Genomic DNA, 183,531 nt, shown 5'->3' with positions numbered 1-183,531 from the left:
CATATATGCATCAATATCAGCCTCTTTGGAAGAAAGCTCAGTTATGTTGCTGCATTTAGATTTTTTTCCATTGATTGTTGTAGATGTAGGAACCCCAATGGATTCTTTATAAGCTCTGATGCTTGTATCCAGAAAAGTTCCTTTACAACCATATTTTTCCATTGCCTCCGCTCTGGTTAATTCATGGTTATAAATCTGGCGTCCTATGTCTAATTTTTGTTCTTTAGAGTATCGCATATAGCACCTCGCTGTCTTTGATTATGTAAACAAGAATACTTTTATAAATAGATGTTACCTTTATAAAATACAGATGTCTACATAATGCGTGTAGTGTCTACTTTTACGTTACCACTTCATTTCTTTGTTTTGGCGTGTCGTTTCTCCTTCTATCAGACACGCGGATTCTCATTTTTTCTATTTCCGCGTGTTTTTCTCTCTTCTTTTAGACACGCGTTTTCATCATTTTCACTTTTCCGCGTGCTTTTCACCCTTCTAGAAGACACGCAGATTTTCACTTTTCCTACTTTCGCGTGTCGTTGGTCCCTTGCTCCGACACGAAGATTCCTCTATATTCCATTTCTTCGTGTCGAAAATCTCTACCTTCGACACGTAAATAACTTAAATACTCTTTTTTTCGTGTCTATCTGTTCTCTCATCGACACGAAAATCTCAGGATTATTCGTTTCTTCGTGTCTTTCCATCCTTTTGCAGACACGAAAATTCTCCCAACTGTCTTTTTTTCGTGTCTACATACTCTTTTTTTGACACGAAAATCCCGTACTTTTTCAATTCTACGTGTCTTTCCGCTCTTTTTCAGACACGTAAATCTCTGGATTTCTCAATTCTTCGTGTCATTCCGCTTTTTTGTAGACACGAAGATTTAGCCTTTTCTATATTCTTCGTGTCCAAGACCCTTCCCCGAAACTGTTGGCTTTGCCACAGTCCCAGTTTCAAACCTGCTTGACTACCCTGCCAAAGCCTTTACAATGTGCTATACTAGAAATCCTAAAGGGAGGAGGCATCATGAGCAAAATACTTAGACCGCACCACGGTATGTGCTTTCAATTCTATGAGGGAAAGGGATATAGCGAGGATTTCACTGATCATATGGGGCGCATCATTTATGAGATGGAGGAAGATCCAGCTCAGCTGATAACACTGAAGGTTGAAACTGATATCGTCTGCAAGAACTGTCCTAATAATGAATCTGGCATATGCACTTCGCAGGAAAAAGTTCGTAAATACGATAATGAAGTTTTAAAGGCATGCGGAATTTCCAATGGCACCGAGATAAAATACAAGGACTTCATTTCAACTGTAAAAACAAAGATAATTGATACTGGTCTTAGAGCTGAGATTTGTGGCGACTGCGGATGGAATTACATCTGCGAGAAATCCAATAAAGCATAATAAAAAGCAGGTTTACTCTAAAGTGAGAAAACCTGCTTTTTTAATGCAAATAGGAATTATTTTACATTGAATGCCTTGATTCCTGGGTAAACTGCTGCGCCACCGAGCTGCTCTTCGATTCTGAGAAGCTGGTTGTATTTAGCAACACGTTCTGTTCTAGAAGGAGCACCTGTCTTAATCTGGCATGTGTTCAAAGCTACGGCTAAGTCAGCAATTGTTGTATCTTCTGTCTCACCTGAACGGTGTGAAGAAATTGCTGTGTAGCCAGCCTTGTGAGCCATCTTGATAGCCTCAAGTGTCTCTGAAACTGAACCAATCTGGTTGAGCTTAATAAGGATTGAGTTACCGCATCCGTTCTCGATACCCTTTGAAAGACGCTCTGTGTTTGTTACGAAAAGATCATCACCAACAAGCTGAACCTTATCGCCAATCTTAGCTGTCATCTTCTTCCAGCCTTCCCAATCCTCCTCATCAAGACCATCTTCGATAGAGATAATTGGGTACTTGTCTACAAGTGCTGCCCAGTGATCGATAAGCTCGTCTGTTGTAAAGTCCTTGCCTGACTTTGGCTGATGATAGAAGCCCTTGCCTTTTTCTGACTTCCACTCGCTAGATGCAGCATCCATAGCAATCATGAAGTCCTTGCCTGGCTCAAAGCCTGCAGCCTTGATAGCCTTCAAGATAACTTCGATAGCTTCATCATCATTCTTAAGTGAATTTGGAGCGAAACCACCCTCATCACCTACAGCTGTAACATCTCCCATCTCCTTAAGGATTGCCTTAAGTGCGTGGAATACCTCAGCACACCAGCGTAAGCACTCGCTGAATGAAGGAGCGCCAACAGGCATAATCATGAACTCCTGTGTATCAACAGCGCTATCAGCATGAGCACCACCATTCAAAATGTTCATCATTGGAACTGGAAGCTTAGTGCCCTGAATACCACCAAGGAATCTATAAAGAGGAATATCAAGTGATGTAGCTGCTGCTCTACAACAAGCAATTGATGTTGCAAGGATCGCGTTTGCACCAAGGTTTGACTTATCCTTTGTGCCATCTGCCTTAATCATAGCTGCGTCGATTGCATAGATATCAGAGGCATCCATACCGCAAATTGCATCTGCGATAGGTCCGTTGATATTTGCAACTGCCTTTGTAACACCTTTTCCTAAGTATCTGCCTTTATCGCCGTCACGAAGCTCAAGTGCCTCGAACTCTCCTGTAGATGCACCAGAAGGAGCCATTCCGCGTCCAACTGTTCCATCAACAAGTGTGACCTCGCATTCAACAGTAGGATTTCCTCTTGAGTCGAGGATTTCTCTACCAATAACCTTTTCAATTTCTAAGTAATCCATAACTATCCATCCTTTCACATGAATTTGTTTTTTAGAACTCCATATTGTTAAGGCAGGTAGCAGCTGCACTTAACAATACAAAAAGGAGTTCCGCAATGATTTACACATAGTTAGCCCTTACTAACTACAAGTAGATTAACAGAACTCCTTATCATATTCAAGGATATTTAGCTCACATTATTGAGCATTTTTCTCAATAAAAACAACTTCTCCAACATACATGTCGTGCTGGGCCTCATTCTCATAGAACTGCTTTGCAATTTCAGGAATCATGTTTTCTGGCTCAAGTCTCTGGCAAATAAGCTTTCTGCAAACAAGAGTTACTTCAGCTTCCTCAAATGTGATTCCATTTTCTACTTCCTTAGAAGTAAGGCCAGATTCATGAACCTTGTCCATATCACGGCCGGATTTTGAGCCAAGGACGCCCAAAGTCTTTTTGTATTCTTCTGGATAAAAGCTAACAGTGAAATAATCGTTGTCTTTCATAAACTCATTAGTGTAGCGTGATGTTCTAACATAAACTGTAGCAACTGGCTTATTCCAAAGAGTTCCCAGTCCACCCCAGCTAATTGTCATTGTATTAAACTTGTCCTTATCCCCTGCAGTAAGCAACGCCCACTTCTTGTCGTACTGCTCAAAAATGTTTGTATTAAACTCCATAGATAATTATCCTTCCTTTTGTCCAACAAATCCATGAATTTCAAGCACAAAAAAATTATTTGCAAAGCTCAGCAACAATCATATTGATGGCTTTTCCGTCTGCCTTGCCCTTAAGTGCTGGCATGACTTCCTTCATGATTGCGCCCTTGTTCTTAGAAGCAAGCACCTCTGCAAAATTCTCCTGAAGGAATGCGCGAATCTCATCCTCGCTCATCATTGCAGGAGCGTACTCTTTGATTACATCATATCTAAACTGGTACTCTTCCTTTAAATCTGTTCTCTCAGCTGGGCATGTGTCGAGCTGCTCCTTTGCTGTCTTTAATGACTTGAGAATAACCTGATCTACCAAATCATCTGCAATGTTATCTCTAGTGCCAGCGTCGATAGCGGCCTTCTTTACATCAGAAACCAATGAAGAAATGGCATCTTTTCTTGCCTTATCTCTTGCCTTCATTGCTGCAACCATGTCTTTTTGTAATGTTTCAAACTGCATTTTCATTATCCTCCTCTAATCTATTACCTAGATTATAGTCCTTATCAATGCGTAAATCCATGGCGCAATTACAGAAATCTGAAGAAACCACCTTGCCATCTTCTATTCGGATGATGTGATTACAGCAAAGCTCGATTAGCTCTGGATCGTGGGTGGATACTAACACAGTACTTCCGCTGGCTGCCAGCTCCTTCAAAAGCTCAGCCACTTTCACCATATGAGAATAGTCCAAGCCTGATGTAGGCTCATCAAATAAAAGAAGCTTTGCCCCTGCGGCTATGGCAGATGCAATGGCGACACGCTGCTTTTGACCTCCGGATAAAGCCATGGGATGTTTGTCTTTGAATTCAAGCAAGCCCAATCTCTCAAGGATTTCGTTGCATTTTTCGATATCCTTTTCCTTCATAGAAAGCATCACTTCAGCTTCTACACTATCTGTAAAAAGCTGATGATTCACATCCTGCATAACAAGATAGCTGATGTTTATCAAATCCTTGCCACGATACCTTTTATTTCTATAAATGATTTCACCTGTGCAGTCCTTTTCAAGGCCGCATAGACACCGAAGAAATGTGGATTTGCCTGTGCCGTTTCTGCCAATTACACCTATCACGTTTCCCTTAGGCAGAGTTAGCTCCGGTAGATTTAGATTAAGAATATCCCCATCCTCAGCCGATAGCTTTTTCTTTCGGAAAATATATGGCCTTCTTTTATAAGTAAAATAAAAGTTTTTCAGCTTAATAGAATCTCCATAATCGCTAAAATTTCTCAGTGCGCCCAGACCTGAAGATATGTCAGTAAACTTCTCTATATATTTCTCTTCAATTTTCACCGGCCTAAGCTTTAAGCTTCTAATTTTTGAATCCGTAAATGCGAAGAACTCATCTCCATTGTATTCGCCGGCAATCTCCCCATTGTCCATGTAGATAACTCGGTCAAGCAAATCCTTCAAGTACCATAATCTGTGCTCCGAAATTACGATAGTCTTGCCTTCACTCTTCCATTTGAATATTTCATTTTTCAAGTCCTTGATAGCGTCCCAATCCAGATTAGAAGAAGGCTCATCCAGAAGAATAACATTAGGCAAAAGTGCCGACACTGAGCCACAGGCAATCTTTTGTTTTTCGCCGCCTGACAAATCAAAGAGGCTTCGGCCCATGAGCTTTTCCAGGTTCATATCCTTTACGACCATGTCCTGTCGTCTTCTGATTTCATCAGGGTCCAAGCCAATATTCTCAGGTCCAAATACTATTTCACCATCTGTATCAACAGAGAAAAACTGGCTCCTTGGATTTTGAAAGACAGTACCTACCACACCTGCCAAATCATAGAGCTCAGTGTTTTTTATTTCATGTCCATCCACAAGAACTGTACCGCTATAATCACCTGGATAATAGTGAGGAATCAACCCATTTATCAATCTGATAATTGTAGTCTTTCCTGAGCCAGATGCTCCACACAAAAGCACAGTTTCTCCTTGCGTTATGTTAAGAGAAACATTGTTTAATAGGCCTTCCTCTGACCCCTTATATTGAAAACCTACGTCTTTAATTTCGATTATATTCTTCATAATAAAATGTACTTATTCAAAACAAAAATAACTGTTGCGATTGAAAACAAGAGTATCAAAATCCAGTCAAAAACGTGCAACTTAAGCTCCACAACACTGGTTCTTTTAACTTCCCCTCCAAGTCCTCTAGTGATGGCCGCTGCCGACAATTCGTCGCCGATGTTAACGCATGAAAATAACAGGGGAATCATTCTGTATTCAACCATTTTTGCTGCATTGCCTCCTGCCAAAGATATTCCTCTCATCTTCATGGCATCTCTTATAGAACCATATTCCTCTTTGATGGTTGGGAAAAACCTCATGACCACTGCAAGAGAGATGGTGATGCCATCTGGAACATGCATTTTTTGCATCGCCGCCATAAATTCATCTATCTTTGTAGAATGAATTACGTACCAGGCAGTAATGAATGCAGGTAAAAACTGTGCAATAATGCCGCAATAGCCCGTCAGTAGCGCCCTAAGTAGACCAGTTGATTCCGATGATAAGAAATAGAAAGTCAGAATCAACGCACTTATATACAGCGCAAAGAAACGCAATGCGCTTGCATAGCGTTTCTCTGCAATTAAAAGTGCGATAGGCACCATGGTAGTTAGAATTCTAAGGCCCCACAAAAATGGCGTGGTGGCACTCATCATAACAATGGCAGATACCACAAAAATCATATAAATTTTCGTTCGTGGATCCAGCTTGATTTTCATTAAACAATTCCCGCCTTTTCAAAATGTTTCTTTACAACTATTTTTCCAATATAGGAACCAATGTATCCAAAAATAAGGCAAAGGATCAAAAGAACCCATATAGTTTTGCTGTTGATTGCTCTAAGCAAACTGTCTGTGTATTCTGCTGAATAGCCCTCTTCTAGAAGGGATTCTCTATAAGAATTTGCAGTCACAATTACAGGAAAATAATTGGCGCAAATCCAAAGGCAAAATACTGCATAACTAATGGAAATCATTTTGAACTGTTTGTAATCTCCCGCTTTTGCAATAAAGTCAGCAACTACTCCAGCTATGATAATAAGTGGTGCTCCTAAGAACCCCATACCTGTAACAAACATAATGATTGCAATTAATACTGACATAATTGTAATCATTCCAAACTTATCTACCTTGCTGTAGAAAAGCATCATAGGAATTGAGCCAACAATAGGAATCATCACTACATATGACGCTACGATGTATGGGTGAATGAAACCAAGGATGCCACATGCAAACTCCACTACAAATACAATTGCTGTAAAAATTCCTACTGTAATAAAATCCTTTGCTGTCAATTTTTTCTTATCCATTTTCTTCCTCCAAATTAATTACGCAATCTTCCAGCTTACAGCCTTCTTTCGACCGCTAACGAAATTCTTGTAGATGCCATCCACAGCCATGAGCTCGTCGTGCTTGCCCTGCTGGACAATCTTGCCCTTGTCGATGACCAGGATTTGATCTGCGTGTCTAACAGTTTTCAGTCTATGGGCAATCATGATGATTGTCTTTTCTCTAGTAAGATTCTCGATTGCCTCTGTCAATTCCTTCTCGTTTTCAGGATCCACATTGGCTGTTGCCTCGTCCAAAATGATGATTGGTGCATCCTTCATGATAGCTCTAGCAATAGCGATTCGCTGCTTTTCTCCACCTGATAATGTGGCTCCGCCTTCGCCAACCAATGTCTCATATCCATCTGGAAGTGACATGATGAAATCGTGGCAACATGCTTTCTTGGCTGCCGCAATTACCTCATCCATGGAAGCCTCCGGACGGCCAAATCTGATGTTATTTGCAATTGTATCCTCAAACAAATAAACTCGCTGGAAAACAAAGCTGAAATTCTCCATCAGAGAATCGAAGCTGTAGTCCCTTACATCTCTTCCGCCGAGTGTGACCTTGCCGGATTTCACATCCCAAAATCTTGCAATAAGGGATGTCAGCGTGGTCTTGCCACCACCGGATGGGCCAACGATAGCTGTAGTAGTTTTCTCTTTAATATCAAGGGTCACATCGTCGATGATAGTCCTGTCCTCATATGCAAAGCTGACATGATCAAGATGAATGTCGCGGTTTGAAGGCTGAATATCTTCACCATTAATATCCATCTGCTCAACTTCAATAATCTCATTTACCATATCAACGCCTTTTCCAATGATTCTAATAAGGGCTGTGTAAGTTCCTGCCAAATCAAGGGACTCAAAGATGATGAATGCACAAAGCATCATTGTGATGCAGTATGTGAGCTTCATGGTGCCATTCAGATAAAAAGCAATTGATGCGCCTGCAATTACAACTCCCGCAAGCTTACAGATGAGCATCTGCACGCCTACCAAAGGAATAGCTGCAATCTCCGCTTTGATATCAGCCTTTGTTTTTCTTTCGATTGCTTTATTGAGTCTTGCGTTGTTCATGGCGATAATGTTGTAGTTTCTGATTTCTGCAATGCCCTGGATGAACTCAAGAATTACGCCAACCATGTCCTTATCTGACTCAATTTTCTCAGGGGCAACCTTCTCTACGCTCTTATTTGTAAACTGATTGAAGATAAAGAAAATCAGGATAACAGCAATACATATCAAGCCGATTCGCACATCAAAAATAAACATACCAAGGCTAACGATGAGGGTTGTAATTGTGCCCTGCATAACTAATATTATTGCGCGGGTTGCAATGTCTCCTGTCTGTTCCAAAGTGTTGGTGGTGACAGATGTGATATGTCCCAGGCTTGTATCATTAAAATATCCCATTGGCAAATATCTGAGATGCTCGCCAATTTCGATTCGCTTGCCAGCGCAGGTCCTATAGCCGCCTTCTGTAAGAAGCATCTGATAGAACCTATTTATAACCATTTTTCCAACAGTGCTTAAGAGCATAAATCCCATTACAAGTAAAAACGTATTTACGGTAATGTTATTATTCACAATGGCATCAATTGCAAAATAAGCTGCAGGAATTTTCATGCCAGCAAAAAATGCATCGATAACACCTAATGCAATTGATTTATAAAACTTTTTTCTGTTTTCTTCATTACAGAATTTGAAAAATTTCATCAGAATTTTAAGCATGAGCGGCCTCCCTTCTAGCTTCAGAACCCATAACTGAATCCACTCTGTCATCGTCCTTCGACATGGTGTGAGCCTCCCACATATTTCTATAGAGAGGACAATCAGCTAGGAGCTGTGCATGAGTGCCTTCTGCCTCAACATTTCCCTCATTAATAACGAAAATCTTGTCCGCATCAATGATTGTTGAAAGTCTATGAGCAATAACGATAAGTGTCTTGCCCTGTACCAGCTTTGCCACGCTTTCCTGTACCAGCGCTTCGTTTTCTGGGTCCGTATATGCGGTAGCCTCATCCATAATTACAACCGGTGCATCTTTGAGCATTGCTCGTGCTATGCAGATTCTCTGTCGCTCTCCTCCTGATAGATGTCCGCCTGCGCCACCAACAATGGTGTCGTAACCATTTTCAAGGCCAAGGATGAATTCATGGCATCCAGTAGCTTTCGCTGCAGCGATAACCTCTTCATCTGTAGCACCAGCCTTGCCCAGTCTGATATTTTCCATAACGGACATATCAAACAGATAGTTGTCCTGGGCAACATAAGCAATCTGACTTGTGTAATAATCAAGCGGAAGCTCCTTAATATCAACTCCGCCAAAAGTGATGGCGCCTTCATTCACATCCCACAGTGAATCGATGAGACGGGCAATGGTACTCTTGCCTGAGCCAGAAGGTCCCACAAATGCGTTAACCTCACCTTGCTTGATATCCATATTCAGGCCGTGCAAAATTTCCTTATCCTTGTAAGAAAAATGCACATTTCTGAGAGTGATATCAGAGCCCACCGGCTGCTTTGTTAGAGTGTCAGGTCTCACCATATCTTCTCTTTCAATGATTTCTGTAACCTCTCCAAAGATTGCCTGCATTTTCATAATGTCATCCATGTACGAAAAGGCAATCATCAGTGGCCCCATAAGACCTGCCGAAAGAATTACCGATGTGATGAAATCCTCTGGTGTCATGCCACCATTTTTCACTAAAAGTAACCCAATTGGGAGCACTCCAAGAAATGTAGCTGGTGTAAATGCGAAGCTTCCCGCCTGGAACCAGATACACTTTCTCATCCAATTGATGAAGCAATCTGCACCTTCCTTTGCAGCAAGCACGAATTTTTCATAAGAACTTCCGGTCTTACCAAAGGCTTTGATAACCTCGATACCATTGATATATTCAACAGCTGTATCATTCAAATATTTAGTTTTCTGTATCGTATATTCGAATTCACCCTGACTTCGGGCCATCATACCAGCCACAAAACATAAACCGATTGCAACTGAAATGAGATTTGCTAAGCCCATACGCCAGTCCAAAGCAAGAATGTAAATGAACATGACTATAGGCAACAAGATATTTGCTGTAAACTCAGGCACAATATGAGCCAAAGTAGTTTCCATAGAATCAACGCGCTCTACAATAATATTTTTGTAGGCACCACTGTTGTCATCCAAAACCGAACCAAGTGGAATGGTCGAAAGCTTCTTGCAAAGCTGAGTTCTAATCCCGCCCAATACGTTGAATGTGGCAATGTGGGACAATGTTGTAGATGTTGAGTGAAGTGCAACTCTAAGAATCCAACATAACACCATCATCAAAATCAGTGACATGTAATGACTGAAATACATATCCTTTGATAAAAGCATTCCAACAATCTTAGCAATTATCAAATATGGAATAAATGACATGGCTACACCGATAATGGCCAACAGCACACTGCCGATGTAAAAACTTTTCTTTCTCCCTGCAAAATGAATAACCCAGGAGAACGTACTTTTTTTCTTCATAAATTCCTCCTTCTGGCAAACAAGAACAAATTTAGAAACCTAAGAATTTTCTCCAACCTTCCTTAAAGAATCTGGATATGGTATCGCAATAGTGAAGGGCCTGCTCGTATGTGAAATCATGATGAACCATCTCTAGCATTGCTGTGTATTGCGCGCTTAAAAGCAAATGCATCTCATTTTCATCAACTGAATTTACAAGCATACCTCCAGCTTCAAGCTCATCTTTGAAAGCTAGCGTAGCTTCCTGCACCTTTGAGACAATCGTATGAAGATAATTCTCATATTTTGTGCCCTCGCTTTTGCAAAACAAAAGCTTGTGGGCGTCAAAATTATCGTAAATGAGCTTAACGATAATTTTCGCCTGATCCTCATCTTCCCACATGGCATCAACGCCATTTTCTCTAGCAGTGCCCACCTGCCTTGCCTCTTCTGTCTGGCATAATCCTTCCCAAGCACTAACAGCAGGCTCAACTACAGCATCAAAAATCTCCTCTTTGTTGGCATAGTGCCTATACAAAGCGGTGGCTGTGATACCTACTTTACTTGCGATTTTTCTCATGGAGGCATCCTTATAGCCCTTCTCCATGAATTCTTCCATTGCGGCTTTTAAAATTTGTTCCTTAGTTTCTTTGGTTTTCACGTGAATTCCTTTCAAAGTTAACACTGTTAACTTGTTAGTTCCGACTAACATTATAGTTAGGTATAGCTAACTTGTCAAATAGTATCTTAAAAAATTATCATTGCCATAAAAAAAGCGAGGCATTTAGCCTCGCCTTTTTAATATCTGGCCTATTTTCTTCCCATAAGAATTGCGGAGCCGCTCAGGCCCATCCATACTGACTCCCATTTGCTCATGAACATTCCATTTGTTGTATCTACAAGCTTTACTTCTTCATACCCCATATCCTTCAGTTTTTTAACAAAACTTTCCATATCACCATATTTGCTTTTAGACATGATGTCATGAATAGCGAATGTTCCACCCTTCTTAAGAGTTCTCAGTGTCTCTAAAAGAATCGCCTGCCTATCTTTGCTAGGTATATTGTGATAAACATAGTTGCTTGTAACAGCATCAAATGTTTCATCTGGGAAATCAAGAGAACAAGCATCTCCCTGCAAGAATGTGGTATTATTAACGCCCTCAGCTTTTGCATTGTTCTCGCAGAGCGCCTTGCTAAAGGATGCATATTCCTTGCCCCATCTATCGATTCCTGTAATCTCACCCTCAGGATTTTTCTTTGCACATGCAATACTCAGTGCACCGCTTCCACAACCAACATCAAGACATTTTCCGCCTGCTGGAATGCTGATATATGAAGAGACTCCATTAATTATTTGTTTTGACATCTGTCGCTTGCCATCATATGAGAAAGCTCTATACATCAAATACATCCAAATGCTACACAATAAAAATATCACTGTTAGTGCCAAAAAAACTTTTCCCAATGGTGTTCTGTAAAAAGTAAAGTACGTCAGCACAAGAAAAAATACTGATACAGTCTGCACTCCCAGAATCATTCCCTTAGGCATCCAATTTTTGTAATCTGGTTTCATATTACCCTCCACTCTTAAATAGTATTAATGTGATTACATAATACTACTTTTAGTTAGGTATGTCTAACTTTGTCATTTTTTATGTAAAAATGAGCTATGACATGGTTTAAAGGACGATATCTCAAATTCTTTATATATTTTTATATCTATTTAATGGATAATCGACCTCTCTCCCAACTTAAAAGTATTAAAACAGCCTTAATTATATTTTTAATACCTGATTTGTCCTGGCCCACTTATATTCACAATGCCCCCAAGTATTAAATATTTAAATAACTTTGTTTTAATACTTTGAGTTAATCTATTAATACACAGCATGTAGCTTTTATCCATAAATAACAAATCATCGAGTATTAAAATTGAAAAATACTCCCTTTTAATACTTTTAAATTGAAAATAGTATATTTGGGGGCAAAAAACGACCACAAAAAAAGCGAGGCTAAATGCCTCGCCATACAATATTCGAATAATAACAAGGCTAAATGCCTCGCCTAATCAAAATCCTGTTCTACATCAGCAATAGCGCATTTGCCACAAACCTGGCCGACAAATTCTTCCATGTAGAAAAACTCGCCATCAAAATAGGAATCAAATTCCTTAATGGCGCCAGCCAAAGTAAAGGCTTTGCCGCAATCCTTGCATTTTCTCATAAGAGACATGGCCACTTCGTCATCCTCTACTTCATAGTCGTCGTGTTCCATGTCGCCCTCTTCATAGCCTTCCAGCTTATGAGTAGCTAAATATTCATCCGATGGCTTAAGCTCTCCATCTATCTCTGAAAAAAATCCCATAAATATTTATATCTCCATTCTTTCTACATCCAATTATAATCGCCACCGGTAACAGCTAATGAGAGAAGTGCGTCCATACGCTCAACCTCTTCTTCACCTCTAACAACCTGCAAAAGCTTTGCTGTTTCCTTGACCACTGGCATTTCTTCATCTGGTCCAATTTCCATATCTGGCTCCTTGCCACAGTATGGACAAACCAAACTTGGACCAACCTGAACTGATAAAAATCTGTTAGCACATTCTGAGCATTCATAAAAGCCTGCTAATTCTGTGCCGTCTGGAACATAATACATAAAACTAACCTCTCAATCTATTCATGTAATTCTAGTGGTAATCCATCTGGATCAAAAAAGAATGTCATTTTTTTATTTGTAAATTCATCAATCCTGATGGGCTCGCATTCGATTCCAATGGCATTCAATTCATTTACCGTATTTACGATATCATCAACTGCAAACGCTAAATGCCTAAAGCCACAAGCTTCTGGATATGATGGTCTTTTAGGCGGATTTTGAGGTGCAAAAATCTCCAGTTCAGTTGACTCATTTATCCTCAAATCTAGCTTCCAATCGTTCTTCTGAGGCCTAAAATTTTCTCTGATGATTTCAAATCCTAGCTTATTAACATAGAAATCCTTGGACTTTTCATAATCAGAAACGATTATAGCCACATGATGTATCATAGATAAATCCATAATAAACTCTTCCTTCTTTAAATTAATAATATAACGATTATATACTATCTTCTAGAAAATATCCTTCAAAATCCCAAAAGTCTCCCTCACCATATTGTTTGGAAGATACTGGTATTCTGTGAACGCAGCAATGCCTGTCACATCAGCATCTGTGTAGCGCTTTGCAATCATCACTCCTCTGAATACATGGAAATTGTTTGTGACGATGCCTATTTTCATATCAGCTGATACCTCCACAAGATTCATCGCATTGCTGATATTTTGATTAGTATCTCGTGACTCACTTTCAACTATTATTCTATCTTCTGATATGCCTTGTTCAATAAGATATATTTTCCCGCCTTCACCTTCGGAGATGGATTCGTTGACTCCCTGGCCGCCTGTAACAATTACCTTCGTGTCAGGATTACTATTCAAATAATCAACGGCAGAATCAAGCCTTGCCTTATAGACTACACTTGGTCCCCAGTCTTTCATCTGTGCGCCCAGGACAATGATGTAATCTGCACCGTTCTCTCCTTTTGAAAAGAACTGAGTGAGTATACATCCTTGGCATATGATGAAAATACCGATACCAGTGGCTACAATAATTCTGAAAACAAGTCTTATCGCTTTAGGTACTTTGGGCCATAATTTTTTCTTGTCCATCAGATATAGGAAGCCCCAAAATATAGCTGCAAAGACCCATATAATAAATGAAAATGTGCCACTTCCCACCATATATACAGCAATTGAATACAATGCTGAAAGAATGGCAAAAAGTGCATAAACTAATCTTAATTTTCGCATTACTCTTTCCCTTTCGAATTTAAGAAAAAAAGACGTATTCTGTATAAGAAATGTCAATCATTTTTATAAGATTATAATATAAAATTAATGATAATAAAATTGGAGGTAATGGACAATGAGTAAGTATTTTTGCAATCCCATGAATTTGCCATACAAATATAATTATCAAAAGCCTAATATGCCTGGGCTAGGTGATGCAAAGTTAGCAATATACAGAGAGGCTGCAGACCCTATTATGGAATTTTTTAAGGGAAAGTATTACTTATTTCCTTCTATGACAGCAGGATTCTTTGTTAGCGAGAATCTGATAGATTGGGAATATCATAAGCTAGATAAACCTATTCCTATTTTTGACTATGCACCTGATGTTAGAGCGATTGGCGATTATTTATATTTTTGCGCATCAAAGCGTTCTGGCATTTGTAATTTCTATAGATCAAAGGACCCAATTAATGAGCCATTTGAAGAAATAAAAGGTTCATTTGCATTTTGGGATCCTAATCTTTTCTGCGATGATGACGGAAGAATATATTTATATTGGGGTTGCTCTAATATCACTCCGATTTGGGGTGTCGAACTTGATTCAAAGACCATGAAACCTATAGGCCAAAAACAGGTTATGTTTAATATGGATAATAAGAACCGCGGCTATGAGCGAAGTGGAATGGATCACGTCAGTGGTAAAACACCTGAAGGTATAGCTGCAGCTACAGAGGCTATTTTCGCAGATTTAATGAAGATGCCTGAGGAAAATCGCCGTAATGAAGGACTTATCACAGAAGATGATGTCAAACGTCTCGCAAGAGGATTTGCTGGTGACGATCCTTACATTGAGGGAGCTTATATGACTAAGCATAATGGAAAATACTATTTGCAATATGCATGCCCTGCTACCCAAGTTAATGTCTACAATGACGGAGTGCTTGTAAGCGATAATCCTTTGGGGCCTTTTAAATATGCAGCTAATAATCCATTCTCATATAAGCCCGGTGGATTTGCTAATGGAGCTGGACATGGATCTACAGTGGCTGGCTCAGATGGAAAATATTGGCACACTGCATCAATATCAATTTCAGTAAATAACGATATGGAAAGACGTTTGGGGCTTTGGAAAGCAGGTTTTGATAAAGACAATGATTTATATTGTGACCAAATGTATGGAGATTGGCCAATAAATGTTGATGCACCTGCTTTTGCTGATCCAGATTTCATGCTTCTTTCCTATAAAAAGAATGTCACAGTGTCATCTGGTACAAACAAGGAAAATTTAACAAATGAATGTATCAGGGACTGGTGGATTGCTGATACATCAAATAATGAATGGGCACAGGTGGATCTAGGCGAAGTTATGAATGTTCGCATGATTCAGCTTAATTTTGCTGATCAGGATATTATTGATGAAATACCGGCAGATGCAGATAGACTCATCGCTCATGAAATCAGATATATTGACGAGAAACCTCGTGCTACAAAATGGATTTTAGAAGGCTCAATTGACGGCATTAACTATGAAATTCTTTGTGATAAATCAAAATCCGATATAGACCTTGCAAACGATTTTATTGATTTAAAAGAATTTAAATCCTTTAGATATATTAAATTGACTGTGTTGGAAGTTCCATTCAATCAGAAAATAAAAGTCTCTGGAATTCGTATATTCGGTAAAGGTAACGGAAATGCACCACAGCCTGCATCCGGAGTAAAATATGATTACAATAATGAAACCGAAATGGATATGATGGTGAGCTGGGATAATGATTCTGCACTAGGACATAATATTTTATGGGGATATGCTGAAGATAAGCTGTATCACAGTTATATGGTATTTGGCAAAAACAGTCAGAATATAGCCGCACTTGTAAAAGGACAATCAGTATACGCTAGGGTTGATTCGTTTAATGAAGTTGGGATTACAAAAGGGCAAGTTGTAAAGGTTAGATAAATTTAAGGCCAACAGGCGAGGCCACAGCCTCGCCTTCTTTATATACTCTACAACCTGTCCACAGCTTCTTTTAAAATTGCCTTTTCATCAGCTCCGTAGATATCCAGCCCAGTTGCTTTAATCAATTCTATATCCTTTATTCCATAAAAATTTTCTGCTAGGGATTTTATATATCCAAATCCGAATTCTTCCGGAACATAAGTACCACCTGCTGTCATTACGTAATACAGCTTACTTGCTTTGCATAGTCCTTTTGGGATGCCTTCTGGAGTATACTCAAACGTAATACCAAGGACATTGATGTGCTCTATATACTGCTTAAGCACAGCTGGAAATGATAAATCCCAATAAGGTGCTGCGATAACAATTGTCTCTGCCTTTGCAAACTGAAGGGCCAGCGTAAACATTGGATCATCAAACGTACCAGCAGCAATTAGCGAATCTCTTTTCTTTAAGAAAGCCTCATCTGTCTTTGGAAAATCGATATCCTCAAGCTTTACTTCTTCATAATCTCCTAGCTTAGAAAGCAAAGCCTTTGCTAACACTTCTGTTCGCGATTCTTCTCTTACACATGCGTTAATAAATAAAATCATACTCTTATCACTCCCCGTAAAATCTTTCTAATCTGTTTTTCAGTTGCTATAGGATATACTTCCATAATATGCTCAGCTATAGCTTTTCCAGATTCTGCCGGATTCATACTATATAAAGATGCCACATGGTCACGCCCATAGATGTTTTCAGGCTTAGTATATATGGCGATAGGCCAGCCATAGGCTTCGCCTATTTTGTTCTTGCGTTGCCTAAAATCACGTACTGTAAGATATGTCATCATCTGAAGGTCAGTGATTGTACCATCAAAGCCTTTTTCGCCGCCTTTGCCAAAGCCTGCTTTTTGTTTCAATTCATTAGAATATATTTCATCACAGATTTCTAAAACATCCATAACTTTCTTTTGGCGTCTTGAAGCTTTTTCATCATCCCATAAAGCATCAAAATCATAGCCATCACGCCTGTAATTAGCAAAATATGGAAACCATTCCTTTGAAATAAATCCAGCTTTCTTATTAAAAAACTTACCGTAGGCAATGTCACCACGACGTGCTATTATTTCTCTCCATTCCCATGGATCAAGTATTGGATTGCCACTCCACCAATATTCGGGAACTGTGCGCTCTTCTAATGAAAATCCGGGAATTTCATTCTTAAATAGAGGCAGAAATCCGATTTCATTTATATATTCAATTGCTTCATCAACTGTATGTAAACATTCTGGATCATCCCATTCCACTCCATACATTACCCATGTACCATTTTCATTAGGCATTATTTTAATATCCCCCATTCTAACCCATCAAAAAAGCCCTAAGGCAGCCACCTACATCAAAAACATAGCTACAAACTGATAGATTACAAAGCCTGATGGAATCAGCGCCAGTACAGCAGCTATAAGAAGTACTATAACTAAGGTTTTCTTTCTCTTAGATTCACTAAGAGGCTTGCCAGTGTTGGCAAGGACAGCACTGCTGATAATAGCTGTGATAGCTAGGCCAATGAGAAACAATACCACTCCAACAACAGCAAAGAATGCTGCCATCATCAATAATGTTACTAATACAATTCCAATAAATGCCATAATTATCCTCCACTTTAATGAATCATGACTCTATACTATCTCGAATAAGGAAATAAGTCTCGCTGTTGCCGCTAAACCTAAAATAAGGAAGAAAATTGAAATCCTACGGTTCAAATTTCAAATAGGACATTTCACCCGTAGGAAAATGAGAAAAATGACCCCTAGTGTGTATTATCTCAATGAATTTCTATAAATTACAGACAAATTATTAGACTTTCTATAGAATGTGTGTGTTAATTAATAATACCTCAGCCCTGATTACATCAAATCTCCCCAATTCCTACGGTTCAAAATCAAATTTTTAATCAGTTGCCCGTAGGATTTGAAAATCAATCAAAAAGTTATGCCACACTGACATAATAATTCATATAATCAATCTCCCACATTGTTTATTTTCCCTTATAAATCTTCAATATTTCATCGATATATATTTCCAAGTAGGAATCACTACCTTCTATCAACTCGTTTTCCTTAAGAAGCTCAACTATGGCTTTTGCTATTTCTTCAGCAGTAGCTATTACCTTATCTTTCATATTGATACTTCTAGGATTATATGTATTAAATCTCCATGCTGCATCATCGCTTACAGTAGATGCAAGCTTTTTAACAAGCATTGCATACTCGCCCTCATTATCTAGTTCAGATAAAGCTCTGTAAGTCCATTTATAATATGGCGCAAATTTTCTATTAAGCAAAAAGTAAAGCTCCATAGCTGCCTCAAGGCCTTTTGCTCTACAAAGCTCCGCTGCCACAATATCATTTCTAGTCATGCATCTAGAATAATTTACCTGAAGAGCTGCTGAAAACTGATGAAGCTCATTTACTATTCTTCTTCTCCAAATGCTATCTGGGTAGTAGCTTAAAAGAAGATTCCTGAATCTTGTAAATTCACCCAAATCGTCTCTAAAGACCTCTCCATTTGTTGCTGTAGCAAGACAACTATGTTCTAGATTAAGCCAATCATTTTCCGTAAGAATACAGTCTTTAGTGTTGCAATCAATATAAAGAATGTTTGAGTAAAATGACCTTATAGTCATAACCCCTCTTCGCTCTTGAAGTCGTTCTGTAAGCTTTTCACCACCATACTGCATAGCAAGCTCATTATATGCTATAGATAAAAGGCATCCTATTTCATCAAAGTCCTCGTCGGTAATCCATAGACACACGCCAGTACCAAAATCATGATCACGAGACATATAATCATCATAACCAAAACAATCTGAACCTTCGCCAACTATGCCTACCGCTATTCTTGATTCATATTTAGGAAACTTTTCATGTATCATAGGAGCCACTTGATTTTCATAAAACCGGCGACTCTTTTCAAATTCTGCGTTTTGCATTATTTATCCCCTATAAATTGATTGCATTTCTGAATTATTCCTCCACGTCATCTAGCTGAATAATCGAATCTTTCTCTACACCAGTAACAAAGCTATAGCTTTCTATTGATTCAATGAGGGCATCTAACTGCTGGTCATTAATTGTATATTTTATAGACAATGCATATCCAGATATCACATCGTACTTATACATAACCTCAAGATTATAAGCATTACAAAGCTCTTGGATTTGCTCTTCAGTGGTTCCTTCTTCAACCATTACTATCAAAGAAGACATGCTGTATTCCTGAACTGGTTCTTCTAGCTCTGGTACCTCAACCTCTATCTCTTCAGTTGGAGAATAAATTGGTTCATTTAATTCATCTTGCTCAGCATCTTTACATGCCATTAAACCAATTGAAGCAATACATAATGTGATAATAACCAATCTTTTCATACTATTAATCCTCTAGTTAGACGTTCCTATTATCCTAATTCCCCCGAACAATTCTAAAATATGATGGACGTTTCTTCAGATACTTAATTCTCACCCTGCCATGTCTTCGATTATTAGCTTCATGATCAGAAATATATTTGATATATTCCCTGTTGTTAACAGTATATTTAATCTGAATGTCCTTGTATTTCCTGTATTTTCTTGCTGTTCTAGGATGAGAACCGGGAACCACATATTCTTGGTACCTTTCTTCATGTCCTGTAAGTGTAGCATGTGTATATTCCCAATTAGATGCCTTACTTGTATAAATATTCCAGAAAACCACGTACGCGGGAATCACAATCCCTACTACAATTACAACTGCCAGTACAACAATTCTATCAATTAAATCGTCGGTTCTTCGGTATGTAATGTAATCTTCTATGAGTACGTATCCAAATGTCAAAATGGCAAATTCCAAAACAGCTAGCAGTAAAAACGCACATAAATTGCCAAATTTTTTTCCCATATCAACTACTCCTAAATATCATCGTTCTCCATTATTGTACCATTCCTAGCAGGCCCTTTCCTATATTTGCGCCTCAGCTGATTTCATTTCACTACTTGTAAAAGCACAAAGTAATACATCCACGTCATAATCTGGATAATCCTTAGTGAAGCTCTCGTATGCTCTCTTGCATTGTTTAGCTGACTCTCCAGGAGCATCTGCTAAACTACCGCCAAATATTCCTGAACTTATTAAAGGGAACGAAATACTATGAAGACCATTATCCTTAAGAACAACCAGCGAATTGTAATAAGCTTCAAATAATTCCTTAAATGCTTTTGGGGTAGCTCCAAAATTGGGACCTACTGCATGAATTATATATTTACAATTAGTCATGTTAAAAGCTGGAGTAATAGCTGCTTCACCATCATTTAAAGGTGGATTGCATTTATCACAAGCATCGGATAGTTCCCTCATTCCAGCTTTGCTAAAGATAACACCACATATACCACCACCGGCAGCTAAATATCTATTGGCGGCATTAACAACTGCATCAACCTTTTGGTCTGCACATGATCCATTTATCAATTTAAAACTGCTCATAAGACTATTCACCTTCTACTGCTTTTCTACATTTTTCACCTTAAAAGATTTCCTTACAAAAATCTTCTATTTTTTTATCATTATCATCACTAGGCTTGTCCTTTGGATCAATAAGAATAAGTGTAGCAGCAAGCGAATCTATCCCGATGCTCTCCTTCAATTTTCCAAAAGCTTTCTCTGCACCAGCTCCACTTTGACATGCGAATGCTGCAATTCTCTTTTCTTTAATCCCAGGGTTCTCTTTTATAAATGTTCTAAGTGGTGGAGTAATATTGCTAGCCCAAACCGGAAAACCAAATACTATCTGCTCATAAGAAGCTAAATCTATAGAATATGGTTCCAAATCAGGAGTTTCTGCCATAACAGCACTCTTCCCACCCCAGAAGAATTTTGCAAATCCTTTTTCTGGATACTTTTTAACAGGAACTAATCTTAATGTATCAGCGCCTATCTTATCCGCAATTTTTTTAGCAACAAAATCAGTATTTCCCTCATGGGAATAATAAATAATAAGTGTTTTCATGAAAAAATCCCCCTCATCTGCTTTAACGTATTTACGAACTATCTCAAGCCCGCCTATAGGAACGCAGAACTTCTCATCCCTTGGTGGCTGGCATGCCTGATACACTTCCTCTAGGTCGAACCACTCTACACTGTCCAGCTCTTCCTTTTGAATGGTAAGATTATCGATTTCTACCTCCTCGTCATAGACATAGACGAATGCAATTTCATTGTCCTTAAATGGCTTGCCATGGAATTCCTTTTCATACTGAATTGGAAATGTTCCTGCAAATTTCAAATCATCTGGATCCGCCTGGATGCCAAGCTCCTCCGACAATTCTCTAACAGCAGATTCCAATGGCTCATCCCCAGCCTGAATATGCCCAGCTGATGAAGTATCATATCTGCCCGGAAAAGAATCCTTATTCATAGCTCTCTTCTGTAAAAGAACCTCTGTCTTATCTCCATTTTCACGAACCACCCATATGTGTGCTGTTCTATGTCTAATGCCCTCAGCATGCGCCTGCGATCTGGTCACTGTCTCGCCCGTAGGCTGCCCATTTTCATCTACGACGTCAAAAATCTCTTCTGCCATGTTACTCCCACTTCTTCCACACATCAGGCTGATAACCAAGTGTAGACTGCTTTCCATTTCTTACAACTGGAGTCTTGATAATCTGCTGTGATTCAAGAAGCTTCTCCAACTTGTCCTCATCAGCAATATGCTGAAACAAAGTAACAGCATCCTGGTCCTTCGCATTTACGTTAACCATATTTGCAATACCACCATTAGCAGAAGCAACAGATGTAAGCTCACCCTTGCTCATGCCCTTCTCACGCATATCGATGAACTGATATTTGATGCCACGCTCTTTGAAAAAGCGCTCTGCTTTCTTTGTATCGTTGCACTTCTTAGTGCCGAAGATTTGTATGTTCATAAAAATATTATCCGTCCTAGTTTTTATTATTGTACCATTCCTAGCAGGCCGCTCCGCGGCCAGGTCTGCCCGAGCTCCACAGACCACTCGCTAGCGCGAGTAAGGAAGGATTGTAATCGGCTTCGCCGATGGGTATATAAAATATTTATCATCCCTCTGCTAAAATCTTAAGTCCCGCAATTCCAACTACAATAAGAATAACACAAATCACCTGTGGAACCGACAGTTTTTCGTGAAAAAGAAATACCCCAAGCAGTGTCGTTCCAAGGATTCCCATTCCAGTCCACATGACATAGGCAGTACCCAAAGGCAACTGTCTCAGTGCAATTGCTAAAAATACAGCACTGGCTATGTAGCCCACTCCAGTAACAATCGATGGAATCAATACCGTAAATCCGTTAGACATTTTCATTGCCACAGCCCAGGTGATTTCCAACGCTCCAGCAATCAATAGATAAATCCACTTCATATAAAAACCTCCAAAAAATAAAATACGTCATCCTCGGGTAGTTTGATCACCCGTAAAAACTATTACCTCTATATGCTCCTTGCTTTTCAGTTCTCAGTACCAATCTCCCTCCGCACCCTCAATGATCAACATTTATAATAGCGTTCACAATCTATGTACAATCTCATAATAACCCCTTTTAACATAAACTATCAAAACTCCTTAAAAATACTCTTTTTTAATGACTCTCTTCGTTTAGTTAACTTTTTGCAGCTGTCATAATTATTTCATTTACAGCATCCGAAACATCATAATGTAACTGTTCTTCAGGATATTCGTTTAAAGCCGCTATAAATCCTGTCTTCTGGATAATCGCGCGACTCTCAACAAAAGTAAATCCTCTTCGTTTCATTTCTTTATATATTTTTTCAATATATTGGTGTTTTTTATTTTCTAATTCCTGTCGTTTAGAGGTTTTATCTTTATAAGTATTTTTGAATTCTCCTCTATCCTTAGCTTTCAAATAATTTATAAAATTTACTACTTCTGACTGTTGAGACTCAGATAATCCCTTTGCTGTTTCTACTAATTCATCAACCCAATTTTTTATTTCTTTGGCTTTACGGTATTCAATTATTTCTTCGTTAAAGTGCCCGTGCTTTAATTCTTGTGACATTTCCAATGGAACCCCACTTTGTATTATTCTTTCTTCTAATGTTTTGTGTACACCAACTCTTTCTTGAGTGTTTTTTCTATAAAATCCATCTTCAATGTTATCTAAATCCAATATATTAATGCTTTTAGTCCTCTCAGAAGCATATACACCAACATACTGTCCTCTTCTTACTGCAATACTTATTCTATTGATTGTGCCACAGATTGGACATTGGTATTCAAAATCGTAGAAGTAATTTCTATTTCCTCGATCTATATAATCACCTAAGTAGAAATCCTCTAGATGCCTCTCATAATCTTTTGTTTGTTCTATAAATGTAAATGATAAATTACAATGTTTACATTTATAGATGCCATGAAATATATCAAATAAACCCATATATAAATCTCATCCTTCTATTTAAAGTTGTTAACAATTCAAGTACTAAATATCAAACTTTCGTCCCATAGCCTCGTAATATTTATGTTGATATTCTTTAAACTCTTTATCAATCATATCTAATTTTTTAATTTGGCGTTGTCTAGCTAGATTATAATTGTCAAAAATATCATCTTCGCTCAAGATATTATGGTTACCCCAAGAATCTACACCAATAACAGTTGGGAAAACTGATGGGATTTTAAATTTACACACATTTATTCTTAATCGAAAATACTCTTTTTTGAAAAACTTTTCGAATTGTTTCCATTCATTACTGTCATTAATTCTGTACCATTTATAATCATGCTGCATAATTCTCGTGGGAAAAATTTCATTATTATCCTGAGCAAAATCTGGTGGAACTATGGCATTTTTCCATTCGAATGCAGCTAATACTTTTTTATTATCGAGTTGTTTTTCATGGTCGTTAGCTTCAATTTCATCAAAGAATACTTTTCCGTCTTTTGTTCTATAGGCTAAAATTTTTTCCATTTAATATATACCTCTCATTAATTAATACATACACCAAGCTTTAATCCCAAAGATTCCAAAACCATTTACTAAAGAGCTCTAGAGCTCGGTTTTTACAATCATTTCGATAATATCATTATAAGAAAATAGCTATCTAAAAACATTCACCGAATAGTTGAATATAACAAAGCTTAATCAGATTCTGCTTCAACAACGTGTTGAATGATTAGTTTCGCATTTGTTGCTAATATTTATTAAGGAATTACCCAATAGAAATTGCAGGAGGATTTGTTTATGTTTTTCGTCCCAAAAAGATATCGTTATGAAACAAAGCAAAGTGCTGAATTTACTACAAGAATAGTTGTATTTTACAATTTTGTAGACATTCAGCAGATGGTTGAAAATCATGAATGTAATGGCGAATTGTATTTAACTAATAAAGAAGATGCCGAAGAAATTGTTTCTAATGTATGTGGTTATAAAGTTGAACTAGTCGATGAGAAGCTTGAAAAAGTCAATGATAAAGATCTATGGTGTCTCGCTAAACTCCTTGCTTGGACTTTTGAATCTAAAAAAGGAGAACAGATATCAGTTCGATCTGCTTATGAATTTCTTGAGGAAAAGAATATTTTAGCTAGCTATATACAAATGAAGTCTGAATATCGTGTTGTTGTAACTCATAAGTATGAGCATATTGAAGGTAACATTCGTGCGTTAGTTGATAAAAAGCCTATTTCAATGAAAAGTTATATTGAGGGAAAGTATATTGTACCTATTCTTGTTAATGCAGGGGATTATGGAAAAATAATAGATGTAAACACGATTGATGTAGAAGAAAGTCGTTCGATTATTATGATGACAAAATTGGATAATAGGCGTAAGGAAAAAGAATTGAACAAAGAGAAACGCTGATTATACCAAAGAAGTATTTTAAGCACCTAAATATAGAAGTTAAAAATTCAACTATCCATTGCTATTGATTAAAAAATCCATTTGCTAAGATTCTTGTATCAAGAATCGGAGGAATGGTGGATGGAAAATAAAGAAGCATTGGAATTAGCAAATAATTTGATTAGGACTAGAAATACCGGTATAGATAATCAGATCAGTCATTGGTTAGATACTACCTCATTTCATCAGTTCTATGAGGAAATTGAAAAAAGTGTAATAGGGCAACCGGAGCTTAAATTGTTTTTAGCAAATATATGGCATTACTTGCTCTGCTTGAGGGATGGTGCTCCTGTTAATAATAACGTACTTCTTGCTGCACCTTCGGGCTCTGGAAAGACAGAGACTTATAGAGCATTAAGGGCATATTTTGCTAAAAACATACCAGGATTTCCAATATATAGTTTTGACACATCTCAGCTTACAACTACTGGATTTAAGGGCGCAGATGCATCTGAAATACTTGAACCATTAGCATTATCAGGTTTTCAAAAAGCAATGGGAATTGTGTTTTTAGATGAGTTTGATAAAAAAATAATGCCATCATATGCTACTGGCAGAAATGATGTAAACGCCGAAGTGCAAAGCAATCTACTTACGATAGTTGAAGGTGCTGAGGTTAAGGTAAAGAAAGATATTATTGTTAATACTAATAGAGTTATGTTTGTTGGCATGGGTTCCTTTGATAGTTTTAGAAAGAAACGAGAAGATGTTCCCGTTAAAATAGGATTTGGCGCTAATGCTGAAGACAAAAAAGTTGAGCATTATGCTCCTATCACAAAGGAAGATATGCTAGAAGCCGGAGGCACAAACGAGTTTATTGGTAGATTTCCTCTTGTCATTAACTATCAAAAGCTAACACATGAAGCTTTTGATAAAATAATAGATAAACTAGTTGAATCATTGGAAATTTCCTATGGGTGTGAATTAAAAGTTTCTCAAGAAATGAGAGCTGAATTATATAACATGGTAGATTCGAAATTTGGCTGCAGAGCTTTTGAATCACAGCTTAGGACTTTAATTCTTCGAGAATACATGTATGCTTTAACAGAAGAAAAAGAAGATGTTTTGGTAGTCGAAATAAAAGACAAAGCTACAGCTTCTCATCACTGGCGCTATTATACTGATGATGAAATAACCATAATGAATCAATGCTGTATAGAAATGGCTGGTGAAGAAGCTATGGATGATGGGTACGATGATTTCGATAAAAAAACACCATTTGATTAATATTATTATGGTGCTTGAAGTACTAAACTAGTTCATCTCCTAATCTTTAAGCGAAGACAAAAAAAGAAGAAGACACAAGGTCTTCTTCTTTTTCGTTATATGGAGTTATTATATCATCAAGTGAAGCATTATAAAGCTTCATTAATGCAAACATTGTTTCAACCTGTGGATATCCGCTACCATTCTCATATTTATATACGGCTTGGTCAGATTCAAAACCTAAGTAATCTCTCACTTCTCTTACCGAGAGATTGTTTTCTTTTCTTAATCTTCTTAAATTCTGTCCTACTACTTTAATGTCGAAATATGGTCTTTGTTTCATTATTACCTCCCGTTGCTTTAAAAAAATCACAGTTAATAGTAAAGATTCATCGCTTCAACATCAGGCTGAAGCGATGATATTAATTTTTCAGATGCATTTAGGCTGCTGCGAAAAACTCGCCTAAAACCTTCATTTTTGAAGGACTTCTTCGAATATTACGAATAGCTTTGTCCTCGATTTGGCGAATACGCTCTCTTGTGACGCCAAATTCATTGCCAATTTGCTCAAGAGTGTGAGGCTCGTTGAACGGAGTAATGCCATAGCGCATTCTGAGAACTTTTTCTTCGTTTTCCTTTAGACTAGACAATACATCATCGATTGTCTCGATTAACTCGTTAGACTCATAGGCATTCTCTGGATTTAAAGCGTTTTCGTCTTCGATAAGGTCACATAAGGTCGTCTCGCCATCTTCATTTAATACGACATCAAGCGATGCTGTATTAGTTAAAAAGCTTGTTGCCTCTTCTACCTTTTCTACGGAAATGCCTAAGGCTTTTGCAATATCGTAGTTTGAAGGTTCTTTGCTTGAAGTAGTGGCTAGTTCAGCTTGGATTTTTTTAATTTTGGTGAGTAGTTCATTCATATGAACAGGGATACGGATTGTTCTGCTTTGATCTGCAATAGCTCTTGTTATTGCTTGGCGAATCCACCATGTAGCATATGTGCTGAATTTGAAACCAGTAGTAACGTCAAATTTTTCGGCAGCTCTCATTAGTCCAATGCAGCCTTCATTTACTCTCTCCATAAAATCAAGGGAAGAGTATTTTTTGGCTATAGAAATAACGAGACGAATGTTTCGTTCGACTAGTTCTTTTTGAGCCTTATAACCATTTTGAATAAGCTTATTGCGTGCTTCTTCACTAAGGTTAGTGGAATCTTTTTCCGCGGATTTGCCAGCAAGGATAATCATTCCTAAGTCATGCTCCTCTTGTGGAGTAGGGATTGTTGTTTTACCAACATCCTTTAGGAAAAGTTTAACGCTATCAAGTGTGATGTCATCTTCAGCATCGTACATATGCTCATTGAGCTCGATGTCTTCGAGTTCCTTTTCTAAGGATTCGATATCAGAAGCTGTTGGATCCATAAGGATTGCCTCCTTTCCTTCAATATCATTAGCTACTAAATTTACGAATGATTTCATTAAATTACCTCCTAAAAATGCGTAAAAATTTAGAGAATGGTAGTACTGTAGCGTACTTCATTCATTATTATTCCATCCTATATTCAGTTTTTACTACCGCTTAGATGCGGTTATTGGGAAATATTAAATTGAAAAAATAAATAATAGTAATAATATTGAAAAGGAATCCTGCAGGTCCCAATTAAATATTATAAAGAAAAAATATATAGATTAGATTATAGTAGATTTGATTTGCCAATCTTTATTGGCGGCAGGTATCTCTATAGGTTGCCATCTCCTTTCGTAAATCGCATAATTTTTTGTATTAATGTTATAAATAATTTGGCACCCTCAATTTAGGATGTTAATATAACATAACATGCATAAATTACTCCGTCAAGCATTTTTGAAAAAATTTAAAAAAATTTTTATTGGTTTGAATTTGCCCCAAAAACTTGCCTAAGATACTATTTCCAATAATCTTTCACTTACGTTGAAGCCTTGTTCTTTTTGGTATTCTTCCCAGGTCCATATTTTTATTGAATCATATATGTTTAGTGGTCTATGTTTTTTATCTTGCATACGTTTTGCTATGAGTTCATCAGAAAAACCAAGCCCTTTAAGAGCTTCAATAGTCCTTTTGTCATGATTTGAGTAATAAGATTCCCAGTCGATATCATCCCATAGATCTTTGCTTATATTTTCTAAAGCATCTTCTTTAGAATCTGCAATATAAATACCAATGCTATCAAAGGGAATAATATTGTATACAAAAATATTCTTTTTAATTGATGAAAGTTGTTCTGGAGCCATCGTTTTAGAATTCCTTAGTTATAGTCTTAGTCTGATTTAAACTTCACATAATTCATTATAAGGACTCAACTAATCAGTGTCATTCAACACATAGTTGAATTTTGGCTAAAATAAAAAGACTTCATGCTATTTAATACATGAAGTCTTAATACAATCTCAATTATTCAAGAGGACCGTTTTACTAGTAGTCCAGCGAATCGTCCAGTTCTCTTCTATAAATTTCTATTCCCATTTCAATTTCAAGTATCCATTCAAATACTATGACTACTGTTGAAACAACCATAAAAACCACTCCATTTAAAGCTAATAGCTCTAATCCATGTTTAGCAAGAAGTATTGCTATAGTAAGAAGGTTTGAAAGACAAATTGTAAATGCTAGGTAAAGATTGGAACGAGGGACTGTAGTTAGAAAAAACTTGTATCGCTTTAAAGGAGGCATATGTTTTTCTGGTTTAGTCCAATATTCAGTTACCAAATTTTTAGAATCATTTTTATCACAATATGGGCTTTCTTGTTCTATATCAATGTATATATAGAAAATAATAGATTTACGAAGAATTTCTTCTTGTTCTGGCATATATTCAATTTGAGCCATGGTGTTTTCTATAAACCATTTCTCAGGTTGTGACATTTCAGTTACATATTCATAAAACGTTGTTCCCTTAGCATACCAATCATCATAGTCTTTAGAATGGTCTTTTATTGTTACATCATATATTTTAAATTTAGTTTTTTCCATTTGTTATTTCTCCTGTTATATTGTTTATCTTTATTGACTTGATAGTAGTTTTGTTGTTGCATTTTCATAGTAAGATGCTATTCTATCGTAATTGAGCGCCTTTCTTTAATTAGAGGTGTTCATTTAGCCTAAAGGTCGGTTGTTTTAATATTTGTTGAGAGGTGTCTAAATGGATTTATATTTACGCATTCGATATTTGATAATGATAGGTTGTATGCTTTTACCCGCGATTAGCTCGTTAGTATATACACCTGTTAAGGTATATTTGAAACGAATTAGAAGGCATACTAATACTATTTTTGATTACATCATTAATCTTTTCATGCTTATGTCTGGTGTAATTGTTTCAGGCATTGGATTAGCGCAACGTACTCAAAAAATGGAGTGGCTCTGTATTGGCTATTCCGTGTTTGTTATAATTATTTTCATATATGAAATTATTTCATTAAGACAATGCGAAGAAGACCTTGAAGATAAAATATAATATGGTTTAGGCTTTTTATATTATAAAAGTCCAATAAATACTGAATTTTCGTGTTCTGCGATAACCCACAAATTACAGAATACGCTCTATATGGTTGTAAATCATAATCTCTTTATCTGAGCATGGCATATTTTTATGATAGTGCCCAAAGTACCATTTCTTAAAGGCAACATTTTGTTTAATCGATTCTAAATAATTAGTTTGAATATCAGACGCATATTTTCCAAAGCTAAACATAGCCTGTGTGGATGATGCTGCGCAGTGAGTGATAATAAAATCAACTTTGTTATCACAAGCGGACAAGTTTTTTTGGCCTTCTGCCATTTCTTCTTCGCTGGCCAACTCCTCTTTCCACCAGCTAATACGATTAATCCTATATGAAATCCACTCTCTATCAAGATATTTTTTGCGTTTTTGATAATCAGGATCAGTAGGTTCAAGAATGCCTCCATCTACATCATGGCTACTGGCACCACCAAAGGCAAAGAATGAAGAACCTTCAATATCATATATTTGACCACGCATAAGATGTATTACGGAACTTCTAATCTTATGTACTTTCCCTCCATGCCACTCTTCTACTAAATATGAATTTAATCTATCAAAGTTTTCATGGTTTCCATCAACAAATAATGTGGTAAAAGGCTTATCTTCAAGCCAGTCCATTAAATACGTTTCTTCTTTAGACTCAGTAGCTACATTCCAAACGCCCCCAAAGTCACCGCAAATAATGACATAATCGTCTTTTGTCATTTCTTTTTGAATAGGAAAATTTTTGGTGTTAAATTTACTAAAATCGCTATGACAATCTCCAGTTATAAAAACCACTGTTAGTCTCCTTTATAAACTATTTGTTGCTCTAAGCATTCTTTTTGAAATTCTGCATTATTCCGCATATTTTTTTTCAGCTTCAAGTAGTAATACCCGATTTAATGGATCTTATTTTTTCATGTCCTAATCCGATAAAAGTCTTTTTAAAAAATAATCTCTGTTATTAATAAACATTTCTGTTACTTGATAGCTTTCGGTTTCTTCATATGGAATTCGATGAATGTGACCTTCATCAAACGAAATAATGTCAGCATCTGGCAAACCCAGTACAATCGGTGAATGAGTAATAATGATGAATTGCGAGCCCACGTCCACCATCTGCTTTATATGAACAAGTAGACTTAGCTGGCGCTGTGGAGACAATGCTGCTTCTGGTTCATCCATAAGATAAAGGCCTGCGCCATTATATTTATTAAAAAAGCTCCAAAAGCTTTCTCCATGTGATTGCGCATGAAGAGTTTTTCCATTGTATATGAGCCCATATTCTTCTGCTTTAGTAGATAGATTAAAGAAACTTTCGGCTCTAAAGAAATATCCAAAGTATGCTTTCCCACTTCTAGATAATCTAGTATGACTTCCAAGTTCTGATATATCTTCATAAGTTGAAAAGCGAAAATTTATAGTTCCACCTTCTGGATTAAATCCATATGCATCTGCTATAGCTTCAAGAGCAGTAGATTTACCTGAGCCATTTTCGCCTACAAAAAAGGTAACATTCTTTTGAAAGTCGATATAATCAGCGCCACGAACAGCAGGAATATTGTTTAAATACGAGTTCTCTTCTATTTCATCCCATCTAAAATTAGCAGAATTGATAAACAAGCGATTATACATTAGTTTTTCCCTCTCATAAAAACATTTTGCTTTAGTATAAGAATAACATTTGAAAGCTTAATATACACTCAACAAGTAGTTGAATTTTAGATAGTCTAGAATGCAACTATTTCAACTACACGTTGCTATATTGAATCTAGGTTTAAGCATATAATTAATATATCAAACATTGGAAGGTATATATGAAATATAGATATCCAGCAATAATCTATGAAGAAGCAAAAGATATATATTTTGTAGAATTCCCCGATATTGAAGGGGCTTTTACGTCTGGTGATAGTTTAGCAAATGCGATAGCTAAGGCAGAGGATATTCTTTCAATTCAATTAAATGCGTTAATAACAGAAGGCAAGAAATTGCCAAAGCCTTCAGCTAAAGATGATATTGTTCCTAAATATAGTTATGACTATCAAATCATCATTATTGATAGCTACGAGCCAGAAAACTACTGGAATAATCTTCCATTTAAAAGCAGGTTAATTAATGCGTGGCTGTCTATCAAAAATCGCCTTTTACATTAACGTAATTATATTAAACTATCCGTTGATTGTTGGAACCTCTAGCTTTTATTAGAATTCTTAGTAGTGATAGAAATGGAGGTATATAACGATGATTGATATTCAAAACAAGCTTACTTACATAAGACAACTTACTAATTTATCCCTTGAAGAGCTATCGAATATCTTTAATATTCCTCTTGTCGAATTGTCTGATTGGCAGGAAAAGCCAGATACTTTTCCTTCATACATATTTTACATGCTTATGAGTGCACTTTGTAATGAGGGGTATATTAAAGAGCCACCAATAATAGTTTGTGACCCTCGATATATGTATCCTGAAGGAGATGAAGCCTCAGCAAGTATTATTGATATTAAAGAATGGAAAACACAATATCCTAATTATATAGCTCTTGTAAAGTTATTAGATTGTGGAACCCATGCTCTCCTTTTAGAGCGCTGTGACATAACAAGAAGAAGTAGGCTTGAAAGTCATAAGAACGTTCAATATGAGGATGATGCCACAGTTGTAATCATTTAATCTTAAATTTTAGAAAGGACCTTTTTTCTATGATGGAATTATTAACTGTTAAAAATATAAGAGAATGCACTAACCTTTCTAGAGAGGAGCTTGCCTTCAGATACCAAATTCCTCTAGATCTACTTGAGGCTTGGGAAGAAGGTACAAAGGAGCCTCCAGCGTATTTATATAATATATTTTTAAGTGCACTAGATTACGATGATTATTTGGATTACTCTCCTATTTCAACAAATATGGTTAGTCCTGTCTTTAATAATAATTCAATCATTAATCCAATTGAATGGAAAACAAAGCATCCACACTTTAATGGATTTATAAAAAAGCTTGATTGTGGCTGCCATGCAAAGCTTCTGGCAGTTGAGCCAACTAGAAAAGATGGTACAACTCGTATATGTGAATATACTAAATTTTCTAATGATAATAACTACGATTTAATTTGAGCAGCCATAAAAAGCTGTTTTTTCAACAATACGATGAATGAAAAAACATACTTTGAATGCTAGAGTTTATGTAAAAGTAAAGGGAGGACAATTCTATGACGCCAGGCGAAGGAATTATGGTTGAAGCCCGTACGCAGGGATATATTTTAAGTGTTAGCTTCTTTTTAGTTAATAGTATTTTTAATGAAAACAAAAAAGCTAATATGAATCCAGCGGATAGAATCTCGCTTCAAAAAAAATGTGAGGAAGAATTTAATTCATTGCTTCCGGATGCACCACAAGATTTTATAGATGATATTTTAAAGATAGGTTCCATTGATGCATTACAAATACACGACGTTATTGAGAAAATATACTACAAATATCTATCATATTTGGAAAATACTCCTCTTTATGAGGAAGCATATAAGGCTGCTTTGGATTATTTGCATGAGAACCAAAAAATAGAAGGATATTCTGCGATATTAGAATGGTTATCAGGCATAAAATCACCTAATTGCGCTGATTCCGACTTAACTATATGTATCCGAGTATCAAATACGCTGGATAAACAAGCCGATGTTTCATTGCTACCTTCGGTAGATACCAAGACACGTGTGGCTGTTGCTGAGAAATTAATAAATGATGACAAAATCATTACTCTTGATACAGAAGCGTCCATTGATTCAATAGCAAAAAAGTTGGTTGCTGAAGAAACAGACGACTATAGAATATATAAATTTAATAGCTTTTATATTCGATTTAGAAATCATATGGACTATGAAATATTTGAGATTGTTAATATAGATACAACCAAGCTATGGTATGTTATGAAAAATAATCTTGGGGAAGAAATTCTTCAGTATTTCACAATCAATGACAATAATGAACTTTTTCCAGAGTAGAAATTGCGACAAATTATGTTGCTATGGATATATAACGGGTGTTACATCACAAGGGCTAACTATTGAAGAGGCCGCGCATAATTTGTTCGAGGCAATTGAGCCGTATTCTACGGATGAAGTCAACAATATGCCGTGTAGTCTAACTACGATTTATGAAGATAAAAAGGGAGATAGCATGAAACGTGAATTGAAAATTCATTTAAATTATACGGAAGGTCCAATATTAGAACTTGGAAAAACCGGCATTGATATTGTAGATAATGATTTAATCCTAAAAAAATGGCTAAAAGAAGCAGCAAGTCTTTGCCCTGTAACTGCCTATGATGAAAACGGGCTATTAGATTGCAAAATCTATGAAACAATAAAGCCTAAATTAGCAGCATACATTTGGAAAATTAGCACACGTCTAGATGAGCTTACTAATGGGGATTTGGGGGCACTAAATGATTATGATGGGTTATTAAAGGTAGATAATCCGTTTGAATATGCTTTGTACAATGATTCCGACGATGAGATTCCTGAGGTTATCGAGGGGGAACTCGTAGTTTGGCCTAGCCCAGAATCGCCAATGGTCAATCTACTAGTAGGGGATATTTGGTCATTTATTTCTCAGGAGATTGATAATCTTAAGCTTGAGTATGAAGTCTTTGGAAGAATTGGATTATGTTGTTACAGCATTTTACAAGAAAATCCTAAGGCAAATTACTTTGTACCAACTATAATGTGCGTACATAAAGGGTTTATAGACACTCAAGAAGGCATTAACACTACCCCTATATTTGTCGTTGAGGTTGTAAAAAGCAAAGTACAGAAAGAATATGTATTGAAGAAGCTGTCAATATATAAAAAAATGGGCGTTGAGGTATGGATAGTTGATGTAGTTAATAATAACTTGGCGCATTATGTATCGAATAACAACGAATTACAAAGTTTAAAAATATCTTTAGCTGAATACCTGCGTAATAAGATATAAAAGGGTCTATATAACAATACACTCAGCGTACTGCTGAGTGTATTGTTGAGCCTTTTAACTTTCTAATGTTTCTTTAATTGTAGCTAATCTTATTTAAATAAGCTTGTTTGCTTCTTTTGCATTATCTAGTAAGATCATTTATTCAGAATCAACTAACTCTAGGAATATTGGATTTATATGCTCATGATCAAATGAATCTGGCTTAGCTGTAATGATAATAGATGCATCGGACCAATCACTGAGTTTCCTTTTTTTAGGGTCATTTATGAAGGCATTCCATTGATTTTGCGAAGTTAAAACAGTATATACTTGCTCTTTATTGTAATGACTTTCTATTGCTAATTTAACCTTATTGCCCTCTTCAAATGGATTAGGTACTTCTATAAATCTATACTCAAAGCGGTTTGGTTCCATCCCTTCTATATTAAGAGCCTGTTCTGCTGATGTTTCAGAAGAAAAGTATCTTATTAAACATCCTTTTGCATCAAAGGTTAATCCTGCTACAGGCGGAATATAATAATTTGGTGGAAGTGTTTCCTCTTTAACAGCCGGTTCACCTCCTGTTAGTAGAGATGATTCTATTGAGCGTATTGTTGCAGGCTTTGAATCTTCATATTGCACAGCATGCTTTTCAATAGTAAATTCTTCGATATATCTACAGCCTGTCTTATATGCAATGATAAAGCTATCACAAACAGCAGCTATTGCCTCTCCATCAATTAATACGACATATGTATATCCATCACTATCGTTACAGAATAATTCAAAAGCCATATTATCGTAGGCAAGACGCTCTTTTATTTCACAAAAAAGCTTTTTATCTAAAGTATCAAGCCCCAATAGTTCTAAAATTGTGTGCTTTTGAGATATAGTATCCATACTGTTATAAATGATAGTGGCCCATTCAGAATCACTAAAATCCCATTTTTGTTGCTGAATAAAGCTTTGTACAGTAGCAGATGGTATATAGCGATTAATTAACCAATCTTTATCCCGAAATCCATATAGTGCCTCTCGATAAAATTCGCTGTTAGTTAGTATGTTTTCCTTAAAAAACTCATAATCTGACAGTAAGACTTCCGTTGCTCCTTCTAGTTTGTTAATTATTATGCCGGTAGGTACATTAGAATAATTTTTGCCTGTAAGTAGTACTTCTTGGCATTTTTCAAAATCTACTAATCCTACCACACAATTGGACCATAAAACTCTAGCGCTGTTATTGATAAATTCAAGTATTACACCACTTATATTGGCATCTGAATCAAATACTTCATCGTAGAGCTTTGCTTTTTTGAGACCATTTGTATTATTAAATGTACTTACGTTCATAGCACTTCCTTATATGAATTTGATTAATCTATTTTACTCTCATTGATGAGCATTTCTTTTATTTTCAACAATTCTTGATTTCTACAGTATAATGAATACTCTCTAGAGGCTTTTATATACTTGTCTCGATAATCTTCCTCTTTAGGATATTTTTTAGGGCGTTTCCGTTTCCATCCCATTTCCTTTTCAAAATCTTCAAATGACTTGTAAGATTTTAATTTCTCTGGATTATGTATATCATTAATAGCTTCTTCAAGAGACTGTTCAAGTTCATTTTTCTCTTTTATATGTTTAGCTTCATCAAATCCAAAGAAAGACATTGTATGTATGAAATCCACTACCACACTCATTAGATGTAATTGTGTTAGCTCGGTACCGGCAACATAAAAATTAAGCATCTCTTCCCAGGGAGTGAATTCATAGGCATAAGTTTTGACTTCATCTACATCGTTTGAATTTAATAATTCATCTATATAAACAAGCTCTGTATCGGTACTTCTATTTTCATCTATATTGTTTTTTGTAGCAAATAAAACGGCCTCTTTCGTTGTTTTTACTGTGCCATGAGTTTTTATGTTAGAGAGAAAATCCTGAAATACAGTGGATATTTTTTGCTTTATTTCAGAGATAGTGACATCATCATTTTCCAATTCATGAATATTAATTGGAAAGGTGTATAAGTATACTTTTTCAATATCTTGTGGGTCAAGCTCTTTTATCATCTGCTGAATTGTTTTCATTATTTTTAATCCTCTCAACGATGTTTAATACTAGAGTATTTGTTTGTTCATCTTTAGCCAGCTCATCTTCCACCCTGTTTACTGCATGGATTATAACGCTGTGATCTCTGCCGCCGAAGGCTTGTCCTATAGCCTGATAATAACTATCTGTATACTTTTTGCATATATAAATGGCAATTTGTCTAGCTCGTACCACTAAAGATGACCTATTATTGGATTCAATTTGTTCTGTAGTTAAATTGAAATAATCACTAACAACTCTTTTGATATTTTCGATGGTAAAGCCTTCATTTGTCGCCTGAACATCGGTATCAGCAGCCGTATTTGATAAAACATCAATGATTTTTGCAAACTCAACTGGGGTGATAATTTCTTCATCTATAAGATTTGTAAATGCTTTTATTTTTTCTTTTGTAATCATGATTTTATAATCCTTTGCCTTTATCTGTTTAATTGAAATTAAAGGGCCCACAATAAGTGGGCTCTTAATAAAGATAGCCTGAGCTTTCGCTATTAATCCAAAGGGCTGCTTGTTTTCTATATGTTTAGCTTAGCATCCACAAAATATGTTGTCATTAAACGTGTTGTTGAATTATTTTTAAGGCGAAATAATCACATTGTTTTTTTCTCCATAACCATTCTCTTTTGATACAAATGTCCAATCATATGTGGCATTGGGGCTCTGTTTTTTATCCTTATAATCATTAAAAACAGTATTTACATTTTTTGTAATAATCCAATCTAATGCCATTCTATCCCCATTTTTAAAAACAAAGCTATAATAGCCATTTAAAAATCTTGGTCCATATACTTTATCATTAATTGAAAGCTTTTTTTGTAGTGCTGTTCCAGTTATATTAAAATCGCCCAAACAGATATATCTTTCCTGATTGAATAAGTGTTTTTTCAAAAAGCAATACCAATAGCTGCACATACCACTGCCACAACTAAAAAGTCTTTTGGAGTGACGGGAGCATTTCCGTCAATACCCAATACGCTTAATATCTTATTAACTACTAATGAGATTTTACTTACTAACATAATTCTTAATCCTCCAAAATCTAAATCTTATATTTCTTAAACTAGACATCCAAAAGGTTTATAAATGTAGCTACCCTCTAATCCCCACACTGTTGTATTTGAGACAGTGCCTTCTTCTTGCCCTTTATAGGCTTCTTCAAACATATTCATGCGACTGTCAATCATATCTACTAAATGAAGCATTTCTGCCTCAGGAATAGCTGGTGTTACAACGGCACCCCATTCAAGTTTTCCGTGATGTGAAGCAAGCAAATGCTGTAGCAATTCTATCCTTGAAGGATCATAGTTTCCTTTTCTGGCTTCTTCATCAATCATCTTTATGCCAATAATTGCATGGTCCAAAAGTCTGCCTGTTACTGACATTTGGGTATCCCCAATTTCTGATGTTAGATAGCAGGTAATCTTTCCAATATCATGTAATGCTGTTCCACATATTAATAACTCTTTATCTAGAGAATTATATGTTTCGCATGCATTGACAGCAAGAGATACCATTCTGACAGTGTGAAATAATAATCCACCAATGAAATTATGATGCATTTTAACTGCCGCTGAAGAATAAATAAATGCACCTTTGTTATCTTCTAAAAGCTTTAATGTTAACTTGGCTATACTAGTAATATCTCCTTCGTTGGTAGGATTTGAATCAACCGCCCTTACAGAGTTTAAAATGAAATTATATGCTTTTTCAAAATCTCTGATTGGTGCTATTTTTCTAAAGCAGTCAGCTGTTATCGATGGATCATCATTTAATCTGTAGCCATGTTGATTGTAGTATTTGCCATCGATTGTAAGTAAAACTTTTAAAATACTACCCACCACGATGCCTTTTGCCTCAATTGATTCTACATATTCGTCCCAAAAGCTTACGTTAATTTTTTGTATTCCATCGAAAAACTCTATGATTACAAATGGGGCTCCATCTGATTTTTTGAACTTTTGATTGTAACCTATAACAATAAGTGGAATTTCTTTTGCTACCTCCCCTTTTTTTATCTCATTTATCTTCATTAATTCCATATCTAAAGTCCTTTCTTATATTTCTTAGTATTTATAAGTGTGATCGTTACTTTAATATAATAATTCCTAAATTCATAAATTTGTTAAACGGATAGTTGAATTTTGGTTTTTTAGTTGCAACGGTAATAATAAAACAAAGCTCGCTCATTTTAGAAATAAACTTTTCTACGCCTAGATTTAAACCATTGTGTTTTTCAACTACAGGATGAATGATTACTTATCGCTACAATGCTAGAATATTAAGTAAGTTATACAAATGTTTGTCAAATATATGGAGAGAATTAGATGAATCAAGAAATAGAAATTATAAAAAAATGGTGTAAAGAAATGGGCCATTCAGAGGCAGAAACCCAGGATTTATTAAATCATATACAAGGACACGCTCAGCAGTCAGATGTGCCAGAGGATTTAACCACTGTTTACGCTTATAAAGATGAGTTAGATATTGCTGACTTTGCACTTTATAAAGACAATATTAGTGGCAAATATGAATTGTTTTGTGAGGAGCTTTTATGGTTTGATTCAAAGAAAGGCGCAAACGCTTTTCTATTAGACATTTTTAAGGAATTTACTACATGGATGCATATTAATAACTATAGTACTGTATTTGATTTTGATTACCTGGATATATTTAAGCCTTTAGATGTCTTTAATACTAAATACGATTCTGTTACAGACGCATATAACAGCTTTAGAAGGCTTATTTATGGTTTTACCATGGATGGTGATGACTACTCTGCTGAAAAAATAGAGATAATCAGCAATATCTTAGGACTTGTATCACAAGATGAGACTATTGAAATGTCTGATAAAGTCAAAATTGAACAGTTCTTATACCAACTTGATAACGAGGATTTAGTCGAGTTATCTAAAAATATTAAAGATAATGGTCTATCTGCTCTTTTGTCTGTAGTACTATCAAAACTTAACTAGAATAGAGGACACATGTTATGAACAAATATCAAGAACAATTTCAACAACCCTATACAAAGGAATCTGCGCAATTAGAACTAATAGAGCTTTACTCATGGCTAATGAATAATGACAGGGAGAATGATGCTCTAGCTATTATGAAACCACAAAACTCCGACATCAGAAAACACCTGATGATAGAATATGATCTACATAGGGAATTGGAGGATCTATTAGAAAATCCTGCTCTTAATGATACAAGAATACTTAAGCATCCCCTAGCCACAATGGAAATGCTCACCAGTACAGGGAATTATCAATCTCTTCTTTTTCTTCTTCCAGAGATTGCTCAATGGGAAGCAAATGGTGAGGAAGTCAGCATGGAAAGGGTTAAACATCTATTAATTTCAGCCAATGGTTTATATGGGAAATTGGACAAGCTAAAAGAAAATCCTTTTTACCATAGGCTTTTAAATGTAAACGATACATACTTTGGCTTTATTATGGGCGTTTTAACATATACGCAAAAATCTGCAGCACGACAGGCCTCTGTAGAGAAATTTATGGAAGATAATCCAGATGCTCTATCATCTGATATTTTAGAGTTTATTAGTAATCAACCAGATTTTTTTTGAGTTAAAGGCTCCGCTAAGCTAAAAGGGAGCCTTTGAATTATTGATTGGTTCAGTCATAAAATCTGCCAATTCAAGCTGCTGAAATACACCATTACTTGAATTAGCTTTGACAAAATCCAGTAATTCCTTAAAATTATTAAGCTGTATGGCCTTCATTTCTCTAATTGCAAATTCATTACCTGTGCTTTTGCATATAACACCGATTGGTTTTTGGCATTTATAGGCTGCTTTAATGGTATGCATTGTTCCACCCTCTTTTTCGCATGTAACAACACATACTTTGCTTGCAAGTTCTGCCTGCAATGAATCTCTTTCTACAAATCTTATTTTATTAGGCTTAGTTCCTATTGGGTATGTACTTATGATGCAGCCACCATTGTTTAAAATATCAAATGCTAAATTCGTGCATGACTTAGGGTAAATGGAATCGAGGCCGCCCGCCATTATTACTATAGTTTTTCCGTGTTCTTCTATGGCGCCTTCTAATGCAGCCTTGTCTGTACCTAAAGCCAGACCATTTAAGACAACATATCCATGCCTTGCTAAGAATCTACCAGTGTTTTTTGCAATAATTCTTTCATTGCTGTTAATTTCGCGTTTACCAATTACAGCTACTATGTCCTTATCTAATAAGGATATATCCCCTAGATAATATAGCGTTAATTGGTTTCTAGTAATTGTTTTAATCTCACTCATCGCAAATACCTTTTTATTATCATTCGTTAGGACAATACCTGCATTATGCAACATTTTTTTCTGGCTTATATATGTGGCTATTATTTAAACCAAAAACCTTATTATCTGAAACTGTGCCAAATTCCTGACCTTCGTAAGCTACTTCAAACATATTTATGCGGCTATCAATCATATCTATCATATGAAGCATCATGGCCTCTGGTACAGCAGGTGTTGTAATCGCACCCCATTCAAGCTGACCGTGATGTGATGCAACTAGATGCTTTAATAGCATAATTCTTTCTTTATCATAATCATAAATGCATAGCGCTTCTTCGATAATACGCAGCCCCTCTGTAGAATGATCCAAAAGCCTTCCAGTAACAGTAATATCAGCACTTCCATCATCATATGTCTCATAACAAGTAATCTTTCCTATATCATGAAGGGCTGCACCACATACCAAAAGTTCTTGATCTAACTCAGTATAAGTCTTACATACATCCATTGCTAGCTTGACCATTCTATAAGTATGGTACAGTAGACCACCAATATAATTATGGTGCATTGAAACAGCAGCCGAAGATGTCTTAAATGCATTCTCATAAAGCATAAGAATGTTAGTTGTAAGATGGGCAAGTGTTACTGTATCGCCCTTATAATGAGGATCGGTATCTATAGAAGCTATAATTTTAAGAAGTTGGCTAAATACCTCGTCCCGACTAATTGGGGCTACCTTTCTAAAATTATCAGAAGTATTTGCTGGGTCATCATTTAGCTCCCAATCTTCAACATTAAAATACTTTCCTTTCTTTCTAAGGGTAATTCTTATAACTGAGCCTTCAACAAAACCAAGTTCTGCATTAGTTACGTCAAAGATATTAACTGTTGTTGAGCAATTGCCATCTAATAGCTCTACGCTAACATATGGTGTCCCTATGGAAGAAATCTTTACATCACTAATCTTTGTAACCAAAAGAGTAAACTCCATAGCAGCGCCTTCTTCTCTGAGTTCATATAGTCTTTTTATATTCTTATTTTCCATTCTTTAAATCCTTTCAATACAGTCATTAGTAAGCTCTTTTTACTAGTTTTTATAATTCCGTTAAAACCAGCATATCTTCTATTTGACAATCCATAAGCTTTGCCAAAAGTATCAGATTATCTAATGATGGGACCGTCTTTCCCTTGCCCGTCCATTTGTATACTGCTTGTATGCTATCAAGCTGCAGCTCTCTTTGGATAATTCTTGGAGTTAGCCCCTTGTCCTCAAACATTTCAGCTAAACGTTTTTTAGTTGCTTCGATATCTATTACTCTAAGACTCATACAATGGCCTCCTTTCCATAATTTCTACTGCTTGGCACAAACAAAATGTTTGTGCTTGCCTATTACACATAGAATTATAGAAAGAAAAAGGAGCGGTTTTGTTGCCACATTGGCAACAAATCCACTCCCAAAATATATTATTTAAAAACTATGCAACAGCATTATTTCCTAATATAAGCATGTTACTATCGAAAAGATATTCATTAATCTCCGCTATATCATATACTCCACGTTTTAAACAAAATCTGAAAACGTTTTCTCTTCTTTTCTCAGCTTCTGTAAGCTGATAGTCTGTATATATTGCTTTATCACAAGAAATAAAAAACTCTTCAGCTTCCTCCCAGCTTAATCTTAGCCCCAAGGAAAGCGCAAATAGTGTATCACGACTAATTCCTCGTGTTGCTTTTTTTGCTCTAGAAATAGTATCTCGATTAAGATTGCACCTTTCAGCTACCTTAGAATCGTTTTTCAGATTACAGCGTTCTTTATACTTTTCATATAAATCCTCAAACGAAGGAAACTCATCGTCTGTTTCATTAAAGCTAAAATCACTCAGGGATTTATATTGCATCCTGCAATATTGATAGACAATATAATCTACAGCAGAACTATTTTTTCTTTTCTCCGCTTTCTTTTTTACCGCATTTATTTGCTCCTGTTCTTTTCGTTTGTTTTCGACCTGAAGGCGCATTATTTCAGCATTCATGCTAATTTCATGATCTTCAGGCATGTTTTTCATAAAAGACAAATATTGCTTATATATTTCCTCGATATTATCAGGATATGTATGTGTTTCTATGTAAAACTCAAGACTTTTTCTATCATAACGATTTCCAGATGATAACCTTTTTCTAAGAAATATACGGATGTCTATACTATTATCCTCTTCATAGTCTTTACAGACTTCTTCTGCTATGTCTTTTGCTAAATCATACTGAAAGCCTTGCATTCCTGAAGATAATAGAGGAAAAAAGATAATGCGGCTTCCCATTTGTTTGGCAAGTTCTATAGAATCTCTATAACATTTAGCTAATAATTCTTTTTCATCATGTTTTCCATCAATCCACTTAGGTGATGCACAATGAAAAATATAATTGGCATCATAATTAAACGCTGGAGTAACCTTCACTTCACCGTATTTAAGTTCACCTATCTCTTGTCTAGCTTTAAGTAATTCTTCGGCACCAGCTCTTTTATATATTTCTTTATCTATGCCATTTCCAATAACAGGCTTAGGATTAGCAGGCATTACTATAACATTTGTATTTTGTGTAAAAATATCTCCATAAACAAATTTATACATATCTATTCTTTACCTTCCTCTAAAAACTTTTGAAACTCTTCATAGTATAAAAGCAATCGCTTATCATTATCTGAAAGAAGCTGCCCTTTATCATTTAAGCATGGAATTATCTCTGTTTCCAGTATTTCTTTACTTTTTAAAGGAAGTCATTGGTCCTCCTCAACATATTTCTCTAAAATTGAAAAAAGTTCTTTAGATGACCACGTATCTTTACTAAAAAGGCCATAATTACGTGTTGAAATAGTAAGCCACCGTCCCAATGAATCATTCTCAATTAAGTCATTTTGTTCTGAGGTATTTACTAAATACTCTGACATCGTATCTTCCCATTTTTCAAGACCTTCTATGATATAATCTAGATAATCGAAATCAGGTCTATCCTTTTTAGAATCATATTCAGAAAGATATTCTTCATATTCTTCATTAATTGTTGATAGAAATCTAAGCACCCCCTCTACACCAAGCTTTTCCTTTAAAATCGACATTCCTTGTCGTCTGATTGTTCTTTCATCCTCGCTATATATATATTTCATACATTGTATCCCTCTCTATGAAATTTTCCTCTTATAACTGTAAATATCTTTATCATAACGTTCTAGTTCCTTTGCTCGAACTAAAAGAAGATGCCTGCTATCTTCACTTAAATTGTCAAATATTTCATCAAGCATCCTCTTTTGTCTGTCTTTAACGCTGCCATCATAATTTAATCCCAAAAGTTCTTCCTTACGACACCCAAGTATCTCGCACATTCGTTCTATTATTGCGGGTTTTGGCATGGTACGGCCACTCTCATAAGTAGACAAAGTTACATTTGATATATTAAGAAGTCTAGCAAAATCCTTTTGAGTAAGGGTCTTCTTTTCACGTTTCCCCTTAATATTTTCACCAACAATTTCTTTCCTTGTTCTCATAGCATACTATCCTTGTCTTTTAGTGTATAAAAAATTTAAAGAACCCAATAATTCCATATATAATCTGTATTTATCTTCTTGCGTCTATGTTGTGATTTTACACCCTTTTCAATAAGCATTTTTTCTGTAAGACAAATAGCTTGGAGTTTTTCCTCTGTAACAGCATCCAATTCTTTTTTATAATCCTTTTGCCTTTTCAGCTCCTCAACAATTAATAAGAGATTTGTCATTACACTAATGTTACTATCTTCGCCCTCTACAATTTTTACAAATATTTCAGATTCCTCTAGCGTATTGTATATTAATGGTTTTGTTAGATTTCCTGTGCACAGGGAATAGTATCGTACAATTTCATGTTCTAAATAGTTCTTTTTACGATATTCGTCCTTAATTTCAGAGACTGTAATCATATAACCTAATACCCATATTATTACGCCTATCACAAACACTATTAATATTACTATTATTGTCATTGTTTCCATTGTTTCATTCATAATAACTAATCTCCTACTATTGTTCTTATCAAATCCATGTACTGAGGATAGTTCTCTTTTATCACCTTTATCAATCTTTCAAAATATAAACTAAAGCTCTCTTGAGTGTGCCTAAAGTCTTTATCCCACATCTTTTTAGGAAGAGATTTTTGAATTTTATATTCTAGCGCACTAAATGGAGTGTCTGTGGATGGATTAAGTGCCATCCTATATCCTAGTGTAAAAATTGCTATGTAGTTATAGCATATATTTTGGGTTGAACCAAAAAATATTCCTGGGCGCACATAAATATTAAGTAGCCATTTTAGATAGTTCCTACAGGTATCGTCAGGAGTGGTACTTTCTATCTTTGGAAGTATTTCTTTATTTTCATCATCGAAACTTAAATCGTACTCAGATGTTAAATGTAACTTTTTCTCCATTGCTATTTTCCTCGTGTAGCTTTTTCTTATATGTTTAATTCTAAAGCAAAATAGTAAGGAAGCTATTCAACGGATAGTTGAATAACTCCATGTTTATCACTTATTTGCTCAAAACAACTTGTGAAGACTGTTTTTCATAAAGCCATGCTTTAATACTATTAATAAACGTTCTTAAAAATGATTGATTAGACTGCAAGCATGAATTTTCTTCTTTTAGCTTTTCAATCACATCTTTATTATTCTCCAACTGCTCTTTAAGCTCTGCTACTGTAGTCTCCTCAGTTTTTAGCTGACTTTCAAGATGATCTTTATGTTTTACCAATCTGTCATACATATCATACTTGTTTTTTATATCACTATATTTATCAATTGGTATTTTGAGGCACATATGAGTTCTACCAATAGCATCTGCTGTAGTGTTTTTCTCGCGTGGAACAAACTGAACAGTTACAGACTCGAAAAGCTCTGCTATTCGTATATTCTTCTTCTCCTCTTGCCAAGTCTGCATAGCACCTTTATTATCGGTAAAAATCTTAATATTACCCTTAAAGTCATAATCAAACGCAGCTATCATCATGACTTTACCTATTGCTGTTTTTGTAACCTTTTCGGTATGTTGCATTTCAGGAACATACTCTACCCCCGAGGCAATAGTAATAGCTGGTGTGATTTGCGATTCATCATCTAATAAACCTTTGCATATCAGGTAACTATAGCTACCAGCATTCCCTGGGAGACCATTTTCATTCCAAGCTACGGTATGGATTGATTCATCTATAAAAATTGTTCTATAGGTATCATTTAGCCTGATTCTTTCCTCTTCATCCTTAATACATTTACAAGGAGTAAGCTCTAAATTATTTATAACTGCTCGGGTTGCAGGCTTTAATAACTTACCTTTGCAGTAAGGACAATCCTTTTTATGATATTTTTTGCCAGTTTCAGAAATATATAAAATATTTGTTTTACCTACCGACGTAAAAGTTATATTCTCATTTAGTATCTTTTTTATTACCTCAACTGCAGAAAAATGAAGTAATTGCTTAAAATAATTATTGCCTACGAAAAGAGAATCAATATCAAATCGCTCGCCACCAAGCTCTTGAGTTCTAAAATTAGAAACCATCGTGGCTTCATTTCTCGCAATAGAATGAACTAACTGATCCATTTTATTGGCAAGGCAGGCTGATACTAACTCTGGATGGCGATTTTTAATCGTCGAGTAGCTAAAAAACATTAGTTTTGCTTTTTTCAAATATTTGTTGATTTCTGCCTGTGGTAAGTTCATTTCATCTAAATATAGAAGATGCGTCGGAACTCTGTTTAAAAATCCCTTTAACTGTTCAGTGTCGGCTTTTGTTTTACCCTTATTATTGGTTTTCTTAGCTGACTTCCCAAGTTTGATGTATAATTCATACAGAATATCTTCATCAGCCCTTGCCATAACAAGACCTCCTTGTCTTATTTTTTATATACAATGATGTCATCTACCTTGCATTCAAAAAGCTGTGCTAGAAGCACTAAATTCTCTGTTGATGGAATGTAGCTACGATTTCTACCAATCCACTTATAAACAGCCTGAACGCTACCTAAATGTAGTGCTTCTTTAATCTGAAGCGGTGTAATGTTTCTTTCTTCCATCAGGGCTTTTATATTTTTGCAAGTCTTTTGCTCGTCGATGGGACAAAGCTTATTCTTGTTTTCCAACAGTATCATCCTCCTGATCAATAGGTACTTTATGCATAGAAAGTATTGCCCTTAATAATAAATAAGCGGTACCGTTATACATATCTTCGTCATCAAAGCAATCTATTATTCCATTAAGAATAACAAAGAGGGCTGTCGAAAGAGCTGGTCTTGCTATTAGCATCCAATAGGCACCTCCTACTCTCATAATCTCTGCTGCTTCATTAGCCAGTTCCTTTAGTTTATCGTTTTGGATAGACTCATATATAAGTACGGTTCTTATAGCACTATCTTCGTTATTTGCCTTATTAAGAAGATCATCCATTTCTTTACGGTTATATTTAGAATTTGCTAATGATTTTAATTCCTCCAACATCTCAATGGCTAAGCGAGCAACCTTTTCTAAATCTTCATCGCTAATTTCAACAAAGAATACTTCATCTCTATATGGCACTTTATACGTACAATCTCCGTTTTCGGCAGTTTTGGTTTTCATATCTTGTAACGCACAACACAATAGTTGTTTTAGTTCATTCTTTTCTTCTGGTGTTAACATTTTTGCTTCCATTTTTGTTACCTCCTAAATAACTATCCGTTTTGTATATATAAAGTGTAATTTATAAAATTTGAAAAAGCATTAAACGGATGGTTGAATTCAAGAATATGTATTTTTTTTACATAATGCAACAGCCCTAAAGTTACTAAAACTTTAGGGCTGATTTTTGAAAATTTTATAGGATTAAATTTATAAATGTCAATGAATTTTTTTTACCTCTGAGGATGCGGACGTTTTCCTGGACTAAGCAATTAATCCAAGACTACGTCTATATTCAAGTGGACTCATAGCGCCAAGTGACTAGCTTCACAAGCTTGTCCTCATCTGCAATATGCTGAAACAAAGCAACAGCATCCTTGTCCTTCGCATTTACGTTAACCATATTTGCGATACCACCATTAGCAGAAGCAACAGATGTTAGCTCACCCTTGCTCATGCCTTTTTCTTTCATATCGATAAACTGATATTTGATGCCACGCTCTTTGAAAAAGCGTTCTGCTTTCTTTGTATCGTTGCACTTCTTGGTGCCAAAGATTTGTATGTTCATAAAAATATTATCCGTCCTAGTTTTTATTATTGTACTATTCCTAGCAGGCCCTTCCAGGGCCAGGTCTGCCCAAGCTCCACAGACCACTCGCTATCGCGAGTAAGGAAGAATTGTAATCGGCTTCGTCGATGGAACTCTATAAAAAGTGCTGCAGGGCAAGCCTGCAGCTAATGTATAAGAGCGGGCAAGCTTCGCTTCAACCCGCGAATCGAGATTAGGCCTCCACAATGTGGAGGGAGTTTGAGTAATTGTACATAGGCAACTACCTCCTTTTCCTAATATCGATTCTATTATAGGTTATGTGTTAAGTGGCAACAAGCGATTTATTGCCTTTCCACAAGCATATATAATTATATAATCTAACTTTTTAATCAGTTGGCCCAAATGTAATATTATCGCAACAGAACTCGAAACAAATACACCTTGAAGAAATACTATATCTACCATAAGTTCCTTTTATTAATTTAAAGCTTAGATACCGGTACATTTGAATGTGTACTATCGCTCATGGACACGATTTTATAAAAATACTCCAACAATCTTGAAGTACGTTTATCAAAGAAATCATTTTTAGGAACTGTAAACCCATGCACATTTGTTGTTTTATTTGCATCAAATAGTTTCTCGATTTCATTAATCAACCAATGTGGTGTACAATTTTTCTTATAATAATCTATACCTTCAACCATCGGTGGGTTCTGTTTTTTTACATTGTTTGTACGATCCAAAATCATCATATTAGCAATGCTATTAATTTCATTCAACCTAGTTTTATCATCATATTTATAAAACTCTTTTTCTCGTCCTGTATGTTTAGTCTCCCCCTCAATGTGATCTAAATCCTGACTCAATACAGCCGGTGGGAATGTAACTGCTGTGGTTTTATTATACGTAAGCTCAGCATCAGTTTTGGTTTTCGATGAAACGTACGAATATTTAAGCATAAGATGGAAAAATAGCAACTTAATTTTCTGCTTTTCCTTCACATTTTTTCTGTACGTCCAAGTTGACGCCCATTCTTCAAAACACTTCTTAAGTTCAGCTTGCTGCGTCGGTGTTATTGCAACGCATGCAGCAGTTGTAGAAACAGTTCCAACATTTTTTTTCTTTCTATTTTGGATGATTGCATCTGTAAACGTCTTAGGAAATGTGTAGTCTTCAGCTAAAATAGTTGTTTTCCATACTACATTCGCTTCTTCCCATAAAGTATTATGTTTTTTGATACATATATCCTCATCAAATATCTCATCCAGATAATCTGAATATTTCAAAGTGTGACAGTTCACTTCATAATTAAACAAAATATCGCAAACGATGGCTGCTCCTATAGCTTTATAATCTAACTGTAATAATAAAGCCAACGTACGTTTAACAATAGAATCTTTTGGTGCATTTTCAGTTTTAAATGCAATATTTTTAAATGAACCGCCACTAACATAATGAATTGTTTCTGCAACTAATTTAAAAACATTAAAATCTGATTCTATATCTGAAGCACTATATTTTGAATTCGAACAATAATCAGAAAGATATGCATCAATAGCTTTAGTAAGAGAATCATTCTTTTTTATATCAGTTTTGCCTGTTATGTAAACAGTAGAACAATATGCTATCCAAAAACGTTCCTCTTTTTCATATTTATTTAGGCTCTCAACCCAAACTTTGTCCAAATCTTTTAATTTACAGTTTATATTACGTTTGCCCTCTCCTGATTTTTTGACATAATACTTATAAAAGTAATCCTTCATTAACTCCAAATCTGAAACACCTTCTGATCTATCATTCAGAGTTTCAAACAACTTATATGCATCATCAGCCTTAGTAGTGATTATTTCACATACATTTAATTTATTAATAAGTTCATCTAACAAATTAATATACACCCTAATAACATCTTCCGGATTAGTACTAGGCTCATACTTTTGCTGATAATCTGACAATCCCGCTAATATATCAATTGCTCTATTTGCAAATGGCCACTCTTCTTCGTCATCATATGGAATAAGCTGCCAATCAGGGCTCATCGTATTTGAATAAATGATTACTATACTTTTTAAGGCTTCCCTTAAGCTTTCAGTATACTCTTCATATGAATAATCTAAGCAAAATTTTTCTTTTTCTAAAAACTTTTCATTTGTAACAACACACTCATTATAATACGTCTCAATATCGCTCAAATCTTTTTTTGCCGGAAGACCTACCGCCTTACGATATGTCTTTGTTATTTTTTCAATTTCTTTTTTATCCCATGCAGCAGCGCCATGTGCATCTATAATCTGATACAACTTAACCTTCATTGTATTCATCTTTGACGCATTCTTTTTTCCAACAAAACTATTATAACAAGAAATCATCATTTCCATTTCCTGCTTTATATTTGAGGGATTAAACTGAATCATTTCATCAATTCTGCACCTAAGCAAACAGAATTTTAAATAATTCATAAGATATATTGTAGTTAAACGTTGTTGTCCATCAACCACTTCAAATTCCGCTTGTTTTTGGTCATCTTTCTTTTCTACAAGTACAACCGCTCCCAAAAAGTACTGTTTAGCCTTTTCTTTATCATCTTTATCTGATGCTGCGTGTGCTCTATTCTCAATATAATCACTAAACAGCTTATCTATCATTTCCGTTTTCCAACGATATGGTCGCTGATAAAAAGTAATGTCTAAAACTAACTGCTTAGTATCCTTTGAACCATTTTTTATAATATCTCCTATACTTTCAATTTTTGATTTCTCAAGATTCATCTTCTTATTCCCCTTCCAAATTGTTATATTTTTTCATTTTGAACTGACTCATAGGCTTAATAGTTAAAATATGCCATTTCCCCATAACTCCCTTTATTGCAGGTTTAAATAATATGCCTTTATTCTTCGAATCCATTTTCTGTACTTCCTTTCTCCATTCTTTTGGAAATTTTTATCTGAGGATTTATCAAGTCTATAAGCTTTTTCTTTAATTCATTGACATGGCTAGTATAACCATCTATATAGTATGATACATACAAATACTTTTCATATTCCGCAAACAAACTGCGAATCTCAGGATTATGTAAATACGAGCTTAATCTTGTTTGCACAAAATCTTCCAAAGCATCACGGACGCTTGTTGTAGTACCATCAACAAACATTAAAAATTCATAGTTTACTAATGGCACTTTCTCTGAATCTGGTTTAATCAAACACATAAACACCCCAGAATTTTCTTTCACAGTTTTTAATAATGGATTCACGTTTCCGTCATCTTGGAAAAATTTTACAGTCCTCCACTTTTTTTCTCAAACCTAAAACTAGTTTCGAATGTCTCCCATTTATTTTTATCAATACAAAACGTATCATATCTAGCTTTTCCCACCTCAGAAAAAAGCATATTTTTCACAAAATCAATTGACCCTTTGGCTTCCATATTCTAATCACCTATACTCATTAAAGATTTCCGTCTTTGCTGTCCTTTCTACATATTATTATTGATTAAGTCACCGGAACTCTATATTTTAATCTTAACTTTCTCATAGCTCTGCTCTCAATCTGACGAATTCTTTCCCTTGTGACTCCAAAAGCATTCCCTACTGCTTCAAGTGTCTTTGGTTCATCGTCATCCAAACCATATCGCATCATAACAACATCACGTTCTCTTTCATTAAGGCAAGAATCTAATATATCCCTGATTGAAGAAGCTTTTTCATCTGCAATTATCTTATCTGTGATATCTTCTTCGCCAACAAAAACATCAAAAACAGGCAAATACGGAAGTATATGATTATAATTATATTTTCCATTGGCCATTTGCTCATATTCAGCCTGAAAAAACATTGAAAACGCGTCATCTAGCGCGTTATAAATATCATCCAAAAAATCTTCTTTTGACTGATTCTCTATTATTAACTGATCCATATTTGCAACAGCATCAAATCCTATTTCGGTTTCATTCAAGCCGTTAACTGTCGCTAAAAACTGTTCTTTATAATGAACTGGGAATCGAAATAACGTTCCTTTTACAATGCAATCTCTATTCATCACTTGTCTTGCCCAAAGCGGAAAATATGATACAAAACTATCAGGGCTAGTAACATCATATTTCCCAATAGCATTTATCAATCCAATAACCGCGTTCTGAAAGCAATCTTCAAAATCACAATAATAAGTATTTGAAAAATCAAACGCGTTTTTTAGTAATGTTCTCAAATACATAAGGATTAATCTGTCTCTTGCAAAGCTATTTCCTGCTTGCGCCTCACCTATTAACGTCCTCCATTCTTTATGTTGTGGAGGTAAAATAGCTTTAACCTGATCTACTAAATTCTCACAAGAAGGATATTCCCTTTTTATAGACTCAAAAATCTCATCATAATCTAACTGACTACGATCATATATATCATCTGTGTCAGAATCGTCTTCAACTCTGTTAGGATCATACTCTCTAAATATTACATTTCTTTTTAATAATCTATCGCATACTACGTCAATCTCGGCCAAGTCCAAATCATGATCAACGCAGCAGTCTATTACCTCATCTTCTAAAAGATATCCCCGCTCATTATATCTTTGCACAAGGCTGTGTTCAACAGACGCAATTATATCTCTATCTGCCATATTTCAACCTATTTAATTATTATCGTTTTGCAAGTTTACATAGTTCATCAATACGGTTCGCGTCAATAGTCTGATTGTAACGTTCATCCATATCCTCCATAAAATCATACAGATTACTCATGTAGCCTTCAGCACTACTTGCGTTTCCAATAATCTTTTCATACAAAACATCCACACCACCTAATACATAAGATTCAAATAACTTCTCATCTTCAGCAGCTTCATCTGTATTATAAAGACGAAATGCTTTATCAATACGCCTCTCAAGTTCAGGCTCATAATTTTTATCAAGCAACATAATTAACCTGTAATTGAATGCTAAATCATCTTTATTACCAATCAACTGTTCCGGAAATATCTTAGTCGGCTTCTGGTCACCATCATTATTACTTTCCGCTCTTCTTTGATATAGGAAACCAACTATTGGAGCCATCATATATACATCTAAATTACGCTTAAAAATGGAATTCTTATCATCAAATTTAGCAGTAAGCTTCACCACCTTATCAGCATGTGTGCCCCTAAACGAATACTCTTTATCAAACATGTCATCTACCTCCCAACAAGCTCAGTTTCAAACTCATTGTGCTTTTCAAATTTATAACGAGTACCTACCTTTTTACCCATATGCTCTTCAGCAATTTCACCATCAGTATCCTTTATAAAGATGATTACTTGCTCTGCAACTTTAGGTAAAACGTCACAAACCGTTTGAATTCTAGTCTTATCAAATGCAGATAATGGAGCATCCATAACCAGTGGATATGCTTCCGTTGTAAGCATCGAGTTTTCCTCGTTATTATTCTCTCTAGCCATCTTGATAACGCCAGCAATAAAAGCAAATATAACAGAAATACTCTGAGCAGTAGATGTTTCTACATCTCCTGAATAACCTTCAAAGTCATCAACCATAATCTGAATATTATATTTTTCATCAATAGCAAGAGAAAAACCTCCATTGTAGATATTTTTAAATATCTCATTAACGGTCTTTTCAAGCTGCTCACGAGTCTCCGTCTCTTTTTCTTTATATATCTGTGATAAATACTGATACATATAAGTAGCATACGCTTGGAAACAAGCAATACGCTTATTATTGTCGTCCTTTAAAACAAGTTCGTTTATTTGAGTCTCATAACGCTCTCGCTTCGTTTTTAGTCCACCCTTTTCTTCAATAAGGTTTTCTTTTTCTCTTATAAGCTTCTTTGCTTCTCCATTATAGAAGGTGTATTTTTTCTGTAATTCACCAACATTAAGCATACCTTCAAGCTTTTTATTAATCGTTTCGATATCAGATACTATATCCGCATAATCTGTATCAAAATTGCGTAACTCACTATATTGTGTAGACATAATATCAAATGTATCCGCAGCCGCTCTATTTTTCATCTCACATTCACGAACAAACTGTCCTATCAAAGTGCCGATGCTCTTTGGCGGAATATAATCTAGTACCTTATTCAATTCAACATATGCTGGATTACCGAATTCAATTGGCGCACCACAAATACAAGTTTTTCTCTTAATTAGATATTCAATTGTTCTTGCATGAATATCCGGTATCCCAGTATCTAATTTTTCTGCAGACGCAAGCTCTTCGAGTGCATCATTAATCATCTTTGTTGCCATCCAAGAAGCACCACGACGATTAAACACATCAATCAAACCTGACGTGTTCTTAATTTTACTTGTCTTTAAGCCATTTAATTTGGCATTCAATCGGCTTCTTTCCTGCGCAAGTTTCTCGCTATCCTTGTTTTCTTGAATTTTAATTTCGAATTCTTCAGCCTTTTCCTCCGCAAGAACTCTCTCATCATCGATTTCTGACAATCTATCCTCTATTGCATCAATTCGTGCATCATATTTATCTATTTCTGCACGATACTGTGCAATAGTTGAATCGCTTTTTGAATCATACTGATTTGCATAGCTCTTAATAACGGTGTTTTGAGAACGACCATTTAAATGATCTAATGCTGCAGTAAACGCACTGAGACCTAGCAAGCCTTTTACAGCCTCTGCAAACTCTTGACTCTTTCCTTTACGAATCTCTTTACTCATATTCCCGATTCGCTCACCGTCGAAGAAGAAATATCGAGACAATTCCTTTGGAAGAATTTCTTTCATTCTTAATTCAGTCTCATTATCTCTAACAAATTCCTGCTGTCCGTCTTTTCCTTTATATGCCATCTTAAACACAGGATTATTAGGACGTTTTAATTCGCCAACACTATCTGTTGTATATTTCTGCTCGCGAATCATCGTATAATCAAAATCTGCATGTAAAACAGCTAACTCGACTCGAACAGTAGCCTCATTATTAGGGCCCATTTCTCTAGCAACAGCCTTATTCAGAACAACCTTGTCATCAAAATCTGTATCACCATATAAACACCATGTAAATGCCTGGGCAAGAGTTGTTTTACCCGAACCATTCTCTCCCATGATAATGGTTACATTTTTTTCTGAATCCGTAGAAAACTCAATTGACTGGGTTTCTTTAAATTGACGGAAGTTAGTTAATTTCATTGATTTTAATAACATTCCACTTCCTCCTCAATCATTTTTTTAATCTTGTCTACCATAGCACCTGGACCCAATTCCTTGGTACTAAGATTCCTTTTTTCCTTAACAATAACTCTTTTTATAAGGCGTTGCGCTTTTTCAACATCGATCTCAATTCCATTTACATTTTCTACTTTTTCATTCGCCATAAGAATAAACCTCCTCGAAATCCAAAGCGTAATCTTGAATATTGTACGCTTCCTTAATCTCATCCAATACAGTTATAGCCGAAACCTTATTCATTGCTAATCTTGCAAATTCTTCTGCTCGACATAATTCATTTTTTACAAGACTAAGTTCCCTCTTCATTTGTTCCTCAGTTAGCATAGGGACTTCATCTAATGGCCTAGGCAATGTAATAAAGTCATATATTTCAGCAAACTCTTTTTTCTCAGCCAACCTAAGTACTCGGCCTCGTCTTTGTATGTACTCTTTTGGATTTGTAGTGCTTGCCAGTATAAAAGCTACTTTAATCTTCGGAATGTTTACGCCTTCATCAAGACACTTAATAGCAATTAATGCCTGTAAGTTTTCTCCCTTTGAAAATTCCTGCTTTAGTACTTCCCTTTCTTCAACATCTTCTCTTGATGTAAATTGAGAGACCTTCATATGCATTTGATTTCCAAGTAAATCAGTCACCATATCGATTTGTCTGATATCATCTTCATCAACATCCGTAGAATCTTTGTCAACTTCGAGCACTTTTGTCGCACCGCAATATACCAGCAAATAGTTATCATTCCTATATGGCTGTATATATTCTTTCAATGCATCTATCTTAGCAATAGCTCCCGCAACAACCCGTGCTCTTTTAAGGGCGAGTTTTTTCCCATTCTCTGAGAGTTTAATCTTTCCACTTCTGCCTTTAATTAAACACTTTGCTATCTGTCGGGATAAATCTTCATGTAATTCTCGTTCAGTATCTGACAAAGATACTATCACTGGGTAATACTTATAAGGAGTAAGCTTCTTTTCATCAATCGCACGTTCAAGATCATATTCTATACATTTAGTGCCAAAATAATCATATAAGGCTTGAGTTCCCTCTGGATCGCCATGCCTATCAAGCGTAGCTGATAATGCAAGTCGATAGTTAAATTTTTCTGACATCAATTTTCTTAAATTGTCTGCGCCAAAATTGTGTGCTTCGTCAACAAGTAATAATGCGTTGCCCTTTATCTTATTAATCTGTTCTTGTACATAATCCTTTGAAAATGTTGCATTTGTTGTTACAAAGCAAAAAAACTCTCTTTTCTTCACGTGTAACTTTTGATCACGTACTGCATTTTTTAGTCTATCCTTCCAATCTTTTTGCTTTGAATCCCCATACCCAATTATCGGATTAATATTAAACTTTACAATATCTTCAACCCACTGCTCTACCAAGTGCTGGTATGGACAACAGATAATAACAGCAAGTTTATCATCAACTGCTTCAGACAATCTTGCAACAGCGCCTAACCCTGTAAAAGTTTTTCCAGTACCTGTAGCCATATCAAAGATTCCTTGATAGCCATTTTTTTCCCAATTATCAATAGCCTCTACTTGATAGTTATGTAGGTTGAAACCTTCAGGTAAACGCGCGCCATATATTTCATCCTCAGTTTTTTGATTATCTGTTTCTTCTACTATCTCTAAATCTATTTCTTCTTCTGATATTTCTTCGTAATCCTCTTTTTTTCGCATATATTTATTGCGAATTTCCTCTTTTATTTCTGGAAATTCACATGTTAAGACACCATTTTCGGTTCCATTCCATATAGCTTCGAAAACAGCCTTTTTTTGTTCTATTCTTTCTTTCTCGTCTAGACTCTTCCAAGAGCAAAAAACATCTATCGCCTCATAATTAGCTTCCATCGCAGTAACTGATTCATTCATCGATCCCGAAAAAGCAATATCATTTCCTTCTCCGTCCATGAAAATTCCCATTTTTTCATGGTATATTCCATATTTATTACTTTTCTTTGTAAGAGCAATTCGAATATCCAACCGATTATCTGCAATAAGATTAGCAAGAAGATTCAATCTCTTAGAATACTTATAATTATCTGGATTTTCCAACTCTCTTGATAACGCATTCGCGATTACATCTTCCCTTTTTTTATATCCCTCTTCGATTGCAGTAATATCCTCTTGGCTTAACACTGGAGATGCAATCAGCCTCATATTTCCGCCATTCTTAATAAATGGCAATAGACCAGTCGCAATATTCGCTAAGCCAGAAGAAGAAAAAAAACCAACTGCACGATCATATGTCTTCGACAAACGTAAAATAGGTTTATAAAAATCCTCCGAAACGGAATCATTTGATGTTCGGTATTCATTTTTCAAAGTCAATTCCGTAAAACCCATATTCCCACCTACTCACATAATTCTTCTATTGCTTTTACCAATTCATCTATATCATTCTTCGAATTGTATTTACCAATTCCAATCCTGACTGTACCCGTAAATTTCTTATCATTCAAAAAATCATGAATGAACGGTGCGCAGTGATATCCGGTTCTAACAGCTATATCAAAATCTTCATCCAGAATTACGCCTAAATCTTCTGCTTTATATCCATCTAGATTCAACGATAAGATAGCAATACGCGACTGCTCTACTGGCAAATACATTGTAATCTTCTCATTGTCTGATAAACATGATATCAAATACTCCAGTAACACTTTTTCCGGACATGTTTCCAACTCTATATGAGCCTCCTCAATCGCAACCTTCAGTGCTGCAATTGCAACAATATTAGAGCTTGCCGACTCATATTTATTTGGAGATGCTTTAGGCATTTCTAAATTTAAGGAATCACTCCCTGTACCACCCACAATGTACTCATTTAAAGGAACACTATTTACATCAATAAAACCACCAATACCTAATGGTCCATATAATGCCTTATGCCCTGCAAATGCTACAAAATCCACTTTGCACTTTAGAATATCAATATCAATCAAACCAAGTGCTTGAGCCGTGTCTAAAACTGTTATAGCCTTATACTCTTTTGCTACATTAAAAACGTCTAAATATGGCAGAATATATCCCGTAACATTACTTATCGCTGTACAGCATACACATTTCGGATTTTTAGACGAAAATGCGTATTTTACCTTTTCAATATCAATTTCTAATGTATCCTCTTTTACAGGTAAAAGTTCTATTATTGCTCCCGTTCGTTTACTGATGAGACTTGCCGTTCTTGCAACTGCATTATGTTCATAAGGCGATAAATATATATAGTCTCCTTTTGAAAACTCAATTCCATTCAGAACTTCATTTAATGCAATAGTTATGGATGCCGTAAATACAACACTTTCATTTCCTCTACCATGTACTAATTTAAGAAGAGCTTTTTTTGTATCATCTATGAGTTTTGAGCATTCTTTTGCAACTTTGTAAGATCCTCTTCCAGCATTAAACGCCAAATTTCTATTAGCATTATCCAGCGCCTGGTATACTGCTTCAGATTTAGGATAAGTTGTTGCAGCATTATCAAGATAAATCATTGATAGACATCTCCTATCTTAATTGCTTTTCAATCATTTCAAGCAATATTGCCACTTTTTCATTTACAGTTAAATCATTAAAGTCTTCCAATGTATCAGATAAGATATTCTTCATTATTGCGCCTGTTCCTTCAGAGACAGGTTCGTAATAACACTTAATTTCTTCACCGTTTTTACTAATAAACTTCAATTCACAATTTCCGTCATTTTTCGCAGAATCATCAAGCGTTTCTATCTCATCTTTTATTAATTTTAATTCGTCAATATATTTTTCCAATGACGCATCATTCCATGTGTCAATATACATTTCTGTTACTGCATGTATGACTTTTTTTACTATTTCCGAATCATCAAAAGCCTGATTTTCTTCGATACAACGCATAAACGCAGTAATTTTATTTGAATGTAATCCTTGCTTAGCAAAATCACTTTGTCTCTGATACCACTCTTGCAGAGTATGATTCAGATTCTGTTTAGCCTTATCATCAAAAACTAAAATTGATTGACGAGCCGCCTCTCCAGTAATCCACTCAAGATATCCGTTTAAGTACATTTTCATAGCAGATACATATTTGACTATCTTTTTATAATTTGTTGTACCAAATATCTTTGGCAAATCTATGAAGAGTATTTCATATGGATTTGCTTCAACATTTTGAAGAAGATTCTTAACCTTAGGAATTGATTTTAATATCAATTCATCATTAACATATATATTTTGGTCCTTAATATTCTTCGTAGCTTGTGGCAATGCTCTAAACCAACGTTGCATTCCAACAACAAGATTCTCTATTCTTGAATCCGATTTGCGGCTCTTTTCTTGAACCACAAATAGCTTGGTTAAATCAGATATATATGCTTCCTTTTTAATATCCTCCAGGGAAATGAAAATACTATAATCATCTGGCGTCTCGCACATATTCAATATAATATCCGAATTTAAAGGAACTTCTTTATCCCCAAAATAGATAACAATATCTTCATTTCTTTCCGCAAGAAAGTACGCTAAATAAAGAGGAATCACAGCCCCTCTCATTGCTATAGGTGCTGTAGTCAGCCTCTTTATCAGCTCGCTAACGCTTTTTTTATTATCTCCAGCTTCAGATATGAAGTTTCTAAAAATATAAACAACTGGTTCTACTTTATCCGCATACTTGCCATCTCTGATGCCAGTTCCTGCAAATACTGCACGATATATTGTCGCTTCTGCACTTGTACCAGTCATGTATTTATCTGTGTCTTCACCATTAATTAAATCTTCGATTATGGTTTTTCTAGCTTTTTTAATCTGAGGCGTAGACAAAGCTTCCCTATTAATTAATTCATGATTGATTCTAATAGAGTCCGGATAAACGGAAAATGCAACAGCATCTGCCACAGAAGAAAGGCTCTTTTCTGATTCAACATGAAGTTTTCCTTTTTCAAAATAGTATACTTTTCTTCCACTTTGTGGGCCAAAGCAATTGTTTAAAAATATAAGAATCTCTTTTTCAAGATCTTCCTGAATTACCGGTATTTCTTTTTCAAGTACTTCAAAACCATCTCGTCTAAAAAATTCAGGATCACCTTTGATATCTTGAAGAACTTCATATTCCTGCACTTGATCAGACAATTCAAAAGACTTATTTCCAAGTAAAACTATAAGATTCTGAACACTGGCATTCTTTACCTTACGCTCTATCTGACCCGCATAATCTTCGTCATTTTCCGCATATAATGCAACAATTTTTCCATCACAAAAAGCCCCGTCGCTAGTTATAACGGAGAGGTCATTTATTGAGAGGAATGTTTCCACATCCATATACTCATAACGGAAATATCTTGTCATGGCATAGCTGTAATTATATCTCTTTGGCAAGATATACTGTGTTTCTGAAATATCTGAGAAAACTCTATTTGAGTTCGGCTTACTTGCTCTTAAATCTTTTCTCTTCTTAATTTCAGTTTTTAGCTCTGATGTCGCTCTTGTCTTAAATACATAACAATTAGTTGAACCTTTTTTATAAATCAATCCATTTGCTTCAAGTGCACTAACCGTTCCTTCAATATCTGGAACCCCGGAAGCCAAACGTAAGCTATCAATATCAGCAGGAAGTTCATCTGGCTTGTTAACTATGTTTATAACAGCAAGAGTCTTAATCAATTGTCTTTTATGTCTATCACTGACTTGCGCCAAAGCATATTCCGCATTTAACCATTCATTATGAATAAACTCATTAGAAATATCCTTCTTAAACATGTTTTTAAAGTAGTCGTAAATAAGGTCAGCATTAATAATCCATTCTTTTCCAGGTTTAGAAGACAGAACATACTTCGCCATACTATGCTGTTCTTCTTTGGAAATGAATGTAAATAATGTTCTCTCATTCTGGGCAACTTTTTCACTTATATTAAGCAAAAGATATGCACTGGTTGGTGTTAATGGATAGCATCCATCCATAACAGTTTTATTGAAATCTTCTTTTGTAAATGTAGAAGAAAATGGTAATAACCCAAAGAAGTCCTTTGCCCTTTCTGCATTTACATACTTTTGGTATTGTCTTTCTTTTCTAATTTCATCTTTCTTGAATATTGCACTCTCAATAAGCTCATAATTATTCTTTGTAGAAGTTACAAAGAATACTTCTTTTATTCTTCCTTCAATACCAGTAAAAGAATTGATAATATCCGAAGATAAATACTTACCATATTCTTTGATGCTTTTATGCGCAATCATTGTAAAAAATGTTTTTGTACTTTTAGATGAATTTGCCAACTCACAAACATCCTGTATCAGTTTCATGTTATTACCAGAGTGCGCTTTGTCTTGACCTTCTATAAATTTACTAAACTCATCAAATACAACATAAAGACCCGAATAACCTTTTGTCTCAACAAGCTTATCTGCAATATTTTTATACATTGGTAAAACTTCGGCATTAACAAGCGGATTAAAAATTCCGCCTGATGTTAAATCAGGATAAATATCCTTAAAAACTTCAAGAGCATCTGCATCACAATTCATTAGCTGCATATGCATATTACGCTCGGAGATTTTTCGCTCTTTTAAAGCTGAAATGTATTTTTCATATGTATCTGGATAATCACTTTTCCATCTATCAATCGTTGCTATTGCATGTGTATAATACGTTTCTGGCGTAAGTTCAGTTAAGCCCTCTCTTCTCAATGCATCGTTTAGCCCAACCATAAACGCTTGATTAAGATCCCCCTGTGTACTCATTATAAGAACTGGAAGGAATCGAGTTTTAGTCTTTATAATTGTGTCTATCTTCTTAGCCGTTTCTATATCTGTTTTCGCAACTCGTTTTGACAATCCTTGTAACAATGCAACATTGTCCTTATCATTCTTATCCATCGAAAGAATTGCTAGCATAAGAAGTAATAAGTGAGATTTTCCTTTTCCATAAGGGCCCACTAATAATGTTGCATGCTGTCTGTTATTTTCAACGGCAGATAAATACTGTGTTAAAATGTCTACAGATGATTTTGTAGGCAAATAACTATTTATTTTTTCCTGTTTATTTAAATCTAAATAAAGATTCACTGAATCCCTAAAATCGCTATTAAAGCTGATGTAATCATTCATATTTGGCATATTTTTACCTGCCTTTATAGTATTCTTCTATAACTTTTTCAGACTCTATCATTTCATCTGGGTATATCAAATCCAACCCCGCTGTTCTATCCACTCTTATATATCCAGCAGAATCCAATCGGTCTAAAATATTATTCACCGTAACTCGATTTAATTGATAAATATGTTTAGCCGTATCAGCTATAACATCAATACTTATTGATTTCTTCCCATTCAACAAGCTAGATAACTCATATAGAATTATATAGTCACTAAATTTTCTCAAATCAGGTTGTTGTCGAACATAACGATTTCCATCCTTCTTTATTAATCCAAGTTCAACCAAAGGACATACATTTTTATCTTCTGGATCTTCATCTTTTTTTTCACGACTATACATATTCAATAAAACATCTATGTCATCAGCCAAAGACTTATCCGGAAATTCCTTATCTGCAAGCAACAATAATTCTCTTTTAACCGGTTCGAATATTTCTTCTTTTGAAAAATCCTCAGCATCAACATTATTAAAAAAAACGTACCACGTAGTTGCTCTATCACTATTTTTTGCGATACGTGAATGCAGTAACCATAACGTAAAATCATCTTCAAGATACAAATCATTATCAAGAATGATTTCGCCAAACTTGTTTAGCCTTACTCCAGTTCTATTATCTTCATCAAGTAAGTCAAACGCCTGCATCCAATATCTTATTGACTTGACCATATTAGTTCCCACACCAAGCTTATCAGCGCCATCATTTCCCGAAAAAAGATGATCATCTTCGGATACACCTCTAATTCCTTTAGTGAGCCAACCTTCTCGTAGAACAAACTTCTCATGTCCTTTAATCTTCATCTAAATTTCCTCTCTTAATGCACAGAACCTTTCTCATATAACATCCCGCTGTAAAATGATCCACACAATGCCCGCATCTCACGCACTTTTCATCATCGATTTGATAAACAAGATCCTGCTCGTCATCTTCTCTTTCAAATGTGTGCACTGTAATAGCATTATGTTTACAAACACTCGCACATGCTTTGCAACCGAGACACATCTGATATTTAGTCAACTGACATTTAATTTTTCCTTCTGCAGCCGCTAAATTATTTGCTCTAGCTATATTTGTCTTCTTAATAGTTACTTTTAACCGATTTGTACCTATGCGTCCTTGTAATACAAGAACCACTTCACCATTAGCATCAAGCACATATACTTCTCCGAGGCGTTTATTTCCTAATTCTTTATTTATGTATCCAAATGGTTTAAATAACTCGTACAAATCATCCGTAATAAGATTTTGCAATTCATAATTGAATGCATTATCTTCAGTGGCACAAGGTTCGAATTTTATAATCGAAGTATTAGCTATTTCTAATCCTTGCCCCCCTTGACGTGCCTTCCACGCTCCCGAATCTACATACTCTTCTGCATCAGGTTTTCCTACTTTCTTAGCAAAGCCAACTAGCATGTTTCTCCAGTGTTCATACTTATCAAACATATGAACTTTAGACAAAAACTCAGACCATGCGCCATTATTAGGACAACACCAACACCCCACTCTTGAATATCCCAGCTTATAAGCCTCGTTAAAATCGATTCCAGTAGTTAAAATGTATAACCATATATCAAAATCAATCCATTCAATTATTGGAGAAACAACTGTCTGCTTCGTAATCTTTGGGCTTTCACTTTCCCTATCATATTTACTTCTAGATGCCGACTCACTTTTTCTAATACCGTAAAATGTAAGGATATTCGTTTTATCGCCAAAAACTTGCTCCAGTTTTTTCGTTATTGCGCCTGTTTTAAAAACTGTACAACACCATCTCATAACGCGACTAGGAGGTCCTACCGTTTCACACAAGTCTTCAAAATTCTTTTCATAATTTTTAGCACGAAGCACCCTATGTGATTCCGCAAACCGACATCGATAGGCCTCAGTTGACTCAAACTCTAAAGTCGTGTCTCCATAAATATGAGTAACTCTATTTGTTGAATAAGCTTTTGTAACCAAATCTGAAGTTACCGTTGAATCTTTTCCTCCACTAAAAGAAACAAACATATCATCCAATGAATATTCATCTTGAAAGCTCTGAATATAATTTATTGCCTCATCTGTAATTGCAAAATATCGATCTTTGTTAACCTCAACAAATCTTTGAACCATACTATCAATGTATGTTCTATTAATATCAGGCAATAGTTTTTCATATTTCTCTTTTATTATCTTAATTTCAGAAAGGGGCAGAGCATTAACTTCTTTAATAACTAACTCTTTTTTTACCCCGTCTATGAAATATCCGCTGCTACTATTCCATACTGAATGGTTATCCAATTCCAACGGATTCTCATATCCCCATAAAATACCTAATAAGAGTTTTTCCTCAGGAAAAACAGGTCGCAAATCTGTTGCAACATACTTGCATTTTGAATGACAATATGAACATTCCGGTTCAAAGGAAGGAACATTGCATTCATCGCACCAATATATCGTAGTGTAAACTATTGGCCGCGCGTAACATCCTGGTTTTGAACACTTCTCACCATACACAGGCACATTATGTACTGGACAAATCTTTTCTAACATATAATTCTCTTAGCGATTACTATCGCAATCCTTTTCTATTTCTACTACATCCTCAATTTGACAGTCTAAAATCTCACAGATTCTTTCAATTGTTGTAAGGGTAACTGCCTCGCCATTTGTCATTTTAGCCATAGTACTACTGCTAATACGAGCTTTTTGACGCAATTCAGTCTTATTCATTCCTTTATCAATCAATGTCTTCCATAATTTTTTATACGAAACCGCCATATAGAATCCTCTAAACGCCCTTTTTATTAGGGCAAAACGTTAAAAAGTACCAACATTAAATGTATCATAGGACAACCCTTTTGTAAACTAAATGTTCGATTTTTCAAACATTCAATAAAGTGATTTGAATCTCTAACCCAAGACCTCCAGTTCTTCTTTATTTATTTGAGTCTTTATAATATTCTCTCGCACATATTATAGTTGTGTCATCATTAATAGAAAGGTTTTTTATATCAATAAAATTCAATTTAACACCATTTTCATTGCAATGAAGATAATCTCTGATTTTATCATGACCAAAAATATTTATAAGATTTCCCATTGCAGATTTATAGCCGCTAAAACCATAACAATAAACATTAATCTTATCAGCTTTTTCTATATAACTTCGAAAAATCGAAGAATCATTCTTATCTAGAGAGCAACCAATAAATGAAACTGTTAAGGATTCATAATGATTTGCATCAGTTATAGAAGCAAAATCATCCGATTCTGTTAAATAATCCAAATATGAGCAATCTCCCACTTTAAATAATCTCTGAAATCTTTTACTAAAATTAACAAAGTCGCTATCATCATCATCAATTAAATCAGTACCGAAAACTATATTCTTATAAAATGTTGAACCATGAATATGTGAGCAACTTGAATCTGATATTTTTTCAAAATAGTTACGTTCTGTACTTGTATAATTAAATGAAATAATTCTATTAGGATTAATATCATTAATCCACTTGTATTTTTCTATATTACGTCTCTCAACAAATTCTTTTAAATATAACGTAAATGCAGTGATAAAATCATCTAAATCATCTTCCATTTTTTTTATAATTTTCGCTTTTAGAATCCCATAATTTGCATCAAAATAAGAATTTCTAATTAAAAATGAATATTCATCCCTTTCATCAAAAAACTCCGGCCACAACAACATCATCGCCCGCTCTTTATAAGAATCAAATGATATTGATGCCTCCCAATCATCTTCTGTACACCAAACCATTCTTACATCTTTACAAAAAACTTCTTTCATTAATTTGATTGCAGGAAGCATTTCATTTTCGAAATCAATCCACCCCTGAATATCAGCATTACAGTTAGCATAGTAATTAGCCCAAGAATTATCTTTTAATAGCTCATAAATCTTATGAGCAGATGAGCCTTCAATCGATTCGTCTAAAAATATCTCATCAAAAATGTGACTATCATTATCTTGTGTATTCTTATTATCTATAAAACGTGAAATAGCATTATTAAACTCAGTTATATTTTGAAGTATCAATAAAAAATCTTTATAAGAAGTTTTCAATCCATGGTATAAATCAAAACCATTTCCAAGAAATAAGACATGCATAATAAAATAAATCCTCCCAACACAATTTATACAAAACAGTATATCATAACATCGTATTCCCTATTATGTTCAGATTCTACATTTATTGATAAAATTTCTAGAAATCTCCATCCATCACACACTCACTATAATAAGGACACACTAAACAATTTTTTCCACATCCTCTTTTATAAATTCTCCGTTTTCTCTGTAACCAAAAAATCAATCTCTTCATGAACATCCTTCTCCCCCTTTTGTGCTATAGCGCATTTCATATAGCTTATAATCACAACGATTCAAGATTATCGTCTCTTCCACCGGGTCTCCCATGGTCCAATAATAATCACCATCATAATAAAAATAGATATGTTCATATCCTCCAAACAAAGCTGGAAAACCAAAATTCCGTATATACGTTACAATTTCAGGAAATTCCAACATATCGTTTTTATCTAGCTTGTCCTTAACTATATACTCATGCGGTGCTCTATCAGCATATGTTTTTGCAAATATCCAGTCTTGTCTATTTATAAATTCAGCAAAATCTTTTTTCTCCATAGTTAAACCTCATAATCCTAGTATCTTACTAATATCACTATATCAAAGCATGCCGCGGTTTATAGGACAGCTCAGGCCCGCTATTTTACTGACTTTTCACAGTAAACTCGTCTAAAAAAAGCAGCTCATCGCTGCTTTTAATCTAAACTATATTTTAGGCTTCAAACTTAAATTCAAACCCATTTCTTTTAATGTCATCAACTATTCCCGCATTCATCCTACGCTCTTGTTCATCTATCATTATATCAACCAATTCTTGTTGATCCTCTGTTAAACAATCATAGCGCTTGTCCATCATTGCACATATTAAGTCATCTAAAATAGATTCCTCCATACAATCCATAGCAACCATTTGCATCAAAGTAAAATGATTTCCAGCTGCAAATAAATCCTCTCGGCTACATACTATTCTATCCATTCACGTACCTCTATTCGCGAGATAGTACCATGAAGCGGTGTTTAAACCGTTAATAATCCATGAACAATCTATATATGATGATTAGTAGTTAGAAAGAAAAGCTTCCGCTTCAGCATGCATTTTTTCAACAACTGCTTCTGGACCAGTAACCTTTACATCACTGCCTAATCCAAATATCCACCCAAAGAACTGCGAACTAATAGCAACATCAACCGCTATCATGCTTCTATTGTTTCCAGCCGGTCTTATAGCTATATCCTTGCCAAATCTATCAATAAAGATTCCCACCTTATCGTTAGGAAATTCAATATGTACCTTTTTAATTTCACCACCAAACATTGAAAAGTTCTCAAGGGCATATGTAGTCATATCAAAATTTTTAAAATGTTCCTCCCCATCTCGCTTTTTGTCAACAACGGAAAGCTTCATCATCTTATCTACACGATAATGCTTTACCTTACCAGCCTCTGAATCATAAGCTACTAGATAATAATTTTCATTAGCCCAAGTAAGAGACCATGGACTAACTTTATACTTTGCACCATTCTTACGAGGTACTAGCTTTTTTTCTAATGACCAATCACAATAAATAAACTCAATCTGCTTATTATCAGCAATTGCAGTATGCAATGAATCTACCGTGTAGTAAGTACTCTCATTCATTGTTTTAATACGGTCATTAACGTACACCTGACGTTGCAACTTGCTCGCTTCATACCTACTAACGTAACTTTTCATTTTATCTATTAATTCTTTAGACTTGTGCTGAGAAATGAATTTGGAAGATTGAATAGCATCGATTAAAAGTTTCACTTCAGCCAATTCAAACTTTCGCTGACCAACATGATAATAAGTCTCGCGCCCTACCTGTTCCTTTATTACCTCTATTCCCAGATATTCATTCATGCAGAAAAAATCATCATAAAGACTCTTTCGCTCTGAAGTTATATCATATTTACGAAGCTTATCCATAATTTGCTGAAGAGTAAGCCAATGCTCATCGTCAGTCTCTTCCTGCATTATCTTACAAAGATAGCTTAACTTTAACTTCTGATTTGACCCTTTAGACATAAATAATCCCTCCTGGATAATACTCACATTAATTTGAGTATACCACAGGAGGGATATTTATTGGTCTAAATTATAATAACATTCAAACTAATTATATTACCTGTAATCTTTTATTATAATCCGTTACTAACCTATAGTCTGAATTATATGACTTCCTCTACTACTTTCTTCAACTTTAAGCTTTGTAGGTATTCTATCTTGAAGTAGCTGAACATGTGATATGATTCCTACAAGACCATTTGCTTCCTGAATACTATTAAGTACGTTCATAGCATCACCTATCGAATCCTCATCTAATGAGCCAAAACCTTCATCTATAAATAGTGCCTCAATCTTAATACCACTTTTTTGAGCCACGGTAGACATTCCTATCGAAAGGGCTAATGAAGCCAAAAACTTTTCGCCTCCTGATAAAGTACTTACAAATCTACCCTCATGGTCCTCACTATTCTTATCGAAAACTTTAAGATCAAGACCTCTTTTATTTGTACCCTGAGCTTTTTCATCGGATCTATACAAACGATATCTACCACCATGAACCATTTCTAACATTTTATTAGCGGCTGCCACAACAGATGAAAACATTATACCCAAAACATATCGCTGTAATCCTGTACCTGTATCACCTCTAAGTTTTTTAGCAAAAACAAAATCCTCCTCAGCTTCACGAATCTTCGCTTCGATACCTTTCCCTTCTGCTTCAAGCATCTTGTATTTTTTAGTCAATCGCTCAATATCAGAATTTAGAACTGCTCTTTTTTCTTTATAATTCGTCTTAGAATCATTCAACTCTTCAAGAACTCTTTCACACTCCGCCTCATTAGGTACTTCTTTTCCTTTTAGTTCTTTTGAGATATCCTTAAGATTATCTTTAGCTGCCTTAAGGTTTGTATCATAATCCGTAATTTTCTGCTTAATTTTTGATAATGTTTCCTCATCTAGTAAAACAGCCTCAACCTCATCAACTGATTCGAATCTATTAGCTATCAATCCTTCTTCGACAGCCTTTTGTGCACTATCGTAAATCACTTGAGCTTTTTGTGTTTCTTCGGTAGCTGGTTCAATCTTGGCATTAGCATCCATATAATCATTATTCGCCTTCTGTTTCTTCTCTTCTAACTGTTTTTTTTGCTCCTCAAACAAGCAAATATCTTCATCCAATTGCACTATTGACTTATTTAATTCGCTCAAATCTGATATTCCATCAATAAGATTCTTCTTTATATCATCAACCCTAGATTCTAGCACAGCTACATCTTTGTGCCTTTCACCTACCACCTTAAGTTTTGAATCATATTCTTTCTTTGCATTCTCATGTTTGTAAGTTGCGTCCTGCAATTCACTATACTTTAGGTCAACTTCATTCTTTTTTTCGTCTACCATCTCTTTTGTAACACTATTATCTGCTTTAACAGCTTTTTGAGGATGTATGGTACTTCCGCATACTGGGCAAGGCTTTCCCTTCTCCAATTTTTCTGCAAGTTCTCCTGTAATGCCGGCCAAATATTTTTCTAGCATCATCGAGTGAGATTCATTAAGTTCAATATATTGATTTCGAATCTTGATAATCTTTTCTGAAAGAGAGTCTAATATTGTCTTTTTTTCTCTCTCTTCATCCATAGCCTTCTTTTCTTCAAGCTTCATAGCGTTCAGCTCGTCTATTGCAGACTCTATGCCTTCATACTCTGAACGCTTATTCTCATAGCTTATCTTTAATGATTTTTTTAATTCAAGTTCCTTTTCCTGTTTAAGATGTTCCCGCAATTCAAGCTCTACATTATCAGCATTCTTTTTTGCTTCAAGTGCATTATTTCTAACAGACTTTTCATTATTCTTCCTATTGTTTAACTCTTGAGAAGTTTTATTTTCAACTTCAATTAATACTCTAACTTTTTCCGCTCTATTTGCATCTTGAATTTGCTTTTCCCATTCTTTTCTATCACTGGATTGAGATTTAAGAATTTCTATTCTATTTTCTGCCTTATGTAAATCTCCAAATCGCTTTGCTAAAATCAAAGCATCTTGTTTTTCCTTAATTAATTTATCATAATCAGTAACCTTATATTCTTCATCGATTTCCAATAGTTCTTTTTCCTTATGAGAAATCACCAAGGATAAATCGTATATAGTTTCACAATGTTCTTCCTTTAAACTATTACCTATTTTTTCTTTTATCCCCTTCAGGTTTTCTCTTCGTTCAACAATAGAATTGTATAATTGTTCTGCTATCAATTGCCATTTTTCTTCACCAAAGATACTAGTAAGTATTTTTTCCTTTTCATCAGAATTTGATGTAAGTAGCTTTTCGAACTGACCCTGAGGCAATACAATGACCTGTCTAAACTGCTCGTATTCAAGCCCTATTATCTCCACTGCCTTTTCATTTAATGCTTTTTCTTTAGCATTTTCTAGCATAGTTCTCCATATTCCATCTTCATCTTTCTTCATAAGGCTGTATGCTGGAGATAGATTTTTTCTCTTTCTTTCAAGTCTACGCTCAAAAAGATATATATCACCATGAATTTCGAATTCAAATTTGACATACGTTGTTTTGTCAAATTCTGCATTCGTACAACGCATAGCTTCAAAATCATCTCTTCCATGACCACTGCTTTTCCCGTAAAGAGCAAAGGTCATAGCATCCAATATCATAGTTTTTCCCATTCCTGTTTTACCACAAATAAGAAATAAACCTTTTTCAGATATATCTTTGAAATCAACTATTTCATGTCCTGCGTATGGTCCAAAAGCCTGGAACTCTATTTTTAAAGGCCTCATGCTTCGGTCACCTCCTTTTCATATCTATTTAGAGCCTGCTTGAAAAGACTAATCATGTGTTCACTAGGCGATTCTTCAAAAATATCCTGACAATATCTTTTAAATACTGATTCAGGGTCAGTATCAGCATTTTCAAATTCTTCAATCGTCATAGTTATTTTTCCATCCTCACGATCAAATCCTTTACTTGATATTTCTAAAAGATTTCTGTATTTTTCTCTGAAAGCTGCTATTGAATCCATACCAACATAACAATCTGTAACCTCTAATCTAACATAACCATTTAATACATCTTCTGGGTAATCTGCGTTCATTAATTCATCATATGTGCCAGAAAGGGTTACTCTTTTGTGCAGCTGCGGAACAGAAATTATCTTCTGTTCCCACGTATCTGAATCAATAATTGTTACACTTTTATCTTGTTTTTCTTCTTTACCAAACGAATAAACCATTGGTGTACCACTATATCTAATATTTTTATTAATCTGCTGTGGTCCGTGAAGATGTCCTAACGCAACATAATCAAAACCATCAAATAAATATGATCCTACCATTGTAGCTTTCCCAACTTCCGCAGCCCTGTCACTTACCGAGGTTTCTGCATTAACAATAAAAGCATGCGATACTAAAATATTTTTATGTCCTGGAACAAAGTGTGCTCTATAGTCATCTAAAACTATTTTATATGCATCCTCCATTGAATTAATGTTTTCTGCTTCACTTACATATATTGACTTCACTTTATCTGTGGAAATCCAAGGAAGCATATATATATCAACATTACCATTATTAACGACAAAAGGCTTTGATTCTAATGCTCCTGCTATATATAATCCACTCTTTTTAAGCAGCTCGCTACATTGAGATATTCTTTCTGCGCCATCATGATTGCCAGCTATTGCATATACGGGGATATTTAATGCTCCGCAAATATATGTCATCACCTCATCATAAATTTGCAACGCTTCTTGTGACGCAATACTCTTATCAAAAATATCACCGGCCAAAAGTATTCCATCGACTCTCTCATCCACAGCGATTTTACATATTTTGTCTATAACAAATTTCTGGTCAAGTCCGTATGAGATACCACCTCTAAAAGTCATCCCTAAATGCCAGTCCGAAGTATGTAATAATTTCATTTTTTCCCCTTTCCTACCACTTTTAATATATTCACTTTATTTAGGTATATTTGTAGAAATTCATATATATATGTAATACAAGTATTCTTTTCACTTTACAAAAAGAATAAATTGTTTTCCATCCGTCCACTTGGAACATACTCATAGTTCTTGCATATCTTATCAGCGTATGAAGTAGTTATCGGTAGCCTGAGTTTATTTGTAGACCCAACATGCAATTGAGTCAAATATAGCACCTGTTGAATTGCATCAAGCATACTAATATTTCCGCAATTCTTTTCAATAATCAAAGGATTTGGTGAACCCTTTTTATTTTTTAATATCGTGGTAACAAGATATGCCATATTTTCGTTATATAAACATGCACCAGCCATTAGATTCATATCACATAGTAGATGCTGATTACCATCCTCATCCGTATATACGAAGAATGCGACCTTCTCATGCAGATGATATCCAAAATCCTGATTAGGCTCATTTAAAAGTTTTCCGCTAATGACTTTATCTCCAAGTTCTTCAATACGTACCCAGACTCGTTCTGGCTGCAAGCCTTCTTTCAAGAGCACAACCTGAACATCATCTATGCATTCTTCATGTCTAAAAGAATCAAGAAAATCAAATCTACGGCTCTTGGAAACATTCTCATTTTCTGCATAGGTTTCCAAGCTAGAAATCTTGTCCTTGAAAAGCTCCATATATTCATCGTAAACATCTTCATAAAAAAAACACTCACACTCTTTTACCGCATCAGCTCTTAGCTTATACGTGATATCATTTGGCAAATCAAAAAACTTAAAACTGCCTTCATCTTCTTGCTGTGCTATCGAAAGAATCTCAAAGGTAAATCCTGTCTCGTAGTTAACATAACCATAGACAAGAACACCATCAAACACTTCGTCTACATCCAAATCAGCCAGAATATCCATTATGTTGTCATTGTTAAGCAATATACTAAAGTTCTTATAAAATGGCTTAAAACCTAATTCTGAATAATTCATTTATAGTCCCCCATTTTTTAACTAATTTGAATTTAATCCAAACTCTCGAGTTAAAAACCTTTGTTTATAGTAATTCTCAGTAGCTATAACATCATCCACTGGTGTTTTCTTTGGAAGAATTCTTAATAAAAAGTATTTGAACTGTTTAAAGTATTCTTCTCCATTAGCCTCATATAATTTTATGAGCTCTTCATTTCCTCCATGGCAAGTATTAGCATAGCTTGACCATCTAGAAAAAATAGCATCTTCGCCATAAGCACTTCCGATATACTGCTTACCAGTGTTTCCATCTATAATCATATATACGCCTTTTACTGTAGATAATGGTTTGTAATAATCAGCGTACTTATTAGCAACAACTTCTCTAAGCTCATCAAAGGTCAATTCAACTGACTCATAGTCTATGAATGGAGCAACAGTTCTTTCACTCTCTGGTGCATAGATGTTTTCAACTTCAAAATCCTTTAAATTGCTGGAGTAAAAAGAAAAACGAGTCTTTTTGTATAGTACCAATCTTTTAGAATAATCGTCTAACTTGAGCGGTACTCTTATGTACGAATAAGTATCTGTTGCTTCATCGTACCCTGTAAGCCTGATAGCAAAACGATATATGTTTCTATATCCATCTATACCTGAACCAATTAGATAGAGAGTGTTATAATCAGCACCTCTAATATGTTTAGGCGGGATTATTAAATCATTGTCACCGATATAATCTTTCTCGATATCCTTTCCATACCACCAGTACTGAATTCGTTTTATATCTGGATTTGTCTCAGATATATTCTCAATATCTATTAGATTCTGTAGTGTAATCATTTAATGCCTCCCAATATTTATTACCCATATAATTAATAATTTTAGCATAAATCCGAGCAGTATACTTCAATCTGGCTTATACTTCTGATTGCTTCCAAAACATATTTCCGTCCTTGATTTGATAGTCATCAGTTTTACACCTATTAAGAATTATAGTCTCCTCGATTGGTTCTCCCATGGTCCAATAATAGTGGCCATCAAATTCAAAATATATATGTTGTTTACCTGCAAACTTGCAAGTAAACCCGTAGTCTCTAATGAATTCTACAAACCAAACAAAGTCCTCTTTTCCTTCTTCATCTAGCTTATCTTTTACGTAATATTCATGAGGTGCAAAATCTGCATATGTTTTAGCAAAGGTCCAAGAATACTTTGAAACAAACTCTTGAATCCTATCAATATCATCTTTAAGTAAAATCTCTAACATCTCTTTTGAAAAATATTCTTTTGGTTCAACATATTTCAGCTCCATTCCAAGACCTCCCAATTGTTTTTACCGCTTTGTAAGTAGAATATCTACAACCTAAACCAGTTCTTTAATCCAATCTATTCTTGGTATCACAGCCAGCCATTCTTCTGGAATATCATCCATTCCATAATAAGCTCCAGCCAATCCACCAGCGACAGCACCTACAGTATCTGTATCATCTCCAAGATTAACTGCCTTTAAGACACATTCAGCATAAGAATCCGCATTTACGAAACACCATATTGCTGCTTCTAAAGTATCAACAACATAGCCGCTACTCTTAATTGCCTCCTCTGAAAGCTTCTTAAATGAATCAAAATCCCAGATTCTATTGTATGATTTCATTTCTCCTCGGATCAGTCCATCTGATTCCTTAAATGTTAAATACTGCTTCGTCCAAGCTATACTTTGCTTTACAATATCATCCTTATCACCAGCAACTGCTAAAATATCAGCAACTAACTTACTATAAATAAAACAAGCTAGCTTGCTGCGTGGATGAGCATGAGTAAGTGATGACATATCATAAACATATTGCACGTCGGATACATTCTCTCCAGCTAAAGCTTCCCTATGATGCAAAGCTGTAGGCATGGCTCTCATTAATGAACCGTTACCGTTATCCCACTCAGTGATTCCTCCACTTAATAATGGTTCGGCCCCCTTACCATATCTAATCAAAGCTCTCGCAGTAGCCACACCATTATCAAAGTTCTCACCATAAGGCGTGTACTCACCATACATAAGCCAATTTGTAAATTTATCCATAAGCTTACTGTAATCAGGTTCCCCATCACCAGCTTCCTTATACCATTCCAATGTAGCTATGGTCATGCTAGAATCATCAGACCATGTACCTGCAGGTTGATTATGTGTGCCATAGGCACGCATGCTTGTTACAGGGTCTTCTCGTCTTTCTTCTCGACTAGTAAACTCTACTGGCACACCAAGAGCATCACCAATTACAACACCCATTATTGCTGAATGATTATTTCCTTTAGACATATGAATACCTCCTACACTAGCTCCGCCAACTCTTTCTTAGCTAACAAAGCATAATCATCTACATCAGCATACTCTCCAGCAACTTCTATTGCCTTTGACAAGAAAAAGCTAGCATCATCTTCATTTATGTCAACTCGCTGGCCATACTTAAACATCTGCCCGATTCTACATAAGGATAAAGCATTAGGTACATTTGAGTACTCAATTGACAGCCAGAAGAATATCCATGCCATTTCATAATCAGGCTCCCCCGCGATTCCCTTATAATAGGTCTCACCAATCATATCAAAGCCAAATGTATCGCCCATCATTGCGCCTCTAAGATAACATTTCAACGCCGACTTCAAATCTTCCTCATTCTTAAGGTTTTCAATTATATAATCACCTTTTTTAATCCAGCCTACACTTGAAGATTCATCAACAAGCCTATCTATAAATGTCGCCTTAAGCATTCTAATCATTTCTGTGTCATTTGAATCAGCTGTAAGCAGCGTCAAATAATTGAGCATCTCCTTTGTTGCATCAATATCACCTTCAGCTGCTAACTTAAACACATTATAAAATTCTTTGTAATCGTCGAAATAAATCATTTGCTACCTCCTCAAACTCTCCATATACTCTAAAATCTCATCTCTAGAATCCATTGTCTTCACAGCCTTAATCATTTTATCGATTGTCTTATTATATTGCTGCTGTGTAACAAAATTATTTTTATAATAATTGTATTTTGATGTTCTGTTACGTTGTGCTCGTCTAAGCCTACGTTTCACTTTAACAACAGCCATGCCAACAAAGCCCCATCTATTAACTAAGGCTTTGTTTTTCCTCTTACATTTCACGGCTTCAATATGTTTCTCATATGAATACTCATGTATATATTCAAAAATAACCATAAGTGATTCGCTTCTAACATTTTGATCATGATAACCGTCTGTAAGGCTTCTGCCAGACTCTACCAACTTATAGTTATTATGAAATAATGTATAAACATCTCCATATTTACGAATAACCCAAGAGTCTTCCTTCGCAAACACCTTAAGTGTTCTCTGATCAAGCATTTCAAACAAGAATCCATATTCTTCAACCAGCTTTTCGAGTTGCTTATCGGTTAATGCATTAGGTGTGAAGAAATGATTATCAATCGCTCTAACTTGATTTGGATTAATGGAAGTCGCTTTTCTCATTAACAATCTTCTTTGACATTTATCACATGCACACAAATTCTCAGGTTTCTGACTAGATGCCCTAAGATCCTTCGCATCGATAAACTTTACGGCAAAGCAATCTCTATCATGGTACCTATTTCCCTGTACAGCATAAAAGTAAAGATTCTCATTATTAGATAGTAGTTCATCCCTCGCGCTTAACATTTTTTGCTCTTGCTGACTCAATTCCATCATCGAATATACAACCCTATCATTTTTAATAGAGACTGTACTTCCCTGTCGATATAGTCCAGAAAGATCCACTAAATCCTCTGGTCTACTTATGTGGCAATCAATCGATTGTTCCTTTTGCTGCTGAATGCTTTTATTAATACTCGCCTTAAGATATCTCCAAGTCGAATCAAAAGAATCAATTGGCATGTATACTATATTATCTCTAGTGTTTACCGAAACAATTGTTAGCTTTACATGTCCCATCCCTTTAGAATTAATAAACACCAAATATCTATTAGAAATGTATCTTCGTATATGCGAATAATCACTAAACTTCTTTACCGATCGAGGAATAACCATGATGGTATAGTCTAGCAAATCTTCTGGCCACAACACTTCAAATATATCTGGTCTCTCCTGAACCAACGCTTCCACTTTTGAAGCATATAAAACTTTCTCACTCATCGCTTGCATAACCATTAACTCCTCCAAATCTTTTTCTGATTTTATAATAAAAAATGAGATGTACTTTAAAAAGCACACCTCACAAACGTTGATTTTATGCAGTTTTCAGCCATTATAGTTCCTTAAAAATCTCATTATCCTTATCAAAGAATACCCCGTCGCCTTCGTTGATATCCTTGGCCAGCAGCTCTGCGTCTGCCATCTCCATATCAATCTCCTGTCCAGCCTCGTCACGTAATCTAAGCACTACCTGCAACTGAACACCCTCAGGGCGCTCTTCGCAACCAAAGTCTGCCTCCTGAATTTTCTTTACAATGTACTTCAAGCCAATGTCCCTTCTTTCTAACTTATTTTCCCCATTATTTTTTAGTCGGAGTGACATGATTTGAACACGCAGCCCCTACATCCCGAATGTAGTGCTCTACCATCTGAGCCACACCCCGAAAAACATCTCTCATAATTCTATCATAACCAGTATGAGAATACTTAAATAAAAAAAGAGTAATGAGAATACCACAGAGTACATTGTCCTGCACTGTGCTTTTACTCATTACTCTATAGAGTAGGCTCCTACGACCAAAAGGCTCCAATTGCCCGTGGTGGTTCAGGAAAATGCGTACGTGGGGAACCAAGCTCTGTATCCCCCTGCGGGGCCACGCCTTGCATTTTCATTTGAATAATCTATTTACTGAGCTACAATTGCCTTTCATTAGATTATACTTTAGCCTTCTCTTTTTATATCACATTAATTATTTAATATGGTCGCCTCAGAAGCGACATTAATCACTTTATCATTACATTCTTTCCCCATGGCGCAACTTCATCACCTGTTAAAAGCCAAAGTACTGGTATACCTCTAGCTATTGACTCCTTTGGATATAAACCTTCGCCATCAGTAATGATTACTATGCTAGTAGGTATAGATTCATATCTGTTTTCAAAAATATAATTAAAGATACACTCGTAATTAGTTCCCCCTCCTCCATAAGGTTTTAGTTTTGTAATATCATCAACAACACTAAACTTTTTAGATCGATAAACTGTCGTATCGAAAAATGCCACTTCACCTTCTAAAATACCATCAAATTGCTCTACGGCCTGACATATTTCATCATAAGCCATTCCCATTATTTCATCCGAAATCGAACCAGATGTATCAACCATAAAAAGTATATTTCTAACAGCCTCTCGATTAACATTATATTCAGGTAAGAAAAAATCATTTTGTACCCTTCGATCTGGTGGAGTAAATGAATAGTCAAAAACCTCTTCTTGGATAAAAGCATCAAGCAAAATCTTCCAATCAAGATTCTCAGCTCGCATTCTAGTCCATTTTCTATCCATAGAATCGTCCTCAATCATAAGCTGCATTTCTTTTAAACTTTGACGTAAATTGTTAATTGCTGTTGTCGCTTTTGAACTATTGCGTCTTCTAACAAATATCTTTTGTTCCTCTACTTTAATCGCTACTTTTACATCAGCGCCTTTCTTCTTTTTGGAGAATTCCTCTTTAGTAAAATTAAAATCACCACCAAATGTTGGACCATCATATCTTAAATCATCTGGATCATTATCTAATGGACTTAATATTAAAGTACAGTTAGTTATATCAATAGATTTTTTGTCCCAATATGTATCAGAATCAATCATGAATTGCCGCCTTTTACCAGGAGACATTGTTGACGGGTCAAATGGGACGCATTTAATAGCTTCTATAGAAGAAATATCATACCCTTTTACCGTAGGAATAAACGTTTCATACCGTATTTTGCCAATGTTTGAAAGTTTCTCATAATTCCACCCCATCTGATTTAAGTGTCCATTAGCAACTATATCCGCAGCCAAATGATATCTATCGCCCCAATAATAAGACGGCCTGAATATATGCCCTAATTGAATGTGCATCAGTTGATGGCACATAATAAAATCTAATTCTTTAGGCCCTAGTTTTTCTAACCAATCAGGGTTAAAGATAATACAATCACCATTTGTCGAAATACGCCAAATATCCTTTGTCGCAAAATAAGACATGCTATACATTCCAATAGCAAAATCATCATACATATGATTCAATCTATATCTACATTCTTGTAATTGACGCTTTAATCTACGAACTCTACGTTCTAGCATTTTAATCCATCCCTCACTGCAGTTTGAAAGACACTATTATCTTTTACAATTTCTCTTAATTCGGGAATTCTATAGTAATCCTGTAGTAATCTTCCTCTAAATGACCAAGGCATTTTACATGAATAATCGATTGAATTATCCACCAAATCCTTTTCTGGACATTTTCTTGCATAATCAACCATCATTGACTTCAATGCAATTTGTAATTCTTTTTCTTTTGGCAAATCCCCAATTCCTTCGCGAAAGATTTGTTCAATCAATGGGATTCCTGTAAATATCTCTGTCCACGTTCTAAAATTATTAGCAGAGTTTTCACCTATACATCCAACAATCAATGGAAATACTTGATTTATGTCTTCGCAAACATATCTCAAAATATTACTAACCATTTCCCACGATCTTGGCGTTGCAAAAGCAATCTCATCATTTTCAAATCCAGATAAGGCTGTACTGTTATATTCAATATATCCTGCAACATATGGATGAATTGCATTTTTAACAGCCCAATCATGCCACGCATTGATATCTTCTTTTATTTCCAAATGGCACAATCTATTGGCTAGTGCCTTAGGCATATTATAGGCAACTGATCTGTCTGTAACTCTATTTCCAGCTGCTATAACAATACAATTTTCTGGGAGTTTATGTTCACCAATAGTTCTATCAAGAGTAATTTGATAAGCCGCAGCTTGAACTGACGTAGGCGCAGCAGTTATTTCATCTAAAAATAAGATATTCACTACCTCATCGGAAGTATCCATTTGAAATATCTGTGGCTTTAACCATACCGCCAATGTTTTATCTTCATTAGCCGTTGGAATTCCTCTTAAATCAACAGGATTAAATAACAACAATCTTACATCTGTTATCCTTACTTCCTTTTCAGTCTTTCGTTCTATCTCTCTAGCAATTTCTCTTACACCTTGTGATTTACCAACTCCAGGTGGTCCCCATAGCATCACTGATGGAAATTCTTTAAATGGAATTCTTCCAAAGATTAATGATGTATATACATTGGAAAGCATCTTCACCATCTCGTTTACATTTATTGTTCTTAATCCGTTATTCAAATCGTTTCCTCCTAATCTCACTCTTGTGAATTTGATTTGATAATTCATGTATGATAATCATAAATCCAAAGCTGTACTATAAAACTCTCTAAATAAAAAGAGTTGACCGCGCCACGTTGGCCTCTGTCACCAATAGGTAATGGGCCTGGCAGCATTGCCAACTCTTTTTGACGATAGCGAAGCGCAAGCTTCCCCAACTTTCACATTGGCTCTATCATCATTATGTTCCCCTCAAGTGCCGATGCATTAAGCCCCTGGTGCTACGCCCAAAACGAACTTGAGTCCGAACTCAAATTGTATTAGATGCACCTTCAGTTTGTGATAACTGCAAGTCTCCTTTTAGTCTTACATTATCAACAGTGACTGAAGTACATACTTCTCAATACTTTGCTGTACGCATCTATACATACTAAGCCACAATAGCTTGGTATCTTTCTGAATTTACAATTTCAAGCATAAAATCATATGGATCAACACTATCACACATAACCTGTTCGAAAAGTCTTGCATTACATCCACTAACAAGTGTTACTCCTTGTTCATTCATAGTGACTGGTAACTGTTGTTTTCTACTTGCGACATTCCAAAATACAATTTTGGGAAGCTCATAACCAGCATTTTTATATTTCAATTTAGCACTTTCAAATATAGGTAAATCCGCGTTTTCTACACCTTCATTAAACTCCATATCTGAAACTATAAAAATTCTACTTGGCAAATCCTCTGCAGGTACTTTATTGTTTGTAGCTGTATCTAGTATTAAATCAAACACAGCCTCCATATTGGTATCAGCAACCTCGTTGTATGTAGCAATAAATTTAAGTCTTTCTTGTAAAGTACTACCCTTAATTTCAATCAACTGCGGTGTCGTAGAAAATAAAATGAAATGATTTCTAAACTCTCCTTTTGTTCGCTCTGCAAAATACAATCCAAGCGAAGTTGCAACAGTCATAGGAAGAGGATTTCCAGGTGAGTTCCAAAGCATAGAACCTGATGTATCAATAACTACAAGCGCATTTGTATCATCAGTATAATCAGGCAAAGCATTCCATGTTGTATTTAGAGAAAAAGCTTCTTCATCTGACACAGGTTGAAACCATCTATTATATCCATAAAATGGTGCTACTATTTCATATGGCATCAAAGTACTAGTATTCATTTTCTTTTCACCAGAATTGACCTTATTTAGATAGTCACCATACCTTTCACTATCGTGAGAAAAGAATGCATTACGATATTTAAGTGCAGCTTTACTTGGCACTTTCTCATAATCAAATGTATAGTCCTCTTCGCGCAAGAAGTTCTCAACAATTTCAATTCGCTTTCTAAGCATAGAAAGAATTTTACGATAATCCTTTTCATGCATACCAAATTTTTTAGCTAATCTTCTTCCTAAACGCACCTTCTCTGAATTGCTTGTATTAATAGATGGCAACCACTTTGCACAAAGGGATATTGGCTCATCATTATGAGCTTTTTCCAAATCAGATAACAATTGATTTTTCAAGTATTTAACTGCTGCTGCCTCACATGGTGTATCCATCATTTCAAGAAGATCATCAAATCTTCCGTAGTTTGCAATCCATTCGATATTCTTTTTTACTGACTCTGGGTGATTCACACAAAGATATTTTAAAATTACTCTGAAGAATTTTCTTTCACCGAGGCCACCTCTAATATCACGTGCATAGAATAAAATCTTCATCGCAATGTCTGGGTTCTCAGCATAAGCTCTAATAAATCTATCAATGATTTCTTGCTCCTTCGCGCCTCTTAATGCTCCACAGGTTGCAAATAGATCAAGACAATTACTCATTGATGATGAATATGTCACTGCGCCATTCTCAGTAAAAGTTTTGTTAGATTCTTTTTTTAATTCCTTTAACATAATCTGTTCCTCCTTTTTTAGCTAGATAATCTAGACGCCTCTCAGCCACGATTATTTCGTAGCTTCCCAGTGCTTCTCTTCGAAGTTTGGTAGGAGATAACTAATTGCTGTTCGCGTCTTATCTGCTCCAAGATGCAGCCTGGGTATAAGCCAGGTGATTCTCAAAGGAATCCAATGGTATATCCAATCTCTTGTTAAATTGCTGTTAGCATCTTTCTGAGTTTCAGATTAAATTATCTAGATACATTGATAATCGCTACCGGGCGCTAATCCGGCTACCTTCCTGGCCCTGAACCAGGTGCTCAGCTAATTGAGCCAAACGTAAATCATCTGTTCTTATGTTTGCTGTATGTATCTACGTTAAATCAAGTTCCCTTGATTCATTTACATAATACTTCGTGCATAAAGAAAAAAGGTCGCCCCAAAGGCGACCTCAATAAATTAATTTGAAAGTGGATCCAATCCATAATCAAATAATACAATATCAATTTTTAAAACATTGTAATCCTCATGCTCAATGAAATACTTTACAACCTGATCAGTTTGAGAAATTGGAGAAAAAGCATATCCCGCAAACTTTAGTAATTCCTCTGCTTCTTTAAAATTCAGTTTCAATCCAACAGCTATTGCTAAAACTTTTTCCTTAGAAGGTTTAATTTGATCATTAAGCAATTTAGAAAAATACTGCTTTCTAATATTAGCGGCAGCATAAACCTCGGAATTCTTTAAGCCTTTCTTTGCTATCAGTTCACGCAAACGACTGGCAAAAGTTTCTTTGTAGATATCCTGAATAACATTATCAAGAGAATCATTTAAATCAACTTTAATTGACTTTCGTGAATCTGGGGTATCAGCCTCTCTTTCCCAACCGTACTCGTCCTCATTTCTAGCTTGAACGTATTCATTATCTATAAAGCTTTGTACTGCTTCTCCTAGCTCTCCAGAAATCTTTAGCGTATCTTCTTCAAAGACAACTAAAATGATTTCCATCTCGTGTTCTTCAAAAAATCTAGTAAAGGCATCTACTGCAATTTCCATTCCTAGCTTTCTAGGAAATCCATAATTACCTGTGGATAATAACGGAAAAGCAATTGATTCACAACCATACTTATATGCAAGTAATAAGGCATTATCATAGCAGTTTTTTAACAGCTCTATTTCACTCTCTGTACCACCATTCCACCATGTCCCTACAGCATGAATTACATATTTAGCATTGAGATTAAAGGCTGGTGATATAGCAGCTTCTCCTCTTTCAATTTCCCCAATCTTTTCTCTGGCCGCAAATAACTCATCTCTACCTGCCGCATTATATATGGCAGTATCCACTCCTGAACCAATTCTGACATGAGGACTAGCTGTATTAACTATTGCATCTGCTTTTACTTTTGTAATATCGTTTCTGATTATTCTAAATGACATAATATTCGCCTCATATCGCTTATTTTATTAAATGATATCTCTATAATCTTGTCCTCTTAGTATATAGCATTCCTTTTACTCTAATGAAAAAACATCTTTTCGCCTCATTGCATTGGAAAACTCATCAAATGTAACATGTTGTAATGATATTCCTGCCTGATTTGCAAACTTAACAATCGCATTTAAAGCTTCATCATAATTCTCGCCCGTTTCCAAATTATAATTAAATGTCTCAAGGAATTCCTTCATCATCTGTTTTTGATTCAAATCTATCTGCTCAATTTCAGATTTAATTTTTATTTCATATTCCTCTATTTGTTTTTTACTTTCAATTAGGATAGCATTAAGTCTATCGTTTTCTTCCGCTTGTAGATTTGCATTTTTTATTATTTCCCTAGTTGCTGTGAATACATAGCTTGCAGTTGTGTATACAGCAAAAGGTACAAGTGGATTAACAGCCCTTCCCATTACTTCCTTTACTGCTCTTGAAAAGAAAATAGTAATAGTAGATTTAGCTGTTGTATCCACTATTTTTTCTTTTAATTCTTTTTCATTTATTTCACCCTTAGCATATGCCAATAAAGCAACACCGCCATCAATCATCCCTCCAGCCATAACCGTCGAGGCTGTTGCATCGCTTAACAAAGCACTTCCAGCTTTGATACCTTTATATCTAATTGAAGTACTAAGCACACCTGTGGCGGCACCTCTAGCCGCACCCTTTACAGCATCAGAACTAACAGCCCCTATAGCTTCCCCTAATGATTTCTCATCTTTAAAAACTGCAGCCATATTACTAATGCCTGAAACTACCCCCGTCATTACAAATGAAGCTTTTGCCATATTTGTAGCATTAGCCTTCATTTCTGCTCGTACAGCTTTTTTCTCAAATTGCATTGCAAATTTTTCTGGTGAATCATAGGCCCTCTTAACTTCTTTTAACGTTGTTCCACCAGAACTGACATTTTCATGGTTTAATTCGTCTGTTAGATTATCATATGTATCCTTATATTGTCTTTGATGTAAATTTCCATCTATTTCAGAGCGATTCTTTGCTATTTCCTTAGACTTCTCTAATAAAGTTGTTTCTTTACCAGTTGCTTTATCAATGTAGTGCTCCTCTTTACGAATCAACCTCTGCATTCCTGTATATTTTTCTTTGCTTTGCATAAAAACTGAATCGGCAGCAGCATTTTTTGAATCACTAAATTTAGCCTGAACTTCTCTTACTACATTTCCGTTATCGCGAATAAGTATATCAGCGGCAGCATGAGGATCTTCAATGTCGGTGACAAATGCATTTAAATTTGAACCTTTACTAGCCGCATCTACATTAAATTTGGCTGCTTCTATATATTCGAACAAATTTCCTTTAGCAAAAGTAAAATCTTTATTCTGGACTGTGGGACTAAAAGCTTCAGCTCTAAAATTTTTCATACCTTCAACAGCTGAATTTGTGGCATTTTGCATGTTCTGAGACATAAATCCACCAGTCAAAATACCAGCTTCTTTTGCTGCATCACTAGCAGTCTTTTTAAACACTGACATTAATCACACCACCTATCCTAATATCTCAACTAAAATAACAATCAATAGTGCAAATGCAATCCTAATACATCTCCAGAAAAATAGTCTATTATTAGAAAAATCTTTAAACTTATAGAATATTGGCCACGATACAATAGCACCTGCTATCCCTATTAGCCATAGCATTTTGCCTACTAAAAGCTGATAAAATGTAAAAATAATACATGCAACAGAAATAATGAATCCTAAATACAACATTACGTCGGCATTATTCTTCCATAAAAGATTAACTACTGTTATATCATCGGCATTATTGTTTTTTAATGTATCTTTCTTTATTTTTCTGTACTCCCTACAAGCTGTATCAGCAACAATAGAGGTGTCATCCATATCTCCACCATTTTGTTCAGCAAGCATGCATGACGCTAAAATTGTATACTGCATTTTGGCAATCTCAAATGACATCTCAAAAACATTTTTCTCTTCATTTTTAAGCAACGAATACTCTATCATACTTGTTGTATTATATTTTTTTTCAATAGCTTCTATCTCGTTTAGGAATCTAGCCTGTACTTTATTAAGTCTACTAATTGAGGAAATAATCTTTTTACATTTTTTCGTAGTAGCATCAAATTCACCAATAGCTTTATTTATCTTGGCCTCAAGACTCTTCACTTCTTGATTTATTTCAATCGCCTGCGCCAGATTTTCTCTTCCAGTAATTCCTTGAACCATTTCCCCTACAGCAGAAATATATCCTTCGGTAACAGTTCCGAATGTCATATTCTCTGCCAGTGTTTTATCTAGCTCTCCTGTAAACCATAGAGACATATCGTGTCTATGTACTTCTTGCATAGGATTTTCATTATTTTTAATTTGTGCTAATTCTCCTAAAAAGTCTTCACCTCCAAATAAAGCTACTTCAACAAAACCTGTCGAATTCAAAGTGTCTAATCCTTCAAGTTCCATATGATTAATATACGATAAAACATTTTCGCAGCTTTCAAATATAAACTCGATTGGTATATCAGTAACTGAATATGGGTAGCAACTGTTAACACTTATATTTTCAAAATGAGTTAATGCATCCATAAATGGAGCAAAAGTTTCTTTCCAAAGATAGACTCTTTTTCGTCCTATTGTTTCCAATTTCTTTGTGGTTTTTTGTTTCTTTTTATAAAACTTATTAGAGACTTTATCAAATAATTTCTTTGCTTCTTCGAGCAAATTTTTAATCTTCTTTTGCTCCTCTTCTAACTCATTTGATTGGTTTGAAATCTGAGACAAATCTAGTTTAGCCTTTTGTAAGAGTTGTCTTGACTTTGGATCTAACTCACCATCCTTATTTAAAAGAGGCACCGATAAAATATTGTAATATAATTGAGCCAATAGCCACGACAAATGTAGTGTTTTTTGCTCCACTTCAGAAAGTTCATCAAACTCTATTTTCCCATCACTTCCTCTTTGATGCTTAGAAGCAATACTATTCATCTTTGATATGTATGTAGAAAATAATACTGATAGTTCTGAAATAAACTCTATATAGTTATTTGAAACAGATTCTATTCCTTGCATACACGAACTGGCGATATTCATCTTAGATACAGCTAACTCTGCTTCTGCATGAACTTTTTTTGCCTCTGCTAATTTAGCCTTACCTTGAGCGCCCGCAATCATGCCACCAGCTATTGCAATTGCGCCAATAACAACACCTCCTAGAACAACAGTACCTCCAGCTATTCCCATTCCTCCTGATGCAAGTGAGCCTCCCCCAAACCATGCTAGTGTTGCATTCTTTTTTGCAATTCCATTTAATGTTGATATCGCTGTTCCTGTAGAGGCATGGGCAAGCATAGCAACACCGCCATATGTTGCAACTCCAACCAAAGCTCCTGTTCCTACTGCTAGTGTTCCAGCCTTTATTATCTCACTAGCGTTGTAAGTAGCATTTTGCATATTTACAACAAGTTCATTAGGCTTCTCATTTTTTCCAATAAAATCATAGTTATCATCATTTTTGCAGACCATCTGAACATTATTAAACGCGCCGAATGAATCTAGAAATATAGTCATGTCCTTCGAATAAGCATTTACTTTTTTTCTACCTAATGTTTCTAGGCTTTTGGTCGTGCTTTTCTTTTGGCTATCGAATTTAGTTTTAGCATTATCATAAATAAGTTGAGCATCATCTAATAATTCCTTTATTTCTTCTGAATGTGTTATCCCCTCAAATATCCCCATTTAACCACATCTCCTAATTGTAATTTATTAATATAATAACACACGAGTGAAATCGAAGGTTATATTTATAAGCGAAATAACAATGAATTAATTCATAAGCAAATAACAATCCTCCGCGGGCCGCGATAATGAATTTTTTATAGAGAAGAACTTTTTCTAACGCTAGTGCTATTACTATATCTGCAAATCCATTTTCTACCTTATAAAGGAACTCTGCCTGCACATCCACATCTGGCGAATACTCAAACAGCTGCTCTCTATATTCATTCTCGATGGCTGCATGCTTTATTCTAATTCAAGATTTTTTATTTTTCGAAAAAAGAAAAGACTAGTAATTGAGGGCTCTCCCAAATCACTAGCCTATGTAAAATTCTATTATTTTCAAATTGACTTTTTGCAATAATAATATGAAAAATACAATTATAATCTCCCCTTATGATAATACCACAACAAATGATCAAATCCGTTTCTACTAATTTCAACGCCGGAAGCTTTCCTGATTGTATCAACAGCCTCTCGATACTCTTTATAATCATCTAAATCATATTTCTTTTCTATATTGTAATACCCTAAGTACCAAGGTAAAACCGTTTTAAGAATATTGTCATAAATCGAATAATTATCTTGGTACTCAGTATTTTCATAAACATAAAAACACGCGTAATGACAAAACTTGCTAGCAAAAGAAGGGTTTTTTCTAGCATTTTTCTCTGCCGATGTTTTATCTGCTATAATCCGTATTAACTTCATATCCTCATAATCGGGATTTTTAAGACATTTCAGCAATTCATCACGATTAAAATCTATTATTCGGGCTGCTATCTCTTTCCTGCCACATCCATCCGAATTTAAGTGAGTACTGTTCTCCCTATCCACTGCCTCAACAGCACCAATAATAATCTCATCATATGAATATGATACTTCTTTTATATTCCCTAAGAGCACATTCTTTAATTGTGTCATCCAGAATGCTGAGGAACCACCATACTTAATTTCATTTTTACGGTTATATTCTGGTCTTGCAGTTTTATTTGTTGAATGGATATATGCCGAATCATTAAGAATCATAGCTTCCACAATCGCCACATTGTCTCTCGTCAATTTGGCTAGTTTTTTTTCATGAAATGAAACTTCTTCAATCATTTTTTTCTTTGCTTCTTCGAGCTCTAAACTTATTGTGTTTGTCATAGTTATTTACCACCTCAAAAGTAACCACATATATAAAATACTGCTTTCTGATGATAGTTAAAATAATAGACCAGTATTGGCTTTATATCTCCAACGTCCCATGAATCGCTGGCTTATGTATATTTTGACTATACAAAAGAATTTGCTATTTATTTGAATGAGAAGATGCCACCATTGCAGAAAACAACTGCAACGCAATATCATCTTCTAATTCTGGTGAAATATCAAGTACATAAAGATTTCTTATCTGTAACGAATTAACACCATTAATTGAAAGTACTTGTTCTTTATTCTGATTAAATACTTTAAACCTACTATTTACTACATTCCGTGTAGCAGACCACTTTTGTCCAAAAATCTTGATATTATATTGTTTATCTAACTTAATACCTTTAAATGCTGTTTTAATCTCACCAATCGTCCTCCCATTTTTTTCCATAGAATAACTATGTGGATCGTTTTCATGAACAATTGGAGCTCTCATTGCTAAGAGTTTCTCATTTACAGAGGCTATTTCATTCTCATCAGAATCCAGTATTCCAATATGATAACACTTTGCTACAGTGCTTTCTTTACCTTTTGAGCTATAAAGCTTTTCACCAGAATTATTATAGAAATCGTATACTATTCCTTTTATATGCCACGATTCTAGAAGTAATCCTGTCTTCATTGTTCCGCCTTTATATCCATATGCAACTAACTTCTTATTCTGTGGATTCTCATCTAAAAGTTTATTGATATCTCTATTACCAAGTAGATTACTAATATAATTATGTGGAAGAGCCTTTGCTTGTTCTACAATTGATTTTCTTCCAAAATCTTCTATTTTTCTTTCAACCGACTCAAGCCTTTCTTCGATTCCATTTATCTTGTAATCTATCTTTTCTTCATCAATATTACTTATCTTCTCATCTATTTTTGAGACGCCCTTTTTTAGACCTTCTTTAACTTTAGGAACATGATCGAGGCCATCTTCTACTTTATAAATAACAAACCCCGTAACTTCTGCAAATAATTCACCTTTTAAACTCATACTTTTCTCCTCAAGAGACTGTAATTTCCGTCCCATTTATAAACTCATTTAATTCTCGACCTAAATAGTCAATGCTGTTATCCAAAAACGCAATTCTTAATTCAAAATAAAAAAATCCCACGTCTAGCTAAAAGTTCTTTATCTTTATCTCTAATTAGAGGGGATATGATTTTTCTATAGGTCTCAAACGTATCTAGCACCTTAGTCATATTATAATCAAGCCAAGCAGAATTCATTAGTTTCTTCAAATCTAAAGTAATATCATCATTAAATCTTGAAAATAATTCATCTTCATTAATGTCTATATAATCAATCGAGTAGCTTTTACATATCGAGACAAAGCCAAGATAATTAAATAACATACCAATAATAGTTCTGGCAGTTTCCATATTTGTAGGAACGCTCATCTTATTTATATATTCAATAAATAGAGATTTTCTATCCTTAATATAATCAGTTACAGTATTAAAATCAGCACATTTATTATTCATGGAAAAATGAAAACTATCTAAATTAATCGAATTTGCTCCTACAAGGTCCAATAATTGAATTTGTGCCGCATGATATTCTGAATAACCATGTAATAAAAAATTACTACGGCGATTTTTTCCTTCATAATATTCATCATCTAGAATATGTGTGAATTCATGAAACATCGTACTTCTACTCAACTCAATATTATCAGGGATTATTAAGACCTGCTCCATTCCATCAAAATCGTAATACGCCTGAGCTTTAACAATAGTTTTTTGAGAATCACGATGGATTTTTTCAATTCGATACTCAGGAAATGAATCAATTTCCATAAACTTACAATACTCTTGTTCAAAATCATAGATTCTTTTCTCTAATGTTGTCTCATTATTCATAGAATTCACCTCTTCTCAACGTAAACTATTATATCGCAATTACGAATTGAAGAGGTGTGTTTTTTTAATATTAGGGCCTATGAATAACCCGTTAAATATCTCCTAGCAAGCTATTCTTTACAAAAAATATATCCATGATATTATTTTAATTACAACTACAAGTTTTTTGGAGGTAGAAGAATTCGTCCACGTCTACACGCCGATGGTTTGACAGGAGGTAACTCCAAGAGATGCGGGAACTATTGGACGCCCGCCCAAAATCCTTGTTGCTTGTTATAAATAATCACGCCCAAGAGGTTTCTCTTGGGCGTTTTTCATGTCTAATTGTTCCTTATATATTTACACTTCGGATAATTAAAACATCCGTAAAATTGATTGCCTGCATAGATCCCTTTTTTAGCTTGTCTTAATACCAACGTTCCTCCACAACGTGGACACTTTTCCCCTTGTTGTTTTTCATATATCTTTTGAACATGAGCTCTTTTCGCTTCAGTAGTAGCACCCGTCAATGGCAAAAGCCTATTGTAGTACCTTTCTACTTCTTCCCTAGTATATCTTGTAGGTGTTGCATCCCATATATTCTTTATTAATTTCTTAAGATTGTTCTCATAACAAACATAAACATTATCCGCATTTACATTCTTTAATTCACAGTTGCTGCCAAATACAATAATCGATATCGCAGATATATCTCCTAAATAATGTTTTAAAGCTTTAATATGAGAATTGTTCTGCCAAACAGGATTATAAAACTTATACTTATTAACCTTACTACGGCCAAACCAAGAACTTCCACCATAAAGTGTACTGGTCCACTCGTTCCTTCGATCATCGCCAAAAATATATCCGCTATAATTTTTACTCTCAATGACAAAGAATCCCTTGCATGTTATATATAGCAAATCTATTTCCGAAGTAGAGCCATCTTCTCTAGGAACATAAATATTCTTTAGGCAATAGCCCTCGTATCCCCAAAAATTTATGCTATAAAGGTCCTTTGCGATTTCCTTTTCACCTTTTTTACCAATGGCTTCAGGGGTGCTATTTATTGCGCTAAGAACAGATATTAAAATAAAAACTACAATGAAAATTAATACTCCCATATATATTTCTCCATGCTTTCTAAACGCAAAAAGACCACCTATTGGTAGTCTTTAATACTCAGAATCATCTCCTGCGCAATTTCCCTAGCTTTCTTTGGAAGCATTCGTTCCTTATATGCCAGATATTCTTCCACATCAGTGGTTTCAATCTTGCCCTCTCTCAGCGCTGCTCGCAGCGACATATATAATCCGAAGTATTCATTTGCAGCTTCTTGATCATCTTTAACTGGTACCATAGCATCCATAGCTCACCCCTCCATGGATGTATAATAGCACCAGCCTGTGATTAAAGCGTTAAATGTTTCATCCTCCAATCAAAATCATATTTCTTAATTATCTTTCAAATAGCTCTAGCAATCTCATCTTGCCCTCAGCCCCCTTTGAATAAGGATGCTCTCGCAGTGATAAGTTGCCTTTTGTTTTTCCGTATAAAACGGTGGATGAATGAGTGAACTCTCTAAATCCAGCATGGCCGTGGTACGCTCCCATTCCCGAATGGCCCACGCCATTAAATGGCACCCCCTTTACCATCAAGTGAACACACACTTCGTTTAGACATCCACCGCCATATTGCATGGTCGCAAACATGCGCTTAGCCCATCTTTTATTTCGTGTGAAAATGTATAGTGAAAGTCCATGCTCTCTTCTTGAGATTTCTTCAATCAACTCATCAATCTTGTCATCCTCGTATGGGACGATTGGAAGCAGTGGATTGAATAATTCGTGATTAACAATCTTTTCGTTGGTGGTCACTGGGTAGATGATGGTTGGCTCAAATTTTTGGGTCTCGCGATTACCCTTTCCACCAAAAAGAATTCTATCTTCATATTCTTTTGCTTCTGCTACGCATTTATCATAAGCTCCTACTGTAATCAGCTTTGGATACTCTGGATTTGTTAAAGGGTCATTCCCCAAGCTTTTATTAAAGGCTGCTTTCAGCTCTTTTATAAAATCATCAGCAATTTCTTTTGCAACGGCAACCTGATTGATGTTGATGCAAATTTGGCCGCTGTTAAGAGCTTTGAAGAATGCAATCTTTCACCGCTACCTTTGGAGAACCAGTGTAAAAGATTTTATCAAAGCGCTCTTCCAAGCAGAAGTCAGCTACATCATGGCCGCCGTCAATAACTGTAATGTAGTTAGATGGGAAGGTTTCGGCCACCATCTTTTTAAGCAAGGCTGTGCAATGGGCACTCTTTGAGCTGGCCTTGATGACAGCAGTATTTCCGCCTGCTATAGCTGGGATTAAAACGCCCAGCGATAGTAAGAATGGAAAATTGAAAGGGCTGATGATTAACGTATTTCCGTAAGGCATTTTATAAACATTTGTGATAATACTTGGGAAACATGCCAATCCACTAAAATGAATTTCAGGCCTTGCCCATTTCTTTAAGCCTGCAATAGTTTCATTTATCTCTAAAATGATACTGCCGATATCGCAGAAATAAGCCTCCACATAGTGGCGCCCCAAATCCTTTTCAAGGGCCTCTTCCATTTCCTTTTCATGAGAAATAACCATCGCCTTTAGCTTTTTAAGAGCATCAATGCGATAGCTTAAATCTAAAGTTGTATTGGTTTTAAAGAAAGCACGTTGTGATTCAACAATTGCTTTGATTTCTTCTCTGGAATTCATAGGCCCTCCTCTGCATAATTAACTATAGTGAGTATAACATAGACTGATATGATAAAATTTTAATATTTGCCTTATTGGGACATTTTTACTATTATGAGTATATATCTAGTGGGGGGATTATATTATGAATCCGATAGGAATGATTTTCGGTTATTCAATATTTTACTTTATACCAGTATTAATAATAACTGGGATTCTTCATTTTACATGGAAATCTACAAAGTTAAAATTCTTCTTATGGGTCAAGCGAATAATATTTTGGCCTTGTTTTCTTATATTTTTATTATTCTTTGGATTTAGCGGATTCTATATTGCCAAGGATATAGTTACAAAAATCCCTTATCGAGAGCATGTTTCCGGTGATGAAATAACATTATCATTTAAAGCCTCTATGTCTGGAGGGCAATATTACGATTATTTCATTTCTCAAGATGACTTGGTTTTAGAGGAAATAGAACATTTTTCTTTCGGGCTTTCTCTAAATGAAATAAGTGGTGTAAAACTAAGAGCGCTAAAGCCAGGAAAGGCTGTGGTTGTATTAACTTATGGCTCTGCGGGAGGCGGTTCTTTATCACGGGTTTATATATATGATGTAAACGTTGATGATTCAATGGATATCAGCTATGAAAAACAATTATTTTATATTAATTGGGATGATCGTAAAGAAACAGTTGAAAATATAAGACAAATGTTAATTGATGATTACGGCTGTACCCCTGAAGAAATCGAAATAATTCATACTGATTAATTATAAATAAAAGAAGGACTCTGATTACTCAGAGTCCTCTGCTACATCAAGATTCAAATCAGACGTGTAATTGTTCAAAACGCTTATGTATCCTAATCGTATATACGATAGTAATAACAAGGCATATAAACCATATAACAAAAAATATAAATTCAAATGCTATAAAACTGAGTAGTACATCTACAAATGCATTAAAACCATAAATCTTTTCATCACTATTGAATCCATGATATGTTCCATTAAAAAATGCAATTATGCAATGCTTCATTACATAAGCCGCTGGGACAATTGTGATAACCCACAGTAAACCTTGAATTATACGCTGTATTCTTTTTTTCATAATCACTACCTCTTTATTAATATTTACCAATTCTCTTTCCCATCCTCAAGCTGTGCCATGATAAAAGTCTCTAAATCATCTGCCTCAGGATAAACTTCACAGTTATCACAACCCCAATTAACAATCTTGCCTGTTTCATTGTCTAAGCAAAACCCTAATTCTCCATCGCCATCTAGAAAAAGGTACTTATCTTCCAACCCCATCTCCCTAAATCGTAATGTATTCTCTACAACACGAGAGTTACCACTTTTGCCACATGCTGCAATCTCGACACCGTATCCCATCAGCATACCGTATTTACGGATAAACTCCTTAAATTCTTCTCTAAAACTCAGCTCTAGCGAGTTTTCTAATTCTGCAATCTTATCATCTCCCCAGCCGCCTGTAACAAGCATTTCATCTGAGTTTTCATCAATAAACTCATCTAATTTTTCAAACATAATTATCCTCTCCTTAAAATTACCATTCTTCTATATAACAATATAACAGATTACTGCTAAAAAAAGAAAAGGACTCTCAGAGTCCTTTTCTTTAAAAAGATATTTGGCTACCGTCGCCTCTATAGCATCTCTTTTGACCCAAAGGGTGCGTGGTTGCAACGAAATTTACCACCTCAAATATCAATATAATAATTCATTATGCTATCAAACTTCACCAACATCAAGCACTTTTCTTGTTTTTATCTCAACACCATTTTCAACCCTGGTTGTCTCCAAATACCTGATACCATTAATCACTACAACTTCCACAGTAGTTTCATCCTCCGAATTAGAAGAACCAGATGAACCAGAAGCTCCGCCTTCTGCATTGGCTCCTTGATTCTCTTCAACTGCCGCTGTTTCGGTAGCAGATATTTCGCTTACCCCTCTAGCTTTCTGAACCAGATTTGCCACAACATCACTCATATTTTCCACAGTAGGAACACCAAGCGCAACAGCACCATCATTCATAGCTGTAGCAAGAGTGCTCATATTTTCTTCATCAGATAAATCTTCCAAGGACAAGCCTAACCTATCCATAGTCATTTGGATACTATCCGCATTTGCTCTAAAAGCCTGGCTTAGATCTACCATCCTTCCATCTGATCCATAATTTGAACTAGGAATAACAGCCTCAGCATTATTTACACTAGGGATGTAGAAATCTTTATCAGATACACTTGTGTCAGTATTAAGATTTTGGGTTACATCTGATTGCGTTGGAAGTTGAACCATTCCAAGCGATGAAATTCTGTCTAGATAACTTTGAAGATTAATTGCCATAGTATTGCCTTTCTGGATTTACCTCAAGCCTTCCGTGGCAACTCAATTGTTGAATCCTTCAACAATCACCTTATTAAATTATAAAACCTCAGATTTCAGTTTGCAACGTTACAAAATCAACCCCTACAAGTTAACTAGCAGCCCTTTTTGCCTGCTTTATGATCCTCGATAGAACAAGAAGATGTACCATCGTATTCAACAAGTCCGGCATCTGCTGGATCAAGGCTGATTCTTCCATCCTCAAATACAAAACATGGAATTCCTATATCTCCAATTTCCTTTGAATGGTCAAACTCAGGTCTGTTATCTCTCATATCCATAAACTCATGCATATTTTGAACATGCTGACCTATATCTATATATTTATACTGATCTTCCTTTCCCTGAATCTGTGGCTGCAAAAAGTCACAGTAAGGGCATGTGTGCATTCCATATATCTTAATCATAGTATGTCCTCCTATTAAAAAAATTTATAAATGCATTATACACTTAATTGGGTAAAATAAAAAACTCATCGCACCTTCTACAGTTTATTTTGACCTTAATGCCATTATCACTGTACAAAAATATTTTCAAATTTGGCCTCATACAGTTTTTTCCTCTATAATTATAATAATCACTGTACTATCAGTTATTAGAAGCTAAAAAATCCATCCAATATTGCTAAAACAAAAGTTATCTAATATATTTATACAGTTATTATCACATCATCATTAAAAATAACTGTATGTAGACATTTCCTATTACAGTGTTTTTTTCACTTATTCCCATAAACACTGTATATACAGAATTCTGGCTGAAATAGAAAGAGACTTCTGCCGTCTCCATCAGAAGTCTCCATAACTAAATTGTGCCGTCAGTGACGGCACAATTCAATCTTTATTTCTCACTAATCTTATTCCACTCATATGCTCAATCCAAATCCCCACAGCAAAGTAATTATCACACAACAATGAAAGTTAGCGGGCTGACAGACTTACTGCGATAAAAAAATGAAGATTTTCACTAGATTTTATCACATGAAGTCTCGGAAGCCGCATGCTGTCGTTGGTTTGTGATAAAAACATGAGGATTTCGGCTGATTTTTATCACAAGAAGTCTCAGCAGCCCCTCGTCTTCGTTCACTTGTGATAAATCCTAAGTCAAATCAGCCCAAATTTATCACATCCCAACGTAACTTAGCCAGCTGACAGGCTTCTTGTGATAAAACAAATAATAAATGTTGGAATAGCCATATATGTTGGCATCCTATCTCACGTCCTTTTTATAAACAACTCCATATCCACACAATTCCAGATGCCGATTGGCATCTTGCACTCTCTTCTTGCATACTCCGTAAACCCTGCCGCTTCATAACAATGCCTTGCGCTCTCATTATTCTCGAATACTCCCAGGTCAATTCTTGTGGCGGTCAGATTTTCCTTTACATACTCTATTCCAAGCTTTAGCAGCTCTTTTCCGTATCCCTTTCCCCGAAACTCAGGACTCACAATTACAAAACCAAATCGAACAGAACTGTCATCGTCATCTCTCGGATACCTTATGATGAAATGTCCAATAATATCCTCATTATCATCCACTGCAGTGAGAGGAATGAATCTCCCCATTTCAAGCTGAGAGTCATAATTATCATTAATATCTTCGCCTGAAAGCGGATACTTATTAAATCTGTCAGCAGACCATTTGTATAATTCCTCCTCCGATCTGAGCCACCCAGTTATTATCTGAGCATCTTCTTTTTTGAAATCTCTCAATATCATCATTATCTACTCTCCATCCTCCTGAATTTATTTTATTAAATATTTACGAAATAAACAATGATGGAGCATTTGCAGCCTGCGATGAGACCTTTGCAGCAATAATATCGTATTTACGAAATAAATAAAAAACTTCTGCCGTTTACGACAGAAGTCTCCATAACTAAATGGTGCCGTCAATGTCGGCACAATTCAATCTTTATTTCTCCGAAATCTCATTCCACTCATAAGCTCAATCCAAATCCTCACAGCAAAGTAATTATCACAACCCAACGTAAGATAGCGGGCTGGACAGACTTGCTGCGATAAAAAAATGAAGATTTTCACTAGTTTTTATCACATGAAGTCTCGGAAGCCGCATGCTGTCGTTGGTTTGTGATAAAAATTTAAGGATTTCGGCTAATTTTTATCACAAGAAGTCTCAGCAGCCCCTTATCTTCGTTCACTTGTGATAAATCCTAAGTCATATCAGCCAAAATTTATCACAGTCCAACGAAAGTTAGCGGGCTGACAGGCTTCTTGTGATAAAACAAAAGTGCCGACACCAAAAGGCACCAGCACTTAAATCAACTCAATCTTTATTTTTCACTAATCTTATTCCACTCATAAGGTGTATTCTGGTAAACGTAATAATTGAGCCAGTTCGAATACAAGATATTACCGTGGCTTCGCCACTGAAGCAGAGGCTTCTGCTCTGGGTCGTCGTCTGGGTAGTAGTTTTCTGGCATGGCGATTTCAAGGCCTTTGCCCAAGTCGCGCTTGTATTCGCTGTCCAGTGTGTAGCGGTCGTACTCAGGGTGGCCCATCACGAAGATGTTGCTGCCATCCTTAGACATGCACAGGAATACCCCGGCTTCCTCGCCCTTTGCACACACTACCAAATCCTCGCAAGCTTCGATATCCTCGGTGCGCACGCCTGTGTGGCGGCTGTGTGGTGCATAGAAAACATCGTCAAAGCCACGTACAAGTGGTATCTTGCGGTTCAAAACTCGGTGTGGGAACACGCCAAATTTCTTTTCGTCCAAATCGTATTTATCGATACCGTATCTGTAGTAAAGCCCCGCCTGGCATCCCCAGCACAGATGCAGTGTGGAAGTCACATGTGTCTTTGTCCACTCAAAGATTTTGCACATCTCATCCCAGTATTCCACCTCTTCAAAAGGCATCTGCTCAAGTGGCGCCCCTGTAATGATAAGTCCATCGAAATATCTGTCGTAAACATCTTCTATCTTTTCATAGAAGTTGTTCAGATGAGTCTTGCTTGTGTTCTTGCTTTCGTGGCTTCCCACAGTCAGGAAAGTCACATCCACCTGCAAAGGTGTGTTTGAAAGAGAACGTAACAACTGAAGCTCTGTGGCTTCTTTTAATGGCATCAGATTAAGAATCCCAATACTGATAGGTCTGATGTCCTGGTGGGTAGAACGATTTTCGTCCATGACGAAAATATTCTCATGCTCAAGTATTGCCTTTGCAGGTAGATCGTTTTGTGTTCTGATTGGCATACCTATTATTCTCCTCTGTTATTATTAAAAAATCCTTCTCAATTTATAATTTCTAATAATAACACAACCTACCTTCTTGCGCCATGCATCAATTGTTTATTCTTGTACATTCTTTCATCTGCCAGCAGATATACCGAATTGGCATCCTTGCCCTCGCATTCATGGCGATACGCATATCCGATAGCTGCACTTCGATTGATGATTGGGTCCTTTTCGTTGAGAGTCGCAAGTGCATGCTTCATTCTATCTATCAGATAATCCACCTGTGACATGCTTTCTCCGGTAAGAATGACTACGAACTCATCGCCACCTATTCTGGCAATGAAGCCTTCTTTGCCAAAGCAATTTCCCAGCTCGCCGGCAAATTCAAAAAGATATTTATCTCCCATCAAATGTCCCTGATTGTCATTTACTTCCTTCAATCCATTTAAATCAATGCTGACGATACAATAATCATCCTCTTTTTCTGATAAAGATTTAATGTACTTCTCATACTTTGATCTATTTGCAATGCCTGTAAGCTCATCTGCATATGCCAAATGCGCCAGAGATTCGTACTCTTTCTTTCTAGCGATTGACTCTGAAATGAAGATATTGTAGTTCACCAGAGTTGCAAATACCATGCTGATTGCCCCAAGAGGCACAGCCTTTTTCGAAAGCATTATCTGCTTTGAATATCCCAGCACTTCCATGTAATAGAAGAAAATATTAAAGATAAAGGATATGGCCAGCATAGCCTGTCCCATAATCTGTATATACTGTGGCTGTGTTATCAGATTTGAGCCTGCATCCTTAACTAGAATCATTACAAACATGAATACTATCAGAACCATGGCGTCTATCTGATAAATAAACAGATACTGATTAATGTGAGCAATACCTGCAAAATGCAATCCTATCAAAACCAAAGGAATGATTGCTCCGATTGTTAGGAAGAACTGGAACAAAGTCTTATGAAGATAATTTCTCATAGACCCCATTACCAAATACATCAGTGGTACAATCATGTACAAAGAAATGTATTCTATCTCTGTCTGATGACCATTTGTTTCCACAAACAAATCTAAAAGTCTGAACTGAGTCAAAAGCCATATTCCCAGGGCAATAAACACAAGTGATGAATACATCTGCATGTTTATCTCAGGCATATCACTTCTGAATCCCAAACCTACAGCAAAAAACATAAGTCCAAATATGACAAGAAATGCCGCCGACAAAAAAATAAACATATTATTATGAATGCTATATAAAAGCAATGTATAATAGCCTGCCAAAGCCGGAGCTTCAAAATAGTTGTAGGCTCCATCCTCAGTAACCAGAAGTGAAATGGAAATATCCACTGGCCTATCTGTGTTTGGAAGATTGACGAAATTGTTCTCACATCCTATAAACTTTCCAGCCTTATATGAATCCAGAAATCCACTTTGTACTTCTTTTGTACTACAGTACAAAATCCACGCGCTAAATCGTGACTCAAACATAATGGTAGGTGTCACAAATTTGTTCACTTCAACGCAAGGATGCACCATATGAATCACATCCCCTTTGTGAGCCCCGTCACCAAGTATTTTTCTTAAATCTGACAATGCCACATTTTCATATACGGTGTCATTGTAGTAAACTCTCCACCCCTCATCTAACACAACAACGCTGTCGTAATTATGAGGCTTCAGGAAAAAATGGCCCACCATCATCAACATCAAAAATGTTGCCATGGCTATGCTTAGACATAAAATCTTTTTACCCATGGTGAGCCTCCTTCATCTTATACATACGCTGGTCTGCAAGATAAAATACATCCTGATATCTGCCGCCCTTTACCTCATGATTAAAAGCAAAGCCTACAGATGCTGAAAGCGTGAATTCATCATTCATTTCGTTATACTTGGCCATCTCCTGAGACATAGCATCAACGCATTTCTTGCAAAGCAACTCATTTGAATTCTGAAAAACTACGATGAATTCATCTCCACCTGTTCTTGCAATAATATCAGCAGGTCCAAATGCCTTTTTCAAAATATGAGCAAATATGACAAGCATCCTATCACCAGCCATATGGCCCATATTATCATTTACGTACTTTAGTCGGTCCAAATCGATACTGACAATTCCAAAATTTCCCCTCAGCTCACCAAAAAACTGGCTGAGAGCTGCTCTGTTTTTAAGCTCTGTCAAAGCATCTGTATAGGCCAAACCTTCCAATTGTTCCTTGATGCGATTTGCACTGATGTGATTAACGCTGTTCATGAAGTAGTAGATAAAATGACACATGATGAAAAACAGCATGCCAAGCTCAAGGAAATTAATAGTAGTAAACAGTCCTGTATGGGAAATATACACACTTTCATTAACCTTAACGCTAGGCTTGGTTCCAATTTCTAGAAGTGACATTACCATCATTATTATGAAACCGATAAACAGATATATTTCAGCGTCCATTCCTACGCTTACATCACTATCTGCATGTTCTCTTCTGTAAACTACCAGGTTTTTAATAAGAGATGGCAGAATTATAAACATTTCGATAATATCAAGTACACCCACAGCATTTAAAAAATGGTTTACATGTACAATGTTAAAAACGTGCAAAATCCATATAACAATAGGGAAAATTATATTAACAGCAGCAATTACACGTATCTTATTTTGAATATTATTACTATGAATAGAATAGATTAGCATACTGAATCCCAATGGAATCAAGTAGAAAGAAGTATACTCTACCATTGAGAAGAACATCTCTCGATTGCCTATAAAACAAAAGATGTCATTTCTGGCAAATATATATACTCCTAGCAGATTTGCAAAAATTGCTCCCACCAGAATTTCAATATCATTATATCTTGTGAGCAACAAATAAACCCACAATGCAAAAATAATGCAGGAATACATTACAAGAAAGGCACCAATGAAAATAGATATTCTGTGGTGACTGTAAAATGTTTTTATTAAATCACTCTTTTGTCCGTAAAAAACAGGCATAAACCTTCTGATAGAATTGTTCTCTGTAAAGGTATACACCATAATAAGCTTATGGACTCCTGGTCTTGTATTAAGAGTCACAATATTATATTTCTTTGGCACAAAGCTTCCTGTTTTCAAATACTCTCTGCCGTATGTATAAATCAGTTCATCATCCAAATACACATCTACTGTGTTGAGCTTGCTGAGAAACATAAGGGTTGCCCCTGTGTTTTCAACTGTAATTTCATTTACTGTAATTATTGTTTCACCTTGTTTACTATCACCTATGAAGTAATCGCCTAAGTTTATATCACGCTGAACATCAACCCCACGAAAAACAGACCAGCCTTCATCGATAGGACTGATCTTGGATTCTGAATTCACTGTGAATCTAGAGCTTCCAAATACTAAAAGCACTACTGTTACGAATGCTATTAGCAGTGGAAGCACCAGGTATTTTTTCAAATCATTAATACGGGATAAATCAAACATACACACATTATAATATCCATATGTGTTTAATTTATAGAAAAATGGTTACCATTTAACTATTTAACATGGAAAGTAATTCTTCCTCACTTATAACATTTACCCCCAAAGCATTGGCTTTATCAAGCTTGCTGCCTGCAGCCTCGCCTGCCAATACATAATTAGTCTTTTTAGAAACAGAACCGGAGCACTTACCGCCGTTGAGCTCGATAAGCTCCTGAGCTTCTTTTCTGCCCATAGTAGGCAAAGTACCGGTGATAACAAATGTAAGTCCTGCAAACTTATCACTTGCACCTTCCTTTTCCTCTTCAACCATGTTTACACCGGCTGCCTTCAGACGATTGATAATATCGATATTCACCTCGTCGTGAAGATAATCATAGATGGAATTGGCGCTAATTTCGCCGATATCGTTGACCTGGATAAGCTCCTCTACTGTAAGGCTCATTATCTTTTCAATGTCCTTAAACTGTGAAAGAAGGGCCTTTGCGGCTGCCTTTCCAACATTAGGAATACCAAAGCCTGTAAACAATCTGTAGGCATCATTTTGCTTTGCAGCCTCAATCGCTCCAAGAAGCTTGTCTGTGTTCTTTTCCTTGCCGATGATTCCCTTTTCAATAAGCTCATCTCTCTTGTCCTTGAGAGCAAATACATCCGCAATATCCTTTATATATTCCTGGCTCACAAGGTCCTCAATATAAACCTCGCCGAAGCCCTTAATATCCATAGCATCCCTTGATACGAAATTGATGATGTGGCGAACCAACTGTGCTGGACAGCTTGGGTTCAGGCACTTCATATCTGCTGTGTCCGCATCCCTGGAAACTGGGCCACCGCATACAGGGCACACATTAGGAATCTTGTATGTGACTGTACCTTCTGGACGCTTTGCGTGAACCACCTCTTTAATCTTTGGAATGATTTCACCAGATTTATAAACTACTATCGTATCTCCGATACCAATATCCAAATCATCGATGAAATCCTGATTGTGAAGTGTAGCACGGCTAACTGTGGTACCGCATAAACGAATTGGCTCAAAAATAGCTGTAGGGTTAACACGGCCTGTTCTACCAACAGAAAGCTCCACTTCAAGAAGCTTTGTCTCCTTTTCCTCTGGTGGGTACTTGTAGGCGATATGGCCGTTAGTGTATTTAGCGCTGGTAGAGAAATCGTTGCGGTATGAAACCTGATCAATCTTTACAACTGCGCCATCAATATCGAATGGGAACTGTCCTCTTAAATCCCCGATTTCATCGATAACTGCAAGAACCTCCTCAGCTGTTTCGCACTTCTTGTGGAATACAGTGGCAACCCCAGCCTTTTCAAGCAAATCCATGCCGTCGCAGTGACTCTTTGTAAGCTCCTCTGGACCCTGCTGTACGTTAAATACAAACATCTTTAATCCACGTTCTTTTGTGATGTTGGCATCCAGCTGACGAAGTGTACCGGCAGCCAGGTTACGTGGGTTGGCTGCAAGCTTGCCGCCGTTAAGCTCCTGAGTCTCATTGTATCTGTCGAAATCCTCATGTGACATATACACCTCGCCGCGAAGCTGGAGGCTGTCGTATGGCAAATCAAGGTACTGATTTACATCTGGGATAACTAACGCATTTGCGGTAACATCCTCGCCGATAAGTCCATCACCACGAGTCTCTCCCATCTTGAGCTTTAGCTTGCCCTTTGAATCCTTTTCATAGCGGAGTGTCATGCTAAGGCCGTCGATTTTGGCCTCTACGCTAAACATAGCATCAGGATGAACCGCCTTTACCTTTGCAATCCAGGCAGTTACATCAGCCTTGTCAAACACATCCTCAATAGAAAGCATTGGCACATCGTGAGTAACCTTTACGCCTGCCTCACGCATGGCAACGCCACCAATCTTCTGAGAAGGTGAATCAGGTGTCACCCATTCCGGATGCTCTGCCTCTGCAGCCTTTAGCTTTTGCATCAGCTGATCGTACTCATAGTCGCTGATTTCCGGCTCGTTTTGATTGTAGTATCTATCCATGTGATAATCGATTTCGTCGATTAGCTTCTTGTATTCATTTAATTCCATTATTCTACCCCTTTTACCTAGTTTCTTGAGCCCTCAAGCATTTTGTTGAGAGTGGCTAGCTCTGCTTCCGTAACATCCCTGTAGGTGTCCTCCTGCAGGTCATTTAGCTCAATATTCATAATGCGCACTCGCTTCAGGCTGCGAACCCTGTAGCCAAGCATCTGACACATGCGACGAATCTGTCGATTCAGCCCCTGAGTCAGAATGATTTTAAATGTCCTTTGGGAAAGCTTTTCAACCTGACACTTTCTGGTGGTCACTTCCAGCTCATCCAAATATACGCCAGATGACATTTTCTTTATAAAATCACTATCAATATCCTTATCAACAGTGACAATGTATTCCTTTTCATGAGCATTTGCAGCACGCATAATTTTGTTAACCAAATCCCCCTGATTTGTAAGAAGAATCAGGCCATTGCTATCCTTGTCCAAGCGGCCAATAGGATAAATACGCTCTGGATAATTGATATGGTCGATTATGTTGTTCTTTTCACGCTTCTCCGCCGTGCAAACAATCCCAACTGGCTTGTTGTATGCGATAAGCACCGGCTTTTTATCTGCGTTTGAAACAGGCTTGCCATCGAAAAGAACCTCATCCGCTGAGCTTATTCGCATGCCCATTTCTGCTGGCTTGCCATTTACCAGAACTCGGCCCTCCTCTATAGCCTTGTCTGCCGCTCGCCTGCTACAAACTCCGGCATCGCTTAAATATTTATTTAATCTAATACTCTCTTCCAAGTATGCCTCCATAATACAATGGAGACCAATAAAACTTGGTCTCCATTAAAATTAATCATTAATCGTTAATCTAAATTACTCTTGTAAAAGGTCTGTTCTGATGTAGCCTTCCTTCTTGCCGTACTTAACCTTTGTCCAGCCCTCGGCATAGCTCATAACTACCTCTACCTCTTCGCCTGCATATGCAACTGCAACCTTTGATGCAGATGAATCCATAGCTGAACGAATATTTACTGTAGATGTAAGTGTAATCTTATCACCAGCTGTAAGTGCTGCAGCTGTTGTAGTTGTCTCTTCCTCTTCTGTGTCTTCTGTAGATTCTTCCTCTGTAGAATCACCAACATTAACTGCATCCTTTGTAATGTATGCCTTTGTTCCGTTGTAATCAAACTTGTAGAAGTCTCCCTCTTCACCGTAGATAGTGATTTCAGTACCACTTTCAAGAGAACCAAGCTTGTCGCTGCTAGCATCTGCTGCTGAGCGAACATTTGCCTTTGCATTTGTAGTGCCTGTGTAAGAGTTTGCTTCCTCCTCGGCATCTGCTGCTGCCTGTGCCTCAGCCTCTGCAGCTGCTGCCGCTTCTTCCTCAGCCTTTGCAGCTTCCTCAGCTGCTGCCTCTACCTGAGCAGTGTAATCTGTGTTCCACTGGATGATAGCTGCTGGCAATGTGTCTGACATAAGTGCTGAAAGGTTTGCATCACTTTCAAGTGCTGACTCGTATGCCTCGTCAACCTCTGCCTTTAAATCAAGCAAATCCTGCTGACGAATGTAAACTGCGATAAGATCAGAGATTTCTGTATCCATCTCGTAGATGTTGTTGTTCTGGTTGAATGAACCGTAAATGTTGTTGATGTAAAGATTTCCATCTTCGTTTGTCTCAACATAGAAGAAATCAAGACCAGGAGCTGCTGTATCGATATCGTTGTACTTAAGCTCAACCTCTGTAGTTACAAGATAAGAATTATCTGTGAGGCCTGGCTTTGTGTAAATCTGAACATCGTTGAAGCTCTCGATGTACTGGCTATAGAAAGCAATGTAGCTGATTTCCTGATCACTAACAGGTGTTGCAAGAGTGGCAAGTGTGTCTGTATCGCCCTCTGCGTATGCTGTGTAGTAATTATTGATAAGAGTGGTCAGCTCTGAATTGTTATTCTTTTTGAAGCTCTTGTAAACTCCTGATGTGGATTTGCTATCGCCACCGCTGCTGCTTGTTCCAAGGAAAAGAACCAGCGCCATCACGATGAAAATTCCACCTGCTAAAAAGTATCTTTTATAATTAATGATAAAATCCTTTGAAATCTCGATTATATTTTTAAGTTTTGTTTTTAAATCTTGTAAGTTCATGTGCCCTCCATGCTGCAAATAGTTTGCCGAACAACTGTAGACGGCCGGATTCGAACCGGCGGTCTTCGGAGTCGGAGTCCGATGCGTTATCCAGCTACGCTACGCCTACGTATTTACTTGCCGATTTATTTTAACACAACTTACAAACTAAATACACCTTTCGTCAAAAATTTATGTACTTTAGTTGATAAAAGTGATAAAGTATATGAAAAATCTTACACAAGGAGGTAACTGTATATGAATCCTACAGGTTCAACTAATTTAATTTGTTTACTCGGCAGTCCAGTTTCACACAGCATCTCACCGGCGATGCATAATACAGCCTTTGATGCTTTAGGGCTTGATTTTTCATATATGGCCTTTGATGTAAGTAAGGAAGATTTGCCTACAGCTGTTGAGGGTTTGAAAAAAATAAACTGCTGTAATTTCAATCTGACAATGCCTTTAAAAACCGCTATCATCCCACTTCTGGATGAAATCGATGAAGCAGCCGAGCTTGCTCAATCAGTAAACACCTGCGTTTGTCAGGATGGCAAATTGGTGGGCTACACTACAGACGGCATAGGATTTCTTCAATCTATGAAGGACTGCGGCATCAAATACGCTGGTACTACTATCACTATTCTCGGTGCTGGTGGCGCCGCATCTTCAATCATCACACAGGCTGCCATTGAAGGCGTTGAAAAAATTAATATCTTCAAAAGAAAGAACGGATCCTTCCAGAAGGTTGTAGATTTTGCTGACCGACTTACAAAATCTACCAACTGCGATCTTTTTGTTTACGACATGGAAGACATGGATATTCTGAATTTTTCTCTTCAAGAAAGTGATATCCTTATTAATAGTACAAATGTTGGTATGGGCGATGACGACCGTTCCCTTGTTCCAAAGGAATTTTTACATCCTGGCCTTACAGTTTGCGATGTTATTTATCATCCTGCTGAAACCAGACTTTTAAAGGATGCAAAAGCCTGCGGCTGCAAGACAATGAACGGCAAATACATGCTTCTATATCAAGGGGCTGCTGCCTTTAAGCTTTGGACTGGCAAGGATATGCCAATCGACTTAATTAAAGAGACATGTTTCGACTAAAATCAATAGAAGTGAGGGAATATAATGAGTTTCAATTATCTTAAGAAAATGCCTACTCCAGAGGAAATCAAGGAGATGCTTCCTGTTCCACCAAAGGTTCAGGAAATCAAGAAGCAGCGTGACAAAGAAGTGGCCGACATCATCACTGGAAAAGACGACCGTTTTCTTTGCATAATTGGTCCATGCTCTGCTGATAACGAGGATGCAGTTTGCGAATACATCGAAAAACTTGCACGAGTTGCCGAAGATATAAAAGACAGAGTTTTGGTAGTTCCTAGAATCTACACCAACAAGCCACGTACCACCGGCAGTGGCTACAAGGGAATCGCTTCCCAGCCAGATCCAAACGAAGCTCCTGATATGGTGGCCGGCCTTATCGCCATGAGAAAGATGCACATCCGTGCCATGACAGAATCAGAGCTTACTCCAGCTGATGAGATGCTCTACCCTGAAAACTGGGGATACGTTGATGATCTTCTTTCCTACGTAGCAATCGGCGCCCGCTCAGTTGAGGACCAGCATCATCGTCTCACTGTTTCAGGCTTCGACGTAGCATCAGGTATGAAGAATCCTACATCTGGCGATTTCTCTGTAATGCTTAATTCCGTATATGCGGCCCAGCATCCACATCACTTCACATTCTCAGGATACGAAGTGACCACCACAGGAAATCCACTGGCTCACACAATCCTTCGCGGTGCCGTATCAAAGCACGGCAACAGCGTGCAGAACTACCACTACGAAGACCTAATCAGACTTCATAACATGTACGAGAAAATGGATCTTGTTAATCCTGCTTGCATCATCGATGCCAACCACTCAAACTCAAACAAGCAGTACAAAGAGCAGATTCGTATCGTGAAGGAAGTAATGCACAATCGAAATCATTCAGAAGATATCAAGAATCTTGTTAAGGGTGTCATGATAGAAAGCTACCTTATCGAAGGATGCCAGCCTATCTCCGACCACCAGACATACGGCCAGTCCATCACAGACCCATGCCTTGGTTGGGAAGACACTCGTCATCTTCTTTATACAATTGCAGAACGCAACTAAAATAAAAAATCTCAAGTCAGATTATCTCCGACTTGAGATTTTCTTTATTGAATCTCTTGTTTATCCAGTCTGTTGTATATATAACTGATTCCGAAGCAAAGGAATCCGCAAATCAAAAATCCCACTGCTCTAAGCAGCAAATCCTCATAGTTCACATCAATCAACACAAGCTTCACAATGCTTGCAATTGAAAGCACCAGACCGTACAGTCTCATGGACTTGTACTTCATCCTGAATCCCAGGATAATCGATGCCAGCGCTATCACAAGGAATGCCACGCTTAGCATGATGCCATATGATTCATATGCGAGCAAAAACATCAGGCATACATAGGTGTACTTAGCTGCAACATATGCTCCTGCCCATGAATAATTTTCCAGCAAATTCTTTACATTGATTGATATGAGCGCAGCAATCAATAGTCCGTAAAGAATTGCAAATGACGATTTTGTAAATATCATCATTTCGGTTGTATATAATAAAACCAGGAAGACATTAACAATATAGAACATGATATTGCAAGTCTTTTCATATGACACTTTAATAGCTGCAAATTTCTTTTTGTAAGCAAATATCTGCAACGCTGCCATGATAATACAGAACAATTCAAATGATCCAGAAATTCTATGGATTTCATTAATTAAATGAACTGTATATGCAAACATTCCTATAATCCACAAGTAAAACACATTATCATAGACCACATTGACATGCTCTTCTTTCTCGGTAATTCTCTCTGCTAATGCAAACGCAAGCATGGTAACAACCAATATCAGTCCAAATATCGAATTATCAAAATCAGCTGCAATAATCAATATAATCATTGTTAGGCTGTAGAATCTAGCAACCAAATTGCGCTTGAATCTTGAATATACACATGCTCCTATCTCTATCAATACTGCAAGAATTCCACCTGCAATTGCTAAGTATTCCTGATCCGCAACTACGAGATTAAAGTTTGCAATGAAGATGAATAATGCAAAAATGATTTCAGCTGTGTATGCAGCAATCTTTGCAGCTTCAAGCTTAACAAATCTTTCAACAACAAAGAAATCGATAAGTGCAATTGTAAGTATTAGCAAATCTCCTATTCTCTCTGATTCCAGATTTCCAATATATCCATTTAATGAATAAATCAGCAAAAATTCCATTGGGAATAGTGTTAGGATTGTCTGAATTACAAAGGTAATGGTATGCTTTTCGTTTTCCAAAAACAAAATCTGCACCAGTGATGAATACATGATTACCACAAGTGTGAAGACTAATATTATTATGTCCACTGGATTTACTTCATTGCCACCAAATCCATAGACACCTGCCAGGTATTTGATTGTAACTAACGTAAATGCGATAATCGTTCCGCACCATGTGGAGAATGAACTCCAGTAGTTCTTTACCAATAGGTCATTTATAAAGAACGATACCTCCGCAAGAACAAGCATCACTAACACTACCAGGCATTCATCCAAGGTGTGCATCTGAATAGCACTAAATACTGCAGCTACAAATATTCCTGTCTGGCCAATTATGGTAAATACGAATGACTTCTTTCTGCCTAGGAAACACAACGCTGCCGCCCATAATACAAGCAGCACATATAGTGCGATGATGTTGATTGCTTCAAAATAACCATAGGTCACAAACAGCGAAACAAAAACAGCACCTGTTCCACATCCTGTCAAAGACGTATTCCACTTGTTTATACCCTTCTTTTTAGCATTCAGCTCTCCCGCCACTATAAAGGCTCCGCTGAAAATAAACATTGCCGCGATTTTTACAGCATCTCCCAACACTGGAATAATCCAAACAGCAAACATAACTATGGCTATGAATATAAGCAGCGATGCACCAATAGCCATGCCATATTTTCCAATAAATGACTCCATGCTCTGCTTGCTAACCTGTGTCCTTGCCTGCTGAGGCTGATAGTACTGCTGCGCTGGCTGTGGGGCCGGCTGTGGCTGATAGTACTGCTGTGTTGGCTGCGGCTTTACAGTTACAGCACTCTTCAGCTCCTTCACTTCAGCTTCAAGCTTCTGGACTCTGTCTTCCAGCTCCTGAATTCTTTGTAAATCTTCCATTTTGCTCCCTCTTTATAAATTTAAATTGTTTTTTGGTTTTTATTCATTTTGCATCTTAATCTCAATCGGTTCACCCTCTGCACCATATCCTGACCTGAAATATGTCAAACCTTTTCCCTTTGTCCATTCATATTCAGAATAAAATCCGCTTTCGGTTAATGTATTACTTAACAGGCACGTACATGTATCACCATCATTTGTAATTCTTGTTAACTGACCATCTACGTTTTGCTCCATATCTTGTGAACAGATAATATTTCCACTTTCAATAAAATCCTCTTCAGTTGGTGTATCTGATCTATCAAACAACACATAGATACTCTCTTCTGTTACATAAAAAGTACCAATATTAAATCTATCGCTTGTTCCCCAATAATATCTGCCTGGACAGTCAACATACTCAATATTTACTGCGTATACATTTCCATTGTCATATTCATCTAATTTCTTAACTTCAACTGAAACCTCGGAAACATCCTCATCTAAGAATTCTATAACTTTATATGTGTACTCATTATCCTCATCTGCATAAAAATAATCCTTAAATGACTTTGTAGCATTATCCTCTACAACTTCTTCCTGAACGTCTTCTTGCTGATTATTTTCTGTTACTACGTTCTCTTTAAAATTATTATCTTCTGCCTCTTTATGAACACTCTCTGTTTTTCCACAGGAAGTTAACATTATTATGCTTATCAAAGATACTATTATTGTTTTATTTCTCATATTTTACAAACTCCACAGTCTATTTGTGCCCCAATTGCAACACTTTATTGCCATACTAATCAATTATAGTAGATACTTAAAATTATTTCACCATTTTTTAACCTATATTCAAGATGTCATCCATACAAAGTGTATAGGCATTTTATTCTTGCATTTAATTATCTGATATAGTAATATTTTTTCAGACAATGGTGTCAGAATAGAGTCCCTAAGCGGGGATTCTATTTTGGCACCATTTTTTCATATTCTGATTTGCTTGCCCACTTCAGAAATGAAAATGGCGTATACCTATTTGCTTGCCCACTTAGGTATGCGCCAGTTTTTTATATAAGCATCTCCCCTAAGAAGCTATCCTACAGCTTTCACATATGCTTTATAATAAAGCTTTCTTACACTTACAGGCATTGCTTTGCTGTTAATTGGTAGCAGCTCTACCAAGCTATCAAACTCATAGCCACCCATCATGCCCATAACCTTGTCATTAATATCTTCTGAATCGATAACTTGTCTAAACTTATCGCTGTATTCGCCTATAGCTGCATAAACTGCAAATGAATTTATAAGCTTACCAAAGACAGAATGTGCAAGTATGCCTTCAATTGACGCAGCCTCTTCAATTCTGATCCATTTCAATCTAAAGACATAAAGCTTGTCCTTATAGCTAACAATGTAACTAGTCTTTAGACGAGCCAGCGTTCCTATTGCGCCAAAGAACATAAGAAGCCCTGTCCAAAAGAATACAACCATCAAAAACAGCATAAAGTAGAACATGCCATTGTATGTTGAGCCAGCAAAGCTAGTGTATTTAACTCCAAACACCACTGTTCCAACCATAAGCGCCAATCCTAAGACAATCCTAAGATAATACCAAAGATACATTTTACTTGTAGAAATCAGCTCCATCTTATCGCTGTAGTGACGAGCCACATAATTTGTAAACTCAGGCTTCTTGCCACGCTCAACATTCTTCTTTTCGATTTCTGCTTCCTTGCGAAGATTTTCCTGATACTTAATAGCTCGCTCCTGGGCAAGAATTGCTCTTTTCTCACGATTCTTAGCATCGATTTCTGCTTGCTTTGCCGCTGCTTTTTTCTCCCTGGCTTCTCTAATGTCTGCAATCTTTTCTGATTTTTCCAGATTTCTTTCAATATCAATTTCATCAGGAAGTAGCTTATGACGCAGCTTGAATGCACACCATATTGTGATCAATCCAATAATAGATATGATGCCATAAATGCCTATCGTAAATGCGAAGTAATTGTTATTCCAAAGCCCCAATTTTAGATATAAATAAGTCAGCACAGTATTGTAAGCTCCGAATAAAACAATTCCCACTCCAAGCAATCCTACTAATAATATAAAAACTCGGTGAACTCCAGCTTTATTCTCATCTCTTTCATCCATATAGTTTCTCCCATATTAATACTTAAGGAAGCAAAAGTGCTTCCTTAAAGATAATATCTAGTTCATTTTTGCTGCGTAGGCCATGATAGCTGCAACAGTCTTGGCATCCTGGAGCTTGCCTGAATAGCACATAACAAGAAGGTCTTCCAAGTCATAAAGCTCGATATCAATATCTTCTGCTTCATCCAAATGCTGCTCTCCGATTTCTTTCAAATCTGTAGCCAAATAAACATCAATAAATTCGTCGCAGAATGCTACTGTAGATTTAAGTGATAAGAGCTTTTCAAGCTTTCCTGCTCTGAATCCTGTCTCCTCCTCAAGCTCTCTGGCTGCGCAAATGCTGGTATCTTCATCTACTGAATCACGCTTTCCAGCTGGCACCTCAAGTGTAAATCTATCAAGTGCGTTTCTGTACTGGCGCACCATGATGATTTTGCCGCTAGGATGAACAGCCAATACGCAAGCTGCCCCCATTCTGTGGCTGACAAAATCCCACTTTTCTTCCTTTCCATTAGGAAGCCTAACAGTATCCTCGTAAATATCCAGGATTGCCCCCTTATGTACTAGCTCTCTCTTTACTCTTTCAATTTTCTCCATAATCATTCTCCTTATATTCTAATATTAATCATATTTTTCAAACATTGTGTGTGGCTCGCCGTCTAGTACTCATTCATATTCTCCCTGTTGCTTTTCATTATGGTAGTATTCTAATACTTTATATTGATTAAATCAACCCCTAATTTAATATTTTTCCTAAAAATGGGTTCAAAAAAAGCGGGTGGATATCCACCCGCTAAGTTTTTACTTTGCGTAGTCTGTAACTCGTGATTCACGAATTACGTTAACCTTAATCTGTCCAGGATATTCGAGCTGTGATTCAATCTGCTTTGAAATATCCCTCGCCATGATGACCATATCGGCATCTGTAACCTGTTCAGGAACCACCATGATACGAATCTCTCTACCTGCTTGAATAGCAAAAGACTTTTCAACACCCTTAAAGCTGTTAGAAATTTCTTCAAGTTCTTTTAATCTGTTTGTGTATGTCTCCATAGCCTCGCGTCTTGCACCTGGACGAGCTGCACTAATTGTATCAGCTGCCTGTACAATACAAGCTATAAGAGTTTCTGGCTCTACATCGCCATGATGTGCCTCAACAGCATTGATAACTGTCTGAGACTCTTTGTACTTGCGGCAAAGATCTGCACCGAGCTGTACGTGAGTACCCTCCTGCTCTCTATCTACTGCCTTTCCAATATCATGCAACAAACCTGCACGCTTTGCTACTCTAACATCAAGACCAAGCTCTGCAGCAAGTAATCCTGATAACTGAGCAACCTCAATTGAATGCTTTAATACATTCTGACCGTAGCTGGTTCTAAATTTCATCTTTCCAAGAAGTCTAAGAAGCTCTGGGTGAATACCCTGAACACCAACCTCAAGTGCAGCTGCATCGCCTTCCTCGCGGATTTGCTGTTCTACTTCTTTCTTAGCCTTTTCTACTGTCTCCTCAATTCTAGCTGGATGAATACGTCCGTCTACAATGAGCTTCTCCAAAGCAATACGTGCAATCTCACGTCTTACTGGATCAAATGCAGATAAGATAACTGCTTCTGGTGTATCATCAATAATTAATTCTACGCCAGTCATAGTTTCAAGAGTACGAATGTTTCGACCCTCTCTACCAATGATTCTTCCCTTCATCTCATCATTAGGAAGCTGTACTACTGAAATAGTAGTCTCTGCAACATGATCTGCTGAGCACTTCTGAATAGCACTAACTACTATCTCACGTGCCTTTTTATCAGCCTCATCCTTTGCCTGAGCTAAGCTTTCCTTAATAAGTTTTGCTGCGTCTAATTTGACATCTTCTTCTACAGATTTTAAAAGTTGTTCTTTTGCTTGTTCGGAGGTAAGTCCTGAGATTCTCTCTAGTTCCTGCACACGCTGCTGATTAAGCTTTGCAACTTCCTCACGCTGCTTGTTAAGCTGTTGTTCCTGACGAGCGAATTCAGCCTCACGTTTTTCAACTGCATCGAGCTTTTTATCAAGGTTATCTTCTTTCTGAGATAATCTGTGCTCACTTCTCTGAATTTCTGCTCGGCGCTCACGGATTTCTTTGTCGAGATCGTTCTTCTGTCTCATGGCATCTTCCTTTGCCTCGAGCATAGCCTCTCTCTTTTTAGCCTCCGCATTCTTAACTGCCTCATCAATGATTTCACGAGCCTTCTCCTCTGCAGAACCAATCTTGTTTCTGCCCTGTGTCTCATGAATCTTGTTTGAAACAGCAAGAGTGATAACAACTGCAACAACGGCAACGACAAGTGCAACAATAATCATCGTTACTGCGTTCACAGGAGCACCTCCTTATTTAATTTTCTAATTGGAATATAAAATAAAAGCTATAATGCCCTCATTTATAAACATCAACACATTTAGTTTAACTGTATAAATGGTCTATGTCAAGCATGTGTATACCATATATAGTGGAGCCTAGGGACTATTTTAGTACCCTGTTGATAGCATCTGATGAGAAACCTCTGCCCATTAAAAAGCGATAGATTTTGGCTCTGTCTTCGTAGGTGGCATTTTCCTTATCGTAATGCTTTTTCTCAAGGAGACGTTCTATAAGGGCTGACTCATCCCCGGTGTACTCCTCTTCCAAAACTCTGTCGATAACATCGCTAGATATGCCCTTGCCAATTAAGTCCTGCTTGAGCCTTTGCTTGCTGCGGGAATCCTGATAGAAACGGATGTGGCTGGCTGCCATCCTAGCGTCGTCCAGATAGCCGTATTCGTTGATGTAGTCGATAGCGATATCAATTACATCCGAAGAGTATCCACCTTCACGAAGCTTATCCCTAAGATTTTTCTCGGAACGGTCCTGCTTTTCCAGCAGGTGAAGGGCACGCTTCTTGCAACGAGGAATAATGATTTCGGTAATGATTTCCTGGTATTTATCCTCCGGTAAATCCGCCCCTTCTTCGATACCGTAGCTTTCGTATTCTTTTTTATATAGAACAAAATCTGCCCCGCCAGCGAGACAGATTTTTGCTCTTCCCTTTGTTAATTTAACAAGAGATAAAACTTCCATGATTATTCAATAACCTCTGTAGGAATATCAGATTCTTTTTCACCACCAACAAGACCAACTTCGCTCTCGTCAGTTTCTGCATAGTGCTCGCGAATTGCCTCTGCAATCTCCTCGCGAACCTCTGGATTCTGCTTTAAGTACATCTTGGCATTCTCACGGCCCTGACCAATCTTCTCGCCAAGGTATGCATACCAAGCACCAGACTTCTGGATGATGTCAAGGTTTGTACCAACATCAAGGATATCACCCTCGCGAGAGATTCCCTCACCAAACATGATATCGAACTCTGCCTCACGGAATGGAGGTGCTACCTTGTTCTTAACGATTTTGGCACGTGTTCTGTTTCCGATTACCTCGCCGTTCTGCTTTAATGCTTCGATACGACGTACATCAATACGAACTGATGCATAGAACTTAAGAGCACGACCACCAGTAGTAGTCTCTGGGTTACCGAACATAACACCAACCTTTTCACGAAGCTGGTTGATAAAGATAACTACACAGTTTGTCTTTGCAACAATACCTGTGAGCTTTCTCATAGCCTGTGACATAAGACGTGCGTGAAGACCTACGTGAGAATCACCCATATCTCCGTCGATTTCTGCCTTTGGTACAAGGGCTGCAACTGAATCCACAACGATAATGTCCATAGCTCCTGAACGAACCATAGTCTCTGTGATTTCAAGTGCCTGCTCACCGTTATCAGGCTGAGAAATATATAAATCATCGATGTTTACACCGATTGCTTTTGCGTATTTAGGATCGAGAGCATGCTCTGCATCGATGAAGCCTGCGATACCACCCTGCTTCTGAACCTCAGCAACTGCGTGAAGTGCAAGTGTAGTCTTACCAGATGATTCTGGACCGTAGATTTCGATGATACGTCCCTTAGGGAAACCACCCTGTCCAAGTGCAATATCAAGGCTGACTGAGCCAGTAGGAACTGTTTCTACCTGGATGTTAGCTCCCTCACCCAGCTTCATAACTGAGCCCTTTCCGTATTGCTTTTCTATCTGCGAAATCGCAGCATCTAATGCTTTAAGCTTATCTTCGTTTGCCATTTTATAAAACCTCCGTTCGGAACAACTGTTCGTTTCTTTAATATAATAATAGTGAACCTGTTTATAAATGTCAACAAAAAATGGGATAAAAAAATTCGAAAAAATAAAAGACAGTGACATAAGTCACTGCCCAATAATATACACGGTATGAAAAGCATCGTCAAGCTTTATTTTAGCCTCAAACAAGGCTTTTCGATGCAATGCCAGCTTATCCAAGCCAGCGGTATAACGATTAGTAATGTGTACAACATATTTAAATAAGGATCCATAGACATGGTGTTATATATCTCGGTAGGTGTGCCGATGCACTCCACTAATGTCTGCTGAATTGGGAACGCCATGATGTATATTCCGTAGGACAAATCTCCTACTTTATCGTACCAGGTGGCCACAAAACGCTTTTGGAATGCAAGATAAAAAATAATGTAAGATCCAAAAATGCAAAATGTGATAATGAAATCTGCAAAGAAAATTCCAAACACAAGCCCTGCAATAGCAACCAGTGCTATCTTCCAGGAAATCTTGATATAATCCCCGAACAGGTAGTAGCACATTCCCATTGCAAAGAACATACCAAGCTTAGAAAAATTCAGCATGAAGCTTGCTGTAAGTGGACCGATGTCCCCAGGGCTGTTGTATGTGTAAAGAATATAGATGCCACCTAAAGCCACAACCATAAGTATTCCAGATGCCTTGAATCGCTTCCATAGAGGCGAAATGACGGCCACAATGACATACCACATAACTTCGTACATCAAAGTCCATAAAGAGCCGTTTAAGCTATGATTATAGTGGTAATTGTACACACCTGGCAAAGTGGTGGTGTCGTGAATAAAGAAAATATTCTTTAGGAAACCAAGAATATCACCCTGCATATACTGCTCAAAGCTATATTCCGATAGAATTGGCCCAAGCACAAACGCCATAATCATCACAACCACAAAAAGCAGTGGCCAAATACGAAGAAAACGAGCCTTGAAATACTTCACTACGCTCTTCGTTCTGTCGAAACTTCTGCAAATTAAAAAGCCACTAATGATGAAAAAAATGTACACCGCAATTCCACCAGCCAAAGCCTTGTGGTTGGTAAGTGTATAAAACACATCCTTTGACTGATCAGCAATGCAAATCGCAAAGGCATGCATATACACAACCATAAGACTGGCAATAAGTCGAATTATGTTAAGGTTATTTTTTCTATCAATAGCAGCTTCGTTTATAGTCATTAATTTGTACCGAATTCAGATAAAACTAATCCTTCATTTCTATCCTGAACCATTCCAACAGACCAAGAATTTACAAATAAAAGAAGTGGTCTATCCTTTAAGTCCTTGATTTTCTTCATATCAGATGTACCAGAAATCTTATCTAAATCGTAGTCTCCTTCAATCCATCTTATATGCTCATAAGGTAAGTTTTCAAGAGCAATCTCAACGTTGTATTCGTTGTTCAATCTATATTTTAATACATCAAACTGAAGAACACCAACTACACCTACGATGATTTCCTCCATACCTGTATTAAACTCCTGGAAAATCTGGATTGCACCTTCCTGGGCAATCTGTGTGATTCCCTTCATGAACTGCTTACGCTTCATTGTATCAATCTGACGTACGCGGGCAAAATGCTCTGGAGCGAATGTTGGGATACCCTCGAACTTAAATGGCTTTTTAGCAGATGTGAATGTATCACCAATGCTGTAAAGACCTGGATCGAATACACCAATAATATCGCCAGCATAAGCCTTATCAACGATTTTACGCTCATCAGCCATCATCTGCTGAGGTGCTGAAAGCTTAGCCTTTCTGCCGCCCTGCACATGGAGATATTCTTTTGTGGCATCGAATGTACCTGAGCAAACACGAAGGAATGCTACTCTATCACGATGAGCCTTATTCATATTAGCCTGAATCTTGAATACGAAAGCTGAGAAATCCTCAGAGAATGGGCTAATCTCGCCAGCATCACTCTTTCTAGGAAGTGGGCTGTATGTCATCTGAAGGAAGTGCTCAAGGAAAGTCTCAACACCAAAGTTTGTAAGAGCAGATCCAAAGAATACAGGTGAAAGCTCACCCTTTGTAACAAGCTCCTGATCAAACTCAGCACCAGCTCCATCGATAAGCTCAAGCTCTTCCATAAGCTGATCGTACTTTTCCTGTCCGATTTCATCCTTGAGAGAAGGATCATCGATAGAAAGAATACGCTCCTCGCCCTGTTTTGTACCCTTTTGTGTATCAGAGAACATACGCACAGTGCGCTCATTTCTATCATATACACCCTTGAATCCCTTACCTGAGCCGATTGGCCAGTTAACAGGAACTGTGGCGATTCCAAGCTCATTTTCGATATCGTCAAGAAGCTCGAAAGTATCGTTTGCATCACGGTCCATCTTGTTGATGAATGTGAAAATAGGGATATGTCTCATAACACAAACCTTGAAAAGCTTTCTAGTCTGTGCCTCAACACCCTTTGATGCATCGATAACCATGACTGCAGAATCGGCAGCCATAAGTGTTCTATATGTATCCTCGGAGAAATCCTGGTGTCCAGGTGTATCGAGGATATTTATGCAATAGCCATCGTACTCGAACTGCAAAACAGAAGAAGTAACAGAAATACCTCTCTCCTTCTCGATTTCCATCCAGTCCGATACTGCATGTCTTGCTGTAGCTTTTCCCTTTACTGAACCAGCTAAATTAATCTGTCCTCCGTATAGAAGGAATTTTTCTGTAAGGGTAGTCTTACCTGCATCGGGATGGGAAATAATTGCAAAAGTACGACGTCTCTTAATCTCTTCTTCAACTGAACGTGCCATATAACCTCCAAAATAATATACTTTACGTAAACCGAAAAATAGCCTGTACCCCAAACTGGTACAGGCCATGATTTCATAAATTCTTAAACATAAATTTTAATTAAAATTTACGCTTTCTAGCAGCCTCAGACTTCTTCTTACGCTTTACTGAAGGCTTCTCATAGTGCTCACGCTTACGAATCTCCTGCTGGATACCAGCCTTAGCACAGTTTCTCTTAAATCTACGAAGAGCGCTGTCTAATGATTCGTTTTCTTTAACTGTAACATATGACATAGTCTATTCCTAACCTCCCTCCATCTGGGGACTTGTACTTAATACTCTAAAGCACTAACAAGCATTTTAGCATAAATCAAGTATTTGTCAACTATATTTTTATATTATTGCGTCAACCTACTCTTACATGCTCCCGGAGGCCACCTTCCATACTTCGCTAGGCAACCTCCCCCTTCGGGGTTCCTTCCTAGCTCATATGGAGCCTTCCTCCTCGCGCTTGCCTAGATTTTGAAGACGCAATTTATACAACTCTTAGACCATACTTGCTAATACGGCTTTGGCTTCGGCAAGGGCATCTGCAATGCCTGCTGGGTTCTTTCCACCAGCCTGAGCCATGTTTGGACGACCACCGCCGCCACCGCCAACCTTAGGTGCAATAGCCTTTACAAGGTTACCAGCGTGTGTACCCTTTGACTGAGCTTCATCTGTAGCCATAACAACAAGGTTTACCTTGCCATCGCAATCAGATGCAAGAACGATAACGCCCTCTCCAAGCTTTGTCTTAAGGTCGTCGCCAAGATCACGAAGTCCATTCATATCTACTCCAGCAACTGAAGTAGCAAGAAGCTTAACTCCATTAACCTCTTCAACTGAATCCATAACATCACCAACAGCAGCCTGTGCAGCCTTTGCCTTCATAGACTCAAGCTCTGAGTTTGCCTCCTTGAGCTGCTTCTGAAGATGTGCAATCTTTTCCTCAACATCTGCTGGCTGACACTTGAGAGCAGCAGCTGCAGCGTTAAGCTTAGCTTCGATATCTGCATAGTATTCGAATACAGCAGCACCTGTGATAGCCTCGATACGACGTGTACCTGAAGCAACACCTGACTCTGAAAGAATCTTGAATGCTGAGATTTCTGATGTATTTGCAACGTGTGTACCACCGCAAAGCTCTGTAGAGAAATCTCCCATCTTTACTACGCGAACTTCGTCGCCATATTTCTCACCAAAGAGAGCCATAGCACCGCTCTTCTTTGCTTCGTCAATTGACATGATAGCTGTTGTAACCTCAAGGCCTTCAGCAATCTTGTCATTTACCATCTTTTCAACCTTTGCAATTTCCTCATCTGTCATTGCTGAGAAGTGAGAGAAATCGAAACGTGTTCTGTCAGCATCCTGGTAAGAACCCTTCTGCTCTACGTGTGTACCAAGTACCTCGCGAAGTGCCTTCTGAAGAAGGTGAGTAGCTGAGTGGTTCTTGCAGATACGAGCACGGCGAGCATCGTCTACCTTGAGAGTAACCTTATCGCCAACCTTGATCATACCAGAAACCATCTGACCTACGTGGCCGATCTTGCCACCCTTAAGCTTGATAGTATCCTTTACTTCAAACTCGCCGTTTGGTGTGCTGATGATACCTGTATCACCAATCTGTCCACCCATTGTAGCGTAGAATGGTGTCTCTGGAACGATAATTGTTCCAACTGTTCCTTCTGCAATAGTATCAACGATTTCTGTCTCTGTTGTAAGAACAGTAACTGTTGATTCTGATGTAGTCTTGTCGTAGCCTACAAACTCAGAAGTAACATTTAAATCGATATCATCGTAAACAGATGCGTCAGCACCCATGTAGTTTGTCTCTTTACGAGCAGCACGAGCCTTCTGTCTCTGCTCTTCCATGCAAGCTTCGAATCCAGCAGCATCGTAGCTGAATCCCTTTTCCTCAAGGATTTCTGCTGTAAGATCTACAGGGAATCCGTAAGTATCGTAAAGCTTGAATGTATCCTCTCCTGAAAGCTCCTTTGAACCAGAAGCAACAAGCTTCTCTTCCATACCTGCAAGGATTTCAAGACCCTTGTCGATAGTTTTATTGAACTGGTCTTCCTCAGCTGTAAGAGTCTTGAAGATGTACTCTCTCTTCTCCCAAAGCTCTGGATAACCATCCTTACACTCGTTAATAACTGTCTCTGCAAGCTTAGCCATGAATGTGCCCTGGATTCCAAGTGCACGACCATGCTTTGCTGCACGACGGATAAGACGACGAAGTACGTATCCTCTACCCTCGTTTGAAGGTGTAACACCATCAGATACAAGGAATGTAGATGAACGGATATGATCTGTGATAAGACGGATTGAAACATCGTCAAGAGCATCTACCTGATACTTCTTTCCTGACATCTCGCAGATCTTGTCACGGATTGCCTTCATAGTATCGATATCGAAAACAGAATCAACATCCTGCATAACTACAGCAAGTCTTTCAAGACCCATACCTGTATCGATGTTCTTCTGCTCCAATTCTTCGTAGCCGCCATGGCCATCGCCATTAAACTGAGTAAATACGTTGTTCCATACCTCCATGTAGCGGTCGCAATCGCAACCAACCTTACAATCTGGCTTGCCGCATCCGTATTTTTCTCCACGATCATAGTAAATCTCTGAGCAAGGACCGCAAGGGCCAGCACCATGCTCCCAGAAATTGTCGCATTCGCCTGTCTCTGGATCACGATAGAAACGAGTGATGCGCTCTGGAGCTACACCGATTTCCTTTGTCCAGATTTCGAAGGCTTCTTCATCCTCTCCGTAGATAGAAGGATAAAGTCTGTCTTTGTCTAGTTCGAGAACCTCTGTAAGGAATTCCCATGACCAGGCAATTGCCTCATGCTTGAAATAATCACCAAATGAGAAATTACCAAGCATCTCAAAAAAAGTAAGATGGCGAGCCGTCTTACCTACATTGTCAATGTCTCCTGTTCTAACACATTTCTGACATGTTGTAACGCGTCTACGAGGTGGAATCTCCTGTCCAGTAAAGTATGGCTTAAGTGGTGCCATACCAGCATTGATAAGCAATAAGCTGTTATCATTATGTGGTACAAGAGAAAAACTATTGAGGCAAAGGTGACCCTTGCTCTCAAAAAACTCCAAGTAGGCGCGTCGTAAATCATTAACACCGGTATTCAAAACAATAGTCCTCCAAATATTATTCTTCGGAAGAAGCCTCTGTTACTTGCTCAGAAACACCCTTCTTCCTGTCGCTAGACTGGCGGAGCTTAATTCCAATAAAACCGCCACAAACACCTATAGCAACTAGTATGATCATTTTAATCAGATAACTTGCAAAACTAGATAAAAATGCAGACATAGCAATTCCTCCTAATCACAATATTTATAGCCAATTAAACCTATATTACATACTTGGTTAAATTATAATCCAAAGTATTTTTAAATTCCACCCGTAATTCAGAAAAATAACAATAAAATCACGAAAAATGCCTGGCATACCATAAAACTATTTTTCAGTAGATTTACTGCTTTATTTATATCTGATGCCTGGATTGGCTTATCAAAATCTCCTATCTTGCCATCATCCAACCCGATTTCCAAAGCTCCTGCAAATGCAGAAATAGCTTTTTTTCTATCTCGCAGATGAATGAATCTGGCGTTTTTGCCATTGAATCCGCCGAAAGTATGTCTTGCACAAAACACTACAAGAGCACCGCTAAATCTTGATGGCAAATAATCAATTATTGAATTAAGCTTTACAATAGGCTGTCCAAAATAATCGTATCTTGCGTTGTATGTGCCTGTTTCGAAGGTGCCAATCTGCCCTTCTATAATATCAAGGGCTCTGTAGATAAATCCGCCAACAGGACCAAACAAAAACATCACAAATAATGGTGACAGCACGCTGTCTGATGCTTCGTTTGCAATGTAGGTAATAGTATCGGATGTTATGCCTTCTTCTGTATCAACTTCCACCTGACGTCCAATCAAAATGCTGGCAGTGTGCTTCATTGCAGCTACACCATTTCCATAATAATCTGCAACTACGCCAAGTCCACCATAATATAATCTGTTGAAATTCAAACAATAGTAGGTGGCCAAAGCCTCAAAAAGCATACCAAACCATGGGTGGATTTCATATGTAAGCATTGTAAAAAAGGTAATGCCGGCAAATACTGGAAATACAACGAGAATAATCAGCCAAGCCCCAAGGTTGCGCTGCTTTGACTTCTCCAAAAGGATAATCTCATCTCCCAGCAAGGCTCTGTCCAAAAACTTTACCCAATCTTTAATTGTGTCGAAAGGATTCCACATGCAATATATATTTCCAAATACATAATCCAATATGGTTCCTAATAAAAGTGCAATAATATGATATTTAAACATTACTCAGCCTTTTCTCTTATGATAAAACTGTAATTGTTGAACATACCCCTGAAAACCAGGATACTCGCTATTTATATAATCAAGATAAGCATCTTTTGTATAATCACTGTAATCTTCCGAGATAATCTTCTTCATCCATGTATCAATTGGATAGCTTTCCATAAAATGGAATCCGTAAAGCATAATGCAGTTTGCCACCTTAGGCCCTACACCTTTGATTTTAAGTAGGGCATCCATAGCCTCCTGGTAAGGCAGCTTGCTAATAGCTTCAATATCAAGCATTCCCGCTGCTACTCTTTCCGATATTCCTTTTATGTAGTCTGCGCGATATCCAAGTGCAGTGCCATCCATCAGCTCTGCTTTTGGAATAAACGCCAGCACATCAGCCTTTGGAAAATGAATTCCATCTGAATATCTGTCACACAGAATCTGGATGGATTTCTTTATCTTAGGAATGTTGTTATTCTGAGAAATCACATAAGATATGAAAACCTCCCACAAATCCTGCCTAAGGATGCGCATTCCAAAAGCATCCTTCAGAGAATCCTTCAAAAACTTATCATCACTCTTACGGATGATGTCGTTATATGAAGTGTAGTCAGTATCGAAATCAAAATATCTACACCAGAAATCCCACTGGCTTTCTTCACAGGCGAAGTCCCATGTGTCTTTCTCTTTATTTAAATAGAAATAAACATCATTATCTCCTGAACAGGCACTGTAAGTATCAGGCATACCGTCTGCACCGGCAGTCTCCTTCTTCATTCTGAAAACCTGACCAGAGTTCATGATAATCTCTGGATTAAATTCTTCCGCTGTAAGACTCTTGCTAAAAACCATTCTAGTCCTCTATCTCAAAAATCATATTTTCCCTGTCTATATCCACAACTCTCTCCCTAAGATTTGCAATATCTGGGCGACTCTTGAATCTTTCAATCCATTTGTAATCTCCCCACATATGCATAGGAAAGATGTTGTCGCAATCAATGTTCTTGATGAAATAATCCAAGCCAAGGAAATAACCATCCTCTCCCATCCGTGAATCCAATGGGACAAATCCTATATCAAAATGCTTGTTTAAGATAGATTTTAAAGCTCGTTTGTATTCACGACCATATACTTCACCGTATAGCTCCCCACGGCCCTCTGCATTCCACCAGTTTAAATCTCCGGCATGGTAAATGTTCATGCCCTTTACGCTGATTACGAATGCCACTCCCGCATCTGTAGAACGAAGGGTTTCTATAGTCATATCATCCACCTGATACTTCTTCATGGATGTTACAAACTGAATCTTATCTTTTATGGATAAATCAAAGCCATTTCTAATAAGATAATTGCGACCTAATCTAATATCCTTTGACAAAATAAACTTGATATTTACTCTTGCGTCAGCAAGACGGAGATTTTCCAGCCACCAGTGATCCTTATGACTATGACTTGCAAAAACATAAAGATATTTATCAGGATCAAGCTCCGGTAAGCAGCCATGAAACTGAACTGTATCTGCCACAACCGATTTATCAAAATAATCAAATAACAAATATCTATCATCAAGCTCCACCAGGAAGCTGCTATGCATTATATAGTAAACTTTATACATTATTCTCTCCCAACAGACTGCTCACTCGCAGTCTTTCATATTCTTGTGAATATTATACCTATATTTAGATGAATTTAAAATACCATTCACTAAATATTGATGAACACAAAAAAGCACCCGCCTAAGCGGATGCCTTAAAGTCTCATGAATTATTTTGCTGCACGAGCCATAGCCTCGTCGAAGTCCTTTGTTCCTTCGAATACGCAGTTAGAATATGGGTTTCCACCGATTCTGATTGCGTTTCTGATGATAACAGAGATACATACAACGTTAACTGCAAGTGCCATCATAGCTACGAATCCCTGCATTGAAGGATCAGCTGTGATACCCATTGCTGCGATAGCATCGTTTGCTGCTGCTGTCTTGCCCTGGCCTGCGTTGTAAAGAGCGATAGCCTTCTCATAAAGATCCATTGTTGTAACACCAGCCTCTGTAGCGCCACCGTATACACGTGGAAGTACAGCTGCGAATGTACCCTTTAACTGGAAGAGAGGTACTACCTGAGCCCACATACACCAAATTGCAAGTGTGTTAGCACGGTTCTGGATCCATGCACCCTTGTTCCAAAGTGCGTTAGCAAATGTAGGAGCAAGAAGAAGTGCAACACCACAGTACCATGTATGTGTAGGAAGGTTAAGATATGTATACTCAAAGTTCCATACATCATATGCGATGATGAACCAGATTGTCATATCTGGCCAGATCATATCTGCCTGATTCTTGTCGTTTGATGTGTAAAGCTTTACACAACCTGTCATACAGAAGATGTTGATCATACCTGCGAGAGCGTTAACAACGTTCCACCATCCACCGTAGATGAATACACCTTCGTTAGAGCACCACCAAGCACCTGAAAGGTCGCCTGTGATTGAGTATGCTGCAAGAGCAGACTCCATATCTGAAACATTAGCAATCATGATGTTTGCTGCTACGATGAACCATGGCCACCAAGCAAACCATTTTTCTTTACCAATGCCCCACTTATACTTGATCATCATGAAGCCGACGCATCCGATATCTGCTGCGTAGAGCTTGAAGTAGTGGAACCAACCATCCATATAAGCAACAGTTGGGTTTGCTGCACCGCCGAATAAACCAACGTGTGCAAGAATGAAATATACTGTAAGAATACATGGGATGATTACAAAAATAATCATTCCGCCGACCTTTGTACGACGGCCGAGTTCGTTCATGAGAATTAATCCTGCAAATACAAGGCACCAGCCAAGGATCTGCCAAAGATTAGTGATTTGGAAAAACATATCCATCCTCCTTAATAATTATTAGAAATTAAAAGAGAAACTTCTTCTCTTTCCCTCGGTTTCTATTATACTTGGTCGTCAAGAAAATAACAATGATTTACTTAATAAAAATTTAATACATTTTTAAGAATTTGTATTTCTTAAAAACCCCTAATTTTCAACTTTGAGGGCAAACATTCAAAGGTGATTTTTTTATAAAATCCAACATGTTCTCCATCTGCGTGTACACACATTTGGTCATTCATAGATATCTCCAATTTATTAAATTTTAATAAATCAAATCCCTTCTTCCCCTCATGCTTACCTGCAACCAAAAATGGTAGCAAACCGAAGCATTTTATTCTGCTTATGTCATGAGCAATAAAAGCTGTAAGATATCCGGAGTCAACTGTTGCCTTTGGAGCCATAGGAATGCCACCGCCCTCCGCCGGGCAATTCATAGCTGCCGCAAAGATGGTACTTTTAATATTTCGCTCCTCTTTTTCTCCATCAAAATAGGTAGTAACAACTGCATCTGAAAATGGCATTGTAAAAATGTCACCAACAGTAAGAAGGCCGTATGTAGCTGAGCCAAGACCAAATTTATTCAAGAAAGTCTTAAGCTTACTAGTGAGCGCCTGCAAACAAACATAGGCATCCACCCCTATACCAGAGCTAACACCAAAGAGTCTGCTTTGCTCTTCTCCATCTTTATTATAAGTAACCTTTCCTATATCAATGCTTTTGAAACCATCATCCTTAAGGGCTCGTTTTAAAATATCAAGTGTGCTTCCTTCCAGTCCGATGCCCTTAACAAAATCATTGGCAGAGCCTGATGGCAACGGTGTATATAAGGTATGTTCAAAATCTGCTATTCCGTTAAGTGCTTCATTTAAAGTGCCATCTCCACCCATGACAAATAAATGAACTTCCTCTCCTGAAGATGTGGCATTCTTTGCAAATTCAGTTGCATCATAAGCCTTGGCTGTAAAGTGAACCTCGTAATCTACGCCTTCACTTTTAAGATATTCTTCTATCTTATTCCAAACACCTTCAGCTTTTCCTGTTCTACTCGCTTTGTTTACAATAAATACTTTTTCCATATTGTCTCCCAAATAATATTTCTAAGATAATTTTGTATATTTTATCAGGCAAAGTCAATGTATTTGTGTTAGCATACAATATATAAAATTCAAAGAGGGAAAATATGGATAATAGAGAATTTAAAAAAACGTTATTTCACAAAATCGATCACAATGGTCATCGAGCAATGTCTGTTTTCAGCTGGACAATCGCATCCATCGTAATAGGTGTTCTAGTAGGATTATTTGCTACCGCCTTCGGACTTAGCATGCGAAAAGTCATATCTGTCCGTGAATCCAATCCATGGCTTATATATTTTTTGCCAGTTGGCGCAGTTATAATCACATTTATATATAAGAAGATTCTTAAGGTAAAAGACAGCGGAACAAACACTGTTATTGCTGCTATTCAGTCAGATGAGCGTCTTCCATTTAGACTTGCTCCACTTATTTTTATAGCTACATTAATTACTCACTTGGTAGGTGGTTCTGCTGGTCGTGAGGGAGCCGCTTTACAGATGGGCGGTGCCATCGGAAATGGTATTGGACGTGTCCTTCACCTTAGTGATACCAACAAAAAGACAATGATTATGTGCGGTATGAGCGCAGCATTTTCTGCTTTATTCGGCACACCAATGGCAGCTGCTATTTTCTCCATGGAGGTTATTTCAGTTGGAATCATGCACTACGCTGCACTTGTTCCATGCGTTATTTCTTCCCTTGTAGCAAGATACATCGCTGCATACTTTGGACTTGGCGCTGAAATTTACCCAATTGAGGTTATTCCAAAGTTTACAATAAAAACAGCAATCATCATCTGTATATTTGCAATAATATGTGGATTTGCTTCTATATTATTCTGCACTATGCTTCACAAATACGAAGAATTCCTTAGCGGCAAAATCATTAATCCATATATTAAAGCAATAGTCGGTGGTACTTCAGTTTTGGTTCTTACATTATTGGTTGGAAATCAGACATACAACAGCACAGGTTCTTCTATAATAATGTCCTGCTTCACAGGCGCATCCATTGGGTTAGGAGCTTTCCTTTTAAAAATGGTATTTACTACCCTTACCCTTTCCTGCGGATACAAAGGTGGTGAAATCGTTCCTACTCTTTTCATTGGTGCTACACTTGGTGCCGCTGTTGGCGGATTAATAGGATTTCCTCCTGCTCTTATGGCTGCTGTAGGAATGGGCGCTCTGTTTTGTGGTGTTACAAACTGCCCTATCTCCAGCCTTTTGATTTGCTTCGAGCTCTTTGGTTACGAGCCAATGCCTTACTTCTTACTGGCCGTAGCATTCAGCTATTGGGTATCAGGCTACACTGGCCTTTACAAATCTCAGAAGATTGTATACAGCAAGTACAGAAGCAATTATATTGATAAGCATGTACAATAAAATTATTCTATAAACCTATTCAATTATGCAAAACTGTCAAAAATGATAAACAATTAACAAAAGTAGTTGCCAACCTAAAAAACAGCATATATAATTGTGACTGTTTTCAAGCAAATTGTGAAATATTTGTGAACAAACACTTTATATGGGCAAAACAAGCGAAAGCTTGCGACGCAAAACTATAGGGACTTTAAAATGTCAGCCAGTTGCAACTACTTAAAATATACACTCGAATTCTAAGCATGGTGTCATATTATATGTCCCATGCTTATTTTATTGTCGAGTTTGATTGTATTGCAATCGGAAAGGTTTAACATGAAAAAGAACAAGAAATTAGTGCGCCAGGTATTATTATTGGCTTCTGCGTTAGCATTACTTATGGCCACAACAATCGCCATTATTGGTATCACTTTCGTAAAAAAGGCTTACTATAATTCCTTTGAAGAAGAACTTCACGCTTCTGCTATTTTCTTAATGGATGCAATGGACCACGAATGGAGTGGTGATTGGTCAGTTGCTTCAAATGGAACTATTCTAAAGGCAAATTATGCTGTTCACGATGATTTTCAGGAGCAGCTTGATAGCCTACATGAAAAGACCGGAATGGATTTTACTATCTTCTACGGAGATACCCGTTATATCACTTCTCTTGTTGATTCTGAAACTGGTGAGCGTATGGAAGGAACAAAAGCCTCAGATGTTGTAGTGGAAAAAGTTCTCACAAACGGAGAAGAATATCTTGCAACAAACTTTTCTATAGATGGCATCGAAGGAAAATGGTACGCATACTACTTACCTCTTACAAATTCTGACGGTTCAGTTGTTGGTATAGTATTTGCAGGTAGAGATACAAGTTCAGTAGAAGCTGCTTTATTGCACGCTCGTTTAATAATCATGGGTGTGTATGTATTCTTCTTCTTCCTTAACCTTTCTATCGGTCACTGGATGGTAAACAAGTCTACAAAGGCTATCCAGGATATCGTTGATGGTTTAAAGAAGCTTGAAGACGGTGAGCTTTCATTCTACATAGATAACCAGACATTTGACAGAACTGATGAAATTGGTGTAATCGCAGAAAGTTCTGCTGAGCTTCGTGATAAGCTTACAGATGTTATTCAGACAACTCTTGATCTTTCAGAAGAAGTTACAAAATCTGGAGAAAACCTTGCAACATCAGCTGATACTGCTCTTCATGTAGCAGATCAGGTTGCAAACGCTGTAGAAGATATCAGCAAGGGCGCCGTTGCTCAGGCTGAAAACGTTGAAAACTCATTATCTAACACTACAGAAATGGGCGAAAGCATTGATGATATCACTTCAAGTGTTAAGGAGCTTTCAAAGGCTGCAACAGAAATGCTTGAAGATGCAAACCACACTGTTGATGCAATCAACGAGCTTATGCTTCAGAACGAACAGGTTATGGTAGCCATGACAGAGATTCACAGCCAGATTCAGGCTACAAACGATGCTGTTAAAAACATCGCTGATGCTTCAAGTGCTATCACATCTATTTCAGAGCAGACTAATCTTCTCTCTCTTAACGCTTCTATCGAGGCTGCCAGAGCTGGAGAATACGGTAGAGGATTTGCCGTTGTTGCTTCTGAAATTGGTTCCCTGGCTATCCAGTCAAAGGATGCAGCTGTTTCAATCAATGGAATCGTAGATAAGCTTGTAGAAGAATCACAGATGAGTGTTGATACAATTGAAAAGCTTAACGTAGCATTCAACAAGCAAAACGCTCAGCTTAACAGCACAAAGACAGATATGGACGGTGTTGTTAGCAACGTAAACAGCGTTGATATTAGTACAAAGACAATTGCTGATAAGGTTGAACTTCTTAACAACCTTAAGGCAAGCTTCAATGATATTATTTCAGAGCTCTCTGCTATTTCTCAGCAGAATGCAGCATCCTCACAGGAGACAACTGCTTCTATGGAAGAGCTCAACACAACATTCGCTATGATAAATGAGGCCGCAGCCGAGCTCAAGGACCTTGCCGTAAGCCTAAACGATAAGATGAACTACTTCAGTATCGAAAGTACTGTAACAGAGTAAAATTAAAAAGAACCAGTAACTAACTGGTTCTTTTTTTGTATTTATGCTATTCAGCTTTCTCTACGAAATAGAGGCGTGCTCCGAAATCTGGGAAGTAGCGAACTTCTTCATTGAAGCCAGTACCTACGAAGCTTTGTACAAGCTTAACTCCGTTAGAATTAAGTGTGTTTCCATAAGCCACGTAATCTTCTATTTCACCAGGCATCTTTACAAACTTTGCAACAAGATTATGTACAAGTGAATCCTGCTTAATATGAATTGGAGAAACTGTATTTACCAAATCTCCAAATCCCTTTACGTTATATTCAAGCTTGCGTCCAAAGAAGTGGTACTTTGTCTGCGGATCAAGGCCAGCCATCTCAAGCTTCAAGTACTGGTCTCCTGCTACGATTTCTCGCTGCATAAGCATTGAAACAGATGTAGATTTATCCTTATCAACGATGCTCCACTGATAAATGTTGTCCGCTCTGTGGCGATAGAAATCGCCAAACTGTAATGTCTTACGATACTGCTTGTAAAGCTCGATTTGTGCCTTAACAGCTGCAATATCTTCTGACTTCATATCGTTAAGATTGAGCTCATATCCAAGTACCCCAAAGCTTGCTACGGCAAAGCGTGATTCAAGTGGTGTAACACGAAGTGTCTGATGGTTTGGACATGCAGAAACATGTGCTGTGTATGTAGACTGCGGATATCCATATGAGTATCCATCCTGAATTGCAAGTCTGCTGACAGCATCTGTATTGTCACTTGCCCAAATCTGTGGATAGTAGCAAAGCACACCAAGGTCAAATCTGTTTCCACCTGAAGCGCAGCCTTCCATCAGAATCTCTGGGAAGCGCTCAGCCAATGTCTTTAACAATCTGTAGAAGCCAAGAACATATCTATGGCTAACCTCAAGCTGCTTATCAGCTGGGAGATACTTTGAATAGTAATCTGAGAAGTTTCTATTCATATCCCACTTGATGTATGAAAGACCAGGTGTAGAGAATACCTCGCTCATTCTGTCAATCATGTAATCTACAACCTCTGGGTTGCAAAGGTCCAGCAATCGCTGGAAACGTCCCTCTGAATGATCCATGTTTGGAATATCGATAGCCCAATCTGGATGCTTTCTGTAAAGCTCACTATCAACGTTAATCATCTCTGGCTCAACCCAAAGACCAAACATAAGACCAAGGTCGTTTACCTTCTTTGAAAGACCTTCCAAGCCACCTGGAAGCTTCTTTTTATTAACAATATCCCAATCTCCAAGGGCTCTGTGATCGTCGTTTCTATCGCCGAACCAGCCGTCATCCATAACGAACAATTCTGCGCCGGCATTCTTAGCTGTCTTTGCAAGCTTTAAAAGTGAGCCCTCTGTGAAATCGAAATAAGAAGCCTCCCAGCTGTTGATAAGAACTGGACGTTCCTTCTTTTTCCATGGGCCACGTGTAATATGCTCACGAACGAAATCATGCATATTAAGGCTCATCTGTCTGAAACCAGCTGCTGAATATGTAAGAACGGCCTCTGGTGCCTCAAATTCCTCTCCTGCCGCTAAATCCCATGCAAAGTTCTGAGGATTGATTCCATATACAACTCTTGTCTTCTTAAATGAAGAAACCTCTGTAGCTGAGTAATGATTACCCGAGTAAAGTAAGTTAAATCCCCAAACATCTCCAGACTCTTCACATGAATCTGGCTCAGAAATCATAAATAAAGGATTGCATCTGTTTGAGCTAGTGCCAGTAAATGATGCATTAACAAACTTACCAGCTGGAAGAACAATATCACTCTTGTTCATCTCACGTGTCCAGCCACCGTGGAATGATGTAATTTTCATACCTGGATGATCGTAATCCATAAGCATTGAAAGCATACGTGTAAGGCGAACGCTTTCATCTGAAGTATTTATAAACTTGGCAGAGCGAGTAATTACATCGCACTCTTCAAACACTGAATATGAAAGAATCAAAGTGAATCCGTGATTCTTATCCTTCATGGTTACGTTGAGAGTTTCTACCTTGCCTGATTCATCGTATGAGCTTGGCAAAGTCTTGAACTCAGGCTTGCCAGAAATAACCTCATATGAATCATAAACGAAGTCCAATGATGTGCTTCCGTCAGCACAAACTACTTCTAGCATAGGCTCTCTTAAATCGCCCTTACCAATTGCAGAAAGCTCAAGTCTAACATCCTCTAATGTTAAATCCTGGTGTGCATCATCGTATGTAATAGTATTGCCTGGAGCAAATGCACGCTTTTCTTTAAGCACAGATGGCTCATCGCAATTGATGAGCCTTCCGTAATACATATGTTCCAGCTGACCTGTTTCCATTACGCGAAATGCGTATGTTGTTGACTTGGTATTTAAGAAAAATACCTTTCCATCAGCTTTAATCATCTAAAAACCTCCAACTCCTGTAAAAATTACAAGATTAATCTTAACATATATTTTATTTACGAGCTTTTAATTCGTCTGAAATCTCAGCAAGCTTTTCATCAGTCAAAATATATTTTGCTCTAAAGAACAAGAATGCAATAACAAGAACGATTGTTGGTCCGACTGTCATAATCATTCTAAGTCCGATTACTGAATTTGCATCAATAGACTCAAGAAGTCCACTGTTTGCAACCTTTGCCTGAAGACCAGCCACATCAAGTGTTGCTGCACTATCCTTCTGGATATTGAAAATAGCAAGACAAACTGATGCAACAAGAGCTGCAATACCAGATGCAAGCTTAACAACGAATGTCTGCATAGAGAAAATAACTGATTCGTCTCTACGATAGTTCTTAAGCTCACCGTAATCTACTGTATTTGCAAGGAATACTGTGACTACAACGTTAAGAATTCCTGCGCCAGACATGATAAGGAAGCCTGGTAAGAAGAAAATAAATACGTTTGTAACTCCGCTAAGTGCCATTACAAGAAGAACGATGTATCCTACTATTTCTGCTGCTACGCAAATATAGAAAATACGAAGTGTTGTAAAGGCTTTTCTAAGAAGAGGGAATAAAATCATCATTGCAAGAATCTGCATACCACCTGCAAATGTGTTGAACAATGTGTAATTTCCCTGCCAATTGCTTCCTGCTAAATCGTATTTGAAGAAGTAAATCAAAAGGTTTGATGTAATGTAAAGTGCAGTGTTTACAAGAACGATTGTTATAACAATTGTCATAGCCTGATCATTCTGGATAAGAGCCTTAAACATCTGACCAATTGATGCTGTCTGCATATCTACTGTAGACTTTTCCTTTATGCATGCACATGTGATGCCAATAAAGAGAATAAATAATGCACCGATGATGATTGAGAAGTACTTGAAACCAAGACGCTCAACTTCCATTGTAGAAGTCATATCAATTGTCATTTTGCTAAGATCAACTTCACCATTCATAAGCTGGTTGAATGCATCACTAGGAACATAAATTGCAACTGCAACAGCTCCTGAGTCGACGCTATCCATAGCTACGTTAATATCACAATCATCTCCCTCTACATAAGTAGTATCACCATATGTAAAGCTGTAGTTTGTGTTGTCTCCATTTAAAGATACAACGCCGTTGTAGCCGTTTTCTTCATCTACAACACCGTCAAATACCTTCTGGATTCCTGTTACATTAAGAACAATATCATTTCCCATAACTGTGCTTGTGTTTGATGTAGGATTTCCGTCTGCATCACGCTCTACAACATACACACTGAAGTTAGTATTGCTAGAATCAAATGTCTTTAAAATATTATCTGTGCTGTTTGCTGCTGCTTTTGAACCAAGAGCTGCAACAGCCATAACAGTAACAATTGTAACAAGAGCGGAACCAACGCCAGCGCATGAACGAGCAAGTGCTGATAAACCTTCACGCTCCTTACCGCTATCTGTAAAAGCTGGAACCATTGACCAGTAAGGGATGTCCATCATAGTGTATGTAACGCCCCACATGATGTAAGTAACAGCTGCGTAAGCAACAAGGCCCTTAGCAGTAGCTGCTGGTGGTGCCGAAAACATTAAAATCAAAAGAACTGTATTTGTAATAGTTCCAATTAAAAGCCAAGGACGGAACTTTCCCCAACGAGTCTTAGTCTTTGCAACAATTACACCCATGATTGGATCATTGAATGCATCAAATACACGGGCAACCAAAAGGATAATACCCATCGCAATTGCATTGACTCCCATGATGTCCTGGAAATAGTAAAGTACGTATGAAGCTGAAAGCATGTAAACCATGTCCTTTCCAACAGCTCCTATACCATAGGCAAATTTTTCAACTCCCGATAAACTTCTTTTTTCTGCCATTATACTCTCCTCCTAATTAGTTCTTATTCTTAAGCCCCATGGCAAGCTCAACGACCTTATAAGCACCATCATAAACCCCAATAGTCTTGTTAACTTTGATGCTCTCACACATATCTGTAAGAAGTCTGTCGTCCTGCATAAATAAATCTATCATCTGAAGTGTATGAGGAATGTCTCTACACTCAAGTGTTCCATCACCCATTTCTGCTGAGTGAATAGCGCCCCACATCTCATGCTTTCCTACTCGCTTAATGAAAAGCTTAGGTACTGGATAGAATGCAAGCTCTGATGGCTTTGTAACAAGTACATCGCAGCTACGCATAAGTAAGTTTGTGCAATAAACTGCTTCAAAAATGTTTTCGTGATAGAATCCGTGGATGCCCTCAACATCACCTGTCAAAGCTTCCTCAGCGAACTTTGTTGTAGCATCAAACTCATTGAAGTGCTCTGTAACTACATCCTTCATCTGAGGGATTTCTGCCATCAAATCATCCCATACATTCTTGTAATCGCCAACATTTACATATAAAGCTGCACGATGTGATTTAATCTCTGGCAATAAATACTTGATGATTGCTGCAAAGATTTCTTTCTGTGCACCAGCGCCACCGATTGTAAGAAGGAAACGCATTGGTTTACCATTCTTCTTTCTATCAAGACGAGCCTGGCAATCTACCTCGATATTTGAAACAAGCTCATGATCAATGTAGTGACCTGTGTATACTAAAGAATCATTTGGCATTGGCTTGCAAACTGCATCTCCCGCCATACCGTTACAGATTCTATATCCCATATATGCATTCTTGCACTGAATAGCATGAACTGCGCCCTCAGCAAAATGAAGAGCCATTGGCCAGTTGTCTGGAATAGCATTTACAACATACTTCATTCCTGCATGTACAGCAGCCTGAGCTGGCCATGCATGTGTTCCGATAACAGGAATCTCCTTTGGAACATTCTTGTAAACTGTAGCCATAAGCTCAGCATTTTTCTGGTCTGAAGAGTTGTAAGAAAGCTTTCTAAACCACTCATAGTTTGCTGGCTCCCAAATAAACTTGTTGAAAAGCTTGTTCTTTGAAAGTCTTGAACCAAGTGAATACAAATCATTCTGAGCGCTGATAACCTTTGTGCAGGTAGTCTGTGGATAGCCATTTAAATCCATCCAATATGGTGTGTAGCCCATAGACTTTGCAGCTGATGCCATAGCCATGGAAATACGATAATGACCAAATCCCATACGGATATTACCAACGATAACACCCTTCTCAGTATCAAATGCTTCCTTTGATTCGCCGTCCTTTAAGAGAACGTCATATACGCCAAGAGAATCTCCAATGTGATCATTCTTCGCAATTACGATATTGTAATCCACGTTTGAATCATCACCATATTTCTTGATGTTCTTTTCTTTTGTTTTGCACGCTTTTTTGTAATCCTTATCTGAGATTACGTTTCCAAAAATTACTTTACTTTTGTCTTGCATCTTTTTACCCCTTAATTAATTAAACATTCTGCAGATATACCGATTTCAACTGGCTCCAATCCATCACATGAAATTGTAAGCTTTCCGTCTCCATCTTCACCTATAGATTTGATATATACTCCTGTGGAACCACCCATTGGTGATACCACCTTTGGTCCGATAATCTCAAAAGGCCCCTCAACCTCAAAAGAAACCGGCTGACCAAAGAAATACAGCTGATTGTCATTTTGATCAGCTATTGTGATGCGAACCTGGGCCACATCATATGTGTGAAGCTCTGTTAAAAGTGTATGGCTGATTTTGGCATTGATATGCGCCTTTGTAACAGCTGCCTTTTTAACAGTCTTAACTACCTGACCATCCTTGATAGCTTCGAATTTGTATTCTCTAGATTCTCCACCCCAGTCACCAATAAACTTGTTGTAAATTGGCACCGCTTTGCTTGGGCTTACATGATGGAAAACAACTAGTCTAAATGCTGTCCAAGCAAGTGATGGTGTAATCTTGAATCCCCCAAGTGTAACATCATTTAAAGCCTTTTTAATAAGCTTGGCCTGACCCTTTGTGAATTCTCCATCCTGCTCTACTGCATCACCAACAAAGTCATCAATGAGAATTGGACCATGCTTGAGGTTTTCGTATTTGCTATCTGATGGGAAGTATTCTTTAATAAGCACATCGTTCTTGTACATCTTTACAGAATCTGCATTTGTAATGATGTATGACTTTCCTCTGTTGCAGGCTGGATGCTCGCCGATATCAAAGCTTGTAGTGATATCAAGAACAGTGTCCATGTCTGAAAATGCTGAATACACTGAAGCTGCAAGCTTTGGATTTCTAAACATATCCATTACGCCGTGATAACAGATTCTATCGCCGGAACCGAAGTCCTTATGTGTGTTGTAGTCAAACATGCACCATCCAAATGAACCTGCAATATCAGGCTCTCCAGCAATGGCATCAAGAACATTTGCATGTCTCATTGCATGCTCCTGTCTGTGTTCCTCAGCATCGAAAGTCTTTGTTGGGTACATATGACCATTGTACTCACTAACCAAATAAGGCTTTTCATCGTTTGATGTGATATCTGATTTCTTCGAGCAGCCCTTGTTAGAGCCTGAATGAACGAAATCATTGTATGTGTAGACATCTTCTAGCAGTGAACTCTTTGCATGGGCTCTAACGCCACCTGTAGGGCGTGTAGGGTCATATTTGTGAGCCACCTCGTTTGTTCTAGTGTAAAACTCATCGTCATCCTGTGATTCGTTTATACGAACTCCCCAAAGGATGATTGAAGGATGATGGCGATACTGGATAACCATATCCTTTGTATTTTCTACAGCGATGTTTTTCCAATCAGCATCACCAATGTGCTGCCATCCAGGAATCTCTGTAAATACAAGCAATCCTAATTTGTCACATTCATCAATGAAATAATGTGACTGAGGATAATGTGAAGTACGAACAGCATTAAGCGCCAATTCTTCTTTTAGAATCTTGGCATCCAAACGCTGCATAGACTCTGGCATTGCATATCCAACATAAGGATATGACTGATGTCTGTTTAATCCTCTAAGCTTTAGCTTTCTGCCGTTTAGGTAATAGCCATTCTTTCTGAATTCTGAGCTTCTGAAACCGATAGTTTCAACATGCTCATCTACAACATTGTCATCAATAACAAGCTGTGTCTTAATCTGATATAGATGTGGGCTTTCAACATCCCAAAGCTTAACAGTGGTAGGCGCTGTTGTAAGATTCAGTAGATATCCATCCTCTACTTTTTCAAGGCCACCAACAGGCTGAGATATCAACAAATCCTCGTCTAAATACTGCTTAATAAAAACATGCTCATCAACAGCAAGCTCGTAAATGTTTTCAGAAAGAATACATTCAGTTTTAAGAATACCCTGAACCTTCATCATTTTGATTTGCTTTGGAGTTCTCTTGCTTGTAGAAACTCGCTCTAACAATGAAGGCTGAACAAACAGGCTCTTAAAATGGGTTTGTTCTTTGACTTCGAAATAAACATCTCTATAGATACCACCATAAGTCATATAATCAACTACATAACCAAATGGAGGCTGGTTAAGACTTTCTCTGGAATCAACCTTTACTGTGATAAGGTTCTCTTCGCCAAAATTAAGAACATCTGATACATCAATTGAAAATGCTGTATAGCCGCACTCATGATGCTTCATATGACGACCATTGATATAGACGTCACAGCAATGTCCAACTGCTTCAAATGTAAGAATAAGAAGTTTGTCAGCCCACTGAGCAGGAGCAAAAATGCTCTTTTGGTAAGCTGAAACCATTTGATAAATACCTTCATCAAAATATGAAAAAGGTGTCTCTTTAACAGTATGAGGAATATTGATAAGCGTGCTTTCCTTCATAGGCTGGCTTATCATTTCCTCATCAAATTTTTCATTAAATCTCCACTTTCTGTCTAAATAAACTCTTTGTGCCATTTATTATTTTCCCTTTACAATTATACCGTCTACCATTACATCAACAACTTCTGCCAAAGCTGTTGGATAATCTTTTGAACTTCCCTGAAGGAAATCCCCCATTAAAAGCTGCTCTACACAAGCTTCATACATAAGCTTGAAGATATTAAGGTCAATCTCTCTGATTTCGCCTTCAGCAATGCCGCCCCTCAAAAGATCAAGCGTCTTGTCCCAGCCGCTATCCAGTCTCTCCTGCATAATCTCGTACGCCTTTGGATACTTTGTAGCCAGCTGATGCATTGCTGTATACTCAAAGCCATAATACGACTCAGGCAAAACAGACAAGATGCTACGAATCTTCTCTATTCTAGTAAGACTATTATCGTAATAAATCTTATCCTCTGATTCTTTAATAAGGTCAAAAGCAAAATTCATCATCTCACACATAAGCTCATTCTTATCTGTGAAAATCGTATAAATGGTTTTCTTGCTCATTTTCATTTCTGAAGCAATATCATCCATTGTAAATTTCGGACCTTTTTCTCTGAAAACCTTTAAGGCTCCCTCTAATATTCGTTCGTTCATCATAAACTCCCAAAAACTATAATTTATATATTCAGTTTCCTATAGCTAAATTATACTAAAGTCTGGAAACTATCTCAATACAATTCCGTTTATACAATTTTCACAATATCTTCAAATTGTTTTTGTTGACAAATGACAAATATGGGTTTAATATATCTGCTGTAACAAAGATAAAGAGAGATTTTAGGAGGAAATTAGAATGTTCGAAGAAGTATCATTCCAAATGTACAGCGTGTATGCTGATTACGAAAAATACTGCGCAAGAAAGAAGCAGGAAGGCGTTGAACCAGTTTCATTTTTCAAGTACGCCTTTGGACAGTTCGACTAAGAACTGTTTTCACTACAAAAACAACAGGGACTCCCAATCGGGAGTCCCTTTCTTATTGTCTCCCCAAAATTCCCATGCCCCTCTCTCATTTTCCTGGCATTTTGCACCCCGCCACCAAAAAAACTACGCCAGCCCCGGCCCCTAAGAAGGTACCTGCCACCGAAATCCCTGCACGATTTTGCGAAGATTATTGATTTTCTTAGTGGGCAAAGGGAGCTTTTAGCAGGTGTCCTTTCATTGGTTTTGCAATGCGAAGCCAATGTATGTAGAGGGCAGACACCTTTGGGCTTATTATTATCTCCACACAAATTTAGGATAATTGCGCTCATACTCCGTTTGCCAAGAAAATTTAGAAAGGGGATTTTGGATGTTTATGCGCCGCCCTTTAACTCAGTCCATTTCGTTGTCGGGCTCTCGGCGCCGTCCATGGCGCCTCGCGCATAATCATCTCAAAATATCCCTTTCTAATTTTCTAGGCTCACTTCAAATGTCGCTGCAATTATTCCTAAGTTTGTTGTGGAGATAAATTCTAAAAATAGAGAGTGTCTGCCTAGCTACATACATCGGCGTTAGCAGTGCAAAGAATTGAAAGAACACCTGCATATAAAGAAAGCGACACTGCCCACTTAGAAAATCATAATCTGAATGCAATGTGCAGGGATTTGGTGGAAGGGACCGCCTTAGGGGCCGGGGCTGGTGATAAATATACTATGGCGGGGTGCAAAAATGCCCCTGGGGTTACCAGGGGCATGGGAATTTGAGTTTATTTTGACTGGAAGTACTTGTCGATGGCAGCTGCGGCTGTTTTGCCGGCTCCCATGGCAAGGATTACGGTTGCGGCACCAGTTACGGCATCACCACCAGCGTAAACGCCAGTCTTTGTGGTTGCGCCATCTTCTGTTGCAATTAAGCAGCCTTTCTTGTTTGTATCAAGTCCAGCTGTTGTGCTGGAGATAAGTGGGTTTGGTGAAGTACCAAGTGACATGATAACTGTGTCACATTCGATTTCGTACTCACTGCCAGGGATTTCTACTGGTCTACGACGACCTGAAGCGTCTGGCTCGCCAAGTTCCATCTTGATAATCTTGCATCCGCGAACTGCGCCTTCCTCGTTAACAAGGATTTCTACAGGATTCTGAAGAAGATCAAAGATTACACCTTCTTCCTTTGCGTGATGTACTTCTTCTGCTCTTGCTGGAAGCTCTGCTTCGCTACGACGGTATACAACGTGTACCTCAGCTCCAAGACGAAGTGCTGTACGAGCTGCATCCATTGCTACGTTACCACCACCAACAACTACTACTTTCTTTCCGCGAGCGATTGGTGTGTCGTATCCTTCCTTGAATGCCTTCATAAGATTGTTTCTTGTAAGGAATTCGTTTGCAGAGAATACTCCGTTTGCCTGCTCACCAGGAATATGCATAAACATTGGAAGACCTGCTCCTGAGCCGATAAATACAGCTTCAAAGCCTTCCTGTTCAATAAGCTCATCAATTGTAATAGAACGACCAATGATTACGTTCTTTTCGAATTTAACGCCGAGAGCCTTTACGTTCTCAACCTCAGCCTTAACAACCTTGTCCTTTGGAAGACGGAACTCAGGAATACCGTATACTAATACACCACCCATTTCGTGAAGTGCTTCAAATACAGTAACATCGTATCCAGCCTTTGCAAGATCGCCAGCTGCTGTAAGACCTGAAGGGCCTGAACCAATAACTGCAACCTTGTGACCATTTGGAGTAGATGTGTTCTTTGGCTTGATGCCGTTTTCTCTAGCCCAGTCAGCAACGAAACGCTCAAGCTTACCGATTGCTACGGCTTCGCCCTTGATTCCGCGAACACACTGACCTTCGCACTGTGATTCCTGAGGACATACACGACCACATACTGCTGGAAGTGCTGAAGACTCAGAAATAATTTCGTATGCTCTCTCAAAGTTACGATTCTTAACCTGCTCGATAAATGCAGGAATATTGATAGAAACAGGACATCCGCCTACACACTTAGGATTCTTGCAGTTTAAGCAACGGCTTGCTTCAGCAACTGCCTCTTCCTCTGTATATCCAAGACATACCTCATCAAAGTTTGTAGCACGAACCTTTGGATCCTGCTCAGAAATAGGTACTCTAACCATCATATCTGCCATTATTTGTCACCTCCGCAATTTCCACATCCACCGTGATGAGTGTCGCCTTCCTGAAGCTTAAGAAGAGCTCTTCCTTCTTCAGTCTTGTACTGCTTAGCACGAGCCATAGCCTGATCAAAATCAACTAAATGGCCATCAAACTCAGGACCGTCTACACAAGCGAATTTAACTTCATCACCAACTACAAGTCGACAAGCACCACACATACCTGTACCATCAACCATGATTGGGTTCATAGATACAACTGTAGGGATGCCAAGCTCCTTTGTAAGGAGGCAAACAAATTTCATCATAATCATAGGACCGATTGCAACACAGTGGTCGAAGCTCTTACCTGCATCAACAAGAGCCTGAAGCTGCTGGCAACCATTGCCGTGGAATCCATAGCTTCCATCATCTGTAGCAAGATAAAGCTCTGTAGCTACTGCTCTCATCTCATCCTCGTAGAAAAGGATATCCTTTGTACGAGCGCCGATAATAACTGTTGAATCAACACCGTGCTCCCTGAGCCACTTAACCTGTGGATAAACTGGTGCAGTTCCAACACCACCTGCGATGAATACAATTTTCTTCTTCTTTGTCTCTTCAAGGTTTGCCTCGATGCAAAGCTCTGAAGGCTGACCTAAAGGACCAACGAAATCATCAAATGCATCTCCTTCGTTAAGTAAAGCCATGCGCTCAGTTGAAGCACCAACTGTCTGGAATACAATAGTAACTGTGCCTTCGTTTCTATCGTAATCACATATTGTAAGAGGAATTCTTTCTCCTTCTTCATCAATTTTAACAATGATAAACTGACCTGGTAGACATCCTGAAGCAACTCTAGGGGCTTTTACTACCATAAGGTAAATCTTATCTGAAAGCATTTCCTTCTTTAAGATTTGATACATAAAATAGACTCCTTCCCTTTTCACATTTCTATATAATGTATATCATTTCTTTAGCTTTGTAAAGTGCTAAAGCAAATTTACGCTTATAAAAGTTTAAATATTTAAAATTATTATTATGCAAAAGATTACCCCACACATCATTGATAATTGCCTTTATTATGAATGTTGTGTGGGGTTACATTGACTGTAACTTTATTTAACTAAAATAAACCAATTCGTCTTCTGGCTTTTCTGTAGGCTCTACCGATACTGGATAGAGAACAGGGCCTTTTCCTTTGTATTCTTTTGCGAATTCTACTTTGATTGTAGCTGTAATATCAATCCAGCTTCTGTGGCCTAAAGTAGATGCCTTATCCCACTTACACTTCATGCCAAGGAACTGAATATCCTCAACACAGCATGTCATTGCAAATCTACCTGGAATAAATACATCTCTTCTAAGCTTGCCATCATTTGGATTGTAAACTAAACCAGTGAAGTGGATTGTCTTGCCATCGTATTTCTTTGGCGAATCCATACAATCCATAAACCACAAAGCATAATCAGCATCTGAAATCTCGATTACATCTGCATTTAAATCAAATGGAAGCTCCTCTGGTGAATCATCAATTGATCCATCTGCACGCTCATAAACGATTTGTGCTGGTCTGTTCATTGATTTGATCTGACCACGGAACTTAGACTTTGGTGTAGCATCAGTACATCTGTTAAAGATAACTACTTCTGCCTTAAAGAGCTGCTCCATCATCATGGTACGCATGTTGTTAAGGTAGTTTTCAAATGTAGTTGCATCTACAGTAGCAAGTGACTGCGCTGGTACCCATCCTTCTGGAAGTGGCTCATCATAAATATGATCCACACCCCATGTGCCGTTGTACTCAAGGAAAACTACATCTGGATCATATTCCTTTGAAATCTTTGTAAGATTTTCAAGATTGAACTCATCCTCTGACTCGATTGTAGCAACCTTTGCATTGATAGTCTTAAGCTTTTCGATGTCGTATTCAACATCTCCATCCTCACAAGACAAAATGAGGATTTTATCGTCTCCACCTTGAGTGAAGTCATTTTCAAACAATGTCTCCTGGATAAGGGTAGTTTTTCCACTATCCATAAATCCAGTAAAGACATAAACTGGTATATCTTTTGCCATATTAACCTCTATTAACTAAATCTAACGAACTACTGATTAAAGACCGAAAAGCTCCTCAACCTTGTGCTCATCAACATCTGCACCGATAACAACAAGACGTCCTGTGTAGTCTGGCTCGCCAGCTCTAAGCTCGTATTCACCGTCAACGAAGTCGAAGTAAATCCAACCACCGTTAACATCCTCAACCATACCCTTTGAACGGATGATTGTACCGTAGTCTGTTGTTTCAGCAAATGCCTTCATAGCCTTTTCGATTGTAGACTTTTCGAACTTGTGAGGAGTCTCAATTCCCCATGTATCGAATACTTCATCAGCATGGTGATGATGGTGGTCGTGATCGTGGCAACCGCATGTGCAGTTTTCATCATGCTCATGATGATGGTGATGCTCATGCTCCTCGTGATCATGGTCATGGTCGTGATGATGCTCGTGCTCCTCGTGATCATGGTCGTGATCGTGATGATGATGCTCGTGCTCATGCTCTTCCTCTTCATGCTCGTGAGCTTCCTCTGCAAGATGCTTCATATCTGAAGCAAGGTTGTCCTGTCCTTCCATAACTGAAAGAAGCTTTTCTCCTGAGATTTCATCCCATGGAGTTGTAATGATAGCAGCCTTTGAATTAAGCTTCTGAATCTGCTTTACACAGAACTCAAGCTGATCTTCTGTAGCTGTCTGTGAACGTGAAAGTACAACTGTTGTAGCAAACTCAATCTGGTTGTTGAAGAACTCACCAAAGGCCTTCATCTGCTTTGAAGCCTTGAGAGCGTTAACAACTGTAACAAGACCTGTAAGCTTAACGTCTGCTGTCTCCTCAAGCTTGATAACAGATGTCATAACATCTGAAAGCTTACCTACGCCTGATGGCTCGATAAGGATTCTGTCTGGAGAGAACTTTTCAAGAACCTCGTGTAAATTCTTATCAAAGTCACCAACAAGTGAACAGCAAATACATCCTGAGTTCATCTCTGAAATAGTGATACCAGCATCCTTAAGGAAGCCACCATCGATACCTACCTCACCAAACTCATTTTCAATAAGAACTACTTTCTCACCCTTGTATGCTTCTTCAAGCATTTTCTTGATGTAAGTAGTCTTTCCTGCACCTAAAAATCCTGAAATTATATCAATCTTTGTCATATTAAAAACCTCTCTTTTCCAAAGAATATATTATAAACCCACTAACGAAATATGATAGCACAGAATTGTGAAAAGTTCTATAGTTATCATTGTATTAATTGTGTGCAATTATTTATATATTCTTTGGAAAATGGATACAAAAAAAGGTTGCCTATTTCTAGGCAACCTAAAATATCTAGTTCATTTCATCAAGAGCGACTCTTTCGATATGCATTGCTAAGTACCCGATTTCCGCCTGGTGAATTTCTTTTCCCAAGCTCTTTCCTAGCTCTTTACATATCTTCTGAGACATCTTAAATGAATTAGCAGCAGAGGCGTTGATATAATCGTTCATATCAAGTTTAATCACCTCGCCATTCATAGTTCGGGCAATCATGTATCTTATATGATTCAACAACCTATTATAGGACAATGAAGTTGTGTCTATCTTTTTTCCCGTTTCTTTCTCTACCATGGTGACACATTCTCGGACAGCCTCAGCCATTTGCATAGCAGACGAAACTGCCTGATCCATAATAGATGAATGTATATGCAAAGCTATATAGCCGATTTCGTCGTCGGTAAGCTCTACGTCAAGACGCTCCTTCAAAAGACCTTTAGCGTTTTCTGCCACTTTAAATTCAGCGTGGAACAAAACTCTAATGTCGTCCGTTAAGGGGTTTCTAAGTTGCTCATTGTTTTTGCTACGTTTAACGGCAAATTCAATGTGGTCAGCCAAAGGCAGCATAACGTCTCTGTCGATTGTCTTAAATGCTGCCTCTGCTCTGTCCAGAATCTCATTTGCGATTTCAAGATATACAGGGTCAATACTAGTTGCTAATTCCTTTTTTCCACCACGTTCGGTAGATTCTTTCAAGGAATAAACTTTATGTTCTTCTGATACTTCTATCGTTTCACTAACATGCTTGCCGAAGCCAATTCCCTTGCCCATAATAAGGTACTCTTGGGTCGTATTATCCAAGATGCCAATCAGCGCATTGTGATTTAGAACTTTTTCAACTCTATACATCTGATCTCCTAAATACATTTACTCATAAAAGTCTACTGCGAGTAAATCCTCTCCTGCTTTAATTGAACCATCGCCGATACGACGAAGCTTCTGATTACTCTTAAGCTCTGTGCAAAGAACTGGAGTAGCGATTGAAGGTGCGTTCTTTGAGATGAAATCTAAATCAGCTTCCATCAATACATCACCCTTCTTAACCTGCTGTCCAGCCTTAACAAGTACGTTAAAGCCTTCGCCCTTAAGCTTAACTGTATCAATACCAAAGTGAAGTAGCATAGCTACATCATCATCTGTCTTGAATCCGATTGCGTGATTTGTATCGAATACGAATACAACTGTACCATCAGCTGGAGCGTAAACCTTTCCATCTGCTGGTGTGATAACAGCGCCATCACCCATCATCTTCTGTGCAAAAACCTCATCTGGAGTCTCTGATAAATCAGCTGCTGTACCAGTAAGTGGGCTGCCAAGAACTACTGTCTTAACAAGCTTTCCTGTTGGCTCAGCTGTCTCTTCTGCCTTAGCCTCTTCAGCTACTGCCTCGTTAGCCCCATTATATTCTTCATTTGGAGCAGTCTCAAGATAATCTTCAAGATTTGACTTGATAACTGTAACGTGTGGTCCATAAATAATCTGAACGCCGTTACCCTTGTGAACTACACCTGAAGCACCTGTGCTCTTAAGTAAAGCATCGTTTACAAGCTCTGGCTTGAAAACTGTACAACGAAGTCTTGTAGCGCAGCAGTCAACATCAGAGATGTTCTTCTTGCCGCCGAGACCGTTTGTGATCTTTGCAGAAGTCTCATCAGAAACTGACTCTTTCTTTGCATTGTAATCACTACGTCTGTAAAGCTTAACTTCCTCTTCTGCGTCTCTACCTGGTGTCTTAAGATCAAACTTCTTAATAAGGAAGCTAAATAAGAAATAATATACTACAAAATAACCTACTCCGACAATAGGTACCCAAATCCAGCTTGTTCTAGCATTGCCTGGAAGAATACCGAAAAGTGTTAAGTCGATAAGACCACCTGAGAATGTCATACCAACACCAACACCGCACATATGCATAAGCATGTATGCTGCACCTGCAAATACACAGTGGATACCGTAAAGAGCTGGAGCTACAAATAAGAATGTAAACTCGATTGGCTCAGTGATACCTGTAAGCATAGATGTAAGTGCTGCTGAAAGAAGAAGTCCACCAACTTCCTTTCTCTTCTCTGGAAGAGCTGTACGATACATAGCAAGTGCTGCTCCAGGAAGACCAAAAATCATAAGTGGGAACTTTCCTGACATAAATCTTGTTGCAGATACTGCGAAGTGATCAACTGTAGGATCAGCAAGCTGCGCAAAGAAGATGTTCTGTGCACCTTCAATTACCTGTCCACCAACTTCTAATGTTCCACCAACAGCTGTCTGCCAGAATGGAAGGTAGAATACGTGGTGAAGACCAAATGGGATAAGAAGTCTCTCCATGAGACCGTATACCCATGTTCCAAAATAACCTGAATCAAGAACAACAGCGCCTACTGCGTAGATACCCTGCTGTACGAATGGCCATACGAAGAACATTACGATACCAACTAATGTGTATACCAAACCTGAAACGATAGGTACGAATCTTGTACCACCGAAGAATGATAATACCTGTGGAAGCTGAATCTTATAGTACTTGTTGTGAAGTGAAGCAACACCAAGTCCTACGATCATACCACCGAATACACCCATCTGTAATGAAGTGATACCACAAACTGAAGTTGTTGCACCCTCAAGAAGTGCCTCTGGGCCACCGTGAATTGTAATCATAGCGCCGATTGAAGCATGCATAATAAGGAATGCAATTGCTGCTGCTAAAGCTGCTACTTCCTTCTCCTTCTTTGCCATACCGATTGCAACACCGATAGCAAAGATGATTGGTAAGTTAGCAAATACGATATTACCTGCATCAGACATAACTGTAAGAATAGCGTTTCCAACTGTTCCAGGGCCTAATGCCTTTGTAAGGTGGTAAGTCTCAAGCATTGTCTCGTTTGTGAATGAACCACCGATTCCAAGTAACAAACCTGCTACTGGAAGGATTGCGATTGGCAACATGAATGATCTACCAACACGCTGCAATACTGCAAAAATTTTGTCTTTCATTTAAAGTACTCCTTTTCACTATACATTTTCCCGTATCTATGTGAATGAGCCTTTTAATGAATCTCAAATTACCAATTTGGCAACATTTGAGGATTTATGGGCATAGAAAAAGGCACGAACCCACATAAATACAATAAGTTTATGCATAGTTCGTGCCTTGATTGGTTACAAGTTACACACTACAAGACAGTAAGATAGCATGCAATTGATTCGCTGTCAATAGTTTCGTAAAACTTTCGTAAACGTTTAAGTTCCTATTTTTTCGCTTACTTGTCTATTTTTATTGAAAGAATCCACTTAACTTTATAAAATCAGAGTATGGAATATACAAGTTTATCTGATTATCTAAAGGAAAAATACAATACAAAGGTCTACAAGCTGTCACTTTCATCTGGCTGCTCCTGCCCTAACAGAGACGGAAAAATAAGCACCGGTGGATGCATCTTCTGTTCTGAAGGAGGCTCAGGTGATTTTGCCAGCTCTTATAATACAGACATAGAGCAACAGATTATCCAAGCCAAATCCAGGGTGGATCAAAAAATATCAAATAAAATCCCAGAGTCTGAGCGAAAATATATAGCATATTTTCAATCCTTCACCAATACATATGGTGATGAAAAACGCTTAATGAAGCTTTTTGAAGAAACAATCAGCTTTCCTTATATCGTTGGCCTATCTATAGGAACTCGTCCCGACTGTCTTTCTGATGAAATGATAGCCTTTTTAGGTAAGCTAAATCAGAAAAAGGAAGTTTGGATAGAGCTGGGATTACAAACTATCCACGAAGATACGGCTAGATTCATTAACAGAGGCTACCAGTTAAATGTATTCGAAGATGCATACAAACGACTTACTAATGCAGGACTTAAAGTTGTAGTCCATGTGATTTTGGGCCTTCCAGGAGAATCCACAAATGACATGATTGAATCTGTAAAATACTTGAGCCAGCTCTCTCCTGCTTTATTTGGAATAAAGCTACAGCTTCTTCATATTTTGACTGGAACAAAGCTTGCTGATATCTATAATGAGAATCCTTTTCATGTTTTCACACTTGAGGAATACTGCCAGGTTGTAGGTGAATGTCTCAGGGTTCTTCCAAAGGAGACAGTTATTCACAGACTCACTGGAGATGGACCAAAAAAGCTCCTTATCGCACCCCTTTGGAGTGGCAATAAGAAGCTTGTAATGAACACTATGAGAAAATACATTAAGGAACTTGATAGTTAACCCTTAACTATACTTTCTATTGCTGAAAGCAGCCCTTCGTTTTCGTTGTGCTGCTTTATAGCAACTCTGTAAAAGCCCCTAGTAAGTCCCTTAAAATCAGAGCAATCTCTAATCAAAATATTGAATTCTAAAAGCTTTTCTTTTAAATCTGATATATCACACTTGAATAGAATGTAATTGGAATCTGATGGATAAACTTTAAATCCTAAATCCCTTAATCCTGCAGATAAATACGTTCTTCCATCATTAATAATTCTAACTGATTCTGAAATGTAATCCTGATGCTTCAAACACTCGGCCCCAGCCATCTGGGCGAAAATAGATAAATTCCACTCAGGCAAATGCATCTTAATAGCATCAGCTAATGATTGTCTGCAAATTGCATATCCTATTCTTACACCTGGGATAGCAAAGGTTTTTGTGAAGGCTCTAAGCACAATAACATTTTTATAATTTCGAATATTGTAAGCCAATGACAATTCCTTTTCTTTTCCTGTAAGTGTCAAGAAACATTCATCCACTACAACTACTGTCCCCTGCTTTTCACATAGGGAAATAATTTCATCCAGCAATGTCTTTTCTATGAGCAAGCCATTAGGATTATTCGGTGTGGTCAGAAATAGAATGTTTGGCTTTTCATCCTTGATTTTATCTAGTAAATCTTCCTTTACTGCAAAATCATCCTCTTCTCTGAGGTAATGATAAATAATGTTACAATCCGGTGCTGCTCCTGTAATACAATGTTCGTATCCTGAAAAGCTAGGCGCTAAAAGCATAGCCTTTTTAGGTGTAAATGTATGGCATATAGCCATTATCAATTCGGATGCACCATTTCCAAAAACAACTTCGGTTTCTAATAAATCAAATATAGCAGCTGTATCCCTTGCTAACTGCTCGTGATAAATATCAGGGTATTTATTAGCATGTAATGCCGCTTCAGTTAATACCCATTGCACCTCCGAAGGAACTCCAAGAGGGTTTATATTAACTGAAAAGTCGAAGTGTATGTTGTTTCTGTAGATGTCTCCTCCATGCATGTCAAAATCTCCTTACAACAATAAAACTAAAATAACAACACATAATAATTCGCAAACCACCGATGTAGCAAGCATCAGCTTATTCGCTCTTTTAATATCTTCAAGCTCTACAGCTCTAAGTCCATCTCCAATAAATGGCTTCTCTACAATTTTTCCAAAATAGCTTGCTGGGCCAGCCAGCTTAATTCCAAGAGCTCCTGCACAAGCACTTTCAGTTTGTGCGGAATTTGGACTGGCATGATTGTATCTGTCCCTTTTGAAAATCCTAAATGCATTTGACATACTATAGCCTGGCCCCAAAAACAGGCAGGATAAAATCATCAAAAGTGCACTGATTCTAGCAGGAATATAATTTACAATGTCATCCAGCTTTGCAGCATATTTTCCAAAGTCGTAGAATCTGTCATTTTTGTAACCTATCATGGAATCCATGGTGTTGATAGCTTTGTAAGCCATACCCAAAACCGGTCCACCAATAGCTAAATAAACCATCGGAGCAATCACACCATCTGATGTGTTCTCAGCCACGGTTTCCACTGCAGCCTTTGTCACACCAGTTTCATCCAAAGAAGCTGTATCACGTCCGACTATCATAGACACTGCCTCTCTTCCAGCTTCAAGCCCTCTCTCCTTTAAAGCATGATATACTTTCATACTTTCAGTATAGAGGCTCTTGGAAGCAAGACACTGATAGCTCATTACAGATTCTATTATAATTCCAAAATATGAATTAATCGTGTAAGAAACCACTAAAATAGCGGCTGATATCAATACCGTAGCAAGAATTACAAGAATAACCAGAATCAAACCATTTCTATTTTTCTTTTTAGATGTGTACTCCTGCTTAAGGAGTTTGTTTGTAAGGTAATCAATCAGCTTTCCAATCCATCTTACAGGATGTGGCAAGCAATAAGGATCACCTATTAAAAGGTCTAGTACAAAGCCCACTATAAAGGCCGTCATGTGATAAATCAAATGTGTATCCCTCGCCGTTTTCTACGTGATATGAATAATAATCTCCCCCAAATATATTGCTTAAAATGGCCATGATTGTGCCACCGTGAGCAACAACCGAAATGTTTGCATAATCCTGGCTTTGTACTAAAAGCTTTTCAAAGCCCTTCATAGCTCTTGATGAAGCCTGGCTTCTGCTTTCTCCACCAGGGAAAGGAGCTTCTCCATTAGATTCAATCCAGGATTGATATTCCTTATCTCCTGAAAGCTCCTGATAGTTCTTTCCCTCAAATCTGCCAAAATCCGTCTCTCTAAGATCCGTAATTACAATTGGTTCCATATCTGGATAAATAATTTTTGCTGTTTGAATGCATCGAATCATAGGACTTGAAAAAACAATATCTGCTTTCGGATAGACTCTTGTTTTTATCTCAAGTTCCCCTTCTGAACTTAGTGCCTCATCAGTAATACCCACATATCTTTTCTGGAGATTGCCCGATGTTTTGCCATGTCTTATAAGAGTAATTGTTCTATCCATCATTTAATCCTTTGACCAATACCAAGCACTACCCTGTGGACTTCCTCGGCTTCCTTTGCAAGCTCGATTAGAATGCGTCCGGAAACCTCACGCCATTCATTATCCTTTTCATCCATTGGAACAACGCCATTTCCCAGTTCATCTGCTATAAGAACCCAGTCGCCTTCTGAAATAGCTTCATGAATTTCTTTTAAAATAGCTTCCTGGCCCATGCCTTCATCCATTCTTTTTTTAATAAAAAGATGAAGCTGATTAAAGAATCTGCAATTTGGAAAATTGCTTGTAGCATATTCTGTTTTTCCTTGATAGCTTCCACCTACTATTAAAACCATATAATCACCAATTAATACTTGTTAATCCAAGAACAACAGCTATTAACACTTCTGCATTTACAACAAACCATCCCATAACATCTCCGGTTATGCCGCCTAGCAATCTTTTAGCTTTTCTCATATCTATAATTGCTATTTCAATTCCCATTATTGTCATAAAAATGCCATATAAAGGATTTAAATATATGCTAAACAAAATAACTAAGATAAGCTGGATAAGTAATGCTACAAAAACAACCTTATCACTTGCAGTTTTTGCTTCTGTATGTAGCAATCCATCTTCCTTTGCCTTTTTGCATCGTACAACACAGATTCCACTTAACGCTCTTGAAACAAAAAAACTAAAACACCAAATTGTAAATGCTTCTTTTGACATCAATAAAACCATTGCCAAAAAAAGTATTCCTACCGTAATTACGTTAATTACAGAAAAGGCTCCAATATGAGGGTCCTTTAAAATCTCTAAGCGCTTTTCCCTGGTTTGCCATGAGCTCATAGCGTCTTCCATATCCATAAAGCCATCCAAATGAAAGCCACCTGTTACAACCAAAGGAATGGCAATTGCAAGCAACGCCATCACAAGACTTGGAATCTGATATTTCTCATAGAAAATATATAGTAAATATTCAAGTCCACCAATTACGGCTCCTACCCAAGGGAAGAATATCAAATGATATTTCATATCCTCTGATTCCCAATTGAACTTTGGCATTGGTATTCTCGAATACATGGAAAAAGCCACAATAAATGCTTTTATAATTTTCATAATTTTATTCCTATTCCTACAACTACTTCGTATACTTCTTCTGCAACTGCAGCAAGCTTTCGATTGATAGCACCTAACGCTCTTAAGTACTCTTTTGTACCAACGTCATAGGATATGCCATCTTCAAATACATTGTTTGTAACAATCACAAGGGAAGAAACGTTTTCTTCAAGCTCCTTCACATCCGAAAGTATCTTTGCAACACAATCATCTGCCGAATTAATCTCGCCATCTCTAAACATTTCGTTGGCCACCAGATTAGACATACATTCCAGTAGAACTATTTCTCCATCTAAGTCAGCCTTGTTTGTAGAGAAATCTCCCGAGTCAATGCTGTCGATTTCAGATATGGCATTTACGATATCCACATCATGCTCTAAAGTTACAAAGCCCTTGCCTTGCCTGAGATTTCTGTGACGCATGATTCTATCCTTAGCATCATCACTGTGCTTCATAGTCGCAAGATAATATTTATTTTTATATCCTGTGGAGCAGACAAGGTTTTCTGCATATTCAGATTTACCACTACTGCTTCCACCATAAACTAATGTAATCATTTTGCCTCTGAAAAGTTTTCGTATTGATCAACTCCGGAATCACCGAATTTAAGTGCATCATGAAAAGCTACATCTGCAAGACGAAGACTTGGCACTACCATCACTGCACCTGCCCCTTCGCCAACTGCCATCTTTGCATCGATGACTGGCTCCAAAGAAAGCTTAGATGCAAGCTTCATTGCCACTGGCTCTTTGCTGATATGAGAAGGAATCATGTAATCCTTTGTGTTATCAAGAAGTCTGTCTGCCACTAAAGCAGAAACCATGCTAAGCATTCCATCCAAAATAACCGGGATTTTGTAGAGGGCACCGCCTAAAATCATACCTGTCATTGCAGCCAGCTCCAATCCGCCGAAGTTACTGCAGATTTCTACTGGTGATAATCCACTGTACATTGAAAGCGCCATAGAAACTACTGCGCGCTTCTTACTGAAGGCTTCATCATCAAGACCAGCCCCGCGACCGGTAACAGCCTCTGCATTTAAATCAAGCAAATACCCTGCCATTACAGCAGCCGATGTGGTATTGCCAATCCCCATTTCTCCCACAAGAAGACATGTGAATCCTTGTTCCTTGCTTTCCTTGGCAAGGTCCATACCAACCTGAACAGCTCTGCAGAATTCTTCCACTGACATAGCTGGATGCTTCAGGAAATTACATGTTCCATATTTTACTCGTCTGTTTAATGTGTAGGGAACTTCCTTTGGACTATTTATTCCCACATCAACAGATACAACATCTATACCAAGAGATTTTGCCATTGTGCCAGCAGTTGTAAGACCTTTGCCTATATTAGTGGCACAGATACGTGTAACATCCTGGCTTGTCTGGCTAACGCCTTCCTCAACAACACCATGATCTCCGCAGAACACCACAAGACGCATATGATATAAATCTGGACTTTCAAAACCTTGAATTGCAGCAATTTTTGAATGGATATTTTCAAAAGCTCCAAAGCTATCAATTGGCTTTGAAACTCTGTCCCATTCCTTTTTCATTTTTGCAAAAGCATCTTTGTTGACTGGTTCTAGCTTAATTTTGTTTTCAAGAATGTCGTCAATTAAAAATCTAGTTTCTCCCATAATTTTTCATAGCCTCCACAAAATTTGATACGAACTTAGGATTTGATGGATAGTACAAATGAGCAAAGCCCATGTAACTTCCATTTTTATGATGAATGCATGCCCAAGACCTGCTTCCGGTAGGCTTTGTAGCAACGCAATCCTCACCATTATTATCTGTATCATAATAGTGAAATTCATGCCCCTTTATTTCCATACCACTATTATCATCAATTGTAACATAGCCAAATCGAACCAGCCTGCCAGTCCAATAAGCCTTCCCCTTTAATGCGCCAACCATTTTATAGCTTGCGCCTTCCTTATCATGTATTTCATCTAACAAATACATGAATCCGCCACACTCTGCCAGTGTAGGTATTCCAGACTCCAGTGCTTCTTTAATAGCAGCCTTCATTTGAGTATTTGCAGAAAGCTGTTCAAGATAGTTTTCCGGATATCCGCCTCCTAGCAACAAGCCTGATATATTCTCCGGAAGAGACTTATCATTTAAAGGTGAAAACTCTACCAATTCAACACCATTTTTTTGAAGCATTCTGAGGTTTTCTCTGTAGTAAAAACAAAAAGCTTCATCTCTTGCCACAGCCAGTCTAATAGGATTCGTATTTACGTTATATTCTATTTCACCATGGCTATCCTTTTCAACCAATTCATTAGCATCACCAGCTATTTTCAAAAGCTCATCCATAGAAATGTTTTCCGCCAAAAGCTCAGCCACTTTGTTTTGCTGTTCTTTTAAGCCTGGAATTTCTTCTGGAAGAACTAATCCTAAATGCCTGCTTGAAACAAGAATCTGACTGTCATTAGGCATCACTCCAAGACATGTTATTCCAAGCTCCTCCTCGATGAGTGGCTTTAAAATATTTCCAAAACCTGGCGATGTTTTATTCAGGATTACTGCCTTTATCAGATTATATTTATCGTAATCTAAAAAGCCCTTTATCTGAGCCAGCACAGACCTACCTGCTCCTCGGGCATCAACTACAAGAACAATTGGACATTCCAGGGCATTAGCAACATCGTAGCTGGAGCCCATTTCCTGTATGCCACCAACTCCATCGAATAACCCCATTACTCCTTCAATAACAGCGATGTCTCCTTCAGCCTCCTCAGCAAAAATAGAAACCGTCTTTTGCTTATCCGTAAAGAAGGTGTCTAAATTGCCAGCCGAAATGCCAAGGACCTGCCTGTGATACATAGGATCAATGTAGTCAGGACCGCACTTAAATGAGCAGGGATTCTTCCCTGCATTTTTCAGAGCTTGTAGCAATCCACATGTAATTGTAGTTTTGCCGGAGCCGCTATTTGGCGCAGCAATCATTATTCTTGGAATTGTCATTTTGTCTCCAATATCTATAGTGTAAATGTAGCAATGTAAACAGGATTCTGTCCCTGTAATATGTTGTAATCTCCTGCTTTTTTAGCTTTACTTACTGCAATCTGCACTACATCAACATCATTAAAATTATACTTCTTAATCACAGAATTAATCTCTGCAATAGTCTCGATTGTAACAGAATTGATGACTACCTTAATTGGCTTTTCATACTTCATCAATACCTGCAAAATATCCTCAAGTCTTCCTCCACTTCCGCCAATAAAAACATGGGTTGGTGCTGGCAAATCATGAAGTGAATCTGGTGCGATACCAGAAATCAAATGGACATTTTTCAAACCGAACTTATCAATATTCTTTTGAATAAGCTGGCATGCTTCTGGCTTGAATTCTACTGCGTAAACCTGAACCGATGAATCCAATAATCCCATTTCAACAGCAACAGAACCGCTTCCACTTCCAATGTCGTAGCAAACAGCATTTTTTGTAATCTGCAATTTGCAAATTGAAAGAGCTCTAATCTCTTCCTTGGACATAGGAACTTTATCTCTATCAAAAGCTACATCCAAAAGTCCTGGAGTAAGAACCTTTGCTTCCGGTTTGTTATTTTTAATAAATACAGTGGAAAGTCCATCTTCATTGAAGTTGCCACACTTGTCTATTGAAAGCCTTTGAACCTTTTCATCAGCATAAAGGTTTGTTCCAACAAGTATTGAAAATCTTGGGGTTCCAGCTGTATCAAGATTCTTTAGGATTTCACCTATTGCCCTAACATCCTTACTGCCTGATGTTATGACAAACACTTTTTCATTGTGCTTTATTTGCTCAGTAAGTAAAGGCATCCACAATTGTTCTTCAACACCATGGGTGCTTAGAAGCTTTGCATCCTGCCACGACTCACCAATTCTGGCAGCCAAGGCACTAATTGATGATATTCCAGGTAGAATGTTAGCTTTGAGAAGTGGCTCTTTATCAAGTGCCTCCTTTAGCTTTTTAGCTCCGCTGTAGAAGCCTGTGTCTCCTGAAAATAATACAACTGCTTTTTTCGTACCAAACTTTATATCTGCAGCTAGCTCACTTAGCTTAGGTACAATATCTTTTGCCAAATAATAAGGGAATTTCTTGCTATCTGTTTCTATACCTACAAGCATTCTTGGAGCGCCAAAAATATAATCTGCTTCAAGGATAGCCTGTTCTACTTCAGCTGTAATTGAACCAAATCCCATGCCAAAGCCTGCTAAGGTAACATAGATTTTGGTATCAACTCCCTCTACTACGCCATATTCAGTTGATTTGATTCCAAACAACTGAAGCACTTTGTCTCTCGTCTCAAAAAGTGAATAACCTTTAACCTTTTCTTCTGGCCTTCTGATGATGTAGGTAGGAATCTGAGCTTTATTTGCGGCAACAATACGTGCAGCCTCTCCGCTTGCCTTTCCTCCCTCTTTCATAACAAGTACTTTCGCTTCGCTCTCACGCAGAAATGAAAGATTCATTCCTGCCGAAAATGGTCCCTGCATTGCAATGATCTGACTTCCCTTCAGCCCATTTTCACTGCAGATGCGAATACTCTCTTCACTAGGAATCACTCTTGCTATGATTCGTTCTCTTATTGATTCATTTTTACAAAATACAGCCAGCTCCTTGCTACCTGTTGTAAGGAAAATTTTTCCATTTACTTTTTCTAAAGCAGCGGCGCATTCTTCTGTGGTATCAAAAAATGTGCAGTTGCTGTAATCTACATTTTCTTCATCCCTAACAACTCTGAAAAAAGGTACATCCTTGTATGCGAAAATCGCCGATTCGATTTCCTGCTTAACTACCTCGGCAAAGGGATGTGTGGCATCTATAATGGCATCTGGATTTACCTCAGAAAACAGCTTTGCCATTTCCTTGAAATCCATTCTTCCGCATCTAACCTGGATGTATTCAAAAGACTCAAGCTGTTGCTTGCCATATTCAGTGGCAACGCAATAAACCGAACCAATTTGCTCATGAGCTAATGATTCAGCAAGAATTCTTCCCTCTGTAGTTCCGCCAAAAATGATTACCTTTTTCATTAAATTTCATACCCTCTTTTTGTAACTAACTTCCCCTGAATAATTTCACTTTTGCTGTTACCAACAAATACTGTAGTGAACATATTCACCTGAGCATTCTTAAGCTCATCTAGAGTACAGACAACAGTTTTTGTGCCTTCTCTACCAATATTTTCAACATAGCCACAGGCTCTGTTTTTATCTGCTCCCGCATCCAGCATGATTTGACATGCCTTTTCTAAATAGTCATGTCGCTTTTTGCTTGAAGGATTATAAATTGCCATTGCAAAATCACCCTGAATTGCAGCTATAAGTCTGCGTTCTATGGTCTCCCATGGTGTAAGTAAATCGCTGAGACTGATTACGCAAAAATCATGATTAATTGGTGCCCCAAGCTGGGCTGCACCTGAGATGGCAGCTGTCACTCCAGGAATAACAGTAATGTCATCTGCGGTGATATTCTGAGACTCATATTCAGGTAATAGCTCGTACATTGGCGCCGCCATACCGTAGACTCCTGCATCTCCACTGCAAATAAAAGCAACTATCTTCCCGTCCTTTGCAAAATCATAGCAGGCTTTACATCTTTCAACTTCCTGTCTCATAGGTGTAGTGAAAAACTCCTTATCAGGGAAATGTTCCTTTACCAAATCAATATATACTGTATATCCAACAATCACATCAGCATTTTTCATAGCCTGATATGCTTCGTCTGTCATCATTTCTTTGTATCCTGGCCCCATGCCAATGATATAAATATGTCCTGTCATTAATCCTCCTGATTAAAACTTTAAGTCTATTGTCTTTCTAGTTGCTGCTGCAAGAGTAATACCATTGTCAGCTTTCTTTTCAAGTACTAAGTCTCTACTTGTCAGTCCTGCCCCAAGCACTGCTGCACGCTCACAAACATTTGAAACCCCAACAGTATCTTTTACAAATTCTGAGTCTGGGAAATCTCCCTTTATCTGTTCAAGCTCCTTTGATGTGTATGTTAAAAACTTAGCTCCAAAAAACTGAGCAAGCTTTATCAAACCAATTTCATTTTCCTTTACATCGATGGTGGCAATTGCGTAGAGATTTTTCCTGAGATACTCGATGGAATACTCGCAGGTCACATATGTCAGAAGCTCTTTAAAGCTCTTCCCCTTTTTGCATCCCATGCCAAGTACTAATCGCTTTGGTATCAGTGTAAAGCCAGCAGTTGCCTCATCTGAGATAACCACATCAGCCTTTCCCTTTTCTACCAGCTCCACCTCTTTAGGAACCTGGCCTACAATATTGTTGTCTATCTTTGTTTTGATTGATATCTTTCCACCGTTTAAAACCTTTTTGGAGATATCCTTTATTCCATCTTTATTTATTATCTTTAATCCATTGTCTCTAGCAAATACATCTACTGCAAACAGATTGTTGATATCTGTAGCCGTTGTAATAATAAGCCCAGCATCAAGTGCTGCTGCAATGGTAGCTGCTATATCATTTGCCATGCCAAAATGGCCCGACAAAATAGGAATAACATTTCTTCCAAGCTCATCAATAACAATTACCGGACTGTCGGAAAGCTTGTTTGTAACATATGGAGCAATTGTTCTAACTGCTATACCTGTTGCGCATATAAAAACAAGTGGAATATGACCTTCAAAGGCTTCTCTTGTCCATATGGACAAATCCATATCTTCAGGCTTTTCTTCAATGATTAAATCCTTGCAGCCAGCCTTAAGCTTTTCAAAAGTACTTTTTCCGTTTTTTGTAAAATAGGTAACCCCAACAATAAGCTTAATACTCATCCTAACTCCTTGCTTTTCTAAACCCTGTCTCGAAGTCTGCTGAATACAATTTTGATAACGCATATCCGGATTTAGAAATAACATCCCCTACTAAAACTACTGCTAAATTTTTGATACCATTTGCATCTGCTGTTTCAGCTAAAGTACCCACCGTACAAATGAATTTCTTTTCATCTGGCCAAGATGCCTTGTACACTATGGCAGCAGGTGTATCCTTTGAGTACCCTCCCTCAATAAGACGCTTTGAAAGCTCATCCATCATTCCACTGCTAAGGTAGATGGCCATTGATGCGCCATGTGCCGCAAAGCTTTCGATTGATTCCTTTTTAGGAACTGGAGTCCTACCTTCCATTCTTGTAATAATAAGAGACTGACTAATCTCTGGAAGTGTATACTCAAGATTCAAACTAGCTGCTGCACCAAAGCATGCACTAACACCTGGGCAGCTTTCATAGGAAAGCCCCTTTTCATCCAGCACATGCATCTGCTCCTGAACGGCACCATAGATGCTTGGCTCTCCCGTGTGAAGTCGAACTACGTTTTTACCTTCCTCTGTGGCCTTTACCATCACATCCATAACTTCATCTAATGTCATGGTGGCACTATTAAATATTTGGCAGTCCTCACTAGCGTAATCCAGTAACTGTGGATTAACAAGTGATCCCGCATATACGATAACATCAGCACTCTTTAAAAGGTTCATACCTCTTACAGTAATTAAGTCTGCTGCACCGCATCCTGCTCCAACAAAATAAATCATCTAATCTCCTCTAATATAGCTTTGGCCCTTTCTGATTCTGCCAATAAGCCAAACTCATTTGAATATAAAATGCAATCGATTTCTATACGACCTTGTGCTCTAAAGTTCAGATAGAACAAAATCTTCTCAAGTACAATATCCATGGTCTCCTTCAAAAGACCTGCATTCTCTATTACGTGTAATGCCTCTTCTGTATTAAGGCAATCTAATATCTTGATAGCTACTGCTGCATCCGCGCCTGCTCGTATAGCACAGCTGGCAAGAATCTCCATTCGTGAATCTGCCTCATGGGAATGGGTATTCATTATTCCGCCGGCAACCTTTACAAGCTTACCTATGTGTCCTGTAATAAGCATTGTTTCAAATCCCAGGTCACAAACCATATCAACTGTCTCACCAATAAAATTGGAACACTTTACACTTTTATCAAGATCATACCCATAATTATCGGCCATAAACTTTAGACCATAGTTGCCTGGGGTTACAATTGCATCTTTCATACCAAGAGCCTTCTTTTGATTGAGCTCTACCTTAATAGTATCTATCAATGCCTTTGAACTCATAGGCTCTACTATTCCTGTTGTACCAAGTATGGATATTCCTCCAACAATACCAAGCCTTGGGTTGAAGGTCTTGTTTGCCAGCTCTTCTCCTTCTGGCACCGATATTATTATCTTTAAACATCCATTGAAGTCTAGAAGCTTACATACCTCTGATACTTCTTTTATTATCATTTCCCTTGGGACATGGTTGATTGCTGCATTACCTACTGGCTGGTCCAGACCTGGCAATGTAACCCTTCCTACCCCCACGCCTCCATCAATAATGATAGAGAGGTTGGAATCAGTACTGCATTCCGTTCCCTTATCCTCAATAGATACTGCTGCAACCACATGACTACCTGTTGTAACATCGGGATCATCTCCACCATCCTTTACAACACTGCAGCTCACCTGATTCTCATTTATAGTAATGTCTACTATATCTGCATCAAACATTATCTTTGCAGGAGTCTCTATACTGATTTTTTCTTTTTTAGTTCCTGTTAAAAGCATATATGTAGCTGCCTTTGCTGCTGCAGCTGCACAACTTCCTGTGGTAAAGCCTTTTTTCATTCTTCACCTCAATTTATTATTTATCTATATTATACAGTATGGCATTTACGATAGCCGCAGCTATGTTGCTGCCGCCCTTTCTGCCTTCGTTAATAATGTATGGCACATCTGAATTTAAGAATAGTTCTTTGGCTGCAACCACATTAACGAACCCTACTGGCACTCCTATTACAAACTCTGGAGTGAATTTGCCTTCGGTCATTTGCTCATATAAGGATATTAATGCTGTAGGCGCATTACCTATTGCAAATATTACCGGTACATTTAAACTGGCAGCTCGTTCCATAGATACAGTGGCACGGGTAACCTGACGTTCCTTTGCTTCCTTTGCCACATCCTCATCTGCCATAAAGCAATGAACCTGCCCTCCATATTCTGCTAGACGTTTTTTATTAATACCTGACAAAGCCATATTGGTGTCTGTAACTATATGAGCACCATTTCGTATTAACTCTTTTGCTTTTTCTATTGCACCATCTGAGTAGCGCATAGTGTTGGCATAATCAAAGTCTGCACTAGTATGTATCACTCTTTTTGTGATAGGTTCCTGCTCCTTATCTAAAGTGATACCCATATCCTGTAACTCTTTACCTATTATTTCAAAACTGCGTTTTTCTATTTCCGTTGGTAAAACGTATTCTATCTCCATATATTTACCTGCTTTACTTAATAAGACTATATATAAAATCCATGTCTAAATTATTTCTTACTACATCTGCAAGCTTATCGTACTCAGCTTCCTTTATAGCGTTAAAATCATAATCCTGAGCCTTAAGCGCAACTCCCTTTTTTGACGCAAGCGCCTCTACCAGCCTGTATGCCAAATCTCCATTATCGAAAATACCATGTACGTAAGTTCCAAGGATGTTGCCATTTTGTACAAGGATGATATTCCCCTCATCATCTCGCTCTACCAAATCAGGAGACTCTTCCTTGGAAAAAGTATCTTCTATAGCATCATAATCTATGTTTGTTATACCATTGTGAATCTCATAGCCTATGAACTCTTCACCTGATAATGATTCATATATACCTGTAAGGTCATCAAAGCAATCTTCTGTCTGAGAGCGATGCTTAGCTGACTGTAATGTGGTTATTAGAGGAAGCAATCCTAAGCCTCTGATTGAAGATAATGCAAGCCCATCCTCTGATTCATTCTCCACACCATCTGGATCCAATATGGTATTTCCCATCATTTGGAAGCCACCGCATATTCCAACAACTGGACCATTTACAGAGAAACGATTAATTGCAGCTTCCATTCCCGATTCTCTCATCCACTTCATATCAGAAATGGTATTCTTGCTACCAGGGATAATAACTAAATCCGCCCCTTCTATCTCTCTAGGATTATTTACAAACCTAACCTTTACTCCATTAATGCTTTCAAATGGAGCAACATCTGTGAAATTTGAAATTCTAGGAAGTCGAATAACCGCTATATCTATTAAAGACTCCGAGCTGCTATCCCATTTATTATCAAGTCTCTCGCTAAGGCTATCCTCATCATCTATCATAAGATGAACATATGGAACTGTACCTACTACCGGCACCTTTCCCATATCCTCTATCATAGTGATTCCTGAATCCAGTAGGCTCTTGTCCCCTCTAAACTTATTTATTACAAGGCCCTTTACTCTGGCCCTTTCATCCTCTTCCAAAAGCTCTAGTGTACCAAGGAGCTGCGCAAATACACCACCTCTATCTATATCCCCAACAAGGATAACTGGTGCATCCACAAGCTTTGCCATGCCCATATTCACAATATCATCTGATTTCAGATTGATTTCTGCTGGACTACCTGCCCCTTCTATTACAATTACATCTGCCCACTCTTGAAGCTTATTGTAGGCAGTCATAATATCTGGCACTAACTGCTTTTTATATGCAAAGTAGTCTCTGGCACTCATGTTGCCAACTACCTCACCATTTACAATGACCTGTGAGCCTACATCATTTGTTGGCTTGAGCAGTATAGGGTTCATATATACGCTAGGAGCAACCCCTGCACATTCTGCCTGCATAGCCTGGGCTCTGCCAAGCTCCAACCCATCAGCTGTAACAAAAGAGTTGAGAGCCATGTTCTGGGATTTAAAAGGTGCAACCTTTAATCCGTCCTGTGCAAAGACTCTACATAGTCCCCCTACAAGCAAGCTTTTACCTACATTTGACATAGTCCCCTGGACCATTATTACTTTTGACATATCAACCTCTCAAGAGCCTGGGCATACTGCCACAAGCCGTCTGCCATAATCTTTCCCTCGCCTGCTGCCATGCCATACATAACTTCAAGATTTTTTCCTGTGAGAATCTCCTTAGGCGAACCTATTTTATAAACGCTATTATCGTATATACCAATTACCGCATCTGCTATTGCCGGTACAAATTCCAGTTCATGGATAGACATTACAACAGCTTTATTCTGTTCCTTGGCAAGCCTTCTAATAATAGATAGAATATCTAGCTTAAACTGAATATCCAAAAAGGATGTAGGCTCATCTAAAATCATAATATCAGTATCCTGACATATGGCTCTAGCAAGCATTACTCGCTGTCGTTGGCCATCACTGACTTTAGAAAAATCTTCACTTACTATGGCTTCTGCGCCAACTAGCTTTATGGCATATGCGATAGCTTCTCTGTCATCATCACTGAGAATTCCCAGTCTACCTGTATATGGATAACGGCCAGTGGCCACCACATCGTAGCAGGTCATAAGCTCTGGATGAATTCGTTCTGTAGTAACCATAGAAACCTTTTTTGCCATAGCTTCCTCGTTAATCTCAGAATCATCCATATCGCAAATGCGAATATTTCCATCAAGCTTATTAAGCTGTCTTGTAATTGTTTTTAATATTGTTGATTTGCCTGCTCCGTTTGCTCCAACTACCGCTATTATCTCCCCAGCCTTTACATCAAAAGAAACCTGCTTTACAACAGGCTGTCCTTTTTTATATCCCACTTCAAGGGCTATCGTACTAAGTTTTTTATCCACGGCTTAGAGCCCTCCTGGCAACCAACATATAAATAACAACTGGAGCAAGAAATACGGCTGTCACTGCACTGATACTTACCTCAGTAGGTGCAAAAGCAGTACGTGCTATACAATCGCAAAGTAAAGTAATTATGGCTCCTCCCATAAAGCATGCAGGAATCATAATTAAAGGCTTTGCTGTCTTCATTGCCCCTCTCATGATATGAGGCACTGCAATACCAACAAATGAAATTGGTCCAGCAAATGCTGTTACGGTTGCAGATAAAATACTAGAAAGTAAAATCAATACAACTCTAAGGTATTTAATATTAACGCCCATATTTCTGGCGTAGGCTTCACCAAGCTGATATGCCCCAATTGGCTTTGACATAACAAATGAAAGCACTAAAGTCACTGTAACAATGATTGCAGATATAATTACATGTTCCCAGCTTATACCTGAAAAGCTACCAAGTGACCAGTTGTGTAGATTTACGATGTTGGAATCATTTGCAAATGTAATAATAAACTCTGTTACCGCAGAGCAAATATATCCAATCATTACTCCACATACCACTAACAGTGACATGTTTCTAACCTTGCCTGCCAACAGCATTACTATTCCCATTGCAATGATAGAGCCTACGAATGCAGCAACCACCATAATAAGGGAGCTAATATAAACTCCCTGGCCTACCAAAACAACCATGCAAATGGCAACAAATAACTTTGCTCCTGATGAAATTCCAAGTACATATGGACCGGCAATAGGATTGCCAAAGAAAATCTGAAGTAAATATCCAGATACTGAAAGTGCACCCCCTAGAATTAATGCAGCAATAATTCTAGGAAGTCTTATTGATATGATAATTTTTCCAAACTGAACATCGCCTGGAGATATCAGGGATTTGATAATCTCACTAACGGTAATATCCGCACTGCCAACTCCAAGACTAAAAATAAAGCAAATTAATAATAGTAATGCCATTGAAATAAAAAGGCATGTGAATCTCTTTTTTTCTGAGTTCATAGCTACTCCTTCAGTTTGTAAAAACATTCTCCCGATTTGTAGGAATCTGTAAGTATTAAATGCAGCTCCTCTATAAATTCTGCCACACTTGTGGTCTTTTGGAAATAGCCTTCCCTTAAACAATAAACATTTTTATTCTTAACGGCTTTAAAATCTGCTAAGGATGGTGCAGATGCAATTAAATCATCTACACTTTCAAGCTCTCCCTCTATTGTGCTGTTATAAATAAGAATATCAGCATCTACTGCCCCAATATAAAAATCCTCCATTGATATCTTCATAGTTGATAGAGCATCTTCAGAATCAGCAAGATTCTCTGGCACATAGGTGCCACCTGCCATATCTATCATGGAAGAAATATAATCACCATTTTTTCTAACTGTAATCTGACCATTGGAATTTACTGAAAAGAATGCAACTGTAAGTCCAGTCTCCTCCATATCCATAACAGCCTTTGTACGGGTAACCTGAGCATCGAATACCTCTGTTGCTGCATCAAGCTTGCCATACAATACTCCATACAGCTTTATCCACTCAAGTCTTCCTAAAGGAGATGTCTCGTAGCTTGAAGTCTCGACCATCACTGGGATCCCCAGACTTTCAAGCTTTTCCTTCACTTCTGGATTGTGGTAGATCATGGTGTTTTCTATGGCAAAATTGCAACCATCTGATACAAGTAATTCATAATCAGGAGCAGAATACTTTCCTGCATATAAAATATCCCCTGCTTTAATAGCAGACGCAGCCTCATCTATGTACCAATCTTTTGAATCAGTGCCAGAAAACTTAATGCTATCAAGGCTGTCTGTATTAACTATCAAATCCATTACCGATGTGGAAACAAGATATGTTTTATCAATATCAGAAAGAACCTGGATGTTATCTGATAACCCATCTAGATTCATATCAGAGCCTTCCAGTGGTCTCAAGAAATACTGATTAGCACTTGCTCCTGTAATAGTTATAAATGCATACTCTGCATTGTTATCATCGGTATAATAATCAACAGTAAAATCCTTAGCGTATTCTAGTGCTAATGATTCTTTGAATTTAAGATTACCTAAGCTATAGGAATCATCCGAATCTGCTTTTGTAGCTGTAGATTCTTTTGTTCCACTTTCCACCTCTTCACCTGGAGCATAAACAGTCAATTCATACTCTATCTCATGAGGAGTGCTCATAGCTGTAGTGTCACCGATTACAATAAAAGGCTCATCAAACTCCGAAAATGGTATCGTAAATACGGAGTTCTCATCTACTGCTGCTTCATTATCGTATTTGACATCATCAACCAGCATGTAGTCATAGTGAGAGCTTGACCATACAAGCTGAACAGTCTTTTCCTCTCCCTCCACTAAAACTGTGGCAGGAGATTCTACAGTAGCTTTTCCGCTTCCGCCGGTAAGAGTAACATTACAGCTATACTCACCATCTGTAATCTCATTTGTTGTATTTTCTATTTCGTTACTATTAAAAAAGCTGCAGGCTGTTAAATTAATAGCCAGCACTGCAGCAAAAATGAATTTCTTTTTCATAAATTATTATTCTGCTAATTCAGGGTTTGAAACTGAAACCTTGTGGTCATACCATGTTCCCTTTTCGCCTAAAATAGCTAAATCAAATTCCTTATCTAATGCTTCTACAGGAATATCGAAACCGTAAACAGTCTCTGTTGTTCCATCTGAATATGTTACCTCATCCTCTGTTGGCTGAAGCCAGTTAGCTTCATCATTTTCTGCATCTGCAGCTGTACCAACATAAAGATTTACAATTTTCTTTGAAACTAATGATACGTGGATAGACATCTTACCATTCTTAACAGTAAGCTCACCCTTACCATTTTCTGCTTCATTTACATGAAACATGCTGCTGTCTGTTGTGAAGTCAGCAAGATATGTCTCGCCGTCCTTAAGCTCATCTGTATTTGCAGACTCTACTGGCTCAACACCTGTTGCATCAGATGTGTGCTGAACGTAGATAGCCTGAACATCTGCAATTTCACCAAGTCCTGCAATCTGGCAATCGATTGATTCAAATGAACCATCTGCCTCAAACATTGACTTCCATGAATCCTCATCATCACCAGCCATATCGTTGTTTGCATGATCACCAGCAACAACCATAAGTGGACGAAGAACTACCTTTGTGTAACCAGCTTCCTTAACTGCAGCAATAATGTTCTCGCAAGAAGTCTCTTCTGGCTCACCCTCTACAGTACCGATAAATACGTTTTCATAGCCAAGCTTATCCATCTGTGTCTGCATCTGGCTGTATGTAACCTTTGCAGTGTGGCTTGTACCATGTCCCATAAATACAAATGCTGTAGAATCTTCAGCTGCTGCTTCGAGGCTGTCAAAACCTGCTGTAGCAACTGCCTCAGCTGTAATAGCCTTTGCAACTGTTTCCTTATCAGCATTTACTTCTGTAGCGTCTGCTCCAACTTCACCAAGAAGTGGCTCAGCAATCTTTACAGATTCAAACTTATCAGCATATTCTTCAACTGCTGCTGTCAATTCATCATACTCAGCGCCGTGCATCAAATGTGTTGGTTGAACAACAAGGTTCTTAACACCATTTGCAACTGCTCTTTCAAGAGCCTGCTCTACATTATCTATCTTTTCATTATCGCGAGCCTGAATGTGGTTGATAATGATCTGTGCTGTAAATGCACGTCTTACTGACCAGTCAGGATATGCTGCTGCGATAGCCTTTTCAACTCCACCAATATCAGCAACACGGCTATCATTAAATGAAGTACCAAAGCTTACTACAAGGATTTCATTCTCACCAATATCATCCTGGTTTAATGGATCATCCTTAGAAGCATCACCTGTATCTCTACCAAAGTAATCTGGGTCTGCATACTCACCTTCTACAAGCTCCTTCTGAGCATCTGTAAGAGCATCCCAAGCTTCCTTTGCAGCTGCACACTGTGCATCTGTCTCATCTGTTCTTTCCTGAACGTAGATTGCATCGATAAGTGCTGCTACGTTATCTGCTGCAGCCTGATCGTCAACCTCCTCTGTTTCTACACTTTCTTCTGTAGTTTCAGCTACATCAGCAGTCTTACCACAAGCTGCAAATACAAATGCTGCTGACATGAAAAGTGCTAAAATCTGTAAACTTCTCTTTTTCATGATTTCCTCCTATAAAACCGTTCATGTATATATTTAGGAACTCACAAAATTAAAAGGCTGCATAAAGCAGCCTCAATCAATCTAAACACAAAAACATGAGGCAATTAGCCTCTCGGATTCATGCGAATAATGATTCGAGTCCCGCAAATCATAATTACAAGAAATAGGCAGGTCTCCTGACTTTGATCATCGCACGCTTTCTCTTCCCAAGAATACTCAGTGATATGAAAGCGAACTCCCTAACACAGTGACGGCTTCGCTCTGGATTCTCACCAGATTCCCTTTTCACCCATACGTACCTAAATACTATGGGCACCTAAATCCTATGAACGATATAAATTTCTTAAAGAAAATACCACATTTATATTGGAGTGTCAAACCTTCATCAGTCCTTTGCGATTGATAAAATAGCTACTTCATAAGCCTTATAACCGTGTAGTGGGTTGACTGCTATTTTTCTGATAAAGAAGCTAGAGTAATAATCCTCATCCTGCATATTTTCTACATGAACCCACTTGTCGATATTATTGCATCTTTCCACTGCATCCATAAAATCCTTTGTTGGTTCCTTTTTCTGCTGAATCATAGCATTTCCTAAATCCACTTCATCAAGATATCCTGTCTTCATAAGGAACTTTGCAAAGTTGCGGTTGTATCTAAGAATATAAGTGCTATCCTCTCTTATTTCTACTACACCGGTAGGAATCTGACCAAAAAACTCATTACTATCCCAGTTGTAATCGTCATTGACAACTGGTTCTACAATATTGACTTTACCAACTGTTGCATAGTAATCGCTTTCCTCAAATACTTCTATGACATTGCCAACTCTGGCGCCATAAATCGTATACCATTCATCAAGCGGAATTGGCTTTGCAAAGTAAAATCCCTGCATCTTGCTGCATCCCACTTCTCGCAAAAATTTAACCTGCTCTATTGTCTCGACACCTTCTACAATTGTATCAATACCAAGCTTTGTAATCATTTGGATAAGCTCTTTTACTATGACATGATTTTTCTTGGACATACCAAACTCACGCATAAAACGCATATCTAGCTTGATTAAATCAAAATCAAATTTTTGCAACATATTTAAGGATGAATATCCGCTACCGAAATCATCCATCCAAACCTTGAAACCTGCATCGTGGAATCTTCTAATCTGATCAGAAACGAATTCCTCGTCCAATGTAGAGACGCTCTCTGTAATTTCTATGGTAATCATCTCTGAAGAAATAGTTGAAGCTTCTACTCTCTTTGTTATTTCATCTACAATATCGCATAATTCAAAATCATACTTAGAGAGATTGATAGAAACAGGAACTATCTGGAAGCCCTTCTTAACAACATCTTCCAAATCTCTTAATACGCATTCCAATATGTATAAATCAAGTTTATGAATAAGCTTTGCATCTTCCAGAACATAAATAAAATGATTAGGTGGAATAATTCCTCTAGCTGGATCAATCCAGCGCGCCAAGGCTTCCTCGTCACAAACTCTGCCATTTACAGATCTCATAATCTGCTGATAATATGGCTGAATCCATCCTTCTCTTATAGCCTTTTCAAAGGTATTAATTACATATTCATAGTGAGAAGCAACAACATGTGTGTTCTCATCGTAAAAAGCGTACTTTGAAAGGTAAGCCCCTTTTTCCTTGTCGCTTACAATCTTTGCTCTGTCACAAGCGCTGCTGGCTGGAACATCCTCAAATGCCATGGAGTAAATACCTACATGGACAGGCAAGGTTTTGCCATCATTTGCCCGCTTCATATCTTTGAAAATGTTCTGAAGTGTAGCTTCAATTTCTTCCATCTGTGTAAACACAGCAAAATGGTCAGAACCCATTCTTCCACAATTTTCATTTGAGAAATACTTTCTTAAAATATCACCAAATGCACTTAGTAGGTTGTCCCCCTCCTTGAGTCCAAACTTCTCGTTGAAATATTTCATACCGGTAAAGTCAAAGAAAACTATACCAGGAGTTTTGCCCTCATCTATTATTGCCTGCTTTCCTGCATCTGCCAAAGCAAGAAAATATGACATGTTTGGTAAGCCTGTAAGAGTATCATAAAAATTATCTCTTATCAGACTTTCCTTTGACATCATGTCTCTGAAATTAGAAGCCAGTTTTTCTGTAAGGGGATTTTCAAAATCTTCGCCCATGCCTTCCACCATATATATGGTACTGGAAAGCATAGTCCCATCCTCTGTTACGAAATGCTCACCGTGAGAATGTATAATTACATAATCATTGATGACATGTGATAGTGTTCTGTAAACACAATCGAAATTATCTCCGCCCATGGCGAATTTCAATGCGGCATCTGCAACCCTTGCCTTATCATCTGGATGTGTATCCCGATACATATCTTCGTCGAATAACTTGGTAATATTTTCTCGGGAATCTCCCATAAGCTTACACATTCCATCTGTTACAAGAATTGTCACAACTCTTTTATCTATAAGCTGGTAGATTACAAGAGGAATATTAAGTTTCTCAAGTGCCTTTCTCTCTCTATCCTGAAACTGATATCTAGTCATTTTTACCCCCTTCAACTGATAGTCTAGATACTTATGCCTCATCAATACAACGATTATAAATAAAGAATATGAATTAATTGTTAAAAATGGTACTTATTCCTCTTGTAAACTATTATTTTATGTCATAGTTTTCTCGGAGCTCTCTAGCTTTTCTTTCCACCTCTTCTATAAACTCTCGAGAAGATATCAACCTTGCCCCTGCGCCTCTGATAATTACCTGCTCTAAGCCATCAGAGGTTACAACTGTGATATCGTATTTTTTACCATGTTCATGGGTGAATCTCTCTATGTATGCATCGGCGGTCTGAGCCTCTGCTGTAAACACCTGATGAATGTTCAAATAATCAGATGCTGTCACCTCATGTCCTTTCACTCTGTAGGCATCAAAAACTGCAATTACATTGTAGTCTGTCATCGCTTTGTAATTGCTAAGGATATCAAGTAGCTTTCCTCGTGCTCCGTCCAAATTGACATCAAGCACTTCCTTTAATTCCGGCCAAGCGTAGATAAGATTGTATCCATCTACAAGAAGATACTTGTCCCTGGCCTTTATCTCCTTGGGCGCTTTGTATACGTAATCTGAATCAACTCTTCTTGGTCTTGTGCTTTCTCCATAGTGCCAACCCTTTTTAGGATTTTTACCCTGATTACTGTGGGTGGCGAGCTGAAGTATTTTGTCTATTTCATCTGGATCAAGCCATTCGTCTTCGCTGTGATTCATTCGCTTAGAATTAATAGGAATTTCATCATCTTGGGCTGAGTTGTTTTTTTCCTGTCTGCAAGGTACATGGCATCTATCCTTCACCTCATACCATGGAACAACTTCAGCTGCCCCGTGGGAGCAAAATACAGAAGAAGCCGGATTATCTATATCTGCTTCTGGATCATATCCGTAGGCTTCCATTACCTCATCTGGATTTTTGCATGCTGAATATCCGGCAAATGTAAGGTTGATGTGACCTTGTCCTTTTGTAAATGTCACAAGAACAGACTGATAGTTTCTAATCTGAGATGCTGGTGCATTTCCTCTGATAATGCTAAGACCACCATTATCCTCTGGCACCTCAAAGGAACCCTTCATATTTTCCACATCGGTCATTACTCTTCCGATTTGTTCTGAAGGAACGCTGATTTCAAAATTAAAATATGGCTCCAGGATGGTTGTTCCAACCTCCATAAGGCCCTGTCTGATTGCTCGATAGGTGGCCTCTCTAAAATCTCCACCTTCGGTATGTTTGATATGGGCTCTACCACCAACAACTGTAAACTTTACATCTGTAAGCGGCGCCCCAATTGATACACCCAAATGTTCCTTTTCAAGAATATGGGTAGTTATAAGTCTTTGCCAATTAAGCGCCAGATCATCAGTAGAAACATCTGCATCCACCTGAATACCACTGCCTGGCTCTAAAGGTTCCATCAAAATATGGGCCTCTGCATAATGACGAAGTGGCTCAAAATGTCCTACACCTTCCACCTTATCTGCAACAGTCTCCTTGTATAACACGCCTGATTCAACAAACTCGCCCTTGATGCCAAGCTCATTTTCTATTCTAGTGAGAATGATTTCTGTTTGAACTTCCCCCATCAAATTGAAGGTTATCTCCTCCAGCTTATCATTCCAGCTAACATTAAGAGATGGGTCCTCATCGTTAAATGCACTAAGCTTTGGATATGCAAGACGAGGCACAGTATCATCTGTGAAATTAAGTGTATATTTCAATACTGGATTTAAGGTGAGCTCTGGCCTATTATCCTCCACTCCCATTCCTTCGCCGGCAAATGTAGCCTTAGGGCCGATTAATGCAACCACATCACCAGCCTTTGCCTCATCTATCTGAGTGTACTTAGCCCCGGAATAAAGCCTTATCTGGTCAACCTTCTCACCATTTGGAAGTGTATTCTTAACCTTTAAGCTTCCAGAAGTAATCTTGGCAAAGGTAAGTCTTGTATCTCGTGCAAGACTTTCGATTTTATATATTCTTGCACCAAATTCAGTTCCCTTTTCCTTTTTCTCTCCTGAATACTCACTTAGCTTTTTCATAAAATCCAGAAGCTCTTTTACGCCTGAATCCTTAAGGGCTGAACCAGTTAAAACAGGGAAGATTTTCCTTGATATAATCATATCGTAAATACGATAATCAGAAAGCTCACCTGTCTCAAAAAACTCTTCCATTGCCCCTTCATCTTCTGCAGCAATATCCTCGTGATTTGAAAGAAGAACGCAGTTGCCACTAAGCTTTTCTTTGAGATTAGGAAGTAGAGAATCTGCCTCCACAGAAGGCATATCCATCTTGTTAATAAAAATGATTGTTGGAACTTTGTTTTTAGAAAGTAAATCAAAGAGAGTCTTTGTATGTGCCTGAACACCATCGGTGCCGCTTACAAGAAGAATTGCAAAATCCAGCGCCCAAATAGCACGCTCAGTTTCAGTTGCAAAATCCACGTGACCTGGAGTGTCAAGAAGTGTAATACTTCCCCCTTCCACGTCAAAAACAGCAGGCTTTGAAAAGATAGTTATCCCTCTATTCTTCTCCTGCTGATCAGTATCTAAAAAGGCGTCCCCCTTGTCTACTCGACCGGTGGACGCCAAAACTCCTGCGTTGTAAAGAACCGCCTCCGATAATGTTGTCTTACCTGCATCAACATGTGCAAGTATTCCCCATGTTGTATTCATTAGTTATACCCTCTAAAGCCTTTACCTATAATCTCGCTACTATTTGTAATTGCAATAAATGCACCAGGATGATTTCTTCTAATGTAGTTCTTAAGATCTACAGCCTGCTGTCTTTTAAGAATAGTTAGAATGATAGTCTTTTCCTGATGACCATAAGCGCCCTCCGCTTTGTATATAGTGGCGCCCTTTCCAAGCTCCTCTGTAATATATTTTACAATTGGATCTGGATTTGAACAAATGATTGTAAAGTATTTTACCAGGTTAATATTTTCGATTGTCTCATCAACAACTAAAGACTTAGCTAATAAGCCTACACATGAAAATAAACCTGTTTGAATATTAAATACGAAACAAGCACAAACGACGATAAATACATCTGATAAGAACAATGCTGTGCCTATATTAATACTTGTATATTTTTTAAGAATCATTGCAACTATATCTGTTCCACCAGAAGATGCACCTAAATTAAAGAAAATTGCAGATGCAAAGGCAGGCAAAGCAATTGCAAACATAAGCTCCAATACTGGCTCGTCAGTAAGTGGGCCATCCATTGGATGAATCTTTTCAAGAAGGCTTGGTCCTATAGAAACAAGCAAAGTGATGTATGTTGTTTTGATTCCAAATTCTTTTCCGAAAACAAAGAATCCAAGCACTAACAAAAAGATATTAATAACCAGGTTGATATTTCCTGGAGTATGTGGCAATAGTGCAGCCAGCACAATAGAAATACCGCTGACACCACCAAATGAAAAATGATTTGGGAATTTAAAAAAGTAAATTCCAATAACCATAACAGCAGCTGCTATTGTAAACATTACATACTCATAAATATCCTGTTTGTGCATGTATATTTTATGTATCATACCTACGAAGTCCTTTCGGATAATGATTTTTGATTTGGCCTTTTACAGCCTTTCCCCACCCAATTGAATATCCATCAACTGTAATAAGAGTCCATCCATCCTTTACATCGCATCTGATAGATTGACCTGTAAGATATGCATCGATTTCGGCACTATCTGATGATAAGTTATGACTGTTAGTCACCTCTGATGGCTTAAGTGCCAAAGCCAGAGCATGGCTTGGCTCGAAGCGGTTCTTTTTTAATGTACCTAAGAACAAGCCTCCTCTTAATACATGAAGACCATCAAAATCCGGACAGTCCTCTGGCAACATATAAAGCAAATCGTTAAGTAATAGCAGGTTGCCTCTCCACTCCTTTGGATTTGTCATAGTCTCTTTAATGAATATTAAATAGTCATTTAATATTTTATCATTAATTTTCTTTAAGGAATAGGTTTCTCTATTATCTTTACATTCTTCATATCGATTATCAGCATCTGCCTTTTCAAGTAAGGCTGCATAATGCCCCTCTCCCTTTACCTGATGTGGCCATAAACGCTGTTCCTTGATTAGCTTCATGTCTGGATGTCTTGAAATGAAAGCCGCAACAGCTTCTTCATCCTCTAATCTGGCAAAAGTACATGTGCTATAGCACATCCTTCCACCAGGGATAAGCATCTCGTACGCTCTATCTAGAATCTCTGCCTGTCTTGCAGCACACATTTCAACAGACTCCAGCGACCATTCGCTACAAGCATCATGATTCTTTCTAAACATGCCCTCTCCGGAACAAGGTGCATCCACCATAATCTTGTCGAAGTATTCCACAAAACGCTCTGCCAGCTTGTCTGGATATTCAGATGTAACAATGCAGTTTTTGATGCCGAGACGCTCAACATTTTCAGAAAGAATCTTTGCACGATTTTTCATAGGCTCGTTGGAAACAAGAATCCCCTGTCCGTCGAGATATCCTGCAATCTGGGTAGATTTACCACCAGGCGCAGCACACAAATCCAGGCAGAAATCCCCTGGATTTGGCGAAAGCATCTCTACTGGAAGCTGTGCAGAAGCATCCTGAATATAGTAAACTCCAGCACTATGATAAGGATGAAGACCTGGTCTTTGGTCCTCATCATAATAGTATCCATTCGGACTCCAATCTACTGAGCCTGTCAGCATATGATTAATGGTAGCCTTTGCTGCATCGTCTGCCTTTATTGGATTAAATCTAAGGGCCGATATTTTGTTCTCATCATAAGAACGTAAAAACGCATGGAAGTCAGGACCTAAGTCCTGCTCCATGCGATTAACGAAATCAATTGGTAAAAATGTTTGATCAGACATTACATACGCTCCGGTGCTTTGAAGCCAAGAAGATCGATTGACTTCTCAAGAACTCCTCTTGTAAGCATGAGAAGCTTGAGATAGCTAGCCTTAACAGCTGCATCCTCCTCAGCTAAAATCTTTGTATCGTGATAGAATCTATTGAATGCATTAGCTAAATCATAGATGTATGCACAAATCTTGTGTGGTGCCATATCCTCGTAAGCAGATGTAAGGGCTGCCATGAACTTTGTAAGCTCAAGCTGTAAGCCTCTCTCTGACTCTGAGTGAGCTGGCAAGATATCGCCATCAACACTGTCCACTCCTGCCTTAGCAAGAATAGACTTGCAACGAACGATTGTGTAAAGGATATATGGGCCTGTGTTACCCTCAGCAGATGTGAATCTGTCGATATCAAAGATGTAATCCTTTGAAGCCTGGTTTGAAAGGTCACCATATTTAACAGCAGAAAGAGCTACAACTGATGCTGTCTTTGCTGCCTGTTCATCATCCATTGTACCATTCTCTTTAATCTTCTCAAGCATCTTCTCTTCTACTTCCTGAAGGAGATACTCAAGTCTCATAACACCACCCTGACGTGTCTTGAATGGCTTACCGTCCTTGCCGTTCATTGTACCAAAACCTACGAAATAAAGGTTTTTATCTGCTGGAACAATGCCTGTCTTCTTTGCGCAACGGAATACCTGTGTGAAGTAAAGCTCCTGACGCTTATCTACAACATAGATGATTGAATCTGGATTGTAGTCCTTCATACGCCATACCATTGTTGCAAGGTCTGTTGTATTGTAAAGAGATGCACCATCTGATTTAAGAATCATACATGGTGGAACCTCTTTTGTATCTGTTTCTTCTTTAACGTCTACTACTAAAGCGCCCTCTGAAATATAAGCAAAGCCATCATCCTTCATCTTCTGAACCATATCAGGGATGTAAGGCTGCGCATCGCTTTCGCCCTTCCAAAGGTCAAATGTAACATCAAGCTTTTCATAGTTTCTCTTAAGGTCTGTAACTGAAACATTAAGAATGTGAGAAAGAAGTGCCTGATATCCTCTTCTGCCATGCTGAAGCTCATATGTAGCTGTCATAGCAGCCTCTTTGTATGCTGGATCTTCCTTTGACTTTCCAGATGCACATGGATAAATCTCCTCAAGCTCTGAAATAGTGAAAGGTGCTTCTGTAGGATACTCTCCCTCGAAGCTTTCATCAAAATATACAAGCTCTGGCTTGCGAAGCTTTAATTCTGTGATGATAAGTCCCATCTGAAGACCCCAGTCTCCAAGATGAACGTCACCGTAAACTTCATCACCCATAAAACGAGCTGTACGCTTAATTGACTCACCGATAATTGCTGAACGAAGGTGACCAACGTGAAGTGGCTTAGCAACGTTTGGTCCGCCGTAATCAATCATAACCTTCTTTGGTGTAGCTACCTTATCAACACCAAAACGCTCTGTATCTGATGCCATGCCACTAACAAATGCAGCAATAAACTCATCAGAAAGGTTCATATTTATAAATCCTGGAGGACATGCCTCGCACTTAGAAAACATTGCATTATCAGCTAACTTTTCAACTACCTCGTTAGCGATTGCAATAGGAGCCTTTTTGTACTCCTTTGCTGCTGCCATTGCTCCATTACACTGAAACTGGCAAAGGTCAGGTCTGTTTGAAAGTGTTACCATTGCATATTTTTCATCGTAACCAGCTGCTTTAAAACCGGCGATGACGACTTCTTTTATTTGTCCAAGAATCTCTTTCATCTCGTCCTCCGTATATAATCTTAATCTTGCGGTGTTCAATTATACCACAAACTATTTATGCATACAATTGGGTGAAAAATTAGTCTGTACTGATAAATATTATCATAATCGAATTTTAGTTTGACAAAACTAATTCGCACGTGATATAGTAGCACGCAGTTAGTTTTCGCTAACTCTTCTCAATTTACAACAGGAGGATTTTTTATTATGAGAAAAAAATTATTATCACTTATAGCAGCTGTTTCTGTATTTAGCACTGCTCTTGTAGGATGTGGCAGCACTGATACAGCTACAACTTCAGATACAGGTTCTGCTGACTCAGCAAACACTGAAGTAACTGGGGATGACTCAGCTTTCCCAATCACAATTGAGCATGCATTCGGTGAAACAACTATTGAATCAAAGCCAGAAAGAGTCGTTACACTTTCTTGGGCTAATCAGGATGCAATATTAGCTCTCGGTGTCGTTCCAGTTGGTGTTTCTGCAGCAAACTATGGTCTTATGACAGACAACAAACTTCACCTTTGGACAGATGAGGCCTTTGCTGAATTAGGTGAAACAAATCCTAATGTATTTGACGATGAAACAGGCTGGGATTATGAAGCTATTGCAGCAGCTGAACCAGACGTTATCATTGCTTCTTACTCAGGCTTTACTGAGGAAGAATACAATCTCCTTTCAGAGATTGCCCCTGTAGTTCCTTACATCGAAACTGCATGGAAAACAAACTGGAGAGATCAAACTATTGTAAATGCAACAGCTATCGGTATGAAGGCTGATGGTGAAAAACTTGTTGAAGAAACAGATGCTTTAATATCAGAAAAGCTTGAGCAGTATCCAGAGCTTGAAGGAAAAACAGCAGGCTTCTTCTGGATTTCACAGGATGATATGAGCACATTCTATGCTTATCTTCCAAATGATCCTAGAGCATCATATCTTAACGACTTAGGCTTAGAAACACCTGAAAGTATCCTTTCTCTTGCTGAGACAAGTGAAGACTTTTCTGTAACTATCTCACGCGAGAACAGCGATTTATTGAATGATGTAGATATTATGATTGTTTATGGAGATGAAGGTCTTCTTGAGGCAATGCAGGCTGACGCTCTTATGAGTCAGATTCCAGCAGTAAAAAATGGTGCTGTTGTATTACTTGATTCAAATAGCGCTCTTGCAGCAGCAACTACTCCATCAATTCTTTCTATACCATATGCAATCGATGATTATCTTTCATTATTAAGTGAGGCAGCAAATAATATTAATGAATAAAAATAAAGCTATATCAATAACTGTTTTAGGTATTGTAATCCTATTTATTGCGATAGCACTTTCTATAACCTACGGCACAAAGTCCGTAGGTTTATCCCATGTTTGGGATGCAGTTTTAGGACGCAATACCGATGTGTATGAAGTAAATATTGTTCAAACGCGAATTCCCAGAACCCTATTTGGAATCATTGCTGGAGCTTCTTTAAGCATTTCCGGTGTATTAATGCAGTCTATTACAAGAAATCCTATAGCAGACCCTAGTATTTTAGGCGTAAATGCAGGTGCTTCTTTATTTATAGTTGCAGGCATTGCATTTTTTAACATCCAGTCAAAGATTTCCTACATTGGACTTTCTTTTGCTGGAGCAATGCTTACAGCACTAATAGTGTACAAGCTTGCATCTGTAGGCTATGGTGGACCAACCCCTATAAAGCTTGCTATTTCAGGCTCTGCAACAAGCATCGCTTTATCTTCAATCATCAGCCTTATAGTTATGCCAGATTCCAGCGTAATGACTACATACAGATTTTGGCAAATAGGAAGCATAGGTGGAACTAATTATGATGACATCAAACTTATTCTTCCTATCACCATTCTTGCAATAATAGTAAGCTTATGCTTTTCCGGCAATTTAAATACTCTACTATTATCCGAGGAAACAGCCATCGCCCTTGGCCTCAATGTTAATAGAACCCGGGCAATTGCCGCTATTTGTGGTGTTCTTTTATGTGCAACTACCACAGCATTGGCAGGTCCAATAAGCTTTATAGGTTTAATGGTTCCCCATTTTATTCGCATGATTGTAGGAAGTAATCATATTCCACTTATTATATGCAGCGGCATTTACGGAAGCTCAGTACTTATCATTTCAGACGTGCTCGGAAGAATTCTTGGTCGTCCAGGAGAACTGGAATCTGGAATTATGACTGCATTAATCGGTGCACCCATTTTCATATTTATTATCAGAAAGGCCAAGGTACAAAGTCTATGATAAAGCGACGAAGAAAATACATATTTATCCTTTGTATTCTATTTGCCATTACATTGGTACTAGCCTTTTGTAATCTATCCATTGGTGAAAAGAATTATTCTCTAGATCAGGTAATAAAAACTATCCTTGGACTCAGTGATGAAGGTTCATATATTATTGCAAAACTGAGATTACCTAGAACAATTACCGCTATACTTTGCGGAATTGCTTTTGGCGTTGCAGGCAATATATTCCAAACTCTATTAAACAATCCATTGGCAAGCCCAGATATCATCGGAGTTTCATCAGGTTCCACAGCCGCCGCAGTATACTGCATTCTTTTCCTTAATTTAAATAGAAATATCGTTTCTATCATTTCAGTATTTGCGGGAATATTGGTGGCCATATTGATTTACAGAATCTCTTACGTAGGAAGCTTTTCAACTAGCAGACTTGTTCTTGTAGGAATAGGATTTCAGGCCTTTTTTACAGCCATGGTTAATTGGATGGTAATGAAAGCTGCTGAATACGACGTGCCTACAGCAATGAGATGGATGACAGGAAATCTCAACGGAATAGTAACGGACTCTCTTCCACTATTATTTATAGTAGTTGTAGTTTGTCTTCTATCAATAATAGCTCTTCGCCACGGCATGCAGTCACTGGCGTTAGGTGACCAGGTAGCAATTATCCTTGGAGTACGTATCAATTTAGTGCGCACAACATTAATAATCTGCTCCGTGCTTTTAATCGCCTTTGCTACATCTATTTCTGGACCGATCGCATCAATTGCATTTTTATCAGGTCCCATCGCTGCAAAAATATGCGGCAGAAATCAATCCAACATCATCTCCTCTGGACTTGTGGGAGCAATACTTGTACTTGGGGGAGATTTTATAGGACAAAACCTGCTAAGCACAAGATATCCAGTTGGCGTAATCACCGGCATTCTGGGTGCGCCATATCTAATATATTTGCTTATTTCTCAGAATAAGAAAGGAAACATTTAATGGAACACAACACTTTAAAAGCCAACAATATAAAGGTTGGATATGGAAATGGCAACATTCTAAACGATGTCAGCATCCATATTCCAGAAAACAAAATAAGCGTTATCCTCGGATCAAACGGAAGCGGAAAATCCACTCTTTTAAAGACTTTCTGCAGACTCTTAATACCAAACAGTGGAAGTGTCACATTAAACGATACCTCTCTTCTTTGCATAAAAACCAAAGACATAGCCAAAACTATCGGACTCCTCCCTCAATCCCTTATTGCCCCAGAAGGCATTAAGGTTGCAGAGCTTGTATCAAGAGGCCGCTATCCTCATCGCAAGTTCATGGCGCCACTTACTTGCCAGGACTACGAAGCAATCGACGAAGCCATGGCAGCAATGAAAATCACAGAGCTTGCAGACAGAACTGTAGATGAACTATCCGGTGGCCAACGCCAACGCGTATTTATCGCCCTTGCCTTAGCCCAGCAAACCGACATTCTATTTCTAGACGAACCTACCACATACCTAGATATCGCCTACCAAATAGAAATCCTGGACCTTCTAAAGGAGCTTAACCGCACAAAGAAAACCACCATCGTAATGGTTCTCCACGACATAAACCTATCCTCAAAATATGCCGACTACATTTTC

The 183,531-nt window shown here is 37.5% G+C and carries 175 protein-coding genes, 2 tRNA genes, 2 pseudogenes and 2 riboswitches (1 of these 181 cut by a window edge); of the genes and pseudogenes, 23 read left to right on the top strand and 156 right to left on the bottom strand.

Going from position 1 to position 183,531, the window contains the following annotated elements; translation table 11 throughout:
- The coding region (locus tag T375_RS13610; RefSeq protein ID WP_197019854.1) for a hypothetical protein at nucleotides 1-237 on the bottom strand (237 nt) is incomplete at its 3' end.
- Nucleotides 238-1,023: 786 nt separating this feature from the next.
- On the opposite strand from T375_RS13610, the gene T375_RS10035 reads away from it, so the two are divergent.
- Nucleotides 1,024-1,410, top strand: a complete 387-nt coding sequence (locus T375_RS10035) for a DUF1284 domain-containing protein (RefSeq protein WP_044937919.1) — start codon at nucleotides 1,024-1,026, stop codon at nucleotides 1,408-1,410.
- Nucleotides 1,411-1,466: 56 nt separating this feature from the next.
- On the opposite strand, the gene eno is transcribed toward T375_RS10035, so the two are convergent.
- From eno to T375_RS09965, 14 genes are all read right to left on the bottom strand, one after another.
- On the bottom strand, nucleotides 1,467-2,765 hold the full coding sequence (gene eno / locus T375_RS10030) for a phosphopyruvate hydratase (RefSeq protein ID WP_044937917.1): 1,299 nt from the start codon (nucleotides 2,763-2,765) through the stop codon (nucleotides 1,467-1,469).
- A gap of 177 nt (nucleotides 2,766-2,942) precedes the next feature.
- Complete coding sequence (locus T375_RS10025; protein WP_044937915.1) at nucleotides 2,943-3,425, bottom strand: flavin reductase; 483 nt, start codon at nucleotides 3,423-3,425, stop codon at nucleotides 2,943-2,945.
- A gap of 55 nt (nucleotides 3,426-3,480) precedes the next feature.
- Complete coding sequence (locus T375_RS10020) at nucleotides 3,481-3,918, bottom strand: GatB/YqeY domain-containing protein (protein ID WP_044937913.1); 438 nt, start codon at nucleotides 3,916-3,918, stop codon at nucleotides 3,481-3,483.
- A complete protein-coding gene (locus T375_RS10015) occupies nucleotides 3,908-5,488 on the bottom strand; it encodes an ABC transporter ATP-binding protein (RefSeq protein ID WP_155952502.1) in 1,581 nt (526 codons plus the stop codon). Before T375_RS10015 ends, T375_RS10020 begins: the two co-directional genes overlap by 11 nt.
- Complete coding sequence (locus T375_RS10010; protein WP_044937911.1) at nucleotides 5,485-6,189, bottom strand: energy-coupling factor transporter transmembrane component T; 705 nt, start codon at nucleotides 6,187-6,189, stop codon at nucleotides 5,485-5,487. Before T375_RS10010 ends, T375_RS10015 begins: the two co-directional genes overlap by 4 nt.
- On the bottom strand, nucleotides 6,189-6,779 hold the full coding sequence (locus T375_RS10005; RefSeq protein ID WP_044937909.1) for an MptD family putative ECF transporter S component: 591 nt from the start codon (nucleotides 6,777-6,779) through the stop codon (nucleotides 6,189-6,191). Before T375_RS10005 ends, T375_RS10010 begins: the two co-directional genes overlap by 1 nt.
- A gap of 18 nt (nucleotides 6,780-6,797) precedes the next feature.
- Entirely contained in the window at nucleotides 6,798-8,534 is a 1,737-nt protein-coding gene (locus T375_RS10000) for an ABC transporter ATP-binding protein (RefSeq protein WP_044937907.1), read from the bottom strand.
- Complete coding sequence (locus tag T375_RS09995; RefSeq protein WP_044937905.1) at nucleotides 8,527-10,314, bottom strand: ABC transporter ATP-binding protein; 1,788 nt, start codon at nucleotides 10,312-10,314, stop codon at nucleotides 8,527-8,529. The genes T375_RS10000 and T375_RS09995 overlap by 8 nt, the downstream gene beginning before the upstream one ends.
- Nucleotides 10,315-10,345: 31 nt before the next feature.
- Complete coding sequence (locus T375_RS09990; protein ID WP_197019853.1) at nucleotides 10,346-10,954, bottom strand: TetR/AcrR family transcriptional regulator; 609 nt, start codon at nucleotides 10,952-10,954, stop codon at nucleotides 10,346-10,348.
- Nucleotides 10,955-11,103: 149 nt separating this feature from the next.
- Nucleotides 11,104-11,868, bottom strand: coding sequence for a class I SAM-dependent methyltransferase (locus tag T375_RS09985; protein ID WP_044937903.1), 765 nt, complete (start codon nucleotides 11,866-11,868; stop codon nucleotides 11,104-11,106).
- 491 nt (nucleotides 11,869-12,359) lie between these two features.
- A complete protein-coding gene (locus tag T375_RS09980) occupies nucleotides 12,360-12,659 on the bottom strand; it encodes a hypothetical protein (RefSeq protein WP_044937901.1) in 300 nt (99 codons plus the stop codon).
- Between the two features lie 23 nt (nucleotides 12,660-12,682).
- A complete protein-coding gene (locus T375_RS09975) occupies nucleotides 12,683-12,952 on the bottom strand; it encodes a hypothetical protein (protein WP_044937899.1) in 270 nt (89 codons plus the stop codon).
- A gap of 17 nt (nucleotides 12,953-12,969) precedes the next feature.
- Nucleotides 12,970-13,353: an SMU1112c/YaeR family gloxylase I-like metalloprotein gene (gene gloA2, locus T375_RS09970; protein ID WP_044937896.1), complete on the bottom strand. Its 384-nt coding sequence runs from the start codon at nucleotides 13,351-13,353 to the stop codon at nucleotides 12,970-12,972.
- Nucleotides 13,354-13,404: 51 nt separating this feature from the next.
- Nucleotides 13,405-14,142 carry a YdcF family protein gene (locus tag T375_RS09965; RefSeq protein ID WP_044937894.1) on the bottom strand — a complete coding sequence of 246 codons (738 nt, stop codon included), beginning with the start codon at nucleotides 14,140-14,142 and terminating at the stop codon, nucleotides 13,405-13,407.
- Between the two features lie 115 nt (nucleotides 14,143-14,257).
- Between T375_RS09965 and T375_RS09960 the strand changes: the two genes are divergently transcribed.
- Nucleotides 14,258-16,084: a family 43 glycosylhydrolase gene (locus tag T375_RS09960; protein ID WP_044937892.1), complete on the top strand. Its 1,827-nt coding sequence runs from the start codon at nucleotides 14,258-14,260 to the stop codon at nucleotides 16,082-16,084.
- A 47-nt stretch (nucleotides 16,085-16,131) separates the two neighbouring features.
- Here the strand turns inward: T375_RS09960 and T375_RS09955 are convergent, their stop codons facing one another.
- The 12 genes from T375_RS09955 to T375_RS09895 form a co-directional block, all read right to left on the bottom strand.
- Complete coding sequence (locus T375_RS09955) at nucleotides 16,132-16,677, bottom strand: NAD(P)H-dependent oxidoreductase (protein ID WP_044937890.1); 546 nt, start codon at nucleotides 16,675-16,677, stop codon at nucleotides 16,132-16,134.
- Nucleotides 16,674-17,411, bottom strand: coding sequence for an AlkZ-related protein (locus tag T375_RS09950; RefSeq protein ID WP_044937887.1), 738 nt, complete (start codon nucleotides 17,409-17,411; stop codon nucleotides 16,674-16,676). The genes T375_RS09955 and T375_RS09950 overlap by 4 nt, the downstream gene beginning before the upstream one ends.
- A gap of 51 nt (nucleotides 17,412-17,462) precedes the next feature.
- A complete protein-coding gene (locus T375_RS09945; RefSeq protein ID WP_044937885.1) occupies nucleotides 17,463-17,720 on the bottom strand; it encodes a hypothetical protein in 258 nt (85 codons plus the stop codon).
- Nucleotides 17,721-18,109: 389 nt separating this feature from the next.
- Complete coding sequence (locus T375_RS09940; protein WP_049960394.1) at nucleotides 18,110-19,063, bottom strand: DUF4037 domain-containing protein; 954 nt, start codon at nucleotides 19,061-19,063, stop codon at nucleotides 18,110-18,112.
- Nucleotides 19,064-19,097: 34 nt separating this feature from the next.
- Nucleotides 19,098-19,499, bottom strand: coding sequence for a hypothetical protein (locus T375_RS09935; protein ID WP_044937883.1), 402 nt, complete (start codon nucleotides 19,497-19,499; stop codon nucleotides 19,098-19,100).
- A 34-nt stretch (nucleotides 19,500-19,533) separates the two neighbouring features.
- A complete protein-coding gene (locus tag T375_RS09930; RefSeq protein WP_044937881.1) occupies nucleotides 19,534-20,007 on the bottom strand; it encodes a hypothetical protein in 474 nt (157 codons plus the stop codon).
- A 60-nt stretch (nucleotides 20,008-20,067) separates the two neighbouring features.
- Complete coding sequence (locus T375_RS09925) at nucleotides 20,068-20,589, bottom strand: macro domain-containing protein (RefSeq protein ID WP_044937879.1); 522 nt, start codon at nucleotides 20,587-20,589, stop codon at nucleotides 20,068-20,070.
- A gap of 40 nt (nucleotides 20,590-20,629) precedes the next feature.
- Nucleotides 20,630-21,685, bottom strand: coding sequence for a flavodoxin (locus tag T375_RS13870; protein ID WP_330371750.1), 1,056 nt, complete (start codon nucleotides 21,683-21,685; stop codon nucleotides 20,630-20,632).
- 1 nt (nucleotide 21,686) lies between these two features.
- Nucleotides 21,687-22,028, bottom strand: coding sequence for an arsenate reductase family protein (locus T375_RS09910; protein WP_044937877.1), 342 nt, complete (start codon nucleotides 22,026-22,028; stop codon nucleotides 21,687-21,689).
- 148 nt (nucleotides 22,029-22,176) lie between these two features.
- Nucleotides 22,177-22,497: a DMT family transporter gene (locus T375_RS09905; RefSeq protein WP_044937875.1), complete on the bottom strand. Its 321-nt coding sequence runs from the start codon at nucleotides 22,495-22,497 to the stop codon at nucleotides 22,177-22,179.
- A 238-nt stretch (nucleotides 22,498-22,735) separates the two neighbouring features.
- Nucleotides 22,736-23,530, bottom strand: a complete 795-nt coding sequence (locus T375_RS09900) for a hypothetical protein (RefSeq protein ID WP_044937873.1) — start codon at nucleotides 23,528-23,530, stop codon at nucleotides 22,736-22,738.
- 45 nt (nucleotides 23,531-23,575) lie between these two features.
- Nucleotides 23,576-24,064 (bottom strand): hypothetical protein, encoded by a 489-nt coding sequence (locus tag T375_RS09895; protein WP_044937871.1) that lies wholly within the window; start codon nucleotides 24,062-24,064, stop codon nucleotides 23,576-23,578.
- Between the two features lie 273 nt (nucleotides 24,065-24,337).
- Here T375_RS09895 and T375_RS09890 point away from each other — a divergent pair, with 273 nt between their 5' ends.
- Entirely contained in the window at nucleotides 24,338-24,955 is a 618-nt protein-coding gene (locus T375_RS09890; protein ID WP_044937869.1) for a hypothetical protein, read from the top strand.
- A gap of 120 nt (nucleotides 24,956-25,075) precedes the next feature.
- Nucleotides 25,076-26,221: an AAA family ATPase gene (locus T375_RS09885; RefSeq protein ID WP_044937867.1), complete on the top strand. Its 1,146-nt coding sequence runs from the start codon at nucleotides 25,076-25,078 to the stop codon at nucleotides 26,219-26,221.
- A gap of 46 nt (nucleotides 26,222-26,267) precedes the next feature.
- Here the strand turns inward: T375_RS09885 and T375_RS09880 are convergent, their stop codons facing one another.
- From T375_RS09880 to T375_RS09865, 4 genes are all read right to left on the bottom strand, one after another.
- On the bottom strand, nucleotides 26,268-26,543 hold the full coding sequence (locus T375_RS09880; RefSeq protein ID WP_044937865.1) for a helix-turn-helix domain-containing protein: 276 nt from the start codon (nucleotides 26,541-26,543) through the stop codon (nucleotides 26,268-26,270).
- A gap of 97 nt (nucleotides 26,544-26,640) precedes the next feature.
- Complete coding sequence (locus T375_RS09875) at nucleotides 26,641-27,684, bottom strand: sigma-70 family RNA polymerase sigma factor (RefSeq protein ID WP_049960393.1); 1,044 nt, start codon at nucleotides 27,682-27,684, stop codon at nucleotides 26,641-26,643.
- Nucleotides 27,685-28,122: 438 nt separating this feature from the next.
- On the bottom strand, nucleotides 28,123-28,476 hold the full coding sequence (locus tag T375_RS09870) for a hypothetical protein (RefSeq protein ID WP_044937863.1): 354 nt from the start codon (nucleotides 28,474-28,476) through the stop codon (nucleotides 28,123-28,125).
- Nucleotides 28,477-28,657: 181 nt separating this feature from the next.
- Nucleotides 28,658-29,215, bottom strand: a complete 558-nt coding sequence (locus T375_RS09865) for a hypothetical protein (protein WP_044937861.1) — start codon at nucleotides 29,213-29,215, stop codon at nucleotides 28,658-28,660.
- Nucleotides 29,216-29,384: 169 nt separating this feature from the next.
- Here T375_RS09865 and T375_RS09860 point away from each other — a divergent pair, with 169 nt between their 5' ends.
- Nucleotides 29,385-29,699 (top strand): hypothetical protein, encoded by a 315-nt coding sequence (locus tag T375_RS09860; RefSeq protein WP_044937859.1) that lies wholly within the window; start codon nucleotides 29,385-29,387, stop codon nucleotides 29,697-29,699.
- A gap of 72 nt (nucleotides 29,700-29,771) precedes the next feature.
- On the opposite strand, the gene T375_RS09855 is transcribed toward T375_RS09860, so the two are convergent.
- Entirely contained in the window at nucleotides 29,772-30,527 is a 756-nt protein-coding gene (locus T375_RS09855) for a metallophosphoesterase (protein ID WP_044937857.1), read from the bottom strand.
- A gap of 126 nt (nucleotides 30,528-30,653) precedes the next feature.
- Complete coding sequence (locus T375_RS09850) at nucleotides 30,654-31,364, bottom strand: AAA family ATPase (RefSeq protein WP_044937855.1); 711 nt, start codon at nucleotides 31,362-31,364, stop codon at nucleotides 30,654-30,656.
- Nucleotides 31,365-31,546: 182 nt separating this feature from the next.
- Between T375_RS09850 and T375_RS13310 the strand changes: the two genes are divergently transcribed.
- The 5 genes from T375_RS13310 to T375_RS09825 all read left to right on the top strand — a co-directional run bounded on the left by T375_RS13310 (nucleotide 31,547) and on the right by T375_RS09825 (nucleotide 34,699).
- Nucleotides 31,547-31,885, top strand: a complete 339-nt coding sequence (locus tag T375_RS13310) for a type II toxin-antitoxin system HicB family antitoxin (RefSeq protein ID WP_049960392.1) — start codon at nucleotides 31,547-31,549, stop codon at nucleotides 31,883-31,885.
- A gap of 88 nt (nucleotides 31,886-31,973) precedes the next feature.
- Entirely contained in the window at nucleotides 31,974-32,402 is a 429-nt protein-coding gene (locus T375_RS09840) for a hypothetical protein (RefSeq protein ID WP_044937853.1), read from the top strand.
- Nucleotides 32,403-32,431: 29 nt separating this feature from the next.
- Nucleotides 32,432-32,842: a helix-turn-helix domain-containing protein gene (locus T375_RS09835; RefSeq protein ID WP_044937851.1), complete on the top strand. Its 411-nt coding sequence runs from the start codon at nucleotides 32,432-32,434 to the stop codon at nucleotides 32,840-32,842.
- Nucleotides 32,843-32,937: 95 nt separating this feature from the next.
- Complete coding sequence (locus tag T375_RS09830; RefSeq protein WP_044937849.1) at nucleotides 32,938-33,726, top strand: hypothetical protein; 789 nt, start codon at nucleotides 32,938-32,940, stop codon at nucleotides 33,724-33,726.
- A 175-nt stretch (nucleotides 33,727-33,901) separates the two neighbouring features.
- Nucleotides 33,902-34,699 (top strand): Uma2 family endonuclease, encoded by a 798-nt coding sequence (locus T375_RS09825; RefSeq protein WP_197019852.1) that lies wholly within the window; start codon nucleotides 33,902-33,904, stop codon nucleotides 34,697-34,699.
- A 138-nt stretch (nucleotides 34,700-34,837) separates the two neighbouring features.
- Here T375_RS09825 and T375_RS09820 read toward each other — a convergent pair whose 3' ends face one another.
- The 6 genes from T375_RS09820 to T375_RS13305 all read right to left on the bottom strand — a co-directional run bounded on the left by T375_RS09820 (nucleotide 34,838) and on the right by T375_RS13305 (nucleotide 38,829).
- Nucleotides 34,838-36,028 carry a hypothetical protein gene (locus T375_RS09820; RefSeq protein WP_044937845.1) on the bottom strand — a complete coding sequence of 397 codons (1,191 nt, stop codon included), beginning with the start codon at nucleotides 36,026-36,028 and terminating at the stop codon, nucleotides 34,838-34,840.
- Between the two features lie 23 nt (nucleotides 36,029-36,051).
- A complete protein-coding gene (locus tag T375_RS09815; protein ID WP_044937843.1) occupies nucleotides 36,052-36,768 on the bottom strand; it encodes a DUF6557 family protein in 717 nt (238 codons plus the stop codon).
- Nucleotides 36,734-37,189: a helix-turn-helix domain-containing protein gene (locus T375_RS09810; protein WP_155952500.1), complete on the bottom strand. Its 456-nt coding sequence runs from the start codon at nucleotides 37,187-37,189 to the stop codon at nucleotides 36,734-36,736. Before T375_RS09810 ends, T375_RS09815 begins: the two co-directional genes overlap by 35 nt.
- 177 nt (nucleotides 37,190-37,366) lie before the next feature.
- On the bottom strand, nucleotides 37,367-37,639 hold the full coding sequence (locus tag T375_RS09805) for a hypothetical protein (RefSeq protein ID WP_044937839.1): 273 nt from the start codon (nucleotides 37,637-37,639) through the stop codon (nucleotides 37,367-37,369).
- A 35-nt stretch (nucleotides 37,640-37,674) separates the two neighbouring features.
- Nucleotides 37,675-37,809, bottom strand: a complete 135-nt coding sequence (locus T375_RS13845; protein WP_256377542.1) for a hypothetical protein — start codon at nucleotides 37,807-37,809, stop codon at nucleotides 37,675-37,677.
- Between the two features lie 36 nt (nucleotides 37,810-37,845).
- Nucleotides 37,846-38,829, bottom strand: coding sequence for an HD domain-containing protein (locus T375_RS13305; protein WP_049960391.1), 984 nt, complete (start codon nucleotides 38,827-38,829; stop codon nucleotides 37,846-37,848).
- Between the two features lie 285 nt (nucleotides 38,830-39,114).
- On the opposite strand from T375_RS13305, the gene T375_RS09795 reads away from it, so the two are divergent.
- Together T375_RS09795 and T375_RS09790 are read left to right on the top strand one after the other, a co-directional pair.
- Nucleotides 39,115-39,762, top strand: coding sequence for a hypothetical protein (locus T375_RS09795; RefSeq protein WP_044937837.1), 648 nt, complete (start codon nucleotides 39,115-39,117; stop codon nucleotides 39,760-39,762).
- 17 nt (nucleotides 39,763-39,779) lie between these two features.
- Nucleotides 39,780-40,376, top strand: coding sequence for a hypothetical protein (locus T375_RS09790; RefSeq protein ID WP_044937835.1), 597 nt, complete (start codon nucleotides 39,780-39,782; stop codon nucleotides 40,374-40,376).
- An 18-nt stretch (nucleotides 40,377-40,394) separates the two neighbouring features.
- Here the strand turns inward: T375_RS09790 and T375_RS09785 are convergent, their stop codons facing one another.
- From T375_RS09785 to T375_RS13830, 53 genes and pseudogenes are all read right to left on the bottom strand, one after another.
- The gene (locus tag T375_RS09785; protein ID WP_049960390.1) at nucleotides 40,395-41,072 is read right to left on the bottom strand and encodes a DNA processing protein DprA; all 678 of its coding nucleotides are present in this window, start codon (nucleotides 41,070-41,072) and stop codon (nucleotides 40,395-40,397) included.
- A 43-nt stretch (nucleotides 41,073-41,115) separates the two neighbouring features.
- On the bottom strand, nucleotides 41,116-42,096 hold the full coding sequence (locus T375_RS13300; RefSeq protein WP_049960389.1) for an HD domain-containing protein: 981 nt from the start codon (nucleotides 42,094-42,096) through the stop codon (nucleotides 41,116-41,118).
- 49 nt (nucleotides 42,097-42,145) lie between these two features.
- A complete protein-coding gene (locus T375_RS09775) occupies nucleotides 42,146-42,379 on the bottom strand; it encodes a helix-turn-helix domain-containing protein (RefSeq protein WP_044937833.1) in 234 nt (77 codons plus the stop codon).
- Nucleotides 42,380-42,527: 148 nt separating this feature from the next.
- Entirely contained in the window at nucleotides 42,528-43,682 is a 1,155-nt protein-coding gene (locus T375_RS09770) for a macro domain-containing protein (protein WP_044937831.1), read from the bottom strand.
- Between the two features lie 146 nt (nucleotides 43,683-43,828).
- Nucleotides 43,829-44,215 (bottom strand): hypothetical protein, encoded by a 387-nt coding sequence (locus T375_RS09765; protein ID WP_044937829.1) that lies wholly within the window; start codon nucleotides 44,213-44,215, stop codon nucleotides 43,829-43,831.
- 15 nt (nucleotides 44,216-44,230) lie between these two features.
- Nucleotides 44,231-44,593 (bottom strand): helix-turn-helix domain-containing protein, encoded by a 363-nt coding sequence (locus tag T375_RS09760; RefSeq protein ID WP_044937827.1) that lies wholly within the window; start codon nucleotides 44,591-44,593, stop codon nucleotides 44,231-44,233.
- 35 nt (nucleotides 44,594-44,628) lie between these two features.
- A complete protein-coding gene (locus T375_RS09755; RefSeq protein WP_044937825.1) occupies nucleotides 44,629-45,087 on the bottom strand; it encodes a hypothetical protein in 459 nt (152 codons plus the stop codon).
- 5 nt (nucleotides 45,088-45,092) lie between these two features.
- Nucleotides 45,093-45,509, bottom strand: a complete 417-nt coding sequence (locus T375_RS09750; protein WP_044937823.1) for a hypothetical protein — start codon at nucleotides 45,507-45,509, stop codon at nucleotides 45,093-45,095.
- Between the two features lie 100 nt (nucleotides 45,510-45,609).
- A complete protein-coding gene (locus T375_RS09745) occupies nucleotides 45,610-46,953 on the bottom strand; it encodes a ribonuclease H family protein (RefSeq protein ID WP_044937821.1) in 1,344 nt (447 codons plus the stop codon).
- A 17-nt stretch (nucleotides 46,954-46,970) separates the two neighbouring features.
- Complete coding sequence (locus T375_RS09740; protein WP_049960388.1) at nucleotides 46,971-47,216, bottom strand: helix-turn-helix domain-containing protein; 246 nt, start codon at nucleotides 47,214-47,216, stop codon at nucleotides 46,971-46,973.
- Nucleotides 47,200-47,763, bottom strand: a complete 564-nt coding sequence (locus T375_RS09735) for a hypothetical protein (protein ID WP_044937818.1) — start codon at nucleotides 47,761-47,763, stop codon at nucleotides 47,200-47,202. The genes T375_RS09740 and T375_RS09735 overlap by 17 nt, the downstream gene beginning before the upstream one ends.
- 286 nt (nucleotides 47,764-48,049) lie before the next feature.
- Nucleotides 48,050-48,298 (bottom strand): annotated as a pseudogene (locus tag T375_RS09730) (glutaredoxin domain-containing protein); the annotation flags it as partial.
- Between the two features lie 464 nt (nucleotides 48,299-48,762).
- The gene (locus T375_RS09725) at nucleotides 48,763-51,051 is read right to left on the bottom strand and encodes a DUF262 domain-containing protein (RefSeq protein ID WP_044937815.1); all 2,289 of its coding nucleotides are present in this window, start codon (nucleotides 51,049-51,051) and stop codon (nucleotides 48,763-48,765) included.
- Nucleotides 51,052-51,055: 4 nt separating this feature from the next.
- Complete coding sequence (locus T375_RS13840) at nucleotides 51,056-51,187, bottom strand: hypothetical protein (RefSeq protein ID WP_256377541.1); 132 nt, start codon at nucleotides 51,185-51,187, stop codon at nucleotides 51,056-51,058.
- Nucleotides 51,171-51,491 carry a hypothetical protein gene (locus tag T375_RS09720; protein ID WP_044937814.1) on the bottom strand — a complete coding sequence of 107 codons (321 nt, stop codon included), beginning with the start codon at nucleotides 51,489-51,491 and terminating at the stop codon, nucleotides 51,171-51,173. Before T375_RS09720 ends, T375_RS13840 begins: the two co-directional genes overlap by 17 nt.
- A gap of 68 nt (nucleotides 51,492-51,559) precedes the next feature.
- The gene (locus T375_RS13605) at nucleotides 51,560-51,709 is read right to left on the bottom strand and encodes a hypothetical protein (protein WP_155952498.1); all 150 of its coding nucleotides are present in this window, start codon (nucleotides 51,707-51,709) and stop codon (nucleotides 51,560-51,562) included.
- A gap of 65 nt (nucleotides 51,710-51,774) precedes the next feature.
- Nucleotides 51,775-52,896: a sigma-70 family RNA polymerase sigma factor gene (locus T375_RS09715; RefSeq protein ID WP_044937812.1), complete on the bottom strand. Its 1,122-nt coding sequence runs from the start codon at nucleotides 52,894-52,896 to the stop codon at nucleotides 51,775-51,777.
- Nucleotides 52,897-52,915: 19 nt separating this feature from the next.
- A complete protein-coding gene (locus tag T375_RS09710) occupies nucleotides 52,916-53,443 on the bottom strand; it encodes a hypothetical protein (RefSeq protein ID WP_044937810.1) in 528 nt (175 codons plus the stop codon).
- 5 nt (nucleotides 53,444-53,448) lie between these two features.
- On the bottom strand, nucleotides 53,449-55,440 hold the full coding sequence (locus tag T375_RS09705) for an AAA family ATPase (RefSeq protein ID WP_044937808.1): 1,992 nt from the start codon (nucleotides 55,438-55,440) through the stop codon (nucleotides 53,449-53,451).
- Nucleotides 55,431-55,610, bottom strand: coding sequence for a hypothetical protein (locus T375_RS09700; protein ID WP_044937806.1), 180 nt, complete (start codon nucleotides 55,608-55,610; stop codon nucleotides 55,431-55,433). The genes T375_RS09705 and T375_RS09700 overlap by 10 nt, the downstream gene beginning before the upstream one ends.
- Nucleotides 55,600-57,813, bottom strand: coding sequence for a DEAD/DEAH box helicase family protein (locus T375_RS09695; protein WP_044937804.1), 2,214 nt, complete (start codon nucleotides 57,811-57,813; stop codon nucleotides 55,600-55,602). The genes T375_RS09700 and T375_RS09695 overlap by 11 nt, the downstream gene beginning before the upstream one ends.
- Nucleotides 57,814-57,821: 8 nt before the next feature.
- Nucleotides 57,822-58,961 (bottom strand): aminotransferase class V-fold PLP-dependent enzyme, encoded by a 1,140-nt coding sequence (locus T375_RS09690; protein ID WP_044937802.1) that lies wholly within the window; start codon nucleotides 58,959-58,961, stop codon nucleotides 57,822-57,824.
- Nucleotides 58,962-58,974: 13 nt separating this feature from the next.
- Nucleotides 58,975-62,556, bottom strand: a complete 3,582-nt coding sequence (locus T375_RS09685; protein ID WP_044937800.1) for a hypothetical protein — start codon at nucleotides 62,554-62,556, stop codon at nucleotides 58,975-58,977.
- Nucleotides 62,557-62,560: 4 nt separating this feature from the next.
- Entirely contained in the window at nucleotides 62,561-63,394 is an 834-nt protein-coding gene (locus T375_RS09680; RefSeq protein ID WP_044937798.1) for a DUF4007 family protein, read from the bottom strand.
- The gene (locus T375_RS09675; protein WP_081822027.1) at nucleotides 63,384-65,129 is read right to left on the bottom strand and encodes a phosphoadenosine phosphosulfate reductase domain-containing protein; all 1,746 of its coding nucleotides are present in this window, start codon (nucleotides 65,127-65,129) and stop codon (nucleotides 63,384-63,386) included. The genes T375_RS09680 and T375_RS09675 overlap by 11 nt, the downstream gene beginning before the upstream one ends.
- Before the next feature lie 9 nt (nucleotides 65,130-65,138).
- The gene (locus T375_RS09670) at nucleotides 65,139-65,357 is read right to left on the bottom strand and encodes a helix-turn-helix domain-containing protein (protein WP_044937795.1); all 219 of its coding nucleotides are present in this window, start codon (nucleotides 65,355-65,357) and stop codon (nucleotides 65,139-65,141) included.
- A gap of 157 nt (nucleotides 65,358-65,514) precedes the next feature.
- Entirely contained in the window at nucleotides 65,515-66,708 is a 1,194-nt protein-coding gene (locus T375_RS09665) for an AbiH family protein (RefSeq protein WP_044937793.1), read from the bottom strand.
- Between the two features lie 210 nt (nucleotides 66,709-66,918).
- Nucleotides 66,919-67,245 carry a hypothetical protein gene (locus T375_RS09660; protein WP_044937791.1) on the bottom strand — a complete coding sequence of 109 codons (327 nt, stop codon included), beginning with the start codon at nucleotides 67,243-67,245 and terminating at the stop codon, nucleotides 66,919-66,921.
- Nucleotides 67,246-67,399: 154 nt separating this feature from the next.
- Entirely contained in the window at nucleotides 67,400-67,663 is a 264-nt protein-coding gene (locus tag T375_RS09655; protein WP_044937789.1) for a hypothetical protein, read from the bottom strand.
- Nucleotides 67,664-67,744: 81 nt separating this feature from the next.
- Nucleotides 67,745-68,734 (bottom strand): helix-turn-helix transcriptional regulator, encoded by a 990-nt coding sequence (locus T375_RS09650; RefSeq protein WP_044937786.1) that lies wholly within the window; start codon nucleotides 68,732-68,734, stop codon nucleotides 67,745-67,747.
- 126 nt (nucleotides 68,735-68,860) lie between these two features.
- Nucleotides 68,861-71,512: an AAA family ATPase gene (locus tag T375_RS09645; protein WP_044937785.1), complete on the bottom strand. Its 2,652-nt coding sequence runs from the start codon at nucleotides 71,510-71,512 to the stop codon at nucleotides 68,861-68,863.
- Nucleotides 71,509-72,654: an exonuclease SbcCD subunit D gene (locus tag T375_RS09640; RefSeq protein WP_044937783.1), complete on the bottom strand. Its 1,146-nt coding sequence runs from the start codon at nucleotides 72,652-72,654 to the stop codon at nucleotides 71,509-71,511. The genes T375_RS09645 and T375_RS09640 overlap by 4 nt, the downstream gene beginning before the upstream one ends.
- A gap of 95 nt (nucleotides 72,655-72,749) precedes the next feature.
- The gene (locus tag T375_RS09635; RefSeq protein ID WP_044937782.1) at nucleotides 72,750-73,652 is read right to left on the bottom strand and encodes a hypothetical protein; all 903 of its coding nucleotides are present in this window, start codon (nucleotides 73,650-73,652) and stop codon (nucleotides 72,750-72,752) included.
- Between the two features lie 21 nt (nucleotides 73,653-73,673).
- Nucleotides 73,674-74,471, bottom strand: coding sequence for a GIY-YIG nuclease family protein (locus tag T375_RS13295; protein ID WP_049960387.1), 798 nt, complete (start codon nucleotides 74,469-74,471; stop codon nucleotides 73,674-73,676).
- Nucleotides 74,472-74,547: 76 nt separating this feature from the next.
- Nucleotides 74,548-74,943: a hypothetical protein gene (locus tag T375_RS09625; RefSeq protein WP_049960386.1), complete on the bottom strand. Its 396-nt coding sequence runs from the start codon at nucleotides 74,941-74,943 to the stop codon at nucleotides 74,548-74,550.
- A 51-nt stretch (nucleotides 74,944-74,994) separates the two neighbouring features.
- Nucleotides 74,995-75,945 (bottom strand): ADP-ribosylglycohydrolase family protein, encoded by a 951-nt coding sequence (locus T375_RS09620; RefSeq protein WP_044937780.1) that lies wholly within the window; start codon nucleotides 75,943-75,945, stop codon nucleotides 74,995-74,997.
- A gap of 11 nt (nucleotides 75,946-75,956) precedes the next feature.
- A complete protein-coding gene (locus tag T375_RS09615) occupies nucleotides 75,957-76,535 on the bottom strand; it encodes an SEL1-like repeat protein (protein WP_044937778.1) in 579 nt (192 codons plus the stop codon).
- 3 nt (nucleotides 76,536-76,538) lie between these two features.
- The gene (locus T375_RS09610; protein ID WP_044937776.1) at nucleotides 76,539-77,804 is read right to left on the bottom strand and encodes a hypothetical protein; all 1,266 of its coding nucleotides are present in this window, start codon (nucleotides 77,802-77,804) and stop codon (nucleotides 76,539-76,541) included.
- A gap of 97 nt (nucleotides 77,805-77,901) precedes the next feature.
- A complete protein-coding gene (locus tag T375_RS13455) occupies nucleotides 77,902-78,114 on the bottom strand; it encodes a hypothetical protein (RefSeq protein ID WP_044937954.1) in 213 nt (70 codons plus the stop codon).
- Between the two features lie 45 nt (nucleotides 78,115-78,159).
- Nucleotides 78,160-78,232 (bottom strand) — tRNA-Pro (locus T375_RS09600).
- Between the two features lie 340 nt (nucleotides 78,233-78,572).
- Nucleotides 78,573-79,919: a DUF2201 family putative metallopeptidase gene (locus tag T375_RS09595; protein WP_044937773.1), complete on the bottom strand. Its 1,347-nt coding sequence runs from the start codon at nucleotides 79,917-79,919 to the stop codon at nucleotides 78,573-78,575.
- A complete protein-coding gene (locus tag T375_RS13290) occupies nucleotides 79,913-80,989 on the bottom strand; it encodes an ATP-binding protein (RefSeq protein ID WP_049960385.1) in 1,077 nt (358 codons plus the stop codon). The genes T375_RS09595 and T375_RS13290 overlap by 7 nt, the downstream gene beginning before the upstream one ends.
- A 409-nt stretch (nucleotides 80,990-81,398) precedes the next feature.
- Nucleotides 81,399-82,877: a DUF2828 family protein gene (locus T375_RS09585; protein ID WP_044937771.1), complete on the bottom strand. Its 1,479-nt coding sequence runs from the start codon at nucleotides 82,875-82,877 to the stop codon at nucleotides 81,399-81,401.
- 441 nt (nucleotides 82,878-83,318) lie between these two features.
- On the bottom strand, nucleotides 83,319-84,299 hold the full coding sequence (locus tag T375_RS09580; protein WP_044937770.1) for a macro domain-containing protein: 981 nt from the start codon (nucleotides 84,297-84,299) through the stop codon (nucleotides 83,319-83,321).
- A 75-nt stretch (nucleotides 84,300-84,374) separates the two neighbouring features.
- Complete coding sequence (locus T375_RS09575; protein WP_044937768.1) at nucleotides 84,375-85,847, bottom strand: hypothetical protein; 1,473 nt, start codon at nucleotides 85,845-85,847, stop codon at nucleotides 84,375-84,377.
- 12 nt (nucleotides 85,848-85,859) lie between these two features.
- Nucleotides 85,860-88,067 carry a hypothetical protein gene (locus T375_RS09570; protein WP_044937766.1) on the bottom strand — a complete coding sequence of 736 codons (2,208 nt, stop codon included), beginning with the start codon at nucleotides 88,065-88,067 and terminating at the stop codon, nucleotides 85,860-85,862.
- Nucleotides 88,068-88,487: 420 nt separating this feature from the next.
- A complete protein-coding gene (locus T375_RS09565) occupies nucleotides 88,488-89,255 on the bottom strand; it encodes a hypothetical protein (protein WP_044937764.1) in 768 nt (255 codons plus the stop codon).
- 145 nt (nucleotides 89,256-89,400) lie between these two features.
- The gene (locus T375_RS09560; protein ID WP_044937762.1) at nucleotides 89,401-90,288 is read right to left on the bottom strand and encodes an LURP-one-related/scramblase family protein; all 888 of its coding nucleotides are present in this window, start codon (nucleotides 90,286-90,288) and stop codon (nucleotides 89,401-89,403) included.
- A 101-nt stretch (nucleotides 90,289-90,389) separates the two neighbouring features.
- Nucleotides 90,390-91,157, bottom strand: coding sequence for a hypothetical protein (locus T375_RS09555; protein WP_044937761.1), 768 nt, complete (start codon nucleotides 91,155-91,157; stop codon nucleotides 90,390-90,392).
- Between the two features lie 320 nt (nucleotides 91,158-91,477).
- Entirely contained in the window at nucleotides 91,478-92,260 is a 783-nt protein-coding gene (locus T375_RS09550; protein WP_049960384.1) for a nuclease-related domain-containing protein, read from the bottom strand.
- A 38-nt stretch (nucleotides 92,261-92,298) separates the two neighbouring features.
- Nucleotides 92,299-92,505 (bottom strand): hypothetical protein, encoded by a 207-nt coding sequence (locus T375_RS09545; RefSeq protein WP_044937759.1) that lies wholly within the window; start codon nucleotides 92,503-92,505, stop codon nucleotides 92,299-92,301.
- 88 nt (nucleotides 92,506-92,593) lie between these two features.
- Nucleotides 92,594-93,250: an aldehyde dehydrogenase family protein gene (locus T375_RS13835; RefSeq protein WP_305809635.1), complete on the bottom strand. Its 657-nt coding sequence runs from the start codon at nucleotides 93,248-93,250 to the stop codon at nucleotides 92,594-92,596.
- 22 nt (nucleotides 93,251-93,272) lie between these two features.
- A complete protein-coding gene (locus T375_RS13830; protein WP_256377540.1) occupies nucleotides 93,273-93,893 on the bottom strand; it encodes an aldehyde dehydrogenase family protein in 621 nt (206 codons plus the stop codon).
- A 124-nt stretch (nucleotides 93,894-94,017) separates the two neighbouring features.
- Here T375_RS13830 and T375_RS09535 point away from each other — a divergent pair, with 124 nt between their 5' ends.
- The gene (locus T375_RS09535) at nucleotides 94,018-94,641 is read left to right on the top strand and encodes a hypothetical protein (RefSeq protein ID WP_044937757.1); all 624 of its coding nucleotides are present in this window, start codon (nucleotides 94,018-94,020) and stop codon (nucleotides 94,639-94,641) included.
- Between the two features lie 363 nt (nucleotides 94,642-95,004).
- On the opposite strand, the gene T375_RS09525 is transcribed toward T375_RS09535, so the two are convergent.
- From T375_RS09525 to T375_RS09475, 11 genes are all read right to left on the bottom strand, one after another.
- Complete coding sequence (locus T375_RS09525; protein WP_044937754.1) at nucleotides 95,005-95,421, bottom strand: SMI1/KNR4 family protein; 417 nt, start codon at nucleotides 95,419-95,421, stop codon at nucleotides 95,005-95,007.
- A 204-nt stretch (nucleotides 95,422-95,625) separates the two neighbouring features.
- Nucleotides 95,626-96,243: a hypothetical protein gene (locus tag T375_RS09520; RefSeq protein ID WP_044937753.1), complete on the bottom strand. Its 618-nt coding sequence runs from the start codon at nucleotides 96,241-96,243 to the stop codon at nucleotides 95,626-95,628.
- Nucleotides 96,244-96,377: 134 nt separating this feature from the next.
- Nucleotides 96,378-96,689 (bottom strand): glutaredoxin, encoded by a 312-nt coding sequence (locus T375_RS09515; protein ID WP_044937752.1) that lies wholly within the window; start codon nucleotides 96,687-96,689, stop codon nucleotides 96,378-96,380.
- An 807-nt stretch (nucleotides 96,690-97,496) separates the two neighbouring features.
- A complete protein-coding gene (locus T375_RS09510; protein ID WP_049960383.1) occupies nucleotides 97,497-98,006 on the bottom strand; it encodes a GNAT family N-acetyltransferase in 510 nt (169 codons plus the stop codon).
- A 572-nt stretch (nucleotides 98,007-98,578) separates the two neighbouring features.
- A complete protein-coding gene (gene metA / locus T375_RS09505; protein ID WP_044937751.1) occupies nucleotides 98,579-99,502 on the bottom strand; it encodes a homoserine O-acetyltransferase MetA in 924 nt (307 codons plus the stop codon).
- A 68-nt stretch (nucleotides 99,503-99,570) separates the two neighbouring features.
- Entirely contained in the window at nucleotides 99,571-101,250 is a 1,680-nt protein-coding gene (locus T375_RS09500) for a GGDEF domain-containing protein (RefSeq protein WP_044937750.1), read from the bottom strand.
- Nucleotides 101,243-102,958, bottom strand: a complete 1,716-nt coding sequence (locus T375_RS09495; RefSeq protein ID WP_044937748.1) for a GGDEF domain-containing protein — start codon at nucleotides 102,956-102,958, stop codon at nucleotides 101,243-101,245. The genes T375_RS09500 and T375_RS09495 overlap by 8 nt, the downstream gene beginning before the upstream one ends.
- Nucleotides 102,959-103,010: 52 nt before the next feature.
- The gene (gene ligA, locus T375_RS09490) at nucleotides 103,011-105,014 is read right to left on the bottom strand and encodes an NAD-dependent DNA ligase LigA (protein ID WP_044937747.1); all 2,004 of its coding nucleotides are present in this window, start codon (nucleotides 105,012-105,014) and stop codon (nucleotides 103,011-103,013) included.
- Between the two features lie 17 nt (nucleotides 105,015-105,031).
- Nucleotides 105,032-105,754, bottom strand: a complete 723-nt coding sequence (locus T375_RS09485; RefSeq protein ID WP_330371748.1) for a pseudouridine synthase — start codon at nucleotides 105,752-105,754, stop codon at nucleotides 105,032-105,034.
- 75 nt (nucleotides 105,755-105,829) lie between these two features.
- Nucleotides 105,830-107,098: an SH3 domain-containing protein gene (locus T375_RS09480; RefSeq protein WP_044937744.1), complete on the bottom strand. Its 1,269-nt coding sequence runs from the start codon at nucleotides 107,096-107,098 to the stop codon at nucleotides 105,830-105,832.
- 35 nt (nucleotides 107,099-107,133) lie between these two features.
- Nucleotides 107,134-107,207 (bottom strand) — tRNA-Arg (locus T375_RS09475).
- A gap of 128 nt (nucleotides 107,208-107,335) precedes the next feature.
- On the opposite strand from T375_RS09475, the gene T375_RS09470 reads away from it, so the two are divergent.
- Entirely contained in the window at nucleotides 107,336-108,190 is an 855-nt protein-coding gene (locus T375_RS09470) for a shikimate dehydrogenase (RefSeq protein WP_044937741.1), read from the top strand.
- 24 nt (nucleotides 108,191-108,214) lie between these two features.
- Complete coding sequence (locus T375_RS09465; protein WP_044937738.1) at nucleotides 108,215-109,246, top strand: 3-deoxy-7-phosphoheptulonate synthase; 1,032 nt, start codon at nucleotides 108,215-108,217, stop codon at nucleotides 109,244-109,246.
- Between the two features lie 44 nt (nucleotides 109,247-109,290).
- On the opposite strand, the gene T375_RS09460 is transcribed toward T375_RS09465, so the two are convergent.
- The 17 genes from T375_RS09460 to T375_RS09385 form a co-directional block, all read right to left on the bottom strand.
- Entirely contained in the window at nucleotides 109,291-111,327 is a 2,037-nt protein-coding gene (locus T375_RS09460) for a bZIP transcription factor (RefSeq protein ID WP_044937737.1), read from the bottom strand.
- 39 nt (nucleotides 111,328-111,366) lie between these two features.
- Nucleotides 111,367-112,053 (bottom strand): hypothetical protein, encoded by a 687-nt coding sequence (locus tag T375_RS09455; RefSeq protein ID WP_044937735.1) that lies wholly within the window; start codon nucleotides 112,051-112,053, stop codon nucleotides 111,367-111,369.
- Nucleotides 112,054-112,401: 348 nt separating this feature from the next.
- Nucleotides 112,402-113,457: a cell envelope integrity TolA family protein gene (locus T375_RS09450; RefSeq protein WP_044937733.1), complete on the bottom strand. Its 1,056-nt coding sequence runs from the start codon at nucleotides 113,455-113,457 to the stop codon at nucleotides 112,402-112,404.
- Nucleotides 113,458-113,514: 57 nt separating this feature from the next.
- The gene (locus tag T375_RS09445) at nucleotides 113,515-114,054 is read right to left on the bottom strand and encodes an NUDIX hydrolase (RefSeq protein WP_081822024.1); all 540 of its coding nucleotides are present in this window, start codon (nucleotides 114,052-114,054) and stop codon (nucleotides 113,515-113,517) included.
- Nucleotides 114,055-114,258: 204 nt separating this feature from the next.
- Nucleotides 114,259-115,797, bottom strand: coding sequence for a ribonuclease Y (gene rny, locus T375_RS09440; RefSeq protein ID WP_044937730.1), 1,539 nt, complete (start codon nucleotides 115,795-115,797; stop codon nucleotides 114,259-114,261).
- Between the two features lie 160 nt (nucleotides 115,798-115,957).
- The gene (locus T375_RS09435; RefSeq protein ID WP_044937727.1) at nucleotides 115,958-116,551 is read right to left on the bottom strand and encodes a regulatory protein RecX; all 594 of its coding nucleotides are present in this window, start codon (nucleotides 116,549-116,551) and stop codon (nucleotides 115,958-115,960) included.
- A 2-nt stretch (nucleotides 116,552-116,553) separates the two neighbouring features.
- Nucleotides 116,554-117,612: a recombinase RecA gene (recA, locus tag T375_RS09430; RefSeq protein WP_044937726.1), complete on the bottom strand. Its 1,059-nt coding sequence runs from the start codon at nucleotides 117,610-117,612 to the stop codon at nucleotides 116,554-116,556.
- 167 nt (nucleotides 117,613-117,779) lie between these two features.
- Nucleotides 117,780-118,838 carry an acyltransferase family protein gene (locus T375_RS09425; RefSeq protein ID WP_044937724.1) on the bottom strand — a complete coding sequence of 353 codons (1,059 nt, stop codon included), beginning with the start codon at nucleotides 118,836-118,838 and terminating at the stop codon, nucleotides 117,780-117,782.
- The gene (locus tag T375_RS09420) at nucleotides 118,838-120,427 is read right to left on the bottom strand and encodes a peptide chain release factor 3 (RefSeq protein WP_044937722.1); all 1,590 of its coding nucleotides are present in this window, start codon (nucleotides 120,425-120,427) and stop codon (nucleotides 118,838-118,840) included. Before T375_RS09420 ends, T375_RS09425 begins: the two co-directional genes overlap by 1 nt.
- Before the next feature lie 100 nt (nucleotides 120,428-120,527).
- A complete protein-coding gene (gene rpsU, locus T375_RS09415) occupies nucleotides 120,528-120,701 on the bottom strand; it encodes a 30S ribosomal protein S21 (RefSeq protein ID WP_028236498.1) in 174 nt (57 codons plus the stop codon).
- 252 nt (nucleotides 120,702-120,953) lie between these two features.
- Entirely contained in the window at nucleotides 120,954-123,605 is a 2,652-nt protein-coding gene (alaS, locus tag T375_RS09410; protein ID WP_330371746.1) for an alanine--tRNA ligase, read from the bottom strand.
- 19 nt (nucleotides 123,606-123,624) lie between these two features.
- A complete protein-coding gene (locus tag T375_RS13735; protein ID WP_177175544.1) occupies nucleotides 123,625-123,786 on the bottom strand; it encodes a hypothetical protein in 162 nt (53 codons plus the stop codon).
- 98 nt (nucleotides 123,787-123,884) lie between these two features.
- The gene (locus T375_RS09405; protein WP_044937719.1) at nucleotides 123,885-124,814 is read right to left on the bottom strand and encodes a cobalamin biosynthesis protein CobD/CbiB; all 930 of its coding nucleotides are present in this window, start codon (nucleotides 124,812-124,814) and stop codon (nucleotides 123,885-123,887) included.
- 3 nt (nucleotides 124,815-124,817) lie between these two features.
- Complete coding sequence (locus T375_RS09400; RefSeq protein ID WP_044937717.1) at nucleotides 124,818-125,654, bottom strand: DNA-3-methyladenine glycosylase 2; 837 nt, start codon at nucleotides 125,652-125,654, stop codon at nucleotides 124,818-124,820.
- 1 nt (nucleotide 125,655) lies between these two features.
- On the bottom strand, nucleotides 125,656-126,417 hold the full coding sequence (locus tag T375_RS09395) for an MBL fold metallo-hydrolase (RefSeq protein WP_044937716.1): 762 nt from the start codon (nucleotides 126,415-126,417) through the stop codon (nucleotides 125,656-125,658).
- A 149-nt stretch (nucleotides 126,418-126,566) separates the two neighbouring features.
- Complete coding sequence (locus T375_RS09390; protein WP_044937715.1) at nucleotides 126,567-127,679, bottom strand: DUF5692 family protein; 1,113 nt, start codon at nucleotides 127,677-127,679, stop codon at nucleotides 126,567-126,569.
- Between the two features lie 140 nt (nucleotides 127,680-127,819).
- Nucleotides 127,820-128,761 (bottom strand): diacylglycerol/lipid kinase family protein, encoded by a 942-nt coding sequence (locus tag T375_RS09385; protein ID WP_044937713.1) that lies wholly within the window; start codon nucleotides 128,759-128,761, stop codon nucleotides 127,820-127,822.
- 104 nt (nucleotides 128,762-128,865) lie between these two features.
- Here T375_RS09385 and T375_RS09380 point away from each other — a divergent pair, with 104 nt between their 5' ends.
- Nucleotides 128,866-130,143, top strand: a complete 1,278-nt coding sequence (locus T375_RS09380) for a chloride channel protein (protein WP_242839278.1) — start codon at nucleotides 128,866-128,868, stop codon at nucleotides 130,141-130,143.
- A 138-nt stretch (nucleotides 130,144-130,281) separates the two neighbouring features.
- A riboswitch (cyclic di-GMP riboswitch) is annotated at nucleotides 130,282-130,357 on the top strand.
- Nucleotides 130,358-130,458: 101 nt separating this feature from the next.
- Nucleotides 130,459-132,198 carry a methyl-accepting chemotaxis protein gene (locus tag T375_RS09375; RefSeq protein ID WP_044937712.1) on the top strand — a complete coding sequence of 580 codons (1,740 nt, stop codon included), beginning with the start codon at nucleotides 130,459-130,461 and terminating at the stop codon, nucleotides 132,196-132,198.
- Nucleotides 132,199-132,244: 46 nt separating this feature from the next.
- Here the strand turns inward: T375_RS09375 and T375_RS09370 are convergent, their stop codons facing one another.
- The 6 genes and pseudogenes from T375_RS09370 to T375_RS09345 all read right to left on the bottom strand — a co-directional run bounded on the left by T375_RS09370 (nucleotide 132,245) and on the right by T375_RS09345 (nucleotide 141,002).
- Nucleotides 132,245-134,584, bottom strand: a complete 2,340-nt coding sequence (locus T375_RS09370) for an alpha-galactosidase (protein WP_044937711.1) — start codon at nucleotides 134,582-134,584, stop codon at nucleotides 132,245-132,247.
- 52 nt (nucleotides 134,585-134,636) lie between these two features.
- Entirely contained in the window at nucleotides 134,637-135,977 is a 1,341-nt protein-coding gene (locus tag T375_RS09365; protein WP_155952504.1) for an MFS transporter, read from the bottom strand.
- Nucleotides 135,957-136,484 (bottom strand): annotated as a pseudogene (locus T375_RS13895) (MFS transporter); the annotation flags it as partial. The pseudogene T375_RS13895 and the gene T375_RS09365, both read right to left, overlap by 21 nt.
- A 16-nt stretch (nucleotides 136,485-136,500) precedes the next feature.
- Complete coding sequence (locus T375_RS09355; protein ID WP_044937710.1) at nucleotides 136,501-137,967, bottom strand: DUF6937 domain-containing protein; 1,467 nt, start codon at nucleotides 137,965-137,967, stop codon at nucleotides 136,501-136,503.
- Between the two features lie 11 nt (nucleotides 137,968-137,978).
- Complete coding sequence (locus T375_RS09350; RefSeq protein WP_044937709.1) at nucleotides 137,979-140,438, bottom strand: glycoside hydrolase family 2 protein; 2,460 nt, start codon at nucleotides 140,436-140,438, stop codon at nucleotides 137,979-137,981.
- A 3-nt stretch (nucleotides 140,439-140,441) separates the two neighbouring features.
- On the bottom strand, nucleotides 140,442-141,002 hold the full coding sequence (locus T375_RS09345; protein WP_044937708.1) for a TetR/AcrR family transcriptional regulator: 561 nt from the start codon (nucleotides 141,000-141,002) through the stop codon (nucleotides 140,442-140,444).
- 199 nt (nucleotides 141,003-141,201) lie between these two features.
- Between T375_RS09345 and T375_RS13825 the strand changes: the two genes are divergently transcribed.
- A complete protein-coding gene (locus tag T375_RS13825) occupies nucleotides 141,202-141,330 on the top strand; it encodes a hypothetical protein (protein ID WP_256377539.1) in 129 nt (42 codons plus the stop codon).
- Between the two features lie 763 nt (nucleotides 141,331-142,093).
- On the opposite strand, the gene gltA is transcribed toward T375_RS13825, so the two are convergent.
- From gltA to T375_RS09310, 6 genes are all read right to left on the bottom strand, one after another.
- Nucleotides 142,094-143,479 carry an NADPH-dependent glutamate synthase gene (gene gltA / locus T375_RS09335; RefSeq protein ID WP_044937705.1) on the bottom strand — a complete coding sequence of 462 codons (1,386 nt, stop codon included), beginning with the start codon at nucleotides 143,477-143,479 and terminating at the stop codon, nucleotides 142,094-142,096.
- Complete coding sequence (locus T375_RS09330; RefSeq protein WP_044937704.1) at nucleotides 143,479-144,369, bottom strand: sulfide/dihydroorotate dehydrogenase-like FAD/NAD-binding protein; 891 nt, start codon at nucleotides 144,367-144,369, stop codon at nucleotides 143,479-143,481. Before T375_RS09330 ends, gltA begins: the two co-directional genes overlap by 1 nt.
- Before the next feature lie 196 nt (nucleotides 144,370-144,565).
- Nucleotides 144,566-145,522 carry a TIGR03943 family putative permease subunit gene (locus T375_RS09325; protein ID WP_044937702.1) on the bottom strand — a complete coding sequence of 319 codons (957 nt, stop codon included), beginning with the start codon at nucleotides 145,520-145,522 and terminating at the stop codon, nucleotides 144,566-144,568.
- A gap of 36 nt (nucleotides 145,523-145,558) precedes the next feature.
- Nucleotides 145,559-146,659 (bottom strand): CobW family GTP-binding protein, encoded by a 1,101-nt coding sequence (locus tag T375_RS09320; protein WP_044937700.1) that lies wholly within the window; start codon nucleotides 146,657-146,659, stop codon nucleotides 145,559-145,561.
- A gap of 175 nt (nucleotides 146,660-146,834) precedes the next feature.
- Nucleotides 146,835-147,668, bottom strand: a complete 834-nt coding sequence (locus T375_RS09315; protein WP_044937940.1) for a PRD domain-containing protein — start codon at nucleotides 147,666-147,668, stop codon at nucleotides 146,835-146,837.
- 18 nt (nucleotides 147,669-147,686) lie between these two features.
- Nucleotides 147,687-149,807 (bottom strand): PTS sugar transporter subunit IIABC, encoded by a 2,121-nt coding sequence (locus tag T375_RS09310; RefSeq protein ID WP_033154356.1) that lies wholly within the window; start codon nucleotides 149,805-149,807, stop codon nucleotides 147,687-147,689.
- A gap of 318 nt (nucleotides 149,808-150,125) precedes the next feature.
- On the opposite strand from T375_RS09310, the gene T375_RS09305 reads away from it, so the two are divergent.
- On the top strand, nucleotides 150,126-151,034 hold the full coding sequence (locus T375_RS09305; RefSeq protein ID WP_044937698.1) for a tRNA modification radical SAM protein MnmL/YtqA: 909 nt from the start codon (nucleotides 150,126-150,128) through the stop codon (nucleotides 151,032-151,034).
- Here the strand turns inward: T375_RS09305 and T375_RS09300 are convergent.
- The 24 genes from T375_RS09300 to argS form a co-directional block, all read right to left on the bottom strand.
- The gene (locus T375_RS09300) at nucleotides 151,031-152,071 is read right to left on the bottom strand and encodes a pyridoxal phosphate-dependent aminotransferase (RefSeq protein WP_044937696.1); all 1,041 of its coding nucleotides are present in this window, start codon (nucleotides 152,069-152,071) and stop codon (nucleotides 151,031-151,033) included. The two genes, T375_RS09305 and T375_RS09300, sit on opposite strands and share 4 nt — an antisense overlap.
- A 12-nt stretch (nucleotides 152,072-152,083) precedes the next feature.
- The gene (gene cbiB / locus T375_RS09295) at nucleotides 152,084-153,046 is read right to left on the bottom strand and encodes an adenosylcobinamide-phosphate synthase CbiB (protein WP_044937694.1); all 963 of its coding nucleotides are present in this window, start codon (nucleotides 153,044-153,046) and stop codon (nucleotides 152,084-152,086) included.
- Nucleotides 152,988-153,563 (bottom strand): histidine phosphatase family protein, encoded by a 576-nt coding sequence (locus T375_RS09290; protein WP_155952493.1) that lies wholly within the window; start codon nucleotides 153,561-153,563, stop codon nucleotides 152,988-152,990. The genes cbiB and T375_RS09290 overlap by 59 nt, the downstream gene beginning before the upstream one ends.
- On the bottom strand, nucleotides 153,563-153,895 hold the full coding sequence (locus T375_RS09285; protein WP_049960381.1) for a bifunctional adenosylcobinamide kinase/adenosylcobinamide-phosphate guanylyltransferase: 333 nt from the start codon (nucleotides 153,893-153,895) through the stop codon (nucleotides 153,563-153,565). Before T375_RS09285 ends, T375_RS09290 begins: the two co-directional genes overlap by 1 nt.
- 4 nt (nucleotides 153,896-153,899) lie before the next feature.
- Entirely contained in the window at nucleotides 153,900-154,661 is a 762-nt protein-coding gene (locus T375_RS09280; RefSeq protein WP_044937692.1) for an adenosylcobinamide-GDP ribazoletransferase, read from the bottom strand.
- The gene (locus tag T375_RS09275; protein WP_044937690.1) at nucleotides 154,658-155,218 is read right to left on the bottom strand and encodes a bifunctional adenosylcobinamide kinase/adenosylcobinamide-phosphate guanylyltransferase; all 561 of its coding nucleotides are present in this window, start codon (nucleotides 155,216-155,218) and stop codon (nucleotides 154,658-154,660) included. Before T375_RS09275 ends, T375_RS09280 begins: the two co-directional genes overlap by 4 nt.
- Nucleotides 155,215-156,300, bottom strand: a complete 1,086-nt coding sequence (locus T375_RS09270) for a nicotinate-nucleotide--dimethylbenzimidazole phosphoribosyltransferase (RefSeq protein WP_044937688.1) — start codon at nucleotides 156,298-156,300, stop codon at nucleotides 155,215-155,217. The genes T375_RS09275 and T375_RS09270 overlap by 4 nt, the downstream gene beginning before the upstream one ends.
- Nucleotides 156,287-157,636, bottom strand: a complete 1,350-nt coding sequence (locus T375_RS09265) for a cobyrinate a,c-diamide synthase (RefSeq protein WP_044937686.1) — start codon at nucleotides 157,634-157,636, stop codon at nucleotides 156,287-156,289. The genes T375_RS09270 and T375_RS09265 overlap by 14 nt, the downstream gene beginning before the upstream one ends.
- Before the next feature lie 14 nt (nucleotides 157,637-157,650).
- Nucleotides 157,651-159,693 carry a bifunctional cobalt-precorrin-7 (C(5))-methyltransferase/cobalt-precorrin-6B (C(15))-methyltransferase gene (locus T375_RS09260; protein ID WP_044937684.1) on the bottom strand — a complete coding sequence of 681 codons (2,043 nt, stop codon included), beginning with the start codon at nucleotides 159,691-159,693 and terminating at the stop codon, nucleotides 157,651-157,653.
- Nucleotides 159,693-160,442, bottom strand: coding sequence for a precorrin-3B C(17)-methyltransferase (cobJ, locus tag T375_RS09255; protein WP_044937682.1), 750 nt, complete (start codon nucleotides 160,440-160,442; stop codon nucleotides 159,693-159,695). Before cobJ ends, T375_RS09260 begins: the two co-directional genes overlap by 1 nt.
- Before the next feature lie 12 nt (nucleotides 160,443-160,454).
- Complete coding sequence (locus T375_RS09250; protein WP_044937680.1) at nucleotides 160,455-161,459, bottom strand: cobalt-precorrin 5A hydrolase; 1,005 nt, start codon at nucleotides 161,457-161,459, stop codon at nucleotides 160,455-160,457.
- 1 nt (nucleotide 161,460) lies between these two features.
- A complete protein-coding gene (cobM, locus tag T375_RS09245) occupies nucleotides 161,461-162,219 on the bottom strand; it encodes a precorrin-4 C(11)-methyltransferase (RefSeq protein WP_044937678.1) in 759 nt (252 codons plus the stop codon).
- Nucleotides 162,216-163,334, bottom strand: a complete 1,119-nt coding sequence (gene cbiD / locus T375_RS09240; protein WP_044937676.1) for a cobalt-precorrin-5B (C(1))-methyltransferase CbiD — start codon at nucleotides 163,332-163,334, stop codon at nucleotides 162,216-162,218. The genes cobM and cbiD overlap by 4 nt, the downstream gene beginning before the upstream one ends.
- A gap of 16 nt (nucleotides 163,335-163,350) precedes the next feature.
- Nucleotides 163,351-163,983, bottom strand: a complete 633-nt coding sequence (locus T375_RS09235; protein ID WP_044937674.1) for a precorrin-8X methylmutase — start codon at nucleotides 163,981-163,983, stop codon at nucleotides 163,351-163,353.
- A 13-nt stretch (nucleotides 163,984-163,996) separates the two neighbouring features.
- Nucleotides 163,997-165,538 carry a cobyric acid synthase gene (locus tag T375_RS09230; RefSeq protein ID WP_044937672.1) on the bottom strand — a complete coding sequence of 514 codons (1,542 nt, stop codon included), beginning with the start codon at nucleotides 165,536-165,538 and terminating at the stop codon, nucleotides 163,997-163,999.
- Nucleotides 165,526-166,329: an ABC transporter ATP-binding protein gene (locus T375_RS09225; RefSeq protein ID WP_049960380.1), complete on the bottom strand. Its 804-nt coding sequence runs from the start codon at nucleotides 166,327-166,329 to the stop codon at nucleotides 165,526-165,528. The genes T375_RS09230 and T375_RS09225 overlap by 13 nt, the downstream gene beginning before the upstream one ends.
- Nucleotides 166,322-167,338, bottom strand: coding sequence for a FecCD family ABC transporter permease (locus T375_RS09220; RefSeq protein WP_044937670.1), 1,017 nt, complete (start codon nucleotides 167,336-167,338; stop codon nucleotides 166,322-166,324). The genes T375_RS09225 and T375_RS09220 overlap by 8 nt, the downstream gene beginning before the upstream one ends.
- A gap of 2 nt (nucleotides 167,339-167,340) precedes the next feature.
- A complete protein-coding gene (locus T375_RS09215; RefSeq protein ID WP_155952491.1) occupies nucleotides 167,341-168,873 on the bottom strand; it encodes an ABC transporter substrate-binding protein in 1,533 nt (510 codons plus the stop codon).
- Between the two features lie 6 nt (nucleotides 168,874-168,879).
- A complete protein-coding gene (locus T375_RS09210) occupies nucleotides 168,880-170,475 on the bottom strand; it encodes a sirohydrochlorin cobaltochelatase (RefSeq protein WP_044937668.1) in 1,596 nt (531 codons plus the stop codon).
- A gap of 149 nt (nucleotides 170,476-170,624) precedes the next feature.
- Nucleotides 170,625-170,810, bottom strand: a riboswitch (cobalamin riboswitch).
- Between the two features lie 50 nt (nucleotides 170,811-170,860).
- Nucleotides 170,861-173,020, bottom strand: a complete 2,160-nt coding sequence (locus tag T375_RS09205) for an EAL domain-containing protein (RefSeq protein WP_049960379.1) — start codon at nucleotides 173,018-173,020, stop codon at nucleotides 170,861-170,863.
- Between the two features lie 112 nt (nucleotides 173,021-173,132).
- The gene (locus T375_RS09200) at nucleotides 173,133-175,697 is read right to left on the bottom strand and encodes a translation factor GTPase family protein (protein WP_049960378.1); all 2,565 of its coding nucleotides are present in this window, start codon (nucleotides 175,695-175,697) and stop codon (nucleotides 173,133-173,135) included.
- On the bottom strand, nucleotides 175,697-176,563 hold the full coding sequence (locus T375_RS09195; protein ID WP_044937665.1) for a YitT family protein: 867 nt from the start codon (nucleotides 176,561-176,563) through the stop codon (nucleotides 175,697-175,699). The genes T375_RS09200 and T375_RS09195 overlap by 1 nt, the downstream gene beginning before the upstream one ends.
- Nucleotides 176,553-177,887 carry an RsmB/NOP family class I SAM-dependent RNA methyltransferase gene (locus T375_RS09190; RefSeq protein ID WP_044937662.1) on the bottom strand — a complete coding sequence of 445 codons (1,335 nt, stop codon included), beginning with the start codon at nucleotides 177,885-177,887 and terminating at the stop codon, nucleotides 176,553-176,555. The genes T375_RS09195 and T375_RS09190 overlap by 11 nt, the downstream gene beginning before the upstream one ends.
- Nucleotides 177,887-179,647: an arginine--tRNA ligase gene (argS, locus tag T375_RS09185; protein ID WP_044937660.1), complete on the bottom strand. Its 1,761-nt coding sequence runs from the start codon at nucleotides 179,645-179,647 to the stop codon at nucleotides 177,887-177,889. The genes T375_RS09190 and argS overlap by 1 nt, the downstream gene beginning before the upstream one ends.
- Before the next feature lie 207 nt (nucleotides 179,648-179,854).
- Between argS and T375_RS09180 the strand changes: the two genes are divergently transcribed.
- The 4 genes in view from T375_RS09180 to T375_RS09165 are tightly spaced (each overlapping or abutting the next) and all read left to right on the top strand, a layout consistent with a single transcriptional unit that may run on beyond the window.
- Nucleotides 179,855-180,913, top strand: coding sequence for an iron-siderophore ABC transporter substrate-binding protein (locus tag T375_RS09180; RefSeq protein WP_044937658.1), 1,059 nt, complete (start codon nucleotides 179,855-179,857; stop codon nucleotides 180,911-180,913).
- Nucleotides 180,906-181,904, top strand: a complete 999-nt coding sequence (locus T375_RS09175; RefSeq protein WP_044937657.1) for a FecCD family ABC transporter permease — start codon at nucleotides 180,906-180,908, stop codon at nucleotides 181,902-181,904. Before T375_RS09180 ends, T375_RS09175 begins: the two co-directional genes overlap by 8 nt.
- Nucleotides 181,901-182,893, top strand: a complete 993-nt coding sequence (locus T375_RS09170; protein WP_044937655.1) for a FecCD family ABC transporter permease — start codon at nucleotides 181,901-181,903, stop codon at nucleotides 182,891-182,893. Before T375_RS09175 ends, T375_RS09170 begins: the two co-directional genes overlap by 4 nt.
- Nucleotides 182,893-183,531, top strand: the 5' portion of a protein-coding gene (locus T375_RS09165; protein WP_044937653.1) for an ABC transporter ATP-binding protein. Its footprint extends 186 nt past the window's final position; 639 of the gene's 825 nt are visible here — the first part of the coding sequence; it begins with the start codon at nucleotides 182,893-182,895; its stop codon lies off the right edge, out of view. Before T375_RS09170 ends, T375_RS09165 begins: the two co-directional genes overlap by 1 nt.

Origin of the sequence: Pseudobutyrivibrio sp. LB2011 (assembly GCF_000701765.1) — a bacterium.
Taxonomy (GTDB): Bacteria; Bacillota; Clostridia; order Lachnospirales; family Lachnospiraceae; genus Pseudobutyrivibrio; species Pseudobutyrivibrio ruminis.
Note: the sequence above shows the minus strand (reverse complement) of the source record. Positions and strands in the feature narration are given on the sequence as shown.

Coding starts and splice junctions, on each gene's coding strand:
- T375_RS09460 (WP_044937737.1), bottom strand. CDS start 111,327: ATGGAAGATTTACAAAGAATTCAGGAGCTGGAAGACAGAGTCCAGAAG.
- T375_RS09180 (WP_044937658.1), top strand. CDS start 179,855: ATGAGAAAAAAATTATTATCACTTATAGCAGCTGTTTCTGTATTTAGC.
- T375_RS09815 (WP_044937843.1), bottom strand. CDS start 36,768: ATGAAAACAATTCAGCAGATGATAAAAGAGCTTGACCCACAAGATATT.
- T375_RS09985 (WP_044937903.1), bottom strand. CDS start 11,868: ATGAAACCAGATTACAAAAATTGGATGCCTAAGGGAATGATTCTGGGA.
- cobJ (WP_044937682.1), bottom strand. CDS start 160,442: ATGACAGGACATATTTATATCATTGGCATGGGGCCAGGATACAAAGAA.
- T375_RS09465 (WP_044937738.1), top strand. CDS start 108,215: ATGAGTTTCAATTATCTTAAGAAAATGCCTACTCCAGAGGAAATCAAG.
- T375_RS09575 (WP_044937768.1), bottom strand. CDS start 85,847: ATGTCAGTGTTTAAAAAGACTGCTAGTGATGCAGCAAAAGAAGCTGGT.
- argS (WP_044937660.1), bottom strand. CDS start 179,647: ATGAAAGAGATTCTTGGACAAATAAAAGAAGTCGTCATCGCCGGTTTT.
- T375_RS09710 (WP_044937810.1), bottom strand. CDS start 53,443: ATGTTTGATAAAGAGTATTCGTTTAGGGGCACACATGCTGATAAGGTG.
- T375_RS09885 (WP_044937867.1), top strand. CDS start 25,076: ATGGAAAATAAAGAAGCATTGGAATTAGCAAATAATTTGATTAGGACT.
- T375_RS09795 (WP_044937837.1), top strand. CDS start 39,115: ATGAATCAAGAAATAGAAATTATAAAAAAATGGTGTAAAGAAATGGGC.
- T375_RS09685 (WP_044937800.1), bottom strand. CDS start 62,556: ATGCCAAATATGAATGATTACATCAGCTTTAATAGCGATTTTAGGGAT.
- T375_RS09895 (WP_044937871.1), bottom strand. CDS start 24,064: ATGGAAAAAATTTTAGCCTATAGAACAAAAGACGGAAAAGTATTCTTT.
- T375_RS09645 (WP_044937785.1), bottom strand. CDS start 71,512: ATGAGGCCTTTAAAAATAGAGTTCCAGGCTTTTGGACCATACGCAGGA.
- T375_RS09435 (WP_044937727.1), bottom strand. CDS start 116,551: ATGGAAGTTTTATCTCTTGTTAAATTAACAAAGGGAAGAGCAAAAATC.
- T375_RS09395 (WP_044937716.1), bottom strand. CDS start 126,417: ATGTATAAAGTTTACTATATAATGCATAGCAGCTTCCTGGTGGAGCTT.
- T375_RS09445 (WP_081822024.1), bottom strand. CDS start 114,054: ATGGAGAAAATTGAAAGAGTAAAGAGAGAGCTAGTACATAAGGGGGCA.
- T375_RS09695 (WP_044937804.1), bottom strand. CDS start 57,813: ATGGGTTTTACGGAATTGACTTTGAAAAATGAATACCGAACATCAAAT.
- T375_RS09660 (WP_044937791.1), bottom strand. CDS start 67,245: ATGGAGAAAAAAGATTTTGCTGAATTTATAAATAGACAAGACTGGATA.
- T375_RS09680 (WP_044937798.1), bottom strand. CDS start 63,394: ATGAAGATTAAAGGACATGAGAAGTTTGTTCTACGAGAAGGTTGGCTC.
- T375_RS09620 (WP_044937780.1), bottom strand. CDS start 75,945: ATGTCTAAAGGAAATAATCATTCAGCAATAATGGGTGTTGTAATTGGT.
- T375_RS09210 (WP_044937668.1), bottom strand. CDS start 170,475: ATGAAAAAGAGAAGTTTACAGATTTTAGCACTTTTCATGTCAGCAGCA.
- T375_RS09890 (WP_044937869.1), top strand. CDS start 24,338: ATGTTTTTCGTCCCAAAAAGATATCGTTATGAAACAAAGCAAAGTGCT.
- T375_RS09570 (WP_044937766.1), bottom strand. CDS start 88,067: ATGGGGATATTTGAGGGGATAACACATTCAGAAGAAATAAAGGAATTA.
- T375_RS09205 (WP_049960379.1), bottom strand. CDS start 173,020: ATGACTAGATATCAGTTTCAGGATAGAGAGAGAAAGGCACTTGAGAAA.
- T375_RS09495 (WP_044937748.1), bottom strand. CDS start 102,958: ATGTTTGATTTATCCCGTATTAATGATTTGAAAAAATACCTGGTGCTT.
- T375_RS09960 (WP_044937892.1), top strand. CDS start 14,258: ATGAGTAAGTATTTTTGCAATCCCATGAATTTGCCATACAAATATAAT.
- T375_RS13305 (WP_049960391.1), bottom strand. CDS start 38,829: ATGGAATTAATGAAGATAAATGAGATAAAAAAAGGGGAGGTAGCAAAA.
- T375_RS09665 (WP_044937793.1), bottom strand. CDS start 66,708: ATGCATGTCTTATTTCTTGGAAATGGTTTTGATTTATACCATGGATTG.
- T375_RS09345 (WP_044937708.1), bottom strand. CDS start 141,002: ATGAACGAACGAATATTAGAGGGAGCCTTAAAGGTTTTCAGAGAAAAA.
- cbiD (WP_044937676.1), bottom strand. CDS start 163,334: ATGAAAAAAGGCTTTACCACAGGAAGTTGTGCAGCTGCAGCAGCAAAG.
- T375_RS09560 (WP_044937762.1), bottom strand. CDS start 90,288: ATGAGTTTAAAAGGTGAATTATTTGCAGAAGTTACGGGGTTTGTTATT.
- ligA (WP_044937747.1), bottom strand. CDS start 105,014: ATGGAATTAAATGAATACAAGAAGCTAATCGACGAAATCGATTATCAC.
- T375_RS09790 (WP_044937835.1), top strand. CDS start 39,780: ATGAACAAATATCAAGAACAATTTCAACAACCCTATACAAAGGAATCT.
- T375_RS09935 (WP_044937883.1), bottom strand. CDS start 19,499: ATGAAAAGATTGGTTATTATCACATTATGTATTGCTTCAATTGGTTTA.
- T375_RS09755 (WP_044937825.1), bottom strand. CDS start 45,087: ATGAATGAAACAATGGAAACAATGACAATAATAGTAATATTAATAGTG.
- T375_RS09725 (WP_044937815.1), bottom strand. CDS start 51,051: ATGAATCTTGAGAAATCAAAAATTGAAAGTATAGGAGATATTATAAAA.
- T375_RS09910 (WP_044937877.1), bottom strand. CDS start 22,028: ATGAACATACAAATCTTCGGCACTAAGAAGTGCAACGATACAAAGAAA.
- T375_RS10015 (WP_155952502.1), bottom strand. CDS start 5,488: ATGAAGAATATAATCGAAATTAAAGACGTAGGTTTTCAATATAAGGGG.
- T375_RS09955 (WP_044937890.1), bottom strand. CDS start 16,677: ATGATTTTATTTATTAACGCATGTGTAAGAGAAGAATCGCGAACAGAA.
- T375_RS13830 (WP_256377540.1), bottom strand. CDS start 93,893: ATGAATTCCAGAGAAGAAATCAAAGCAATTGTTGAATCACAACGTGCT.
- T375_RS09265 (WP_044937686.1), bottom strand. CDS start 157,636: ATGACAATTCCAAGAATAATGATTGCTGCGCCAAATAGCGGCTCCGGC.
- T375_RS09375 (WP_044937712.1), top strand. CDS start 130,459: ATGAAAAAGAACAAGAAATTAGTGCGCCAGGTATTATTATTGGCTTCT.
- T375_RS09905 (WP_044937875.1), bottom strand. CDS start 22,497: ATGAAGTGGATTTATCTATTGATTGCTGGAGCGTTGGAAATCACCTGG.
- T375_RS09675 (WP_081822027.1), bottom strand. CDS start 65,129: ATGTTAGAAAAGATTTGTCCAGTACATAATGTGCCTGTGTATGGTGAG.
- T375_RS09200 (WP_049960378.1), bottom strand. CDS start 175,697: ATGAATACAACATGGGGAATACTTGCACATGTTGATGCAGGTAAGACA.
- T375_RS09880 (WP_044937865.1), bottom strand. CDS start 26,543: ATGAAACAAAGACCATATTTCGACATTAAAGTAGTAGGACAGAATTTA.
- T375_RS09545 (WP_044937759.1), bottom strand. CDS start 92,505: ATGGATGCTATGGTACCAGTTAAAGATGATCAAGAAGCTGCAAATGAA.
- T375_RS09400 (WP_044937717.1), bottom strand. CDS start 125,654: ATGGTTTTTAGCAAGAGTCTTACAGCGGAAGAATTTAATCCAGAGATT.
- T375_RS09930 (WP_044937881.1), bottom strand. CDS start 20,007: ATGGGAAAAAAATTTGGCAATTTATGTGCGTTTTTACTGCTAGCTGTT.
- T375_RS10020 (WP_044937913.1), bottom strand. CDS start 3,918: ATGCAGTTTGAAACATTACAAAAAGACATGGTTGCAGCAATGAAGGCA.
- T375_RS09385 (WP_044937713.1), bottom strand. CDS start 128,761: ATGGAAAAAGTATTTATTGTAAACAAAGCGAGTAGAACAGGAAAAGCT.
- T375_RS09565 (WP_044937764.1), bottom strand. CDS start 89,255: ATGACAAACACAATAAGTTTAGAGCTCGAAGAAGCAAAGAAAAAAATG.
- T375_RS09480 (WP_044937744.1), bottom strand. CDS start 107,098: ATGAACTTACAAGATTTAAAAACAAAACTTAAAAATATAATCGAGATT.
- T375_RS09850 (WP_044937855.1), bottom strand. CDS start 31,364: ATGTATAATCGCTTGTTTATCAATTCTGCTAATTTTAGATGGGATGAA.
- T375_RS09525 (WP_044937754.1), bottom strand. CDS start 95,421: ATGTTTGAAAAATTAGATGAGTTTATTGATGAAAACTCAGATGAAATG.
- T375_RS09925 (WP_044937879.1), bottom strand. CDS start 20,589: ATGAGCAGTTTTAAATTGATAAATGGATCATGTGCAGACCAAAAGGTT.
- T375_RS13310 (WP_049960392.1), top strand. CDS start 31,547: ATGAAATATAGATATCCAGCAATAATCTATGAAGAAGCAAAAGATATA.
- T375_RS09220 (WP_044937670.1), bottom strand. CDS start 167,338: ATGAACTCAGAAAAAAAGAGATTCACATGCCTTTTTATTTCAATGGCA.
- T375_RS10035 (WP_044937919.1), top strand. CDS start 1,024: ATGAGCAAAATACTTAGACCGCACCACGGTATGTGCTTTCAATTCTAT.
- T375_RS09635 (WP_044937782.1), bottom strand. CDS start 73,652: ATGAATTATTCAGAATTAGGTTTTAAGCCATTTTATAAGAACTTTAGT.
- T375_RS09900 (WP_044937873.1), bottom strand. CDS start 23,530: ATGGGTTTATTTGATATATTTCATGGCATCTATAAATGTAAACATTGT.
- cobM (WP_044937678.1), bottom strand. CDS start 162,219: ATGATTTATTTTGTTGGAGCAGGATGCGGTGCAGCAGACTTAATTACT.
- T375_RS09550 (WP_049960384.1), bottom strand. CDS start 92,260: ATGGGAGTATTAATTTTCATTGTAGTTTTTATTTTAATATCTGTTCTT.
- T375_RS09940 (WP_049960394.1), bottom strand. CDS start 19,063: ATGCAAAACGCAGAATTTGAAAAGAGTCGCCGGTTTTATGAAAATCAA.
- T375_RS09705 (WP_044937808.1), bottom strand. CDS start 55,440: ATGTTATTAAAATCAATGAAATTAACTAACTTCCGTCAATTTAAAGAA.
- T375_RS09230 (WP_044937672.1), bottom strand. CDS start 165,538: ATGTCAAAAGTAATAATGGTCCAGGGGACTATGTCAAATGTAGGTAAA.
- T375_RS09170 (WP_044937655.1), top strand. CDS start 181,901: ATGATAAAGCGACGAAGAAAATACATATTTATCCTTTGTATTCTATTT.
- rpsU (WP_028236498.1), bottom strand. CDS start 120,701: ATGTCATATGTTACAGTTAAAGAAAACGAATCATTAGACAGCGCTCTT.
- metA (WP_044937751.1), bottom strand. CDS start 99,502: ATGCCAATCAGAACACAAAACGATCTACCTGCAAAGGCAATACTTGAG.
- T375_RS09455 (WP_044937735.1), bottom strand. CDS start 112,053: ATGAGAAATAAAACAATAATAGTATCTTTGATAAGCATAATAATGTTA.
- T375_RS09300 (WP_044937696.1), bottom strand. CDS start 152,071: ATGCATGGAGGAGACATCTACAGAAACAACATACACTTCGACTTTTCA.
- T375_RS09640 (WP_044937783.1), bottom strand. CDS start 72,654: ATGAAATTATTACATACTTCGGACTGGCATTTAGGGATGACTTTTAGA.
- T375_RS09195 (WP_044937665.1), bottom strand. CDS start 176,563: ATGATACATAAAATATACATGCACAAACAGGATATTTATGAGTATGTA.
- T375_RS09820 (WP_044937845.1), bottom strand. CDS start 36,028: ATGAACGTAAGTACATTTAATAATACAAATGGTCTCAAAAAAGCAAAG.
- T375_RS09835 (WP_044937851.1), top strand. CDS start 32,432: ATGATGGAATTATTAACTGTTAAAAATATAAGAGAATGCACTAACCTT.
- T375_RS09535 (WP_044937757.1), top strand. CDS start 94,018: ATGAATCCGATAGGAATGATTTTCGGTTATTCAATATTTTACTTTATA.
- T375_RS09610 (WP_044937776.1), bottom strand. CDS start 77,804: ATGGTTATGCAAGCGATGAGTGAGAAAGTTTTATATGCTTCAAAAGTG.
- T375_RS09830 (WP_044937849.1), top strand. CDS start 32,938: ATGACGCCAGGCGAAGGAATTATGGTTGAAGCCCGTACGCAGGGATAT.
- T375_RS10005 (WP_044937909.1), bottom strand. CDS start 6,779: ATGGATAAGAAAAAATTGACAGCAAAGGATTTTATTACAGTAGGAATT.
- T375_RS09285 (WP_049960381.1), bottom strand. CDS start 153,895: ATGGTTTTAATAGTAGGTGGAAGCTATCAAGGAAAAACAGAATATGCT.
- T375_RS09470 (WP_044937741.1), top strand. CDS start 107,336: ATGAATCCTACAGGTTCAACTAATTTAATTTGTTTACTCGGCAGTCCA.
- T375_RS09875 (WP_049960393.1), bottom strand. CDS start 27,684: ATGAAATCATTCGTAAATTTAGTAGCTAATGATATTGAAGGAAAGGAG.
- T375_RS09775 (WP_044937833.1), bottom strand. CDS start 42,379: ATGAGTCTTAGAGTAATAGATATCGAAGCAACTAAAAAACGTTTAGCT.
- T375_RS09355 (WP_044937710.1), bottom strand. CDS start 137,967: ATGCAAGACAAAAGTAAAGTAATTTTTGGAAACGTAATCTCAGATAAG.
- T375_RS09250 (WP_044937680.1), bottom strand. CDS start 161,459: ATGAGTATTAAGCTTATTGTTGGGGTTACCTATTTTACAAAAAACGGA.
- T375_RS09995 (WP_044937905.1), bottom strand. CDS start 10,314: ATGAAGAAAAAAAGTACGTTCTCCTGGGTTATTCATTTTGCAGGGAGA.
- eno (WP_044937917.1), bottom strand. CDS start 2,765: ATGGATTACTTAGAAATTGAAAAGGTTATTGGTAGAGAAATCCTCGAC.
- T375_RS09950 (WP_044937887.1), bottom strand. CDS start 17,411: ATGCCTAATGAAAATGGTACATGGGTAATGTATGGAGTGGAATGGGAT.
- T375_RS09980 (WP_044937901.1), bottom strand. CDS start 12,659: ATGGGATTTTTTTCAGAGATAGATGGAGAGCTTAAGCCATCGGATGAA.
- T375_RS09405 (WP_044937719.1), bottom strand. CDS start 124,814: ATGTTTAAATATCATATTATTGCACTTTTATTAGGAACCATATTGGAT.
- T375_RS09310 (WP_033154356.1), bottom strand. CDS start 149,807: ATGAAAGACAAAATTTTTGCAGTATTGCAGCGTGTTGGTAGATCATTC.
- T375_RS10000 (WP_044937907.1), bottom strand. CDS start 8,534: ATGCTTAAAATTCTGATGAAATTTTTCAAATTCTGTAATGAAGAAAAC.
- T375_RS09330 (WP_044937704.1), bottom strand. CDS start 144,369: ATGTATCAAATCTTAAAGAAGGAAATGCTTTCAGATAAGATTTACCTT.
- T375_RS09865 (WP_044937861.1), bottom strand. CDS start 29,215: ATGGAAAAAACTAAATTTAAAATATATGATGTAACAATAAAAGACCAT.
- T375_RS13735 (WP_177175544.1), bottom strand. CDS start 123,786: ATGTCTGCATTTTTATCTAGTTTTGCAAGTTATCTGATTAAAATGATC.
- T375_RS09320 (WP_044937700.1), bottom strand. CDS start 146,659: ATGACAAAGATTGATATAATTTCAGGATTTTTAGGTGCAGGAAAGACT.
- T375_RS09580 (WP_044937770.1), bottom strand. CDS start 84,299: ATGTCATTTAGAATAATCAGAAACGATATTACAAAAGTAAAAGCAGAT.
- T375_RS09760 (WP_044937827.1), bottom strand. CDS start 44,593: ATGAGAACAAGGAAAGAAATTGTTGGTGAAAATATTAAGGGGAAACGT.
- T375_RS13300 (WP_049960389.1), bottom strand. CDS start 42,096: ATGGAAAATAAGAATATAAAAAGACTATATGAACTCAGAGAAGAAGGC.
- T375_RS09745 (WP_044937821.1), bottom strand. CDS start 46,953: ATGGCAAGGGCTGATGAAGATATTCTGTATGAATTATACATCAAACTT.
- T375_RS09700 (WP_044937806.1), bottom strand. CDS start 55,610: ATGGCGAATGAAAAAGTAGAAAATGTAAATGGAATTGAGATCGATGTT.
- rny (WP_044937730.1), bottom strand. CDS start 115,797: ATGATTATTGTTGCACTTGTCGTTGCCGTTGTTGCAGTTGTTATCACT.
- T375_RS09325 (WP_044937702.1), bottom strand. CDS start 145,522: ATGGCAAAAGATATACCAGTTTATGTCTTTACTGGATTTATGGATAGT.
- T375_RS13845 (WP_256377542.1), bottom strand. CDS start 37,809: ATGTTAGTAAGTAAAATCTCATTAGTAGTTAATAAGATATTAAGCGTA.
- T375_RS09515 (WP_044937752.1), bottom strand. CDS start 96,689: ATGATTAAGATATATGGAATGCACACATGCCCTTACTGTGACTTTTTG.
- T375_RS09190 (WP_044937662.1), bottom strand. CDS start 177,887: ATGTCTGATCAAACATTTTTACCAATTGATTTCGTTAATCGCATGGAG.
- T375_RS09585 (WP_044937771.1), bottom strand. CDS start 82,877: ATGTTAAAGGAATTAAAAAAAGAATCTAACAAAACTTTTACTGAGAAT.
- T375_RS09270 (WP_044937688.1), bottom strand. CDS start 156,300: ATGGGAGAAACTAGATTTTTAATTGACGACATTCTTGAAAACAAAATT.
- T375_RS09735 (WP_044937818.1), bottom strand. CDS start 47,763: ATGGAAGCAAAAATGTTAACACCAGAAGAAAAGAATGAACTAAAACAA.
- T375_RS09945 (WP_044937885.1), bottom strand. CDS start 17,720: ATGGCATTTATTGGAATTGTATTAGTAACATTATTGATGATGGCAGCA.
- T375_RS09825 (WP_197019852.1), top strand. CDS start 33,902: ATGAAACGTGAATTGAAAATTCATTTAAATTATACGGAAGGTCCAATA.
- T375_RS09615 (WP_044937778.1), bottom strand. CDS start 76,535: ATGATTTATTTCGACGATTACAAAGAATTTTATAATGTGTTTAAGTTA.
- T375_RS09350 (WP_044937709.1), bottom strand. CDS start 140,438: ATGGCACAAAGAGTTTATTTAGACAGAAAGTGGAGATTTAATGAAAAA.
- T375_RS09260 (WP_044937684.1), bottom strand. CDS start 159,693: ATGAAAAAGGTAATCATTTTTGGCGGAACTACAGAGGGAAGAATTCTT.
- T375_RS09275 (WP_044937690.1), bottom strand. CDS start 155,218: ATGATTACATTAGTTTATGGTGGAAGCAGTAGTGGTAAATCTGAATAT.
- T375_RS09670 (WP_044937795.1), bottom strand. CDS start 65,357: ATGGCGGTTTCGTATAAAAAATTATGGAAGACATTGATTGATAAAGGA.
- T375_RS09655 (WP_044937789.1), bottom strand. CDS start 67,663: ATGGATAGAATAGTATGTAGCCGAGAGGATTTATTTGCAGCTGGAAAT.
- T375_RS09175 (WP_044937657.1), top strand. CDS start 180,906: ATGAATAAAAATAAAGCTATATCAATAACTGTTTTAGGTATTGTAATC.
- T375_RS09280 (WP_044937692.1), bottom strand. CDS start 154,661: ATGAAAATTATAAAAGCATTTATTGTGGCTTTTTCCATGTATTCGAGA.
- T375_RS09510 (WP_049960383.1), bottom strand. CDS start 98,006: ATGATGATATTGAGAGATTTCAAAAAAGAAGATGCTCAGATAATAACT.
- T375_RS09650 (WP_044937786.1), bottom strand. CDS start 68,734: ATGTCTAAAGGGTCAAATCAGAAGTTAAAGTTAAGCTATCTTTGTAAG.
- T375_RS10010 (WP_044937911.1), bottom strand. CDS start 6,189: ATGAAAATCAAGCTGGATCCACGAACGAAAATTTATATGATTTTTGTG.
- T375_RS09315 (WP_044937940.1), bottom strand. CDS start 147,668: ATGTATAGAGTTGAAAAAGTTCTAAATCACAATGCGCTGATTGGCATC.
- T375_RS09765 (WP_044937829.1), bottom strand. CDS start 44,215: ATGAAATATATATATAGCGAGGATGAAAGAACAATCAGACGACAAGGA.
- gltA (WP_044937705.1), bottom strand. CDS start 143,479: ATGGCAGATATGATGGTTAGAGTACCTATTTCTGAGCAGGATCCAAAG.
- gloA2 (WP_044937896.1), bottom strand. CDS start 13,353: ATGGATTTATCTATGATACATCATGTGGCTATAATCGTTTCTGATTAT.
- T375_RS09750 (WP_044937823.1), bottom strand. CDS start 45,509: ATGGAGAAAAAGTTACATTTAACATCTGAGTACGATTTAAGTTTCGAT.
- T375_RS09860 (WP_044937859.1), top strand. CDS start 29,385: ATGGATTTATATTTACGCATTCGATATTTGATAATGATAGGTTGTATG.
- T375_RS09720 (WP_044937814.1), bottom strand. CDS start 51,491: ATGTGTTTGATTAAACCAGATTCAGAGAAAGTGCCATTAGTAAACTAT.
- T375_RS09520 (WP_044937753.1), bottom strand. CDS start 96,243: ATGGCAATTAATCTTCAAAGTTATCTAGACAGAATTTCATCGCTTGGA.
- T375_RS09365 (WP_155952504.1), bottom strand. CDS start 135,977: ATGGCTGTTGCAGCTCTTGGTTCAAAAGCAGCAGCAAACAGCACAGAT.
- T375_RS13295 (WP_049960387.1), bottom strand. CDS start 74,471: ATGATTACACTACAGAATCTAATAGATATTGAGAATATATCTGAGACA.
- T375_RS09305 (WP_044937698.1), top strand. CDS start 150,126: ATGGAATATACAAGTTTATCTGATTATCTAAAGGAAAAATACAATACA.
- T375_RS10025 (WP_044937915.1), bottom strand. CDS start 3,425: ATGGAGTTTAATACAAACATTTTTGAGCAGTACGACAAGAAGTGGGCG.
- T375_RS13825 (WP_256377539.1), top strand. CDS start 141,202: ATGTTCGAAGAAGTATCATTCCAAATGTACAGCGTGTATGCTGATTAC.
- T375_RS09380 (WP_242839278.1), top strand. CDS start 128,866: ATGGATAATAGAGAATTTAAAAAAACGTTATTTCACAAAATCGATCAC.
- T375_RS09450 (WP_044937733.1), bottom strand. CDS start 113,457: ATGGATGAAAGAGATGAGAATAAAGCTGGAGTTCACCGAGTTTTTATA.
- T375_RS09500 (WP_044937750.1), bottom strand. CDS start 101,250: ATGGGTAAAAAGATTTTATGTCTAAGCATAGCCATGGCAACATTTTTG.
- T375_RS09965 (WP_044937894.1), bottom strand. CDS start 14,142: ATGCGAAAATTAAGATTAGTTTATGCACTTTTTGCCATTCTTTCAGCA.
- T375_RS09625 (WP_049960386.1), bottom strand. CDS start 74,943: ATGGAGCTGAAATATGTTGAACCAAAAGAATATTTTTCAAAAGAGATG.
- T375_RS09425 (WP_044937724.1), bottom strand. CDS start 118,838: ATGACTATAAACGAAGCTGCTATTGATAGAAAAAATAACCTTAACATA.
- T375_RS09785 (WP_049960390.1), bottom strand. CDS start 41,072: ATGAGTGAGATTAAAACAATTACTAGAAACCAATTAACGCTATATTAT.
- recA (WP_044937726.1), bottom strand. CDS start 117,612: ATGGCAAACGAAGATAAGCTTAAAGCATTAGATGCTGCGATTTCGCAG.
- T375_RS09870 (WP_044937863.1), bottom strand. CDS start 28,476: ATGGCTCCAGAACAACTTTCATCAATTAAAAAGAATATTTTTGTATAC.
- T375_RS13605 (WP_155952498.1), bottom strand. CDS start 51,709: ATGGAAGCCAAAGGGTCAATTGATTTTGTGAAAAATATGCTTTTTTCT.
- T375_RS09715 (WP_044937812.1), bottom strand. CDS start 52,896: ATGGCAGATAGAGATATAATTGCGTCTGTTGAACACAGCCTTGTGCAA.
- T375_RS09215 (WP_155952491.1), bottom strand. CDS start 168,873: ATGAAAAAGAAATTCATTTTTGCTGCAGTGCTGGCTATTAATTTAACA.
- T375_RS09840 (WP_044937853.1), top strand. CDS start 31,974: ATGATTGATATTCAAAACAAGCTTACTTACATAAGACAACTTACTAAT.
- T375_RS09595 (WP_044937773.1), bottom strand. CDS start 79,919: ATGCTAGAACGTAGAGTTCGTAGATTAAAGCGTCAATTACAAGAATGT.
- T375_RS09235 (WP_044937674.1), bottom strand. CDS start 163,983: ATGGAGATAGAATACGTTTTACCAACGGAAATAGAAAAACGCAGTTTT.
- T375_RS13840 (WP_256377541.1), bottom strand. CDS start 51,187: ATGGATTCGAAGAATAAAGGCATATTATTTAAACCTGCAATAAAGGGA.
- T375_RS09420 (WP_044937722.1), bottom strand. CDS start 120,427: ATGGCACGTTCAGTTGAAGAAGAGATTAAGAGACGTCGTACTTTTGCA.
- T375_RS09555 (WP_044937761.1), bottom strand. CDS start 91,157: ATGAATAATGAGACAACATTAGAGAAAAGAATCTATGATTTTGAACAA.
- T375_RS09770 (WP_044937831.1), bottom strand. CDS start 43,682: ATGTATAAATTTGTTTATGGAGATATTTTTACACAAAATACAAATGTT.
- T375_RS09810 (WP_155952500.1), bottom strand. CDS start 37,189: ATGATTACAAAAGAAAAAATAAAAGCATTTACAAATCTTATAGATGAA.
- T375_RS09975 (WP_044937899.1), bottom strand. CDS start 12,952: ATGTATTATGTTCCAGACGGCACAGAATTAGCAGGCTTTTATGAATGC.
- T375_RS09290 (WP_155952493.1), bottom strand. CDS start 153,563: ATGGATAGAACAATTACTCTTATAAGACATGGCAAAACATCGGGCAAT.
- T375_RS09690 (WP_044937802.1), bottom strand. CDS start 58,961: ATGATTTATCTTGATAATGCTGCAACAACTTATCCTAAATCTGAAGCA.
- T375_RS09390 (WP_044937715.1), bottom strand. CDS start 127,679: ATGTTTTTCCAAATCACTAATCTTTGGCAGATCCTTGGCTGGTGCCTT.
- T375_RS09370 (WP_044937711.1), bottom strand. CDS start 134,584: ATGATTAAAGCTGATGGAAAGGTATTTTTCTTAAATACCAAGTCAACA.
- T375_RS13870 (WP_330371750.1), bottom strand. CDS start 21,685: ATGGCAGAAGAGATTTTTGACGTCGTAGATGAAAATGGGCAGCCTACG.